183 protein-coding genes, 1 tRNA gene and 3 pseudogenes (2 of these 187 cut by a window edge) are annotated in these 230,686 nt (G+C 40.2%); 122 read left to right on the forward strand and 65 right to left on the reverse strand.

The annotated features are described in order from the left end of the window. A protein-coding gene (locus AC21OH_RS00455) for a mechanosensitive ion channel family protein (RefSeq protein ID WP_487369651.1) crosses the window boundary here: on the forward strand, nucleotides 1-849 show its 3' portion. The gene continues 93 nt to the left of window position 1, outside the view; the window shows 849 of its 942 coding nt (coding positions 94-942); the start codon falls outside the window, past its left edge; it ends in the stop codon at nucleotides 847-849. 189 nt (nucleotides 850-1,038) lie between these two features. On the opposite strand, the gene AC21OH_RS00460 is transcribed toward AC21OH_RS00455, so the two are convergent. The 3 genes from AC21OH_RS00460 to ribA form a co-directional block, all read right to left on the reverse strand. Continuing rightward, on the reverse strand, nucleotides 1,039-1,491 hold the full coding sequence (locus AC21OH_RS00460) for a c-type cytochrome (RefSeq protein ID WP_487369652.1): 453 nt from the start codon (nucleotides 1,489-1,491) through the stop codon (nucleotides 1,039-1,041). 169 nt (nucleotides 1,492-1,660) lie between these two features. Then, nucleotides 1,661-2,677, reverse strand: coding sequence for an oxygen-dependent coproporphyrinogen oxidase (gene hemF, locus AC21OH_RS00465; RefSeq protein WP_487369653.1), 1,017 nt, complete (start codon nucleotides 2,675-2,677; stop codon nucleotides 1,661-1,663). 84 nt (nucleotides 2,678-2,761) lie between these two features. Next, a complete protein-coding gene (gene ribA, locus AC21OH_RS00470) occupies nucleotides 2,762-3,475 on the reverse strand; it encodes a GTP cyclohydrolase II (RefSeq protein WP_487369654.1) in 714 nt (237 codons plus the stop codon). Nucleotides 3,476-4,056: 581 nt separating this feature from the next. Here ribA and dxs point away from each other — a divergent pair. The 3 genes from dxs to AC21OH_RS00485 all read left to right on the forward strand — a co-directional run bounded on the left by dxs (nucleotide 4,057) and on the right by AC21OH_RS00485 (nucleotide 8,580). Then, nucleotides 4,057-6,297, forward strand: a complete 2,241-nt coding sequence (gene dxs, locus AC21OH_RS00475; protein ID WP_487369655.1) for a 1-deoxy-D-xylulose-5-phosphate synthase — start codon at nucleotides 4,057-4,059, stop codon at nucleotides 6,295-6,297. A 275-nt stretch (nucleotides 6,298-6,572) separates the two neighbouring features. Continuing rightward, nucleotides 6,573-7,403, forward strand: a complete 831-nt coding sequence (locus tag AC21OH_RS00480) for an inositol monophosphatase family protein (RefSeq protein ID WP_486534716.1) — start codon at nucleotides 6,573-6,575, stop codon at nucleotides 7,401-7,403. Between the two features lie 463 nt (nucleotides 7,404-7,866). Beyond that, on the forward strand, nucleotides 7,867-8,580 hold the full coding sequence (locus tag AC21OH_RS00485; RefSeq protein ID WP_487369656.1) for a hypothetical protein: 714 nt from the start codon (nucleotides 7,867-7,869) through the stop codon (nucleotides 8,578-8,580). Nucleotides 8,581-8,587: 7 nt separating this feature from the next. Here AC21OH_RS00485 and AC21OH_RS00490 read toward each other — a convergent pair whose 3' ends face one another. The 7 genes from AC21OH_RS00490 to gatC all read right to left on the reverse strand — a co-directional run bounded on the left by AC21OH_RS00490 (nucleotide 8,588) and on the right by gatC (nucleotide 16,232). After that, the gene (locus AC21OH_RS00490; RefSeq protein ID WP_486534714.1) at nucleotides 8,588-9,919 is read right to left on the reverse strand and encodes an APC family permease; all 1,332 of its coding nucleotides are present in this window, start codon (nucleotides 9,917-9,919) and stop codon (nucleotides 8,588-8,590) included. Between the two features lie 196 nt (nucleotides 9,920-10,115). Beyond that, nucleotides 10,116-11,018: a formyltetrahydrofolate deformylase gene (gene purU, locus AC21OH_RS00495; protein ID WP_487369657.1), complete on the reverse strand. Its 903-nt coding sequence runs from the start codon at nucleotides 11,016-11,018 to the stop codon at nucleotides 10,116-10,118. A gap of 380 nt (nucleotides 11,019-11,398) precedes the next feature. Continuing rightward, nucleotides 11,399-12,037, reverse strand: coding sequence for a BLUF domain-containing protein (locus AC21OH_RS00500; protein ID WP_486534711.1), 639 nt, complete (start codon nucleotides 12,035-12,037; stop codon nucleotides 11,399-11,401). A gap of 297 nt (nucleotides 12,038-12,334) precedes the next feature. Further along, nucleotides 12,335-12,411 (reverse strand) — tRNA-Pro (locus tag AC21OH_RS00505). 142 nt (nucleotides 12,412-12,553) lie between these two features. Then, a complete protein-coding gene (gatB, locus tag AC21OH_RS00510; RefSeq protein WP_487369658.1) occupies nucleotides 12,554-14,074 on the reverse strand; it encodes an Asp-tRNA(Asn)/Glu-tRNA(Gln) amidotransferase subunit GatB in 1,521 nt (506 codons plus the stop codon). Next, nucleotides 14,074-15,573, reverse strand: a complete 1,500-nt coding sequence (gene gatA / locus AC21OH_RS00515) for an Asp-tRNA(Asn)/Glu-tRNA(Gln) amidotransferase subunit GatA (RefSeq protein ID WP_487369659.1) — start codon at nucleotides 15,571-15,573, stop codon at nucleotides 14,074-14,076. Before gatA ends, gatB begins: the two co-directional genes overlap by 1 nt. Nucleotides 15,574-15,890: 317 nt before the next feature. Further along, nucleotides 15,891-16,232: an Asp-tRNA(Asn)/Glu-tRNA(Gln) amidotransferase subunit GatC gene (gatC, locus tag AC21OH_RS00520; RefSeq protein ID WP_486534705.1), complete on the reverse strand. Its 342-nt coding sequence runs from the start codon at nucleotides 16,230-16,232 to the stop codon at nucleotides 15,891-15,893. A gap of 904 nt (nucleotides 16,233-17,136) precedes the next feature. Between gatC and AC21OH_RS00525 the strand changes: the two genes are divergently transcribed. The 33 genes from AC21OH_RS00525 to rplQ all read left to right on the forward strand — a co-directional run bounded on the left by AC21OH_RS00525 (nucleotide 17,137) and on the right by rplQ (nucleotide 37,304). Continuing rightward, a complete protein-coding gene (locus tag AC21OH_RS00525; RefSeq protein ID WP_486534703.1) occupies nucleotides 17,137-18,165 on the forward strand; it encodes a rod shape-determining protein in 1,029 nt (342 codons plus the stop codon). Nucleotides 18,166-18,185: 20 nt separating this feature from the next. Next, entirely contained in the window at nucleotides 18,186-19,133 is a 948-nt protein-coding gene (gene mreC / locus AC21OH_RS00530) for a rod shape-determining protein MreC (RefSeq protein ID WP_487369660.1), read from the forward strand. Nucleotides 19,134-19,319: 186 nt separating this feature from the next. Further along, the gene (gene mreD / locus AC21OH_RS00535; RefSeq protein WP_486534699.1) at nucleotides 19,320-19,799 is read left to right on the forward strand and encodes a rod shape-determining protein MreD; all 480 of its coding nucleotides are present in this window, start codon (nucleotides 19,320-19,322) and stop codon (nucleotides 19,797-19,799) included. A 99-nt stretch (nucleotides 19,800-19,898) separates the two neighbouring features. Beyond that, entirely contained in the window at nucleotides 19,899-20,522 is a 624-nt protein-coding gene (locus AC21OH_RS00540; protein ID WP_486534697.1) for a Maf family protein, read from the forward strand. A gap of 190 nt (nucleotides 20,523-20,712) precedes the next feature. Then, nucleotides 20,713-22,590 (forward strand): Rne/Rng family ribonuclease, encoded by a 1,878-nt coding sequence (locus tag AC21OH_RS00545; RefSeq protein WP_486534695.1) that lies wholly within the window; start codon nucleotides 20,713-20,715, stop codon nucleotides 22,588-22,590. A gap of 424 nt (nucleotides 22,591-23,014) precedes the next feature. Then, nucleotides 23,015-23,326, forward strand: a complete 312-nt coding sequence (rpsJ, locus tag AC21OH_RS00550; protein WP_007394248.1) for a 30S ribosomal protein S10 — start codon at nucleotides 23,015-23,017, stop codon at nucleotides 23,324-23,326. A 96-nt stretch (nucleotides 23,327-23,422) separates the two neighbouring features. Continuing rightward, entirely contained in the window at nucleotides 23,423-24,061 is a 639-nt protein-coding gene (gene rplC, locus AC21OH_RS00555; protein WP_487369662.1) for a 50S ribosomal protein L3, read from the forward strand. 14 nt (nucleotides 24,062-24,075) lie between these two features. Then, the gene (gene rplD / locus AC21OH_RS00560; RefSeq protein WP_486534691.1) at nucleotides 24,076-24,678 is read left to right on the forward strand and encodes a 50S ribosomal protein L4; all 603 of its coding nucleotides are present in this window, start codon (nucleotides 24,076-24,078) and stop codon (nucleotides 24,676-24,678) included. After that, nucleotides 24,675-25,040 carry a 50S ribosomal protein L23 gene (gene rplW / locus AC21OH_RS00565; RefSeq protein ID WP_486534689.1) on the forward strand — a complete coding sequence of 122 codons (366 nt, stop codon included), beginning with the start codon at nucleotides 24,675-24,677 and terminating at the stop codon, nucleotides 25,038-25,040. The genes rplD and rplW overlap by 4 nt, the downstream gene beginning before the upstream one ends. A gap of 11 nt (nucleotides 25,041-25,051) precedes the next feature. Further along, the gene (rplB, locus tag AC21OH_RS00570; RefSeq protein WP_486534687.1) at nucleotides 25,052-25,882 is read left to right on the forward strand and encodes a 50S ribosomal protein L2; all 831 of its coding nucleotides are present in this window, start codon (nucleotides 25,052-25,054) and stop codon (nucleotides 25,880-25,882) included. Nucleotides 25,883-25,893: 11 nt separating this feature from the next. Beyond that, nucleotides 25,894-26,169, forward strand: a complete 276-nt coding sequence (rpsS, locus tag AC21OH_RS00575) for a 30S ribosomal protein S19 (RefSeq protein ID WP_486534685.1) — start codon at nucleotides 25,894-25,896, stop codon at nucleotides 26,167-26,169. 10 nt (nucleotides 26,170-26,179) lie between these two features. Continuing rightward, entirely contained in the window at nucleotides 26,180-26,509 is a 330-nt protein-coding gene (gene rplV, locus AC21OH_RS00580; RefSeq protein WP_486534683.1) for a 50S ribosomal protein L22, read from the forward strand. Between the two features lie 3 nt (nucleotides 26,510-26,512). Beyond that, a complete protein-coding gene (gene rpsC / locus AC21OH_RS00585; RefSeq protein WP_486534681.1) occupies nucleotides 26,513-27,253 on the forward strand; it encodes a 30S ribosomal protein S3 in 741 nt (246 codons plus the stop codon). Nucleotides 27,254-27,256: 3 nt separating this feature from the next. Then, nucleotides 27,257-27,670, forward strand: a complete 414-nt coding sequence (gene rplP / locus AC21OH_RS00590; RefSeq protein ID WP_486534679.1) for a 50S ribosomal protein L16 — start codon at nucleotides 27,257-27,259, stop codon at nucleotides 27,668-27,670. Continuing rightward, a complete protein-coding gene (gene rpmC / locus AC21OH_RS00595; RefSeq protein WP_486534677.1) occupies nucleotides 27,670-27,864 on the forward strand; it encodes a 50S ribosomal protein L29 in 195 nt (64 codons plus the stop codon). The genes rplP and rpmC overlap by 1 nt, the downstream gene beginning before the upstream one ends. Then, nucleotides 27,864-28,151 carry a 30S ribosomal protein S17 gene (rpsQ, locus tag AC21OH_RS00600; RefSeq protein ID WP_486534675.1) on the forward strand — a complete coding sequence of 96 codons (288 nt, stop codon included), beginning with the start codon at nucleotides 27,864-27,866 and terminating at the stop codon, nucleotides 28,149-28,151. Before rpmC ends, rpsQ begins: the two co-directional genes overlap by 1 nt. A 144-nt stretch (nucleotides 28,152-28,295) precedes the next feature. Next, nucleotides 28,296-28,664 carry a 50S ribosomal protein L14 gene (gene rplN, locus AC21OH_RS00605; RefSeq protein ID WP_486534673.1) on the forward strand — a complete coding sequence of 123 codons (369 nt, stop codon included), beginning with the start codon at nucleotides 28,296-28,298 and terminating at the stop codon, nucleotides 28,662-28,664. Nucleotides 28,665-28,688: 24 nt separating this feature from the next. Next, nucleotides 28,689-29,006, forward strand: a complete 318-nt coding sequence (gene rplX, locus AC21OH_RS00610; RefSeq protein ID WP_486534671.1) for a 50S ribosomal protein L24 — start codon at nucleotides 28,689-28,691, stop codon at nucleotides 29,004-29,006. A gap of 21 nt (nucleotides 29,007-29,027) precedes the next feature. Then, on the forward strand, nucleotides 29,028-29,564 hold the full coding sequence (rplE, locus tag AC21OH_RS00615; protein WP_487369664.1) for a 50S ribosomal protein L5: 537 nt from the start codon (nucleotides 29,028-29,030) through the stop codon (nucleotides 29,562-29,564). A 26-nt stretch (nucleotides 29,565-29,590) separates the two neighbouring features. Further along, a complete protein-coding gene (gene rpsN / locus AC21OH_RS00620) occupies nucleotides 29,591-29,896 on the forward strand; it encodes a 30S ribosomal protein S14 (RefSeq protein WP_486534667.1) in 306 nt (101 codons plus the stop codon). A 12-nt stretch (nucleotides 29,897-29,908) separates the two neighbouring features. Then, nucleotides 29,909-30,307 (forward strand): 30S ribosomal protein S8, encoded by a 399-nt coding sequence (gene rpsH, locus AC21OH_RS00625; protein WP_486534665.1) that lies wholly within the window; start codon nucleotides 29,909-29,911, stop codon nucleotides 30,305-30,307. Between the two features lie 206 nt (nucleotides 30,308-30,513). After that, nucleotides 30,514-31,047, forward strand: a complete 534-nt coding sequence (rplF, locus tag AC21OH_RS00630) for a 50S ribosomal protein L6 (protein ID WP_487369665.1) — start codon at nucleotides 30,514-30,516, stop codon at nucleotides 31,045-31,047. Between the two features lie 11 nt (nucleotides 31,048-31,058). Continuing rightward, nucleotides 31,059-31,409 (forward strand): 50S ribosomal protein L18, encoded by a 351-nt coding sequence (gene rplR, locus AC21OH_RS00635; protein ID WP_486534661.1) that lies wholly within the window; start codon nucleotides 31,059-31,061, stop codon nucleotides 31,407-31,409. 2 nt (nucleotides 31,410-31,411) lie between these two features. Then, nucleotides 31,412-31,909 carry a 30S ribosomal protein S5 gene (gene rpsE / locus AC21OH_RS00640; protein ID WP_486534659.1) on the forward strand — a complete coding sequence of 166 codons (498 nt, stop codon included), beginning with the start codon at nucleotides 31,412-31,414 and terminating at the stop codon, nucleotides 31,907-31,909. Nucleotides 31,910-31,960: 51 nt separating this feature from the next. Then, nucleotides 31,961-32,140: a 50S ribosomal protein L30 gene (gene rpmD / locus AC21OH_RS00645; RefSeq protein WP_486534657.1), complete on the forward strand. Its 180-nt coding sequence runs from the start codon at nucleotides 31,961-31,963 to the stop codon at nucleotides 32,138-32,140. Further along, entirely contained in the window at nucleotides 32,140-32,589 is a 450-nt protein-coding gene (gene rplO / locus AC21OH_RS00650) for a 50S ribosomal protein L15 (RefSeq protein ID WP_487369666.1), read from the forward strand. Before rpmD ends, rplO begins: the two co-directional genes overlap by 1 nt. A 4-nt stretch (nucleotides 32,590-32,593) precedes the next feature. Further along, nucleotides 32,594-33,925, forward strand: a complete 1,332-nt coding sequence (gene secY, locus AC21OH_RS00655) for a preprotein translocase subunit SecY (RefSeq protein WP_486534653.1) — start codon at nucleotides 32,594-32,596, stop codon at nucleotides 33,923-33,925. A 39-nt stretch (nucleotides 33,926-33,964) separates the two neighbouring features. Continuing rightward, entirely contained in the window at nucleotides 33,965-34,081 is a 117-nt protein-coding gene (rpmJ, locus tag AC21OH_RS00660; protein ID WP_201497744.1) for a 50S ribosomal protein L36, read from the forward strand. Between the two features lie 271 nt (nucleotides 34,082-34,352). After that, complete coding sequence (gene rpsM / locus AC21OH_RS00665) at nucleotides 34,353-34,709, forward strand: 30S ribosomal protein S13 (protein WP_486534650.1); 357 nt, start codon at nucleotides 34,353-34,355, stop codon at nucleotides 34,707-34,709. 20 nt (nucleotides 34,710-34,729) lie between these two features. Beyond that, the gene (gene rpsK, locus AC21OH_RS00670; protein WP_486534648.1) at nucleotides 34,730-35,122 is read left to right on the forward strand and encodes a 30S ribosomal protein S11; all 393 of its coding nucleotides are present in this window, start codon (nucleotides 34,730-34,732) and stop codon (nucleotides 35,120-35,122) included. A 110-nt stretch (nucleotides 35,123-35,232) separates the two neighbouring features. Continuing rightward, nucleotides 35,233-35,874 (forward strand): 30S ribosomal protein S4, encoded by a 642-nt coding sequence (gene rpsD, locus AC21OH_RS00675; protein ID WP_486534646.1) that lies wholly within the window; start codon nucleotides 35,233-35,235, stop codon nucleotides 35,872-35,874. Between the two features lie 39 nt (nucleotides 35,875-35,913). Then, a complete protein-coding gene (locus tag AC21OH_RS00680) occupies nucleotides 35,914-36,921 on the forward strand; it encodes a DNA-directed RNA polymerase subunit alpha (protein WP_486534644.1) in 1,008 nt (335 codons plus the stop codon). A 23-nt stretch (nucleotides 36,922-36,944) separates the two neighbouring features. Continuing rightward, nucleotides 36,945-37,304, forward strand: a complete 360-nt coding sequence (gene rplQ, locus AC21OH_RS00685; protein ID WP_487369667.1) for a 50S ribosomal protein L17 — start codon at nucleotides 36,945-36,947, stop codon at nucleotides 37,302-37,304. Between the two features lie 144 nt (nucleotides 37,305-37,448). Here rplQ and AC21OH_RS00690 read toward each other — a convergent pair whose 3' ends face one another. Together AC21OH_RS00690 and AC21OH_RS00695 are read right to left on the reverse strand one after the other, a co-directional pair. Then, on the reverse strand, nucleotides 37,449-38,069 hold the full coding sequence (locus AC21OH_RS00690) for an L-threonylcarbamoyladenylate synthase (RefSeq protein WP_486534640.1): 621 nt from the start codon (nucleotides 38,067-38,069) through the stop codon (nucleotides 37,449-37,451). 175 nt (nucleotides 38,070-38,244) lie between these two features. Next, complete coding sequence (locus AC21OH_RS00695) at nucleotides 38,245-38,955, reverse strand: elongation factor P hydroxylase (protein ID WP_487369668.1); 711 nt, start codon at nucleotides 38,953-38,955, stop codon at nucleotides 38,245-38,247. A 302-nt stretch (nucleotides 38,956-39,257) separates the two neighbouring features. On the opposite strand from AC21OH_RS00695, the gene AC21OH_RS00700 reads away from it, so the two are divergent. The 6 genes from AC21OH_RS00700 (at nucleotide 39,258) to lysM (ending at nucleotide 43,668) form a co-directional block, all read left to right on the forward strand. Next, entirely contained in the window at nucleotides 39,258-39,863 is a 606-nt protein-coding gene (locus AC21OH_RS00700; protein ID WP_486534636.1) for a YceD family protein, read from the forward strand. A 218-nt stretch (nucleotides 39,864-40,081) separates the two neighbouring features. Then, the gene (gene rpmF / locus AC21OH_RS00705; RefSeq protein WP_486534634.1) at nucleotides 40,082-40,264 is read left to right on the forward strand and encodes a 50S ribosomal protein L32; all 183 of its coding nucleotides are present in this window, start codon (nucleotides 40,082-40,084) and stop codon (nucleotides 40,262-40,264) included. 173 nt (nucleotides 40,265-40,437) lie between these two features. After that, on the forward strand, nucleotides 40,438-41,436 hold the full coding sequence (gene fabD, locus AC21OH_RS00710) for an ACP S-malonyltransferase (protein ID WP_487369669.1): 999 nt from the start codon (nucleotides 40,438-40,440) through the stop codon (nucleotides 41,434-41,436). Continuing rightward, nucleotides 41,433-42,167, forward strand: a complete 735-nt coding sequence (fabG, locus tag AC21OH_RS00715; RefSeq protein ID WP_486534816.1) for a 3-oxoacyl-ACP reductase FabG — start codon at nucleotides 41,433-41,435, stop codon at nucleotides 42,165-42,167. Before fabD ends, fabG begins: the two co-directional genes overlap by 4 nt. A 179-nt stretch (nucleotides 42,168-42,346) precedes the next feature. Next, nucleotides 42,347-42,583 (forward strand): acyl carrier protein, encoded by a 237-nt coding sequence (gene acpP / locus AC21OH_RS00720; RefSeq protein WP_487369670.1) that lies wholly within the window; start codon nucleotides 42,347-42,349, stop codon nucleotides 42,581-42,583. A gap of 581 nt (nucleotides 42,584-43,164) precedes the next feature. Next, nucleotides 43,165-43,668, forward strand: a complete 504-nt coding sequence (gene lysM, locus AC21OH_RS00725) for a peptidoglycan-binding protein LysM (protein ID WP_486534628.1) — start codon at nucleotides 43,165-43,167, stop codon at nucleotides 43,666-43,668. A 276-nt stretch (nucleotides 43,669-43,944) separates the two neighbouring features. On the opposite strand, the gene queG is transcribed toward lysM, so the two are convergent. After that, the gene (queG, locus tag AC21OH_RS00730) at nucleotides 43,945-45,174 is read right to left on the reverse strand and encodes a tRNA epoxyqueuosine(34) reductase QueG (protein ID WP_487369671.1); all 1,230 of its coding nucleotides are present in this window, start codon (nucleotides 45,172-45,174) and stop codon (nucleotides 43,945-43,947) included. 132 nt (nucleotides 45,175-45,306) lie between these two features. Here queG and AC21OH_RS00735 point away from each other — a divergent pair, with 132 nt between their 5' ends. Continuing rightward, a complete protein-coding gene (locus AC21OH_RS00735; RefSeq protein WP_487369672.1) occupies nucleotides 45,307-47,091 on the forward strand; it encodes an NAD(P)H-hydrate dehydratase in 1,785 nt (594 codons plus the stop codon). Nucleotides 47,092-47,120: 29 nt separating this feature from the next. Here AC21OH_RS00735 and AC21OH_RS00740 read toward each other — a convergent pair whose 3' ends face one another. Both AC21OH_RS00740 and AC21OH_RS00745 read right to left on the reverse strand, forming a co-directional pair. Next, the gene (locus tag AC21OH_RS00740) at nucleotides 47,121-47,588 is read right to left on the reverse strand and encodes a DUF4124 domain-containing protein (protein WP_486534622.1); all 468 of its coding nucleotides are present in this window, start codon (nucleotides 47,586-47,588) and stop codon (nucleotides 47,121-47,123) included. A gap of 250 nt (nucleotides 47,589-47,838) precedes the next feature. Further along, nucleotides 47,839-48,402 (reverse strand): NUDIX hydrolase, encoded by a 564-nt coding sequence (locus tag AC21OH_RS00745; protein ID WP_487369673.1) that lies wholly within the window; start codon nucleotides 48,400-48,402, stop codon nucleotides 47,839-47,841. Nucleotides 48,403-48,613: 211 nt separating this feature from the next. On the opposite strand from AC21OH_RS00745, the gene AC21OH_RS00750 reads away from it, so the two are divergent. Then, complete coding sequence (locus AC21OH_RS00750; RefSeq protein ID WP_487369674.1) at nucleotides 48,614-49,621, forward strand: NUDIX hydrolase; 1,008 nt, start codon at nucleotides 48,614-48,616, stop codon at nucleotides 49,619-49,621. Between the two features lie 18 nt (nucleotides 49,622-49,639). Here AC21OH_RS00750 and AC21OH_RS00755 read toward each other — a convergent pair whose 3' ends face one another. Next, entirely contained in the window at nucleotides 49,640-50,707 is a 1,068-nt protein-coding gene (locus tag AC21OH_RS00755; RefSeq protein ID WP_487369676.1) for a biotin--[acetyl-CoA-carboxylase] ligase, read from the reverse strand. Nucleotides 50,708-51,134: 427 nt separating this feature from the next. Between AC21OH_RS00755 and AC21OH_RS00760 the strand changes: the two genes are divergently transcribed. Further along, nucleotides 51,135-51,947, forward strand: a complete 813-nt coding sequence (locus AC21OH_RS00760; RefSeq protein WP_487369678.1) for a sulfite exporter TauE/SafE family protein — start codon at nucleotides 51,135-51,137, stop codon at nucleotides 51,945-51,947. Between the two features lie 46 nt (nucleotides 51,948-51,993). Here AC21OH_RS00760 and AC21OH_RS00765 read toward each other — a convergent pair whose 3' ends face one another. Continuing rightward, nucleotides 51,994-52,320 (reverse strand): DUF4298 domain-containing protein, encoded by a 327-nt coding sequence (locus tag AC21OH_RS00765; protein WP_486534612.1) that lies wholly within the window; start codon nucleotides 52,318-52,320, stop codon nucleotides 51,994-51,996. A gap of 369 nt (nucleotides 52,321-52,689) precedes the next feature. On the opposite strand from AC21OH_RS00765, the gene AC21OH_RS00770 reads away from it, so the two are divergent. Continuing rightward, the gene (locus AC21OH_RS00770) at nucleotides 52,690-56,775 is read left to right on the forward strand and encodes an AAA family ATPase (RefSeq protein WP_487369680.1); all 4,086 of its coding nucleotides are present in this window, start codon (nucleotides 52,690-52,692) and stop codon (nucleotides 56,773-56,775) included. A gap of 277 nt (nucleotides 56,776-57,052) precedes the next feature. Next, nucleotides 57,053-58,219 carry a cell division protein ZipA C-terminal FtsZ-binding domain-containing protein gene (locus AC21OH_RS00775; protein ID WP_487369682.1) on the forward strand — a complete coding sequence of 389 codons (1,167 nt, stop codon included), beginning with the start codon at nucleotides 57,053-57,055 and terminating at the stop codon, nucleotides 58,217-58,219. 323 nt (nucleotides 58,220-58,542) lie between these two features. Here the strand turns inward: AC21OH_RS00775 and AC21OH_RS00780 are convergent, their stop codons facing one another. The 4 genes from AC21OH_RS00780 to AC21OH_RS00795 all read right to left on the reverse strand — a co-directional run bounded on the left by AC21OH_RS00780 (nucleotide 58,543) and on the right by AC21OH_RS00795 (nucleotide 63,192). After that, the gene (locus AC21OH_RS00780) at nucleotides 58,543-59,325 is read right to left on the reverse strand and encodes an SDR family oxidoreductase (protein ID WP_486534815.1); all 783 of its coding nucleotides are present in this window, start codon (nucleotides 59,323-59,325) and stop codon (nucleotides 58,543-58,545) included. 167 nt (nucleotides 59,326-59,492) lie between these two features. Beyond that, nucleotides 59,493-60,212 (reverse strand): histidine phosphatase family protein, encoded by a 720-nt coding sequence (locus AC21OH_RS00785; RefSeq protein ID WP_486534606.1) that lies wholly within the window; start codon nucleotides 60,210-60,212, stop codon nucleotides 59,493-59,495. Nucleotides 60,213-60,457: 245 nt separating this feature from the next. Continuing rightward, nucleotides 60,458-61,645, reverse strand: coding sequence for a phosphotransferase family protein (locus tag AC21OH_RS00790; RefSeq protein ID WP_487369685.1), 1,188 nt, complete (start codon nucleotides 61,643-61,645; stop codon nucleotides 60,458-60,460). 299 nt (nucleotides 61,646-61,944) lie between these two features. Next, complete coding sequence (locus AC21OH_RS00795) at nucleotides 61,945-63,192, reverse strand: acyl-CoA dehydrogenase family protein (protein ID WP_487369769.1); 1,248 nt, start codon at nucleotides 63,190-63,192, stop codon at nucleotides 61,945-61,947. Between the two features lie 754 nt (nucleotides 63,193-63,946). On the opposite strand from AC21OH_RS00795, the gene ligA reads away from it, so the two are divergent. The 3 genes from ligA (at nucleotide 63,947) to AC21OH_RS00810 (ending at nucleotide 68,357) form a co-directional block, all read left to right on the forward strand. Beyond that, the gene (ligA, locus tag AC21OH_RS00800; protein WP_491140387.1) at nucleotides 63,947-65,944 is read left to right on the forward strand and encodes an NAD-dependent DNA ligase LigA; all 1,998 of its coding nucleotides are present in this window, start codon (nucleotides 63,947-63,949) and stop codon (nucleotides 65,942-65,944) included. Nucleotides 65,945-66,408: 464 nt separating this feature from the next. Continuing rightward, on the forward strand, nucleotides 66,409-67,488 hold the full coding sequence (locus AC21OH_RS00805; protein ID WP_487369687.1) for a M23 family metallopeptidase: 1,080 nt from the start codon (nucleotides 66,409-66,411) through the stop codon (nucleotides 67,486-67,488). A 410-nt stretch (nucleotides 67,489-67,898) separates the two neighbouring features. Next, on the forward strand, nucleotides 67,899-68,357 hold the full coding sequence (locus AC21OH_RS00810; protein WP_487369689.1) for a bactofilin family protein: 459 nt from the start codon (nucleotides 67,899-67,901) through the stop codon (nucleotides 68,355-68,357). Here the strand turns inward: AC21OH_RS00810 and AC21OH_RS00815 are convergent. Then, the gene (locus tag AC21OH_RS00815; protein WP_487369691.1) at nucleotides 68,354-69,028 is read right to left on the reverse strand and encodes a hypothetical protein; all 675 of its coding nucleotides are present in this window, start codon (nucleotides 69,026-69,028) and stop codon (nucleotides 68,354-68,356) included. The genes AC21OH_RS00810 and AC21OH_RS00815 overlap by 4 nt on opposite strands. Before the next feature lie 236 nt (nucleotides 69,029-69,264). Then, nucleotides 69,265-70,995 (reverse strand): vWA domain-containing protein, encoded by a 1,731-nt coding sequence (locus tag AC21OH_RS00820; protein ID WP_487369693.1) that lies wholly within the window; start codon nucleotides 70,993-70,995, stop codon nucleotides 69,265-69,267. A gap of 521 nt (nucleotides 70,996-71,516) precedes the next feature. On the opposite strand from AC21OH_RS00820, the gene AC21OH_RS00825 reads away from it, so the two are divergent. Next, a complete protein-coding gene (locus tag AC21OH_RS00825; protein WP_487369695.1) occupies nucleotides 71,517-72,431 on the forward strand; it encodes a DUF808 domain-containing protein in 915 nt (304 codons plus the stop codon). Nucleotides 72,432-72,566: 135 nt separating this feature from the next. Here AC21OH_RS00825 and AC21OH_RS00830 read toward each other — a convergent pair whose 3' ends face one another. Beyond that, complete coding sequence (locus tag AC21OH_RS00830) at nucleotides 72,567-76,739, reverse strand: Rne/Rng family ribonuclease (protein WP_487369697.1); 4,173 nt, start codon at nucleotides 76,737-76,739, stop codon at nucleotides 72,567-72,569. A gap of 1,407 nt (nucleotides 76,740-78,146) precedes the next feature. On the opposite strand from AC21OH_RS00830, the gene AC21OH_RS00835 reads away from it, so the two are divergent. The 3 genes from AC21OH_RS00835 to AC21OH_RS00845 all read left to right on the forward strand — a co-directional run bounded on the left by AC21OH_RS00835 (nucleotide 78,147) and on the right by AC21OH_RS00845 (nucleotide 81,159). Further along, on the forward strand, nucleotides 78,147-79,277 hold the full coding sequence (locus AC21OH_RS00835) for an RluA family pseudouridine synthase (RefSeq protein WP_487369699.1): 1,131 nt from the start codon (nucleotides 78,147-78,149) through the stop codon (nucleotides 79,275-79,277). Nucleotides 79,278-79,429: 152 nt separating this feature from the next. After that, on the forward strand, nucleotides 79,430-80,389 hold the full coding sequence (ubiA, locus tag AC21OH_RS00840) for a 4-hydroxybenzoate octaprenyltransferase (RefSeq protein ID WP_487369702.1): 960 nt from the start codon (nucleotides 79,430-79,432) through the stop codon (nucleotides 80,387-80,389). A 143-nt stretch (nucleotides 80,390-80,532) separates the two neighbouring features. After that, the gene (locus tag AC21OH_RS00845) at nucleotides 80,533-81,159 is read left to right on the forward strand and encodes a DUF4112 domain-containing protein (RefSeq protein WP_487369704.1); all 627 of its coding nucleotides are present in this window, start codon (nucleotides 80,533-80,535) and stop codon (nucleotides 81,157-81,159) included. Between the two features lie 20 nt (nucleotides 81,160-81,179). On the opposite strand, the gene AC21OH_RS00850 is transcribed toward AC21OH_RS00845, so the two are convergent. From AC21OH_RS00850 to efp, 3 genes are all read right to left on the reverse strand, one after another. Beyond that, complete coding sequence (locus AC21OH_RS00850) at nucleotides 81,180-81,605, reverse strand: secondary thiamine-phosphate synthase enzyme YjbQ (protein WP_487369706.1); 426 nt, start codon at nucleotides 81,603-81,605, stop codon at nucleotides 81,180-81,182. 225 nt (nucleotides 81,606-81,830) lie between these two features. Continuing rightward, entirely contained in the window at nucleotides 81,831-83,138 is a 1,308-nt protein-coding gene (locus AC21OH_RS00855) for a hypothetical protein (RefSeq protein ID WP_487369708.1), read from the reverse strand. Between the two features lie 265 nt (nucleotides 83,139-83,403). Continuing rightward, nucleotides 83,404-83,976 carry an elongation factor P gene (gene efp / locus AC21OH_RS00860; RefSeq protein WP_486534580.1) on the reverse strand — a complete coding sequence of 191 codons (573 nt, stop codon included), beginning with the start codon at nucleotides 83,974-83,976 and terminating at the stop codon, nucleotides 83,404-83,406. Between the two features lie 57 nt (nucleotides 83,977-84,033). Between efp and epmB the strand changes: the two genes are divergently transcribed. Next, entirely contained in the window at nucleotides 84,034-85,236 is a 1,203-nt protein-coding gene (gene epmB / locus AC21OH_RS00865) for an EF-P beta-lysylation protein EpmB (protein ID WP_487369711.1), read from the forward strand. 256 nt (nucleotides 85,237-85,492) lie between these two features. Continuing rightward, nucleotides 85,493-86,086 carry a c-type cytochrome gene (locus AC21OH_RS00870; RefSeq protein WP_487369713.1) on the forward strand — a complete coding sequence of 198 codons (594 nt, stop codon included), beginning with the start codon at nucleotides 85,493-85,495 and terminating at the stop codon, nucleotides 86,084-86,086. Nucleotides 86,087-86,156: 70 nt separating this feature from the next. Here the strand turns inward: AC21OH_RS00870 and AC21OH_RS00875 are convergent, their stop codons facing one another. The 3 genes from AC21OH_RS00875 to radC all read right to left on the reverse strand — a co-directional run bounded on the left by AC21OH_RS00875 (nucleotide 86,157) and on the right by radC (nucleotide 91,326). Beyond that, nucleotides 86,157-86,780 (reverse strand): M23 family metallopeptidase, encoded by a 624-nt coding sequence (locus tag AC21OH_RS00875; protein WP_487369715.1) that lies wholly within the window; start codon nucleotides 86,778-86,780, stop codon nucleotides 86,157-86,159. 359 nt (nucleotides 86,781-87,139) lie between these two features. Beyond that, nucleotides 87,140-90,043 carry an acyl-CoA dehydrogenase gene (locus tag AC21OH_RS00880; RefSeq protein WP_487369717.1) on the reverse strand — a complete coding sequence of 968 codons (2,904 nt, stop codon included), beginning with the start codon at nucleotides 90,041-90,043 and terminating at the stop codon, nucleotides 87,140-87,142. A 602-nt stretch (nucleotides 90,044-90,645) separates the two neighbouring features. Next, nucleotides 90,646-91,326: a RadC family protein gene (gene radC / locus AC21OH_RS00885; protein ID WP_487369719.1), complete on the reverse strand. Its 681-nt coding sequence runs from the start codon at nucleotides 91,324-91,326 to the stop codon at nucleotides 90,646-90,648. 526 nt (nucleotides 91,327-91,852) lie between these two features. Here radC and coaBC point away from each other — a divergent pair. From coaBC to AC21OH_RS00910, 5 genes are all read left to right on the forward strand, one after another. Further along, nucleotides 91,853-93,100 (forward strand): bifunctional phosphopantothenoylcysteine decarboxylase/phosphopantothenate--cysteine ligase CoaBC, encoded by a 1,248-nt coding sequence (gene coaBC / locus AC21OH_RS00890; protein ID WP_487369721.1) that lies wholly within the window; start codon nucleotides 91,853-91,855, stop codon nucleotides 93,098-93,100. A 66-nt stretch (nucleotides 93,101-93,166) separates the two neighbouring features. Then, nucleotides 93,167-93,994: an oxygen-insensitive NADPH nitroreductase gene (nfsA, locus tag AC21OH_RS00895; RefSeq protein WP_487369723.1), complete on the forward strand. Its 828-nt coding sequence runs from the start codon at nucleotides 93,167-93,169 to the stop codon at nucleotides 93,992-93,994. 37 nt (nucleotides 93,995-94,031) lie between these two features. After that, nucleotides 94,032-94,223: a hypothetical protein gene (locus AC21OH_RS00900; RefSeq protein ID WP_487369725.1), complete on the forward strand. Its 192-nt coding sequence runs from the start codon at nucleotides 94,032-94,034 to the stop codon at nucleotides 94,221-94,223. A 1-nt stretch (nucleotide 94,224) separates the two neighbouring features. After that, nucleotides 94,225-94,986 carry a sulfite exporter TauE/SafE family protein gene (locus tag AC21OH_RS00905; protein WP_487369727.1) on the forward strand — a complete coding sequence of 254 codons (762 nt, stop codon included), beginning with the start codon at nucleotides 94,225-94,227 and terminating at the stop codon, nucleotides 94,984-94,986. A gap of 52 nt (nucleotides 94,987-95,038) precedes the next feature. Continuing rightward, the gene (locus AC21OH_RS00910) at nucleotides 95,039-95,725 is read left to right on the forward strand and encodes a DNA-3-methyladenine glycosylase family protein (protein ID WP_487369729.1); all 687 of its coding nucleotides are present in this window, start codon (nucleotides 95,039-95,041) and stop codon (nucleotides 95,723-95,725) included. Between the two features lie 153 nt (nucleotides 95,726-95,878). On the opposite strand, the gene rsmI is transcribed toward AC21OH_RS00910, so the two are convergent. Further along, nucleotides 95,879-96,766, reverse strand: a complete 888-nt coding sequence (gene rsmI, locus AC21OH_RS00915) for a 16S rRNA (cytidine(1402)-2'-O)-methyltransferase (protein ID WP_487369730.1) — start codon at nucleotides 96,764-96,766, stop codon at nucleotides 95,879-95,881. A 149-nt stretch (nucleotides 96,767-96,915) separates the two neighbouring features. Here rsmI and AC21OH_RS00920 point away from each other — a divergent pair, with 149 nt between their 5' ends. The 7 genes from AC21OH_RS00920 to hisC all read left to right on the forward strand — a co-directional run bounded on the left by AC21OH_RS00920 (nucleotide 96,916) and on the right by hisC (nucleotide 104,600). Beyond that, the gene (locus AC21OH_RS00920; protein ID WP_487369732.1) at nucleotides 96,916-97,404 is read left to right on the forward strand and encodes a YraN family protein; all 489 of its coding nucleotides are present in this window, start codon (nucleotides 96,916-96,918) and stop codon (nucleotides 97,402-97,404) included. 390 nt (nucleotides 97,405-97,794) lie between these two features. Further along, nucleotides 97,795-98,748: a BON domain-containing protein gene (locus AC21OH_RS00925; protein WP_491139891.1), complete on the forward strand. Its 954-nt coding sequence runs from the start codon at nucleotides 97,795-97,797 to the stop codon at nucleotides 98,746-98,748. Between the two features lie 200 nt (nucleotides 98,749-98,948). Next, nucleotides 98,949-99,203, forward strand: a complete 255-nt coding sequence (locus AC21OH_RS00930; RefSeq protein WP_486534564.1) for a BolA family protein — start codon at nucleotides 98,949-98,951, stop codon at nucleotides 99,201-99,203. A gap of 266 nt (nucleotides 99,204-99,469) precedes the next feature. Then, nucleotides 99,470-100,747 carry a UDP-N-acetylglucosamine 1-carboxyvinyltransferase gene (murA, locus tag AC21OH_RS00935; protein ID WP_487369737.1) on the forward strand — a complete coding sequence of 426 codons (1,278 nt, stop codon included), beginning with the start codon at nucleotides 99,470-99,472 and terminating at the stop codon, nucleotides 100,745-100,747. A 47-nt stretch (nucleotides 100,748-100,794) separates the two neighbouring features. Further along, nucleotides 100,795-101,466 (forward strand): ATP phosphoribosyltransferase, encoded by a 672-nt coding sequence (gene hisG, locus AC21OH_RS00940; RefSeq protein ID WP_487369739.1) that lies wholly within the window; start codon nucleotides 100,795-100,797, stop codon nucleotides 101,464-101,466. 421 nt (nucleotides 101,467-101,887) lie between these two features. Beyond that, entirely contained in the window at nucleotides 101,888-103,186 is a 1,299-nt protein-coding gene (gene hisD / locus AC21OH_RS00945; RefSeq protein WP_487369740.1) for a histidinol dehydrogenase, read from the forward strand. 313 nt (nucleotides 103,187-103,499) lie between these two features. Continuing rightward, a complete protein-coding gene (hisC, locus tag AC21OH_RS00950; protein WP_486534560.1) occupies nucleotides 103,500-104,600 on the forward strand; it encodes a histidinol-phosphate transaminase in 1,101 nt (366 codons plus the stop codon). Between the two features lie 192 nt (nucleotides 104,601-104,792). Here the strand turns inward: hisC and AC21OH_RS00955 are convergent. After that, a pseudogene (locus AC21OH_RS00955) lies at nucleotides 104,793-106,181 on the reverse strand (anthranilate synthase component I family protein); the annotation flags it as partial. A 904-nt stretch (nucleotides 106,182-107,085) separates the two neighbouring features. On the opposite strand from AC21OH_RS00955, the gene AC21OH_RS00960 reads away from it, so the two are divergent. After that, on the forward strand, nucleotides 107,086-108,240 hold the full coding sequence (locus tag AC21OH_RS00960; RefSeq protein ID WP_487369741.1) for an EcsC family protein: 1,155 nt from the start codon (nucleotides 107,086-107,088) through the stop codon (nucleotides 108,238-108,240). Nucleotides 108,241-108,483: 243 nt separating this feature from the next. Beyond that, nucleotides 108,484-108,762 (forward strand): type B 50S ribosomal protein L31, encoded by a 279-nt coding sequence (locus AC21OH_RS00965; RefSeq protein WP_077449633.1) that lies wholly within the window; start codon nucleotides 108,484-108,486, stop codon nucleotides 108,760-108,762. A 131-nt stretch (nucleotides 108,763-108,893) separates the two neighbouring features. On the opposite strand, the gene murJ is transcribed toward AC21OH_RS00965, so the two are convergent. Together murJ and ampD are read right to left on the reverse strand one after the other, a co-directional pair. Beyond that, the gene (gene murJ, locus AC21OH_RS00970; protein ID WP_487369742.1) at nucleotides 108,894-110,444 is read right to left on the reverse strand and encodes a murein biosynthesis integral membrane protein MurJ; all 1,551 of its coding nucleotides are present in this window, start codon (nucleotides 110,442-110,444) and stop codon (nucleotides 108,894-108,896) included. 255 nt (nucleotides 110,445-110,699) lie between these two features. Next, entirely contained in the window at nucleotides 110,700-111,329 is a 630-nt protein-coding gene (gene ampD, locus AC21OH_RS00975) for a 1,6-anhydro-N-acetylmuramyl-L-alanine amidase AmpD (protein WP_487369744.1), read from the reverse strand. A gap of 364 nt (nucleotides 111,330-111,693) precedes the next feature. On the opposite strand from ampD, the gene AC21OH_RS00980 reads away from it, so the two are divergent. The 14 genes from AC21OH_RS00980 (at nucleotide 111,694) to lpxC (ending at nucleotide 129,584) form a co-directional block, all read left to right on the forward strand. Further along, nucleotides 111,694-113,742, forward strand: a complete 2,049-nt coding sequence (locus AC21OH_RS00980; RefSeq protein WP_487369745.1) for an Lnb N-terminal periplasmic domain-containing protein — start codon at nucleotides 111,694-111,696, stop codon at nucleotides 113,740-113,742. A gap of 52 nt (nucleotides 113,743-113,794) precedes the next feature. Further along, nucleotides 113,795-115,186 (forward strand): PGAP1-like alpha/beta domain-containing protein, encoded by a 1,392-nt coding sequence (locus AC21OH_RS00985; protein WP_487369747.1) that lies wholly within the window; start codon nucleotides 113,795-113,797, stop codon nucleotides 115,184-115,186. Between the two features lie 188 nt (nucleotides 115,187-115,374). Beyond that, nucleotides 115,375-116,286 (forward strand): NAD-dependent epimerase/dehydratase family protein, encoded by a 912-nt coding sequence (locus tag AC21OH_RS00990; protein WP_487369748.1) that lies wholly within the window; start codon nucleotides 115,375-115,377, stop codon nucleotides 116,284-116,286. Nucleotides 116,287-116,426: 140 nt separating this feature from the next. Further along, complete coding sequence (locus AC21OH_RS00995; RefSeq protein WP_487369749.1) at nucleotides 116,427-117,617, forward strand: hypothetical protein; 1,191 nt, start codon at nucleotides 116,427-116,429, stop codon at nucleotides 117,615-117,617. 109 nt (nucleotides 117,618-117,726) lie between these two features. After that, nucleotides 117,727-118,398, forward strand: a complete 672-nt coding sequence (gene pyrE, locus AC21OH_RS01000) for an orotate phosphoribosyltransferase (RefSeq protein ID WP_487369751.1) — start codon at nucleotides 117,727-117,729, stop codon at nucleotides 118,396-118,398. Nucleotides 118,399-118,636: 238 nt separating this feature from the next. Continuing rightward, nucleotides 118,637-119,611, forward strand: a complete 975-nt coding sequence (gene gshB, locus AC21OH_RS01005; RefSeq protein WP_487369752.1) for a glutathione synthase — start codon at nucleotides 118,637-118,639, stop codon at nucleotides 119,609-119,611. Nucleotides 119,612-119,994: 383 nt separating this feature from the next. Next, the gene (locus AC21OH_RS01010) at nucleotides 119,995-120,435 is read left to right on the forward strand and encodes a DUF2147 domain-containing protein (RefSeq protein ID WP_486534550.1); all 441 of its coding nucleotides are present in this window, start codon (nucleotides 119,995-119,997) and stop codon (nucleotides 120,433-120,435) included. A 543-nt stretch (nucleotides 120,436-120,978) separates the two neighbouring features. Further along, nucleotides 120,979-122,055: an undecaprenyldiphospho-muramoylpentapeptide beta-N-acetylglucosaminyltransferase gene (gene murG, locus AC21OH_RS01015; RefSeq protein WP_487369771.1), complete on the forward strand. Its 1,077-nt coding sequence runs from the start codon at nucleotides 120,979-120,981 to the stop codon at nucleotides 122,053-122,055. 221 nt (nucleotides 122,056-122,276) lie between these two features. Continuing rightward, a complete protein-coding gene (gene murC, locus AC21OH_RS01020) occupies nucleotides 122,277-123,719 on the forward strand; it encodes a UDP-N-acetylmuramate--L-alanine ligase (protein ID WP_487369753.1) in 1,443 nt (480 codons plus the stop codon). Nucleotides 123,720-123,810: 91 nt separating this feature from the next. Further along, a complete protein-coding gene (locus tag AC21OH_RS01025; RefSeq protein WP_487369772.1) occupies nucleotides 123,811-124,725 on the forward strand; it encodes a D-alanine--D-alanine ligase in 915 nt (304 codons plus the stop codon). A 298-nt stretch (nucleotides 124,726-125,023) separates the two neighbouring features. Continuing rightward, nucleotides 125,024-125,764 carry a cell division protein FtsQ/DivIB gene (locus AC21OH_RS01030; protein ID WP_487369754.1) on the forward strand — a complete coding sequence of 247 codons (741 nt, stop codon included), beginning with the start codon at nucleotides 125,024-125,026 and terminating at the stop codon, nucleotides 125,762-125,764. Between the two features lie 113 nt (nucleotides 125,765-125,877). Beyond that, on the forward strand, nucleotides 125,878-127,161 hold the full coding sequence (gene ftsA, locus AC21OH_RS01035) for a cell division protein FtsA (RefSeq protein WP_487369755.1): 1,284 nt from the start codon (nucleotides 125,878-125,880) through the stop codon (nucleotides 127,159-127,161). Nucleotides 127,162-127,239: 78 nt separating this feature from the next. Continuing rightward, on the forward strand, nucleotides 127,240-128,424 hold the full coding sequence (gene ftsZ / locus AC21OH_RS01040; protein WP_486534546.1) for a cell division protein FtsZ: 1,185 nt from the start codon (nucleotides 127,240-127,242) through the stop codon (nucleotides 128,422-128,424). Between the two features lie 263 nt (nucleotides 128,425-128,687). Continuing rightward, nucleotides 128,688-129,584: a UDP-3-O-acyl-N-acetylglucosamine deacetylase gene (gene lpxC, locus AC21OH_RS01045; protein WP_486534545.1), complete on the forward strand. Its 897-nt coding sequence runs from the start codon at nucleotides 128,688-128,690 to the stop codon at nucleotides 129,582-129,584. A 287-nt stretch (nucleotides 129,585-129,871) separates the two neighbouring features. Here lpxC and AC21OH_RS01050 read toward each other — a convergent pair whose 3' ends face one another. Further along, entirely contained in the window at nucleotides 129,872-130,411 is a 540-nt protein-coding gene (locus AC21OH_RS01050; protein WP_486534544.1) for a hypothetical protein, read from the reverse strand. 304 nt (nucleotides 130,412-130,715) lie between these two features. Here AC21OH_RS01050 and AC21OH_RS01055 point away from each other — a divergent pair, with 304 nt between their 5' ends. Further along, nucleotides 130,716-131,474: a CHAP domain-containing protein gene (locus AC21OH_RS01055; protein ID WP_486534543.1), complete on the forward strand. Its 759-nt coding sequence runs from the start codon at nucleotides 130,716-130,718 to the stop codon at nucleotides 131,472-131,474. Nucleotides 131,475-131,789: 315 nt separating this feature from the next. Here the strand turns inward: AC21OH_RS01055 and AC21OH_RS01060 are convergent, their stop codons facing one another. Beyond that, nucleotides 131,790-132,125 (reverse strand): YhbY family RNA-binding protein, encoded by a 336-nt coding sequence (locus tag AC21OH_RS01060; protein WP_487369756.1) that lies wholly within the window; start codon nucleotides 132,123-132,125, stop codon nucleotides 131,790-131,792. Nucleotides 132,126-132,706: 581 nt separating this feature from the next. Between AC21OH_RS01060 and AC21OH_RS01065 the strand changes: the two genes are divergently transcribed. The 10 genes from AC21OH_RS01065 to pgsA all read left to right on the forward strand — a co-directional run bounded on the left by AC21OH_RS01065 (nucleotide 132,707) and on the right by pgsA (nucleotide 142,451). After that, nucleotides 132,707-133,339, forward strand: coding sequence for an RlmE family RNA methyltransferase (locus tag AC21OH_RS01065; RefSeq protein ID WP_487369757.1), 633 nt, complete (start codon nucleotides 132,707-132,709; stop codon nucleotides 133,337-133,339). A gap of 416 nt (nucleotides 133,340-133,755) precedes the next feature. Further along, nucleotides 133,756-135,642, forward strand: a complete 1,887-nt coding sequence (gene ftsH, locus AC21OH_RS01070; RefSeq protein ID WP_487369773.1) for an ATP-dependent zinc metalloprotease FtsH — start codon at nucleotides 133,756-133,758, stop codon at nucleotides 135,640-135,642. Nucleotides 135,643-135,917: 275 nt separating this feature from the next. Continuing rightward, a complete protein-coding gene (gene folP / locus AC21OH_RS01075; RefSeq protein WP_487369758.1) occupies nucleotides 135,918-136,814 on the forward strand; it encodes a dihydropteroate synthase in 897 nt (298 codons plus the stop codon). Nucleotides 136,815-136,918: 104 nt separating this feature from the next. Further along, on the forward strand, nucleotides 136,919-137,194 hold the full coding sequence (locus AC21OH_RS01080; protein WP_486534539.1) for an FAD assembly factor SdhE: 276 nt from the start codon (nucleotides 136,919-136,921) through the stop codon (nucleotides 137,192-137,194). A gap of 61 nt (nucleotides 137,195-137,255) precedes the next feature. Further along, nucleotides 137,256-137,678 carry a hypothetical protein gene (locus AC21OH_RS01085; protein WP_487369759.1) on the forward strand — a complete coding sequence of 141 codons (423 nt, stop codon included), beginning with the start codon at nucleotides 137,256-137,258 and terminating at the stop codon, nucleotides 137,676-137,678. A 389-nt stretch (nucleotides 137,679-138,067) separates the two neighbouring features. Continuing rightward, nucleotides 138,068-138,754, forward strand: coding sequence for a YidB family protein (locus AC21OH_RS01090; protein ID WP_486534537.1), 687 nt, complete (start codon nucleotides 138,068-138,070; stop codon nucleotides 138,752-138,754). 277 nt (nucleotides 138,755-139,031) lie between these two features. Continuing rightward, nucleotides 139,032-139,727 (forward strand): tRNA (adenosine(37)-N6)-threonylcarbamoyltransferase complex dimerization subunit type 1 TsaB, encoded by a 696-nt coding sequence (tsaB, locus tag AC21OH_RS01095; protein WP_487369760.1) that lies wholly within the window; start codon nucleotides 139,032-139,034, stop codon nucleotides 139,725-139,727. 58 nt (nucleotides 139,728-139,785) lie between these two features. Continuing rightward, nucleotides 139,786-140,637, forward strand: coding sequence for an undecaprenyl-diphosphate phosphatase (locus AC21OH_RS01100; RefSeq protein ID WP_487369761.1), 852 nt, complete (start codon nucleotides 139,786-139,788; stop codon nucleotides 140,635-140,637). Nucleotides 140,638-140,670: 33 nt separating this feature from the next. Beyond that, complete coding sequence (locus tag AC21OH_RS01105) at nucleotides 140,671-141,543, forward strand: class I SAM-dependent methyltransferase (protein ID WP_487369762.1); 873 nt, start codon at nucleotides 140,671-140,673, stop codon at nucleotides 141,541-141,543. A 245-nt stretch (nucleotides 141,544-141,788) separates the two neighbouring features. Beyond that, entirely contained in the window at nucleotides 141,789-142,451 is a 663-nt protein-coding gene (pgsA, locus tag AC21OH_RS01110; protein WP_487369764.1) for a CDP-diacylglycerol--glycerol-3-phosphate 3-phosphatidyltransferase, read from the forward strand. A gap of 471 nt (nucleotides 142,452-142,922) precedes the next feature. Here pgsA and AC21OH_RS01115 read toward each other — a convergent pair whose 3' ends face one another. Continuing rightward, nucleotides 142,923-143,420 (reverse strand): pyridoxamine 5'-phosphate oxidase family protein, encoded by a 498-nt coding sequence (locus AC21OH_RS01115; RefSeq protein WP_487369765.1) that lies wholly within the window; start codon nucleotides 143,418-143,420, stop codon nucleotides 142,923-142,925. Between the two features lie 339 nt (nucleotides 143,421-143,759). Between AC21OH_RS01115 and purL the strand changes: the two genes are divergently transcribed. Together purL and AC21OH_RS01125 are read left to right on the forward strand one after the other, a co-directional pair. Continuing rightward, complete coding sequence (purL, locus tag AC21OH_RS01120) at nucleotides 143,760-147,806, forward strand: phosphoribosylformylglycinamidine synthase (RefSeq protein ID WP_487369766.1); 4,047 nt, start codon at nucleotides 143,760-143,762, stop codon at nucleotides 147,804-147,806. 422 nt (nucleotides 147,807-148,228) lie between these two features. Continuing rightward, on the forward strand, nucleotides 148,229-149,023 hold the full coding sequence (locus AC21OH_RS01125; protein WP_487371129.1) for a M48 family metallopeptidase: 795 nt from the start codon (nucleotides 148,229-148,231) through the stop codon (nucleotides 149,021-149,023). A 117-nt stretch (nucleotides 149,024-149,140) separates the two neighbouring features. On the opposite strand, the gene AC21OH_RS01130 is transcribed toward AC21OH_RS01125, so the two are convergent. Continuing rightward, nucleotides 149,141-150,052, reverse strand: coding sequence for an N-acetylmuramoyl-L-alanine amidase (locus tag AC21OH_RS01130; RefSeq protein ID WP_487371130.1), 912 nt, complete (start codon nucleotides 150,050-150,052; stop codon nucleotides 149,141-149,143). A 626-nt stretch (nucleotides 150,053-150,678) separates the two neighbouring features. Here AC21OH_RS01130 and AC21OH_RS01135 point away from each other — a divergent pair. Then, complete coding sequence (locus AC21OH_RS01135) at nucleotides 150,679-151,128, forward strand: DUF2147 domain-containing protein (RefSeq protein ID WP_487371131.1); 450 nt, start codon at nucleotides 150,679-150,681, stop codon at nucleotides 151,126-151,128. Nucleotides 151,129-151,582: 454 nt separating this feature from the next. On the opposite strand, the gene AC21OH_RS01140 is transcribed toward AC21OH_RS01135, so the two are convergent. The 7 genes from AC21OH_RS01140 to map form a co-directional block, all read right to left on the reverse strand. Then, nucleotides 151,583-152,125, reverse strand: coding sequence for a DUF421 domain-containing protein (locus tag AC21OH_RS01140; RefSeq protein WP_486534527.1), 543 nt, complete (start codon nucleotides 152,123-152,125; stop codon nucleotides 151,583-151,585). Nucleotides 152,126-152,208: 83 nt separating this feature from the next. Continuing rightward, a complete protein-coding gene (locus AC21OH_RS01145) occupies nucleotides 152,209-154,284 on the reverse strand; it encodes a D-alanyl-D-alanine carboxypeptidase/D-alanyl-D-alanine-endopeptidase (protein ID WP_487371132.1) in 2,076 nt (691 codons plus the stop codon). Between the two features lie 383 nt (nucleotides 154,285-154,667). Beyond that, nucleotides 154,668-155,276, reverse strand: a complete 609-nt coding sequence (locus AC21OH_RS01150) for a 3'-5' exonuclease (protein WP_487371133.1) — start codon at nucleotides 155,274-155,276, stop codon at nucleotides 154,668-154,670. A gap of 1 nt (nucleotide 155,277) precedes the next feature. Continuing rightward, nucleotides 155,278-157,263, reverse strand: a complete 1,986-nt coding sequence (locus tag AC21OH_RS01155; protein WP_487371134.1) for a DUF294 nucleotidyltransferase-like domain-containing protein — start codon at nucleotides 157,261-157,263, stop codon at nucleotides 155,278-155,280. Nucleotides 157,264-157,527: 264 nt separating this feature from the next. Then, the gene (gene dapC, locus AC21OH_RS01160) at nucleotides 157,528-158,814 is read right to left on the reverse strand and encodes a succinyldiaminopimelate transaminase (RefSeq protein ID WP_487371135.1); all 1,287 of its coding nucleotides are present in this window, start codon (nucleotides 158,812-158,814) and stop codon (nucleotides 157,528-157,530) included. Between the two features lie 169 nt (nucleotides 158,815-158,983). Next, complete coding sequence (gene glnD, locus AC21OH_RS01165) at nucleotides 158,984-161,686, reverse strand: [protein-PII] uridylyltransferase (protein WP_487371136.1); 2,703 nt, start codon at nucleotides 161,684-161,686, stop codon at nucleotides 158,984-158,986. A gap of 339 nt (nucleotides 161,687-162,025) precedes the next feature. Beyond that, nucleotides 162,026-162,826 (reverse strand): type I methionyl aminopeptidase, encoded by an 801-nt coding sequence (gene map / locus AC21OH_RS01170; RefSeq protein ID WP_491139902.1) that lies wholly within the window; start codon nucleotides 162,824-162,826, stop codon nucleotides 162,026-162,028. Between the two features lie 837 nt (nucleotides 162,827-163,663). Here map and rpsB point away from each other — a divergent pair. Together rpsB and tsf are read left to right on the forward strand one after the other, a co-directional pair. Further along, nucleotides 163,664-164,473, forward strand: coding sequence for a 30S ribosomal protein S2 (gene rpsB, locus AC21OH_RS01175; RefSeq protein WP_487371137.1), 810 nt, complete (start codon nucleotides 163,664-163,666; stop codon nucleotides 164,471-164,473). A 207-nt stretch (nucleotides 164,474-164,680) separates the two neighbouring features. Then, nucleotides 164,681-165,559: a translation elongation factor Ts gene (gene tsf / locus AC21OH_RS01180; RefSeq protein ID WP_487371138.1), complete on the forward strand. Its 879-nt coding sequence runs from the start codon at nucleotides 164,681-164,683 to the stop codon at nucleotides 165,557-165,559. A 396-nt stretch (nucleotides 165,560-165,955) separates the two neighbouring features. Here tsf and AC21OH_RS01185 read toward each other — a convergent pair whose 3' ends face one another. After that, nucleotides 165,956-166,615 (reverse strand): GntR family transcriptional regulator, encoded by a 660-nt coding sequence (locus AC21OH_RS01185; protein ID WP_487371139.1) that lies wholly within the window; start codon nucleotides 166,613-166,615, stop codon nucleotides 165,956-165,958. Nucleotides 166,616-166,782: 167 nt separating this feature from the next. Between AC21OH_RS01185 and AC21OH_RS01190 the strand changes: the two genes are divergently transcribed. Both AC21OH_RS01190 and AC21OH_RS01195 read left to right on the forward strand, forming a co-directional pair. Beyond that, nucleotides 166,783-167,481, forward strand: coding sequence for an aspartate/glutamate racemase family protein (locus AC21OH_RS01190; RefSeq protein WP_487371140.1), 699 nt, complete (start codon nucleotides 166,783-166,785; stop codon nucleotides 167,479-167,481). Nucleotides 167,482-167,662: 181 nt separating this feature from the next. Then, on the forward strand, nucleotides 167,663-169,021 hold the full coding sequence (locus AC21OH_RS01195) for an NCS1 family transporter (RefSeq protein ID WP_487371141.1): 1,359 nt from the start codon (nucleotides 167,663-167,665) through the stop codon (nucleotides 169,019-169,021). Between the two features lie 274 nt (nucleotides 169,022-169,295). Here AC21OH_RS01195 and AC21OH_RS01200 read toward each other — a convergent pair whose 3' ends face one another. Next, on the reverse strand, nucleotides 169,296-170,708 hold the full coding sequence (locus AC21OH_RS01200) for a solute carrier family 23 protein (RefSeq protein ID WP_487371142.1): 1,413 nt from the start codon (nucleotides 170,706-170,708) through the stop codon (nucleotides 169,296-169,298). A 398-nt stretch (nucleotides 170,709-171,106) separates the two neighbouring features. Here AC21OH_RS01200 and AC21OH_RS01205 point away from each other — a divergent pair, with 398 nt between their 5' ends. Next, nucleotides 171,107-172,474, forward strand: a complete 1,368-nt coding sequence (locus AC21OH_RS01205) for an oxygenase MpaB family protein (protein ID WP_487371143.1) — start codon at nucleotides 171,107-171,109, stop codon at nucleotides 172,472-172,474. Between the two features lie 86 nt (nucleotides 172,475-172,560). Here the strand turns inward: AC21OH_RS01205 and AC21OH_RS01210 are convergent, their stop codons facing one another. The 3 genes from AC21OH_RS01210 to AC21OH_RS01220 all read right to left on the reverse strand — a co-directional run bounded on the left by AC21OH_RS01210 (nucleotide 172,561) and on the right by AC21OH_RS01220 (nucleotide 176,492). Next, complete coding sequence (locus tag AC21OH_RS01210; protein ID WP_486534514.1) at nucleotides 172,561-173,085, reverse strand: protein disulfide oxidoreductase; 525 nt, start codon at nucleotides 173,083-173,085, stop codon at nucleotides 172,561-172,563. Nucleotides 173,086-173,275: 190 nt separating this feature from the next. Continuing rightward, nucleotides 173,276-174,853, reverse strand: coding sequence for a carbon-nitrogen hydrolase family protein (locus AC21OH_RS01215; RefSeq protein ID WP_486534513.1), 1,578 nt, complete (start codon nucleotides 174,851-174,853; stop codon nucleotides 173,276-173,278). A gap of 274 nt (nucleotides 174,854-175,127) precedes the next feature. Next, complete coding sequence (locus tag AC21OH_RS01220; protein WP_487371146.1) at nucleotides 175,128-176,492, reverse strand: D-2-hydroxyglutarate dehydrogenase; 1,365 nt, start codon at nucleotides 176,490-176,492, stop codon at nucleotides 175,128-175,130. A 691-nt stretch (nucleotides 176,493-177,183) separates the two neighbouring features. Between AC21OH_RS01220 and serA the strand changes: the two genes are divergently transcribed. From serA to AC21OH_RS01245, 5 genes are all read left to right on the forward strand, one after another. After that, the gene (gene serA, locus AC21OH_RS01225; RefSeq protein ID WP_487371144.1) at nucleotides 177,184-178,410 is read left to right on the forward strand and encodes a phosphoglycerate dehydrogenase; all 1,227 of its coding nucleotides are present in this window, start codon (nucleotides 177,184-177,186) and stop codon (nucleotides 178,408-178,410) included. A gap of 426 nt (nucleotides 178,411-178,836) precedes the next feature. After that, complete coding sequence (locus AC21OH_RS01230; protein WP_487371609.1) at nucleotides 178,837-179,718, forward strand: MBL fold metallo-hydrolase; 882 nt, start codon at nucleotides 178,837-178,839, stop codon at nucleotides 179,716-179,718. 356 nt (nucleotides 179,719-180,074) lie between these two features. Then, nucleotides 180,075-181,013: an OmpA family protein gene (locus tag AC21OH_RS01235; protein WP_487371610.1), complete on the forward strand. Its 939-nt coding sequence runs from the start codon at nucleotides 180,075-180,077 to the stop codon at nucleotides 181,011-181,013. Between the two features lie 65 nt (nucleotides 181,014-181,078). Further along, nucleotides 181,079-195,730 (forward strand): Ig-like domain-containing protein, encoded by a 14,652-nt coding sequence (locus AC21OH_RS01240; protein ID WP_491139906.1) that lies wholly within the window; start codon nucleotides 181,079-181,081, stop codon nucleotides 195,728-195,730. Nucleotides 195,731-196,879: 1,149 nt separating this feature from the next. Beyond that, nucleotides 196,880-197,080 carry a hypothetical protein gene (locus AC21OH_RS01245; RefSeq protein ID WP_487370485.1) on the forward strand — a complete coding sequence of 67 codons (201 nt, stop codon included), beginning with the start codon at nucleotides 196,880-196,882 and terminating at the stop codon, nucleotides 197,078-197,080. 405 nt (nucleotides 197,081-197,485) lie between these two features. Here the strand turns inward: AC21OH_RS01245 and AC21OH_RS01250 are convergent, their stop codons facing one another. The 6 genes from AC21OH_RS01250 to gmk form a co-directional block, all read right to left on the reverse strand. Further along, complete coding sequence (locus AC21OH_RS01250; protein WP_487370484.1) at nucleotides 197,486-198,586, reverse strand: cation diffusion facilitator family transporter; 1,101 nt, start codon at nucleotides 198,584-198,586, stop codon at nucleotides 197,486-197,488. 224 nt (nucleotides 198,587-198,810) lie between these two features. Beyond that, nucleotides 198,811-201,243: a primosomal protein N' gene (locus tag AC21OH_RS01255; protein ID WP_487370483.1), complete on the reverse strand. Its 2,433-nt coding sequence runs from the start codon at nucleotides 201,241-201,243 to the stop codon at nucleotides 198,811-198,813. A 264-nt stretch (nucleotides 201,244-201,507) separates the two neighbouring features. Beyond that, nucleotides 201,508-201,903: a Rid family detoxifying hydrolase gene (locus AC21OH_RS01260; RefSeq protein ID WP_487370482.1), complete on the reverse strand. Its 396-nt coding sequence runs from the start codon at nucleotides 201,901-201,903 to the stop codon at nucleotides 201,508-201,510. Nucleotides 201,904-202,052: 149 nt separating this feature from the next. Beyond that, nucleotides 202,053-204,500, reverse strand: coding sequence for a RelA/SpoT family protein (locus tag AC21OH_RS01265; protein ID WP_487370481.1), 2,448 nt, complete (start codon nucleotides 204,498-204,500; stop codon nucleotides 202,053-202,055). 434 nt (nucleotides 204,501-204,934) lie between these two features. Then, the gene (gene rpoZ / locus AC21OH_RS01270; RefSeq protein ID WP_487370480.1) at nucleotides 204,935-205,195 is read right to left on the reverse strand and encodes a DNA-directed RNA polymerase subunit omega; all 261 of its coding nucleotides are present in this window, start codon (nucleotides 205,193-205,195) and stop codon (nucleotides 204,935-204,937) included. 318 nt (nucleotides 205,196-205,513) lie between these two features. Further along, complete coding sequence (gene gmk / locus AC21OH_RS01275; protein WP_486536589.1) at nucleotides 205,514-206,128, reverse strand: guanylate kinase; 615 nt, start codon at nucleotides 206,126-206,128, stop codon at nucleotides 205,514-205,516. Between the two features lie 479 nt (nucleotides 206,129-206,607). On the opposite strand from gmk, the gene ispH reads away from it, so the two are divergent. Both ispH and AC21OH_RS01285 read left to right on the forward strand, forming a co-directional pair. Beyond that, a complete protein-coding gene (ispH, locus tag AC21OH_RS01280; protein ID WP_487370479.1) occupies nucleotides 206,608-207,564 on the forward strand; it encodes a 4-hydroxy-3-methylbut-2-enyl diphosphate reductase in 957 nt (318 codons plus the stop codon). Between the two features lie 249 nt (nucleotides 207,565-207,813). Continuing rightward, nucleotides 207,814-208,625, forward strand: a pseudogene (locus tag AC21OH_RS01285) (thioesterase family protein). 120 nt (nucleotides 208,626-208,745) lie between these two features. On the opposite strand, the gene AC21OH_RS01290 reads toward AC21OH_RS01285, so the two are convergent. The 6 genes from AC21OH_RS01290 to AC21OH_RS01315 form a co-directional block, all read right to left on the reverse strand. After that, entirely contained in the window at nucleotides 208,746-210,143 is a 1,398-nt protein-coding gene (locus tag AC21OH_RS01290; RefSeq protein WP_487370478.1) for an NAD-dependent succinate-semialdehyde dehydrogenase, read from the reverse strand. Nucleotides 210,144-210,319: 176 nt separating this feature from the next. Further along, nucleotides 210,320-211,675, reverse strand: a complete 1,356-nt coding sequence (locus AC21OH_RS01295; RefSeq protein WP_487370487.1) for an agmatine deiminase family protein — start codon at nucleotides 211,673-211,675, stop codon at nucleotides 210,320-210,322. A gap of 72 nt (nucleotides 211,676-211,747) precedes the next feature. Further along, nucleotides 211,748-212,641, reverse strand: a complete 894-nt coding sequence (aguB, locus tag AC21OH_RS01300) for an N-carbamoylputrescine amidase (protein ID WP_487370477.1) — start codon at nucleotides 212,639-212,641, stop codon at nucleotides 211,748-211,750. A 167-nt stretch (nucleotides 212,642-212,808) separates the two neighbouring features. Continuing rightward, complete coding sequence (locus AC21OH_RS01305) at nucleotides 212,809-214,302, reverse strand: Na+/H+ antiporter NhaC family protein (protein WP_487370476.1); 1,494 nt, start codon at nucleotides 214,300-214,302, stop codon at nucleotides 212,809-212,811. A gap of 290 nt (nucleotides 214,303-214,592) precedes the next feature. After that, nucleotides 214,593-215,909 carry an NAD(P)/FAD-dependent oxidoreductase gene (locus AC21OH_RS01310; RefSeq protein WP_487370475.1) on the reverse strand — a complete coding sequence of 439 codons (1,317 nt, stop codon included), beginning with the start codon at nucleotides 215,907-215,909 and terminating at the stop codon, nucleotides 214,593-214,595. A 2-nt stretch (nucleotides 215,910-215,911) separates the two neighbouring features. After that, nucleotides 215,912-217,378, reverse strand: a complete 1,467-nt coding sequence (locus tag AC21OH_RS01315) for a glutamine synthetase family protein (protein ID WP_487370474.1) — start codon at nucleotides 217,376-217,378, stop codon at nucleotides 215,912-215,914. A 406-nt stretch (nucleotides 217,379-217,784) separates the two neighbouring features. Here AC21OH_RS01315 and AC21OH_RS01320 point away from each other — a divergent pair, with 406 nt between their 5' ends. The 8 genes and pseudogenes from AC21OH_RS01320 (at nucleotide 217,785) to AC21OH_RS01355 (ending at nucleotide 224,726) form a co-directional block, all read left to right on the forward strand. Then, nucleotides 217,785-218,528, forward strand: a complete 744-nt coding sequence (locus AC21OH_RS01320) for a gamma-glutamyl-gamma-aminobutyrate hydrolase family protein (protein ID WP_487370473.1) — start codon at nucleotides 217,785-217,787, stop codon at nucleotides 218,526-218,528. Beyond that, nucleotides 218,500-219,339 (forward strand): cupin domain-containing protein, encoded by an 840-nt coding sequence (locus tag AC21OH_RS01325; protein WP_487370472.1) that lies wholly within the window; start codon nucleotides 218,500-218,502, stop codon nucleotides 219,337-219,339. Before AC21OH_RS01320 ends, AC21OH_RS01325 begins: the two co-directional genes overlap by 29 nt. Nucleotides 219,340-219,342: 3 nt before the next feature. Then, a complete protein-coding gene (locus AC21OH_RS01330; protein WP_487370471.1) occupies nucleotides 219,343-219,519 on the forward strand; it encodes a hypothetical protein in 177 nt (58 codons plus the stop codon). A 44-nt stretch (nucleotides 219,520-219,563) separates the two neighbouring features. Continuing rightward, nucleotides 219,564-219,758 carry a hypothetical protein gene (locus tag AC21OH_RS01335; RefSeq protein WP_487370470.1) on the forward strand — a complete coding sequence of 65 codons (195 nt, stop codon included), beginning with the start codon at nucleotides 219,564-219,566 and terminating at the stop codon, nucleotides 219,756-219,758. Between the two features lie 114 nt (nucleotides 219,759-219,872). Beyond that, nucleotides 219,873-220,408, forward strand: a pseudogene (locus AC21OH_RS01340) (arginase family protein). 265 nt (nucleotides 220,409-220,673) lie between these two features. Beyond that, nucleotides 220,674-222,674, forward strand: coding sequence for a molecular chaperone HtpG (htpG, locus tag AC21OH_RS01345; RefSeq protein ID WP_487370469.1), 2,001 nt, complete (start codon nucleotides 220,674-220,676; stop codon nucleotides 222,672-222,674). A gap of 809 nt (nucleotides 222,675-223,483) precedes the next feature. Beyond that, nucleotides 223,484-223,798 carry a helix-turn-helix domain-containing protein gene (locus AC21OH_RS01350; RefSeq protein WP_487370468.1) on the forward strand — a complete coding sequence of 105 codons (315 nt, stop codon included), beginning with the start codon at nucleotides 223,484-223,486 and terminating at the stop codon, nucleotides 223,796-223,798. After that, complete coding sequence (locus AC21OH_RS01355; RefSeq protein WP_487370467.1) at nucleotides 223,767-224,726, forward strand: reverse transcriptase family protein; 960 nt, start codon at nucleotides 223,767-223,769, stop codon at nucleotides 224,724-224,726. Before AC21OH_RS01350 ends, AC21OH_RS01355 begins: the two co-directional genes overlap by 32 nt. A 44-nt stretch (nucleotides 224,727-224,770) precedes the next feature. On the opposite strand, the gene AC21OH_RS01360 is transcribed toward AC21OH_RS01355, so the two are convergent. Both AC21OH_RS01360 and AC21OH_RS01365 read right to left on the reverse strand, forming a co-directional pair. Beyond that, nucleotides 224,771-225,133 (reverse strand): hypothetical protein, encoded by a 363-nt coding sequence (locus AC21OH_RS01360; RefSeq protein ID WP_487370466.1) that lies wholly within the window; start codon nucleotides 225,131-225,133, stop codon nucleotides 224,771-224,773. A gap of 138 nt (nucleotides 225,134-225,271) precedes the next feature. Then, nucleotides 225,272-225,976, reverse strand: coding sequence for a DsbA family oxidoreductase (locus tag AC21OH_RS01365; RefSeq protein ID WP_487370465.1), 705 nt, complete (start codon nucleotides 225,974-225,976; stop codon nucleotides 225,272-225,274). Nucleotides 225,977-226,185: 209 nt separating this feature from the next. On the opposite strand from AC21OH_RS01365, the gene pncB reads away from it, so the two are divergent. After that, nucleotides 226,186-227,391, forward strand: coding sequence for a nicotinate phosphoribosyltransferase (gene pncB, locus AC21OH_RS01370; protein WP_487370464.1), 1,206 nt, complete (start codon nucleotides 226,186-226,188; stop codon nucleotides 227,389-227,391). Nucleotides 227,392-227,678: 287 nt separating this feature from the next. Beyond that, the gene (locus tag AC21OH_RS01375; RefSeq protein ID WP_487370462.1) at nucleotides 227,679-229,418 is read left to right on the forward strand and encodes an AMP-binding protein; all 1,740 of its coding nucleotides are present in this window, start codon (nucleotides 227,679-227,681) and stop codon (nucleotides 229,416-229,418) included. 141 nt (nucleotides 229,419-229,559) lie between these two features. On the opposite strand, the gene AC21OH_RS01380 is transcribed toward AC21OH_RS01375, so the two are convergent. Then, entirely contained in the window at nucleotides 229,560-230,117 is a 558-nt protein-coding gene (locus AC21OH_RS01380) for a DUF924 family protein (RefSeq protein ID WP_486536599.1), read from the reverse strand. Between the two features lie 454 nt (nucleotides 230,118-230,571). Here AC21OH_RS01380 and aqpZ point away from each other — a divergent pair, with 454 nt between their 5' ends. Continuing rightward, nucleotides 230,572-230,686, forward strand: the start of a protein-coding gene (aqpZ, locus tag AC21OH_RS01385) for an aquaporin Z (protein ID WP_486536600.1). Its footprint extends 623 nt past the window's final position; only the first 115 of its 738 coding nucleotides appear in the window; its start codon is at nucleotides 230,572-230,574; its stop codon lies off the right edge, out of view.

Genomic DNA, 230,686 nt, shown 5'->3' on the forward strand with positions numbered 1-230,686 from the left:
CTAGAACGCCTTCCTTATTTTATTGTTGCACTTGTTGTCGTGCTAATATTTTGGTTTCTCTCCAATATTTTTAAAACAATAGTCACTAAGCTATTGTCCAAGAGCCATACGCATCGTAATCTAGTTAAGGTATTTCAACGCGTAGGTGGCGCCTTAATTCTATTTATTGGTCTTATGATAGGTATGGTAATTGCTATACCAGGGTTCACGCCTGCAAAATTAGTAGGGGCGCTGGGTATTGGTTCGGTCGCCGTCGGTTTTGCTTTCAAAGATATTTTTCAAAACCTATTATCTGGTATCCTGCTATTGTTATCAGAGCCGTTTAAAATAGGGGATCAAATTATTTCGGGTGATTTTGAAGGTACGGTTGAAGATATTAAGGTACGCGCAACTACGATTAGAACGTATGATGGCAGGCAAGTTGTTATCCCCAACTCACAGCTATACACCAGTGCATTAACTGTTAATACAGCTTATAAGCGCCGCCGTTTAGAAGTGGAGGTGGGTATAGGGTATGATGATGATATTCGTACTGCTCAGCAAGCGATACTAGAATCTTTGGACAAGTCAGACACAGTCTCTAAGCTTGCTGAACCTTCCGTAATTGCAACTGCATTTGGAGGCTCTAGTATTGATTTAAAGGTGAGATGGTTTATTGATGATGGTACTCAGGCTAATAAAGTAGTGTCTATTGATGAGGTGATTGTAGGGATCAAGAAAGCCTTAGATGCGGCTGATATCAATATACCTTTCCCAATTCGGACCCTTGATTTTAGTGATGGTTCAGCAAGACAGCTCGCGGAACAAGTCATTGAAACTAAAGAGACACAATCAGGAAATAATCACTGACTTTAACTTATCTACTAAGGCCATATAAAGCAGATAAATGGTCTAGGTTCATTAAATTCGGAATAATTAAACGCAGGATAGTTAAACGCAAGATAGTTATACGCAGGATAGTTAAACGCAAGATAGTTGAACTGACCTAAAAAAGCCCTGATATCAGGGCTTTACTATAATCTTTGAATTATTTACGCTCTATTTATCATCAGGAACTTTAAAGTCTTCATGGCAAGATTTACAGCTATCACCCACAGGCTTTAAGGCAGGTAGAATCTCTTGTAAGCTAGTAGAGTTCTGGGCAACCGTATTAAGCTCAGCAGTCACTGTTTGGAACTTTTCAGCTTCAGCTTCAAAGTCAGCCGCGTTACTCCACACCGCTTCGGTAGCGCCGCCCATATCATTTGCATCGCCAAAGTGAGTCCATGGCGTTGCGGCACTATCAGGCAGATATTGAGCATTTTCTTGAAATACAGCAAGATCAAAGGTATCTGGATTTTCTGCCATACCTCCCATGACTTCCATAGCACCTTTCCAGTTCTTCATTGCGTCTTGACGAGCACCAACATCTTCACTAACACTAGTACCGCAGGCGGTAACGACTAGGCTAAGAGGAAGTAGAGTGGCTAGCAATATATTTTTTAATTGCATGGCTATATCCTTATAACTGTAGTTAAATTGAGGTAACGGTATTACAATATCTATACTATTCTAATCCGTATATTAATAGCAATAATGCCATAAGTGAACAATCTTTGAATAGGTCTAAATATTAGCATACCAATTAGCATAACATTGTTATCAAATTTTGTTTAAGTTATTAAGTTTTATTTAACGACAACCATTCTTGAGGTTTAAGATAAAATTCAGTTAGCTTATGCTCAGGGGTATTTGGCTCAGGCTCATAGCGATACTGCCATCCCGTTAACGGCGGCAAACTCACTAAAATAGACTCGATACGTCCATTGCTTTGCAGCCCAAATAAAGTTCCTCGGTCATAAACAAGATTGTATTCAACATAACGACCACGGCGGTACAATTGGAACTCGCGTTGTTGCTCAGTAACTTGCGTTTTTTTGCGTTTATTAAAGATAGGTATGATCCCATCAAGATATCCTTGACCTACCGCCTGCATAAAATCGAAACACGTTTTAAAATCCCATCCTCGACTTTCTGTATTGACATCATCATAAAATAACCCGCCCACGCCGCGCTGCTCATCACGATGACGTAGATAAAAATACTCATCACACCACTGCTTAAAATCAGCATAGATAGTGTCACCAAAGGGTTGACATAAATCATGACAAACCTGATGCCAGTGTACACAGTCTTCTAGAACGGGATAAAATGGTGTCAAGTCAAAGCCGCCACCAAACCACCAAATCGGATCTTCGCCTTCTTTTTCCGCCACAAACAATCGAACATTGGCATGACTCGTTGGTACGTGCGGATTGCGTGGGTGCACAACAAGCGAAACGCCCATTGCTTGTGCGGCACGTCCAGCAATATCAGGATGACGCGCAGTTGCAGAAGCAGGTAAATTACTGATATTGATATGACTAAACATAACGCCTGCTTTCTCTATAACCTCGCCATCTACCATGACGCAAGAGCGCCCACCACCGCCTTCAGGTCGTTGCCAGTCATCGGCAATAAAAGTAGCCTCGCCGCCGACATCGGCTTCTTGCTGTTCAAGCGCCGCACAGATCTTCGCTTGTAGATCCACTAAGAATTCACGCACCTTTAAAATTTCTTCATGGGTTGGTGAGCTGACTGCTGTGTCAGACGCGATAGGTGCACCGTTGGCATTAGGTGGTTCGGTTGGCAGTGACATGCAATACTCCATTTTGGACGTATAAAGTGTGTTGAACGTTAAACGTGTTAACTGTATTTGCTATGAATAAGCAAAGAATACACGTTAGTCATCAGATACTGGGTTAAATTGATGCGATGAGATGTCATCCGATAGATAATGTCCCATACGTTCACGTTTCGTTGCTAAATAATCTGCATTATAAGGATTTAAGCCAACAACCAGGGGTATGCGCTCTACCACCTCAAAACCCAAATCTTCTAAATAATTTAGCTTTTTTGGATTATTGGTCATCAAGCGTAGTTTTTTAACCCTTATATAATCTAGCATGGGTTTACACATCTCATAAGTACGCGCATCAGCTGGCAATCCCAATTCAAGGTTTGCATCTAGTGTATCATGGCCTTGATCTTGCAGCGCGTAGGCCCGTATTTTATTCGTTAAACCAATACCTCGTCCTTCTTGTCTAAGATACAATATTGCGCCGCACCCATACGCTTGTATGGCTTTCATGGTTGCATTAAGCTGCGGTCCGCAATCACAGCGTAGTGAAGAAAATGCATCCCCTGTTAAACATTCTGAATGAACTCTTACCAGAGGTATTTTTTCATCTTCGATAATCTCAGCGCTTTGAGAAGGCGCATTAACCAATGGTAGCCCGCACGTTAACATAACATGCTCTTGTTTTTGAGCATTTTCAAACACATATATATCGAACTCTCCATGAGCAGTAGGCAGTTTTGCTTTACTAACAAACTGATAAGGAGAGGCGGGTATGTTTTGAGATGTATTTGTATTTTTAGAATAGTGTTGAGACATTACAGGCCTAGAGAGCAATTTTAGTGAGTATGTAGGTTGAAGATTGTAGATATTAAAGTATGGATTGTTATGCACATATAAGGAAACCATCGCACATATAAGGAAACCATCATCCCATATTATAATTTTAAATTTAAACGGGTATAGATGGATATAACCTCAATGAGGGCATTAGTAACATAATTAAATCAAAATCATAGAAATTTCACATATGAAATATGATGTATAAAGCGCTTGATGAAAAAAAATGGTATTATGCCATACTCTTTATTTCTATACAGTGTTTGCTAGCGATTGACAGTGTCATAATAATAAGAAATTGATCGTATTGTTTTTCTAACGTTAACCTTATAGTTAAAACGTGATCCTAAATTTAAAAGCAGATCAACCAATAATAAATGCGCGTCATGCCCGTTATGCACTTTAATTTATAAACATTCATCCAAAATATTCATCCACAATGATGCTAGGCCAATAATGAAAACATGTATTTATAAGTGTTTGGCCATAATTGATATACTATTTAGATCAAATTTATTAGAAGCATCGCTATACTCAGATTTGTAGGTTTTGTAAGGTCTATGCAGCAATCATCTCATTCAAACTCTAACCAGACTGCGCCCTCGCAAACATCAAGCTCATTGCAAGACCGTGGTACTCAAGCCGACGCTGCTACATTAGGGCATCCGGGTATGCGCTTGTTTACTGATATTCCTGCTACCCGTCCTCTAACGCCTATTTTAGACAGTATCGAATCACCAGATGATATCAAGCCCTTGAGCCAAGAGCAGCTTATGCATTTGGCGGATGAGCTGCGTGAATACTTATTGTATTCAGCCGGTAAAAGCGGTGGGCACTTTGGGGCAAATTTGGGCGTTGTTGAACTGACCATAGCGCTTCATTATTTGTATGAGACGCCTAAAGATAAAATAGTTTGGGATGTCGGCCATCAAGCTTATGCGCATAAAGTATTAACCGGCCGCCGTGAGCTTTTGCCTACTATCCGTGCTAAAGATGGGCTGACTGCGTTTCCAGAACGTCAAGAATCAGAATATGATACATTTGGTGTTGGGCATTCTTCAACATCTATTTCAGCAGGTTTGGGCATGAGTCTAGCGCTGCGACACCTACAATCTGATGCCAAAGTTGCTTGTGTTATTGGTGATGGTGCCATGACAGGCGGAATGGCTTTTGAAGCAATGAATGACGCTGTTCAACAAAATGCAGATTTACTAGTCGTACTCAATGATAATGACATGTCAATTTCATGTTCGATAGGCGGCTTTTCTAGACATTTAGCGATGTTATGGGAGTCAGGCTATCAAGTAAACATTACGGAGTCTGGTAGACCAAAGCTTATTTATCGACCTGAAATTCCGCTTACCGAGCGTCGTGCTCGCCATAGTGAACAGCGTAATATTCCTAAAGTTGCAGACAATTTGTTCAAAGCCATTGGGTTTAGCTACTTTGGCCCATTTGATGGTCATGACCTGCCAGAGCTCTTGCGAGTTATTAACCTTGCCAAAAAAGTATCAGGTCCAGTACTGGTACATATCTATACCACCAAGGGTAAAGGCTTTGTGCCGGCAGAAGGTGATCCGGTCAAATACCATGCCATAGGTAAGCTGCCTGAACAGCTCGTTACCGTAGCTGACACCGACAAGGCATCAGAGACTCATAAAAAGAAATTTTCTCAAGTATTTGGTGAGTTTATCTGTGATAAAGCAAGTATTGATAATACGCTTATGGCCATTACGCCAGCTATGGAAGAAGGCTCTGGCATGACCGAGTTTGCTCAGAAGTTTCCTGAACAATTTTTTGATGTGGCTATTGCAGAGCAGCATGCTGTCACACTCGCCGCTGGTATGGCAACTATAGATGTGAAACCCATCGTTGCTATCTATTCCACCTTTTTACAGCGTGGCTATGACCAACTTATTCACGACGTTGCGCTGCAAAATCTAGATGTAATGTTTGCTATTGATCGGGCAGGCTTGGTCGGTGAAGATGGTGCCACCCATGCTGGTGTCTTTGATCTTGCTTATATGCGCTGTGTTCCAAACTTGATCCTCGCAACGCCTAAAGATGAAAATGAATGTTATCACCTATTGAACACATGTTATCAGCATAATGGTACCACAGCTGTTCGTTATCCTCGTGGCACTGGCACAGGTGCTGAAATTATAAAGCCTGCGCAAATCTATCCTTTCGGCAAAGCCGTCCTTGAGCAAACGTATCGATCTGATATGAGTATAGAGGAAGCAAGTATCATATCTGCAAGTACCATATCTGCAAGTACCATATCTAATAGCCAATTTGTTAATACTCAGTCAAAAACCTCACTATTAACAGATACGCTTTTAGAAGATAATACGGATAACCGTCATATTAAAGTTGCATTACTCGCATTTGGCCCCATTACTCATACTGCCGATATCGTTGCCCAAACACTTGTCAATAATAGTAAGTTGATTAAATCTTTAGCGAAAAATAGTGAGTCGACTCAATCTGTCGTGTTAGAAATAAGCGTCGTCAATATGCGCTGGGTTAAGCCGCTGGATACGCAAATGATTGATACCTTAATAGACCAAGGCTATAGTTATTTAGCTACCTTAGAAGAGCATGTCGTAATGGGCGGTGCTGGTAGTGCTGTCAACGAATACATTCTAAATAATTCAGCGTATAGCAAACAAGGGCTTAAGATAAAAAACATTGGTATTGAGGATGAATTTATCGCGCATGGTAGTCACGAACAGCAATTGGCTGAATGTGGCTTAGATGTTGATGGTATCATAGCGACGCTGACAGCAATGCTAGCTTGATGCTGAGAAGTGCCAAATAAATGCCGAATTAAAATAGACAGTTTCAAGTAAGTTAACCATAAAGGTTTTGCCACGCATGACGTTACGCCTATGAATTTGAGCATTTGAGTTTCAGACTAAGATTTTAAGCTTATAACCTTAAACTTAAGAAGCTAAGTTTAATGTAACACCAAAACTCAACTATTTAACCGAATTATTAACTCTTCTATAACTTATATAATAGCTCTCACACCTTATATATTACTGAAAAAACCAAAGTTGTTAATAGGAAAATTATGGAACCCATGGTCGTTATCGCAGCGCGTGCTGCTGAGAAAGTTGGCGCTGAGCTTTTAAAAGCCCATCATAACCGTCATAAAATTGAATTCGATACAGAATCAAAAGGCTTAGAAGGTTTAGTGACTAAAATAGATCGCTTTAGTGAAGAGCTGACGATTGAAACCTTAAAGTACAATTATCCTAACCATTCATTTCTAGGTGAAGAGTTTGGTATGCAAGAGGGGCAGGGTAGCGATTCTGAATGGTGCTGGGTAATTGACCCACTAGATGGCACTCATAATTTCGTTCACGGTGTGCCCCATTTTTGTATCTCTATCGCAGCTCAGCGCAATGGCGTTACCGAGCATGGTGTTATTTATGATCCTGTTCGTGATGAGATGTTTACTGCAAGCCGTGGCAAAGGTGCTCGATTGAACCAACGCCGATTGCAAGTAACCCAGCGCAAAACAATTGAAGGGGGATTGTTTACCACCGGACATCCGCTTGAGCGTCAAGAAGGCGATAAAGTGGTGTCTTATGCAAAAGAGCATTTTGCGACCCTACAAAAAATTGCCGAAGAAGGCGGGCAGGTGCGCCGTTTAGGTTCAGCTGCTTTAGATTTAGCCTATGTAGCTGCAGGACGCTTTGATGGTTACTTTGAAATGAAGTTAAAGCCGTGGGATATCGCAGCAGGTGAGCTTATTGTTAACGAGGCGCGTGGTGTGGTTGTTGATCACAATGGTGCTCAAAATGCGATGCAAACAGGGTCTATCTTCGCTTGTAATGTTAAGCTATTAAAACCACTCATGAAAATGGTCGTACCCACTTGGGGCAATGCAGTTCGCTAGTCTAAGCGTATTGGTAGCAGCTGTAATGCTTAGCAGATTTGCATTAATATGCTCTTATAGGTCAGGTTGCCTTAAAAATATAAGTCTTAAGACTACCTAAGCCCATATAAAACATAAGCCCATTAATCTTAATGATTTTTGGGCTTATTATTGCTTACATCAAGACTGGTTTTAAGGCTGTTCTATTAAGACGGTTTAGTGGTTAGATTAATGACATAATGGTAAGGCCCGTGAACAATTGAATCGCTGCACTCGCACCATAGTCAGCGACCTAATAAACGGTTACAGTGTTAACCTCGCTAAAGCTACAAGATAGTATTTGCACCTAGTTGACTTGAAACCCTTGTAGACTTCTTTGACGATATATTTTGTTTAAATCACTTTGTTTATATCGCTTTGATTGATAATCTTGCCTTATTATAAGTTAATAGAACGCTTATTTAATCATGCCATAGGATATCATATGAAACGCTGTATCAATGCCACGCTATCAACATCATTACTCGCCACTTTACTACTATTAACAGGATGCGATAAAGAAGCTACAGATGCTGAAGCAACTAAGTCCCAAAACATGGCGCATGACAATATGGCGCATGAGGGTAGCGCTCACACCGAAGATGTGGCGCCTGTAGGGCACACTCAAAGTCATGGAGAGTCGCAAAACACTACTGCGACCACTAGACCAAATTTTGGTATATTAGCCGCAGAATATGGTAAAGAAGTCAATGAGCTATTAGTAGACACAGAATTGGCGGATAAAACCTCTACAAATATAATAGAAGGCAACTCTGGAAATGGTTTTGTTATAGATTATCCGTATCAAATCAGCCTTAGTGGAGCTGTTAATGATTCAGGAAAATTAAGCTCATTAACCTATACCATGCCATTAAACGATGACATTGAGCAATCTAGACAAAAGTTGTCACAGCTTGTGACGGCATCAATGCAGGTTCTAAATCATGAGCAAACTAAAGCAGAATCAGAAGCCAAAGTCGCAAGCCTATTAGATCAAGCATATTCAAATTTTATTATGCAAGGTACTCAGCAACGCTCAATCGGTAAAGTAGATAATAATATTTATGTCTGCGATATATCAGACCGAGGAGTCCGTCTAATCATCGAGCCTGTTGAAGGCAGTCGTTACAACCAATTAAGTGACCGTAATAATAATTGAGTTTGTATCAAATGAGCTGTTTTCTATTTCTAATATAGAAAAACACCACAATGCCTAAAGCGATCCAAAATGCCAAACTAAAATAAGAAGGCAGAGAGATATTTGAATCAAAAAATGGTGTTAATAAAAACACTAAAAATGCAAAAGAGACGAACATACCCAGGCTACTTAGTACTTTATCTTTATTATTTTTAGCAATTTTATAAGCACATAAACAGGTCATAAAATACGCTACTGATGCACCAATAGAAGATAAATCAACAAACCACAATAGGGCAGTACGTCCAAAGAAAGGCACAATAATCGCACAAGCCCCAATAAAATAAATCACCCAACGTGGTATGGTGCCATTGCCTGTTTTTAAAGCGCCTTCACGTTTACCTACCTTATAATCATCACTCATGGTATCAACCAATCGACTTGAGCTGATGAAAAATCCATTTAATCCAGACACAACGGCACCAAACATGGCCACGGCCAAAAAGTAAAATATACCTTTGCCGACGAGGATTTTGACCGCTTCACCCGTTGCCCAAGCAGAATTAGTTAAAGAATCACTGGAGATGCCAAGCGCAGTGACTACATTTAACACATTATAGATAATAGCGCCTATCACAATGGCGAGCATGGTAATGTGGGACACTGATTTAGATGATAACTTATGGTCACCTGAGAGCTGAGCCACAGCATCGAATCCTATAAATGCCCAAGGAGCGAAGGCAATAATCCGCACGACTGAGGACATATTGAGCTCACCCCAATTAGAATTCAGGTTCTCAATTTGAGTGCTCTTTATATTAAGTATCGAGATTAGGACAATAAGTAATAATGATCCGACCAAAGCAAACACTAGTAAGTTTTGAGTTTTTAATGCACCCTTTATACCTTTAATATTGATGAAAGTGAACAACGCAATAATGCTAATAGAGACAATAATATCATTCAAATAAACAGGATAGCCTGAAACTGAATAAAGATATTGGCCTTGGGTATAAAATGGAAAAACGGCATCAAGTACCATAGGAACTGCGGTGGCATTTAACGGAATGATAGATAAATAAGCGAGTAGTAACCCCCACCCCGTAATAAAACCAGACTTTTTACCAAGTAGGGTTGTCGCAAAGCTGTATTCACCACCTGACTCTGGAACCTCAGTCATGACCTTTGAATAACTGTTTTCAATAAAAACGAGCATGATAATAGCGATACTAAAGCCAACTAATGTGTTTAATACCCCATAATTTGGTAAGAAGACATTACCTGGTAAGATAAAAGCGCCCCAACCAATTACTGACCCCAAAGCAATTGAGAAAATTTCCTTCTTACCTAAATAACTCATAACTGTCGTATACCTTTGTATGTTGTTGAGTAAGCCATCTAATCCTTAGATGTAGCCTTTGCTATTACTTATTATGTTATTAACTTTTATTATCTACTGTATTGCTTATTGAAAGGCGACTTTGAGTAAACCATCCTACCGAAAAGCGAATAAAAATTAGTTCTTATATTGAATTTGATTGTAGCAATAATTACCCTTAGTTAAATACCACCGTCTTGTTACCTGATACAATGACGCGGTTTTGCACGTGCCAATTGACCGCGCGCGCCAGCACATTGCGCTCGACATCACGCCCAATAGCGCGTAGCTCTGCCACACCCTGACGGTGAGTCACTCGATGTACATCTTGTTCTATTATTGGACCTTGATCCAAATCTGCGGTGACATAGTGTGCGGTTGCCCCAATAAGCTTCACACCTTTATTAAAGGCCTGACGATAGGGGTCCGCGCCGACAAAGGCTGGTAAAAAGGAGTGATGAATATTGATGATGCGCATCGGCCAGCGGTTGACAAAATTTTCGGACAAAATTTGCATATAACGTGCTAAGACTAATAAATCGTTGCCAGCCATAATGGTATGAATGTGTTCTTCAGCGTCCGCTTTATTTTCTTTAGTCACAGGCACATGATGGAAGGGTAATCCAAAGTTTTCGACGGCCTCTCTCAAATCCTCATGGTTACTAACCACACAACTAATCTCACAATCTAATAGCCCGCGTTGGTGACGCCATATTAAGTCGAGTAGGGCATGATCGAATTTTGAAACTAAAATACCTACTTTTGTTTTGATCGCATTGTTGTGTAGTTGCCATTTCATGTCGTAACGTTTGGCGACGGTATGCCCAAAGCTAGCTTGAAGGTTATCAATGATGTCATTTAGTCCAGTTAGTGCAAATTCTAAACGCATAAAATACTGACCACCTTCATGCGCAGTAGAATACTGATCTAAGGTGATGATGTTCGCCCCGTAGCGGTGGATGAATTCTGATACCGCTTGCACTATACCTGCTTGATCTAAGCATTTGATTAACAAAGTAGCGGTATCAAAAGCGGTTGTATCTGATGTCCTAATAAATTTTGATGGTTTAGCAGTTGTCATAAAAACTCATTCAATATATAAGATGGTGAGTTATTATAACGCTCTACTGCCATGCAAACATCAAAAATTAACGAATCACATAACATTAGATCAGAACTTTTAGATTAGAGCTTTTAGATTAGAACTTTTTTACTTAATAATCATATTATGCTGTTTGATAAACTAACAGTGGTACAATATAACCAATCAATAGTAATGGTCAGGCTATTATTATGCTAAAAGACTACTTATATTGTTCACAAAAAAAGGTAAATCGAGTATACGATTTACCTTTGCATAAACTATAAAATCAGCTATCTCTAAAACAATAAATAAAAACTAATAATGGAATCTAAAATATGAACAAACAGAATTAAAAGATTTAGGCTAACTACAATAGCTCAACTATAAAATACATCATATTTAAAAAGTAAGATGACAAATGAAGTGGATATCATAGAGGTAAGGAATAACCAGAAAAATAAGCTGTCAGAAGATAATTTTAGTTCTAATTCTTTAAATCCTATAGAATCAAACGTAATTAAATTAGACGTATAATCAACATTTTGACTATCAAAACGTTTCATGGCGCTGATAAAGGTTTCAACAAACCAAGGCTGCCAAGTATCAGGTTTAAAAGGTATGAATTCTGTCATAGCAGTAGGTTCAGTTTGACGTTTCCAACTACTATTGTTCAAATTAAGGCTATGCATGCGCCAATCAGAAAACGTATGGCCACTAACCGGTTTAGTTAAAATGACTCTAACTTTTCTATGGTTGGGATCTACAAATATTCTAGACATCAACTCTAATACAGCTTGTTTAGGACCCTCAAGGTATTGCAAAAACACTCTCGCATCATTACATAGAAACCCAGTAATATTAAATTTTTTGTTGAATGTAGTAGAGTGGTTTTGAATATGCTCGAATACTGATTTATCCGTCGTAAAAACATCACTTATGTATATTAATCTAATCGATTGATTAGGTTCTACCTCTACCAGATTCTCATAGACTTTCTCTATGCTTCTTAGTTTCATTATATACTAGCCCTGCCGTTTAAATGTATAGACAATAAATTAGCCAACAAATAATATGGCCAGTAATGAGGAATCTATTTCTACAGAATTGCTAACATCTGATATCACAAAGTGCATAGTTCAGTGAATACAAGGTGTCAAGATAAATATTAAGTCGCACATATTATTAAGGTATATAACATTGTCTAGATCATATTACAATATTATTAAACTTATAATAGGTTTTAATTTTGTTACTTAAGTATAACATAAAAAAACCTGCCGTATTGCTACGGCAGGTGATTTAATACTTATGTTTGGTCGGGACGGCAGGATTTGAACCTACGACCACTACACCCCCAGTGTAGTGCGCTACCAGACTGCGCTACGCCCCGATGGATTGACTATTTTACTCAATAATAGTTTTTTTGCAAGCCTCTATATAATTTATAACTGTAAATATAATCTAAATGATTTAAATGGGTGGTTTAGAGTAATACCACCCAATTTATATCAAACTTCATTCTATTATATAGCTCAACCTAACAGCTCTTTTAAAATTTGATTAACCTGCTGAGGGTTAGCCTTACCACGGCTTGCTTTCATCACTTGACCAACAAGACCATTAAAGGCTTTTTCTTTACCGCCTTTATACTCATCAACCATCTGTTGATTATTAGCGATCACTTCCTCAACCATGGCTTTAATAGCGCCCGTATCGGTCTCTTGCTTTAAGCCTTTAGCTTCTATTATCTTATCTGCTGCATCAGCGCCATCACCACCTTCACCATCATATAGGGCAGTGAAGACTTGTTTAGCAAGCTTTCCTGAGAGCGTGTTGTCATTTAAGCGTTTTAATAGGCCTGCCAGCTGCGCTGAACTAATTGGCGATTCACTTATTGTTTTGTCTTCTTTATTAAGAGCACCGAGTAAATTACTCATCATCCAGTTTGCGGTCAGTTTGGCATGTTCAGTACCCACTGATTCCAAAACAGACTCAAAGTAATCCGCGAGATCACGGCTATCGGTTAGCACACGGGCATCATACTCTGAAAGCCCAAGCTCCGTTTCGAACCGCTCGCGGCGCTGAACGGGAAGCTCTGGCATTGACTCACGGATGTTATCAACCTTCTCTTGTTCAAGGCGCACTGGTAATAAGTCAGGATCAGGGAAATAGCGATAATCATCGGCATCTTCCTTAGTGCGCATGATACGGGTCTCATCGGCATCAGCGTCATATTGCATCGTTGCTTGAATCACTGAACCGCCATCTTCTACAATATCAATCTGACGCTCAATTTCGCGTTTAATCGCATTTTCGATATTGCGAAAAGAGTTTAAGTTCTTAAGCTCTGTACGCGTACCGAACGCTTCTCCAGGCTGACGTACAGACACGTTACAATCACAACGGAACGACCCTTCAGCCATGACAGCATCAGAGATGTCAAGCCAAGTTACAAGCTGGTGTATGGCTTTAATATAAGCAACGGCTTCAGCGGCAGATCGCATGTCAGGCTCAGATACAATCTCAATAAGCGGCGTACCTGCACGGTTCAAATCAATACCTGTCATGCCAGAAACAGCATCATGCACAGATTTTCCCGCATCTTCTTCTAGATGACCACGAGTTATACCAATACGTTTGGCATACTCATTTTTTTCACCTTCATTTACAACCACATCAATATACCCTTTACCCACAATAGGATTTGCCATTTGGGTGATTTGATAGCCCTTAGGTAAGTCGGGGTAAAAATAGTTTTTGCGATCGAAGGTGTTTAGCATGCCAAGTTCCGCATTGACCCCAATGCCAAATTTCAACGCGCGCTCTATAAGACCTTCATTTAATACAGGTAAAACCCCAGGTAGACCTAAGTCAACAATATTAGCCTGAGTATTTGGCTCATTACCAAACTCGGTAGGCGACGCTGAGAAGATCTTACTGTCCGTATTGAGCTGACAATGAATCTCAATGCCGATAACAACTTCGTAGCCATCAATTAATAACTCTTTGCGAACTGGCTGATGTGTGGTGTTGTCTTCAGTGATAGCAGTCATTAGATGCTCTCCTGTGCAGTAGCTGATAACTTAGTGTGGTAATCCGTATGTTGCTGGAATAGATGTGCAGTAGACAACAGTTTGCTGTCATCCCAATGGTCTCCAATCAGCTGCAATCCAATTGGCAAGCCTAAATCAGTAAAGCCTGCTGGCATGCTAATCGCTGGAAGACCGGCTAGATTAACACCAATGGTATATACATCTCCTAAATACATGGCTAAAGGATCTAATGCCGTGTCAAGTTTGTAAGCTGCAGTAGGCGATGTTGGGCTGGCAATAACATCACACTTCTCAAAAGCTTTATTAAAATCTTCTAAGATAAGGCGGCGTACCTTCTGTGCTTTATTATAATAGGCGTCGCAATATCCAGCGGATAGGGCATATGTTCCCATTAAGATACGGCGCTGAACCTCAGGACCAAAACCCTCAGAGCGTGAGCGCGTATATAGATCTTCTAAATCCTTAGGGTCTTCACAGCGATAACCAAAACGCACACCATCAAAACGGGATAAATTTGAAGACGCTTCAGCAGGGGCTAGCATATAGTATGTAGCAAGTGTAATCTCAGGATCAGTGATATTAACCTCTACAATAGTTGCGCCTAGATCTTCATATTGTTTGAGGGCAGCGCGGACAGTCGCTTCAACCTCAGAATCTAAGCCTTTGTCGAAGTACTCTTTTGCAACGCCAATGCGTAAACCTTCAAAAGGTTTGTCCAAGCTCGCATTTTGAGCGGCATCATGCATGTCTGTCACATAGTTAGGAATGGGGTGTTTAATGCAGGTAGCATCGCGTGGATCGTGACCTACCATAGGCTGCAACAAATATGCACAGTCCTCAGCAGTGCGTCCAAACGTGCCAGCTTGATCCAAGCTTGAAGCATATGCAATCATACCAAAGCGAGAAACACGGCCATACGTAGGCTTAATACCGGTTAAACCACAAAATGAGGCAGGCTGTCTAATAGAGCCACCGGTATCACTACCTGTTGCAAACGGTACAAATGCAGCAGCCACTGCGGCAGCTGAGCCTCCAGAAGAGCCGCCCGGTACGCGATCCGTATCCCAAGGATTATGCACCGCGCCATAATATGAGCTTTCATTATCCGAGCCCATAGCGAATTCATCCATATTCAGCTTACCTAAGCACACGGCACCGGCATCCCGAATATTAGAAACCACAGTCGCATCATATGGCGATACGAAGTTATGAAGCATTTTTGAGCCAGAGGTTGTCAAAAGACCTTTGGTACAAAATAAGTCTTTATGGGCCATAGGTAAGCCAAGCAAGGATGCGTTATTACCTTTGCTACGTTTTTCATCAGCCGCTTTAGCAGCTTGTAGGGCGCCCTCTTCATCGACGGTGATAAAGCTATTGATTTTATTGTCTAAAGTATTAATACGCTTTAAAAAGTGTTCGGTTAGCGCCACACTGCTAAACTGCTGGCTGTCAAGGCCATCTATTAGCTGAGCTATGGATAAATGATGTAATTCAGACATAGTGGGTGTCCATTAATTAAGTGATAATTGTGTTATATACGGGTAATGCTGTTATTGTTTTAGATGACTAACTTAGAGGTTGTGAACTGTTAACTATAAATCAAAAACTATAAAATTTAAGAAATAGCGATTCCATAGGGTACTCATTGATATGTACAGAAGAGTATTTGATTTACGCTTTTTATTGTTATCTCTGGTTATTGCAATACCTTCAGTTTCTAAAAAAGGTTTTAACTAACAGCATTTTAATAAAAGGTATCTTATAACGGGTTTCTAATAACCTCATAATTCAATAGTTACTTCCTTATACTCAACAGTTACTCCATAACTTGGGGTACTAGATATAAGCCTTGCTCAACGGCAGGAGCAATTGACTGGTTCAGCTCTCGATCTATATGAGCGTTAGGAATATCAGCACGTAATTGCTGAGCGGCCTCATGAATATTGGACAGAGGCGTGAGATCATCAGTATCCACACTTGCAATTGTTTGCATCATGTCTAAAATTTTATCGATATCCTCAGCATAATCTTTGGCAGTTTGCTCATCGACAGCCAGTCTCGATAATTTTGCAACTTCTAAAATATCTTCAGTACTGATTTGATCGTCACGAATATCATTCAATGAATTACTAGACTCTGGTTTACAGTTATCGGTCATGGGTTTCATCCTGTTTTAAGTAAGCTTCTAATTTATTTATTAATTATAAGTATCTTTTATAAGTTTCAACTATAAGTGTCTGCTGATTTATCGCTTATAAGTGTCGTTTATAAGTGATATAGCGAGCGATGCAATTTTTGATATTATAAAGCAACTATAGGTTAATTTCAGTGTCAAACCATACATTGGATGTAGAATCTATACATAAGATGGCTTGGGCGCGTCTTCATTTGGAGATTTATAATTTATGGACTAATAATAGCTATATTTCAGCCAAACTGTGTCTAATTTCTAGCTAATATATCTATATAGACTTCTAAAACAATCTTGATTAACAAAATCTATCAAATTTTTAGCTGTATTATCTAATTGAAGACACGCCCTAGTCTGCACTAAGTTAAATGTAATTATTTGATTAATAAATCTAACAGCGAGGTTACAGAAATGAGATGTTTCAATTTTGCCACATATAACTTTGGTAAAATTAGGTGTTTTACATGATTTATGGCCTATTAAGCGCTATAATTTGCATCAAATTAAAAATTCACTGGTATTTTTTGAATTTCTCTTGTCGTTATACTTAACTTTAGTTAAAGTGTTGACTTATTTTTTTGACAACTTTTGAATAGTTTAGATTGGAACCTCTTTAGACTTATATTTTTACTAGTACATTTATTTATAAAAATAAGAGTCTACTGGACTGTGCCCTTTTCTTGTCAATGAATCCTATAAGCGCCTCACTTGAACCATCATTTTGTTTATAGATATTATGAGTCATACAGGCTTATAATAACGCTCTTTATTTATTGAAGTTTATAGATAGGTTTTAAATAAATGACTTTAGTCTAAACTTTAAGATAATGACCGCTTTTTCTTAACACGTAATACGCTGGAAACACGACACATGAACCCGTTTGGATTTTTATCTAACAATATCGCTATCGACCTTGGTACTGCCAATACTTTAATTTATACACCTGGTAAAGGTGTGGTTCTCGATGAGCCGACGGTGGTGGCACTGCGCAGTAATCGCACTCAAAACCCCACCGTAGCTGCAGTTGGTATCGACGCTAAGCAGATGCTGGGTCGTACCCCAGATAATATTACAGCCATCCGTCCTTTAAAAGACGGCGTTATTGCTGATTTTGAAGTCACTCAAAAGATGCTTAAGCACTTTATTCATAAAGTAAAAGCGAAGCGCTTACTGGCGCAGCCTAATGTTGTCGTATGTGTGCCTTGTAAGTCGACATTGGTAGAACGCCGTGCGATTCGTGAAGCGGTTACTTCTGCCGGTGCCAATAAAGTGTTCTTATTAGAGGAGCCAATGGCGGCAGCGATAGGCGCTGATCTACCTGTACATGAAGCTAGCGGCTCTATGGTCGTAGATATCGGTGGTGGCACAACAGAAATTGCGGTTATTTCTTTATCTGGGTGTGTCTATGCTGACTCTATTCGTATCGGTGGTGATATATTTGATGAAGCGATCATTACTCATGTACGCAGAAATCACGGTTGCGTCATTGGTGAGACCACCGCTGAACGTATCAAACAAACGGTAGGATCTGCCATAGATGAAGATGCAAAACTCGAAGTAGAAGTTCGAGGTCGTAGTATGGCTGAAGGCGTACCTAAGACCTTGACCGTAACCTCAGAAGAGGTACAAAAGGCGCTAGGTGACTCGTTAACAGGTATTATCAGTGCCGTTAAAACCGCCCTTGAGCAAACACCTCCTGAATTATCTTCAGATATCGCAGAGCGCGGTATAGTACTGACAGGTGGTGGAGCGTTATTACGCAATTTTGATAAATTATTGTCAAAAGAGACAGGTTTACCTGTAACCGTGGCTGAAGATCCATTGACCTGCGTCAGTCGTGGCGGCGGTGCAGCGTTGGACTTTATTAATAACAAAAGTCTAAACATGATTTTTGTTTAATTATAAGTTAGTAATAGCATATGCCATCTAGCCTTTTCGCTCAGTACAGTTTATCGTTACGCAAAACGGCGGCCGTATTGCTAGTGGCTATGACGCTGATGCTTTTAGATAGTAAAAATCCAGACTGGTTTACGCCAGTGCGTAACCTAGGTCATGCTGCCATGCAGCCCATTTATCAGGTTTCGGTTTTACCCAGCTTTGTGAGTCATTGGGCAGATGGTACGTTAAGAAGTAAAGAATCCCTCCGGCGAGAAAATATTCAGTTGCACGCTCAGCTGCTACACGCTCAAGCAAAGTTGCAGCAGCAAGACTACATTCTTGCCCAAAATGCCCGTCTTCAGGGCATATTATCAACGACCAAACCTGAACAATACGACCTAATCTTGGCGCAAGTCATTGGTACTGATACCAATCCTTTGAAGCAAATCGTCATGATTAATCAAGGCAGTAAAGATGGCGTTAAAGTTGGTCAAACTGCCATTGATGAAAATGGTGTGTTGGGCCAAGTGGTTAATGTCTATCCAAATACCAGTCGATTACTACTTATTATTGATGAACTGCAATCTGTCTCTGTGACGGTCAGACGTACAGGCCAGCGAGCGATTGTGTCTGGTACAGGCTCACCTAGTTTACTTAGTTTAGATTATATCTTTAAGACCTCGGACATACGCATTGGGGATGAGCTGGTATCATCAGGATTAGGAGGTCGTTTTCCTGCAGGGTATCGTATTGGGCGTATCGAATCTATTAATCCTAATCAAACTGACAACTTTTTAGATATTGGGGTAAGGCCTGCTGCAAACTTTGTTGATAGCTCATACGTCTTAATTATGCAAGACAGTATGAATACCCAAACGATTGCTAATTCATCAAACGGATCAAATAATATAGTGTCATTAGATAACGACGACGTCTTGCAGCTAACTGAAGCTGAACGATTAGCGCTAAATGAAAGCATAGAGCCTTGATTTAAATTTAGAGTTTAAAACAAATAGCTAAATAAACATATTGCGCTTTTGATTATCTAATTTTTAAATTCACTTTAGTGTCATGGCTTTATGCTTTAACTGGCCTTATTCTTTATAAACGTTATTAGCTATTTAACTTATAGAATTTGTTGAGGTATAAGCCATTATAAACGTGTGTTTGCTACTATGACTAAATCGCCACGTACTCCGATGCAAGCTTTGCTGATCGTTATCGCGAGCTTTATCGTTGCTTCCATTTTTAATACGTACCCGATGGATTTGACAACAGCCAAACTACGCCCCATGACGATGATGATGGTACTGGCTTATTGGGTCATGTTTAAACCACGGTATATTGGTGTAGTTACTGCGTTTGTTATCGGCATAAGTGCAGATTTATTTTTAGACACACGTTTAGGTCAACAAGCTTTCAGTGCGGTTATTATGGCCTTTTCAATTCGCTTTATTGGGAAGTATCTGAAAGAAATAAATCTAATAACCGCTTGGTTGGTTGCCGCAGCGGCGCTCACTATTTTCCAATTATGTTTGTGGTTATTACAATACATCACCCAAAATATGTTTTATTCAGAGGGCGTATACGGTCTTTTAATAAGTATTGCAACCTGGCCACTGGTTTACTTAGCCCTTGCTAGATTCTCTAAATAGTGTCTCCAAAGACCCGTGCGGATATACCTTACCTTGACCTATTCAAGCCAACTTTATAATTATTTTAACCAATGATTAAGTAAATAGTCTGAGCCTGCCATGCATATCCTATTAGCCTCCTCATCCCCCCGTAGACAACACCTATTAAGACAATCTAATATTGAATTCTCTACATTATCTGTTGATATTGATGAGTCCTTAATACCCAATGAACTACCTCAAGACTACATTGTGAGGATGGTATCAGACAAAGCGTCTACTGCACGCGAATGTCTCAATAAAGCTGACGCGGTAACACATAATCTAACCTTGATCATAACTGCAGATACCATAGGAGTATTAGCAGATGGTCGAAGTATTTTGGTTAAACCTGTTGATAAAGCAGACGCATTTATGATGTGGTCTAGGATGTCAGATACCACCCATCGTATTTGGACAGCCGTGCAACTTACCCTCATGGATGCCAACGGTAACGTTATAGAAACCAAAACAATTTTAGAAAAAACCGAGGTAACGTTTATACCGCTGACACCTCAAAAGATGGAAGCTTATTGGCAAACAGGAGAGCCGCAAGATAAAGCAGGAGCATACGCCATACAAGGACAGGGCGCCGCCTGGGTAGATCGAATAAATGGCAGCTATACCAATGTTGTGGGATTACCTCTTGCACAAACGCTACTTGCCATAGATAAGATGAATGCTAACTATCGAAAATTTTCCTAGCGTCAGAAATCTAACGATATACGACTAAAAGATAAAAAATTTACGACCAAAAGATAGCAAATGAAAACTACTAAGAGTCATCACAACTTTACAACGACAATGTTAAACTAGAAATTGTTAAACTATAAATACAAGTGAATAACTAAAACCTTATAACCTATAAACAAGCTAATCAATTAAAAGGACTGTTATGTCAGAAGAGCTACTCATCAATGTTAGTCCCATGGAATCGCGAGTTGCAGTTTTGAATAACGGTGTGGTCAGTGAAATATATATAGAAAGACATAATAAGCTGGGACTGGTAGGCAATATTTATATGGGTACGGTCGTGCGAGTTCTACCGGGTATGCAAGCAGCTTTTGTTGATATAGGTCAGTCACGCACTGCATTTTTACATGTGAATGATATGCGCCGTATACCGCGCGAATCAAATACAGATGAAAAACCTAAAACGGCTACTGCTGTCCGTGAATATCAAGAACCAACCATATTGACGACGATGTCTGTCGATAGAAACGATCATGTCGCCGAAACTCAAAGTACAATCCCAATTGCTGTTGATAATGCCGTCTCGGATGGGGGTGATGATACCTTCTCTAATCCACCTGATAATGAGCTATCCCAATACAATAAAAATGAGATTGGCTCTGGGATTAGTGAAGGATTGCGTGAAGGATCAAACGAAGGGCTACGTGAAGGATTACGTGAAAAGCAATCTGCTTTAGCAGATGAGTCAAACCATTCAGACAGTGATTTACCAGATACGGTAGGCAATGCCATAACGAAAGTGGATACCAAGCCGAAGGTTCATAATGATAGGCAAGTTATTGACCCACCTCGGCATGAGCTTATCCAGTACCGATTACAAGAAGGTCAAAAAGTATTGGTGCAGGTCACCAAAGATCAGCTAGGAACTAAAGGGGCCCGACTTACTACTAACATATCGTTACCGTCACGTTATTTGGTCTATTTACCGTCAAGCGAACACATCGGTATATCCCAGCGCATTGATAACGAAGAAGAACGTCACCGTTTAAAGACTGAGCTAGGTCTGTTAATGAAAACTGTTAACTTAACAGGTGGCTTAATTGCTCGTACGGCAGCGGAGCGTATACCGGTGCCAAAGCTTGAAGAAGACATCTACTATCTAGTGCAGCTGTGGCGTACCATTCAAGCTCGAAAAAACGAGTGTGCAATCAGTAGTACACCCGCAGTCTTAATATATCAAGAATTATCCTTACCGTTACGCTCTATCCGTGATTTGGTACACGCTGAAACTGATAAAGTAATTGTCGATCATGAAGCGGTATATCATGAAGCGCGTCAATTCGCCAAAGAATTTGTGCCCTTAATTTATCCTCGAGTATTACCTTATACAGGAGAGCAGCCTTTATTTGATGTCCACCGCGTTGAAGAAGACTTGAGAGATGCTCTAAAACGTCGAGTTGGATTAAAGTCAGGTGGCTATCTAATCATTGACCAAACAGAAGCCATGACAACGATTGATGTTAATACAGGATCGTTTGTGGGTGGACGCTCTCTTGAGGATACGGTTTATAAGACCAATCTTGAAGCAACACATGCCATTGCAAGGCAACTTAGACTGCGTAATCTCGGTGGTATCATCATTTTAGACTTTATTGATATGCTAGAACAAGAGCATAAAGATGATGTGCTAGAAAGCTTACAGCAGCAGCTTTCTCAAGATTATGCTAAAACCAAAATCACACAAGTTAGTGAGCTTGGTTTGGTGGAAATGACACGTAAGCGTACACGGGAATCATTGGAACAGCAGCTATGTGAACCTTGTAAAACTTGTGAGGGTAAAGGATTTATAAAGACAGCTGAAACGGTATGTTTTGAGATTTTTAGAGAAATTATGCGCTGTGCTCGTACTTATAATGCGCCTAAGAAGTTTACTGTTGTTGCTCACGCGTCAGTTATCGATTTATTATTAACATCTGAAGCGGATACCGTTGCAGATTTAGAATACTTAGTAGGCCGTGTTATCACGTTTGAAGTTGAAAATCTATATACTCAGGAACAATATGACATTGTATTAGATTAATATAATTATCCTAAAATGTTATTTAAATGTAAAAAAACGATATAAGATCTTTTATGTTGAATTTGGCAGGAAAAATTTCTTGCAATCGAACGTTTAATCTGTATAATACATCCTACTGAATTTATATGAGCGTATCAAGTCGGTGTGAGGCAAATGTGGCAACATATTTAGTAGTAAACACCATTTAAACTTGACGTTAATACAGCTGAAGCATCGTTTTCGGCACTAATTTCATACTTCTTTGCTACCTTCCTATATGGAAATGGTGGGCAAGGATTTAACTTATTTTATTTTTTGGTTTTATTTTATTTAATCGAAGAATAGATTTTTATATAACGGCTATTTATCCAACGTTACTTCTATTTAGAATATATCTTTATATGACGTAACAAAAGATGAAACCAATTATTAGGAGCTTGCTGGCATGGCTAACCAGAGAATCCGTATCCGACTAAAGTCATTTGATCACAGATTAATTGATCAGTCGGCACAAGAGATTGTCGATACCGCAAAGCGCACTGGTGCGCAAGTTTGTGGTCCTGTACCGTTGCCTACTCGCATAGAGCGTTTCAACGTCCTAACCTCGCCTCACGTCAATAAAGACGCGCGAGATCAGTACGAAATTCGTACTCACAAGCGTATGCTTGACATTGTGCAGCCAACTGATAAAACAGTTGACGCATTGATGAAATTGGACTTGGCTGCTGGTGTAGACGTTCAAATCGCATTGGGTTAATCATAACTGATGTTACTAATTAATGTGTATTAATTAAAATAGAGCGACTTATCATAATTACCCAAATTATTAATTGAAGATATAAAGAGGTTTAACATGGCGATCGGTTTAGTCGGTAAGAAATGCGGCATGACCCGTGTCTTCACTGAGACAGGCGCTTCAATCCCTGTAACAGTTGTTGAGGTCGATGCAAACCGCATTACTCAAGTAAAAACGAATGACACTGATGGCTATCAAGCCATTCAAATCACCACTGGTGAGCGTCGTGACAGCCGCGTAAAGGCAGCTCAAAAAGGTCACTTTGCTAAAGCTGGCGTAAAAGCTGGACGTGGTGCATGGGAATTTCGTGTTACAGATGAAGAGCTTGAAGGACGTGAAGCGGGTAGTGAAATTGCTGCTGATATATTCGAAGCAGGTCAAATAGTTGACGTAACTGGCACCAGTAAAGGTAAAGGTTTTCAAGGTGGCGTTAAGCGTCACAATTTCAGTATGCAAGATGCGACGCATGGTAACTCAGTATCGCATCGTGCACTGGGTTCTACAGGTCAAAACCAAAGTCCAGGTAAAGTTTTCAAAGGTAAGAAAATGCCAGGGCAAATGGGTAACAAACGCGTTACCGTTCAAGGACTTGAGATCGTATCAGTAGATGCTGAAAAAGGTCTTCTCGTCATTAAAGGCGCCGTACCTGGTGCCAATGGTGGCGATGTCATCGTACGTCCGTCAATCAAAGCCTAAGCAAGGGGATTAACGTGAATTTAAAAACTGTTACAGGCGCAGCGGTTGAGCTGTCTGACACGGCATTTGGTCGTGAATTCAACGAAGCCCTCGTTCACCAGGTCGTGACTGCATATTTAGCAGGCGCACGACAGGGTACACGCGCACAAAAAACTCGTGCTGAAGTTTCTGGCGGTGGTAAAAAACCATGGCGTCAAAAAGGCACAGGCCGCGCACGTGCAGGCTCAATTCGTAGCCCTATCTGGCGTAGTGGTGGTCGAGCATTTGCTGCAAAACCACAAGACTGGTCACAAAAAGTGAACCGTAAAATGTACCGTGGTGCTATGCAGTGTATTTTGGCTGAATTAGTTCGTCAAGATCGCTTGATTCTAGTTGATGATATTAATGTATCAGCTCCTAAGACAAAAGAGCTTATTAGCAAACTAGAAGAACTTAATGCACCAAGAGCATTAATCGTGACCAATGAAGTTTCTGAAAATCTATTTTTATCTGCCCGCAACATTCCGCATGTGAATGTTCTTGGTACAGATGAGGTGGATCCAGTTAGCTTGATTGCGTTTGATAAAGTCATCATGTCTGTTGACGCAGCGAAACAATTTGAGGAAGCACTAGCATGAATAACGCAAGACTTTATCAGGTCTTAAAAGGGCCTGTCTTCTCAGAAAAATCTCAGCTGCTAGGTGACTCGTTGGGTGTACAGGTTTTCAAAGTAGATGGAAACGCCACTAAGCGTGAAATCAAAAAAGCAGTCGAGTTAATGTTTGAAGGTGTCGAAGTAACTAAAGTTAACACCTTGAATGTTAAAGGTAAGACAAAGCGTTTTGGTAGAAGCATTGGCCGTCGTAATGACTATAAAAAAGCCTATGTGACTCTAAAAGCTGGTCAAGATGTAGCTACTCAACAAATAATTGGGGCTGATTCTAGTGAAGAAGTTGTAGATACTGCAACAACTACTAGCGAAACAGCGAACAACGAATAAGGATACAAATCATGCCTATCGTAAAAGCAAAGCCTACATCACCAGGTCGCCGTTTTGTTGAAAAAGTGGTGCATCCACACCTTTACAAAGGTCGTCCATATGCGCCACTTGTAGAGTCAAAAGGCAGATCAGGTGGTCGTAATAACAATGGACGTATAACTTCACGTCACATTGGTGGTGGACACAAACAGCATTATCGTGTAATCGATTTTAAACGTACTAAAGATAATATTCCATCGACTGTAGAGCGTATTGAATATGATCCTAACCGTACTGCGCATATTGCTTTACTAAAGTATGCAGATGGAGAGCGTCGTTACATCATTGCACCTAAGAAATTACAAGTTGGTGACTCAGTGATGTCAGGTGAATCAGCACCGATTCGTCCAGGTAACTGCTTACCACTTAAAAACATTCCAGTTGGTAGTACTATTAGTAATATCGAACTAAAAATTGGTAAAGGTGCTCAGATGGCTCGTTCAGCTGGTGCATCTGTTCAATTACTTGGTAAAGATGGTATCTATGCGATATTGCGTATGCGTTCAGGTGAAACTCGCCGTGTACATATCAATTGCCGTGCAGTTATTGGTGAAGTTTCAAACTCTGAAAACAACCTAAAATCACTTGGTAAAGCAGGTGCATCACGTTGGCGCGGTATTCGTCCAACGGTTCGTGGTACTGCGATGAACCCAGTCGATCACCCACATGGTGGTGGTGAAGGTCGTACAATGGGTAAACATCCTACTACGCCATGGGGTCAGAAGACTAAAGGTCTTAAAACGCGTCATAATAAGCGTACTGACAATATGATCATCCGTCGCCGTCGCGCCAAGAAGAAATAAGGAATAATTTCATGCCTCGTTCATTGAAAAAAGGTCCATTCATTGATGCGCATCTGTTTGCCAAAGTAGAAAAAGCTATCGAGTCTAACTCACGTAAGCCTATTAAAACTTGGTCACGCCGCTCAATGATCCTGCCACAAATGGTTGGTTTAACACTTTCTGTTCATAATGGTCGTACACACGTACCAGTTATCATAAGTGAGCAAATGGTTGGCCATAAATTAGGTGAATTTGCCCCGACCCGTACATATCGTGGTCATGGCTTTGACAAGAAAGCAAAAAAATAAGGTGCTCATTATGGAAGTAACTGCTAAATTACGCGGTGCCGCCATTTCGGCACAAAAAGTTCGACTTGTCGCAGACGAAGTTCGTGGTAAGTCTATTGAACGTGCTTTGGATATCCTTGCGTTCAGCAATAAAAAAGGCGCAGTTTTCGTCAAGAAATGTCTTGATTCTGCGATCGCTAACGCTGAACACAACCACGGTCTTGATATTGATACCCTTAAAGTATCAACTATCTACGTGGATGAAGGCATCACGCTAAAGCGTATCCTACCACGTGCAAAGGGTCGTGCTGATCGTATCAGTAAACGTACCTGTCACATCACTGTTAAGGTAGGAGAATAATTCATGGGACAAAAAGTACATCCAATTGGTATTCGTCTTGGCGTCGTTAAGAAGCATAACGCAAACTGGTATGCTGACCCAAAACAATATTCACAATATCTAATTAACGATATTCAAGTTCGTGACTACCTTCGTAAGAAGCTAGATAACGCGATGGTAAGTAGCATAATGATCGAGCGTCCTACTGGAGCTGCAAAGATCACTATTTCTACCGCGCGTCCTGGTATCGTTATCGGTAAGAAAGGTGAAGATATTGAGAAGTTACAAAAAGAGTTAACCAAAATGATGGGCGTACCTGCTCAGGTTAATATTCAAGAAATTACTTCTCCTGATCTTGATGCCCGTTTAGTTGCAGAAGGTATTGCCAGTCAACTAGAACGCCGTGTTATGTTCCGCCGTGCGATGAAGCGCGCCGTACAAAACAGTATGCGTTCAGGTGCTCAAGGTATTAAAGTCGAATTGTCTGGTCGTTTAGGCGGTGCAGAAATTGCACGTACTGAGTGGTATCGTGAAGGTCGTGTACCTTTACACACCCTCCGTGCTGATATTGATTATGCATCAATTCGTGCTGAGACTACTTACGGAACCATCGGTGTTAAAGTATGGATCTTCCGTGGTGAAATCTTAGACGGTATGGATAGTGTTTATAATCCGCCAAAAGAAGATAAGTCTCGTGCGCCAAAACGTCGCGGCCGTGGTAATCGCCGTAACAATTCAGACAGAGCAAACACAGATAGAGGTTAAGCTATGTTACAACCAAAACGTACCAAATTTCGTAAAATGCATAAAGGGCGTAACACGGGTTTAGCACATCGTGGTAGCACTGTTGCATTTGGTCAATTTGGCTTAAAATCAGTTGGTCGTGGTCGTATGACTGCACGCCAAATTGAAGCTGCACGTCGTACAATCACGCGTAAAGTTAAGCGTGGCGGTAAGATTTGGATTCGTGTATTCCCTGACAAACCTATTACTAATAAACCATTAGAAGTTCGTATGGGTAAAGGTAAAGGTCCTGTTGAATACTGGGTATGCGAAATTAAGCCAGGTAAGATGCTTTATGAGATCGAAGGGGTATCTGAAGAATTAGCACGCGAAGCCTTCAAGCTTGCAGCAGCTAAATTGCCCTTCAAAACTACCATTGTTAAGCGGACGATAATGTAATGAAGATCAGTGAATTACGAGAAAAATCAGTAGAAGAGCTGACTGGATTACTAGATGAGAAGCAACTTGATGCCTTTCGTCTTCGTATGGCGAAAGCCACCGGTCAACTAGGTAGCACACACGAAGTCAAAGCAAACCGCCGTGCGATTGCTACTATCAAGACTTTGATTAATGAAAAACTAAGAGGCGCCTAATGAGTGACGATATTCAACAAACCGAACAATCGGGCACAGGTGTAGGTATTGTTACTGGTAAGGTAGTCAGTAACAAGATGGATAAATCAATTACTGTATTGATCGAACGTAAAGTTCGTCATCCACTGTATGGCAAACAAATCCGTCGTTCTACTAAAATAAAAGCCCATGATGAAAATAACGTATGCAAAGAAGGTGATGTGGTTCGTATTACTGAAACACGCCCTATTTCTAAGACTAAATCTTGGAAGTTAGTAGACGTTATTGAAACAGCGGAAAAAATATAAGCAAATTGCAATTGGCAATAATAACTGGTAGAATACGCGCCCTTACGGTGACTTAGCAAATTTAATCACTTCATATTGCATCTGCTATATTAAGTGATTACATCAGTATAGTTATTGCCTTTTGAATATGATTGGAGTAACGCAATGATTCAGACTGAAACAATTCTGGAAGTTGCAGATAATAGTGGTGCACGCCGCGTACAGTGTATTAAGGTATTGGGCGGTTCACATCGTCGTTATGCCTCTGTTGGTGACATCATTAAAATATCTGTTAAAGAAGCAATTCCACGTGGTCGTGTTAAAAAAGGCGATGTTATGAATGCTGTGGTAGTACGTACCAAAAAAGGTGTACGTCGTCCAGATGGCTCAGTACTACGTTTTGATGACAATGCTGCTGTATTGCTTAATCAGAATAACGCACCGATTGCCACTCGTATATTTGGGCCGGTAACTCGTGAATTACGCGGTGATCAATTTATGAAGATTGTATCATTAGCGCCAGAAGTACTATAGATATTTAAAAGCGGGAGTTAACCTATGTCTAAATTACGTAAAGGTGACAGTGTTATCGTTATTGCCGGTAAAGATAAGGGCAAACAAGGCACTGTGCTAGCGGTTAAAAATGACCGAATTAAAGTGGAAGGCGTTAACATCGTGACCAAACATCAGAAGCCTAATCAAGCTACTGGTGCTGAAGGTGGCATCGTTAAGCAAGAAGCATTTTTACATATTTCAAACGTCGCAATTTATAATGCGCAAACCCAAAAAGCTGATCGTATTACTTACCAATTTGATGAAGATGGCAAAAAACAGCGCGTCTATCGTTCAAATGGTGAAGTAGTGGCGACTGCGTAAAACACTAAGGGTGTAATAGCAATGGCAAGATTAAAATCATTATACAATGACCAGTATAAGCAGCAAATCAAAGATGAGCTAGGCTTAGAAAATGTCATGCAAGTACCTAGAATTACCAAAATTACCTTAAATATGGGTGTTGGCGGTGCTTCGCAAGATAAAAAGCTTTTAGAAGGCGCTTTAGCGGATATGACTGCAATTGCAGGTCAAAAACCAGTAGTTACTAAAGCTCGTAAATCTGTCGCAGGATTTAAAATTCGTGAAGAATGGCCAATTGGTTGTAAGGTAACCTTACGTGGCGAGCAAATGTATGAGTTTTTAGATCGTCTCATTGCTATTGCTATCCCACGTATTCGTGACTTCCGTGGTTTTTCTCCAAAAGCATTTGATGGTCGTGGTAACTACTCTTTAGGTATTAAAGAGCAAATCGTATTCCCAGAAGTTGATTATGATAAAATTGATCGTCTTCGTGGGTTAGATATTACCATAACGACTACTGCTCAAGATGATGAGCAAGGTCGCGCACTGCTTAAAGCATTCGGCTTCCCGTTTAAATAGCATATAAGCAATAGGAATAAAGCATTATGGCAAAAAAGAGCATGATTAATCGCGAATTAAAACGCGAGAAAATGGTTGCTAAGTATGCTGAAAAGCGTGCTAACCTCAAAGCAATTATCAGTGACGTGAATGCCAGTGATGAACAAAGAATGGAGGCCATTCTTGAATTACAATCACTGCCACGTAATTCATCACCAGTTAGACTACGTAATCGTTGTGCCGTAACTGGCCGTCCGCATGGTTACTTCCGTAAGTTTGGATTATCACGTAATATTTTACGCGAGCGCGTAATGCAAGGTGATGTTCCAGGCGTTCGTAAAGCTAGTTGGTAAGGGAGTTATACTATGAGTATGCAAGATACAGTTGCTGATATGCTAACCCGTATTCGTAACGCACAAATGGCACGTAAAGTTAACGTTGCAATGCCTAGTTCTAAGTTACGTAAGTCAATAGCTGACTTATTAGTAGATGAAGGTTACATCGCTTCTGCTGAGGTAACTGATCATGAAAATGGTAAAGCAACTTTAGAAATCGAACTTAAATACTTCGAAGGCAAGCCTGTTATCGAAGAGATCAAACGTTATAGCCGCCCAGGTCTTCGTCAATATCGTGGAAAAGATAGCATTCCATCGGTTCAGCAAGGCTTAGGTGTGGCAATTGTCTCAACCAGTCAAGGTATCATGAGCGATCGTGCTGCTCGTTCGGCTGGTATTGGCGGTGAAATTATTGCGTTTGTCGCATAAATTAGAAATTATATTATTTGTCTTTTTAAATTTCTATTATTCAGGTATAATAAGCGCCTTTATTTAGGCCCTTAACAAAATGAATTTAGATATAAATTTATATTTAGGCCAAATAATATAGAGCTGATTATAATTATTAACAGGCCTAGTGCCTGTTAATTTTTTAATAATCAATCGTTATTTATCTGTTATTAAAGGATATTCCTATGTCTCGTGTGGCTAAAGCCCCAGTAGCACTGCCTAAGGGCGTAAGTGTTACTTTGAACGGTCGGCAGGTTGAAGTTAAAGGCAGTAAAGGTACTATGTCTTTACGCCTGCACGATTTGGTCGAGCTAAATCAAGAAGATGATCAAATTATCTTATCACCTGTATCTGAATCTAAAGAAGCGTGGATGCAAACTGGTACCATGCGTTCAATTTTGAACAATTATGCCATTGGTGTATCTGAAGGCTTTGAGAAGAAACTTCAGCTAATTGGTGTTGGTTATCGTGCACAAGTAGCTGGTAATAAAGTTACTCTTAATGTGGGTTATTCACACCCTGTAGAGTACACTTTGCCGGAAAGCGTAACTGCTGAAACGCCAACTCAAACTGAAATTATTCTAAAGTCAAACGATAAACAAGCTTTAGGTCAAGCTGCTGCGAAAATACGTGGTTATCGTCCTCCTGAGCCATATAAAGGTAAAGGTATACGTTATAGCGACGAGCATGTAGTTCGTAAAGAAGCTAAGAAAAAATAAGGTGAAATGATATGTTTGATAAAAAATCTGCTCGCTTACGTCGAGCTAAGAAAACGCGTGCACATATCCGTCATTTAGGTGTGCATCGGTTAGTTGTTAATCGTACTCCACGCCATATATATGCTCAAATCATTGCACCGACTGGTGGTGAAGTATTAGCTCAAGCTTCAACGCTTGATGAAACACTACGTTCTGGCGCTACTGGTAATGTTGAAGCAGCTACTGCTGTGGGTAAACTCATCGCTGAACGTGGAAAGTCTGCAGGTATCGCCAAAGTTGCTTTTGATCGTAGTGGTTTTAAATACCATGGTCGTGTTAAAGCATTGGCTGATGCCGCTCGTGAAAATGGATTGGAGTTTTAATCATGGCTAAAGTAGAACAAAATGACGGTTTAGTAGAGAAGTTAGTGTCTGTTGACCGTGTATCTAAAGTAGTTAAAGGTGGTCGTATATTCTCATTCACTGCTTTAACAGTAGTCGGTGATGGTAATGGTCGTGTAGGCTTTGGTCGTGGTAAAGCTCGTGAAGTTCCTGCCGCAATCCAAAAAGCACTTGAAGCTGCAAAACGTAATATGATTACTGTTGAACTTGACGGTGGTACCCTTCAGCATCCTATCGAAGCGCGTCATGGCGCAAGTAAAGTATACATGCAGCCTGCAAACGAAGGTACTGGTGTTATTGCCGGCGGTGCTGTACGTGCTGTATTAGAATCAGCGGGTGTAGAAGATGTATTAACAAAATGTTATGGTTCAACGAACCCTACTAATGTAGTACACGCAACATTCAAAGGTCTTCGCGATATGTCAACGCCAGCTAAAGCTGCTGCAAAACGTGGTAAAACTGTAGAAGAAATTTTGGGCTAACCATTTTTTATATATACTGTTTTAAAAAAATATAATAGTAGGTGAGTTACGATGAAAACAATGAAAGTTACTCAAATCAAATCTGGTGCCCATCGCCTTAAAAGCCATAAAGCCTGTCTAATTGGTCTTGGCTTACGTCGCATTGGACACACAGTTGAAGTTGAAGATACGCCTTCAACCCGTGGAATGGTGAATCGCATCAATTACATGGTTAAAGTGGAGGAAGCGTAATGGGACTTAAATTAAACGAATTATCACCAGGTGTTGGTGCTAAAAAGACTGCACAGCGTCGTGGACGTGGTATCGGTTCTGGCTTAGGTAAGACTGGTGGCCGTGGTGTTAAAGGTCAAAAATCTCGTTCAGGTTCAAGTGTTCCAGCTGGATTTGAAGGTGGTCAAATGCCACTATTCCGCCGTGTACCCAAGTTTGGCTTTACCAGTAAAATAGCAATGACTACTGCAGAAGTACGTCTATCTGAGTTAAACAAGATTGACGGTGATGTGGTTAGCATTGAAACGCTTAAAGCCGCAAACATCATACGTCATGATATGAAACGTGCACGTATTATCCTTTCTGGTGAAGTTAATAAAGCTTATACCTTTAAAGATGTAAAAGTGACTAAAGGTGCTAAAGCGGCGATTGAAGCTGCTGGTGGTACAATTGAGGAAACTCAGGAGTAAGTAAATGGCTAAGCAATCTTCGCCAACTGCAGCAATACCAATGAATCCACTTACTTTTATTCGTAAATACGATGAGTTGTGGAATCGTTTGTTATTTTTGATTGGAGCGTTGATTGTTTATCGTTTAGGCTCTCACATACCAGTACCTGGTATTAATCCGGTTAGCTTAGCTGATTTATTCTCTCGTAATGAGAACACCATCTTAAGCATGTTTAATATGTTTTCAGGTGGTGCTTTAGAGAGAATGTCTATAATGGCATTAGGTATTATGCCTTATATTTCAGCGTCTATTATTGTGCAAATGATGTCATCTGTGATGCCATCTTTAGAAGCTCTAAAAAAAGAAGGTGAGTCGGGACGCCGTAAGCTTAATAAATATACCCGACAGGGCACCTTATTTTTAGCGTCTTTACAAGCTATATTTATGTGTACTGGATTAATTAGTCAGAATCTTACGTTGTCATCAGGATTGACTTTTTACATACCTGCAGTAAGTTCGCTTGTTGCAGGTGCTATGTTCTTGATGTGGCTTGGTGAGCAAATTACTGAACGTGGCGTAGGAAACGGTATATCAATGCTTATTTTTGCAAGCATTGTTGCAAGTGTCCCTAGTATGCTAGGTCAATCTTTTGAAATGGTAAAGAGTGATCCACAAAGCTTGATCATGTTACTTATCTTTGCCGTACTAGGTATAGCAGTAACAGCTGGTATTGTATATATTGAACGTGCTCAACGTCGTATACCAGTGAATTACGCGCAAAAGCAGCAACAAGGCCGTAAAGTTTATGCTGACCAGCAATCTCATTTGCCCTTGAAGATTAATATGGCGGGCGTTATTCCTGCTATTTTTGCAAGTGCATTGTTAATGTTCCCTGCAAGTTTAGGTCAATGGGTAGGTAATTCAGCTGATCCAAGTATGTGGCAACAGTTTTTGCAAACGATGTCGTTAGTTTTGGCACCGGGTCAGCCATTATATTTAGTACTATTTGGTGCGATGATTATCTTCTTCTGTTATTTTTATACGGCATTAGTATTTAGCCCACGTGAAGTTGCAGAGAATTTAAAACGTAGCGGTGCATATATTCCAGGCATACGTCCTGGGTTACAAACTCAGCGTTACTTAGATCATGTTTTGAATAGATTAACCTTTATTGGTGCTATCTATATGACGGTAATTTGTTTAATGCCTATGCTATTACAATCGTCGTTCGGTATTCCGTTTCATCTTGGTGGTACATCACTTTTAATTATGGTGGTCGTGGTTATGGATTTCATATCCCAACTTCAGGCACACTTAATGACACATCAGTATCATGATCAAACGCTAATTAGATAATTTGCTTTTATCAGTGGTTTGCTCATTTAGGAGTTTAATATGAAAGTTCAAGCATCAGTTAAAAAGATTTGTGGTAGCTGCAAAGTTGTACGTCGCAAAGGTCGCGTTCATGTGATTTGCAAAGCAGAACCACGTCATAAGCAGCGTCAAGGTTAATTTTATTGAATTTAAATACGTTTATATTTATAACTTTTATAAACTTATATAATACAATAAAAACAACTTGAAATTTATTGGCGGATGAGTTATCATCCGCCACTTGCCGTCGTTTACTGTTTAAAATTCTATTAAGTTTTAGATGTATTTATAGTAAATGGCAAAATCTGAAACATAAGTCCTATTTAATACTATTACTTTAAGACTATTAGTCTTTTAGGGTGATAGTTATTGATTATTAGACTCATTTTTCATAATTGGAGAGAAATCAATGGCTCGTATTGCCGGCGTAAACATTCCGGATAACAAGCATGCAGTGATTTCATTGACTTATATATTTGGTATTGGTCGTACAACTGCTAAGAAAATTCTTGAAGCAGTAGGTATCGAACCTTCTACTAAAGTTAGTCAATTGGATGATACTCAGCTTGATGCTATCCGTGCTCAAGTTGGTAACTATATGACAGAAGGTGATCTTCGTCGTGAAGTTTCAATGAATATTAAGCGTTTGGTTGATTTAGGTAGTTACCGTGGCATCCGTCATCGTCGTAATTTACCTGTAAGAGGTCAAAACACAAAGAACAATGCTCGTACTCGTAAGGGTCCGATTCGTTCAATCAAAAGATAATTAACTTAGGAAGCTAAAAGATGGCTAAAGACACCCGTGGTCGCAAAAAAGCGGCACGTCGTTCGGTATCAGAGGGCGTAGCCCACATTCATGCGTCTTTTAATAACACCATTGTAACGATTACTGATCGTCAAGGTAATGCATTGGCTTGGGCCACCTCAGGTGGACAAGGCTTCCGTGGTTCACGTAAATCTACACCATTTGCAGCTCAGGTTGCAGCTGAGGTTGCTGGTAAAGCAGCTCAAGAAACCTATGGTGTAAAAAATGTCGATGTTCTGGTTAAAGGTCCAGGGCCGGGTCGTGAGTCTGCGGTAAGAGCTTTAGGTGCATTAGGTTTTAAAATAAATAGCATATCTGATGTAACCCCAATCCCACACAACGGTTGCCGTGCGCCTAAAAAGCGTCGCGTATAAACTATCGTTACCGTATTCTTAGCTTAATTATAAGAAAGAATACGGTGTGTGTAATAAGACAAAATACCGTTACTGGTTACTATTAAGACGTAACTCAAGGAGACACAAGCATGGCCCGTTATATTGGTCCAAAATTAAAGCTGTCGCGTCGTGAAGGTACTGATTTACAATTAAAATCAGGTGTTAAACCTTTTGACGTTAAGACTAAAAAAGCAGGTCGCGTACCTGGCCAACATGGCAACTCACGTAACAAAGCATCTGAATATTCGCTACAGTTACGTGAAAAGCAAAAAGTTAAGCGTATGTATGGTGTATTAGAACGCCAATTCGCCAACTACTATAAAGAATCTGCACGTGCACGTGGTGCAACTGGTGAACATTTATTACAGATGCTAGAACGCCGTTTGGATAACGTTGTTTATCGTATGGGTTTTGGTTCTACACGTGCTGAAGCACGCCAGTTAGTTAGCCATCGCGCTATTATGCTAAAAAAAGCAGGCCGTGATGAGTTTGTTCGTGTGAACATTCCTTCAATTCAGGTACAAGATGGCGATATTATTGCTGTGCATGAAAAAGCAAAAGAACAGTTACGTATTAAGAATGCAATTGAACTTGCTACTCAACGTGGTATTCCAGAGTGGATAGAAGTTGATCATAGCAAATTGCAAGGTACATTTAAGAAAGCACCAGATCGTATTGATTTGCCTGCAGAAATCACCGAAAGCTTAATCGTTGAGTTGTACTCTAAATAATCGCTAACAATAATTTGATTAACTAATCGAGGTGACAATATGATGCTAAATGCTACCGAGTTTCTGACCCCTAATGCCATTAATGTGGATGCGGTTGATGAAACCAATGCAAAAGTCACGCTCGAGCCGTTAGAACGCGGCTTTGGGCATACCTTAGGTAATGCTCTTCGTCGTATTCTTTTATCTTCGTTGCCTGGTGCAGCGGTAATTGAAGCAGAGATTGACGGTGTAGATCACGAGTATTCTACACTTGAAGGTTTGCAAGAAGATATTTTAGATTTATTATTAAATCTAAAGGGTCTGGCAATTACTATGCACGATCAAAATGAAGTGTTTCTAACGCTTGATAAGCAGGGCCCTGGCACTATCACTGCGGCAGATATAGATTTACCGCACAATGTTGAAATTGCTAATCCTGATTTGGTTCTAGGTACATTAGGCGAACGTGGCCACCTAAAAATGCGTTTACGTGTTGTTATGGGTCGCGGTTATGAGCCTGCTAATCTTCGTCGTGAAGATGGTGATACTAAAGCTATTGGACGTTTGAAGCTGGATGCAAGTTTTAGCCCAGTTTCACGTGTTGCTTATCAAGTAGAAAACGCTCGCGTTGAGCAACGTACGGATTTAGATCGTTTAATCATTGAACTTGAAACCAATGGTACGATTGATCCTGAAGAAGCAATTCGCAAAGCGGCTACCATCCTTCAGCAGCAAATCTCTATATTTGTCGATTTAGAAGCTGAAGAAGCCCCTGAGCCAGTTAAAGAGAAAGAAGAGGTCGACCCTGTACTATTACGTCCAGTGGATGATCTTGAACTAACGGTTCGCTCAGCAAACTGTCTTAAAGCTGAAAACATTTATTATATCGGCGATTTGGTACAGCGTTCAGAAACTGAGTTGCTTAAAACACCAAATTTAGGTAAAAAATCATTAACTGAAATCAAAGACGTTTTAGCGTCAAAAGGGTTGGAACTGGATATGCGCCTAGAGAATTGGCCACCTGCTGACCTTCGAGTTGATGATCGTTTTTCATACCGCAGCCGTTAACACTTAAGTAAGGATATTTGACCATGCGACATCGTAAGAGTGGAGTAAAGCTGGGTCGTACCGGCAGCCATCGTAAGGCAATGTTCCAGAACATGACAAACTCTTTGTTTGAACATGAACTGATAAAAACAACATTACCTAAAGCTAAAGAGCTACGCCGTGTGGCTGAGCCTTTAATAACTATGGCAAAAGAAGATTCAGTTGCTAATCGCCGTTTGGCATTCAGCCGTATGCGTAATAAAGATATGGTTGGTAAACTATTCGGTACATTAGGTCCTCGTTATCAAGATCGCCCAGGTGGATACATACGTATCATCAAATGTGGCAATCGTGATGGTGATAATGCACCTATGGCATACGTTGAACTAGTAGATCGTGACTAATATTTATTAGTCCTATTTGCTTGGATCAAGAAAACCTCAGTAGCTTTTTAAATTATGTATTTAGCATAATTTGATTGAGTTACTGAGGTTTTTCTTATTAGTGACGTCCCCTAATTTATAAAGTCCTATGATCTGTAAAAACAGTTACTCAATAAATTCAGAGACATCACTAGCACCTTGACGAATTAATTCTGGCGGCACTTGAGTTAAATCAACGACTGTAGTTAGCTTAGTGGTTAAAACGCCTGCATTTATTAATACATCAATATTGCTATCAAGCTTTTCTTCGATATCGAATGGTTCATCTAACGAGAGCTCCATATTAGGTAATAATAATGAGCTGGTAAGGATAGGTTCGCCCATTTCTTCTAATAAGGCTTGAGCAATTGGGTTTTTAGGTACTCTGATACCAATGGTTTTTTTCTTAGGATGCGACAGCTTTTTTGGAACATCTTTTGTGGCTTCAAGAATAAACGTGATTGGAGCAGGCGTATTGTTTTTAAGAAGCTTGAATTGTAGATTGTCTACTGTAGCATATGTGGAAATCTCACTTAGATCCCGGCACAGTAAAGTAAACTGATGTTTGTCATCAAGTTCACGAATAAAGCGTAATTTCTCAAGAGCGGCTTTAGAACCTATTTTGCAACCAAATGCATAACTAGTATCTGTTGGATAAACAATCAGCAAATCACGATTTAAAGCATCAACGACTTGCTTAATAAGACGAGGTTGAGGGTTTTCTGGATGAATATACAAAGTTAGCATAACCGACCTCACAATAGTTCTGGTTGTTAAAGTAACTGATAAATTTCAATTAAATAATTTGTTTTATTACCTATGGATATTGAGTTTGAATGATACTGTATTATAGATCAACGTATTACAGATCAACGTATTATAGTTCACTGTAATGTTAGTACTAGATCGATGAAAATAATGTTTAATCTTTATCATGACATAAATAACATAAAGTCGTCAGTAGTAATTTAGCGTCTTTTGGTATGATATCTGGATTCTTGATATAGGATAAAGCTTGACGATATACATCTTGTTTGAAGGTACTCTTAGAGGTATCAAATGTAGCATCGAGATTATCCAAAGACACCTCAAATGTTTTAGAGCACATCAGAGTGAATAGACATTCTAATGCCTGAGGTTTGATTTCAACTCGCTCAAAAGCCTCTTGTTGTACTTCTGTACGTCCATCTGGAGCATACCAATATCCAAAGTCATTAAGGGTGCGACGATGATGCCCTGCTATAGCCCAATGGCTTATTTCATGAAGTGCGCTTTGTAAATAGCCATGCGCAAACATAATACGAGCAGGATTATGTTCGTCGGCAGCAAAATACTCAGGTTCACCATCACTACGATCTAAAATAACGTTATGAGCGGCAAATGCTTTGTTAAAAACCGTAATGAGCCAGTCAGCTTCTTGTCTCTCAAAATCAATGTGAGTTGAGGGCGCGGCCTCTATAACATGATTACTGGATTGTATTTTTGACCACTCATGCTTTAACTCTATCCAAGATTTAAAGATGGCACCTTCAGTTACGTAATCTAAGCGCTTTATATGCTCATAGCATGTTGAGAATTGAAATTTTTTAATTAGCACTTGCAATGGTAGACTTGAAAAAAAAGTTTTACCCATAATTATTATATCTAACGACCGTATTCATTCACTATAAGATGACAACACTAGAATTTGATAGTTGGCTTCAGTGACAGTTTGTTCAAATGTATAGAAACCTAAATGAAATTATTATATATGAGGCTTATTTTAACATCTTAGGCACTACTTTGAGGTAGAATAAATTGATAAGCGCCACTTATTGAACGTTTAACAATCATCAGCTATGTACATTATTTAACAGCAATAAATACCATCTAATAGATGATCAATGAGAATTTTATAACTATAGTGCATACAAATATATTTATATTGAGAGAAATATGACTACTAATAAAACTATGGAAAAGCCAACTGTTTTGGTAAAGGATAATCCAACAAATACTAAAACAGACCAATTGCCAAATCATATCAACCTAGAGAAATGGGAAGAGGTCGGCTATGTGTGGTCTGGAGCTGTAACGCCGCGTGATTTCAAAAGACTAAATGATGTTGTCGTCGATACGTATAAAGATGAGCCTATCGAAATAAAGTGTGTGCTCAAAAGAGAAGGCCAACTGCTAACGCTCACTATGGAATTTGATGGCGCTATTTGGGTGAACTGCCAAAGATGTTTAAAACCTTTGCAACTTGATGTCTCCCATGATGCTACATTAGTACTATTGCAGAGTGAAGAGCATGAAAGCTTGGTAGAGGAATCTGATGACTATCTACTTTTAGAAGAGCTTCTCGCCGAACAAATAGAGAACAGTAAGGGTGACCGCTTACTACCGCTTAAAAAGCTTATTGAAGATGAGCTTTTGTTGGATGTGCCTTTATCTGCAAAACATGATGATTGTGAAATGGCAGTAGAACAAGTAGGGGAGATAATTGAAGAGGATAACGAGAATCCTTTTGCTGCTCTTGAAGCCCTAAAAGGTAAGCTTTAAGTTTAGATATTATAAAATGAATAAGCTCTTTATTTTATGGCGTAAAAAGAGTATAATCCCTCGTTTATTATTCCCAGATTTTCAACCTATTTGATTTTTAATAAGAAATGCTCTTATTGAGGTCAATAGCGAACTCATTTTGCTAAATCCACGGCTGTGATTATTCAAAATTAACAACGTGGATTTTTATAATCATTCTTAGAATAGGAGCAAGACCCATGGCTGTTCAAAAAAGTCGTAAAAGCCGCTCACGCCGTGATATGCGTCGTTCACACCACCATATGGAAGTTGCTGAATTAAGTATTGATTCAACAACTGGTGAAAAGCATCGTCGTCATCATATGACTAAAGATGGTTTTTACCGTGGTCGTCAGTTGTTCAAAGCGAGCCAAGAAGACTAAACGATAATCATAGTTAATGATTAAAGTTTACGATAAGAGCTAAGTGTTATTAATGGTATTTACCATTAGTTGCTTGGCTCTTTTTTATTTATCTTTTTTTACTTACCTATTTTTAATCTTATGTCTTTAGTTTCATAACCGTATAAAAAAGCTTAAAAATAAGAAGGCTGAAAATGTCATTAAAAACGTCTGGTTCTGCTAAGAAACAAGAACATCATCATACACCTCGTCGAATTGCTGTCGTGTTCCCAGGTCAAGGGTCACAAACAGTTGGCATGCTAAATGAACTAAGTGAGTCTTATCCCATTGTTAAACAAACCTTTGCAGAAGCCAGTGATGCATTAGGGTTTGATCTTTGGGAGATATGCCAAAATGACACAGAGCTTGCTAAGACAGAATATACTCAGCCTGCTTTATTAACTGCAAGCATGGCGATATGGCGATTGCTAAAAGCGCAAGATAATATAGATATTGAACCTATATATTTAGCAGGCCATTCGTTAGGCGAATATAGCGCACTATGTGCAGCCGGTACGTTAAGTCTCGCAGATGCCGTCAAGTTAGTTCATACCCGTGGACAATTGATGCAAGATGCGGTGCAAGGTTTAGATACCAAAATGGCTGCCGTGCTAGGCTTAGAAGACAGTCAAGTTATTAGCGCCTGTGAAAGTATTGAAAATGGCCATGAGGATGCAGTCGTTAGTGCTGCAAATTTTAACAGCCCAGGACAGATTGTGGTAGCAGGTAACGCTAATGGTATTGAAACTTTAGGAAAACACATTCAATGTATGGGTAAACGAATGCTACCACTAAAGGTTAGTGTTCCCTCACACTGTGAGCTTATGGAGCCTGCAACCCAAACGCTTGCAGATAAGCTATCTGAATGTGAGTTTAAGCTGCCTGAGATTCCTGTACTACAGAATAGACATGCTACTGATGAAAAAACGGTTGGCGCTATTAAAAAAGCATTAACTGAACAGCTTAATCAGCCAGTATTGTGGACACAGACGATGCAAAATTTTGCAAGCAAGCACATAAATTTGATAATTGAATGTGGTCCAGGAACAGTACTCTGTAACTTGGCAAAGCGCCAAGAGGTAGCAATACCTTGTTTTCCAACTGATAAGCCATCACGCTTAGATAAGCTATTTGATGAGTTAATTAAGGAATAATCATGAGTCGTACAATTACATTGGTAACTGGTGCCAGTCGCGGTATTGGTAAGGCGATAGCCAAACGGTTTGCGAAAGAAGGACATTTCGTTATTGGTACTGCCACCACTTCTGAAGGTGCCGATTCTGTAGACGAGTACTTGCATGATGCCGGTGGCATAGGCCGGGTATTAGACGTTAATGATCAAGAAAATATTGACAAACTATTTGAAGAAATAGAAAGCGTATACGGTAGTGTGCAAGTACTGGTTAATAACGCAGGTATGTCTCAAGACGGTTTGTTAATGCGTATGAAAGATGAGGATTGGGATAAGGTTATCGATACCAATTTGTCTTCTATCTATCGTATGAGCAGGCGAGCCATAAGAGGTATGATGAAAGCGCGAAAAGGTCGCATTATCAATATTACCTCTGTGGTTGCTCAAATGGGTAATGCCGGGCAAGCGAACTATGCAGCCGCCAAAGCAGGAGTTGAAGGTTTTAGTAAAACATTGGCTCGTGAGATTGGCTCAAGACAAGTCACTGTTAACTGTGTTGCACCAGGTTTGATTGAAACAGATATGACAGATGAGCTGGATGAGCGATTATTAAACTCTATGCTAGATGCTGTACCTGTTGGACGGCTGGGTCAGCCAGAGGATGTGGCCGCAGCGGTATCCTATCTTGCAAGCGATGAAGCCAGTTATGTTACTGGATCTGTTATTTCAGTAAATGGCGGTATGTATATGTAGAATAGGGTTCTTATATTATGAACCTATACATATAAGTTTGCATAGCAAGTAGATTGGTCTAATATAAATTATATACTTTAGGCTTTCATTACTGGATAAGTCAGTTAAAATAACGTTTAGGCTTTTATAAATATTATTTACAGCCTTTGCAACTTAAAATAATAAGGATGGAGTTTCCTATGAGTGAAGAGATTGAATTAAAAGTAAAATCGGCAGTTGCTGAACAGTTGGATGTAAATGTTGAAGATATTAATAATGATTCATCATTTATTAATGACTTAGGCGCCGATTCTTTGGACTTGGTTGAGCTAGTTATGACGTTTGAAAATGATTTTGATATCACTATTCCAGATGAAGATTCAAATGAATTAACGACGGTTCAAAAAGCGGTTGATTATATTAAAGCGAAGCTTTAATTTTTAAGCTCAATATGCCATAGTCTGTTAAACTTAAACTGCTATGTTTATATAAGAGGCATATTCGTATTACAGGTATCGATATACTAATTTAAGACCATTGCTAATGCAGTGGTCTTTTTTATGGTCTAATACATTAGTATATTAAGCGTCTAGCTGCTAATTGTTAGATGCTAATTGATAGTTGCTAATTTTAAGTTTTTAGTTATAAAACGAGAATACGCCATGTTTTAGATATTAAAGACTTAATATTTAAAAGCATTTGAAGTTTATAAATTTGAAGTTATAGGATATAAAACTTAACAATTATCTACACACACTGTGTTATAAATATTAATGTTAACCACTATACTAAATAAGATGTGTGAACAACACATTAATACTAGCGGCTATTGCTAAAATGTTTTTACTGATAGCTTAAGAATTAATAAGAATCAGGTCTTAAAACATTAGATCCAAACATTAAGTTCAATTATAATTAAGTTCAATTATAAAGGTTATTTCATTTGAATTTATTATGTCTAGCGAATTTAATAGTAGGTAGTAGTCCGTACACTAATAATAACTTAAAGGAGTAAACAATGGGAATTTTTAGTTTTGCAAAAGACATTGGTGATAAAATCTTTAATCGCGATGATGCTAACAAAGAAACTGAATCACATGCTGATGCTAATAAAGCACCAACTGCAAACGAACCTTCTGCTCAATCAGTTGCAAATCTTTTACTAAAGCGTATTCAACAGCAAAATCTTAATATCTCTAATTTGAAAGTTAAATATAACGGTACTACAGATACTGCTGAAATCAGTGGTGATGCAGCTACCCAAGCTGACCGTGAGAAGGCTATTATTGCTATTGGTAACGTACAAAACGTCGCCAAAGTAATTGATAATATAGATATTAAAGAAGATGCGCCTGAGTCAACTATGTATACCGTGAAATCAGGTGATTCATTATCTAAGATTTCTCAAGAAGTTTATGGTTCAGCAAATGAATACAACAAAATTTTTGAAGCCAATAAACCTATGTTGACTAGCCCTGATAAAATCTATCCTGGTCAAGTACTACGTATTCCTAAGCCATAACCTTGTTATATAAACACAGCTTTAATGAATATCTATTTGATTAATATTAGGTTGGTAACATAAGAATATCTAATTAGAATTCAATAGATAGTGAAGTAAAAAATAAAGCTAATAAAGTGTATTAACGATAATAAAAGAGACGCCTGACTTATTAGCAGGCGTCTCTTTTGTTATCGTCAATATTTCTACAACCAGTTAGAACATATTAAGCTTTACATTTTAGTCAGGTCTGTATTCGCTAAGGTCTGTATTCGATGAAGCCTAGTATTCATTGAGCTAGGAGGAAGGTTCACTATTTGATTTAACAATTTGTTGTTTTATAGCCCATGATATATGTTCATCCAATATATGTGTGTGCTGTCCCAATCGTTTTTTTAACTTTAGTATATTGTAGTTTGAATAAGGGGCATTACCAATACCAATGGCTATATTGCGTAAAAAATTGATATAACCTGTACGTCTAATAGGACTGCCTTGCGTCCGTTCTAAAAAATCAGCTTCACTCCATTCCCATAAGTCAGTTAATAAGCTGCTATCTAAGTCATGACGCGCATGGAAGTCATCAATAGTGGTAACTTTGGCATAGCGGTTCCATGGACATATGAGCTGACAGTCATCACACCCAAACACCCTATTTCCTATAGCTTTACGATATTTCTCATCAATAATACCGTCATGCTCTATCGTCAGATAAGAAATACACGCATCGGCTTTTAGTTGATAAGGAGCGGTAATCGCTTGCGTAGGACAGATGTCAATACATGCCGTACAGCTGCCGCAATGAGCAGTTATAGGTGCGTCTTCAGGTAATGATAGGCTTAGAAATAGCTCCCCTAGTACAAAAAAAGAACCTACAGTCTTATTCAGTAGCAACGTGTGTTTACCTGTCCAACCAAGTCCAGCAGCATCTGCAAGCGGGCGCTCAAAAATAGGTGCGGAGTCACTGAAAGGTCTAAATATGAAAGGCTGAGTGGCATTTATATCTAAATGCTGCCATTCATTAAGTTTAGATTCTATAAGCTGGGCAAGTTTTTTTAAGCGAGATCGCATGGTTTTATGATAGTCACGTCCGCGGGCATAGCGCGCAATTATAGCTGTGTTAGGGTAGTTGTTATCTTCAATGCGCCGCGGTTTTGGCGCTGCTTCTAGATAATTCATACGTACTGAAATAATAGTGCGTGAACCTTCTACCAACAGCGCAGGGTTAGCGCGCTTGTCATGATTTTTTTCCATAAAATGCAGCTGACCGTAGTGACCTCTATCTAGCCATTCGCGCAGTCCTTGCATTTGAGCCTCAAACACAGGATTATCAACATTAATGAATCCACATTCTGCAAACCCTAATATATAAGCTTGTGCTTGTATCCATGCTTTAACGTCGCTGGCATCATTGAATTCATTCACGGCAATGTCATTTGTATTCGCAGAATGCTGATTTGCCGTTAAATTAGCATAAGGGTTGGCATCAGAATCTTTATGAGGATTTGTATGCAATGGTGAGGACATAATAAAGCTGACTTAAAAGATAATATAATAGATATGATAAGCTATTAAATGACAAGATAAAACCTTATATAAAACCTACTATAAACTAGGCTATAACCCAGACCACTAACGAGTCTAAGATTGGGGATTAAAATGAAGCGTGCATCATGTTCAACAGAATCAGATTACTTAAATAGCTTAAATAGCTCACATAACTCATATAACTCATATAACTTATATAACTGGGATAATAAGCATTTATTAGCTATGTATCATCCGTCACAGAGGGTTGATGTTCCTTTATTTACACCTAAGCAAGTATATCGCATCGAGAAACAATGGTTTGACGATGGGAATGATAGTTATGGTCTTATGCAGCAGGCAGCTTGGCAAACAGCATACTGGCTTTACCAAAATATCTGTCAAGATGCCATCAGATCTGATGCTAGTGGCACATCTATGTATAACGTTGGAGTTTGGGTTGGTGGTGGTAATAACGGGGGAGATGGCTGGCTGGTTGCCAGATATCTAAAGCAGTTAAACAATGAAGTAGCTGGTATTGAAAGGACTGGTATTGAAGTAGCCATTATTGAAGTCGCTGAGGTAGATACAAAAGATGCTAAGTTAGCCAAACAATCAGCACTGGATATGGGTGTTAAGGTAATATCGAACATCGACCATATTCAGAATAATCATTATCAATTAAACGATGTGATTAATAAGTTAGATTTAGACTTATGTATCGATGCGCTATTTGGTATCGGCCTAGATCGTAAGCCTGAAGGGAGTTATGCAGCAGCTATCGGGTATATTAATAATTTAAAAAGCCGTTCAAAACGGACGCTTACAATTGCTAGCATTGATGTGCCCAGTGGACTTGTGGCAAGTACAGGTCAAGTTTTTGATAACTGTGCTATCCGCGCGGATATTACCTTATGCATGGTTGCTCGAAAAATAGGGTTACATATTAAAGACGCGGCGGATTATACGGGTCAAATTATCGATTTTTTTTTAATACCTAGTGTGCTTACGTTTACACCTTTGGCGTGGCTGAAACAAATGCCTTATCCTATCGAAAAACGTCAAAACAATGCTTATAAAGGCAGCTTTGGCCATGGTTTAATTATCGGTGGTAATTTAGTATCCGGCTCTCAAGGTATGGGAGGGGCGGCATTATTATCTGCCAGTGCCGCATTTGCAGTAGGGGTGGGCAAGCTTAGTGTGGCATGCCATGAGAACTTTCATGGCAGTCTTATATCAAGCTTACCTAACGCCATGTGTATGGACTTACACGATGTAGAAGGCGTAATCTCGCTCATGCAGGACTGCGACACGGTCGCTATCGGCATGGGATTAGGACGCGATGACAAAAGTCATGATTTGTTTGCAAGCTATTTAGAAGCTTTGATGAATACTATGGCAGATATTATTATTGATGCTGATGGGTTGTACCATTTGCATACCCTAGCTGACGAAAAACCAGAGGTTATAGAGGCATTAAAAAAGTATGCAAACCAGCACAGCGTTTGGTACACCCCGCACAGTGGGGAGGCAGCTAGGCTATTGGACGTTTCTGTAGATGAAATTGAAGCCGATAGGGTGCAAAGTATTACAAAATTGGCAAAGATCTTTGGCGGTGATTGGGTGTTAAAAGGGTCAGAGTCTCTGATTTACGAATCTGAAACGCTCTATGTCTGTGCAGCAGGTAATCCTGGAATGGCGAGTGCAGGTATGGGGGATGTGCTCTCTGGTGTGGCGGCAGGCATACTAGCACAACGCAGCTTACAACCCATTAATCGTAGACTTAGCGAAGCGGTATTGATACATGCCACTGCTGGCGATTTACTTGAAAAGGAAGTAGGGCAGTGGGCGCTTCAATCCAGTGGTATGCACACTACTATAGGACGTATTATGCATGCGCTTAGTGTATCGCAATAGGACTGCGGTCTGTATAAAGTCCTATACTGCTAACCACCGCAATACTGTACTAATATTCTTTGGATGTTTTCACGCTTTAATTCTATTTCACGATTGTCCAAATATTTGCGTCCACCCTGACCATCAGGCTCATAAATACGCCCACCAGCGTTTAAGTTAGCCAAATTATCACGTAAAGACTGACAACGTTTGGCATTTTCGATCTCTGTTAAATAGCGCTGGCGCTCCGTTTCGGTGGCAGGATTGGCAGATTGAGATTGCGTATTATTTGAAGTCTGGGCTGATTCTGCTAGCTGACCTGGGTCTAATTGACGACCGTCGTTACGCAGAGTGATGATTTCGACCTCTACGTCATCACTACTTGGAGGAAACTGTGAGTATTTTACTTCACCAAAGTCACCCACCGTTTTATATACCGTTGTGGCATGACTGGGTACTGCCAAAGTAAAGCAAGCAATAGCGAGCGACGCGGTCTTAAAAAGTAATCTAAAATTCATATTGTGCCTAAAATAAACAGAGTTATTATTAAGTCATTCTTATTTAAATATATGGTCATTAATATTATAGTCTTCGAATAATAAAATTGCTATGCTATTAATCTGTGCTATTTTTTTGCTATATCCAAAAGTTGAACGCTGTATGTTAGTTGAACGATTTTTGTCATTGATTGCTATTTTATAATTGGTTGCTGATCACTAATCGATAGTCATAATGTCAATAATCTTGTTTAATCCTTATATATTTACCCTAATATCTTTTTATACCCTTATCTTTGGGTATCTCTTCTTGATGTATTGGAAACTGATGGTGATCATCGATAGCTTGACGGTCATTAAAATAATGAGCTAAGGTACGCTTAACTGCTTCAAAGGCGATATCATCCCAAGGTATTTGAGCTTCTTCAAAAAGTGCACATTCCAAGCTTTCTGTACCGACGCCAAATTTTCCATCTTTTAAGTCAGTTAAATATAAAACGTAAATTTGACCAATAGACGGGATATCGTAAATACAGTAAAGATGAGGATTAATAGCGACTGCATCTGCCTCTTCTATCGTTTCACGAGCAGCGCCTTCTGCGATGGTCTCACCAATTTCCATAAAGCCTGCAGGTAGTGTCCAAAAGCCATATCTTGGTTCAATAGAACGGCGACACAAAAGTACCTTGCCCTCATGTATGACTAAAGCCCCACATATTACTTTAGGATTCACATAATGAATATAATCGCAATTTGGACAAACCAAACGGGTATTATTGTCGCCCTCAGGAATTTTGTATTCTGCTTTATGCCCGCATTGTAAACAGTATGCCATGGTATGGATCTTCCTTTTTATTCTAATCTTTAAACACTTTTAATGGAAAATAGGGTATCAGTATTCTACCGCTGAGTGTTCTATACCGATACAAATAGTACATCATAAATTCGTGTACCCAAATTAAACCAGTAGGTCATCAAGATAGCATACTTAGATAGAATACGTTAGGCTAAAGCTCTATCCGCTTACTTATCATGACTATTTATTTATGACACAACATCGCTCTACCTCTGCAAATCACGCAAATAAGCATACCTCTATATCTCCTCGTTTTGATGAGTTGGCTATTATATTGCCGCCATATCTTCAACAACCACTATTAAAACAATTGGTGATGAAAGTACAGTTTAATATGCGGCAAGAACTTAATAGAGCGGACACTAAAGCTAATGTTAAAGCCGATGCAACAGCATATAAAAAAGATAGTGATGTAACATCTTTAGAATATAAAAGCACTGAGCATGAAGACACTGAGCCTACAAACAAATTAAAGTCCGCTAATAACTTAGAAGACAAAAATAACTTAAAAGACAAGAATAGCTTAGAAGACAAAAATAATTTAGAAAACAAAAATAAGTTAGTAAGCGCTAATAGCTTAAATATAATAGCTAGAGACAATGATGAACATGGTGAGATTATAGAAGCACAAATTTTGTTAGATGCTTTATTAGACACTCCCAATGCAGACGCATCAGTATTGGTTTTAATCACGAACGAACCCAAACCCAAGCTATTGCTTACAAGGCGTGCAGCGCATTTAAGTAGCCATGCAGGTGAGGTGTCATTCGTTGGGGGTAAGCACGATGAAGAAGACGGTAACAACGTCGTTACAGCACTACGCGAAGCCAGTGAGGAGTGCGCCCTACCTTCTAGCAAAGCTAAAATTGTCGGACAGTTACCCGCGCAAATTTCAAAATCGGGCATGAGTGTGCGTCCTATTGTTGCCCTTGTCGACTCTGGAGTAACTTATGTGCCAGAACTGGGCGAGATAGAACGTATATTTTGGGCAGATTTAGAAACCTTAATACAGGAACCAACGACTGAATATATCTTATCCTACACAATGAATGACAATTTGATTAAAATCAGAACCCCCAGTTGGACAGTCGATAATGAGATCGTTTGGGGATTAACAGGTCGAATTATCGCAAGTTTGTTCGAGATATGTTTTGATCGTAAACTTGATTGGTATTATTTACCTCTAACTTCTGAGTAATAAGGTTTATTAAAGGGCTTAATGATTGTTTATTTGATTGACTTTGTTATCAGTTTTTAATCGAATAGAGCCTGTATATATTTTTTGAATCCGCTTATATGGCTTGGATGTACGCTCAATACTCTGAGTTTCTATTTTTAAACTGCCATCGGTATGTATACCGAGCACTTTACCGCTTAATAGGTGAGTATCAGTATTATTCAATTGAGACGAGCTAGGCGATTCAGACGCTACATGGTTATCATGAGGTCCAGATGTAGGGGCTAAAGGGGTTGATATTGAACGAGGTTGTATCTCAACTTGTTTACCCGTAAGAACACTGGCGCTATTATAATCCTCTGTAAAATTATCAAGGGCATATGATGACGCCGTAAGGCTATTATACCGCTCTACCGCTTTAAGTAGGGCTGAGCCAACCGACGCATATAAGTCATCTGCACATAGTGAGAGGGTATTATCAGGATGGGTTGAATTGGCATTATGCAACTGATTCAAGTTTACTGCTTTATAAGCCAAACGCTTCTCCAAAGAGGTATCTAATGAAGGTGAGGCATTGATATTCATGCCCACTCCTATGATAACGCCAACAATCTTATCAGAAATTGAAACAGGTTCAATTAAGATGCCTGCAAGCTTGTTAAACGTCAACTTGTTTAACGTCAATAGGTCAGGTTGTGTATGATGTAGGGTATCGGCAGCTTGGATGTTATCAAAGCTATAGAATCCTATGTCATTGGCCCACTTTAACCCAATGGTAGGCTTGTCCGCTTGTCTTAATATCTGGTTAATACGCTGTATAATAGGTAAGCACGTCAGCTGATAACCCACTACTAAAGATAATAGCCCCGATATGGAGCTCTTAAGCGGATGATATACAGATAAATAAAGATTTCCTTTTGGCGAATACCACGAACGATCGTATTGACCCCGACCAGAAGTCTGCATCGCTGCCGTCAACATAAAAGGTGTATCTAGATTGATACGCCCACTCTTAACCCACTGCATAAGCTCACTGTTGGTAGAAGAACAAGACCCAAGATGATGATGTGATAAAGTAGAGAAGGTAGGTGCTGCTGAAGCATTCATATATTGACCTATACAAGATATACTGTGGGACTGGATACTGGATACGTAGCCAAGCTTTTAATTATCGCATTTCATGCTTATAAATAACTACGATATTTAAAGATATTTAAATTTTTAAATCAAAATAAGATTAGGGTCTGTTGAACATTTAAATATGGAACTGGCGGCGGTTATTTTTAAGGCAATATGCAGGGAAATTTTAGACACTTAGTTATTCTAAGTTAGAAAATTTCTCAATATATTGACAAAAAATAGACCCGCCCCGTAGGGCTGATGCTAAAATTGCCCCAACCGTTGTTATAAACCTAGCTAAGGTCCAATACGCTTCGGGCATTATCGTCGGTTTATGCCTAGTTTGGAACAATTTTAGCTATCAGCAGTCCTAATATTTGAATGTTCAACAGACCCTATAAACGAGAGAATAAGCATGATGATAGTGTGGTTCTTTGTGGCAGGTGCTTTTGCGGGACTGTGTGCTGGACTATTTGGCGTTGGAGGAGGGATGATTATTGTGCCTGCCCTTGTTTGGATATTCACCGCTTATCATTTTTCTCCGGAAATTGTAGCGCATTTGGCAGTAGGTACTTCACTTGCCACCATTATCGTTACGTCTATAAGCTCCTTGACCGCACACCATAAACGAGGCGGCGTACGCTGGGAGATATGGAAATTTATGGCAATTGGCTTAGTAGTCGGTAGCTTAATCGGAGCGGCAGTTGCCGATCAAATAAATGGGCTCATGCTTCAAGCTTTGATTGGTGTAGCGGCGCTTTTAGTCGCAATTAAAATGTTATTTTTATCAAATAAAGAGCAATTGGGCAAACCTCTACCTTCGGCGCCAGTGCAAGTAGGGGCAGGTTCAGGAATAGGGATGGCTTCAGCCATATTTGGGATTGGGGGCGGCAGTTTAACAGTACCTTTTTTGACATGGGCAGGGTTACCTATGCGTCAAGCCGTAGGCACCTCGGCAGCGTGTGGGCTACCGATTGCATTAGCAGGCGCGGCAGGTTTTGCTTGGTTTGGACAAGATGTGACTAATCTACCAGAGGGCACATTTGGCTTTGTTCATGTGATTGGTTTTATGTGCATCTCTATAGCCAGTTTTATTACTGCCAAACTTGGCGCAAATCTTGCCCATCAGTTGCCAGCGTCAACGCTTAAAAAAGCATTTGGGGTGCTCTTAGTGTTTGCTGGCAGTCAATTATTATGGTCTGGATTATCAGGTATGGGTGTGGTTTAACAGGTTCAAATTATTTTTTAACTTTCTATTTCTGTTTTTCTTCCCTTTACTCCCTTTTTTCTATCGCATCTAAACCTAGCCTCATCCACTGCATTGCCAGCGTATTACGATCGCTTATCATATTCCAAAGCCCATCTTCACTTAAAATAGAGTGGGCAGTACCTGAGTATTCAAGCGCTTTATCCTCTTCTCGATCTGTCATCCACTGCGGGCTTTGGTAATACGCTACTAACTCAGCATATAAGGCTTCCGCTTCCTGCCAACGCAGCTGAGCGTCTAATTGGTCATTGTAAAGCTCTCGCCAACGTTCAAATTTTTGTTGTAGTTGCTGCGGGGGTTGATCCGCATTATGGTCTCTATGATGATTTGCCATATTACTTACTCTGCATAAGTGGATAGATGTAATACAATACAATAGCGTTTTTCAAACCACACTATCAAGCCTAAATATTAGAATAAAGTATCAACATATAAAGATTTCAACCATTAATTTTTGTATGCAAACCTATCGCCGTAGTATTGTCCAAACTTATTTTAGAGATATTATATTTACTAAGTGAATGTCTGAAATCCTATACGAATTAGGGTAAAATACGACGACTTATATACTCGGTTAAGTCTTACAACCAGTCTCATAACTTGGCTAAAAACCTTGATCTAAAACGGGTATATTGTTTTTATTATTATAATTAATTATGTTTGTTTACCCTATCTATCTATTATTAATTAACATGCGAGTTTCATGCGTCTAAAGTCTTTAAAACTATCAGGATTTAAGTCCTTTGCTAACCCCACAACGTTCACTTTTCAACAAGGTATTACCGCCATTGTTGGACCCAATGGGTGTGGTAAATCGAATGTCATAGATGCTATTCGCTGGGTGCTAGGTGAGTCTTCTGCCAAGCAGCTAAGAGGGGGCGCCATGAGTGATGTCATCTTTGCAGGCACTGACACAAAAGCGGCGAAAAGTTTGGCAAGTGTGGAACTTACCTTTAAGCATACTCAAGATGAGCAGACTGGTATCCGCCATGAGTTGAATATTTATCACGAGCTGTCCGTACGTCGTCAGATAAATGCAGAAGGTAAATCAGATTATTATATCAATGGTACACGGTGTCGCCGGCGAGACGTGGTTGATGTATTTTTAGGAACAGGACTGGGTCCACGCAGCTATTCTGTTATCCAGCAAGGTATGATTGGACGTATTGTAGATTCGAGTCCAATGCAGCTGCGCGAGTTTATTGAAGAAGCTGCTGGCGTGTCGCGTTATCAAGCCCGCCGTGAAGAGACGCAAAAAAAGCTGGCAAAAGCTCAAGAGAATCTAGAACGCTTAAAAGATATTGAGTCCGAATTAACTCGACAAAAAAATAAGCTAGCTAAGCAAGCCCATAGCGCGACTCAGTTCCAAAAAGTTAAAGAAGATTTAAATGCCGTTAAAGAGCAGTTAGTTATCTATCAATTGTATCAAGCGAAAGCAGGTCAGCTAGAACATAAGAATGAACAACTAAAACTTGAAAAATCTATTAAAGAGTTGCAGCACAAAGAAGATACGCTTAAGACAAAATTAGACCAAACAAGTGAGCGTCTACATGAAGAACAATGGTTAAAAGATCAAGCACGTGACACCTTGCATGAACAAGAGATGCAGCGCCAACAAGTTGAGCATAAATTAACCAGCTTACAAACCACAATTGATCAATTGGTACATCGGCTACACGTTAATGCTGATAAACAAAAGCAAATGGCTCAGGATCTTGAAGAGGCACAACACGAAGAATCAATCCAACTGGCAAATATTGAGCAATTAACGCCACAACTTGACACCCTAAAGCAGCAACGAAAAAAACGCTTGGCACAAAATGGTCCATTACAAGCTGCATGGGAAGCCAATCGAGATGAGGTAGCCAAGATAGAAGCTCAAAAGCAGGCTTTGAATCAAAAAGCTGCCCTCGATAACCAGTCGTATGATCGACTACAGGTTGATCTGCAAAAGTGGCATCGATTAGACACCCAATGGGAACAAGAGGCATCGAAATGGGATGTCTCTTGTTCACCTCAACAACCATCTAAGCAGATATCTCGTCAGACACGTGAGCATATAGCCAATACGGATATTGTCGACACGAGCACTATTCGTACTCAAATAAAAAAACTGGATACAGACTTAGGTCAACTTGCCAGACAACAAGAGTCTATCGAAGACAGTTTAGAGATAGAAAAGCCCGAGCTCAAAACCCGTCAGGCTGATTTATCTAATAAACAACAAGAACTTGTGAACCTCGAAAAAAAGCATGCCAGTCTGATAGCTGAATATGAAACACTACATGCTATCGTTTATCCGAAGCCTAAAAAGACACCCATTGAAGTCGGCGAGCAAGCCGATAAAACACAACAAGATAATCAAGCAAAACAAGATGGTCAAGCGCAAAAGCTAAGTTCATTCGATGAGTTGAATCCTCAATATAAAGACGATGCGAATGCACTATTAGACAACTCATTGGAACTAAACGCTCAACGTCCAGGTATTGATAAATTATTAAAAAATTTGACGCCTTTACACGAGCAGATTAAGCTCACAACAAAAGGTGAGTCTTACGCGGGCATTTTAGACAAATGGCTTGCCCTGTGGATGGACGCTCGCATAGTGGATAGTGAAAGTCTTGATGAAAATAGCAATGGCAATATTATTACGAATATTAATACCAATACCAACGTTAATGCTAATACTAACGTCAACGTCAACGCCAACGCCAACGCCAGTGCCAGTGCCAACGCCAATACCAATATAATTAACGCGTTGGTTGCTAGACTGCTAAGTAGTCGGAATCTTATAGAAGGTCAAATTAAGGAACAAAACATAGCAGCCAAACTGAGTGATGAGAGTGATCAGGCCAATAAACACACTGAAGATGAGATAAAAAGTGTGTTTTATTCTAAAGATCAGAGCATTATTAAATCTGAGAAGCGCACGCGTTTTGATCACTTTATACCCTTGTCTGAGCTAATTACAGCACCGAAACTAGCGGTGTGGGCGCGTATTTATCTATATGCCGTGCCCAATGCAAATCAGCAAAATCATGACCTATACGAAAATCAAGATATTAAGAATGCGCTGTCTGTCTTATCTGAACAGGCGATGGTCATTACGACATCAGGGTGGTTGATAACTGCTGTCGGCGCCATCCATTTAAACAAACTGACTTCTGACACTTCAAATCAGCAGTTCTTGAGTGTCAAAATTCAACAATCACAGCGTCTGGGTGAGCTGGAAGAGGACTTGAATGATATAGAGCACAAAATTGAAACGCTACAAAAAAAGATCAAACAAGACAGTACTTTGATTGAACAAGCTTCGGTAAGTGTCGAAGAGCTTACTGCTAAGCTTTCAGACTTAACCCAGCAGCGCCACAATAACCAACAACGCCGAGTTGAATTGATTGCAAAACAAGAGCGACATCTAAATGAGCAAAACCGCTTAGATATGCAGCGTAAAGAGCTTGATTCTGAACGTCAACAATTAGATAAACAGTTGGCTGATCTGACTCATCAAGCCGCTACTAACAAAGAAGCATTGGCTTCCATAGAACCGACGTTAACCGCTGCAAAAAATAAGCAATGGGCGCTTGAACAAGAAAAAGCTGAGAATGACATCAAAGAGCGGGATGAAAATGATACGCTACGCCAGCTACAGTTAGAGTTAAGTCAGGCACAGCTCGGGCATAAGCACAGTCAACAGCAAATTAAACACGTATCAAATGATATTGATCGATTAAAAAAAGCACGTGTTAATCTTGAAGACGATCACGAAAAGCAAACTGCTAAGTTACCAGCCCTTGACGCTCAGCTAAAGCGTATTAGTGCAGATCATCATGAAATCAAAATTGCTTTAGATGAGCGCTTAGCCATTATATCCACGTTGCAAACCACGACTAATGAGCTGCAAAACAAGCGTGATACCCTCACTAATGACCTCAAAGCGCTACAAGAGAAACTAGCACATAGTGTCACTCAGATTGCTATCTTTGATGAACGTATTAGCGATACTAGCGAGCGCTTAAAAGCCTTAAATACTGATGTTAATCCATCTGTTTTATTAACCGACTTTATCGCACACAATCGGCGCATTCCAGAGGATAAAATCGAAACGCTTCAACAAGAAGCTGCTAAATTATCAAAGCAGATTGAAAAAATGGGACCTGTTAATCTTGCCGCAGTTATTGAACTTGAGGCGGTTAATGAACGCCTCTCCCCGCTAGAGCAGCAGATAGCTGATATCACTGCAAGTATGGACACACTGACAAATGCCATAAACTCCATTGATTCTAAAACTAAAGTATTGTTTTTAGAGACGCTCTCTTGTGTTAACCACGCTTTAAATGGATTGTTTGCTAAAGTATTCGATGGCGGTCAAGCAAGTTTAAGTTTGATTAAAGATGATGGACTCACTAAAGCGGAGCAGTGGCGCGCTGGTTTGGAATTAATGGCTCAGCCAAAAGGCAAGCGTAACAGCAGGCTGGCGGTATTATCTGGCGGCGAAAAAACATTAACGGCATTGAGCTTAATATTTGCTATATTTAAGCAGCATCCTGCCCCATTTTGTGTACTTGATGAAGTAGATGCGCCTTTAGATGATGCGAACGTTGCTCGATTTACCAATTTGATTACTGAACTTGCAAGCGATGTGCAGTTTATCTTCATTAGCCATAACAAACTATCTATGCAAATAGCAGATGAGCTTAAAGGTATTACAATGCCGCAGGCGGGCATTTCAACTTTGGTGAGTGTTAGCCTTGAAGATGCAGAGCAATATATTGAACCTGCTGTGTAATCAATCTATGCGTTTAATATAAGTAATTATGTTAAAAAGTTTAATAGTTGAATAGTTAAATAAATGTTAAATAAATTATATAATTAACTTATATATAAAGATAAACTTGAAGGGGTTAGTTGCTCCTTGTGATTTGCTATTAATAAAGTCGCATTAATATAGCACTCAATAAAGCACTTAATAAACAATTGATGGCTTAACCGAATAATGACGAGCACGGCTAAGCATGCTAGACTAATAACGTTTTTATTAATTTAATTTTTGGGACACGTAAGCCATGACCACTGTGCAATATATTCTAATTATCATCGCTATTGTTATTATGGTGGTAGGCCTGTACATGATAGTTCGTGGAATAATGAATCGTAAAAATAATAAAGCCCCGCAAGCTGCCATCCATCATAAAGATGGCATTCCTATTATTCCTCGTCATGAACGCAGCTTCGTTGATGACTCAGAAGAAGAGGATGCTGAGGATATCGTAATCACACCAGATCGAGAGTATCTTCAGCCGCAGATTGATGACACGCCGTCTGCCTCAGATACTGCTAATCATGAATTAACTGCTGATGATCATATTCAAGGTTACGAAATTAAAGACTCGGATCCAAACGCAGTTAGACATAATGATGCCAGTTTTAGCGAAAATGACACTACTGATTATAACGCTAATAATGATGCTGAATCTTTGGATAGGGTTAATACAGGCTATAGTGATCCTACCGATAATATGAGCGGTACAGATACAAATAATGACAACGTACAACCTACAGATCAAACAGCGACACCGATAAGCCAAACTAAGTCAACGCCAGCTTCTTTATCAAGTATGAATCAAGAACCACATGATAATGAAGATGATCTATTTTCAAGCCTAGCGTCTGCCACGGAAAGCCTTATGCCCGTTATAGAGACAGCTCAAGAGCCTGATTTTGAAAATAATAGTCCGGTTCTAGATGGTCATTTGCTAGCAGAGGCTGACCATGATCAAAATAGTCCACTTAATTATGCGCAAGAAAATATTAACATCACATTAGTGCCAAAAAATCAGCATGAAATGATACAAGGTAAAACCGTTTTAAAGCTGGTGTCTCAGTATGCACTCAAATACGGCGCGATGAATATGTTCCATCGTTATGAGCATAAAGATGGAACCGGTATATTATGGTTTAGTATGATGGGCGTTTCTGAAACAGGTGAGATTACACCATTTGATCTAAATGTATTACCCAATACTCGCTTTAAAGGGCTTGTATTGTTCTTATCGTTACCTCATCCCAAAGCTATGCAAGGCTTTGATAGCATGATGAGTGTGGTAAACCTGATATCTAACGATTTAAATACGTTAGTGCTTGATGAAAGTAATGAGATTCTAACGCGTGAGCGCAGACAGCGATTACGTGCACAAGTTCAAGACTATCAGGCCGCTCACAACGATTATTAATTGTTGTTATACTGGGCATCTTAAATGCTCATAAGTCTGATATTTTATAAATCTTCCTTAAAAAAAGAGCAAACTCATTGAGTCTGCTCTTTTTTTATATCTATCATTAACCTATCTTTATTATTAACTTATTTATATTAATAATCTCATTTTCAACTGTTTGCGTAGGCTGTGGCTTTAGCCCAGCATATTTGGTTAAAATATACATTTTGATGGGCTAAAAGCACCAGCCTACATTTGATTGTAATAAGTTGAGAGTGGGGTATTAATAACATAGCAATAAGCTTATTTAAGCATTGTTAAGTTTCATGCACCCTAATCATTTAACTGAATTTGTTAACCAAGTTAAGCGGTAAGACTTTCATGGCTTTTCCAACGAACAACCAAGGCAGGGCAGGTACACAAGCTTCCTCTACACCTGACTCAATTGCAGCAACCAGTGCTTGACTGCCAGTTTTCTCATCAACCTCGAAAGGTAGCTTTGGCGCACCTTCATTGATTTCTGTACGGATATAACCTGGATATATGGTGGTGACGTTAATGGGTAGATTATCCATAAGCATCTCTGCACGAATACCTTCTGCCAAATGTGCGAGTGCTGCTTTACTGGCAGCATAAACCGTCAAATGCTTTGGCATTCCGCGCATGGCTGACATGCTAGATATGACCACAAGATGACCGTGATTTTGCTCACGAAAAATCTCCATGCCAGCTTCACATTGAGCCAAGGCAGATATAAAGTCTATTTCAGCGGTGCGCCGATTGATATGAAAGCGACCTGTACCGACACGACGTCCTTCTCCCACACCTGCATTGACGACCACCCGATCAATAGTGCTAAATTGAGATTGAAAGGCTTTAAATACGTCAAATACCGAATCGTAATCACAGACATCAAGTGATTTGACTTCAATATGTACCTCTGGGTTTTGTTCTAATATTTCGGATTTTAGCGCATCTAAACGCTCTAACCTGCGTGAACATAAGGCTAAGTTATATCCAAGTTTAGCAAAGCCTCTTGCCATACCTGCTCCAATACCTGAGCTTGCGCCGGTAATTAGAACGGTTTTACCTTTGCCTACTTTTTTATCAACTAAATCGCTCATTTTGTTATTCGATAACAACAACGACTTAGTTTCGTGGGCTTTGTTACCTATACTGCTTTTTAAGTGTTTTTGCAATGTGCTAATAATTGAGTTTTTCACAAATATCCTTATTGTATGAAAATTGAATGAAAGTTGCATTAAAATAGTTGAACGTAAATATCGGTTTATTAATGCCACGTGAGGTAGCGTTCGCCATCTTTAAATAAATGACTGTGTTCGTTTAGCGACAGCAGGCGCGGCTTATCCTCTTTAAGCACGATGGAGGTGACGCCCGTGTTGATTAGGGTTCGATTAATCTGATACGCCGTTTTACTACTTTGATGTAATAAACCTGAGGCTAAAGCAGCAATAACACCCCCTGAGGTAAATATTAAGACAGTTTCAACCTCTTTTGATTTGGTAAATTCGATGACTTCATTAAGTGCATTTTGTACCCGCTGATTAAACTGTGACCAACTTTCAATGTAATCGTCATCATACTCGCCTGAATGCCAACGTAACATCGCCTCATTAAATAATTCACCCAAACGCAGTTTAGGTGTAGGAGCATTGGCAATGGCTGTCATAATGCCCTTTTCGCTGGCAAAACTTGGATCATACTTAACAAAAACATCTTTATGATTAAACTCATTTAAATGTTCAATGGGCGTAGATTGGGTCAACGGATGCTCAAGGTTCAAGCCATTATTGTAAGCCTCTAAAAAATGAACAGCAGAGTCTCGTTGACGGGCTAGTGTGCCGCTCAGTACCGCATCTATTTTACGCGTAGATGCTGCGTAATGAGCGCCCAGTAGAGATGCCTGCTTTATACCTAGACTTGATAATTTATCGTAATTACTTTGTCCAAATGACGCTTGACCGTGTCTGGCAAACAAAAGAGTAGTCATAATATCCTATGATGTTTATTTATCTTACTATGTATTTATTTATCTTTATGCGACTCTCAACTCACTAAAGAAATTGGTAGGCTAGGCGTGAAGACTAGCAACTTTAATCATTCTGAAAGGATGCTGGACTAAAGCCTAAGTCTACGTCAAGAGTTGAGAGCGACGTTTTTATCTGTTATCTGACATCCATCCTACCTAGTCGAGAGTCTTAATTATTCACACAACTAGACATCTGTCGATAACTGCTATTTAAACCATTTAGATGATAATGCTTTTTCAGTGACAGTTGAAACTGATGAGGGAAGTCGATTGCTATTTACTAAACGCGTCGCTTCATGTTTGGTGATCAGCTTTAATGCCCGCATATTTAACGCATGCACAATAATCCAAAAATCTTTGAATATCTTATTATCTGTTTGTTTATGATAATAACGATAATAGATTTGCTGCGCGATACCTGCCAAACGGAACAGACCGAAGACCTCATAAAACGCCCAATTATCTGTAGTCAAACCCGTCTTGTCTAGATAGTACTCGACTACTTCTTCACGGGTCATCATGCCGTCTAGGTGTGTTGGCTGTCGACGCGATTGACGCATAATAAAGTTATCATCCTTTTGAACCCAGTAGGCGAGGGCGCTGCCCAAATCCATCAGCGGATCACCTAGTGTTGCCATTTCCCAATCAAGTACCCCAATCACTGAAGTCGGATTTTCAGGATCTAACACAACGTTATCAAAACGCCAGTCATTATGGATGACACAGGTGCGGCTGTCTTTGGGTAAGTTACGCTTTAGCCATTGGCGGACAATAAAGAAGCTAGGAACATTTGGTGTTTTGGCCTTGGTATAACGACGCTCCCAGCCTTTAACTTGACGCTCGCAGTAGCCATAACCTTTGCCAATAGCATTTAATTCTGGATTGTTATTATAATCGATCTCATGTAGCTCAATAAGCGCATCGATAACATTGGTACACAAGGTGTGAACTTCTGAGCTATCAAGCGAGAGCTCTTTGGGTAAGTTAGCGCGCGGGATAATGCCAACCAGACGTTCCATGACATAAAAGTCGCAACCAATAACAGATTCGTCAGTACAGAGCGCTATCATTTCAGGCACGTACGTGTAATCATTTTTTAAAGCATGCTGTATTTTATATTCACGCACCATGTCATGTGCAGATTTGGCCTTAGTGCCAGAAGGAGGGCGTCTTAAGATAAGATCTCTATTTTCGTAATGAAGACAGTAAGTCCAGTTGGACGCTCCGCCAGAGAACTGTGTAACATCGGGCATACCTTGAACGTCTACGCCTTCTTTTTGCAGCCAGTCAGTGACGGCTTTAGCATCTAATGCTTCAGTTTCTCTTACGCTCGTGGGCTTATCAATTATTGAACTTTTAGAATGAGAATGGTTGGAGGTAGATTTGATGCTCATAACGTCCCTTTTAAGTAGCAAATAAGTAGCAAAAATTTTAAGGTAACTGCGAGGTATCATAAGCCAGTCGAGCCATTGAGATACTTGAAGCATCTTTGTCGAACTTTTCTGACCTAGCGACCTTAATGATTTAAATACACAGTTAGATGATTGCTATTAACCACGACTAAAACGTTAGTGACAACAATCACAACTACAAGTAAGCGTTGTCATAAACGTAATGGTTAAAGCAATCGGATTATGTAATTATTGATTACTTTGAATTATGATTAATTATTGTGAGTTATCATCTAAAATTATTATTTATCATTAGATTTAGAGCGGCTAAAGCCATGACGCTTAAGCTCAAGCTTAGCAATCATGCCTTTATGGACTTCGTCCGGACCATCTGCCAATCGTAAACTACGCGCCTGAGCATAGAATGCAGGCAGCATAGTATCCTGACATACGCCCATACCACCATGAATTTGCATCGACATGTCCACAACTTCTTGTAGCACATTAGGTGCTACCACCTTAATTGCTGAAATCTCGGTCAAAGCTTCCATAACTCCATCAGTATCCATTTTATGGGCTGCATGTAGAGTGAGCAGACGCGCCTGATCAATTTTGATGCGTGCTTCAGCAATGCGTTCCATATTGCCACCAAGCATCAATAGTTTTTTACCAAAGGCTCGGCGTTCCATACCACGATGAACTGCAAGCTCTAAAGCTCTTTCAGCAGCGCCAATGCAGCGCATGCAGTGATGAATACGACCAGGCCCTAAACGCCCTTGAGCAATCATAAAGCCCATACCAGGTCCACCAATAAAGTTGCTTACCGGTACACGGACATCCTTAAATTCAACTTCACCATGACCATGCGGGGCATCATAATCACCAAATACTTGTAGCATACGTTTAATCTCAACGCCTTTAGTATCAATAGGTACTAATACCATAGAATGCTGTTGATGACGGCCAACGTTCTCATTGGGGGTATGAGCCATAAAGATAATAAAATCAACATCGGGATCGCCAAGACCTGATGACCACCATTTACGGCCATTAAGAATAATGTCATCGCCTTCAACAATGGCAGTAGCTTCCATATTAGTCGCATCACTTGATGCCACATTAGGTTCTGTCATACAGAATACTGATCGGGTTTTTCCATCTAACAGTGGCTGCAAATAACGCTCTTTTTGCTCCTTATTTCCAAAGCGCCACAATAGCTCCATATTGCCACTATCAGGTGCATTACAATTAAAGATATTAGGGGCGACCAGACTACGACCGGTTAACTCTGCAATGGGGGCGTAGTCGGTAACAGAAAGACCCGCACCAAGCTCATCATCAGGAAGAAATAAATTCCATAGGCCAGCGTCTTTTGCTTTTTTACGTAAGGTATAATACTCCTCAGGCCATTTCCAAGTAGTCCAATCGCTATGATTATTATCTTTATGGCTGGCTTTAATGAGGTCTGATTCGAGAGGGGTGATTTGAGTTTCGATAAAGTCTTTTACGCGATTATAGAAATCTTGTCCACGCGGGCTTAGATCGTACATCATAAATTCCTTTTTATGGATTGGGGTTTTTAATTAAGATCAATGATTATGGCTATTTGGTATCGATATAAATAATAATAATTATGAAAAAATACTTATAGCATAATTAGATTTAATAAATGTGTTTGGAGCTATATTTTGGCGCGATATATAATGACAATATAGTTATAGGTTAGGTCGATTGTATACTCACAACGTAATAAATAGATTATAAATTGCAAAACCTTGAGTTTAATCAACAGGATTAAACCTTTATTTAAGTCTATCACTAAATTAAATTATGTATATATACAACCATTGACCACTGAGTAATTCTGTTTATATTCATGTATTTAGAATAAGTCTCTTAAATAACTTATCTAAAATAACTTAGCGAAAATGAGTAAGTTCTGTAAAGGGTGATGTGGATTGCTCTATGTAAGACGATAATTAATAAAACGATAGGTTTAAATAAAATCTCAGTTAATTTATGAGTTTATACCATAACCTTTGTGACAGATAAATCCTCAATACTTGTGTATATATCAACAGACACTAGTATGATAGAGGCTATAAAATTTGTAACATTTGCTAAGACACAATAAGCTGACTTTAGATTAAAATGATGACAAAAGCTATGACTAAAATGAATACAAAAACTATGCCAAAAACTTCTAGTAAGAAGATCTCTAATAAAAAGCCAACTGAAAAAAAGTTATCCAATAAAGAAGCAAACTTACCAAAAGATAATGAGCTAGAATCTATCGTAGATGAAATGCGAACCCTTATCGCTCAAGTACGTTATCATAATAATGCCTACTATGTTATGGATGCACCAACCATAACGGATAATGAGTATGATCAACTGCGTCTGCGTCTCATCGAACTTGAAGAACGCTATCCTGAGCTCACTCAATCAGATAGTCCTACTGCAAACGTAGGTGATGATCCATTACAATCTTTTTCACAAGTTGAACATGACATTCCGATGTTGTCATTAGGGAATGTCTTTAGCTATGACGATTTGGCAGAATTCATGCGCCGTATTAATGATCGTCTGAGTGAGTCTGACAAAAACCCAACCTATGAGATGGAGCTAAAGCTTGATGGGCTTGCGGTATCACTTAAGTATCATCAGGGTGAATTTGTACGGGGTGTGACGCGTGGAGATGGGCAAACGGGTGAGGACATTACCCAAAATGTAAAAACCATTAGTAACATACCCATGCTATTAAAGGCGGCTAAAGACATTGACGTCCTTGAAGTACGCGGAGAGGTGTTGATGCCCAAAGCGGGATTTAAACGTTTAAATCGTCTTGCTGAAGAAGCGGGAAGCAAAACATTTGCTAATCCGCGCAATGCCGCAGCGGGCAGCTTAAGACAGCTTGATCCCAGTGTTGCGGCAAGTCGTCCATTAGCTTTTTATGCTTATTCAGTGAATCAAGGCCTGCCAGAGCATATTACTACGCAATCGCAAGCGCTGGCGTGGCTAAAACAGATTGGGTTTACGGTCAGTGCAGTTAAGGTGGTTAATAGTATAGACGAGGCGCAATCTTATTATGAATCAGTTATCGAAACTCGATCTGATCTGCCGTTTGAAATAGACGGCACAGTGATAAAGGTTGATGATTTGGCGCTACAAAGCCAGTTAGGCTACCTGTCACGAGAGCCGCGCTGGGCAACTGCGTACAAGTTTCCTGCCGAAACTGTGATGACGACACTTAATAATATTGAATGGCAAGTAGGGCGTACTGGTCAAATTACACCCGTGGGTAAGCTTGAGCCCGTTCAAGTAGGCGGGGTGACGGTAAGTAATGTGACGCTGCATAATTTTGGCGAAATTCAGCGGTTAGATGTACGAGCCGGAGACACTGTCAGTGTTCATCGGGCGGGCGATGTCATTCCTAAAGTTACTCGCGTGTGGCACGATCTTAGGCCTGATAATACTCAGCCTGTTACGCTTCCTAAGCATTGTCCAGTATGTGATTCACCCGTTGTATTGCCAGAGGGTGAGGCATTGGCACGGTGTTCTGGAGGACTGTTTTGTCCAGCTCAGCAGCAAGAAGCTTTAATTCATTTTGTCTCGCGTAAAGCCATGGATATTGATGGGTTAGGAGAGCGCTGGTTAATTAGCTTCTTTGAGCACGACATTGTAAAAACGGTAGCCGATATTTATCATTTGCATGAGCATCAAGACGAGCTAATTAACTTTGAAAAATTAGGTGAAAAATCTGTTAACAATCTGCTCAGTGCGATTGAAGACAGTAAAGAGACCACACTGCCTCGGTTTATTTATGCGCTAGGCATCCGCGGAGTGGGGGAGACAACGGCGCAAAACTTAGCACAATACTATGGTGATTTACCCGCGTTAATGGACGCCAGTATTGAAGCACTAGAAGCGGTGCCAGATGTGGGTCATATCACTGCAGAATTGATTCACGAATTTTTTCGTGCGCAGCATAATGTTGAGGTTATTAAAGCCCTACAAAAAGCTGGCGTTCACTGGAATCCTGTTGAGAAAGTGAATGCTGATAATTTACCCCTAGATGGTGAGACGTGGGTGATAACAGGCACGTTAGTAGCCAGCGGTATGTCTCGTGATGATGCTAAGGCTAAGCTACAAGCGATGGGTGCAAAAGTATCTGGCAGTGTGTCTTCCAAAACATCTGCATTACTGGCTGGCGAGAAAGCTGGATCTAAATTAACCAAAGCTGAGAAGCTTGGCGTTCGTGTGGTCGATGAGTCAGAGTTTTTAGCGATGATTGATGAATAATACCTTTATCTTAAAATAGCCTTTCATTGTCAAACTCGCTGAACTTATTACTTGTAGCGTTTGCACTCGCTTTTCTGAATATGTTTATTGTAAGATAGGGTATAAACAAACGAGTCGGACGTACTAATAGTGAGTAGCCAAGGTTAAAAGACAGCTAATGCTGTCTTTTTTTGGTTTATGGCGTGCTGTTATTTTCTAATCAGTCAATAGACAGCATTTCAACTAATAGTCAAAGGATCAGCTAATATTAAATATCTCAACTAATTATCAGTATAACTTAATAACGTATTAACTTAATTCTATTAAATCAATAGATTAATAATATACGAGGCAGTGAACTAAAAAATATTTCAAACATTTTGGTGTAATAATTTGTAAATGAATTTAAGCGATGCTAATATATGGCTACAAATTATTAAGATATTCCACCGTCTATCTGAGCGAGTCTATTAGGGTATATAGCTATGTCAAATCATAAGACAAATCATGACTCTAACGCTTTCTCAAAACTCAAAAAATTTACGTTCAAACGTAATGATGCTTCTAATAATTCCTCTTCTATCATGCCTGCGACTCATTCATCCGCTACTAATAGTAATACCACTCTTATCATCGTTGATGTGGATAAGACCGAATCTATTAGCGTCAATACCCGTTTGCTCAGATCGTTTAAGCCAATTGTCATTGCTTTATTTAGCACCCTGATAACCTTTTTGATTTTGATCGTTATACTCATTGTATTAAATATCAGTAAAAGCATTCAGGTCGAGCGCGCAAAGAAAGCCGAAGCCGAAGCGTATCAAGCTTCACTAGCGCTACGTAATGAGGTTGAGAAACTACAGACCCAATCATCTAAAGAAGTTCAAGAAAAACTTGGTACCTTAGAAGCAACAGGTAAGACCGTTGATAAATTACAAGACTATTTGGAAGAGCGCGGCGTAAAGTTACCTAATGAAGCTTTGGATAACTACCAAGAACAACCTGACCAAGATATTAAAGAACAAACCGCTAAGCGCGTAAATGAACAAACGACTGAAAATAGTGATCTTAGAAATCATCAAGGTGGTCCTGTTAATGATGATATCAGCCATATTGAAGGATATGGTCAAAGAATTGAAGTATTAAATGAAATAGCCCGCCAAGTACCTCTTGGATTGCCACATACGGGTGCTTTATCCTCAAGATTTGGCAAACGCTCAAACCCATTTACAGGACGATCTTCTGAATTTCATCATGGATTGGATTTCAAAGGTTCAACCGGACAGCCGATTAATACCACGGCCGACGGGGTTGTAATTACTGCAGGCAGGTTAGGCGGTTATGGTTTGGCTGTAAAGGTAAAACATGGTTACAACTATATTACGTTATATGGTCATCTATCTGAGGTGGATGTAAAAGTGGGTCAGAAAGTAAAAGCGGGCGACATCATTGGTAAGCTTGGCTCTACAGGACGCTCTACAGGGCCTCATTTACATTATGAAGTACGCAAGGGTAATGAATTTTTTGATCCAGAGGGATTTATCAGCCTTAATTCTGCGATATAGCTTATACCATATAAATCTGATCCCATAAAAAAAGCCATATACCATTCCTTTAAATTTAGTTCGTTCTACTAAACCTGTTAGAGTTAGTCGATTAAAGTTAGTCCGTTCAAACAAGTTAATAAATATATAGTCTACAACCAGTTACTTAATACGATTGATTAATGCAGTTTATTATTAGGGTTAAAAAATACGGTTAATAATTAAGAATAATTAATAAGATTGAAAAAAATATGCTTTTAAAAGCAGGTATGGATATGGACGAATAATGGTCAACGAATTTCTTTTATCTATGCTCAATACTATGCTTATGACTATGCTCATGACTATGCTCGCCGCCATGCTCTTGCCCAAGCTTTTGCTCATTAAATTTAACACCAATCCCATTTAAAACAACTCCTTAAGGAATATAAATGTTCGGTAACCGCAACGATAAAGAACAAAGTAAAGCCAATCCCATAAGTTTTGCCTCTACGACCAGCTCAAATAGTATTGATACGTTAATCAGTGATGCATGTGAAATTCAGGGCAATATAAATAGCGATAAGTCTATAAAAATTGATGGCAAGGTTATAGGAGATGTGACCGTTAAAGGAACTGTCGTCATATCTACTAGCGGCTGCGTGACAGGAGATATCAATGCAGACGCTTTGATTGTGTATGGTACGCTCGATGGTGATAGCACCACACAAGATATTCACTTACAAGAAAGCGGTCATGTTGAGGGCAATATAAAGACTCAAAACTTACAAGTAGAGCCGAACGCTACTTATAACGGTGTGGTAACAATGAGTGCGCAGTCTACTAATTCAAAGCCAGTGTTAAATTATGATCAGAAGAAAAATACGGCAACCGATGACGTGGCGTCCTAATCAGTGTTAATCTGCGTATTGGACGTCACTTCAATAGGCAGTATTAAACCCCGTGCATATTCATCTGAGATAACATAATTGAAGCGACTGGGTTCAACATGTGGCGCCGTATAGACCCTAAGTACACCGTCTTTTTCTGAAAAACTATGAGATTGATACCGATCACCGAGTTGATTCAATAATGCATCAACAGGCTCATTGCTTACCATACCTAGTGTTAAAATATGCTGAGCTTGCTGCGGGGTGATATTAGAAAAGGAAGCTTGCGCTTTGACAGGGGAGCTCTCTACTTCAAAAGGATAGTTGAAACTGCTAGGATCAACTGGTTCAATGCCTTTATCAACTTTAGACCAATCTATCTTAAGTACGCCATCAGGTGTTGAAGCTTTTTGAGGCATACCATCACTATTTATGTCTGAACCAGCATTCAAGTCAGCGTTTAAATCAGCATTAGAGTCAATGTTAACATCAATATCAACAGCAGCATCAGTTTCGTTTAATCCAGCATTTGAACTGGTGTTTGAATTGGTTAAAGTGCTATCAGAGGTGCTAGCTGGGTTTGAGGAGTCGTTACACGCAGTTAATCCCAATGCTGCAACGGTTGACATGAGCGCAATTGCAAACATTGATTTTTGACATGACTTTATAACCACAAATGATTGAGACAACATAATCAGAATTCCAAGATAGTATTATACCTTTTTTAAAAATAACCTACAGTCAAAGAAGTCTAAAATGGTTACAAGACAACCGAGTGCAAGTACTACTTCACTAGGATTAGCGAGGTTAACACCGTAACCGTTTAGTGGTTCGATGACTATATCTTTGTCAAACTCGCTGAACCTACCACTTGTAGCGTTTGCATTCGTTCTCTTCGATATATAAATTTTAAGAATTAGGTATTGGTTTAATCCAGCGCCGATGCTAACTCGACTAATTTGATAAATTCACGTCGACTTCCCGTACTGTCGTTGGGACTATCTATCCCTGATTTGGCCAAATTGGCAACGTCAGCATAGTTATAATCATTCACGTATTTACTTTGCGTTAGTAGTTGACCATATCCTGCGACTGCCATTGCAAAGTTTGTATCGGGTGATGCAACCGTGGTTCTGTTGGCTATTGGAAATGAAATAAGCTGTGAAGTATCACCATTTGGTGCTTTATAGCGAATCTTTAAAAAGCCCAACTCATTTTTGTTAGTCATATTACTCGTTGATGTGTCCAAATTTTGGTAACGACTAGGTTCTAACAACCCTTTTTCACCAACAGGTGTGACTTCGAATAAAGCAACGACAGACTTACCCGCGCCAAGCTCTCCTGCATCGACTTTGTCATTATTAAAATCTTCTTTTGCCAATACTCGGTTTTCGTAACCGATTAAGCGCCACTCCGATACAGTCGCTGGGTTGAATTCAACCTGAATTTTAACATCCTTAGCGACGGTATTAAAGGTTGCTGACATCTCATCAATGAGAACTTTTTTAGCCTCTGATAAGTTATCTATATAGCTATAGTTGCCGTTACCATTATTAGCAACTTGTTCCATCATATGATCGTTATAATTGCCTTGACCAAACCCAAGTGTCGATAGTGAAACACCATGATCGCGATTATCGCGTACGATGTCTAGCATTTCATCTACACTAGAGACACCCACATTAAAATCACCATCTGTCAGCATCAATATTCGATTGATACCTTGTGGTTTAAAGCTCTCATTAGCCTGTTGATAAGCCAGATTGATAGCCGCTTCACCGTTGGTAGAACCTTGAGCGTTTAAATTATCGATGGCATTAAGAATTTTCTGATACTGATTGCCGGGCGTCGGTGGTAATACCATCTCTGTATTACCTGCATAAGTAATCAAGGTTATCGTATCTTTAGCATCTAAATGTTTGGTTAACATCTTAAGGCTAGATTTGGCCAATTGAAGCTTATCAGCTGAGCCCATGGAGCCTGACACATCTACTAAAAACACTAAGTTTGCAGGCGGTTTGATTTGTGAACCAATGGTCTCATCTTCTGATTTTATACCTACTTTTATAATACGATTGGTTGGATGCCAAGGTGCTTTAACCACTTCGGTGCTTACTAAAAATGGCGCTGAGCCCTGATTTTGCGCGTTGCTAAAATCATAATTAAAATAATTAATGAGCTCTTCTACCCTGACGGCGTCCGTAGGCGGAAGGCTTCCATTGTTTAGAAAACGCCTAACATTGGCATAGCTTCCGGTATCTGTATCTATGCTCAATGTCGCATAAGCTTGTTCACTAGTGGCATTGACCGCATTGCGTTCAATATCGGCATAGTTTTCATTTTCATCCAAGTTTATGGGCCTAACTTCGCTTGATGGCTCGACAACGATTGCGGGTGCATACAATGCCATGCTATCTCTATTTTGCGCAGGTGGCATGCGTTTTGCTTTACTTGTCATGGAACGCTGCTGAGAAGGGGCAGCCTGTTCGTTACTGATCGTTGATGAGCTTTCGGCTGATTCGTATTGTTGATGTCCACAAGCAGTTAAAATCGCTAAACTAAGCACGCTCAAGCCACTTAATAAATAGTGACGCGGCTGTATACCACGAGTCTTAGTATCAGATTTATGAGCTTTTGCATGGTCTGGAGAATGAATCATTAAAATTTCCTTATTAAATGGCCTAGTATCGCATACAAAATTGTTATACCGTTTATATAGCTATGTGCAATGGCGTTACAATAAACGCTATTCACTAAACGCTATTCACCAAATAATATATGCGCTGTGACTCTATTCGCGTACTTATTTGGATACTAAAAAGACAGAAAAATACCGTTAAAAATAAATAAAAATTTGAGTAAATATCATTTATTTAGGCTCTATTCGATAACTAATTACAATCGCAGTATAGAAATAGTGCCCCGACACTATAAACTTTAACCTAATATTAAGAATTAATCATGGAAAATTTTGATTATTAGATGTAAATTTTGGCTCATAACGACACTGTAGGAAGAATAGCAATCTGATCATCATTATTTATAATAGCTATATTTATAATCTATAACACCTATAACTATCATCACTAGATCAAAAGTAGCTTTTTTTATAGTAGTTTTTATAGTAGTTACATTCATCATAGCGGTGCAGTATGAGTACTAAACGATTGAGGAGATTTTATGGCAGGCGGTAGTTTATTATTGTTGCTCGACGATATCAGCTTACTGATGGATGACGTATCAGTAATGACCAAAGTGGCGGCTAAAAAGACAGCCGGCGTACTTGGAGATGATTTGGCTCTTAATGCCGAGCAAGTAACTGGTGTTAAGCCAAGTCGAGAATTGCCCGTTGTCTGGGCGGTGGCGAAAGGCTCTTTTGTTAACAAGCTAATATTAGTGCCAGCGGCGTTACTAATCAGTTATTACATACCGTGGTTAATTACGCCACTACTCATGATTGGCGGATTATTCTTGTGTTTTGAAGGGGCAGAAAAGGTCATTCATAAATTTTGGCCAAAGTTATTGCCACATGATGAAGAGCATGAAGCGAGAATGGCGGCGAATGCGGATGGTAATGTGGATTTGGTAGAACTTGAAAAGAATAAAGTGAAAGGGGCCATACGAACTGATTTTATTCTATCTGCTGAAATTATCGTGATTGCCTTAGGAACGCTTACTGCGGCTAGCATGCTAAACAAAACACTTGTTCTATCCATTCTTGCTATTGGGGTAACAATTGGTATTTATGGGTTGGTTGCGGGTATTGTAAAAATTGATGACCTAGGCCTGCATTTGCTACAAAAGCCGGACTCAAGTGAAGGTATGAAAAAGGTAGGTGAATTTTTATTGGCGGCTGCACCAAAGCTTATGAAGTTTCTATCGGTAGTGGGTACTATCGCTATGTTCTTAGTCGGTGGGGGTATTATTGTACATGGGATTGGATATTTAGATCATGCTGTTGAGGATATTGCGCATTTAACCGGTATATTTGAAGGCCTTTCAACGACATTACTTAATGGAGTTATCGGGTTTGTCATAGGAGTAGTTGTATTGGCTATTGTGACAGGCATTCAAAAGGCCCGTGGTGCTCATTAACATTACCACATAATATAAAAGTTCTTCACACATAAAAATAGACCACTGTTTTCAGTGGTCTATTTTATTGCGCTAAACGTTTTAATAACATGAGTTATATCATTGGTAGCTCATATCTTTCATGAATAACATAGATTAGTCGTCATTATTATTGTTTGAATCTGCATCACGCTTATCGTCATCACTGGTTTTACGGCTTCGTGATTTAGGTGCTTTATGTGATGTCAAATTCAACAAACCAGTTTGAGGCAGCAATTGCTCAGAGATGTTCTCAATCATGCTTTTGTAGCTCTCGATACTGGTCTTATTCGAATTATCCTCTTCTGATGCTTCTTGCTCCTCAGCACGTTGACTGTGGGAGCTTTGATCAGTTTCAGCATGACTATCAGCGTCTAACTCGGCAGCGTCTAATATCTCTGCATTGTCACTAGTGACGTGCTCTACATTCGGCTCATTAGTAAGCGCATCTGCAGGTTGATCTACGCTTTGATCTACATCGCTTTGATTGTCAGAGCTTTGTTCAACATGTTCATCTTTTTGCGTTGATGGTTCGCTTGAGTCGTTAGATTGAACCGCAGCTAAGAACACATCCCAAGGCTGGCTTAACGCTTGTAAGAAGGCAGACTCCGTTTTACCCGACTCAATAAGCGTATTGCCCTCGGTACCAAGTACTCTACTGACAAAATTACCAACATTAAGCTTTAGTAGCTCAGACATAACATCAGCGGCTGAAAGCTCTTTTGATGCTTGATGATCATCTGATTGTTTGTTTTGATCCTCTGATACATCCTCAGCCACAGAGCTTGATGACTCAATCTCCATTTGCGTATGTTGTTTATCAGAACTGACATCTTGACCGTCGTCGTGGACATATTTTTGAGCATTGTCCTGACTTGCACTTGATTCATTCCCAACAGGCGTATAATCAGGATGCTGCCCGCGTGGGTCGTTAGTAGCACGTGGACCTACTGGCATACTCTCAGTTTCAGTTTTGCCTTGTTCGGTACTGTGCGTTGCCACGGCAGAAGTCATTTTTTCAAAGCGCTCTAAATAACTTGGAGACAAAGACTGATAGCCATAATTCACAAAACTAAAGGTCTGTGGTGCTTTAGCTTTAGGGCTCTTAGACCTATTAACAGTGGATTTTGACGCGCCTGAACCTGACGTTTCTTTATGCGCATTTAAGGCCGCTAAGAAGCAGGTAATAACACCATCTTTAGCCAAGCGCATACTCGGCTGCGCTAAGTGAGTATGTATAAACTGACCCACTGAGCCGCTAATCGTCGTAACTCGAGACGCTTGCTCTTCTGCTGCCGGCTTAGAAGCTTTATGGTACGCTGCTTTAATAATGCGTGGATCATTAGCAGCTTGGCCAAACTTCTGAGCAGTAACGTAGCGATCAGCGAATAATGACTCGACATCGAAGGTTAATGATGTGGTATCTTCACTGTCATCAACATTAGCGTCTTTGACCTCAGCATCTTTAACCTCACAAACGGCATCTTTAGTAGCACTAGAAGATGTGGCTGTTGACTGATCTTGCTGCGAGTCATCTTGATGAGGTTTTGACTTAGAATCTTGCGATTCAGATGACTTCTCAGACTGTACATCAGTCTTATCAGAGTCATCACTGTGCGAACCTTGATTATCAGTATCCACGGTTTGATGGGTACTTTGTTGCTCAGAATCTGCATTTTTAGAATCTGCAGCTTTAGAACCTGTTTCAGTAACGTCTTCACCATTACTACTACTGTGTTTTTCTTGATTGGCAGACTTGTCAGGTTTAGAGCCATCAAGTGATATGTGCACCACTTCCACTTCTTTAAGTGGGCTTTCAGCTTCTGTTACCCGTAAGTTTACTTCATTTGGATCTACCTGATTGTCAGTCTGTGCGCGCTCAGACTTATATTGGTTCGTTTTATCATTCTGCTGAGACTTATGTTCAGAACGAGGCTCAGAACCATTTTCAGAACGATGATCAGATTTGGAAACCTGTTTAGCGTCACCTCTTTGTATTGGACCTCTTGATTCACGCTTGCTATTCGGGTCGCGTTTTTGAAGTTCTGCTGAACCCAATTCACTTTGTACGTTTGATTTATTATTCGTACGATTATCAGAACGGTTGTCCGAGCGGGTGTCAGATTTTTGATGCCTATCGTTTGATTTTTTATCACTGTCTTTATCATGACGACGTCGATTATCTGATTTATGACGCTCATTACGTTTGTCATGTTTGTTACGATTACGTCCACGCGAGCGACGACGGTCTTTGTCATCATCTTTATCACTATCCGACTTAGCTTGGGTCGACGCGCTAGCAGAGCTAGACTGATCCTTGGTTTCGGTACTTGTTTCTGACCCTGTCAATGCAGCCGCGCTTACATTACCAAATGCGCCGCGACTTTCAGCGCCCGAATTTACGATTGCTTCAATGGCTTGTGCCGCATCCGTACTGCTAATAGTAGATGCCATTTGTGCTTGCGAAGTTGGCGCAAACAAGTTAGATAGCCAAGCAACGGCCGCAGGCTTTGCATTGTCAAGCTCAGCCTTGTTTTGATGCCTAGCCTGTGTTGATGAGGGCGGTAAAGTAGGGTTAGCTACAGCGCCCGTTTGTTTGTTATCAGCCGAGTTGCTATTAGCCAAATTTGAATTGTTAGAGGATGCATTGTTAGAGGATGCATTGTTTTGCGTTTTCTTACTTTGATCTTCCGCATCTTGTCTAGGTTGGCGCGTTGGCTGCTGCTCTGGACGTTCAGAATCAGCAGTTTGCCAATCAACATCATATCCAAGACCACTGGTTTCTTGCTGCTGAGTATCTGTAACCCGCTCATAACTTGCCGGCGCAAAGCCATGATGATTAAAATGGATATTAAAGTTAGGTGACTCTAGATGAGCATGCGGTAAAATTGTGATACGCGTGCCACTGTCCTGTTCTAAGTAGACTAAACTTTCACGTTTTTCATTCAATAAAAACGCTGCAATATCAGTAGGTACTTCGGCTTGTACTTCACCGTGACGCTCTTTTAGAGCCGTCTGTTCGATTTGACGCATGATAGAAAGCGACAACGAACGCAGGTCGCGAATCATGCCATTACCATGACAGCGAGGACATATGTAGCCTGTTGACTCTTCAAGTGAAGGACGCAGACGCTGGCGACTCATCTCCATCAAACCAAAGCGTGAGATATCTCCAAATTGAACACGGGCGCGATCGTACTTAGTGGCTTCAATTAAGCGCTTTTCAACTTCTTTTTGGTTTTTACTGTCATTCATATCGATAAAATCGATAACAATTAAACCACCCATATCACGTAGGCGTAATTGACGGGCAATCTCATCAGCGGCTTCTAAATTGGTATGAAAAGCAGTCTCGGCAACGTCGGCGCCTTTGGTGGATTTAGCAGAGTTAATGTCAATAGAAACCAAAGCTTCGGTTTGATCGATAACAATTGAGCCTCCAGACAATAGACGTACTTCACGCTGATAAGCCGTTTCTATTTGACGTTCAACATTAAAGCTTGTGAACATGGGCTCATAATCAGTGTACTTACGTAATTTATCAACCTGTTTTGGCATCACAGCTTTTACAAAGGTTTCAGCCTCAATAAACGCTTCTTCATTGTCTATCCAAATCTCAGAGATATCATCGCGCAAATAATCACGAACTGCACGTGTCACCACGCCAGCTTCTTGATGCACCAGACGTGGAGATGCATATTTTTTGTTTTGATCCTGAATGGCATTCCAGATATTGAGCAAATGATTTAAATCATGTTGCAAATCTTCTTGAGTTTTACCGATACCAGCGGTACGCACAATGACACTCATGCCCTTAGGTAGATCTAAATTGCCGAGCATTCGCTTCATGTCTTCACGTAATTTACCAGAAATCTGACGGGAAATGCCGCCACCTTTTGGGTTATTCGGCATAAGTACAAGATATCGGCCTGCTAATGAGACGTAGGTAGATAAAGCAGCGCCTTTGTTGCCGCGCTCTTCTTTTTCGACTTGAACAATGAGCTCATCGCCTTCTTTGATGAGCTTACGGATATTTTCTTCACGTGGATTACCAGATAGATACTCACTAGCAATTTCGCGAACGGGAAGAAAACCTTGACGTTTAGAACCGTATTCAACGAATACAGCTTCAAGTGAAGGCTCTACACGAGTGACGTGACCTTTATAAATATTGGCTTTCTTTTGTTCGCGGGTGCGATTTTCAAGATCAAAGTCGTATAAATGGTTGCCTTTACATAGTGCAACACGTACTTCTTCGTTATGGGTAGCATTAATTAGTATGCGCTTCATGGTGTGTCCTATTTGTCATGACACACAATGATTAAGGTTAGGATAGGAGCGTTTAACGTGATAAATGATTGAGAAATTTGATTTTCAAAATTTGATTCTCAATTGTATCGACGGCGTAGCCTTAGATAGCTTAAATAAAGCTAAAAAGACCGCGTTATTACTTACAAATTTTAAATATATTCCAAAGTCAAATGTAGATATTAATTAAGTTATGATCAGGTTATAAAATTAACTTTTTATAAGTAGTTATCTATTTATAAGTAAGCATCTATAAAGTATAAGTCTGCAAACCTTATATTTCAGTTGCGTTGTTATCAAAAGCCAAATAGGAGTGTAAATCACTTTAAAAAACTCCAATCAAATTTATCTTGGAATAGGCTTTGTATAACTATTAGGCAAAGCGTTCATGTCTATTAAAGTTATTAGCATATGCAGGTGTTGTAGGCACCGTATAATATAAGCATTTTAACGCTAGTATTTGCTAAGACTAATATTTTGAACGCTAATAATGATTGCAAGTTGATTCTGAATACAGTCAAGGGTAGGTTTTTTTGACAAGATAAGTTGTAAGGTTACCTTGAGTCTAATTTGGCCACTTTAACAATACTGTTTGAAAAAGACTGTTATGTAGCGCCTCAAACCTATTTAAGCGTTGTATTCAATATACTTAATAAATCCTAACTTAATGTTTTTATAACTTGTGTCATTATAACTGCAGCTTATTAGGCAATCATTTATTAAATTGATCTGCCGATAAAGCTACTTTATAACTTGTAATTAAAAACTTTTAATTATTAAAACTTGAAACTCTAAATTTGTAAATGTGCACAAAGTTAGACGGGGCGTACTTGGCAAATAATAGTTTTTAAAATAATAAACGCAGGATTATTTATGCGCTTAATTACAATTATTTGACCGTCACTTCGGTGCAATCTCGTCTTTTATTTATCATGTTTTACCAAAACCAATCGTCGTTGTTTACAGTATCAAGCACAAGTTGTAAATTTGCACTAATAGAGGAACAACATCGGTTGTTTGGTGTTAAATAGCGTGGTTAATTAGTCAATAACCAATAACCATGGCTAATATATCCCAAAAACATTAAAACATTGTGTTCATGTTAATTTTAAAAGGGTAGTGGTGCCAAATAAGTCGTATTGACAACGGCAGTTGTAAGCTGCTTGAGCCACTTTACCCGTACAGAGTTTATAAAAATAACGTTGTGGGCTGACTTTAATAATTTTTAATCAATATAAGACGCCTTAAAGTAGGTGTCTTATACGATGTACTTAAGAACCCAGTAAAGTAATAGCACACTCAAATCGAGCTTTTGCATATATCAATACACGGGATATAAAGTCAACGTGTTAGACTATACCAAATCTTTTGCAAAATACCTAACAAAATATGTCAAAAACTAATCGTAACCCTAATAAAAATACGTATCAAAACCCTACCAAAGACGCCACTTTAGAGCGAGATATGGAAGGCCTAATGTCCAGTGTGGGGGCTAGTGTTGGGGCAGTTGTAGAGACCAATGTAGACGCTGAACAAATGACGACGCGCCGTAACTCAACCCGTGCCCGTCCCCAAAGTGCTGATGAGGATATCGAAGACTTTGGCCAAGTCAATCATTTGGAAGTTACTCGTAATCAGCATGGACAACGCATCGATAATTTCTTATTGGCCCGTCTTAAAGGCATGCCGCGCGCTCATATCTATAAAATGATTCGTTCAGATGAAGTGCGGGTGAATAACAAACGCTGCAAACCCTATGACAATCTCGAACGTGGTGATGTGGTACGTATTGCGCCAGTCAAACTTGCTACGCGTGAAAAGCCTGTCATCAGTAAAGAATTTGCAAACAGTCTGCTTGATCGGGTGGTTTATGAAGATGCGGGGCTATTAGTACTTGATAAGCCGTCAGGTATGGCAGTACATGGGGGAAGTGGTGTGGATTTTGGCGTTATCGAAGCGCTGCGAGAGGTGACGGGTAAGAAATATCTTGAATTGATTCATCGTATTGATAAAGACACCTCCGGGCTTTTGATGATTTCAAAAAAACGCTCTACCTTAAAGCTTTTACAAAATCATTTGCGTGAAAAGACGATTCAAAAACATTATCTATGTATCGTAAAAGGTCAGCCTGCGCTTAATGACGTTAATATTGACGCCCCACTGCTTAGATATAAGTTACAAAGTGGAGAGCGCCGAGTTAAGGTGGATACTACAGATAAAGATGCAAAACCGAGCCAGACGATATGTCATGTCTTAGCTAGATTTGAAATTAACGGTCAACCAGTGAGTCTCATTGAAGCTAAGCCATTAACAGGTAGAACACACCAAATCAGGGTGCATTTGGCTTATATTGGTCATCCCATATTAGGTGATGATAAATATAATGAGCAAGACACGACAGGTGTGAGACGCTTATGTTTACATGCTTGGCAGCTTAATATACCTGAATATAGTGAGGCTATACGTGCACCGCTACCAAAGGATATGCAGTCTATCTTGCCATCAGATGTTAGGCTTTAAAAAAACCATTTAAATAGGTCTACTAGAACTCTATCAGCTATAAGCTGACTTTAGTTGGCTCGGTATAAACTTATCCGAGTATGACTCAAAAAGCCTTCCTAGTTATAAGCACTACTAATACAAGCACAACTAATATAAGCACTACTAATAATATGACTAAACCTCAATCTGCATTGAAACAAAAGTTGCAGGCTTATATTCAGCTGACGCGGTTCGACAAGCCTGTCGGTATCGAGTTATTGCTATGGCCAACGTTGTGGGCGGTTCTACTTGCAGCGTTAGGTGCTTCAGCGATAAATCATGATAGCGCTGCAATCGATTCGTCTATAACGGCACCTATAGATTGGTACACCCTAAAAGTCTTTTTTATATTCGCATTAGGGGCTATTCTTATGCGAGCAGCAGGCTGTGCTATTAACGACTTTGCCGATCGAAAAGTCGATGGTGCGGTTGAGAGAACAAAAGGACGCCCGTTAGCAGAAGGAAGGTTGTCTGGCACTGAAGCCATTGGGGCTTTTGTTATATTGACATTACTTAGTGCAAGTTTGTTATTTTGGTTGCCTATAGAGGTGTTTTATTGGTCTTTAGGCGCTGTAGTGTTAGCGTTTATTTACCCCTTTATGAAGCGCTTTACCCATTTGCCGCAAGTGTTTTTAGCGGCGGCATTTGGTTGGGCGATACCTATGGCGTATGTGGCCATTCAAGGAAAGCCAGACGGTTGGGCATGGATATTGTTTGTAGCTTATATGTGCTGGACTGTCGCTTATGATACGCAATATGCCATGGCAGATCGGAAGGACGATTTAAAAATTGGGGTTAAGTCCACCGCTATTCTATTTGGCAAATACGATGTGTTGATCATTTCGGTATTGCAAACCCTGTTTTTATTGCTCATGGGCGTGGTGCTGTATCACTACTTTGTAGATACTGTTCTTGGTCTTCTACCTATATTTGCATTAGGCGTGGTCGCAATCATGTTTGGTCAACAAAACAAAGCGTGTGCCACAAGAGAGCCAGCGGCTTGTTTTAGAGCGTTTTTGGCTAATATATGGGTGGGTAGATACTTATTTTTATTGATAGCGGTGAGCTATATTTGGGTAACTTGGTTTTGAATAAAGGTAGTTAATTTAGGGGTTCGGATTATACAGCAGTTAATACTTATAGCAGTTAGCGTTTAGAACAAACAAAGAATAAAGTGGCCAAGATTTGAGTGGTCAAGATTTGAGCGGCCAAAGAAAAAGCGGATGTCATATAAATGGTAAAACACACACGTCATACCCAGCTGGATAATAAAGACTTTGATGCCATATTAAAGAGTAAAGGTCTCACACGGGGGCAGATTATTGAGATGGAGCGTGGCCTAGCCAAGTTTGCCAATACTATGGACTCCGCAGTGCGCATCCCTTTTACTAAGCAAGGCGTCGGTGCAGATGCTGCCTTGTCGACTGTGCCAGTTGTAGGCGATGTGGCAGGATTGGTCTTGACAGGATATGCCTTTATCTTGGGGATTAAGATGGGAGTGCCAGTCAATAAGCTGACTCCGGCTGTTAGACTTGCATTGGTAGACTTAGTGGTGGGTATCGTGCCTGGCGTGGGCACACTCATGGATATATTTATCCGCCCAAGCCGCAGAACTCTTGAAATAGTTCGAGACCATATTCAGGATGAATACGGTATCAAAGAGACCTCGCACATCGACAGACCGTTTATGCACGAATCCCTGCAAGCCAAACAGCAACATTCTAAGTTTTGGCGAAATCCAGTTGTCGCATGGATATATTTACATATTCCAGATATTCTTGGCGTTATATTTTTAGTGTTTATTGGAGTGGTTATATGGACGATTGGTAGCTGGATTATTGATTTATTTAATAAATCATAGTACGGCACTGTATCAATAACTTATGCCTGTACGGTAATCACCAAACGTCTTCCATTGGCATGATTTCTATGCTCACACAAATACACCCCTTGCCACATTCCCAAGCCTAATTTACCGTTTATTAGCGGTATCGATAGGCTTACCCCTAACATCATACTCTTAAAGTGAGCCGGTAGGTCATCAGAGCCTTCAAGTGTATGGCGGTATTCGGGCTGATCACTAGGCGCTATTTTATTTAACCAGTCTTCTGTATCCATACGAACATCAGGATCCGCATTCTCATTTATAGATAGACTTGCAGAGGTATGCTGTAAGAATAAATGTACCATGCCAACCTCTGCTTCATTTGGTAGCAAATCACTTATAGTGCACTCAATGATATTGGTAATGATATGAATACCACGCGCCTTTGCTGGTAGAGTGATGATGGTTTGATAATGTGCCATGAGCTTACCTGTCTATAAAAGCTATTTATTTCTTATGAAAGCTATTAATAATATTGCTTACTATAGTCAAAGAAATCTAAAATGGTTATAGGCAACCGAGTGCAAGTACTACTATAGTAGGGCAAGCGTGGTTAACACCGCAACCGTTTAGTATTTAGCTGACTATACCTCAATGTTGTATTTAATCCACGTTAATAAATAAAAGCGACAGCCAGTAAAAAGCGTTCAAAGTTTAAAAAAGCCATTATCGAGTAAGTACTGAGCTTGTGAAACTTTGCTTTTTAAGGTGGTGTGTAGCGACTGTAGCGTATCGGATGGGATAGTCCCAGTTTCATATTGCTGTTTCGCAGTGCGTTTTAATCGGATTAAGCAGTCGTTAAGCAGTTGTTGAACACGTGATATTTTTTGCGTTAAGAGTTGTTGCTGGCTTTCTGATAACTCAATATGTGCTTGGGTTTCACCATCTTTAGCTGCTTTAGATGGTTGCAAAATCTGATCATTTAGACTGGCACGAAGCAGGTCAGGGAGGGCTCTGGTAAGAATGTCGTTAAATGAGCTTAATGGCAAAGGATCGCTTAAAAGCGCATCGCTATACGTCTTGGTTTGTTCAGCAGTTAGCGTTAGCGTACCAAGCTGCTTGATGATCGACTCTCCCAAAGCTGAGGTATATTGACTAAGGGCTAAATGGCTGTCCGCTTTCTGAGCGGTTTGAGCTATTCGATCGGTCTGAGCATTATCATTTGAATCGTCGCTAGAATCATTTGACAGAGAATGAGAGGTAGAATTGGACGTCAAGTTGGGTTGCATGCTTGAAAATTGATGTGCCGAAGGGGTCAAATTGACTGCATTATCGCAGTCTTTCAAATAATCTTTGCCGCGCTCAAGTAGAGATTGTTCAGTAGGTTGGTCTAATTCACTACTTTGTGAATGTTCTGGTGCTTTTATGGTTTGTTGACCAGGGCCTGCATCTTCGCCTTGATGGAATTCACCATATACGGTTTGTAGATAATTACGATTGGCTAAAATGTTGCTCGCAACTTGTGCTTGTCCATCGTTTTGAGAACGCACCATAAAATCTAGCATAGATGAGAGTTGACCATAGGTAACGTCTTTACTCGTAAGGTCATGTTCACTATCAATAATGGTGTTTTCAGCGTAATCGATCTCTAGTTTTAGATAGTCGTCTAATATTTCAGGAAGGCGGGTGCTGGCCAGTTTATCCACAGTGAAACGCTGGTCAGGTGCTAAATTTACACTATTTAAAGTTACATATTGTGCATGAATTTTACCCAGTAATTGTCTAAAACTGATGGGTAATGAAGGATGTCTACGATAACGATCAATAGTCTCTGCAATTTGTAGTTGCTGGGCAGTTGCTTTCGTAGGCTGTCCAGAGCTGCCTTTATATCCGATATGTTGTTGCCCCTTATTCTTATTCGCTAGCAAATTCTGTGACGACTTTTTTCTAACGACAAACGCCGTTGGCACGATAACCAACATACTGACAATAAGTAATAAAAGAGGATAGGACATAATTAATAATCTTCAATATAAAAGGGTGATAATTCAAGAATTTTAAGCGATTTAGAGAAGCTGTTAATCATAGTAGAAGAACTGATAATCAATGCAGTTTAAACATTAGAGATGGCTTGCGCATAAAAAAGTCAGATTCATATACTGTGATTTCGTGGTAGTAATATTGACTACCCTTAACCAGTACCAGTTTTAGAATCTGACCATCAATTACGGCTTTAAATTTTAAAACCTGACATCATTAACTTATCAATGAGTTTTAAGCCTACTGAACTCGAGTTTGGTAATCCCCTGTACGAGTATCTACGCGAACCACTTCGTTTTGCTGAACAAATAAAGGCACGCGAACGGTGGCGCCTGTTTCAAGCGTGGCAGGCTTGCCGCCCCCGCCAGATGTATCACCGCGCACACCTGGATCTGTCTCTACTATTTCAAGCTCAACAAAGTTTGGAGCAGTAACAGACAACGGCACACCATTGAACAAAGTGATGGTACATAAATCGTTACCGTTTTCTTTTAACCATTGCTTCGCATCTTCCATTGCAGTAGCATCTGCCTGAAGCTGCTCATAGGTTTCTGGGTGCATAAAATGCCAAAACTCACCATCATTATATAAATAGTTCATTTCGGTATCTACAACGTCTGCCGCTTCTAGACTTTCACCTGATTTGAAGGTTTGTTCCAAAACTTTACCGGTACGCAAGTTACGCAGTTTGACACGGTTGAATGCCTGACCTTTACCTGGTTTTACAAATTCATTTTCAATGATTGCACAAGGGTGGCCGTCATACATAACCTTTAGGCCAGCTTTAAATTCGTTGGTTGAAAAACTTGCCACAATATTGCTCCTGATACTAATTAAATTTAAAACTCATAATCATTTATAATACGCTCCATGATAAACCATTTGAACAAACAAACAAACCTGAAAATACCGATTTACACCGCAAACACTAGTGATATCAAGCATGCAATCAGTGTAAAACAATGGGGATCCGCCCCAAACGCAGAAAAAAGCACTTGGCAAGCTAAGTTAGCGGATGTAATTACTGACGTCGATACTCTATTGTCGCTGCTAAATTTGAGCGAATACAAAAATGAGCTTTATGCGCCGTATCGTTCTTTACTGTCGGATAGCTCTGAGATAACCAGTAACTCTGAAACGATGCAAAGCCCTGATATACCAAGTACCTGGGAATTACCCCATGCATTTAAACTAAGAGTACCAAGAGATTTTGTCAAAAAAATGCAGCTTGGCAATATAAACGATCCCTTATTACGTCAAGTTTTGCCAGATCCTCGCGAATTAACAAAGATAACTGGATTTGTGACAGATCCGCTTGCAGAAAATGAGATGAACCCTATTCAAGGTTTACTACATAAATACCAATCACGTATTTTAGTGACCGTTACGGGGGCCTGTGCGATACATTGTCGCTACTGCTTTAGACAGCATTTTGACTATCAAGCCAACATACCTAAAACCGAACAGTTAGCAGTTATAAAGCAATATATTCGTCAACATCCTGAGGTTAATGAGGTCATATTGAGTGGGGGTGACCCTCTAAGTGTGACCAATCGCCGATTGTTCTTATGGTTAGAAGCACTCGAAGATTTGCCGCAAATCACCACCATTCGCTTGCATACACGATTGCCCATCGTCATACCAGAGCGGTTAGATAATGAGTTGCTAAAACGATTGCAATCAAGCCGTTGCCGTATAGTTATGGTCGTACATACCAACCATGCCAACGAAATAGATAATCATACGGCACACTATTTGATGCAGGCTAAGGCCAGTGGTATTACGCTTTTGAATCAAGCGGTGCTACTTAATAATATTAATGATACCGTAGCGGATCAAGTCGCACTAAGCGAGCGTTTATTTGAAGTCGGCATATTGCCATATTATCTACATTTGCTTGATAAAGTAGAAGGCGCTGCCCACTTTGATATGCACCAACAAAAAGCCGTCGCTTTGTACTGGCAAATGTTGGCCAAGCTTCCAGGCTATCTGGTTCCTAAATTGGTGCAAGAGCGACCTAATAAGCCCTTCAAAACCCCTATAGATGTGTATCAATTTCAATCTAAGGATTAACCGCATATTGCTAGACTTTAAACTAGGGCGTGTCTTCATTTGGAACTTTAAGATTTATGGGCTAAAAGATGGCTATATTTTAGCCAAACTGTGTCTAATTTCTAGCTAATATATCTATATTATTTGCGAAATTATCCTTGTTTGACAAAAATCTATCTCACCTTTAGCCACATAATCCAATTGAAGACACGCCCTAATAATTATAGATAGCTTGTATCAAACCATCATGTCATAAATATTGAATAGTGAGTGTAAAATGTCTTTACGTTTTCATAGTTTAATTGCCAAAAAGTGTGTTTTGAAATTAAATGAACACTCTAAAAAATCCAATCAGCTACTTAATAATCCTTTTTGCTTTAAAAGCCTATGCTTTAGAAGGCTGAGCTTTAAAACCCCGCTTCCTACAAACCTTAGCAGGTTGTCTGTAGGTATAGCCATGCTGACAATGTTTGGCTGTACACCAACACCGCCAGATCACCGAGCGCAGGTGACAGCGCCTATTTATGAAGGAGGTGATGTAGATAGAGGTAAAGAGCTGTACGAAGAATACTGTGAACAATGTCACACACTGCGTCCAGGTAGCAACGAAAAAGGCCCGCAACTCGTTGGGGTTTATCATTCGCCCTCTGGTGTATTGGATGATTATAATTATAGTGATGTCATTGACAATGCAAATTGGGTCTGGGATTTTGAAACTTTAGACCCTTATATTGCTGACCCTGAAGCTGTGCTTCCTGATACGCGTATGCTTTCTGATCCAATTCCTAATGCGCAAATCCGAAAAGATATCATTGCCTACTTATCCACGTTAGGACGAGATGCGCCGCCCGTAGAGAATCAAGATCAGTAATTAAGGGCTTAATCCTAAGACGTACAGTGGTTGCGTCTTATATTTTGCCTACCGCTATTTGTGCTTACCGTTATTTCTGCAATAGAGGGTAAGGGTTTACAGCACCTGATGCAGTGTATACTCCATAATGAAGATGGGGCGGGGTGCCTTTGGCATTACCACTATCGCCAACATAACCTATGATATCTCCAGCCTCTACCCAGTCACCTACCTTAATGTCTCCATAATCCTCAAGGTGTGCGTAATAATGACCGACACCCCCGGGACCAGTAATAGAAACAATATTGCCGCCTAGGGTATTCGTTCCTACTTTAAGCACAATGCCCTGAGTGGTGCTCATAATGGGCGTATGCCGCTCCGCAAATATATCTATCCCTTGATGCGATCGCCCATTACTACGTGCAGCCCCCCATGTATCTGTCAAATGAGCGCCTGCTACAGGATTCGGTAAACTATTTACCGATGGCGGCTCTCGCCTTAGAAGTTTTGTATAATTGATAGAGTAATTGATTCGGCTTACAGTTGATTCAAGTTTGTTTGACACACTTTCGGGTAGTTTATCAGCTGCTTTGTCGATAAAATTATCTGACAAATAATCTAAAAATGGCTCAGGAATGTAAGCGGCATAATAATGACTAGGAATAACCACAACTAAAGCCCCTGCCAGCACCATTAAAGATACTAATTTAAACACCCATTTAATCATCCTAAAAATGGGATTAGCACGTGAAGACGATTTGGCAGGTGAGACTTTTTTCGAAGAAGGTTTTAGCATAGAAAAATGTGACGTGACTGATAAATAGTTAAGATCGAAGAATGAAGCATAAAGCCATAAAAGCTAATAAAATAGCTAATAATCGTCTAATAATCGTCTAATTATTATCTAATAAATAGTTAAAACCGTACCATCTAGGTACGGCTGGTTTAAATCTTAATGAGTTTTAGGGTTAACTAAACGCCTAACCTTAGATAGAGTGACCTTAATCTAAGACAAGCTATCTATCACAATATGGTCACAAAGTTACTAGTCATATGAACATCACTATGATGCAGTTAATCATCGTGTGGCTTGGATAAATTTGATTGGTTGTGAGCGTTTAAACGAGACTCAGCTTCCCGTTGATGATTTCGAGCCATACGCTGCTCAAGGGTCATCTCCGCATCACGAATTCTAGGATCTAAAGCTTCGGCATCTGGATGGGCGTCATTGAAATCTGTTTGATCAACGTTTTTTTGAATCGTATTATGTTCATCGACCATGGTAACATCGCCATCTTGCTCGTACCCATGAGCGCGATTCTCATCGCCCGTATGTTCCTCTATGTCTAAATTATTTCGTATACCCTCTTGTGCATCGTAATTATCAATGGCTTGAGCATCTTTATCAAGATCTTTAGCGATTGAATCAGAATTAGACGCACTCTGCGAGTTTGAAATGGCTTCGATGACATAAGGCGTTAGATTCTCAGCCGCACTTTCTAACGTGTGCGGATTTTCACGCGGCTGTGCATATGTTAAATGCTCATCAAAGGTATCTGTTAATAAAGCATCAAAACGAACGGCGTTATACTCAATCAGCTGTTCTGATTCTTCACTTGTGATATTACCATCCTTAAGCGCGGTTAATACGTGATCCTCAAAGGTTAACCCCATGAACTTACCTTTGTGTTCAGCTTTTTTGAAGTTTTGCCACAATGGTTCTACTTTAAGCAGCATTTGATACGCGTTTTCTAAACGGCCCGTGGTGTCTTCAGGATCGGTCGTATAATAAACAAACTTTTTAAGCTGATCACGAAATGGGTTGTCTGCGCCATCCTGCATTATCAGTTCACCCACGTGGCGTCTTAATTCATCACTAGGTTTATCAACAAACCTGCCACCAGGGAAGCAAACAAACTTAACTAATCCTGCCGCCATACGGTTTGGAAAGTTGGCATAAAACTCAAAAAAGGCATCTTGGATAGTGTTTAAAGAATTTTCAAGCGCCAATTGAGCATGCTTTTTTTCAGATTCAGACTGAGTGCCATGCGCGTAAAACTGCAAAATGGCCGTCATAATAAACAAATGGGCATGAATGTCAGCTAATCGACCAGAGAGCATCTCTTTACGTTTTATATCACCCGCCAAGATACCTAAGGCCATATCTGCCGTTAAGGCAAAGTTTGCACTCAAGCGGTTAATGGTCTTGTAGTAAGGGCGTGTAAAGCTGTCTGCAAAGTCAGGCGCTTTACTACTACCCCCAAAGTAACCGGCAATAAACGACTTAGAGCCGCGATTGAAGGTATATCCTAAGTGTTTAAAAAACATGTTGTCGAAATCTTTTAGCGCTTGCTGTTTATCATCGCTTTGAAGCATTTGTAGCTCATCAAACAGATAAGGATGGCAGCGCATAGCGCCTTGCCCAAATATCATGAGCGAACGGGTTAAAATATTCGCGCCTTCAACCGTGATAGAAACTGGAATAGCTTGATATGGCAAGGCTAAAAAGTTACGTGGCCCTAACTGAATGGCTCGTCCACCCACAATGTCCATACCATGATTAACCAAATCACGCATGGTTTCAGTCGCATAATACTTCGCCATTGCTGTCATAACTGAGGGCGTGCCGCCTTGGTTAAGACCACATGTTACCAAATGACGAAATGCTTCGAGCATATAGGTTTTGCTTGCGATGTCGCTACTGGCTTCTTGTACGCCTTCAAATTTGCCCACAGAAATTTTGAACTGCTCACGAATTTTAGAAAATGCACCGACATTTAAATAGCCCATTTCACCAGCTGCAGTAGATAAAGCAGGCAATGAGATACCGCGACCCACCCCTAAACACTCCATAAGCATACGCCAGCCGCGCCCTGCATTTTCAATACCACCAATAATAAAATCGAGGGGTATAAAAACATCTTTACCAACGACGGTACCATTCATAAAGGGTGAGCCAGGGTTATGACGTGGACCAACCTCTACCCCTTCATAATCTGCTGGAATAAGGGCGCACGTAATACCATAGTCCGTTTTGTTTTTATCCCCTAACAGCCCCTTTGGATCGTGAAGCTTAAAGGCCAGTCCGACCACTGTTGCTATGGGGGCAAGTGTAATCCAGCGCTTGGAGAAATTCATGTTTAAGCCAAGTACTTCTTCACCTTGATACTGTCCATAACAAATAACGCCAGTATCAGGTATAGCGCCTGCATCAGATCCTGCTTCAGGTCCCGTTAAGCCAAAACAGGGGATTTCAGTTCCATTGGCAAGCCCGGGTAACCAGCGCTGTTTTTGCTCCTCACTACCGTAATGCATGAGTAATTCACCCGGTCCAAGCGAGTTTGGAACCATACAGCTCACCGCTGCGGTCAAACTACGTGAGCCGATTTTGCTCATAACTCGGCTTTGTGCATAGGAGCTAAATTCACGACCTCCGTAACTTTCAGGAATAATTAATCCCAAAAATCCATTATCTTTAATAAATTGCCAAACGTGTGGCGGTAAGTCTTTTTCATGATGATGAATTTGCCACTCATCGAGCATTGAGCATAGCGTTTCGGTCTCATTATCCAAAAACGATTGTTCTTTATCAGATAGCGTGGGAAAAGGGTAGCTTGAGAAGGTTTCCCAATTTGGCGCCCCCATAAATAGCTCTTTTTCCCACCAACTCGTGCCCGCATCCAAGGCTTCGCGCTCGGTATCGCTCATGCTTGGCATGGCTTTGCCTAACGTATTATAGACAGGCTTACTTATTAAGGATTTTCTTAGGAACGGAATGAATAGAATTAAACAGATCAAAATTATTGGAATGCCCAGTACTAATGACCAAGGGTTTATAAATGCAGCAGCGATGGCAACTAAGATAAGAAGCGCGGCGCCAACTGTTCGACTAAGTCCCATTAAAAACACCAGCAATAGTGCAAGAAGCTGCATTAATATGGCAAGTATCAGTAAGCCAACAAAAGAGAATGCGATCATAGTCATAAAACCAAAATAAAGTGTTTAAATCAAAAGTATTTTAAATATGCCAAAGTAAGCACGTCACACAAATAAAGCAATAACGAGAGCTTAATTTAAGCTTATATACTATTTATAACAAATTTAGCGTAAAAATTTATTGTTTTATAGTACAAAGTATGAAGATTTAACGCTTTATCAACGAAATTATCAGTTTGATAGCTCTAGCTGATTCTAACTGGCCGTTATTTATATTAATTTTTATAAAATAAGTTTTTGATAAAATGAGTTTTTGATAAAATAGTTTTTGGGCAAGACAATGTAATCTAAGTGTGTTTTAAGTTGAATGAACAATTGGGCTGAAACGACAGCTTAGAAACCGTTCGTCTAGACAAGATTAAGTAGCAGAAAGTATAAAAATAGAAAGATTTAAATAACAAATTTAAAACGACTATGGACTTAAAATGATGATCGACCTTAAACGGCTAATAATTCAAAACGACGATTGGCTAAAACTTTAGTCTCAGCCAAAGCAAGCATTTTAGGGCATGTGCCTAATATAGCCCATTTAATATGATTTGATTAATATGATCTTATTAATAGGGTGGTTTGATATGATCTGTCTAATAAGGATAAGTGCCTTGTTCGGCAAAAGACAAGGTTTGATTGCGCCCAACGATGATGTGATCCGCTAAGTTTAAATCAACAAGATCACAGGCCTGTTTTAACTTTTCAGTCAAATGAATGTCTGCTTGCGATGGCGTCGCGTCTTGATTGGGATGATTGTGAGCGACAATAAGCTGACTGGCGCCATGTTCGATCGCATGACGTAGTACTTGTTTGATACAGACTGAACAAGATGAAATGCCGCCCACAAATAGCACTTTATAATCCAGTAATGACAAGCCATTATCTAAGCACAATACTGCAAATACTTCTTGGTTCTCGCGGCGTAGCTGCGTAGTCACATAATCCTTGACGACCTGAGAGCGGTTCAAACGATTGCCCGTTTTAAGCTCACTATTTAAATAGCGTTTGCCCATCTCCAAACTGGCGAGCAATTGGGCATATTTTGCACTACCAATACCATGACAGGACAGCACCGTCTGCTTTGGCGCAGCCAGTAATTCTGCGATACCTCCAAACTCATGAATAAGGCTACGTGCCAGATCAAGTGCAGAGTGCTGTTTGGTGCCTGTACGTAAAAATATGGCCAGTATCTCTGCATCAGTCAAACTTTCTGCACCATGATTTAGTAGCTTTTCGCGCGGTTGGTCGTCCTGATGCCAGTCTTTTATTGCCATATATAAGTAACTTGAGTAAAGAGGTTTAAAGAAATGTATAACAGACCCTAATTTATAGTCATAATATACAATTTAAGGCCGTAGTTTATCAAAACTCAACAGTATATGGGCTTAAATTGCGTTTAAATAATTGTGTTTTAAAAAAATAGTTTCAATATATAAGTTTTCAGAAATTAAGCTTTTAAATTAATTAGCTTCAAAAATTAATTGGAACATTTGCAAAAAAGTTTCAATATAGTCAAGTAAATCTAAAATGGTTACAAGGTAATCGAGTGCAAGTACTAGTATATTAGGGCGAGCGAAGTTAACACCGTAACCGTTTAGTATTTAGCAGACTATAATAGGTTAGAGCAGTAACTTATTAAGGTCTCTGGCCAAAAAGTTGTCCAATATGCGTCTAAACTTGTTACCATATGCGTTTATGTTTTAGCTCACTAAATTACTCGAAAAATCTTAGCTCAGCTGCTATTAATAACTATAATCAACAATAGCTATCACCAACTGCAACAAAAGGTATCCTTACCCTATGAGCCAGATATTCACTCCGGTCACTACGCAAACCAACAGTATAAAAAATATCATTGTTGCTATTACTGGGGGTATTGCGGCGTATAAAGCGGCCATACTGGCCCGTTTGCTAATAAAAGCAGACTTTGAGGTACGCGTAATAATGACTCAGGGAGCAAAAGAATTTATAACACCGCTAACCTTTCAAGCTTTGACAGGTAATGAGGTTCATACAGAGTTGTTAGATACCACCGCTGAAGCTGGCATGGGACACATAGAATTGGCCAAGTGGGCAGATTTGATGATTATTGCTCCTGCTTCAGCCAATACCCTAGCGAGATTAGCAATGGGTATGGCGGATGATTTGCTAACTACGGTAAGTTTGGCCACGGCAGCACCGGTGGTAATTGCACCGGCAATGAATCAACAAATGTGGGCGCATCCAGCAGTTAGACTCAATATAGATACCTTGGCTGATTTAGGTTATGACGTCATTGAACCTGATAGCGGCATTCAAGCCTGTGGCGATACAGGATCAGGCAGACTTCCAGAGCCTGAGGTTTTGCTACAGCATATCTTATACCGCCAAGCCAAACGTTTGGTACCACAAACATTACAAGGTAAACGAGTCACCATAACGGCAGGGCCCACCGTTGAAGCGATTGACCCTGTAAGATTCTTGTCGAATCATTCATCAGGAAAAATGGGCTTTGCGTTAGCACGCGCGTGTCAGAATGCTGGTGCTGAGGTGACCTTGATTGCAGGCGGTAAGGTAAGCTTAGATACCCCGCTGAATGTCAATCGTATCGATGTTCTCTCAGCCAACGATATGTTACAAGCAGCGACCCAATCAGCAGAGTTAGGGTGTGATATATTTATTGCTACTGCTGCTGTTGCAGACTACCGCACTCGAGATGCGGCGCCGCAAAAAATCAAAAAAACACAAGAGACGATGACATTAGAGCTGGTTAAGAACCCTGATATCTTAGCGACTATTTCGCACGCTCATCCAGATATGTTTGTCGTTGGGTTTGCCGCAGAAACTCAAGATGTTGAAAAGTACGCTCGTGGCAAATTGGCATCAAAAAACCTAGATATGATTGCTTGTAATGATGTCTCTCGTTCAGATATAGGGTTTGCTAGTGATGAAAACGCCATAACGGTATATTTTGCAGATAAGTACCAGCAGCCACCTTCAGCCTTAGATAAAGCCAGTAAGTATAATATTGCAAAACAGCTGGTACAGCTAATTGGTGAAACTCTTTAAACGCAAACGTTTAAAAAAGCGTTATATGTCACACTCACGACTATAAGTAAATTGTTAAGGGCAGCAATGATGCAACATAATACGATGAACCAAAATGCCGTCGACCAAGCCGACGTTATGAACTCAACCATTAAAACATTATTAGAGCACCGCTCAGTGCGTCAGTTTACCGACGAGCCTATCAAACCTGAGGTGCTAACGACTTTACTTGAAGCCGGGCGTGCGGTCTCTACATCAAACTTCTCCCAAGCCGTTAGTGTGGTGCGTATTACCGAGCCGAGCCTACGTGAGCAATTCTTTCAAATCTCAAATAATATAGATGAAGACGCTTATCAAAAGGCCTTAGGGTCTGGTAAAAAATTTGGACATACTTACGTCAAGTCAGCGCCAGAGTTTTTGGTATTTTGTATGGATACACACCGTCACAACCAAGTAGTTCCAGAAGCTCAGTCTGATTGGATGGAGGTCACTTTGATAGCTGCGGTAGATGTTGCTTTGTTTGCTCAAAATGTATTAACTGCTGCTGAGTCATTAGGCCTTGGCGGGGTTTATATCGGTAGTATGCGAAATGATATTACCCGTGCTAGTAAACTTATCAAAGCGCCAAAGCATGTGGCTCCACTATTTGGTATGTGTTTGGGTCATCCAACTCTAGAGGCAAAACAGGTGGGGTTAAAACCGCGCTTGCCTTTGTCTGTGCTATTATCTGAAAACCAATACTGCCCAGCCAGTGATGAGGCCTTGCAAGAATATAACGACATAGTGCGCGCCTACTATGAGCAGCGAGGGGATAAAGTCTCAGACTGGACACAGCATATGGTCAAAACCTATGGCGAGCCATTACGCCCTGATGTCATGGATTACCTCAATCAGCAAGGGTATGCTAAACGCTAAATACTTTACTTATCTAAACGTTATAGGGAATGTAACCATGTTAAATATGACTATGCCTGACAATGGTTTGAAAACTCTAGATTCAATCAAACCCGATAATGTAGTTAGACCGCAGCGAGTAAACCAGCATGCATCAAATTTGCAATTCGCTAATCAGCGACTTATAGGACGGAGTCTAAAAGAGCTGCATCTTAATAATCGACATATTCACATGCAGTTGCTGTTTTAATATGTCAGCTGAAACGCTTTTAAATACATTTATCTTTACCATAGCATCGTTACTACATGGCATTAGCGGATTAGGGGTAACGCTAGTTACTACTACCGCTTTGGCAAGTATGTACCCGCTGCAATATGCCATCATTCTTATTATATTCCCCTCACTTGCGCTCAACCTAATGACATGGATCATCGGAGGCGGGCGCAGTGTCTGGGGTAATATTACCTATTACCTCAAGCACTATTGGCTACTGGCACTTATGAGCTTACTTGGTAGTCTGCTGGGTGTTAAGCTGCTGATGTGGGTGGATAGCAGCTATATTTTATTATTATTGGCAGCAGTTATCGCCTTTTATGTTATCAGCAATGCGCTGGGTAAAAAAATCATATTGCCAGCCACCACTCCAGTTTTGATTGGCACGGGGATATTAGCAGGTATTATTGGTGGCTCAACCAACGCCATGTCGACCATTTTGCTTATGTATCTGCTCTCCATTACCGATGATAAAAACACCATCGCGAAGGTGGGTAATATGTGTTATCTGTTAGGTAAAGTGGCTCAAATTATTGTATTACGCGAGCCCATTATGGCGTTATCGAGTAGTGAGTGGTCACTCATTGCGCTATTAACTGTTATCTCTATTGCCAGTTTGCTTGTCGGTATCCGCTTGCGTCAGTATTTATCGCAGCAGCGCTTTCGTCAGTTGGTATTAGTTATCCTTACCGTATTAGGTATAAGAGTCGGCTGGCAGGGAATTATGGCACTGATATAAGTGATGCTGATAAGCGATAAAGATATCTTACCGATTTATGGAGTAGCCATTTATGCAACCAACCTCTAACAATCAATCTTCATCTAATTCTACCACCCCTTTATCAGACGATATCATGACCATTGACGACCTCAATGAGTTAGAACAACACATTCGAGCCCTAATCAAGATTGAATCACGCTTTGCACCTGTATTTGCGCAAGTGGGCGTGCCTAGTTTGCGCCGTAACGCGGGCGGATTTACCGAGTTAATGCGGGCAATGGTGGGTCAGCAGCTCTCGGTTGCAGCGGCGCAAAGTATATGGAATAAATTGGACAATGCAGGATTAACCATACCATCCGCTATAGACAATGCGGATGATGATACGTTGCGAGCCAACGGGCTATCTCGTCAAAAAATACGCTATATTCGCTCATTGGTGGCGCATGATATCGATTATGAGGCGCTAACAACTTTAGCGGATGATGAGATAATTAATACCCTAACCGCTGTGACAGGCATTGGTAGATGGACAGCAGAGATGTATTTACTGTTTAGTCTTGGCAGGGCAGACGTGCTGGCAGTGGATGATTTAGCGATTAAGGTGGGCGCTCAAGCCCTATTAGAGCTAAAGTCAAGACCTACGCCCAAACAGCTTAAAGCATTATCGCAGCCGTGGTCGCCGCATCGCAGTGCTGCCAGTTTGTTGTTGTGGGCGTATTATGGTTGGATTAAAGATAGGAATGCGATGCCGATTTAGCCCAGACAGTAGCGGTATACTGCCAGCTTAGGCGTGTAGCGGGGGCTAGGTTTTGAGAGCGTGTCGAGGTAACAGCAATCTCTCAAACCGTGCCCCCGCCACGCCTAGGCTGGGAGATATAGCGGATGGCTGGAGTGGCTACAAAAATAATTCTTATTTATCTTCTTGCAACTCAAGCAACCGCTTATACAACGCATTTTTCTTAACCCCAGTGATATCTGACGCCAACGCCGCGGCTTTTTTGACAGATAAATCCTCCAGCAGGCGTAGCAGTAAAGTGTCATGAATATTGTCATCGGCTGAGTCGCCGCCTACCTCACCGCCAACGACGACGACAATTTCACCTTTTTGTTGATTGTTGTCTGCGGCTACAAAATCAGCCAATTGTGCTAGCGTGGATTTTTTGACTGTTTCAAAGGTTTTGGTCAATTCTCGGCATAGAGTCGCAGGACGGTCAGCGCCAAATACACTTGCCATGTCATTAAGGCTTGCGACGATACGATGCGGCGCTTCATAGAAAATTAGGGTTTCCGTACGGTTGGCGTTGTGCTCTAGTTGTTTGACACGTCCGTGCGTTTTGGCGGGCAAAAAGCCGACAAAGCTAAATTTATCCGAGGGCAGCCCCGCCACGCTTAAGGCCCCAATTGCTGCGCAAGCGCCAACAATAGGCACCACATTGATATTGGCTTGATGCGCGGCTTGCACCATTTGATATCCAGGGTCGCTGATCAGTGGTGTGCCTGCGTCGCTTATGAGCGCTACAGGGTGACCGCTTTGCAACATTTCGATGATTTTTGGGGTTTGCACCTCGCTATTGTGCTCATGATATGCCCAAGTTTGGGTGTCTATACCGAAGTTTGATAACAGTTTACCTGACGTTCGGGTGTCTTCGCAGGCGATAATATCCACTTTTTTTAGCGTCTCAATAGCGCGTAGCGTCATGTCGTTCATGTTGCCGATGGGCGTGGCGACGATATATAAATTAGCTGAGGCTGATGCTATCGAACTTAGGGACTTTTGAGTGTCGTCGTGCGCTACCATATAAAACCTTAATACATCTAGACTGTGTGAAAAGTGTTAAATATGACACAAACTGCGTAATCTAGTTAGATTTGCAGACTGGGTCGATACTATCAGTTTATCATGTTGTGGTAATATTAAATCATATTACATGCTATTAAGTGAGTATCATGCCTGCAAACCCATCCTTATTAAAATCTCCCACGCAGCGAAATGGGGGGCGGTATGAGCACCTGGCTTCTGAATTTTTGCAGCATCATGGTCTTACCGTGCTTGAGAGAAACTGGCAGCAACCTAAGGTGGGTGAAATTGATTTGATATTGATAGAGCCTGGGCGCACGTGGGATATTTTAGTCTTTGCTGAGGTGCGTAAACGTAAATTATCAGTTTATGGCACAGCAGCGATGAGTGTGACGCGCGCTAAACAAAGAAAGCTGATTAAGGTGGCACATTATTTTTTGAAACAGCATCCGCAATATGCAAATCTTGAATGCCGGTTTGATGTGGTTGCCTATGATGAGTCTATAACCTATTCTAAAGCGCATTCTAATCAAAATGCGTTGTCTCAACAGGGGCTATCAAATGATAGGATAGTAGCGGCGCACGTTACAAACTCGCCTGAGTGGATACAAGGTGCATTTATGGCATCGGCTTGGTGAGTGCTTGATTTACAATGCGTTTTCTTGGCGAATGCTTTTAAGTGGCTGTTTACAAGTAACTGTTTGAGGGTAACTGTTTAAGGGTTACTGTTTAAATAGTTACGAAATGTGTCTTATAATATTATTGTTTATAGTTAAACTAAAGCTACAATAATTGAGTGCTATAAAATAGGGCATGTAACACATGTTATCAAAAACAGGATATTTAAGTAGCGTTCAATTATACTTTTCATAAATAGCCTTTAATGAATAGCGTTTAATGAGCAAATAAATTAAAGACGTATGAGCAAACATAAGGACATATTAATCATGGTGAAATCTGGTTGGCGTAGTAAGGCTACAACTAATAAAAGCGCGGGTATTAATATAAGTAAGGCTACTTTTTGCTTTATGTTAAGTGCTACATTCTTGTCGGGTTGTAGTACGTTGCAGCCCAACCAACCACCAGGGACGTATGGGGTTCCCGTTACAGATCGCACGATTGCACAGCGCATTTTGGATAAAAGTATTGAGAATACGGCCAAAGCCAACATTCATGCCTTAGACGATACTTTATCTCAGCGCAGCCGTCTTAGTGTAGACAGCTTTTATAGTAATGTATTACTGACAGGTGAAGTTCCTGATAATGAAACCAAACAAAAGATTAAGCAAATTGTGTCATCAATGCCAGATGTAAAGCAGACCTACGATTATTTGAATGTTGGACCGCAAAAAGGAGCCAGTTATACGGTTCATGACGGTTATATAACTTCAAAAATATCAGCGAAGGTATTAAATAGTAATGTCCTTAGTATTTCACAGATTGATGTTATCACCGATGACGGTGTTGTTTATGTCATGGGTAAGCTTACCCCAACCCAACGTGGCCATTTAATCAATATTGTAGAGCGTACTGTGGGAATAAAAGAGCTCGTATTATTAACAGACATGATAGACAATAATGGCGCCATAATTGATGAGAATAACATCAGTCAAGAAGAAGGGCTTGAACCGCCATTTGAGCGCTATATAATTACGGACTCTGTAGCAACGCCTGCCCCTGCCGCACAACCAAACAGTTATGGTCAGCCTAATCCCAATATCCAGCCGTATAATCCATCCAACGCTGGATATAATCAGCCTAGTCCATCATCATACCCAGCTAATCCAACTTACAACCCAGCAAATCCAGGTCCCAATACACCTAATACACCTATTCAGAATGGGACAATACCCAGCGCGCCTGCCCAAAGCGCGCCAGCGCAAGGCAATACAAGCCAGCAAGGATCAAATGGGGCTTCTACTAATGGTGCGTCAAGTAGTCCATATATAGAGATGTATAAGGATGAGGTACCTGGTTGGTAAAGAGTGTATGAGTTAATAGGGTCTATAGGTTAATAACACTTATTGTTTATTTATGAGGTATGTCGAACTATGCTTAATGAGCTGCGAGTTTAAATGTTTTAGGCAAATTTTGTTAAGCCTTGTTATAATCCCCTATTAACAGACCCTAACCATAATATGCATTATAATATCATCCCAAAATTTAATAATAGGTAGATTCAATGAGTATGAACGCTGACGATTTAATCGCTTTTCTACAGCCCCATTTCCCAGATGCATTTATTCAAGCAGCCAATCAAGGCAACAAATTTGATGTGCGTGTTGTCGATTCAAGCTTTGAGGGCAAACGTTTGGTGCAGCGCCAACAAGCGGTTTATGCTTTAGTCAATGATATTATTTCACGCGGTGACATTCATGCGCTCAACATTCAAGCATTGACACCCGCCGAATGGGAAGCGAAACAAGCGGGACAATAAATTCATTGATTTAAGGTATATGTTGACTGTTAAATGTAATGTCATAATATACACTTTAGCCATCTCTTAGCCTTGTTTTTAATAACGTTTTTAGAGTTAATTCGATTTAATTTTGTATTTTATATCCACCGCATTTATAATTTTAGTTAGTCTAAGTTTATGCTCATTATAAGATAAGATATTGCATTATAGATAATTTGTAATGCCTTAAACATAACTGATTACAGATGTTTATCTTATCGTTATCCCAGTTAGGACCACACTCAATGGATCAGTTTTTAATTAAAGGCCGCAGCCGTATCGCCGGTGAAGTCACTATTTCAGGCGCTAAAAATGCCGCTTTACCCTTATTGGCAGCCATGATTTTGGCAGAAACCCCAACCATCTTGAATAATGTCCCTTCATTACAAGATGTGCGCACTTTAATCAAATTGATAAGTGGCATGGGCGTTACGATCAATAAAGAGGGGAATACAGTTACCTGTGATACCAGCACTATTGAGAACTATTTTGCGCCTTATGAACTGGTTAAAACTATGCGAGCTTCTATCCTAGTGCTAGGGCCTTTGTTAGCCAGATTCGGTGAAGCTGAAGTGTCTTTACCAGGGGGATGTGCGATAGGCTCGCGTCCTGTGGACCAACACCTAAAAGCGTTTGAAGCAATGGGTGCGATAATTGATGTCGAAAATGGCTATGTGAAAGCCAAAGCGCCTGAAGGTGGACGTCTGATTGGTTGTGAGTTTAGCTTTGATATGGTGACCGTTGGTGGTACTGAAAACGTCATCATCGCGGCAACTTTGGCACGTGGCACTACGGTATTGGAGAACTGCGCGCGTGAGCCCGAAGTAGTAGATCTTGCAAATATGCTGGTAGCCATGGGGGCTAAAATAGAGGGTATTGGTAGCTCAACGATGACGATAGAAGGCGTTGAAAGCCTTAAAGGTTGTGACTATTCGGTATTGCCGGATCGCATCGAAACAGGCTCATATTTAGCAGGCGCTTTAATGACACAAGGAGATGTAACGACATTAAATACAGACCCTAGCTTATTACAGCCCGTGCTACATAAGTTTGAAGAGATGGGTGCTACAATTACCACAGGGGACGATTGGATCCGTGCGCAAATGACGGAACGTCCAAAACCTGTAGATATTAGAACGCAGCCACATCCAGGCTTCCCAACCGACATGCAAGCACAGCTTATGGCGGTATGCTGCTTGGCTGAGGGGACGAGTACCATAAGCGAAAATATTTTTGAAAATCGCTATATGCATGTGCCTGAATTAAGTCGTCTTGGTGCTAATATTACTATCGATGGGCATACTGCCATTGTCCGTGGCGTTGAAGCATTTAACGCGGCTCCTGTTATGGCAACCGATTTGCGTGCTTCGATGTCTCTTGTAATGGCCGCCGCCGCCGCTGAGGGCGAGAGTGTCATCGATCGTATATATCATATTGATCGGGGTTATGAAAATGTGGAAGAAAAGCTGCGTGGCCTCGGGGTAAATATTCAGCGAATCAACCCTAACAAAGACAATTCATAATCACCGGTTATCCTAAGATTTCAAAATTTTATAAGACGCAGCCATCTATGACTGAACACAACGAACTACTTAATCAAGCGGACAGCGACTATGCAGGTTTAACGCTGGCACTCTCTAAAGGTAGAATATTAAAAGAAACGTTGCCTTTATTAAAAGCTGCGGGTATTGAGTTACTCGAAGACCCTGAGAAATCTCGTAAACTTATTTTTCCAACCTCGCATGATATGGTGCGAGTCCTTATTCTCCGTGCTAGTGACGTGCCGACATATGTCGAGCATGGTGCAGCAGATTTCGGGGTTGCGGGTAAAGACGTGCTACTTGAGTATGGCGCTAAGCATGTGTATGAACTGCTTGATTTAAAGATTGCACAATGCAAGCTGATGACCGCAGGTATTAAAGGGGCTCAGTTGCCCAATCGTCGTCTACGTATAGCCACTAAATATGTGAATGTGGCACGTGCGTACTTCGCAAGCCAAGGTCAACAAGTTGATTTGATCAAACTTTACGGCTCTATGGAACTGGCGCCATTAGTTGGCTTGGGTGATATGATTGTTGATGTGGTTGATACCGGAAACACGTTACGCGCTAATGGTTTAGAACCAGTGGATCATATCTGTGAAGTATCTTCTCGCTTAATTGTGAATCAAGTGAGCTACAAACGTAAATTTGATCTTTTAGAACCCATTCTTGAAAGTTTTAAGAAAAGTATTGCCGATTAGAAACATGACGTCATTTAATTACTAGTTAACTATTAAAGCTCTATGATATAAAGCTATAATTATGGACAGTAAGATGTTAAAAAGTTAGTTGTTCTGAGTTAATTGTATGGTGAATGAGATACAATTACACTTATTGATGCAAAGCATCACTATCGTTAGTGATGCTTTTTTATGCACAAAACCTTAGTACACTATATGAGCGACTATAATCAGCGAAATACTAAACAGTTACAGTATTAACCTCGTTAAGCCTACGTGAGTAGCATTTGTACTCGGTTGCCTTAAAACCATTGTAGACTTCTTTGACTGTATTTTAAATTGAAATCATAGCATTTGAGCCCCATATTAGAGTCATAATACCTACTATATTTATTTCTATCCCCTATCTTTAAAGTTTATTGAATTTAACAAAGGACTTCGTATGCGTATCTTAACCAGTTCCGATGCCAACTTCGATCAACAACTGGCTGATCTGCTCGCTTTTGAAACTGTTAATGATACTGATCTGCTCAAAACGGTTGATGACATTATTCATCAAGTTAGGCAAACAGGGGATGACGCGGTATTGGCGCTCACCCAAAAGTTTGATTCACACCCAGCAAGCTCAATGCAAGATTTAATTCTCACACAAGATGAGTTAAAAGCTGCCTATGATGAACTGGACGAGACGATAAAAGCTGCGCTAGATACTGCAGCACAGCGTATTAAAAGCTTCCATCAGCGCCAAGTACAGCAAACTTGGGAATATACCGATGAGTTAGGTAACCGTTTAGGTCAAAAAGTCACCCCACTAGATAGAGTGGGTATTTATGTCCCGGGTGGTTTGGCATCTTATCCTTCATCTGTATTGATGAATGCGATACCTGCTAAAGTGGCTGGCGTTAGCGACGTTATAATGGTGGTGCCTGCCCCAAAAGGGGAGCTAAATAAATTGGTTTTAGGGGCGGCATATTTATCTAATGTGGATAAAGTATTTACGATTGGCGGTGCTCAAGCCGTTGCTGCTTTAGCCTATGGCACACAAACTATTCCTAAAGTCGACAAAGTTACTGGACCTGGCAATAAGTATGTGGCTGCCGCTAAGAGAGCGGTATTTGGTCAAGTTGGTATTGATATGATTGCTGGACCTTCTGAGGTATTGGTATATGCAGAGGGTGAGGCTGACGATAATGCACAGTGGTTGGCCATGGATTTATTGTCGCAAGCAGAGCATGATACTGTGGCTCAGTCCATATTTGTCACGACCAGCCGCGAACAGCTGGATGCGGTTGCACGAGCAATTGATGACGCACTTGAACAGTTGCCTAAAGCAGAAATTGCAAGAGAAGCTTTAGAAAATCGAGGCGCTCTGGTATTGGTAAAAGATCGTAGCGAAGGGCTTGACGTTATCAATAAAGTTGCTCCTGAGCATCTTGAGTTATCCTTAGATGATCCAGATGCAGTTATTGATGATATTCGCCATGCAGGTGCTATCTTTATGGGTCGACATACTCCCGAAGCTATTGGTGATTATTGTGCTGGTCCCAACCATGTACTACCAACCTCGGGTACGGCACGTTTTTCATCACCACTAGGTGTTTACGATTTTCAAAAGAAAACATCGCTTATTTATTGTTCTACTGAAGGGTCTAAGTCTTTGGCACAAGTCGCTGATATTCTAGCGATGGAGGAAAATCTTGAGGCCCATGCACGGTCAGCCCGATATCGCAACCAGGAGTAATAAGTAAAACGACAACAACTGTCGCATTATTTTTCTCTAATGCATTTATAAGGTAAATTTAGTATATACCAGAGTAAATGTCATGATAATATAGCTAACGATATTAATTAGTTATGGTGACATCGACTTACCTTGATAGGTATATCGCATTTTATACCAACTTATAAAGTCACATTTCTTTAATAGTCATTAGGCAAGATTAGATTGTAAAATAGGTCTGATAGTAGACTAAATAGACAGCGACTAACGTATTATTTCAAACGTTTTCTAATTATATAAGCCCTCTATTTAAAATAATAATGATGATGAAACTATGGAACAAAAAGTAGAGACTCGATTGTGGTCAATGAGAGCACGTAACCTGACACCCTATGTACCAGGTGAACAGCCAACACATGACGACTTATGCAAATTAAACACAAATGAGAATCCGTTTCCACCTTCTCCAAAAGTGGCTGATGCCATTGCCCAAGTTTTGCATAACCAAGCTGACGAATTAAGATTATATCCTGCGCCTGAGTCTACTGATTTGCGTGAGGCGTTGGCTTCTGCTTATGAGTTAGAACCAGATCAAGTGTTTGTGGGTAATGGCTCAGATGAAGTTTTAGCATTTGTATTTGCTTGTTTCTTCCTAAAGGAGCGTCCATTACTATCACCCGACATAAGCTATAGCTTCTATCCGGTATACGCAGAGACTTTTGATATTGAACTGGTAAAAATTCCATTACGCGAAGATTTTAGTATTCGTACCGATGATTATCGTCAACCTTGTTCGGGTATAATCGTGGCTAATCCCAATGCGCCAACTGGGCTGCTTTTACCTTTAGAGTCTATCGATAAACTTGCGTCAGAGCATCCAAACGCTGTGGTAGTCATTGATGAAGCGTATATCGATTTTGCGGTTTCAGAAGCGGATGAAGGCGTATCTGCGGTCAGTTTAATTAATAAACATGACAACTTATTAGTGACCCAGACGTTCTCAAAGTCACGTTCCTTAGCAGGTCTACGCGTAGGTATGGCGTTTGGTAATGCTTCATTGATTGAAGCATTGACTCGAATGAAAAATAGTTTCAACAGCTACCCATTAGATCGTTTGGCGCAAGCTGGCGCGCAGGCGAGCGTACTTGATACCGCGTATTTTGAAGAAACGTGTCAACAGGTCATTAAGCTGCGTCAGTCTTTAATCAAAGACTTAGAGGCCTTAGGTTTTGATGTCCTACCTTCTCAAGCAAACTTCGTGTTAGCCCGCCCTCAAGGGCTTGACGCTAAACAAGTGGCTCAGAATCTACGCGATCAAGGCATTATCGTACGCTATTTTGATCAGCCTAGATTAGACGAACATTTGCGCATTACAGTGGGTACAGAGTCTCAAAACAAACGTTTGCTTGACGCCCTAAAGCAGATGCAGGACTAACCAAACAAATTACTGAGTTTAAAAATTGCTAAATAAATTAATTAGTAAACTGACGAATAAACTAACAAATTAAAAGGACTGGCAGTAGCACAGCCCTTTTTTTATTGAATAAGTCAGTTGATGGCTCTTTAAACTCTATTTATGTCAGTTATGTCTGTAATAACATTGACAGAGTTTATTCTACAGAGCTGATTATTTTTTAAGTAAGTCGATTAAGTTTCCAACCTTATCAATACACTCTTGATATTCTAGCTGGCTTTCAGATCCCACAGTAATTCCTCCGCCTGCCCATAACGCGACAGTACCCTGATTATCAGCTTGCAATGAACGAATCAGAACGTTCCAGTTGCCTGTGCCATCAAAATTCATAAACCCCATCGTGCCACAATATGCGCCTCGAGCGCCAACTTCTAATTCAGCTATTATTTCTACCGCGCGTTTCTTCGGTGTACCCGTTATTGAACCGGCGGGTAAACTGTCAAATAATAGCGTTAATGGATGAACATCTTGCTTTAACGTCGCTGTAACCGAGCTTACCATGTGATGGACATTGCTAAAGCTTTCAATAGCAAAGAGTTTTGGTACTTTAACACTGCCAGTTTTGGCATATCGGCCAAAATCATTTCTTAACAGATCCACAATCATCACATTTTCTGCACGGTCTTTGTCGCTATTAGCCAATTGGACTTTGAGCCGAGCATCCTCCTCTAAAGACTGACCACGCGGTAGAGTCCCCTTAATAGGCTTGGTCAAAATCTGATGATCACCTTCATCGTTCTTATTAAAAACAATAAATAATTCAGGGGAGCAGCTCAATAATTCAAAGCTCATTTTAGAATGGATTGAATTTTCAGATGCTAAATAACTATTGAGTCCCAAATAGCCTGCATAGGGCGCTTTGGTATTGTTATAAAGTTTAGGCAAGTAGTTGACTAAAGGTGCTACATCTATATTAGCATCATTTATACTTACGGTATTTTGATCAGCGCTAAGGCTAGTGGAACGTTGGGCTGACCATTTTTGCGTTAAGTTTATCTGATAGCTATCGCCGTCATACAAATATTGCTGTGTTTTAGCGAATACGTTGGCATATTCTTGATAGGACCAATGTCTTTTTATATGTATAGGAGGGGCGTGCAAAGCCAGTTTGTCAGCTTCTAATTCATGAGATAAAAAGACTTCGACTTGCTGTAATAGTTGAATAGCAGCATTGATGGCAGTAGGATCACAATCTAACGTCCCACACAATTGCCAACTGTTATCATTGGCAGGTTTTAAATATATATCATAATGTCCCATAAAGGCAGCAGGTTGATTGCATAGCGCTATTGATTCATATCTCGGACTTAAAGATTTAGCAGCAATGTCATAACCGATAAAGCCCATTAATCCCTCGCTATAGCTAACTTGAAAATAGCTACCCTGAATATAGCTATCATCTAACAAGTCATCTTCATCTTGATCAGCGCTAAACTTATCAAGACCCTTACAATTATTATCTGATGTCAAAGTTGAAGCAGAATCATGCCGTTCAGAATACTCAATAAGCTCATTGATCCAGTTTGCGTATGACGTTTCATAAGTGTGATGAGTATAGTCAGTTAGTGTATTCGTACTGTCTACGATTTCATGAATGCCAACCTCATCCTTAGTTGCTGTTATAGCCTCACTTTGACTCTCATTATTTTGACTACTTTCATGTGTATTCTTAAGACATCGGGTGGGCGTCTGACGCATTCCTTTTATTATTTCAACTTTTATTAAGCTAGTCTCTGTTTTCAAAGTCCCTTTTGAAGCGTTATTACTAGGTATGTCATCAGCATGAGAGTTTTTATCATGATCTTTTTTAGCATGAGAATATTTAGAACAAATGTTAAGAAAGTCAGACGTTGAAATCTCAGCATCTATTTGATTACGCTGTATATTTTGTTCGATATTATGTGCAGATGGAATTGGATTAACTTGCCAATAGACCTTAGGTAACAATCCAATAATAGGATCATGGTCGTTATTTAACCAGCATACTTGCCACGGCAATGACTGGTTTTGAAGCCAACGAGTATCGCTATTATTCGACTCTATATTATTTGAAGTCTGAATATTTGAAGCGGTATCGTTTGACTGTGCTGCTAATAGGACATGTGTGATATAGGGTAGTAGCTCATGGGCAGGCAAGTGATTGAACGTAAAATGATGATAAATCATACAGGTTAAATATTTCCTAAGAAAATTACTGATTTAAGGTTTGTTGAGGTTGATTAAGTGTTAATAAATGGGTTTAAGATAAATATCAATACAACCCTTTTTACATTGCACCAAACCCTGATAACACTGTTTAAACTGATATTAAGAGAGTTAAATCCTATAATAAAATCATTATTTACATAATTGAATGGATAATTAATTAAGATTATCCTATTTTTATGGCAAATGTTTATTTTGTAATTTACTCATAATTCATAATATTAAATATGGGATAACAAATATGAAAGACAATTCTAAAGGTTCTAAAGCACGTAAATTAGTGTTAGGCGGTATTGATACAGCGGGTCATATTGCACGAGATAATCTAGAGCGGTTTGGATCTTTATTAGATTCGCTTAATGCTAAGTCTGGTAAAGCCAGTAATTATAGGGCAGTTGATTTATCTAGCTATAATTCCAAATCTGTGGACAATCTTTTTAGTCAACAAGCTGTCAAGTCCTCACAACAGCTGATCGGTAAGCGTTTTGCAACTTATGGTAAGTATGCCAAAAAAGTCGTTCCGAATAGTATTTTTGACAAAGCAACTGACAGTGCATTCACGCAAATAGCGAAACTTGCCGCCTCATGGAGCAAAGTTGATCTTCCCGAGGATCATCGTTTTGAAAATCTAGAAGATTTGGATGACCAGCAAAGAAATGCCTTAGCGCAAGATATTGCCAACCAGAATCGCGCTTTAGCAACGCTTGGCGGTGTGACTGGTCTTGCAGGTTTACCAGGCATACTTGCGGACACAATGTGGTTGTTATTAGTCTCTCTACGCACGGTGTATCAGATATCAACCGTATATAACAAGCCGTTAGTGGGTAAAGAGGGCGTGAAAATGGCTTATACCATCTTGTCTAATGCTGATCTTAGCAAAATGCAAGAGAAGCAAGCGCTATTAGCAGGCCTTGGTATGTCAAAAGGGTTGTTGAGCAATGCTCAATCTTCAGGGTTACGCAATGAGCTTAATAACATAGGTTTGCAGAGCTCTAACGTCAAATACTATGCAGAACAGGTTGATAATTTAGCCGATCAATTCAATATTGATATCGATAGTATGAATTTGAATTGGATGTTAAAGTTATTACCCATCTCTTCGGTAATGATTGCGAGTTATTATAACAGTCATTTGATTGAACAGGTTATTGGTGTGGCTAAGGCGACATTCGGTCCTGAGCCAGTGGAAGCTAAAGAAGCCTTAACTGATCAACGCGCGTCTTCTTCTGAGGATAAGGCGTCTGATGATGCTAATACCTCTCATGACAACGTATCTGACGACTATTCGTCTGACGACAACTCATCTGACAAAAAAGATACTGATAATAAGACATCTGATGAAGAAAACACCTCTGATAAGAGCGCTGATTCAGCTGAGTCGTCAACTAAAGATTAAATAAATTTAGTATATCGTAAGATATCCATATGTCGTGAACAGCTTAGCGGTGATTTAAACTTGCAACTGTGCTAAATAATCGGTAAAATCACCGCCTTAACTTCCCACTGAGGAAGGCTAGAGAAGCAAATGATTGGTGTTTTGTGCTGGAATAAGCCAGTGACAAGGTGGCTAATTATTAAATGCGCTAGTGCCTCAGTTACATACAGCTAAGCTGTATATCGGACACAGAGAGAAATTATTATGCGTAAAGATATCCACCCAGAGTACCAAGAAGTATTATTCCACGACACAAATGCTGACGTGTACTTCTTAACTCGTTCAACTGCTAAAACTAAAGCCACACGTGAGTATGAAGGTAAAGAATATCCTTACTATCCACTTGATATCTCAAGTGCCTCGCATCCTTTCTACACAGGCGAGCAGCGTAAAACGTCTAACGAAGGTCGTGTTGCTAGCTTTAACAAGCGTTTTGGTGCATTTGGCGGACGTAGTAAAGCTAAAAAAACTGACGCTGAGTAATACTCACTTATCTAAACTTAGTAAGTTAGTTAGTAAATTACAGCTTTTGAATAAATTTTATTTATTAAAATGCCACCGTTTATTGCGGTGGCTTTTTTATTGTATAAATTAGATCTTAGGGCTGCATAAAGTTAACCATGCTTAAGCTGATGCGGTCTAAAACCTGATGCTAATAACACAACGCCATACACAACTGCGCCGAGCGCACAAATAAGAAGCAATGCTATGACACGGTATAACTGTGACGAATGGGTAGGGAAATAGGGCAGTACATAATAAAGTGCGCCCGTCATCACTACACTTGCAGAAGCAAACTGTAAAATAAGCTTCCTCCAATGTGGACCAAAGCGGAACAAGTTGCGTTTGTGCAGTAGATAATACAAAAGCCCAGCATTAACTAAAGAGGCACCAGTGGTGGCAAGGGCTAGACCACCATGTAAAGGCAGTTTAAAATAATAAAAAATACCCACAAATATTAAGCTAAAAATCATATTTGCTATGACGGTCACAATCCCAATCTTAACAGGGGTCTTGGTATCTTGACGGGCAAAGAAGGCAGGGGCAAAAATTTTAATGAGCATAAACCCTAATATCCCTCCTGCCATACTACGTAATGCAAACCCGCTCATATTAGCGTCCTCTAACATGAACTCACCGCGCATAAAGAGTGTTTGCATGAGCACATCGGACAATACAAATAGGGCACACGCCGCTGGCATGCCGACGACAATAATTAGACGCGCCGCCCAGTCGAGTGTCTTACGAAACGTGACATCATCTTTTTTAGCTTCACTGGTCGATAGGCTGGGTAGAATAACGGTTCCAATCGCCACACCAATCAGTCCCAATGGCAGCTCTGTTAACCGCTCGGCTGCGTACAACCAGGAGACCGATCCTGTTATCATCAACGAAGCTAGTATGGTGTTTAATAACAAATTTATCTGAGTGACAGATACCCCAAATATGGCAGGCAACATTAAATTTAAAATTCGGCGTACCCCTTCATGCTGAAAATCAACTTTAGGTTTGACCAATAGCTTTTGCATATAGAGCTGAGGCAGCTGAATAAAAAATTGCAATAGACCTGCAATGGCGACAGCGTAGCCAAGAGCCATGATAGGTTTATCGAACATCGGTGAAAATATAAGCGCACCCGATATCATACAAAGATTAAGTAGCACTGGCGCAATGGCTGGCGCGGCGAAGCGTCCATAGCTTTGTAAAATACTGCCCGCAAATGCAGTCATTGAGATAAATAATAAATAAGGGAAGGTCAAACGCAGCAAGTCACTAGCCATATTAAACTTTTGGGGATCGTCAGCAAAGCCCGGTGCAAATAATGTAATTACCCAAGGTGAGGCGAGCATCACAACGATGGTAAGCATAGATAATATTAGTAATAATGCGCCTGAGGTGCGGCTAACTAATATTTGAACTTTTTGGAGGGTAAAGCGTTCTTTATATTCAGATAAAACGGGGACAAATGCTTGACTAAAGGCACCCTCAGCAAACAGCCGCCGCAAAAAGTTAGGGATTTTAAAGGCTACCAAGAAGGCATCCATCAACCCGCCAGCCCCAAAAACACCCATAAGAACCATGTCACGTACTAGACCTAGTATGCGTGAAAGCATGGTCATTGAGCTTACAACCATTGTAGAGCGAAATAATTTACTTTTTGCCATGTAATCTAAGCGCCTTTGTTACAAAGTATTGTCTAAAATTGCCAAAAATTGCATAAAAAAAATTCGCAAAATTTCAATTTATTATAAAATTTTGCGAATTATATCATTAACTGTCATTCCTAATGATATTTTAAAGATAAGATGTCAAATGAAAGATACGCTTAAATTAAAGGACTGCGGCGCTAAATACAGTCACTAATAATAAAAACCACTACTATTTATAAAAACCCCTATTATTTATAAATTCACTACCATTTATAAAAAATCACTATCCATTTCTATAAGCTGACTTAGCTTTTGGCGCAATTTAAGCCAATCAAAATGTTTGCCTGGGTCTGTTTTGCGCCCTGGTGCAATATCGCTATGGCCTGTGATATGGCGGCGGGTTTGAGGGTAAGCTTTATGAATAGCCGCAATAGCTGACGTCAAAGCGTCGTATTGTAAATCACTAAAGTCACGAAAATCGGTGCCTTCAAGCTCAATACCTATAGTGTAATCATTACATTCAGGCGTACCCAAGTAGCTTGAACGTCCGGCGTGCCACGCGCGATCTTCAAAGTTAACAAACTGAGTGATTGCACCATTACGTTCTATAAATAAATGAGCAGAAACCTTCATACCTTCTATAGTTTTAAAATAGGGATGAGCATCCCAATCTAACGTGTTGGTAAAAAGTGACTTAACATAATGCTGTCCCTTACTGTCTGTCTGTTCAAACTCAAAGGGTGGTAAGCTAATATTATGGATGACGATGGCACTAATGACAGTATCTTTAGGACGATCGTTAAAGTTAGGGGACGACAGCCATTGCGCTTCAAGCAATCTTCCAGAATCGATGCTTAGAGACACAGATGGGGTATCGTAAGTGGAGAATAGTTTATACATGGTCTCTACCAATGAAGGTCTCTATTAGGGTGTTTCTTCAATTCGTATCATGACAAAACAATGGGCTAAAAATACCTAAATCTTGACATACATCGTCAAATAACGGATTAATATAATGATATTATCTGCGTTAATTTCCTTGTATGACTGCGATTTATCTTATATTTATTACCACTTTCAAACTGAAGGCACGCACTAGTTAAGGTGACTGTTTATTTAATGTACAACAATATAAAAATCAAACGAGATTATTGATGGTATAAAATGTTTCGCATGCTATTATTTAATCATTGTATTCCTAAAAGATTTTGATGCAGACAAGTGGTGTGCATATCTTGCAACATGATAATTAATAAGGTTTGTTATGTCATATTCAAATTTAACGTCATTTGTTTGTTTCAACTATTTAAAAAAGGCGGTTAATCATAGTAAAAACAATTATTTAGACTTTATAATATTACCTTATCAATTTACTACTAAATTTGCCATACCTTTTGCATATTTAATATGTACTATGAGTTTAGGGTTGTCTCAAAATGTTCAAGCTAGCGAAATCGCTTCAAATTATAACTTTAATAATAACTTTAATAATAACTACCAAAAAACATCCAAACAAGAAACATCCAAAAATACTGATCATCAATATCTTATTAACCAGTTAATTAAAAAAGCCGATGAGCAAAACCTTGCGACGCATCCTACGTGGCTACGTCTTCATTATTACAAAGGGGGCGAACAGAATTACGAGAGTCAAATCGATTTGCCTCATTTTTTTATTAGCCAAAACGGTAAAGTAGATCCAAAAGCTGAATTAATTGCATTTATTGAAGCAACCATTACTCAAGGGATTGATGGAAACGATAGTGTGGCATGTCGGTTTCCTGCAAGAATGCATTGGTTAAAAAATGAACTGGGTTTAACACACATAACTCCTAACTGCCCTGATTTCGACAATTGGTTCAAAGCACTTGACCCTAAACGGTTGTCCGTCGTATTTGCAGAAGAGTACCCTGATCGACCTGTGTCGGCATTTGGTCATACTCTGATGTTAATAGATTCAGCTAAAAGTCTGGCAGATCCTAAAGCGATTGATGAAGCGCATGCCCTAAATGATACTGTAGCGGGAGATCCTGAGGATTCATTTATCATGTACGGACTAAATGCAGCATTTGGCGGCTATCCCAACGAAATTACTATAGAGCCCTATCCCATAAAACTGGCTGATTATTTGCAAAATGATAATCGGGATGTCTGGACCTATGCGTTAGATTTGTCGCTAGACGAGGTTCAACAGATTTTGCGTCATGTGTATGAATCTAAAGACTTAGAACTGCCTTATTATTTTACAAAAGATAACTGCGCTTCGGAAATATTACGCTACATTGATATCATTCGTCCCCAAGATAATTTATTAGATGAATTCACCTTAGCAGTGGTACCTTCTGATGTGGTTCGGTTGTTAAAACGAGAAGGATTAATTAAAGATTATGAGTATTTTCCAGCAGACCTTACCCTAAAGCAAGCGAAGATTAACAACTCTCAGTTAAAAGATATGCCACGTAGTAGTATTGACGATGATAATAAGCTGCAACCGACTAATTTAGTTCCTGTCGATAACAATCCTTTAAATGCACATGAATTGCAGCGAACGATGATTGGGGTAGGAACACATGATAATACTGGCTATATCAGCTTGGCGTATCGTGGCGGATTTAATGATCTATTAGATCGACCCAGTGGCTATCCGCAAAATTTCCATCTTGAAGCAGGTAATCTTGAATTAAGAGTATATAAAGATGACGCTAAGTCTAAAGGCAGCCATGACCATGTAGAGTTACAAGAATTAGCTATATTACGTGGCAGGTCTCTTAATCCATTGAATACCGCTCGTAACGGTGAGTCTTGGTTATCTAGTTGGGGCGTAAATATTCAGGCCACTCAAGTAAAAGATGGTTCTAATATGAACCGCGATAATGCAGATAATGATCCACATACTAGCCACCTTGTAGGTAGCGTCGCCTTTGAGAAAGGGGGATCAGTCGCTTTTGGCAACCCTACGGTTGGTTCGGGTGAATTACCACCACAGCTATGTTACGCACTCGGTACGAGTGTGGCACAGGTGGGTAAAGGATTAAATAAAGGATATAGAGTGGGCGCAGGCGTTAATTTGGGATGCCGTTATCACCTTAATAGCCGTGCCAGACTGGTAGGAGAGGTCAAAGTGCCATACTGGTACCACGGCGACTCTAAAAATGATCGTATCAAAGACAGTTATTGGCAGCCTATTGTTAGTTTAGGGGCTCAATATGATCTGGGTAAAAATCATGCCATTAGATTGCAAGGTAATTATGAGTTGCAAGACGATATTGAAGGGCAGGACGACATTCGATTATCTTATGTAAACTATTTTTAAAGCCTTTTAATTATGATTGTTCGATGGCTTTTACTGTTTAGGAGATGACGTTATGCTAGATTCTTACGACCCTATTAAATCGGCCTTACTAAAAGCTGGAACTTATAAGGCTGACCCTCTTACAACCGAAAGCTGTGAACCTGAAATTTATAAAGCGACACCAATATCAATTCCCGATTTTCTAGCAGGCATGTCTCAATTAGGGGTTATAGGTGTTATTGAAACCACAGGAATAGTAGAAGCTATTCATCGTGAAATCGTATTACGTCCCATTGGCTTATTGAATCATAAGTATGGCAATATTTGGAATAAGGGGATTAGTAGCCGCATTTATGGCTATATCAAAGGTATAACTTCAGTAGTAGGTTATAGCATTGCTTTTGGTTTTCGTCAATATAATAAAACTTTGGAACATAAATATTCTTATCCTTTACCTGATAAGTTTCATGAATTGGTTAATGTCATTAATGGGGTAATGGGTGATCATTTAGTGACTAATAAAAATCCTTTAGCACTATCTATGCAGTTATACGACAGCCGCGGCGAGCTAATACCTATTGCATATTATCCTCCAAACTTTAAAAGTTCAGCATACTCATCAGAGCCCTTAAACACACAAGCCATCTCATCAAGTTTACCTAAGTCGTCTACTTTGGCTTCCAACGTTGTTATTGTCTTACACGGACTATGCATGGGTTATCAAAACTGGCATCCAAATGAGGCGGATGCTTTAGGCCTATCGATTTTGAAAAAGATACCAAATACTACCGTGCTTTATTTAAACTACAATAGTGGTCAACGTATATCTGTTAATGGTCGCGAGCTCTCTAATCTAATGCAAACCTTAGTACAAAATTATCCTAACATTGAAACCATTAATTTGATTGGGCATAGTATGGGCGGTTTGGTATCGCGTAGCGCTTTATTCTATGGTAGATCATTCCCTAATAATTGGGTAGATAAGGTTATTAAACTTATTACACTTGGTACCCCTCACCACGGCGCTGTTTTAGAAAGAATTGGAGATAGCGTACAGCAAACGATCAACAGGTTACCCTTTGCAGGATCTCTAAGTAGACTTGGAGATATACGTAGTGCCGGTATTATTGATTTACGACATGGTAGTATTCGAGATGAGGACTGGCATACTCTAACTACCCGTAGCGTACTTCCTAATCATGAGCGTCTGGTTACACCATTACCTAAACATATGACCACCTATTTGTTAGCAAGTACGTTGAGCGAAGAAAAAGACACGTCTAAAGTTAGCCAAGTGCTTGGTGATGGTTTGGTCGATATTAATTCAGCGCTTGGTGAGCAGGACGAATATCATAATTTGAATGTACCAAAAAGCCAAAAAGCTGTTTTGTACGGTGTCAGTCATATAGCATTGTTGTCAGATCCGCAAGTTGTTAAGCAAGCCATCACATGGTTATTAGAATAAAATTAGTTTAGTTGAACTAGTTAATTTTTAGTTAAAAAAGCTTAAGATTAAATAGGTAGCTTAAACGACCAAATAGGTAAATGCTTTAATAATTTTTAATATTAATAAGTGTGTTTATCCTATACATACATCTTGCTTAACTGACTTAATTTATATTTAAAATAATAAAATAAGCTAAGGTGAGTTAAATGTCTCAAACCGATTCAATACAACCAACAACCGAACAGAATTTTTTAATAATAGGTCAGGGTGACATTGGATTGCCAGTGACCAATCAATTGGCTAATAATGGATTTGTGGTAACAGGTTTGGCTCGGGGCAGTCGCCAAGATTATGAGCTTAGTAACCACGCTTACTATATTCAAGCAGATGCACTTGAGATTACGGCAGATCAGTTAAGTCCCTTTACTCATATTTTGATAGTGGTAACGCCTGATAATTATGATGCTAAAGACTACCAACATACTTATTATGGTATAGCTGAGCATATTGCCAAGCTTGAGCCTCAGCTGCCAAAGCTTGAACGGGTAGTGTTTGTATCCTCAACAGGTGTATATGGTCAAGATAGGGGCGAGTGGATAGATGAGACAGTAGAGCCGTTGACGCCAAAGCGAGAAGCGTCAACATATATATTGAAAGCCGAAGAGGTCCTACGCCATGCATATGGACAGCGGTCAGTGATTGTAAGACCGAGTGGTATTTATGGAAAAGAGCGTTTAATGCGTGTTCGCAAAGCGAAAGAAGATCCGAAGCCTGCAATGCCCCCTTTTGCGTGGACCAACCGTATCATGGACACCGATTTAATAAACATTATAGTTCAAATAATGTGCTTATCAGCAGAAGATGGGCTCAAGCCTATATATATTGCAACCGATTATGACCCCGTAACTTCTTATACGCTCATGAGCTGGCTTGCGAAGCGTGTGGATAGCACACCGCCGGATTTGGCATCTGATGAGGAAATAGAGCCGTCATCTCAGACAAGTTTGGATACAAATATTAAGATGAGTGGTAAACGTTTACACAGCAATATACCGCGTCATTGGTTACAATATCCAGATTGGCGAAGTGGCTATATGCATATATTGCAACACCTTTAACGATAGATTGTGGATGTAATATGGCTATACGATACAAAATGCGTTAATACCCTTTGTTAAGCAAATAATAGATAGCTAAGTCACTGATATTCAACCAATTAGGTAATCACCCAAAACATACGATATAAAAAGTTAGTATTATGAATACAGATATCTACAATTTAGACGCTCCTTATCCAATAGGTGCGCCTTTTGAAAGAAATAATGAGGATCTGATGGCCAAGTCGCTATTGCAAAAACAGATTGAACAAGCGGGCATACAACATCCGAATTATGATGCGTCTACGACTGCATTAAATCCAGATCGTCCTTTGACAGACATACCTGTGCCTGCCCCGCGTTATAAACAATCGCTTGATCAGTTGTTGTCTAAGCAAGATCCAATGGCAACAAACTTGCCAATTCAAGAGGATGATAACTCAAGGTGGAGCTTGATCGCCTCTCCTGAACTCGCTTCACACTTTGAGCTATTGCAATTGGGGGGATTGATTAATCTGCCTTCAGGGTTTTTTGAACCCAAAGCGAACAGCAGCGCCCCTTTATTAACACCCTTGACTCAAATGACCTTGTTAGATATGTCAGACATATATAAGGCATTTAACCAGTATCCTAATTTGACCCGTTATGGATTTAATGACGACACTAATCACCCTAAAAAATCTAAAAAACCTAACAACTATGTCGCTGATGAAATTCAAGCTGATCAAACAAACTTTGCTAAAACAAACTTTGCTAAAATAAGCGCTGATAAAACAGACAAAGCGAGTACTGCACAATCAATAAAGAAAACATCGATCCATCAATTATCTGACCATCAATCAACGCTTGATAATGTTTCTGCTATTGAAGTATTTAATGAGGTACCAGAGATGATCAATGATATATTTGCGCCCAATTGGGAGACCATTTTATATCCTGAACGCTTTGATAATGGCGTCGATAGTATAGCGACAGATATATTGGCCTGTAGCACTGCGGTGCATATATTAAAGCAGTGCCAAACCCGTAAAACAGTCAATAGACGTCTCACCGTGGCGCAAATATGCCAACATATGCGCAGTTATGTACTTAGTCAGTGTAATATTCATCCGCAATTTGAAAACCAATACCGACAGATCAGACTGTTTGAAGGTCATGTTATTATGGCAGCAAGCTATTTGGGTATGGATGTTGTACATGCTAAACAGCACTCAACAGCAACCTCAAAGAATGCACAGGGTATGACGAGCGATAATGTAGGGCAAGCTGTTTATACCAATATATCCTCTCAATCTTCACTACTAACTCGGTATCCCAATATTAGTGACTATTATATTAATGGATGGTCATGAGCTAGGGCTTTGCTGTTTCTCACCTAAATTAGCGCTATAATACGCGAATTATTAAGGTTGAAAATTTTAAGGTTTTTCTTTTTATATTTTGTTCTTTATAGGGTTTTACATGGCAGCTTCTTCACACAACACGTTTAGTAGTAGTAAACTTATTCAATTAGCATTGTCCAATGATGTTTTGAAATTTGGCGAATATGTGCTTAAGTCAGGCCGTATTAGTCCTTATTTTTTTAACGCAGGCTTGTTAGCAACTGGAGAGACACTCTCGTTGCTGGCAAATGGATATGCGCAAGCTTTAGCAGATCAAGTCAAAGATGCAGACAGTGAGGAGCTCGTTATATTTGGCGCAGCGTATAAAGGTATTCCTTTTGTTGCTGCAACTGCGCAAGCGCTTTGGAATAACCATGGTATAAATGCACGATGGGGCTATAATCGTAAAGAAGCGAAAGATCATGGAGAGGGCGGTAGCTTGGTGGGCACTGATGTTAAAGGTAAAGCGGTATGGGTGCTCGATGATGTTATTACAGCGGGCACTGCCATGCGTGAAGTGGTTGATATTTTAGATGCCGCCGGCGCTACGGTTTCAGGTATTATTGTGGCTTTAGATCGTAAAGAGCGCGGTCAAGATGCGCAATCTGCCATTCAAGAGCTGTCTCAACGCTTGAATGTACCTGTCAAAGCATTGGTAGATATTGATGATATTATTGAGTACGTGGCAGTAAATGGGGAAGATACTCAGCTTGCAAAAATGCGTCATTACCGTGAACAATATGGGGTATAAGCGCTAAGATTATTGCCTTTAGACTATTACTTAATACTATTGATTTAGAACTACTGATTTAAAACTATTGATTTAAAACTACTGATTTAAAACTACTGATTTAAAACTACTGATTTAGAACTAGTCAAGCCAAATAAGTTTAATTATAAGTAAGCCGTATTTAATATAATCTAACCACTCAGATAAATCATTAATAAAAATTTATGCCTAATAAGGCGTATAAATGGAGTAAGTTACCATGAGTCAAACGTCAACGAGTCACTCACTGAATATCTTGGTGGTAATGGATCCGATATCTACGGTAAATTATAAAAAAGATTCGACATTGGCGATGATGTGGGCAGCCAGCGATCGCGGTCATAGTTTGGGTTACTGCCAAATACATGATTTATGGTTAGATCAAGGTACGCTGAAAGTCGATGCACAAAAAGTAACTGTACGCCGTGATCCTGAAAATTTTTATACGCTTGATTCAAAAACGACCCAGCTCATCACCGATTATAATGTGATTTTAATGCGTAAAGACCCGCCATTTAACATGCGTTTTTTATACAGTACCTATATGCTCGATCATGCTAAAGATGCTGGTGTGCTTGTTGTCAATGACCCTCAAGCAATAAGAGATTGTAATGAAAAGCTATTTGCGACATGGTTTAGTGATCTTATGAGCCCCACAATCGTGACCAGTAAACAGTCTCATATTCGTAAATTTATCAGCGAACAAGAGGATGTCATTGTCAAACCATTAGATGGAATGGGCGGTACGGGCATATTTAGATTGACTGCAGATAGCCCAAATATAGGTGCGACGCTAGAGATATTAACAGAACTTGAAACACTTCCGATAATGGCCCAACGTTTTTTACCCGAGATCAAAGAGGGCGATAAGCGTATATTAATTATCGATGGAGAGATTGTGCCTTATAGCGTGGCCCGCATTCCAACTAAGGGTGAAACGCGCGGCAACCTAGCGGCTGGTGGTCAAGGCGTCGCTATGCCAGTCACCGATGAGGAGATGGCTGTGGCAAAGCAAGTTGCACCTATTGTTAAACAAAAAGGGCTTATGTTTGTTGGGCTAGATGTTATCGGTGGCAAAATTACTGAAATTAATGTGACCAGCCCAACTTGTGTACGTGAAATCAATACACAATGCGGAACCGATATTGCTACCGATTTAATGATTGCTATCGAACGTAAGAGACTGTCAGTATAGCGAATCTTATAACAATTGATGTGGCTTTAGCATGTCCTATACGTTTGAGGTCCTATACGCGTACAGTCCTATATGCTTAACGAGGAACTTATGATACATAATGCATTCATCCGATTCTGTTAGTCATATAGTGATACATAGTTAATATGAATATAAGTTTGGTTTATTTGTTATGTCATAAATAATTGTTTTTAATAGTGTATTTATACTAATAGTTTAGTATTATAAAAATTGATGCATGATGTACATGGAGTACCTTAGTGCATCACTATAATTTATATAATGATTACATTATTTATAGTTAACATTTAAAAAGTGAAGACTAACTATTTAAAATAAGCTTTATATCTAAAAGCGCTTTAATTAATCAACAAGGATGTCATATGAACGCATTAGTAAAATCAATAGTACTTGTTACTGGTCTAGGTATTGGCTTGATGGCAAACGCAGCGGATCAGCTGAATAATACACAATGGACTACCTTTAATGATGGTAAGCCTGATGCCGTGCTAGAGTTTAAAGAAAGTCAAGGCAAACTGTCTGCTAAGATCGTTAAGGTGCTTGATCCGCGTGCAGCAGGTAAGAGTGTTTGCGATACGTGCGAGGGCAAGTTTAAAAACAAACCGCTAAGGGGTGCAACTGTGCTTTGGGGCCTAAAAGCAGATCCTAATAATCCCAATAAGTATGTCGGCGGTTCTGGTATTGAACCTGAAACGGGTATGACCTTCTCAGGTAAAGCTGAGTTAAATGGAGATACGCTAAAACTACGGGGTTATAAAGGTATTTCATTATTGGGCAAAACACGTATTTTGAAACGTCGATAGATTTAGGCGTACCCTGTACCCGTTTATACACATTTTATACTTAGTTTTTATTATTAATATTACTTACATATATCAGTACGTTAATGAGCCAAGTAGCACCTACTAAAAGCTACTTGGCTTTTTTATTATTTAAACTAAACTGCTTGGCTAATAGCAATTTTTCAAATAATAACTATTTTCAAATTGATAGAACTAAATATTAGATTTTATGTATGACGTCAATATTTTGGATTCAAACGGCTAAGTTAACTACCTTTAAGATAGTGATTTATAATAGAATTATTTGAAGTCTTAACTGAAATTGAGTTTTTTTGGTTAATTGTTATCCGTCATAATGTTTGAATGTTCAACAGCCCCTAGTTTGTGGTATGATTTTTTAATTTAATTTTAAACCTTTTATATTTTGTGGTTAATCTACGATTAACTTAAGGTTTTAATGATAATTTTTCGAACAATTGGTTAGGAGCGTATCTTGTGTCTGTATCTTCTGCAGTTAGCAGCCGTCAATTAAGTTCAGCAGCGAGCGTTGCACCCCAAGTATTGATGATGGCAGCAGGTACAGGTGGACATGTATTCCCAGCGTTGGCCGTATCTGAAGAATTGAGCAAACGTGGGGCAGATATTCATTGGTTAGGCACGCCCAGTGGTATGGAAAATGATTTGGTCAAACCAGTCGGGTATACGTTCCATGCCATTGAGATGCAAGGACTACGTGGTAAAGGGGTTGGACGACTCTTAAAATTGCCATTCACATTATCAAAAGCCATCTTAGCCAGTATTCAAATTATTAAAGCAAATCAAATTGATGTGGTGGTGGGTTTCGGTGGCTATGTAACGGCGCCTGGGGGTCTTGCAGCCAAAGCCACGAATGTACCGCTTATTATCCATGAACAAAATGCAATCGCTGGTATGAGCAATCGTTATCTCTCCAAAATATCTGCAAAAGTATTACAGGCTTTTCCGGATACCTTTGGTGACAGCGACAGTCCAAAAAATCCAAAGCTTGAAACCGTTGGTAATCCTGTACGTGACGCCATATTTAATATTAAACCGCCACAAAAGCGTTATGACCTAAATGATGAAAGCCCTTTACGACTATTGGTAGTTGGCGGCTCATTAGGTGCTCAAATATTAAATGAAACTGTGCCCGCGGCTTTGGCAAAACTTAACATACCAATTGAAGTCCATCATCAGTGTGGACGCAAACATGTCGAAATCACCCAAGCTAACTATACGTCTGTAGATAAGTCACTACATAACGTTGAAGTCATGCCGTTTATCGTCGACATGGCAAAAGCTTATGCGTGGGCGGATGTGATTGTATGCCGAGCGGGTGCACTGACTGTGACTGAAATTCAAAACGTTGGTTTAGCGGCTATATTTGTCCCTCTACCTCATGCGGTCGATGATCATCAAACAGCAAACGCACGTTCATTAGCCGTTGAAGATGCAGCCTATTTGATCCCTCAAAGTAAATTCTCTGCCGAGTATCTGGCTGAAATATTAGATGAATTAGATCGAGAAAAATGTCAATCAATGGCGATAAAGGGTAGAGAACTTGCAAACCCAGGATCTACGATGATAACTGCAGATTTTATCTGGTCATATATTGTACGCTAGTCAGTAAGCACATAATATTAACGTTTAAAGCAATAAATTTTTTAATAATAAAGTTTAAGATGCGACAGTAACGTCATATAAAATTTATCGACCCTCTAAATTTTATTGACTTTATTAATCCTATAAAGATGTACCGATGCGACTTTAGATTGCTAAATGTTTGAAATAGCAATGTGTTTAAAATAGCAAAGTATTCAACAATCAGACTTTAAGAGAGACGTATGTCAAACAACACCCAGCCATTACGATTAATCGAAATACCTGAAATGCGCCGTATTAAATGCATTCATTTTATTGGAATTGGCGGTGCTGGGATGTGTGGTATTGCCGAAGTACTTAAAAACCAAGGCTATGATGTGAGTGGCTCAGACATTAAAGAGAGCCCCGTGACCAAACGATTAGAGTCACTGGGTATTAACGTTTTTATAGGGCATGACTCAACAAATATAAGACGTGCGGATGTGCTCGTTGTCTCTTCTGCGATAGATCGTAATAACCCTGAAATTCGAGCCGCGTTGAAAGCACGTCTACCTGTGGTACGCCGTGCAGATATGTTAGGGGAGTTGATGCGATATCGGCACGGCATTGCTGTGGCGGGCGCGCATGGCAAAACGACCACGACAAGCTTACTTACCATGATGATGACGGAAGGGGGGTATGACCCAACGTACGTGATTGGAGGTAAGCTTAATGCGTCAGGTAAGAACGCTGCATTAGGCGCAAGTCGTTATCTTATCGCTGAGGCAGATGAGTCGGATGCTTCTTTCTTGACCTTACATCCTATGGCCGCTATTGTTACCAATATAGATCAGGACCATATGGAGACGTATGAGAATAGTTTTGATAAATTGAAAGCGGCCTATATTCAATTTCTCCAAAATATGCCCTTTTACGGATTGGCCGTTGTATGTGGCGACGACAAAGAGTTGTCTGCTATGATAGATGATATTGGACGCCCTGTTCAGACGTTCGGTTTTGAGCAGCATAATAGTGTCCAAGCCACTAATGTAAGCATTGAAGGCACTAAAACTCATTTCACCGTACTACGTAAAGACCGTGAACCTCTAGATTTAACCCTAAATATCCCTGGCGAACACAATGTGCTAAATGCATTGGCGGCGGTGACGATGGCAACGGATGAAGGGGTAGATGACGATGCCATTAAGCGTGCTTTGGCGAAATTTGCAGGTGTTGGGCGACGCTTTGAGCAGCTCGCTTGTGTCGAAAAAGACGATGGTGATGTCCTATTGATTGATGATTATGGTCATCATCCAGTCGAGGTGGCGGCAACAATCAAAGCGGCACGTGAAAGCTATCCCGAGCGCCGCTTGGTCATGCTATTTCAGCCACATCGCTATAGCCGTACCCGTGACTGTTATGATGATTTTGTCGAAGTATTATCTCAAGTTGATGAGCTGTTACTACTAGATGTATATAGCGCAGGCGAAGCACCGATATTAGGTGCTGACACCAGATCATTAGCTCGCAGTATTCGATTGCGTGGCGAAGTAGAACCTGAATTAGTAGATATCAATAACTTAGAACCTGTCATGCAGCGCATATTAAGAGCCAATGATATGATTATTGCCCAAGGCGCTGGCAATGTCGGTCAGATCAGTCAAGAGCTTGCAGCCAATAATTTATATATTCTAGAAAGCCCCTAGTTTAATTCGATTAATTATCAAACCCGTGTCTAAGAAGTCAATAACTATGAACCAATCTTCTTCTAATTTACAAACCCACGATTCAATGCCGATACAAGATGCGAGTATTTTTGGAAAAGTCGCCGTTGTCTATGGCGGTAATAGTAATGAGCGCGATGTATCACTTGATAGCGGTAGTGCGGTATTAAAAGCATTACAATCTAAAGGCGTTGACGCTAAACATTTTGACCCTAAAGATCATGATATTACTGAGCTTAGAAATTATGATCGAGTATTTAATGTATTGCATGGCCGCGGCGGTGAAGATGGTCAGCTTCAAGGACTTTTAGACTGGTTTGGCATTCCTCAGACAGGATCAGGCGTACTGGCTTCTGCTATTGGCATGGATAAGGTACGGACCAAACAGTTATGGCAAGGGTGCGGCTTATCTACCGCACCTTTTTCGCTGTTAACCTCCGGTACTGACTGGCAACAAATTGTGAATACCTTAGGCCTGCCTCTAATGGTCAAGCCTGTTCACGAAGGTTCAAGCATTGGGATGAGTAAAGTTAATACTTTAGATGAGCTGCCCAAAGCTTATGAGCTTGCTTCTGGTTGTGGTGATGTGGTTATGGCAGAAAAGTGGATAACGGGCCGCGAATTCACGATAGTTATCATAGATGACGAAGCCTATCCTGTTATCCGATTAGAACCCGCAGACATTTCAAACTTTTATGATTATGAAGCTAAGTATAGTCGTAATGATACTGCCTATCACATTCCATGTGGGTTATCAGATGAAGAGGAAGCATATTTACAGGCACTAAGCGTAGCCGCATTTAAAGCGGTTAATGCCTCAGGGTGGGGCCGAGTTGATGCGATGCAAGATGAAGAGGGAAACTTTTGGTTGTTGGAGATAAATACAGTCCCCGGTATGACAAGTCATAGTTTAGTACCCATGGCTGCAAAAGCAAGGGGTCTTGATTTTGAAGCGCTATGTATGCATATTTTATCGCAAACGCTTTAACATGCCATAGCTGATTTACAGTTGTAACTTTAAAAAATTATAAAAGGCGACTATCTTAGTTTAGCTGATGTTAAAATATAAGTTTTTATATTATTTTTAAAATTATTAGCATTGGTGCACATGCTATTTATAAACACAATATAAATATGTTGATATCAATAAGTTAGCGCCTAGCGTGATATAAACGTAAGGTTTAGTCATAAAACGATACATGGCAAAGAGTCTTAGCGCTATCGCTTAAATACTAAATACGTTACAATTATATGTTGTATATTAAATAAATATAATGGTAGCTTCTGTGAATAAGTTCTCTGTGAATTTAAAAGACTCGGTATCTCCAAAAGTTTGGATAGCCCTAGGCATATTGATTTTTATTATTATCTTTTACTTAGTTTCTGTTCAAATATATAAGAGTCAGCCAGCGAGCATTGTGATCAACCCTGAAAGTTTAACTACATCAGAGCTTGAAGCGTTAAATAATGTTCTTGCAGACCAAGAAGTGGGTAGTTTCTTTACAGCAGTCTTACCAGATATTGAAAGTCTAGTGATGACTGAAGACTGGATTGGCCAAGTTAATATTAAGCGTCAGTGGGGAGAGGGTATTGTCGTTACCGCATTACCTCGTACACCAGTTGCTAAGTTTGGTAGCGAACATTTTATTGACAGTACTGCCAACGTATTCCAGCCTGTTAATTTAGCTCAATTAGATCGAAATGATCTCATCATGCTTCAAGGCGAGAACGAGCAGGCATCTCTGATTATGCAGCAAATGCAACAAGTTAATCAATGGTTTAGTAAGCTTGATATGCAGGTTGAAGATATTATCTTGACACCGCGTATGACCTGGGTTATTCGATTTGATAATGGGCTGCGCGTTATTGTTGATAATGAACGAACTTCTCAGAAACTGATGAATTTGAGCGATCTAATGCAGAACCAATTGGCCAATCGTCACGCTGATATTGCTTCGGTAGATTTGCGATATAAAAATGGATTTGTGATAGATTGGAGAGATCAAGCTGTTGCTCAGTATAGTTAATTTATTAATAGTTAACCTATTTTCACACTTTTACACGTTGTTTTGATGCTATCTGAATTTAGATTGTTTGAAACGTTTTAATTATTATTGTACACATATATGTTCTTAACTTTATGAGTAAATCTGAAAATCTTTTAGCAGTCATTCATTTAAGCGCCACTGCAGTCTATGTAGTTATTGGCGATATTGTTGCTGCTAATGATATTAGGATTAAAGGTGTTGGAGAAGCAAAGACTGAGGCTTTTCAGCAAGGTCAAATCAAAAACTTTAACCAATTAAAACATAGTATCAAACGTGCCATTGTAGAAGCAGAAGAGATGGCCAATTGCCGAATTCATAGCGTTTGGCTAACCCACGCTACTCCTGAGCTTCAAAGTGCTAATTCATTGGGGCTAGTAAATATAGATAGCGGCTCAGTCGAAACGCAGCATATTGTGAATGCGCTTAGTAATGCTAAAAGTAGTGCGCTGGCCAATACCCATTATTTGATGCATCACTGTCAGCAAGGCATCTTTGTTGATAATCAAGATGAAATGGTTGATGACGCTATTGGCCTGCATGCCAATCAATTGAATGTTGCTTACCATCTTATGATGATGCCTGCGGCAAGCAGAAATAATATTCAAAAGCTGATTCAGGCATGTGATGTTACGATAGATCATATGCTATTTGATGCGGTCTCTACCGCAGAATATAGTTTGATGCTTGATGAGCGTCAGCAAGGTGTCTGCTTAATAGATATTGGCGCTAGCACGACCAGTATTTGCGTCTACAAAGAAAACAAGCTTATTTTTACGCACTGTATCGCAGAAGGTGGTACAAAAGTAACTATGGATATATCTGCCGAGCTTGAGCTGACGATGGCGGAAGCTGAAAAACTTAAATTACAGCGTGGGACTGTGGATTTATTAACCATTGACCCAAGCCGATTTGAGGTCATACCAGTGCCAGGTACGGATGATGAGAAAACCGTTAATCATTTAGAGTTGGCACAAATCATAGAAGCACGTTATATTGAGATATATAGACAGCTGTTTCAGATTCTAACCGACGAAGGTTTAATTGATTATCTGGAGCGGGGAATTGTATTGGCAGGTGGCGGTAGTCAAATTGATGGTATGGTTTTATTTTCAAAACGCTTACTGAATTTGAAAGTTAATATGACTAATTCGCACAGCGCTATATCCGCTGATGATAGCTCTAATGATGATGAAAAGATTAAAGAGCTGAATAAAAGAGTTAATCAGCGAGTTTTGCAAACTGCTTTTGGTGCATTATTATATAGCCAAAGTGAACAATTCAGAAATAGCGAAAAAAGCTCTACAGAAGCTTTAAAAGTAAGCAAGCTTGTACAGATTAAAAATAGTCTAAATCGTTTTTTTAAAAATATAATTTAATTTTCAATATTTCACTGTCACCACCATTTTATTATTGGTTTTATAATAAGATAAGTGAAGTGACCACAAGGAGTGATAATGTCTAAGTATACAATGGCTGATAATAGCCAAGATTTGAATAATGGTCAGGCGCGTTTCACCGTATTTGGTGTTGGCGGTGGTGGTGGTAATGCTGTAGAACACATGGTACAACAAGGTGTTAAAGGCGTCACGTTTGTGTGTGCAAACACAGATCGCCAAGCTTTAGATAGATTGACAGCAGAACATAAGCTGCAGCTTGGCGCCAATACCAACAGAGGGTTAGGTGCTGGCGCAAATCCTGAAGTAGGCCGTGAAGCCGCTGAGCAAGAAGAAGACGCTATTCGTAAGCTTCTTGAGAACTCAGACATGGTATTTATTACCGCAGGTATGGGCGGTGGTACGGGTACCGGCGCTGCACCAGTTGTTGCTCGTATTGCAAAAGAGATGCAAATTCTGACAGTAGGTGTGGTGACGACTCCTTTCAAATTCGAGGGTGGTAAACGTGTTAAAGCTGCCAAAGATGGTATCGACCAATTATCAAATTTTGTAGATTCAATTATCACTATCCCTAATGATAAGCTGCTTAAAGTTTATGGTAATATCTCTATGCAAGATGCCTTTAAGAAAGCAGACGATGTTCTCATGCACGCTGTTCAAGGGATTGCGCAAACCATATCTAGTGAAGGTGTTATTAATATCGACTTTAATGATATACGTACTGCCATGACTGCCAAAGGTCATGCGATGATGGGTATCGGTCGCTCAAGTGGTGATGATCGCGCGCGTCAAGCTACCGAGAAAGCAATTCGTTCACCATTATTAGACAATTTGCTATTAGAAAATGCTAAAGGTCTTATCGTTAATGTGGTGTCGTCAGAATCAGTAACATTAGATGAATTAAACGAAATTACTGAAGTGGTTAATGACATTACGGATATTGAAGAAGCAAATATCTTTATCGGTACCGTAATTGATGAGAAGCTTGGTGAAGATTTGCATGTGACTGTTATTGCAACTGGTTTAACACTTGATGAGTCTAAGAACCAACCCAATCAAAATATCCCAAGTCCATCGAGTGCAGAAAAGGTGAACCCTAAAGAGCATGCATCCGCTTATAAGATTCATCAAAGTAATCAACCTGATACGCATCAGCAAGCGGCGACAAATAGTCCAGCAGCTAGTAAAGTTGAAACCAAAACAAACAGTATTCAGGATTATTTAAAGCGTCAACAAAATCGCTAAATTCAGTGTTGACTTAACTAGGTAGAATAATAGGAGTGGGTAGCGACTATATTTGGCTACAGTAGTTAGAATAGTACAATTTAGAATAGTACAATTTTGAATAGTATAAGTTAGATAATACGCTCCTTTATTCTCGTTAAAAGCCAAGCAAACACTTGGCTTTTTTTGTGCAAGTAATAGTACAAATAATAGTATTAATTTTAATATAGTGGCCGTAAACTCATAAATATAACAAAACAGCACCGTTCAATTAGGATTTATCCATGATGAAACAACGTACCATTGCAAACACCATTTCAGTCGTCGGTATTGGTCTACACAGTGGACAAGAAGTAACTTTAACGCTCAAGCCTAGTGATGAGAATACAGGCATACGATTTGTTCGCACAGATATAGATAATGCGCCATTTATCAATGCTGACGCATTTTTAGTAAAAGACACGATGATGTCCTCAAACCTAATCGTTGATGGCGTCAAAATAGGTACCGTAGAGCATTTACTTAGTGCGATAGCAGGATTAGGTATTGATAACCTCTTAGTAGAAGTCTCTGACGCAGAAATACCTATTATGGATGGAAGTGCTTCTCAATATATAGAGCTACTGCTAAAAGCAGGCATCAAAACGCAAACTCCCCCCAAACAATTTATGAAGATATTGAAGCCAGTTCGTGTTACAGAAGGTGACAAATGGGCAGAATTGATGCCTGATGATAAATTTAGTATGGATTTTAAAATCTCTTTTAATCATCCAGGTATTCCCAAAGATACACAGCATTATACATTCGATTTCTCTACCCAAAATTATATACAAAACGTCGCTAAAGCGCGTACATTTGGTTTTATGAAAGACATAGAATATATGCAAAGCAACAACCTTGCACTAGGCGGAAGTCTTGATAATGCTATTGTTCTAGATGATGACGGTATTATGAATAAAAATGGGCTGCGCTATAAAGATGAGTTTGTGCGGCATAAAATATTAGATGCTATTGGGGATTTATATTTAGCAAAATACAGCCTAATTGGAATGTTTAAAGCTTATAAGTCAGGGCATGGTTTGAACAATAAATTAGTTAAAGAAGTCTATTCGAACCCAAATAATTTTGAAATTGTAACAATTTATGACAACACTGAAATGGCGAATAGCTATAAATTATAAAATTCAAGTGTTTTTAATATCTTTTTAATACTGTGTAATACCATTTAAAGAAACATTTTGGAAATATCTATAGAGGTGTAAACTTCTACTGTAAACCTATTTTTGGAAATTTGATGAATTAATTCATAATCCCCTAATTTCAATGACTTGGAAAGTCTCATATCAAAATAACCCTTAATAATCAGCCCTTTGAATTAATTAAATTTAGCTAAATATATTCCTAAATCCCAACAAAACCCCTTAAGAAAGCCACACTCTATTACAAAAAATAACTTTACAGATAGGTTCTAGTAGTGTTTTAAAAGCCTTTCAAGACTCCTTTTTAACCGTTTATCTTTAATGACATGCTTTAATGCGTGTGTTATAGTTCTTCTCGTTGTTTCGGTTAAGCCCTGATTAATATGGGTTTCACCTTTACAAGCAGTCTTAGTCGATTGCAAGGAATGTAGATTAGTATGTTTTTGATTCCCATCACTATGATGAATTGAAGCAGAATAAGTTACGATTACTTCTATATCTTTTAGTTGGCTGAATGTTAATGATTGTTCTTTTAGTATATTGATTAGGTTTTGAGACTGATAGTTAAGATGATTAGCAGCAGTTTGAGACTGGATTGAAATTACCAAACACTCATTTTCGTATTTAACTACTGTTAACGAATTTAAAATCTCTTCTGGTAATCCAAATTTGAATAAGGTTTTAATTTCAGCAGTTAGTTTTTTTAGCCTCAAGTATTGATCACCTAATGTCTTCGGTAAAGAAGATGCTGAAGATTTTTGATGATCAATACGCTTTGCTAAATGATTAGGTTTTACTTTATTGTTCATCTTGATTCTCAAATAGAATTAATAAGTTATCGCCTAGTATTATCATAAACAAATTATGATTTAGTTTTGGCTTAAGTTTTTGAGTATAGATATAGAATAATCGATTGTTCATTATATGTCACTTAAGTGGATTTACGAGGTTAGTTAGCCACTTTTAAGTACACTCGATATAGTGAATAAAGATGTATTTATATTTCGTAATATTATTTTGACTTTAATGATTTAATTGAGTCATAAATGAAATCAAATAGCTGTTAGACAGGTAAGTTAAGCAGCTCATTAAAAGTTTAATTTTAGGAGCGTTATGAAAAAGTCACTTATTATTTTGTCGTTAATGGGTCTTAGTGCCACTCAAGTAAATGCATCTGTTCAACATACATACCAACCAAGCACCCCATTAGCATCAGTTAGTAATACTTCTATTACGCCCCTGTTGAATTCAGCAGAAATTACTAGGGTTAATCAAATCTCAACCTTAGCGCCGACTAACAGTCATATTCAACGGGTACAAAATCTTGAGCTATTAAGTGCTCAAGCTCAGCAAAAAGAAGATAAATTATCTGCTTTGGCCGAAAAATTAAATGAAAAGTATGCGACGACATCTTTTGCGACTACCGCAAATAACCCGTCTCGTTACTCAAATCAGCTTGATAGCTCAGCACCACCAGCGATTGCTGCTGCACGTGCTGCAAGAGCAGCTCATTCTAGAACGATTGGCTTATGTGCACGTTATGTACGTAAAGCATTACAAGCTGCTGGATATAGCTTTACACCAAACCCATCGGCTTATCAGTACGCAACTCGCGGAACTTTAGCGCAAGCTGGATTTGTTAAAATTAGCAATAACTCTGCACCTCAAGTAGGGGATGTAGTAGTCTATAACCGTTCTGCAAAACATCCACACGGTCATATTCAAATTTTTGATGGTAATAATTGGGTTTCTGATTTCCGTCAAGCTAAGAAGAGTCCTTACAGCGCAAATTATTCTTATACAACATGGCGTGATGCCCGTTATATGGATAATGCTTCAAACAGCGGTATTTATCTGGCTATGGACGAATAATAGTTATTTTTAACAATAGCTATTTAAATTAATTGTTATCTAGAAAAATGATTATTTAAAGGTTTAAACAGCTATCGTTGATTTAAATATCTTTAATTAAAGCAATCTAAAGACAGTCCATCAAAAATTAAGCTCAGCATTTGCTGAGCTTTTTTTATATGTAGTCCTTAACTTTTTAATAAAGGCTAACCCTAAACTAATCTGCACTAAATTCAAGTTTTAAGCTTTAGTCTTAAGCATAAGTAAAGCCCAAAAAAAAGACTGCTAATTTATTGCAGTCTTTTAAGTCGTTTTTTATACGATACTAAGAATGATTTATTCACTGTAACGAATAAGGTTTGAAAGCTTAGGATTTGCATTCGGATTGCGTCTAAGAAGTAGTGCCATACGACCGATGCTATGAATAAGCTGTGCATCTGTCTTTGCTGCCAGTTCATCACCAAACGCTTCTCTTTCTTCTTTACTGCCTGGAGGAGTTTTAATTTTGATTAGCTCATGATCGTTAAGAGCCCGATCAAGCTCTTCAACTACGGACTCACTCAAGCCATTACCGCCGATGGTTACAACGGGCTTTAAGTGATGGCCAATGCCTTTTAATCGGCGCAGCTCAGTGGTGTCTAGTTTAGGGGTTGCTTTGTTTGAATTACTCATATTATCTCAGTATTGGTTATTAGGCCTAACTTGATCAGCCATTAGATTAGATGATTTAAATATTTTATTAACGTAGCTATATGATCGTAGCTATATGTTCTCTATAAACGATATGCAATTAAACTCACATAATTACGATCTTGCCTCAATTAAAGTCACAATGTAAATAACTCTAATCAAAGCTCGCCTATTATAATGAAAATTGTATAAAATTGCATATAAGGTTTGTTGAATAATTATTAGCTCAGTCAATAAATAACAATAAAAACAAGCGACTGCTTAAGATCTAATATTATTTAATGAATATACGCATTGAATCTTGTATAGTCTGCGAAATACTAAACGGATAAGGTATTAGCTTTTTTTAAGCCTACTATAGTAGTACTTTCACTCGGATGCCTTGTAACCATTTGAGATTTTTTTGACTTTAGTTAATACCTCAGTAAATATTATATGAAAGCTCAATATCCCATGCAATTAACCTTACGTCATTTAAGCGATTGATGTAAAATTAATATTTAATTCTTAGCATACGTCATGTTTTGATAAAGTATCACATCCATTGAAACTGAGAGAGAGTTGTGGCTACTCGTATTACAAATAAAGGCTTATCCAAAAGTAGTAAAGCTTGGATGAAAGAGCATCTTGAAGATCATTACGTTAATCTTGCGCAAAAAGAGGGTTATCGTGCGCGTGCTGCTTATAAATTATTAGAGATAAATGAGAAAACCAATCTCATTAAAAAAGGCATGACCGTTGTCGATCTTGGCAGTGCGCCTGGCAGTTGGTCTCAAGTCGCTGGAAGATTGGTAGGAGATAAAGGCATACTTATTGCATCAGATATATTAGAGATGGATGCTTTAGAAAATGTCACATTTATTCAAGGTGATTTTAGAGAAGAAGAAGTCTTCGATAAGTTAATGGCAGAAGTCGGCGATAGAGAAGTGGATGTGGTGTTATCAGATATGGCCCCTAATACCAGTGGTCACAAAGCTGTGGATCAACCGCGAATGATTTACTTGTGTGAACTCGCGGTAGATTTTGCCCTAAAAGTATTGCCTAAAGGGGGCTCGCTCATCATGAAGGTGTTTCAGGGTGAAGGCACTCAAGCACTTCGTAACGATATGCAATCGCAGTTTTCAAAAGTTCGCAGTATCAAACCTGCCGCTTCTCGAGCACGTTCAAAAGAGATGTTTTGGGTGGCAACCAAATAAACGAAGCTATCTAATCATTACACCCACCATGTAAGACCCAAAAAAATAAGTCCATTTAAGTGTTGAAGAGGATAAAAGTGCATTATGTTCTTGATTATTTATCATAGTGACCTAATAAAGTAAGTATTAGATAAAATAAATATAAGATACATTTTGCTAGATAAAAGCTTTCTTAAATTTTTTTTCTAGTAAATTATCCTAAATTTTTTCCAATAATTTTACATATATCGTTTAAATCAATTCGCTAAACGTAGCTTTATAGATATTGATTTTTATATATAAACAACAGAAACATATTCAAGATGTATAAAGCAGGTGACGATACATCATTGTAAGTGTGCACCGTGATATAATGGTAAATTAGACATAATTTTGAATACATCAAAAAGTAAGGGATGGTATAGCTTGTGAGCGACATGGTAAAAAATACCTTATTGTGGCTGGTTGTTATCGGCGTTTTAGTGCTGGTATTTAGCAACTTTGATAGCGGTAATGAGCCAGATGCGCTCAATTACTCTGAGTTTGTAACTCAAGTCACTGAAGATCAGGTAAAAAGCGTAAAAATAGACGGTGAGCAAATCACTGGTGAAAAAGTGAATGGCTCAGAGTTTGAGACAATTCTTCCGCCTGTAGCAGATGATCAGTTAATGCCTACCTTACGTGAGCATAATGTTGAAATTCAGGGTGCGGCACCAGAGCGTCAAAGCGTGATGATGCAATTATTAATCGCAAGCTTCCCTGTTTTGCTTATTATAGGTATCTTCTTATTCTTCATGCGTAACATGCAAGGCGGTGCTGGCGGTAAAGCGGGTGGCCCAATGAGCTTTGGTAAATCTAAAGCTAAAATGCTTGGCGAAGATCAAATCAAGGTTAATTTTGATGATGTCGCTGGCGCTGAAGAAGCAAAAGAAGAAGTTGTGGAAGTTGTCGACTTCTTAAAAGATCCGGACAAATTTACTAAGCTTGGTGCGACCATTCCTCGAGGTATTCTAATGGTAGGCCCACCAGGTACGGGTAAGACGCTTCTGGCTAAAGCCATTGCGGGTGAGGCAAAAGTGCCTTTTTTCTCAATCTCAGGTTCTGATTTTGTTGAGATGTTTGTTGGTGTAGGCGCATCACGTGTGCGTGATATGTTCGAACAAGCCAAAAAGAATGCGCCTTGTATCATCTTTATTGACGAAATTGATGCTGTTGGCCGTAGCCGTGGTACAGGCATGGGCGGTGGTAACGATGAGCGTGAGCAAACACTGAACCAGCTTCTGGTTGAAATGGACGGATTTGAAGGTAATGATGGTATTATTGTCATTGCAGCAACCAACCGTGCAGATGTTCTAGATAAAGCATTATTACGTCCAGGTCGTTTCGATCGTCAAGTGCATGTCGGATTGCCTGATATTAAAGGCCGTGAAGAGATTCTAAAAGTTCATTTGCGCAAACTACCCAATACCGTTGGGGTGAATGTAAATGCTTTAGCACGTGGTACGCCAGGGTTCAGTGGTGCTCAGCTTGCCAATCTTATTAATGAAGCTGCGTTGTTCGCTGCACGCCGTAATAAGTCTAGTGTTGATATGAATGACTTTGAGGATGCTAAAGATAAGTTATACATGGGTCCTGAACGTAAGTCTATGGTATTGCGGGAAGAAGAACGCCGTTCTACTGCTTATCATGAAGCAGGTCACGCACTAGTCGCTGAGATGCTTCCTGGAACAGATCCTGTGCATAAAGTTACGATCATGCCACGTGGTTGGGCATTGGGGGTAACTTGGCAGCTACCTGAATTTGATCAAACTAGTATGGATAAGTCTAAAATGCTAAACGATATCGCCATATTATTTGGTGGTCGTATTGCTGAAGAAGTATTTGTGAATCAAAAAACCACTGGGGCTTCTAATGACTTTGAGCGGGCTACTAAGATGGCACGTGCGATGGTTACCAAATATGGTATGTCTGATGCACTAGGCATTATGGTCTATGAAGAAGAGGATAGCTCTCAAGGTTATTTTGGTGGTATGACACGTACTATTTCTGAAGCCACTCAGCAGAAAGTGGATGACGAGATACGCCGTATATTAGAAGAGCAATATGATATCGCTCGTGAAATCATAGAAGCTAATAAAGATAAAATGCATGCTATGGTTGATGCACTTATGAAGTGGGAAACCATCGATAGAGATCAATTGCAAGATATATTGGCAGGTCGAGAGCCACGTGAACCAAGAGATTATCAAGTGGTTGACGTTACTCCAAAAAAGGATGAGGCGACAACTAGCAGTCCAACCCCGCCACCGCTTCCAGCGATGTAACTTAACTGTCGAATATTTTCAAACTTTATGTCAAAGCCTTCTCAACTGAGAAGGCTTTTTTATTTTTTACGCTTGTCTATTCTTTTATTAATATCTAACTGTAATATCTTTAACTATGACACAAACGCTATGTGATCGTTTTTAAGCGGTAGGAGTATTAGGATAGAATTAAATATCTGTTAGAATAGCTAACTATTGAACATAGGTGCTTATATACTTAAAATTATTCGCCATCTATATACTAGCTGATCTTATGACTAAAAGATAATCTTGTTATGCAATTACATCACCTACCAGATACCGTCCTATCGGTTACTACAAATAGCGGCTCGCATAAGACATTGGATTTATCCAAGCCTCATGTCATGGGCATACTAAATGTTACCCCTGATTCATTTTCTGATGGTGGACAATTCAACAATATAGACAACGCACTACAGCATTGTAACCGAATGCTGGATGAAGGGGCATCCATTATTGATATCGGTGGTGAATCTACACGACCTAATGCAGACGTGGTTGCTGAAAAGGAAGAATGTGAACGGGTAGTACCCGTAGTCGAAGCCATACGTAAGCGCTTTGGTGAATCGATATGGCTGTCTATTGATACCAGCTCTCCTGTCGTTATTGAAAAAGCGGTACAGTCCGGTGCCGATATATGGAATGATGTACGTGCACTCAAAAAAGATGGCGCTATGCAAATGGCAGCCAAGCTTCAAATTCCTGTTATTTTGATGCATATGCGTGGTGAACCTACTACGATGAATGCTAAAGCCCATTATGAAAATGTGGTAGATGAAGTGATTAAAGAGCTTGATGAGCGCATTCAGCTAGCTTTAGAGACAGGAATAAAACCGCACAATATAATTATTGATCCAGGGTTTGGTTTTGCAAAAAATCATACGCATCATAAGAGGTTACTTAATCAAATTAGTACGCTGCATGATTTAAAGTTCCCTATTTTATTTGGTATTTCACGCAAGCGATTTTTAGGAGAAGTATTGAATCGCTCTGGAGCTCCTGCATTTGATAATCATCACGCCATTGATCGAGACGGTGTGGGGATGGCCGCAGCGCTAGTGGCAGTTCAGCAAGGAGTAAGTATTGTTCGTACTCATAACGTGGGACTAACCAAGCAGGGCTTAGCATTATGGCAACAACTAAATAATTAATGGGTAGATATTCTTAATACGTTATAATTAAGGTCTGTTAAACGACTAATTAAATCAGTCATATAATAGAGCATGAATTTAAGACTCATTTAAGGAGTATTATTTTGTCCAGTAAACCAGAACCGACTAATGAACAGCGCCGTATTATTTATCAAGCACGTCGCGGCTTAAAAGAGCTCGATTTTTATATTGATCCCTACGTTAAGGATCATTATTTGACATCCGATAGCGACGAGCAAGCGGCATTTGCTCAGTTATTGACCTATGAAGACCCTGATTTGCTGAACTTTTTTATGAATCAAGACACCCCCAATGAGCCAGAAGTCGCTGATTTGGTATTAAAACTAAAAAACATTCAACATGGGGATAAACTCTCTTAGGCCTGAGCGTTTATACATATTAAACGTTTATTCATATTTAAAAAGTTTATGTTTGTTGCCAATGAATACTATAGATGCCAAAGTATATCCTCAGAGCCGAATGGTTAAATATTATAGTATTGGCTATTTATTTATAGTCAATGTTATGGGTATGGTCATAACTGGCACATGGTGGGTAGGAGCAATACTGCTTATATTTAGTGTTATCACTTATATGATGATTAAAAAACCTGCGATGCCGATTTTGCACATTACTAGTCCTAATGTGGATAACTTTGAAAGCAAATGGCAAATACTGTTCAGCGGCCGTAATAAAAAAGAATTGTGGGAGATGGAGCTTACTGATATTAAAGGCTTCGGCAATTTTATTCAGTTAAAGTTCAACGTTGTCCATCCGATGCCGTCAAAAAAGACGATAGTTCTGTGGCGAGATCAAGTCAATAATGAGTCGTGGCGCAGACTACAGGTGTTAAGCCGTTGGTAAGCTAGCTTTATTAAAGTGCATTAGTTATAAGTTGAGTTCTAACTATGCAAAGTTATTAAGTTGTTAAATTCAACAAGCTTTATGAATATTGGTTTAATCTAAAGGATATGTTTGTATTAAGTAGATAATTAGCACTTATTAATGAGTTTTACTTGTGGTTTTGATATAGTTTGTTTTTGAAGTGATTTATAAATAGATATTTTTTTAAATCGATAGCTCTATAAATCGATAACTCTATAAATAAATAACTGTATAAATAGATAACAAGTAAAGCAAACTAAAAGAAGATATCTGCCTCACTAATTAGATGCGCAAATTGATTAGATGTTTACAGCAGATATGATCATATCGTTTGTTAGACCTATTTAAAATAAAACCAAGGAGAAATCATGAGCCTATTAGGAAACTTAATTACCCAGGTTGCACGTCAAGCAATGGATCCAGAAGACGCCAGACGCAATCCTATTAATCAGCGTACTACTGGTAGTCAATCAGGCGGGCTGGGCAGTATATTAGGAAGTGTGCTTGGCGGCGGCGCTCAAACCAATACACGTGGCGCAAGTAATGGCTTTGGCATGGACGATGTGCTTGGAGGTATGATGAATAGCCAAATGGGTGGCAATAGTGCGGGTGGACTTGGGTCTATCCTAGGTAGTGTGCTCGGTGGTTCAGGCGGTATGAGCCGTTCGGGTATGGGCGGCGGCAAAGGTATGCTGGTTGCCGCACTGATGCCCATGGTATTAAGCTGGATACAGCGCAACGGCGGATTATCAGGTGCATTATCAAAGATTCAAGGTATGGGTCATAGCAATCAAGTACAATCTTGGATGAGTACCAATCAGCAAAATGAAAATTTAGATCCAAACGAAGTTAATCGCTTATTTGATAGTCACGAAATTCAGCAAGTTGCTCAGCAAACTGGCGCGGATGAAGCAGAAGTTCGTCAAGGCATCTCAGAATTATTACCAGAAGTATTCAATCAATTAACGCCAACAGGTGGTTTGGATAAAGAACAAGAAGCTAATTCTGAAATTAATGAAATTTTAAGCCAAATTTCAGCAAACTTACCCAGATAGTTTTATTGATTGGTTATTTATAACTGTATGAATACCAATAAATTTAAGTAGCTCTTAGTTTTACACGTTGTTTATTCTATATATTCTTTGATTGAACAGCGTCATACCAGATAACTTACATTAAGTTATCTGGTATTTTTCAATTAAATGGTTATATTATCCAGAGACAAACCCTTATTGCGAAATAATACACGCGATAAGAAATACTTAAAATGAAACACTTAAAACAGATACTAAAAACTGATACTAAAAAAGAGATACTTAAAAAGAGACGCTTATGTTTTTGGCCGTAGATACCGTTTTTGATCAATGCTCTGTAGCGGCAGTTTCAAAAGAGCTGACTGTTTTAAGCTGTCATACTAAAGTAGGTAAACGTGAGCAAACGAAGCAAATTTTGCCAATGATTGACATAGTAATGCAGCAAGCGGATATAAAGCTTAATGACTTAACAGCGCTTATTTTTAATCGCGGGCCAGGACCGTTTAGTGGTATTCGTATAAATACCGCTGTTATTCAAGCCCTTTCTGTTGCTCATGATTTGCCCTGTGTCGGTGTGTCTAGTCTTGCGGCAATTGCACAGGCAGCACATAGCAAATATGATTTTACCCATGTTTATACTGCGTTAGATGCTCGTATGAAGCAGGTCTACTTTGGTCAATATGAGTTTACTGAGTATAATGCGAATGGTGTCGATATGGGAGTGATGACGCTTGTAGAGGGTACAGAGGAGTCACTCTTAGATTATGATAGTAAAACCAAAAGCTCGATACCCATCCTTGGTAATGGGGCAGAACTGTTAGTAGCTCAAGAGAGTCAAAAAGTTGCATCTGATATCACACCCACTGCCGTCGATATTGCAAGACTAGGAATTAGACAATTCTTTGATATTGGCGGCGTGCCAGCAGCAGAAGCCCTCCCTGTTTATTTACGTAATAATGCATGGAAGACGTTAAAGGAACAAGGTAAGGCTTAGATCAATCCAAAAGCGTTAATCTATCGATAAATTGACCTAATATAAGTGAGTAAGAATTTTGGATTTATTACTAATATTGCAAGCAATCATCATGGGTATTGTTGAAGGTATTACCGAATTTCTACCCATATCTAGTACCGGATATTTGATATTATCTGCGGACTTAATGAACTTTTGGACCAAAGAAAAGGCCGATCTTTTTATTGTTGTGATTCAGCTAGGGGCTATTTTAGCGGTAATCTATGAGTACTGGGGGCGTCTATGGCATGCTCTAATGGGTTTGTTAACTGGTAAATCTGAAGGGCCAAACGCCCTTAAAAATCCACGTCAACTAGGTCTAAGTCTCATAGTAGCTACTATTCCAGTAATGATTGTTGGCTTTACCATGGCCGATCAGATCAAACAATATTTATTTAACCCTTATACTGTAGCCATAATGCTTATATTGGGAGGATTGCTAATCTTCTATGTTGAGCGTAAACCTATTCCTGTAGTAGCAGAAGAGGCTGAAGAGGTGGGTTTAAAAACGGCGTTAATGGTTGGGTTATTTCAATGTTTGGCGCTAATTCCTGGAACATCGCGGTCGGGTTCAACTATCATTGGGGCATTGTGGTTAGGGGTTTCTCGCAAAGCTGCCGCAGAGTTTTCTTTCTTCTTAGGGATTCCCGTTATTATCGGTGCAGGCTTATTGGACTTTATAAAGCATAAAGAAGCTTTAACTACGTCTGAAGACTGGATAGTACTAGGTGTCGGCATTCTAGTTTCTTTTGTAGTTGCTTTAGTCTGTATTCGTTGGTTAGTAGACTGGGTGAGTCGTAGGGACTTTACGATTTTTGCTTGGTTACGGATTATTACTGGAGTAATTGTACTATTTGTAGCTTGGTTATTTGGATATACCATTCAAGGTTAATAATGTAAAACTAGAAGAGGTTAAAAGGTAGCGATGATCGATATAGGTTATGACAATAAGATCACTCTTATTTATCCAGCCGCTATCTGCGATCATGCAGACTTAAGTATCGAATTATTACGGCATTTTTGTGAAAACTTAAAACTGCCATTGATTATTCAAGATAAAGTCATAGAGCAAAAACTAACTCAAAAAGTTCGTAAACAAATTAGTGAAACCCATGACGAGCCTGTGTTTATTATAGATGAAAAGTTACAGTTGTCTTTATTGACCGAGCAAATCAGCGTATCGCCAGAATGGAAAAGTTTACAGCGACGAGTAGTTAATGCCGGACGAAAATCTGAGATGCTATTGCAAGCCTGTAAATTAACTGCTGAAAGTCTTGTATTAGATGCTACTGCAGGGTTTGGTCATGATAGTTTGATATTAGCGAGTACAGGCGCTAAAGTCACCATGTTAGAACGCGATCCTAGGATGGTTTTACTGTTAAATTATGAGCAACACGTTATGTCGGAGCAAAAAAACTGGACAAAACTTATGTCTAGACTGCACATTATCTATAGTGATGCAGTGCAATATATGACTGCTGATAAGTCTAGTTTAGTACAATCGCTTGTGAATTTTGATGTGGTTTATTTAGACCCGATGTTTCCACAAGATAGTTATGAAAATACTACCACTGGTAAAGGTGCCAAGGTAGGTAAACACATGCAAGCATTGCATAATATTGCAGTTACTCCTACTAAAGACGAAGAAGATAAGTTATTAAAACACTCATTAAATAGTGTGGTCAAAGGAGGACGAGTAGTGGTTAAGCGTCCTATAAATGCTTCTTTATTTGCCGGCAGTCAACCCAGTGAAACTTGGAGTAATAATGTGCTCCGCTTCGATGCTTATTTTAAATAAGTAACTTGTTTAAATAAGTGACTAGTTTAAATAAGTGACTAGTTAAAATAAGTTACTAAAATGGCTAGTCAAAGATTAAATTTATGACTCAAATCTTTAAATTTTGATAGTAAAGTGCTGTTTTCCATAAACAGTATTAGGGCTTACTTAAATTTTATATAAATGCTAAGCTAACTGAAATTATTGTCCTAAATACACACCGTTTTATATGCGTTCTTTCAACAATAAGCAACTCTAACTCAATCATGACTCAATCTACCTTAAAGTCCAATAAAGATAATAGCATCTTTAATTTACCGAACAATCTAACCATTGCTCGAATTTTGATGATTCCGTTGTTTGTTGCCATTGCCTACTGGCCTCCCGCACTAGGTATAGGCGTTCCCATGATTTCAGATAACGCCATTGCAAATATAGGCATGAACATGGATGCGTTTAGCGATAGTATGATACGTCATCTTATTTTGACCTTGTTGTTTGTTTTGGCTGCAATTACAGATTGGTTAGATGGCTATTTGGCACGTAAAATGAATATTGTGTCTGCATTTGGACGCTTTTTAGACCCCGTCGCTGATAAGCTGATGGTCGCTGCTGCGTTAATTATATTAGTACAATGGCATCCAAACATCATTATGGCGATAGCAGCTATAGTTATTATTTCTCGTGAAATTGCAGTATCAGCGCTGCGGGAATGGATGGCAGAGCTTGGCGCACGTACCAGTGTGGCTGTATCATTCGTAGGAAAGCTCAAGACTACTTTTCAAATGGTGGCGATTACTGTATTACTTTTAAATGTTGAGTCCCTAGAGATCTTAGGCTACATACTTATGATTGCTGCAGTGATACTAACCCTATGGTCGATGATGATTTATCTAAAAGCAGCTTGGCCACATTTAAAGGAAAATTAGTATAAAGTTTATATTTAATTTCTACGAGTTTTTGATAAGTGCATCTATTATTTTCGATTTATTAATTAGGGTCTGTTGAACATTCAAATATTAGGACTGCTTATAGCTAAAATTGTTCCAAACTAGGCATAAACCGACGATAATGTCTAGACCTTAGCTAGGTTTATAACAACGTTTGGGGCAATTTTAGCATCAGCCCTACGGGGCGGGTCTATTTTTTGTCAATATATTGTGAAATTTTCTAACTTAGAATAACTAAGTGTCTAAAATTCCCCTGCATATTGCCTAAAAAATAACCGCCGCCAGTTCCATATTTGAATGTTCAACAGACCCTATTACTTTTATAACAAATTTGGTTATTCTTTAACTAAAAAAAGCGCTCAAATCTTTAATAGATTAGAGCGCTTAAAGTAGGTTATTTAGAGATAGATTATTTAGATATAGATTATTTTAAATATTTACTACATCCGATTAGTCAAAGTCTACCGTACCATTATTGCCGATATCTTCAGCGGTTTTACCGTCTTGGACCATAGCGCTTACCATCTTAAAGGCATTAATCACTGAGCTACCGCTAGTCCAGAATTCAGCACCGCGTGGTATAACTTTAATTAACTGTACATCTTCATCTTCTTTTCCCTGCTCAAAGAATGAGTTGTAGATAGGTGACCATAGCTCCTCTAGCTTTTGTTTATCTTCAACTAACTCTACATCACCAGTTATAGATACAAAGTTCTTTTCGTCAGGCGTAGCATAGGACAATCCAACATTTTTGTTGGTTTTTATATCGCCGACGATATCAGACGACTTATCACCGATGAACCAAATAACTTGGTTTTCCAAATCTGCTTTAGTAGTAGTCATAGGCCAAGCGTGAACATCACCTTTAGCATTCACAGTACTAAACATAGCGTACTTAACGTTGTCGATAATTTTTTTAATAGTATCAATATTATCTTGCTTACTCATATATAAATCCTTTACTTAATGGTTTTGAGTTGATGATAAGCCAAAAGTTATTCGATTTATTTAAATAAATTTATTGGCTAGATTGTATGCCGATTTAAGTGTAGATAAATACTATGACATTTCGTAGTTAAAGCACGTAATACGATGTTAGGCTTTGTAAAATAATATTGCTTTGAGTAATTCTAAATCCTTAAATGAATTAGAAATTGTTATCGGTTCTTTAGCCGTTGTCGGTCACTTCTTGTTATAATAAGCTTTTAATAATAGTGACTTAAATAGACAGTAACTTAAATAGACAGTGACTTTACAAATTGTGCTTATAATTACGGAAATTGCCTTATGATGATCCTCGCCGGACACCGTTTTTTAACCGACTTTCAAACCAAACAACTGATTGATCAGTTAAATAACCAAACGTCATTGAGAATATCAAGTATAGATACCCAGCAAATTTATGTCTTATCGCGTGAATTAAACGAAACCGAGCATAAAAAAGCCTTAGATTTATTAAATCATGGTACTGAAGTGAAACGAATGGAGGCAGCTGCTGGACAAAGCCAAGTTATTGTTAGCCCTAGATTTGGTACAATTTCACCTTGGTCTAGTAAAGCAACAGATATCTTTAATAATTGTGAGCTTAAGGTTGAACGGGTCGAGCGAGTCATTGTCTTTACCTTATCTGGCGACAATTTACCTAACGTTGCATCAGACAAACTTCCAAAACAAGCCGAACAAATATTGCATGACCGCATGACTCAAAGTTTAGTTTACGACTTTGCAAAACTTGAGCAGTTATTTGATGATCATAGTCCAGTTCGATTAAACCAAATTGATGTTATCGGTAAAGGCCGTAGTGCGCTAGAAGCAGCTAACCAAGAGTTTGGTTTTGCTTTATCAAGTCAAGATATTGACTACTTAATGGATGCGTATACCAATCCTGAAGGTGAATTAAATCGCAATCCAACCGATGTTGAATTAATGATGTTTGCTCAAGCAAATTCTGAGCATTGTCGCCATAAAATCTTTAATTCAGAATGGACCATTGACGGTGAAGTGCAACCGAAATCATTGTTCAAAATGATTCGTAACACGCATGAGAAAAATCCTCAAGGAATCCTGTCGGCTTATAAAGACAACGCAGCGGTTATGCAAGGCTTTAAAGCCCAGCGTTTTTATCCGTTACCTACCGTACAAATGGGCAGGTCGTTAGGTGAAGATGCTTTATCTACCGAGATGCATCAGTACAACTTTCATAACGAAAACATCGATATATTAATGAAAGTGGAAACTCATAATCATCCGACGGCCATTGCACCATACGCAGGTGCTTCAACCGGTGCAGGTGGTGAGATACGAGATGAAGGCGCTACTGGTCGCGGAGGCAAACCTAAAGCAGGTTTAACTGGTTTTAACGTCTCCCATCTACACCTACCTGATCTACCAGAGAAGTGGGAGCAGTCCGGTAAGGTAAATAGTAAAGACTATGGTAAGCCCGATCGTATGGCTTCAAGCTTAGAGATAATGACCGAAGCCCCTTTAGGTTCGGCCAATTTCTCAAACGAATTTGGGCGTCCTAACATTTGTGGTTACTTCCGTTCTTTCCAATTAGATACCAGTAAAGATCAAGATGGCAGCCAGATGCGAGGCTACCATAAGCCAATGATGATTGCAGGCGGTTACGGTAATATTAAACGCAACTTAGTAGAAAAAAACAGTATCCAAGAAGGTGACTTGTTAATCGTACTGGGTGGTCCTGCGATGCAAATTGGTCTGGGCGGCGGCGCAGCATCTTCTGTTGATAGTGGTGAGCTGGATGAAGGTTTAGACTTTGCTTCGGTTCAGCGAGACAATGCTGAGATGGAACGTCGCTGTCAGGAAGTTATTGACCACTGTTGGTCTCTGGCTGGTGATGATATAGGAGCCAGTAATTCAGGTAAGGATGGCAATCCAATTGTTTCTATTCATGATGTGGGTGCAGGCGGCTTGTCTAATGCCATGCCAGAGCTTGTCGATGATCATGATATGGGCGCGCATTTAAATCTACGCCGCATACCTTCTCTCGAAGCGGGCATGTCGCCTATGGCCATTTGGTCTAATGAAGCACAAGAACGCTATGTATTGGCGATTCACCCTGATAGCGAAGCAATGTTTGATCATATTTGCAAACGTGAACGCTGCCCATACGCCATTTTAGGCACAGCCACTACCGTTCGTCATCTACAGGTAGACGATGACTTACTAGAAGATCAGCCAGTAGATATGCCTATGCAAGTTTTGCTTGGAGGTACTCCGCAAATGAAGCGTTCGTTTGAACGTGAAACTGTCGAATTACCACCGTTAGATCTAGCAGGTTTGGGTGAAAGCTTTAATTTAAAACAAGCGGTGCATGATGTTCTGCGCCATCCAACAGTAGCTAGTAAGTCATTCTTAATTAGTATTGGTGACCGTTCTATCACCGGTATGGTTACTCAAGATCAGTATGTAGGTCGTTATCAAGTACCTGTCGCAGACTGTGCTGTGACCAGTTCAGGTCTGTTGGCAGATACCGGTGAAGCCATGAGCATGGGGGAGCGTCCTCCCGTAGCGTTAATAAACCCTGCTGCTTCAGCACGTTTAGCAGTCGCTGAAGCCATTACCAATATTGCGGGTGCTCGTATTGATAAGATTTCAGACATCACCTTGTCCGCAAACTGGATGGCCGCTTGCGGTGAAGACAAAGAAGATGCCGCTTTATTTGATGCAGTATATGCTATCGGTGAAGAGCTGTGCCCAGCCTTAGGTATCGCTATCCCAGTTGGCAAAGATTCGTTATCTATGCGAGCTGGCTGGACCGATGAGGGAGAAGAAAAATCTGTCGTGAGCCCAATGAGTCTGGTGATTACTGCTTTTGCCCCAGTCACTGATGTCAACAAGACGTTGACGCCAGAGCTAAAAAATACCGATTCTGCCTTATACCGATTAGATTTATCAAACGGTCAGTTCCGATTGGGCGGTTCAATACTAGCGCAAACCCAAAGTCAGCTTGGCAACGAATGCCCAGACTTGGCCAGTCCTCAAGACTTAATTAACTTCTTTAATTTTGTCCAAGCAGGTAACGAACAAGGTGTTATCAGTGCTTATCATGATATTGGTGATGGTGGGTTATTAGCGACGGTTGCTGAAATGCAGTTTACCAATCGTATGGCGATAAATCTAAACTTAACTGATGAAAACCTTTTAGGCCAGCTATTTGCCGAAGAGCTTGGCGCTGTGATTCAGGTATTGCCAGAAAATGTTGAAGCGATCATGGCACTTTCAGAAGAGCATAACGTTGCTGATATGCTAAGCCTAGTGGGTCAAACTATTGAGACACCAGTAGGGGGCGCAAACCAAGACAAATTAACCCTAATTACTCCATTGCATCAAGCTGACAACGCATTTGTATTTAACCGCAGCGACTTACAGCAAACATGGACTCAAGTTAGCTATCAAATTGCCAAACGTCGAGATAATCCAGAATGTGTACAGCAAGAGTTTGACTTAATCGCGGATCCAAACCATCACGGTTTAATCGCTCAAGCCCACTTTGACTTAAATCAAAAAGTAGAAGAGCCGTATTTAGCAAGCCGTCCTACGAAGCCAAAAGTAGCTATCTTGCGTGAACAAGGGGTAAATGGTCAGTTAGAGATGGCAGCAGGTTTTGAGCGTGCGGGGTTTGATGCGGTAGACGTACATATGAGCGATTTGCTTGAAGGTCGTATAGATCTACGTGATTTCAGTGGCTTAGTCGCTTGTGGAGGTTTTAGTTATGGGGATGTCTTAGGCGCAGGTTCTGGTTGGGCCAACTCTATTTTATATCATGATGATGTACGTATGCAGTTTGTACGTTTCTTCACCCGTCCCGATACCTTTAGCTTAGGCGTGTGTAATGGGTGTCAGATGATGGCGCAATTAAAAGACTTAATACCAGGGGCGGAGAACTTCCCACGCTTTGTCTCCAATAAGTCAGCTCGCTTTGAAGCGCGTAGTGTGAATGTCAAGATTGAGCGTACCAAATCTATCTTATTAAAAGGGATGCAAGACAGTATTTTACCAATTGCGGTAGCGCATGGCGAGGGTCTAGCAACTTTAAATGAGACAGATATCGAAGGCATGTTTAATCATGGTCAAGTAGCGATGCGTTATGTAGACAGTCGGGGCAAACCTACCGAGACTTATCCATTGAATCCAAACGGATCAGTAGATGGGATAACAGGTATCTGTAGTACAGACGGTCGTGTCACACTTATGATGCCACACCCTGAACGTAACTTACGGGCCATTAATCACAGTTGGAAGCCTGAAGAATGGGATGAGGACGGTGCGTGGATGCGGATGTTCCGCAATGCTAGAGCGTTTGTTCGTTAAGCAGTTGTCTACCTTCAACGCCATTACATTGTCAATTTCACTCGATGTACAATATGTACAATGTATACATCGTCACTCGATTTCCTAGTACTGGCGTCAAATTGAACCAACTGTAGGTTGATATTAAAAGGTGAGTCACTTAGTGGCTCACTTTTTTTTAAAAGTCATGTTGTAAACTTAATTTTTATAAGTAAACTTACATTTTTAAGATTATAACTACAACTTAATTTATTGATTATTAAAATGATCTTAGTAGACTGTTAACTAATATTATGATAATTTAAAATTGGTGATAATCAATATAAAAAGTCACTTTTTTTACAAACATTATTTGGTTTTAAATTTTTTGATTACTGAAATTCGTCGTTTAAAATCAAAATCTTTCTAGTATTTAAAATAACATATACATTTAAGGACGCCTTTTGAAATTTATTAATAAAGTAAAAACGACTTCAATTATTACTACTATTATCGCCCTAGCTGGCTGTACCACAGTAGCTGATATGGCAGGATATAATACTGCTGCTTTAAATAATGATGCTGCTAGAAACTATAGTCAGGTTGTAGCGAATGCGAGTAGTCAGGGAGCTGTAGATAGAACGTCGAACACGGCTATTAGAGTTCAAAAAGTATTTGACCGTCTTAAGCCCTATGCTGAAAACGCTAACCAAACTGGCGTTCCCTTTACTTGGGAGTTGACAGTAATACGTTCTCCAGAGTTAAACGCATGGGCTATGCCTGGCGGTAAAATGGCCGTATACACAGGTATAGTGGAAAAATTGAATCTGACAGATGCTGAAATCGCTGCCATTATTGGGCATGAAATGACGCATGCTTTAGAGGAACATAGTAAAAAAGATGCAGGTCAAAACATTCTAACTGGATTGGCGATACAACTAGGTGGCGCTGCTATTCAGTCTAAGACTGGCTTGAGCTCAGAATCTATAGGTATGATTAGCAATCTTGGTATCGATAAGCCTTTCTCACGCGGTCAAGAATCAGAAGCCGATGCGGGTGGTTTACGTTTGATGGCCCAAGCTGGCTATAACCCTGCCGCTGCAGTTACGGTTTGGGAAAAAATGGAAGCAGTAAATGGGCGTACCAATGCTGTGGTTACTTTGATGTCGACGCATCCTAACTCTCAGCAACGTATCTCAAAAATTAAGGCTTTACTTCCTGAAGTAACTCCAATTTATCAAGCTGCTAATGCTAATTAGTGATTTACTTATAGGTTTATGACTTATAGGTTTATGGCTTGTAGGTTGCTTATACGCTATATGCACTATTAACGTTAAGAATTAAGTTAAATAGGGTCTGTCGCTAAGTCGCAGATCCTATTTATTTTGTATATATTTCTTATTCAACGCCTTCAAAATAGCATAAGTCTCTAAATCCATTTCTCCATCGACCTTTTGAGGTCTAAAGTGCAGTTGGAACGCATATATCACATCACGGCTAGGCTTGTCCCACGCCTCGCTATCATTAATTGCATATCCATAATCAGAGAATAGCTGCTTTATCTCGGTGACGGTCACGGATTCAAAATCTGAGCATTGCATAAAGTAACTTTTATCAATTTCATCGTACCACGCGCCAATGCCGTAATCTTTATACAACCGCTCCCAAGGAAATTTAGCCCCGGGATCAATCTTACGAGATGGCGCCATGTCTGAATGACCAATGATATGAGTAGGGTCAATCTCATATTTGGACGTTAACTGCTCAATAAGCTGAGCCAGCTTTTGAACTTGAGTATCAGTAAACTCGACAAAATGCGCTGAGGGGTGATAGCCATCATTGTCCGTATTAGTAGCATTGCGATATTGTTGTTTAATGCCCTCATTAACGATTTCTATGCCAATTGAGGTGTCGTTTAAAATACGCCTACCTGCAAACTCGCCAACACCAGCATGCCATGCCCGCTTATGGTCTGGGACTAATTGATAGATTTTATCGTCATTATTGATAGGAATAAGGTAGTGTGCGCTGACGTTTGCAGTGGTGAGTATGTGAAGGGAGTCTGCTTCATTTTCGGCGGTGTAGTGCAGGATGATGGATTTGATACGTTCGCTCTGACCTCGTGCGTGATAGCTGGTATTGTCTATAGCATAGGGTAGGGCAGTGTCTGACGCGCAGCTACTTAATAAGGACAACGTTAATAGGGGTAATGTTAATAGCGGCAATACAACGTTTACTCTTGTTACTGAAGTGGGGTATAAAGGTTTGTTCATATATTTTAAGAGCATAGGTTTCACTTTTACTGTGTAGGTTATTTTAGAGGCAGTTGTCTTCAATACATTCAAGTTTTGATTAGTGCTTTTTAATCTTAACCAAGTATTATGAAATACTAATCCATAAGGATGGTATTGTAGGAGATAGGCCTAATTGTTGCTGATAAAAATTTGAAGCTTAAACATATTTTTATCGCAGCACGTAAATATGATTTAAATAGGTGAGTTATAAATAATATTGAGTATGTATTTGATATAACTCAATTAAATCGCTCTTTTAAAAGGCTGAAATACCGAGTTGTAGGGCGTTGATTGCTTATATTAGCACTTAGATGATGGGTACTAAGTGAATTTTTAATCCCTTTTCAGCAACATTTATACCATATTGTTTCTTGAATAGAGGGGTTTAGATAATTTAATTATAAATGAACAATTTTTCGGTTTTTTTGTTCGACAAATGAAATTTTACATTGTATTATGAGTTTAATTTCATAAATAGACCTCATATAGATAGGTTATCTTATTAATTTTATTAGAATTCTACCTTAATCGATAAGCTCTTTACTATTTGTGTTAGTTATTTTTTTATAGTTCTTAATTTCATCCCTTAAATGGATTTTTTATTTTCGATAGGAGTCGATATGAAACGCTTAACTACTTTACTTGCTGCAACTGCTTTAACTGGTCTTTTATCTACTACTGCGATGGCGGCCTCACTTAACGGCACTCAGTGGCAAAGTGTTGATGATAAAACTAAAGAAAAGAAAGCTGTTATTAAAATGACGGAATCAAACGGCGTGGTAACAGGCAAAATCATTAAGGTTAATGATGCTTCTAAAGCGAATGAAGTTTGTACATTGTGTAAAGGGTCGTTAAAGAACAAGCCTATTGTTGGTTTACCAATTTTGACTAAACTTAAGTCTCAAGGTAACAATACTTGGTCTGGTGGTGATTTGGTCGATCCAGAAAGTGGTAAAGTGTACGGCGGTACGGTTAAGCTCGCTAGTAATGGTCAAACCTTGAAGCTAACTGGTAATATCAAAGGTATGCCTTTCTTGAAGCGTAGTCAAACATGGACACGCATTAACTAATTTATCGCATTAATTAATTTATCGTGTTAACTAATTTATCGCATTAATTTATAGTTTTGGTATTAGATAATAGCTATACAAGTACAGATATATATTTATTAGACAGATTAATAGCTATTAAATAAATTAAGTATTTTTTAGTGCTAAAAAAGGATAAAGACTGAGTCTTTATCCTTTATTTGTGTGTTATGTTTATATAAGGTTCTATAGTCAAATAAATCCAAAAATGGTTACAAGGCAACCGAGTATGAGTACTATTCAAGTAGGCTGTTCAAGGTTAATACCGTAACCACTTAGTAGTTCGCTTACGATATAGAGTGTGGTTTTAGCGTATGCTTTTATATGCTACGGTTTGGCAAGCTATGATTTGAAGGTTATGGTTTTAAAGGCTATGGTTTCGTTCACTATAGTTGTTTGGGCTACAAGTGACTTAGCATTTGGCATCATCAGTGTATTAGGTCAAACAATCTAACGTATCTGAGGGCTTTAAATTTCCATCCTTATCAAACCGATTGTTCAAGTCCCTCTTTGGAATCACCGTCAGCGTGGCATCACTTTCAAAAACGACTGCGGCAACATCATCATGATCGTGAATCCCCTGACCCCGTAATGCCCCTTCTATCTCTTGCTTGGTGAGCCGCTCCTGACGCATTGCTTCTGGTAAAAACTCTCCTTGATAAAAGACAACTCTAGGCTCCGATAAGATAATGGAAGCAAATTCGGTCGAGATGGAGGCATATTTTGTCACCATATATTGAAGTAGCAGCAATGTCACAATAGACGCCATACCTTCTATAACAGGCACACTTTTACCAACAATGGTGCTGCCACCGATTGCACCAATCATGACAGTAACGACCCAATCAAAATTATTGAGCTGAGAGGTCGATCGCTTCCCCGAGAGCTTGTGCAATACGACGATACACACATAGACAAACACAGACGCAATCACAATTCTAACCAGCGTCTCCCAACTGTCAAAATAAATCCTCTCCATGATCTGCTCCAAGTCGGTTCGATATAAAGCTATGTCTTCACTTTGTACAATACTATTAATATAGGCTAAGAATAACTAAAAAATTAGTGCTGCGCCGTCCAATCTAACATAGTATCTAATACATACCTAGCGTTGTAGGTATTGATCTTGTCTGAGCTGTTGATGATGCCGACTACCACATAAGTCTGACCTGACTTACCATAGACATAGCCTGCCATAGAGGTGACATTATTCAATGTACCCGTTTTTATCCAAGCCCGTCCTATCGCATTTGAATTAGGTTTTCTTTTTGCATGCTCTTTGATGGTGCCGCTCACCCCTGCGATGCCTAACGAATTAACATAGGTATAAAAATCTGGATGTGTATAAGCCGTACTTAATAGCTCAGCCAAATTATCAGCTGTAACGCTACAGTTTCGGCATAATCCTGAACCGTTGGTCATGATAGGCGGCGGCGTTTCTAGGTTATTTTGCCACCACTGATCAATAGTGCTCAAAGCATTGACATAGTTTGCAGAATTATAATTGTGAGAACTATAGTGGTTAGAGCCATACGCTGTTGGAGGTTTTTGACTGTGTTGTAGATCATCGGTTGCCTCAGCGTCTGATCTGGTCTGTGCTATTTTATTTGCATAAACAGGTAAGGATAAAGTGAGCTGCTCAGTCATGACATTATTTGAGTAATGATTGATGTCATGTATTTGTTTCGATAAAGGCAAAGAGGGGTAGCTGACAAAGGGTATCGGGAATGACGTTAATACTAAATCGTTTGTTTTAAGAGTGCCATTGTCCGTATTATCCGTTGTTTTGTCCATGTCTTTATAGGTTCCATAACGGGTTTTGAGTGGATGCTCGGTATTGATGATATCGCCTGCAACAGTGTTACTTAACCCCAAAAACTTAATGCTACCAGTCAAGGTATTGCCTAAGCTTACCCACTTTTGTTTGACAACTCGCTTGGCAAATTCTTTGGCATCTGGATAGGCAATATAAAAGGTATGCGCGCCGCAAGACTCTGGCAATGCGTTATTAAAGTGTAAGCTATCCTGACCCCATTTAGGCGATAAGGCCTGTTTGATGGTGGTACATCGGCCTGATTGACGCACATTAATAGTCTTGGGCAGGGTGTAACCCGCTAATTTGGGTTTATAAAGTAGGCGAGCTATATGTTGCTGGCTTTGGTTCGCCTCTTTATTTGGATTATCTTCATCCTCTTTATGCGGTATTGTGGTGACTTCGATACTACTAAAATTAATTAATAAACCATCTGGACTTGCGTTGTAAGGACGCAGTGGATCATTATCAAATGCCGCAGGGTCTTTGCTGATACCTTGGAATATAGAACTATCAAGGATGATATCGCCGTTAATATGCTGAATACCTGCCCGCCGAACTTGCTCTAGCATCATGCTTAAGCGCTGGTGGGTAAGCTTTGGGTCGCCACTGCCTTGAATGATTAAATCGCCATATAGCGTGTTGTTATGAATATGGCCGGTGTAAAATACGTTGGTAAACCATACAAAGTCCGGCCCTAACATATCAAGCGCTACAAAGGTCGGTATAAGCTTCATAGTGCTGGCTGGCGTGCGAGGCACATCTACTAGGTGTCTAATTGGATACGTCAATGGATCAGTATCAAATGTATGGTTTACAGGTGCGGATTCTACGTAGGTATCGAGCGGCGCTAGGATAGTGTCGTTAGTCAAATTGTCATCTGATTCTACATCGTTGGTATTATCACTTTTTATACGGCTATTTGAGTCACTATCTACAGATTGATTTGGAGCTAAGTTGTTTGAAGCTGAGCTGCTAGAATTAGAGCTACTTGAATTAAAGCTACTTGAATCCGAGTCGTTTGAATATGAAGCATCATACGGTAGTCTGGTCTTTGCTATGGCTTTTTTTGCATGGGCTGTGTTTATAGAGACTTTTGAATCAGCAGATGCCGTATTAACATCCGCCATCGCGTCTTTATTTTCTACTGCGATAATTATCAAACTAAGATCATCTTCGCTAATATTAGCATTGTTTATAGCAGAAGCTATGGCCTCTGGAAGCTTAGCGTGAAGTGTGGAACAGGCAAGAGTAAATGGCACAAAAAAAGCCACAGTGCGAATGGCATGACATAGCGACACTGATGTTGTGGAAGGTAAGATCATAAAATTAACAGTGAATAAAAATGATGAGTAAATTAAGCAATATCTATTAATTAGATACAAGTATATAAGTCAATAGCAGCAACACTTTGCTTGTTGCTAGGACTTCGCCCTAATATTCAGTAATTTAGGTACGCCAAACCCTGCCTATTATAACGACAAACAGCCTGAATACATACTATATCAAAAAAGTATCTAAAGAATTATGTTTATACCTTTTCTGAAAAACAACCTATCTTTGTCAAACTAGCGGAACCTACTACTTGTAGCGTCTGCACTCGCTTTCCTCAATATGTTAATTTTCAGATTTGGAATTAATAGAGAATCGAGTGTTCATTTACGCCATGCGAATAGAGGAGAAGCTCAGCTCGCTGTCACAAGATGCGCTATTGTTTGAGATGTAAAAAAGCCATTGCCGTCATGACCGCATCATTATAAGCGTCATGAGCCTCTAAGTCAGGAAGCTTTAATTGCTGACAAATGGCGGTTAAATGCTGCGATTGGTGTGCCACACCTTGTGTGCGATAGCCACTATAGCGGTTGTAAAGTGTACGTATATCAAGAATGGTATTAGGTAGTGCCGTGCCCATATAGGCTTTAATGAGTGGGTTTAGAAAGCCAATATCAAGCTCTGTACAAAATCCAACGATGGGACGGTTGCCAATAAAAGGCAATAATTGATCAAGCATTTGCTCATAGCTTAAGCCATTTTCTACATCGATCGGTCTTAATCCATGAATAATTATGGTGTCTTTTTTTGGCATAACAGGCGGTCGACATATGAGATGAATACCTTGACCTGTATCAATACGTGACCCGTTAATATGTATCGCAGCTATAGACAACAGGTGATCTTTTTTAGGGTTTAGTCCGGTCATCTCACAGTCTATAGCAACCCATTCATTAGGACGAGGCGGGTCAAATATCGGCATCAACTCTGGGCGAGTCAGCCGTTTTTGATACCAGTTTGACTTTAAGCGATTAAAAAAGCGCATACTAGCCAACCTCTAAATGATAGCGCTGACTGAGCTCATTTTTAAAGCTTTTGACCACATTTAAGCATTCTTTTAGCAGATCGCGTTCTAGGGCGGATAACGTGCTCGGGTCAACTTGACGCGCAAGCTTGTCCTCAGTCGTTAGCGCAATATCTAGACGTCTAGCCATAAAGAACTCTAACGCTTCGTTTAAGGTTTCAGACCGGTTTTTGTTGATGACCCCTGCTCTTACTAATTCTTGCAAACGGCCTTTGGTGCTGGTGACCTCAAAGATGTCATTTTCAAGCGCCATCGTACGGATACCATGCACCAATGGGAAAATTCCTGCTTTTTTAAGATCAATATCTTGCGGTGCAGGCTTGCCAATTAGGGGCATAAATTTTTGCCACCACTGGTTCACATCGCCAAACTGTAACGCCGCTTTAGCAAAGTTACGAATTAACATAGGGTCTGAGTTGTGAAAAGCCAGCTGGATATGGTCTCGTAAACTGTTTAATAAACTTTCATCCCCGCATACATAAGCGGCATCGAGAATAGATGAGATCCAAATGGCGTGTTCGGGCTCGCTTTGATTAAACCAAGTCGTAATTTGGGTTTTGAATCGATTGATTGGCAAGCGCCATATCGGGTTGGTTATCATGATGTTGCCATCACAAAGCGGATAACCCATATCCGCTAAGGTATGGTTAAAAGTATGCGCGTACTCTGCCATATTAGGGTCGTTAAAACCATTGCGGATGATCAAAGCATTGTCTTGATCGGTACGCATGATCTGCTCGCCGCGCCCCTCTGAGCCCATAACGATGATACAGGAGTTCTCATATACCATATCTGGAACAATAAGACGCCATAGCTTAGCAAATACCTGAGCATTTAGGGCTTGTACAATACGGCTAATTACACTAATTTTGATACCATTTTTGTGCTGCGCGCGAATGTATTGTCCAATTAAATCTACCGGCTGCTTTAACATCTCAATGGTGCTAGCTTGTTCAATCTGAATGGTAATAAGCTGTGAATGATGACTTAAAAATGCTAGTAAATCTGTTTGACCCAGTACCCCAATGATGTCTTTATTATCATCAATGACAGGCAGCCGATGTACTCGATAACGTATCATTGCTAATAAAGCTTCGCTAATGTCTTGATCGTGTGAGATGGTATATAGATTGAATTTAGCATACTTACTACAAAGCACATCGCTCATGTCTTCGCGCGCACTAACCGCTCGGCAAATATCAGCATCGGTTAATATACCTAAATTGCCTTGCTTTGAACGGGTAGGGTGGTAATCGACAGTAGGCTCGCGTTTTACTAAGACGTGTTTTAATCCCGCTTGGGTCATGGTGCTTGCCGCTTCATATAAGCTTGCTGCGTCAGATATGATATGCACATCGAGCATGTTTATGGCGGTAACGGGCTGCAGCATAAGCTGCTGCGATTCGGCTTGAGCCGAGCTCAAACTCTTATCAGAATGTGCTGAACCTGACTGTGTAGATGCACTTTGAGCGCCTACGCCGCGCTGCTTGTAGGCTTGCATTCTATCGGTAAGGTCATCACTGAGCAGGTTTCTAATATGACGATTTTGGGAGGAGAGTCTATCTATGGCTACTGGATTGACTTGTAATAATAAGCTGTCTTCAAGTGCCAGATAGTGATAAGTGTTATTAGAAGTGCCATCAGTTAAAAAAGAGCTTTCGGCCAGACCGTTATGTTCGTTATAAGTTTGAGTAGCGGGCTTGGCAGGAGATTTGCGAGCATCAAACCAATCGTTGCTATATGCAGTCGCAGCATAGTCGCTAAGCTCAACTTCATTGAGGCTTTTTTGAATACGGCCTTTTAAAACCACGTAGAAATACTGACACTCATCCAAGCTCAACGGATCATCTTTGGCGACATATAGTATTTGAGTTTGATTTTTTAAGCTTTCACGTTCAGCGGGTGTTAATACATCAAACGGTGGCTGCTTAAAGTCTAACCTATTCATAAACCACTCCTTGGTTCATTGGTCCCACACACAATATAGCGATTATAGTGTTATTTCACATTGTTTCTAGCTTATCACTTTATCATTGAGGATTTCACAATACTCTTCTATATGAATATATAGTATGCAAGCTTGATTGGGTCATCGATGAATACATTATCACTTAGCAGTTAGAGATTATAGAAATTAAAGCTTAGCATTTTATTTATATAAGTTATTCTTGATTATGTGCCCTTAACCGCGCCTATCGGCGTCAAATAGTATTTATAGCTGCAACAATTTTTTTATACGTTTTATGGCTTCTCGGCTTTCATCTACACTCGCAACTAATGCCAAACGTACAAATCCTTTACCCGGGTTAAAGCCATCGACTTCACGTGATAAATAGCGTCCTGCCAGTGCATTTATATTCAGCTCTTCATATAGAGCTTTGACGAAGGCTTCATCGTCAGGTTCGCCTTGGCTGTCTGTAAACATACTAGGCGCTTGAACCCATAAATAAAAGCCTGCATCAGGTTTGGTTAAGTTTAAGGCATCCCCAAGCTCGTTCATCCACAAATCAAATTTTTGTGCATATAGCTCACGGTTATGCGCAACATGTTCTTCATCTTCCCACGCAGAAATTGACGCGAGCTGATGATGAATGGACATGGCGCAGCCTTGATACGTGCGATATTGTAAATAGGGCTTTAATAGACTGGCGTCACCGGCAATAAACCCTGAGCGTAACCCTGGTAAATTCGAGCGTTTTGATAACGAGTGAAACACCACGCAGTTTTTATAATCATGTCGACCCATATTAGCGCACGCTTCAAGTAAACCAACAGGCGGCTGTTCAAAATACAATTCGCTATAGCACTCATCACTTGCGATAATAAAATCATGCTGATCAGATAAAGCTATCAAAGATTGCCAATCTGATTCAGTCATTACTGCACCCGTTGGATTGTTAGGGCTACAGACAAAAACCACTTGGGTACGATCCAAAATATCACCAGGTATAGAAAGATAGTCGCCTTTGAAACTGTTTTGTTTGGTACAAGGAATAAAGTAAGGTTGAGCCCCTGCCAGTAAGCATGCTCCTTCATATATTTGATAAAAAGGATTGGGCATGACAACTACTGGTTCAGATTCTATGGATTTAGATTTTGTAGACTGTAAAACGTTATCTACTTCTGAGTCTGTATTTTCATGACTTAAATCGAAAGAACTTGTATCAATAGCTGATTGAACAAAACTAAAAATGGCTTCACGCGTTCCCATCACTGGGATAATCTGGCTGTCTGGATTGATAGTATTTAGATGAAAACGACGGGTTAACCACGCAGCTATTGATTGACGCAGCTCAGGTAAACCATTGGTCGTGGGATAATTCTGCACTTTTAGCAAATTATCAGCAAGTGTTTCTATTACGAAACTTGGCGGCGCGTGTTTTGGCTCACCTATACCCAGTTTTATGACCTCATACACTTTAGTAGGCGTTGAGTCGGCTAATAATTTGCTCATTTTGGCAAAGGGGTAGGGGTGTAATAAGTCTAACTTTGAGTTCATGCTAAGCCTACTTTATTCGTTTGGGGTAATTCTAGACCGCCCCTAATTGTATTGAACTAAATGTCTAATACTATCTATTTAATTATGAATAAATAGTACTAAACAGCTTTAAATAAATAGATGATAGTAATTATGATAATAACTTATTTATCACTAATCTTGTGCTCGATCAGTCTTGTACTTGATTTGAGTCTAGCGCATCAATTAATGCAGATTTTAATCGTTCAAGCTTATCATCGTTTAAGGCTTTATCATCTATATCGCTGATATAAAACAAATCATCAGCCCGCTCGCCAAGCGTTGTGATACGCGCGGCATGCACTTCAATATCTTCATTCAAAAATATTTGACCAATACGAGCCAACAATCCTGGTTGATCAAGCGTGGTCAAACTCATGACATGTTGATGACTTGCTGCATTATAAGTAAAATTAATTGTGGTAGGAACTTGGAAGTTCTTGAGACGTCTTGGCAACCGCTTTTTGACAAGCTTAGGTGTTTCTGGGTTTTTGAAGGCATCAATAAGACGGTGCGTCAGCTCTGCTCTTGATTCGGGGTCGGTCAATAATGTACCTTGACGATCGAGTAGGACATACGAATCCAAAGCAAAGTCGCGAGTCGCCGTAATAATACGCGCATCTAGAACATCAAAGTTCATTTGATCAAATACAGCCATCGTAACTGCAAATAGATTGGACTGATCTTGAGTGTAGATAAAAATCTGCACTGCATCAAGGGCTAGTTCACGGTGTTCACGCAGGGCTATTAAAGGTTCGCTATTGGCATCAGAGGCTCGGCCAATTGGCGGATGATTTAGGATAGCTTCTGTATGCCACATGATGGCTTCAGGTATTTCACGTAAAAAGTACTCATCCCCAAGTTCATCCCATAGCGCCAATACCTCATCACGTTTCATGTGCTGATTGTCCACCTTATCCAACATCGCTAACGCCTGTTTGCGCGTAGTTTCAATCATTTCTTGACGATTAGTGGGGGCATCTAAGTCTGCGCGTAAGATGCGCCGTGTTTGCGTATATAGCTGTCTCAATAAACTGGCACGCCAGCTATTCCATAGCTGTGGATTCGTGGCGTTCATATCGGCCACCGTTAAGACATATAAATGGTTAAGATGAGTGACATTACCAACGATATCTGCAAATTTTGCGACCACCTCAGGGTCAGAGATGTCTTGTTTTTGTGCGGTCATCGACATCAATAGATGATAGCGGGTCAGCCATCCTATAAGTCTGGCGTCCGCCTCGCTCATACCATGTGCTAAGCAAAACTCAATCGCATCGGCTTCACCCAGCTCACTGTGGTCGCCCCCACGTCCCTTAGCAATATCATGAAAAATCGCCGCTAATACGAGAATCTCTTTGCGCTCGATACGTTGATATATAGAACTAACTAGGGCAAACTCGTCTTGATATTTTGGGTCGGTGAAACGGTGCAGCATACGTATCAGCAGTAAGATATGCGCATCTACCGTGTAACGATGAAACAAATCATATTGCATCAGTCCAATCAAGTCTTTGAACTGGGGCATATAGTTGGCGAGCACCCCATAACGTTTCATAATACGTAAACGTTGGAACAGATAGTTTTGCTCTTTTAAATTATCTATAAACAGTTGTTTGTGAACTGGGTTTTCCCGATAAGCGTGATCGATACCTCGAGCTGCGATTTTTAAAGCGCGCAGAGTACGGGTACGAATATATTTAATGCCATACTGACCCATTAATAAAAACATCTCTAAAATGGCTTCAGGATGCTGTGCAAAAACATGATGATGTGCGATGGCAATAGCGTTGTTGCCAATCTTATTAAAACGGGCGTTTAATACTATCTTTTTGGGACGTTCCGCTTCAGGCAGACGCGCTTCGATCAACGTCTCATAATAATGTGACGTTAGCATTTCTGACAACGAAGATATCTGCATAGCGCAGCGGTAGTAATCGCGCATAAAGCGTTCAACAGCGGCATTTGGCTCATCATCTGGCATTTGGATATAGCCCATACGCTCACCAATATCACGCTGATAATCAAACAGTAATTTATTTTCGTTACGTCCAGTCAAATGATGTAGATGATGACGTATCAACCATAAAAAGCCTTCGGCAAACATCAGCTCATCAAACTCTTTTTCCGTCATAAATTCTTGCGGTACAAGATCATATAATTTACTGATTCTAAAATAACGTTTTGTAATCCAGCCTATGGTATGAATGTCACGCAGACCACCTGGCGACTTCTTAATATCTGGCTCTAAATTATATTCCGTCGCGTTATGACGTAAATAACGCCGACGTGCTTCCTCCATTTTTGCGTTAAAAAAATCCTTTTGCGACCATACTTTTTTTACGATCTCGTTTGGTACTGTGCTCAAAGTGTCGTTGCCAATTAGTAAACGTGTTTCTAACATATTGGTAGCAACCGTGAGATCTTCAGCCATATTTAGACAGTCATCCACACTGCGTACCGCCAAACCAGGCTCTATGCCTACATCCCAAAGGCTTGCAACAAACGCATCAACTTTTTTGCCATCCTCAGCATCGACGATTTCTGGTGCGAGGAGTAGAATATCAACGTCCGAATAGGGCGACAGTTCACCCCGCCCATACCCACCAACGGCAAATAGCGCTAGGCTTGTTTGTGTCAGGCCATGATGTTCAAAAAGTGCCTTAAGTAGAGTATCTATGGCATGAGCACGCGCTTCAACAAGTTGCCGAATATTTACCCCTTTTACTAAAGCCGCTGATATATCGGCTTCGACAGTTTTAAGCCACTGCGGTATACCTAAGTTTCTTGAGTCACTATCAGACAGATTAGGTAATGGTGTAATAAGGGGATCAGTTTGTTCGTCAATAAACATAGTAATTACGGGTTCCAAGGGCTAGTGTTCTATACTTATCTAAAAAGCTATAAGTCTAAAAGGCTATAAGTGTTATTAAAGAATACGCTACGATTAAAGTTAGGTTGTGTGGCAATTGAGCAATCAATCGAATGTCCTCATACGCATATATATCTTACATACATCTCATTCTATTAATATATAATGAATTCAATAACATTTCACTTAATAACGTTCTATTTTTTAAAAAGATAATTGAAAAAAGGTCATTTTTAAAAAATAAACGATACCAAATAAACGATTAAAGATTATCGATAATAATGCCAAAAAAAAGACTGCCTAGGCAGTCTTTTACGTGTACTAAGTAGTTATAAAACTTAAATCTTCTTCTGGACGTGTGGTAAATACCTCACAGCCATTCTCAGTGACCATTAGGGTGTGTTCCCACTGTGCCGACAACTTACGGTCTTTGGTGATGGCAGTCCACTGATCAGGGAGTATTTTAGTTTTCCACGTGCCTTGATTAATCATGGGCTCAATGGTAAATGTCATACCAGATTTGAGCTGCATACCCGTGCCTTTACGTCCATAGTGCATAACCTGTGGTTCATGATGGAATTGGTTGCTAATCCCATGACCACAGAACTCTCTGACAATACTAAAGCGTTCAGGCTCGACTACTTGCTGAATCGCTGCACCAATATCACCAAGATGCGCACCATCTTTTACAGCGGTCATACCCGCGTACAAGGCTTTTTGTGCCACATCACAGATACGCTGTGCCATGATTGACCCCTCACCGATGATCCACATCTTAGAGGTATCTCCATAGTACCCATCTTTGATTACGGTAACATCAATATTGATGATATCACCCTCTTTTAATACTTTATTTTCCGTTGGAATACCGTGGCAAACAACGTGGTTAACCGAGGTGCAAATTGACTTAGGAAAAGGGGGTTGTCCGTAGTTTAATGGAGCTGGTATACCGCCTTGAACATCAACAATATAATCGTGCGCTAAAGTGTTCAATGCTTCGGTAGTGACACCTGCTTTTACGTGCTCATCAAGCATAACCAGTACATCGCTGGCAAGCTTGCCGGCCACTCTCATTTTCTCAATAGCATCAGGGGATAGAATTAAATCTTTTGAATCGTTCATAATATAATTATTTTTCGTAGATGGATTTAGTAGTATGTGTACTTAGAAGTTGTTTATTCAAGGATTTGTATGTTTATTTGATTAACTATTTGCTTGATCTATAGACATGAGAACTATTGATACCTTAATAATTAAGCAAATAATAGATGTTAGTTCGAAATGGCATGTGCAATTAAGCCAGTCGTTTAATGACTTAAGCAAGTCGTTAAAAAGTTTTTATTATTAAGTAAAAAACATTTAGGGTGCTATATAGGCTTATGTCATACAGCCCTATATCGTATAGATTATTAAGGTGAGTATTATAGCACACACCTTATAGCACGCACCCATAAACTTTGTTTAGGTGATTTTTTGTTTGGGTAATTTTTGTTTAAATGATTATGAAACTAAACCTCATAAATTTAGATAAAGAGTATATATAATAAGCCACATTAATATTAATCAGCATTACTTCTACTTGACAACTATTTATGTTAAAATATGCGCCTTGTTTTATTTCTAAAAATTGTTTGCTGAATTCGATTAGAAAATGGTAGTACGTTTGATGGTTAATGCTTTTATCGTTGAACGGCTTTATTACTCTTGATCGATAAATTCAAAGAACAGTGAATTGAATTAAAACGAGTATTTTAAATTTACATATAACCAATGACACACACATTGCGTTTAAGAGTTGCTGGGTGTTTGTCGACTTGATTAATTTGTTGTTTGTTAGTCTTATAGATAGTCTTCTTTTAGAGTTAGAGTATTCCTTGGACTAAATTATAAACAAATGCGTGTCGATAAATCGGTAATTTTTGCAGTGTGGAGGCATAACCCATATCTTAAGGAATTCACATGTCAAATAGTCCAACTAAAATGCCAATGCGCGACCTACTACAGGCTGGTGCACACTTTGGTCACCAAACTCGTTTTTGGAACCCAAAAATGAACCAGTACATCTTTGGTGCACGCAACAAAATTCATATCATTAATCTTGAGCATACGGTTAAAGCTTTTAATGAAGCATTAACGTTTGTAAACAACTTAGCTGCTAAAAACAACAAAGTATTATTTGTTGGTACTAAACGTGCTGCAAGCGAAATCATTCGCGAACAAGCTCAGCGTGCTGGTCAACCATATGTTGATCATCGCTGGTTAGGTGGTATGTTGACTAACTGGAAAACTTTACGCCAGTCTATCAACCGTCTTAAAGAATTAGAAAAACAAGCTGAAGATGGTACATTTGCTAAGCTTACTAAGCGTGAAGCTTTAGAACGTACCCGTGCTATGGAAAAACTAGAGCGCTCTTTAGGTGGTATTAAGAACATGGGCGGCCTACCTGATGCTATCTTTGTTGTCGATGTGGATCACGAAGCAATCGCTATTAAAGAAGCTAAGAACTTAGGTATCCCAGTTATTGGTATCGTTGATACAAACTCTAATCCTGATAACGTTGATTACGTTATTCCTGCAAACGACGATGCTATTCGTGCGGTAAGTCTATATGTGACACGTATGGCTGATGCTATCATTGCTGGTAAAGAATATGCTAAGACTCAAGCTGGCGGCACTCCTGAAGCACCAGTTGCTGAAGATGCGCCTACACAAGAAGCGCCTAAAGAAGAAGTGACTGCGACTGAAGCACAAACTGATTCAGCTGAGTAATTGATAAGTTAAGTAGCGACAATTATTTACAGAATAATTATTATTCACTTTATATTATTGTCTTTTACTTAAAGATATAGATATCAAATGACTTAGAGTGGCATGATGTGGTAAACCTCGTCATGCCCTTGTCATTTTCTGAACTTACACTCAGCTTTCATGATTTTTTAATTTATAATCATAATGACTCACTATAGAGGGAAAAATATGTCAAAGATTTCTGCTAAATTAGTAAAAGAGCTTCGTGACCGTACTGGCCTTGGTATGATGGAATGTAAAAAGGCACTAGAAGAAACAGGTGGTGACGTTGAAACTGCAATCGATAACCTACGTAAATCAGGTCAAGCTAAAGCGGCTAAAAAAGCGGGTAATATTGCTGCTGATGGCGCCATCATTATCAAACATGAAGGCAATAAAGCCATCTTATTAGAAGTAAACTGTCAGACTGACTTTGTTGCTAAAGATGACAACTTCACAGCCTTCGCTGAGAAAGTAGCTGAATTAGCACTTGCAAATGATTCGACAGATCCAGAAGCTATTGCTAACTTACAGTATAGCGATGATCAAACCGTTGAAGAAGCGCGTGTATCTTTGGTTCAAAAAATCGGTGAAAACATTCAAGTACGTCGTGCCAAGATTGTTGAAGGTGAAAACTTAGCTTCTTATCGTCATGGTCTACGTATTGGTGTAGTAGTATCAACTGAAGGCGGTAACGAAGAAAGCGGTAAAAGCTTAGCAATGCACATTGCAGCATTTAACCCAGTTGCTGTTAATGATACCGACGTACCTGCGGATGTATTGGCGCGTGAAAAAGATATCGCTGAAGCCAAAGCACGTGAATCAGGCAAGCCTGATAACATCATTGAAAAAATGATAGAAGGTGGTCTGCGTAAATATCTTGATGAAGTGGTATTGGTTCGTCAAGCATACGTTATGGACAATGACAAAAAGGTTGGCGATGTCCTAAAAACTGATGGCGTTACGATCAAAGATTTCGTACGTTTTGAAGTGGGTGAAGGTATCGAGAAGAAAGAAGAAGACTTCGCTGCTGAAGTTGCTGCTACTCAAGCAGCCGCTGCTAAATAAGTTCAATGATGAGATCCCATCTCGTTATTTGCTATTAGTCAGTTAGCCAAACCGTTGACACAGTTACAATATATTGAAACCCATCGCTAAAGTTAGCGGTGGGTTTTTTTATGCAAGTATGGTTTTATTTACGTTGGGATTTATTTTTTTTTAAAGAGTAATTTAGCAGGTAGCTTATAAACAGTTTACATCTATAGTCAAAGAACTACTAAACGGTTACTGCGTTAACCTCGCTAAGTCTACATGAGTAATACTTATATTTTTAACCATGTTTGCTATCTTTTTTGGCTCATTAAAGCAGAAAGCTGCACTACATAATTAAAGTTTAAGTCGTTTCTCATTATTGGAATTAATTAGCATCATATAACTTATTATACTCATCAATATATAAGCAAACTATCCTAGCTGATTTAAAACACTAAAAGGTTTTGAGGTTTTATCAAAATCCAAATTAGACTCAAGATGATTGAGATGTTGTCTGATAAGCTCAACTAACCGTTTCTCATCCCTTTTTTCAATAGCAGATACGATTTGCGAATGTTCCTCTTTTGGACATATATTGTTCTTAGACTGGGCATATAAACCAATAATCAATGTCGTTCGTAACGTCAATTCATACAAGATGCGTTCTAAAACCTGATTGTCAGCAATCTGCGCCAAGCGTATATGAAATTTACGCGATAAACGCAAAGCTAAAGGGTTATTTCCCTTAAAGGTCGCCTTATGTTCTTCATTTATAAAAGCATGCAGGTCCTCAATATCTTTTACCGTAGCATGTTCAATAATCCCTTCACCAAGACTACATTCAATAACACGCCGAGCTTCAAAAACGTGACGCGCCTCTTTAGGTGATGGTATTGAAACAAACGCCCCACGGTTGGGTTTTAATTGCACAATATTCATTGTCGCAAGTGTAGATAATGCACGCCTGACGTTCGCACGATTACATTTAAATAGGTCGCTTAACATCTGCTCCCCAAGTTTGGTACCTGCGGGTAAACGTTGTTCTGCAATCGCATTAACGATGGCGCTGATTATATCCTGCTCTGGAAACATAACTCTCTTTATGTTGTTTAATAATACTTACGAATAATTATGACATTATAAGAAGAGCTAGGTAATGAAACAACAAAAATTAAAAATATTGATTGAATTGTTAACAACTATAGTTAACAATAAAAAAACATTAGCAAACATTTTCTAACAAATTGTAGAGAGCCTGCATGAAAATTTTAGTGATTAACCCAAATTCTACCCAGTCTATGACGGATAAGATTGTAGAAAGTGCGCGCCAACGTGCAAGTTCTGGAACGGTTATTATCGGTGCTTCTGGAGCAGATGCGCCTGCGAGTATTCAAGGTCACCACGATGAAGCCTTATCAGTACCAGGGCTGATTAAACGATTGAAACAAGCTGAAGAAGAGGGAATCGATGGGGTGGTGGTCGCTTGTTTTGACGATCCAGGTATCGGCGCTTGTCGAGAAGTTTTCTCCGGTCCTGTTCTAGGTATCTGTGAGGCATCTGTAAAAGCCGCCAGTATGATCTCTACGTCATTTAGTGTGGTGACTACGTTGCCACGTTCGGTACCCGTTATTGAAGACTTGATCCATGGATACGGGTTATCGCATCGCTGTAGACGGGTGCGTTCGGCATCAATACCAGTGTTGGCACTTGAAGAGCCGGGGTCTGATGCTAAAGAAAAGGTACGTGATGAAATACTAAAGGCGGTACGTGAAGACAATTGTGAAGCTGTAGTTTTAGGATGCGCTGGAATGGCAGACCTAACAGAATGGTTAACTCAAGAGACAGGTGTGCCTGTAATAGATGGCGTGGTTGTTGCAACGCGCATGGTTGAAGCGCTCGTTGGTTGCGAACTTAAAACCAGCAAAATAGGGGCATATGCTGAACCTATCCAAAGCTAAGTGCAGCTTAGGACAAAGGTTTTGCATATATAGGATGTCAATGTAGGTCATTTTAAGGGTTAAAGCTAGCAGTTCACTATTAAATAGAGCTATTAAATCAAGCTAATTTTTGAAGAGCTAGCTGTTATCGAACTACGTTGCGCCTTTACATTCATGGAAAGGTAATTTTAGGAAAAATAATATGGGTCAAACAAACATATCTACTGCTCACGTTGGCGTGGATGTCATTGCAAATAAAGCAGTGGGTGAAGAGAGTCTTGCACCTCAAGCAACAAGAATTATGGGTCCTTGGTCGTATTTATTTGCGTGGCTAGGTGGTTGTGTATCTATCGGAACGTTTACAGTAGGTTCAGGGCTAGTGGGAACTCTGAACTTAGTACAGGTTGTGGTTGCCATCGCAATCGGTTGTACCGTCATTGGTGCCGCTTTAATGATCAACGGGCAGGCGGGTCATAAATACGGTATCCCTTTTATGGTGCAAGCGCGCTCAGCATTTGGCTTTGGGGGTACTCGTATACCTGCATTGGTGAGATCGGTGCCAGCGATTGTATGGTTTGGGTTTCAAAGCTGGATTGGGGCGGGTGCTTTAAATCTAGTATCGGCAACCTTATTTGGTTATGACAACCTTATTGTGTTTTTTATTGGATTCCAAGCGTTACAAATAGCGCTCTCTGTACTGGGATTTCATGGTATTAAGTGGCTTGAGAACATCGGTTCAGTGTTTATCATTGGCTCTTTGATTTATATGTTCTTTAGCGTTATGAACAAATATGGTGATGCCATTTCGACCAATTTAATTTCAATTGAAGGGACATGGGGTGCGCCATTTTGGGGAGCGACCATGCTGTTTTTGGGCGTATATAGCACCATGATATTAAATGTCTCTGATTATTCAAGAGAGCTACGTGAAGATGTGGGTATATTTCGCCAAGTGGTAATTTATGCCAACTCTATTTTACCAGCCACCCTTTTTATGGGTTTGATTGGGGTCATGGTTTCAGGGGCAACGGGAGAAGTTGATCCTATCAAAGTATTCTCAAGCGCGGTAGATAATAAGCTTTTATTGGTTGTGACATTATTATTTATTGCATTTGCACAGGTGACAACTAACATTTTAAACAATGTGATACCTGCAGCTTATGCGCTAATGGATGTCTTTAATCTAAAATATAAAACTGCGGCAGTCATCGTTGGATTATTAGCGTTTTGTACTTTCCCATGGGAGCTTGTTAAAGATGAATCGGCAGCGGGTCTAAACCTATTTATACAAACCTATTCAGCCTTTTTAGGACCTATTTTTGCTATATTGGTAGTGGACTACTACATCATACGTAAGCGGACACTTGATGTGTCTAAACTTTATGATAAAAATGGTCCATATCGAGGCGTTAATATGGCGGCGGTTATCGCAATGGTAATCGGCATCATCGTTGCGTTGACATTTAATAATATATCTTGGTACGCAAGTTTGATTCCAGCAGGTGCCGTTTATTGGATTTTGATGCAAAAGTTGCCTTCTTCTAAGCGCTTTTTATCATAATGCTATATTAATAGTAAAAGATATTACTTGAAGATATCATTAGAAGTAAAATTAGCAGATATAAACCTCAAAATTATAAAACCCATCATTGATTATTATTCAATGATGGGTTTTTAATTAAGCGTCGTTTAATGAGCTTTTATAGTCAAAGAACTTTAAAGTAGTCACAAGGCAACCGAGTGCAAGTACTACTAGGGTAGGCTTAACGAGGTTAACACCGTGACTCTTTATAAGTTCGCTGACTATAGTTAAAGCTATTTGGGTTCTTATAAATTTATAAACTACGTTTTACATTATTTATTTCACGGTTAAATAGTGCATTTAGTACAATGGCTGCTAAAGTCGCTGTACCGATTCCGCCCAAATCAAATTCACCTATATGCAGACTGAAATTACCTGTGCCCATGATAATGGTGACTGCGGCAATAATAAGATTACTGTTCTTATTAAAGTCGATATTATTGTCAATCCAAATTTTAATGCCTGCAACGGTAATTAAACCAAAGACCACAATTGAGGCGCCGCCCAATAGTGCCGCTGGAATACTTTGGATCAGCGCGCCAAATTTTGGTGACAGTCCTAAGAAAATAGCAACCAGTCCCGCCAGTACAAATATCGTTGTACTATATACCTTGGTGACTGCCATCACTCCGATATTCTCGGCATACGTGGTCAACCCAGTACCACCAAACCCAGCTGAGAAGGTAGTGGCCAGTCCATCCGCTAAGAATGAGCGTCCTATATAAGGAGTGACATGCGACTTAGTCATACCTTCCACTGCCTTAAAATGTCCAAGATTTTCAGCAATTAGAATAAAGGCGACTGGTGCTATTAGTACGATGGCGTTTTTATCAAACTGAGGGGTATGCAGGCTAGGCAGTCCAGACCAAGCTGCTTGATGTACGCTACTAAAGTCAATCGGGGTGCCATATCCCATCATATTGGTTACGACATAATAAATAATGTAAGAGAGTATTAAGCCAATTAATAGCAACAAGCGTCTTAACATGCCACGAGTAAAAATAGCCACACAACTGATGAGTATTACTGTTAGGGTAGCCACCCATGCATCAAACTGATTAGCAGATACACCCTGTATAGTGACTGGTGCAAGGTTTAAACCAATAATCATAACGATAGCACCGGTTACGATAGGGGGCATGAGTTTTTCGATCCATGCCGTCCCTATTTTCATCACGAGCAGACCAATAAGAGCATAAATAGCACCGCAGACCATAATCGCGCCTAGCGCAATATTAAGGTTTGGATTGGCGCCACTACCTGCATAAGCCGTAGCAGCAATAACTGGACCGATAAAAGCAAAGCTAGATCCCAAATAGCTTGGCATGCGCCCGCCAGTGATTAAAAAGAACAATATGGTACAAATACCTGACATTAATATAGCTAGGTTGGCATCAAAGCCCATGAGTAGTGGGGCTAAAACCGTAGCACCAAACATAGCAAATGTATGTTGTACTCCAAGCACAAAGCTTTTACCCGGGGGCAAATATTCATTGATAGCCACGGCATGCTGATCTAAATCACCTTGGAAAGGCTTCCATTTTGGAAACCATTTACCATTGTTAAAATCTGGATCATTTTTAAATGGTGTCGATTTGGCTGTTTGATTAGACAAAGGTTGATTAGACGAAGGTTGGTTATGCGAGGCGCTGGGTTTAGGTTCCATAAGAGGTCCTTTGGGTCTATAGCGGGCAATAGAAAGTACATTAAAAATTTTCTTGATTATATTATAGACGACTCACCCTATGGTAGTGACCACAATAGCGGACGTATATAAAAACGAATAGTCATTATTGCGCCATCAAACTTGCTGAACCTATAATTTGTAGCGTTTGCACCCGTTTTACATGGTATGATTTTTTTTAAAATTTAAGTATGACATCTAAATTCTATAGTTTTAGTGATAATAAAAATATCAAATCTAAAAAACAAGTTAGACAGGTTTGATAGAGATAGAAATAATTCTTTGAGATAGTTGACCATAAATAAGCCTACACTTCATATTCTATTTATTGTATTTTAAATCTACTCAAACCTGAATAATTTAAAGCGAACATTAGTTATATGATGATATCAAAAGACAGTAAAAGTTTTAAACAACAGCATGGTAGAACCACAGCGATAGATCATCATGATGATTTACAGGTTTTACGACGTATCCGAAAATATTTGCTGCCGAAAGACTTTAGAGTGTCACAAACGCTACTCGATGAGATGACCCAAGGCTATGATATTGGAGATCCTGTTGTCGATAGGCTTCTTAAGACTAATAAAAAGTTTGCTAAACCTTTACAAGCCTATGTACTTAATAGCTTACCAGATGCTAAAGCCTCTAGTACGACAACCTTAAAGTCTTCTTCAAAATCATTTTCTTCAGCATCATCTTCAACAACATCAAATAGTGAATCTTTAAAACATACTGAAAAACCTAGCGCTGAAAATACAACGAGAGAGCATAATATAGACTCAAGCTTAGTCTATGAAACTGATTTTCAGCTTCTGGCGGCGCAATTTTCTGCCCATCCTAAATGGTTTGATTCGGACTTAGCAGAAGTCGGCGCAAGGGCATATAGACGTTATCCCTTGATGCTTATTTGGTTATTAAGAAATGTTGCTTTGATGGCAGGCTATAGCATTCCAGCATTGTCGGTACCTTTGATTAAAACAGGGGCGCTGGTCCATGATGCACTACCGAGGTTGATGCGTACATATTCCTATATATTAGCCGTATCTGAGCATCCAGAGCTGAACAATGCTGATAGTGTTTTGGCTATTGGTAGTGAAGGGTGGCGGCAAAGTATACAGGTTCGCCAAATCCACGCCATCGTCCGTCATAAACTAATTAAAGAGGGATGGGATACTCAATATTGGGGAATCCCTATTAATCAAACCGATATGGTGGCAACTCATCTGCAATTCTCTTTATTGATTATGCGAGGATTGAGAGTACTTGGCGCCAGAATTAGCAAAGAAGAAGCTAAAGGCATTCTACATCTATGGCATCTGGCCAGCTGGTGGATGGGTATTGATTTAAAACGACTACCGAATAATGAAGCTGAATGCTGGACATGGCTGTATACATACCTTGCAACTCAGCGTTTGGAGTTTAAGGTTGGCAAGCCATTGGCAGATGCTTTACATCGCTTGCCTTCACAAATTATGGGCGAAGATAATAGGAAAGGTAGATTTGTTGAGCTTGTGAACGCCAGTGTGACCCGCACCCTCGTTGGAGATGATATCGGTGATGGTCTAGGTTTACCAAAGTCGCGCCTGCGCTATGGCGTTCTAGCAAGCGTGCCCATTTTATTTGGACTAGATACCCTTAGGCTGCATAACACCAAAGCTGCCCATAAACTTGAAGACTTTCGTGCCACACGTCAAAATAATATGAACTGGTGGCTAAGACAAAACGACAGTTATTACAAACAGTAAGTCTTTGACTTAATTAAGAGCTTTTACTAAGTTTACGGCTTAGCGTTAATAAAGAAATTTTAAGGGCTTTAGCTGATTTGTGATTTTTAGAATATTGAAGACAACCACAGTCTAAGCCTTAGTGACCATTTGGGTTGAATTCCCGTCAAGCCCTGAGTCATTTCACCTTCTTTTAATATCACATATGACGGTGTCACTTGCCCTTGCCAATCGCTGAATATCTTACCTGTCTCATCGTTTATCGTAGTGAAAGAATACTCATTGTTTTGCAGATACGTTTGTAACGCTTTATTATTACCGGATTGCGTGGCAATTGTCACGATGGGATACTGCCCAGTCTGTGCTAGTGAATTAATGGTGGGAGAGGTTACTTTACAAACCCCGCACCATGTACCCCAAAAATAGACCAATACTGGTGACTCGTGGCTCATTTTTTCAATGTCCACCATCTGACCATGAGTATCCCTCAATTGCAACTCTGGATGGACTGGCATGACAGGTTGCCGCCACCAGTTGATAACGGTATAAATAACTAAAAACACCGCCGCATATTTAAGCGTCGTGCCAACCCACGATATCCATTTTGGTCGGGTGTCTGGTTTGTTATTCATATTGAGCCTGCAAAATTTCATAGCAATTGGTTTAACGTTTGTTATAAGTCTTATCATTTTTTTAAGTATTTAAAAGTTGGACAAATTTAACAAGCATTAAATCCGCATAATTAAACACTTAAAAGTTGACACTTGATTTTATAAAACTTTTTCTAATTTTATAAAACTTGGTCTAATTATCGAACATACTCTAATCTAGGTTTGACGATACAGCTTGCTTGGCTAGAGATTGTCTTGCTTTTTTCTTCCATTTCAAGGTAAAGATATCTTCACGGCGGTCTTTAAGGTTATTGACCGACCCTTCATTTCGCACATGAATAAGCTTGTCTAGATTTAGATCAGAAAAGAATACCATTTCGGTATTGGCTTCGGTTTCTGCCATTATGGCATCATGAGGAAACGCAAAATCTGAAGGCGAAAAGACACTGGACTGCGCATATTGAATGTCCAAGCTCTCCACTTGCGGTAAGTTACCTACCGAACCACAGATCATTACATAGCATTCATTCTCAATCGCACGCGCCTGAGCGCAGTGACGCACACGCAGATAGCCGTTTTTGGTATCTGTCCAAAAAGGTACAAATAAAATGTCCATATCCTCGAGTGCTAATAGACGGGCAAGCTCTGGAAATTCAACATCGTAGCAGATTAAGATGCCAATACGGCCAGCGTCAGTATCAAACACCTGAACCTTATTGCCGCCCTCAATAACCCATGCACTTCTTTCATGCGGTGTAATGTGAATTTTGCGCTGTTCTTCAACAGTACCATCACGGCGGCATAGATAACTGACGTTGTATAAAATTTCATCATTCTCATCAAATAACGGCATGGAGCCAGTGATAACGTTCACGTTATAGCCCACTGCGAGATTAGATATTTCATATTTAAACCACTCGGTATAGTCTGCTAAAAATCGAATGGCAACATTTTGATCGGTTGATTCACACAGTCCCATTAACGGTGCATTAAAAAATTCGGGCAGGCAAGCAAAGTCCGCATTATAATCCGCCATAATGTCTACAAAGAACTCTACTTGCTGCAAAAGCTCTTCAGGCGATTCGACTTCACGCATCTGCCACTGGATGCCTCCAATACGTACTTCAGTTTTTCGAGTGTCAGGTCTATATACTTGAGGTTCATAATAAATATTTGCCCATTCCAGTAAGGTGGCAAAGCCTTTGGAGTGTTTATCATCTGGTAAATAACCGGACAAAATGCGCTTTACAATAAATCCATTTGAAAGCTGAAAAGATAGGGTGGGATCATAGATTTCACGTGCTTCAACGGCATCAATATATTCTCCAGGAGTGAGATGCTGATGATTGATGTATTGGGGGATGCGCCCGCCGGCCAATATCGCTCTAAAATTCATCTGGCGACACAGCTCTTTACGCGCATCGTACAAGCGTCGACCCAAACGATATCCCCGGTAGTCGGGGTCAATAAGCGCGTCTACGCCATATAATGCATCCCCTTCTGGGTTATCTTTAATAATCTCTCGTTGACCGAGTAAATCATCGTAAGTATGTGGGTTCGAAAAACGTTGATAATCGACACGCATGGTTAATACCATTCCGATGAGCTTATCATGATCGAACAAGGCTATTTGACCTTCTGGGAATGAATCGATTAACGCTGTGATAGTGTTTTTGGACCAAGCGCCGCCGAGTGTTGTATACACACGATCCATTAGACTTTTTAATTGTGGATAGTCTTTTTTTCTAATCTCAGCTATTTTTAGATGAAAATCTTCGTTCTTTGACATAGTTGGCTCTAATGAATTGTTTTAATAATCAAATGTTAGCTCTAATGGTAAGTTAGTGCTAATTGTTAGTACAAAGCTTAAAATAAGGTTGAATGATAGATGTTAATTTTGTAGTGGCAATATACCTAATGGCTATATATTGATAGTTTAATTTTATTATAATCATTCAAGGGCTATTAACCATACTCGTTATAATTGCTTTAATGCTTATTTATAAACTATATGCTTCAAGCTAGACAGCCCTTAATACCAATAACGACTAACGTCAAAACGACTAAACGTCAAATAATTTACCTCGATTCATAATATTGTTTGGATCGAATACTTTTTTGATTTGTTTTAAGTACTCTATCTCAGTGTCACTACGGCTATAGTGAAGATATGGTTTTTTGGTCATGCCAACCCCATGTTCAGCCGATACGGAACCCCCATATTTTTGCACCGTTTTAAATACCAAATCGTTTACACTTTTACATTTTTCAAAGAACTCATCTTTGGTTAAGTTAGCAGGCTTTAGAATGTTTAAATGTAAGTTACCATCGCCAATATGTCCAAACCAGCAAATTTCAAAATCAGGATAATTGGTATTTACTACCGCTTCAATATCATGGATAAATTGAGGTACGTAGCTGATTAATACGGACACATCGTTTTTGTAAGGTGTAAATACAGAAATGGTTTCAGAGATATACTCACGCAGTTTCCAAAGCTCGGCAGCTTGACTCAAGCTTTGACTCATCACCCCATCTACGATCCAGCCTTCTTCCATACACTGCTCAAACATCGCCATCGCCTTGTCCATAATAGGCTCATAGGGCGCTTCAAATTCTAAAAGTGCATAGTATTTTGTACGGGCTTCAAAAGGTTGTTGGACATGACCGGTTGCCATTAGCTTGTCTATTGCTACCTCATCAAAGAATTCAAATGCGGTTAGATCAATCTTCGATTGAAAAGCGCTCAAGGTATTCATAACATGATCAAACTCATCCATCCCAAAGACCATAACTGTTAAATCTTGCGGGACACGTTCAAGTTTGATTTGAGCTTTGGTGACAATTCCTAAGGTTCCTTCTGCCCCAATAAATAGATGACGTAAATCATATCCTGTGGCATTTTTTATCATGCCTTTATTAAGCTCTAATATGTCTCCATTACCAGTTACGACAGTCAAACCTAAAATCCAGTTGCGGGTCATGCCATAACGTATCACTTTAATGCCGCCAGCGTTCGTGCCAATATTCCCACCAATCTGACTTGATCCAGCAGAGGCAAAATCTACAGGATAATATAGTCCTTTGTCTTCGGCGAACTGCTGTAGTTGTTCGGTAATAACGCCGGCTTCGATTTCTACCATTCTATCCGCTGGATAAAACTCACCTATTTTGTTCATTTTGTCCATACTAAGCACAATTTCACCATTACTGGCTACTGCACCAGCAGATAAACCGGTACGCCCCCCACTTGGTGTAATAACGACATTGTATTGATTGGCAAGCTTAATAATAGACTGTACCTGTTCCGTCGAATTTGGAAAAACAATGGCTGAAGGTGCTGGCGCGAAATGTTTGGTCCAGTCTTTTCCCCAGTGCGCTAAGCTTTCAGAATCTGTTTTGATTTGATTGTCAGTAAAGCTATGCATATTGATTAACTGGTCGATAAGCTTTTCAATAACAGGTGACGCCACTTGTGAAGAGGTGTTTAAATCTGGGTCATTAATATGAGACTGATTCGCACTGTGTGCTTGTTCGTGCGCAGGTGTGGTGGCTTCATTGCTGATGTTTGAGGCTTCACCAATGTTTGAGTTTGAAGTAGCTGTCATAATTAATCTCTATAAAGGACTTAGGTACCATAAATTATAAATAGAATACGATGCGGGATCATAAATCCATAAAAAATTTAAATATAAGCAAAAGTTATTGAATATATTCATAATTGGCAAGGGTTTACTCGAAATAGGGACTGCCAAATATAGTCAAAGAAATCTAAAATGGTTACAAGGCAACCGAGTGCAACTACTACTATGGTAGGGCGAGCGAGGTTAACACCGTAACCGTTTAGTATTTCGCTGACTATACATATAATATGTTATAAAATTCCTGTATTATGACATACTGATATTAAACTATCTAAATTGCATGAATATAAATATACAGCCTATTCATTTAAAGTTATTTAATTTTAAGAATAGGATGTCGTAAGTTTTCACTAGTCGTGAGTTTTTACTAAATAAATTACGTTCTATTATATTGATTTTACATTTAATGTGTAAAAATATTAGGGTATGATTTTACACCTGAATTTATCAAACTATTTAGAATAAGGGCTAAAATATGGCATTATCGCTTGATAAAGACAAAATACGTTTTTTGCTATTAGAGGGTGTGCATGAAAATGCACTAAAAGTGCTAGATAAAGCAGGATATACAAATATCGAATATCTATCGCATGCACTTGATCCAGAAGAGCTTGCAGAAAAAATTAAAGACGCTCATTTTGTAGGCATTCGTTCGCGGACTCAATTAACCCGTGATATTTTGGAACAAGCCAACAAACTGATTGCTGTTGGTTGTTTCTGTATTGGAACGAACCAAGTGGATTTAGAAGCGGCTCGCGAATTTGGTATTCCAGTATTTAACGCGCCATATTCAAATACGCGTTCGGTAGCCGAATTGGTATTGGCAGAAGCGATTATGTTATACCGCGGCATACCTGAGAAAAACGCAGTTGTGCATCGTGGCGGATGGGGCAAGTCTGCTAAGAACTCGCATGAAGTGCGCGGCAAAGTGATGGGCATTGTAGGCTATGGTTCAATTGGCTCGCAATTGTCTGTTCTTGCTGAAAGTCTAGGGATGAAAGTTATCTACCACGATGTGGTGACTAAATTACCTATGGGTAATGCAGAACAGGTAGGCAGCTTAAATGAGCTATTGAATAAAGCGGATATTGTCACGCTACATGTGCCGGATGTGCCTAGTACACGTTATATGATAAAAAAAGAGCAATTCGATCAAATGAAAGAAGGTAGCTATTTCATTAATGCAGCACGCGGCACTTGTGTAGAAATTGATGATCTGGCAGATGCGCTTGACTCAGGTAAAGTGCTCGGCGCTGCGATAGACGTATTCCCTAAAGAGCCTAAATCTGCTGATCAAGAATTCGAATCACCATTACGTAAGTTTGATAATGTGATTTTAACCCCGCATATTGGCGGTTCTACTCAAGAAGCCCAAGCCAATATAGGACTTGAAGTAGCTGAGAAATTTGTTAAATACTCAGATGCAGGTGATACGACAACGTCTGTTAACTTCCCTGAGGTTAGTATACCAGTCAAAGAAGGCTCGCACCGTCTACTTCATATTCACCAAAACGTGCCCGGCGTTTTGTCGCAAATTAACAACTCATTTGCAGATGCAGGAATTAATATCTTAGCTCAGAGCTTAATGACTGAAGGCGATGTGGGTTATATGGTTATGGATGTGGATGACAGCAATTCAGAGGAAGCACTTGTTAAATTGCGTGATATTGAAGAAACGATCCGCGTTAGAGTGTTGTTTTAATTTAAAAGGGTTTTAATTAAAAACGGCTGTATATTTTAATTAAGCATTATGAGTTTAAAGAAGCTGGCATCTGCCAGCTTTTTTATTAATTTCAATTTTGTCATTAATAATCTTTATTGAAGCCATATCTGGATTAACTTGAATTTTTTGAATAAACACAAACACAAACTATGTGTCTTGAGATAAATCAATATACTATATTTTCGGTTTAAATATGTGAGTTTCTAGAATTAGAAATAGAGAGTAGTAAAGAAGTATAGGTATTTACTATTTATTTAACAGTTATTTAAATTTACACGCCGATAAATGTTTATATTATATATTTATGTATAATATTTTATAGTCATAATTGCTTACTAATTCTCACTTACTAACTCTCATTAATTGCAAATTCTCATTAATTGCAAACTCTGAAGGTGACTCAAAATGTATGTTGAATCCTTTTTACATGACGATACTGAAACCTATACGCACGTTTTAATCGATACCAATAAGATGGTATGTGCAGTCATCGACCCAGTACTCGATTATGATTTTAAATCGGGTCATACCAGTACCGAATTTGCTGATCTAGTTATTAATTATATTAAGTATAAAGACTTAGAGGTTAAGTATATTATTGAGACGCATGTCCATGCCGATCATCTAAGCTCAGCGCAGCATATTAAACATCACTTAGGAGGTGAGTTGGTAATTGGGAAACATATCACTGAAGTTCAACGCATATTTAAAGACATTTTTAACTTTGATTACAGTTTTAAAACTGATGCCAGCCAGTTTGATAAGTTAACTGAGGAGGGCAGTGAGTTTATGCTTGGAGATATTAAACTTAGTGTCTTGCACGTTCCAGGTCATACTCCTGCAGATATGGCTTATATAGCTGAAGACACTACCAATAGTAACGAAGCGCTGGCTGTATTCGTAGGCGATACTATTTTTGCGCCAGATGTTGGCACTGCTCGGGTAGACTTTCCGGGCGGGGATGTTGATGAGTTATATGCTTCAATTCAAAAGCTACTATCTTTACCAGAAGATACCAAAATATATTTGTGTCATGATTATCCTCCTGAGCACCGCTCGCATTCACCCATCACCACTGTGGCAGACCAAAAAGCGCATAACAAACATATAAAAGACAGTATAAGTAAAGAAGAGTTTGTCAGGTTGCGTACCGAGCGTGATGCCAAACTTGAGATGCCACGTCTTATTATTCCTTCCGTTCAAGTTAATATACATGCTGGTAAAATGCCAGAACCTGAAGATAACGGAGTACGTTATTTGAAAGTGCCGATCAATACGCTTAGTTAATTAACTTCTTTTAAAGCCAAACCGTAATAATTCTATTATATAATATTAATCGATAAGTGCATTTTATGCAGTATTGTTAATTTTTTTGAGCCAGAAATTTTAATTTTATTTAAGCTAATATTAATAAACTACTGAGTTTACTGTTTTGATTTTCCAATAACTTATGACATGCGTATAATATAATAGTTTAATTCTTTTTTAGAAGTCATTAGCTTATACAGTACAAGTTGTAATATTACTTCACAGCACAAACTTTTTAAATAATCTTCATTTCATATCACTTTTAAATTTTATACCGCCATTTAACCACACTATTCATCTATTAACCGAATGCAAGCTTAAGGGGTACAAATTGTATGAAAAACACAAAATATAAACTACTAATCAGCGCAGTCCTATTGTCCATACTAACCACTCAACCAGCAACAGCAGAACCAACAGAAGCGTCAGTAGTCTATAACCCGAATAGCATGCAGCACGTACAATGGTATAAATCAGGTAACACCGCCTATCAAGAAGAGGTCGCGCTTAACCTGCCCAATAACGAAACCAACCTCATATTCGTCAGACCCCTAGACGCTGATGGCATAGACACCAGTGCCAACATCGCCATCGATGACAGATTCCAAGTCAGCCTACAACCAGGACACTACTCGCAAATCAGATATTGTAGTGGCGTGCACAAAATAGACATCGCCACCACCGAAACCAACCTCAACAACTTTGAATTAGCCACAAGCTACCAAGTAGACTTTCCCGCCCAGCAAAACAACTACATCTATGTCGACGTAGATGACAGCACAAAGCAGCCACAGCTAAGCAAGCTCACACCAGAGTATGCCAAAGAGCTTATCAGCAGCTATCCAGAACAAACCCATCAAATCAGCCGCGTACAGCGAAACTGTCCAGAAGTAGTCGTACCTGAGCCTGTCATCAAAGTAGAAATAGACAAACCAATCAACCTAGAAGTCCTATTTGAATTTGACAAAGCCATCGTACAACCCGTATTCAACCAGCGCATCGAAGCGGTTGCCAACTTCATGAAGAAATATCCAAATACAACCACACTCATAGAAGGCCATACAGACAGCATCGGTAACGACAGCTACAACATGGACCTATCACAGCGCCGAGCAGAAGCCGTCAAACAAGAACTTGTCAACAAATACGGCATAGACGCCACAAGACTAAACACGCAAGGCTTTGGAGAAACCAGACCTGTAGCAACAAACGCTACAAAACAAGGGCGATATAAAAACAGACGCGTCGTTGCCACCGTAAGCGCAACCGAATAAGCAAACTAATATAAGCAAACTAAAGAACAAACAAAATTAAAAAAATCAGAAAATAGGAACACCCCATGAGCACAGTAATCGTAAAAGTAAACAACGCCGTACAAACCATAGCAGAACATCAAGTTGTCACCAAAGACGGACAACCAACAGTCATAAAAGCGACTGAAAAAGCAAACTATGAGCTTGTCAATCCGCAAACAGGCGTAGCGCCTGATCACATAGTGACCAAACGAGTCGGTAAAGATCTACACGTCTCAATGGAAGATGGTGGTCAAGAAAGCGATCTAATCATAGAAGGATATTATGATCAGCCAGATGGCGCATTGATTGGCCAAGCAGAAGATGGCAGCTACTATTACTATGTACCAGATACAGGTGAGGTGGCCGATTATGTGACTGAACTTGAACCTGGTGCAACAGAGGGTCAAGCGTTAGGGGGTAATGCACAGCCTACCCCTTATTGGGTCGGTGCGACTGAAGATGGCGGATTTGCATGGTTGCCATGGCTTGCAGGTCTAGCGGGCATTGGCTTGATAGCTGCGGCGCTTGATGATGACGACGATGATACACCTACGCCTGCACCGGCGCCTGATACCACCGTACCAGATGCCCCTTCAGTAGACAGCGTAACCAATACTGACACAGATGGAGATGGCGTAGAAGACACCACTACGTTAACGGGTAATACAGAACCAGGTGCAACGGTTACAGTAACTGACGAAGATGGTAATGTCATCGGCACCACAACTGCGGATGAAAATGGCGATTACACAGTAGACGTACCTGTAATTGATGAAAACGAAACTGTAGACGTAACAGCAACAGATGATGCGGGTAATGAATCCAATCCAACAGAAGTACAAGGTACTGATGACTCTACAGCCCCAGATGCCCCTTCAGTAGACAGCGTAACCAATACTGACACAGATGGAGATGGCGTAGAAGACACCACTACGTTAACGGGTAATACAGAACCAGGTGCAACGGTTACAGTAACTGACGAAGATGGTAATGTCATCGGCACCACAACTGCGGATGAAAATGGCGATTACACAGTAGACGTACCTGTAATTGATGAAAACGAAACTGTAGACGTAACAGCAACAGATGATGCGGGTAATGAATCCAATCCAACAGAAGTACAAGGTACTGATGACTCTACAGCCCCAGATGCCCCTTCAGTAGACAGCGTAACCAATACTGACACAGATGGAGATGGCGTAGAAGACACCACTACGTTAACGGGTAATACAGAACCAGGTGCAACGGTTACAGTAACTGACGAAGATGGTAATGTCATCGGCACCACAACTGCGGATGAAAATGGCGATTACACAGTAGACGTACCTGTAATTGATGAAAACGAAACCGTAGACGTAACAGCAACAGATGATGCGGGTAATGAATCCAATCCAACAGAAGTACAAGGTACTGATGACTCTACAGCCCCAGATGCCCCTTCAGTAGACAGCGTAACCAATATTGACACAGATGGAGATGGCATAGAAGACACCACTACGTTAACGGGTAATACAGAACCAGGTGCAACGGTTACAGTAACTGACGAAGATGGTAATGTCATCGGCACCACAACTGCGGATGAAAATGGCGATTACACAGTAGACGTACCTGTAATTGATGAAAACGAAACCGTAGACGTAACAGCAACAGATGATGCGGGTAATGAATCCAATCCAACAGAAGTACAAGGTACTGATGACTCTACAGCCCCAGATGCCCCTTCAGTAGACAGCGTAACCAATATTGACACAGATGGAGATGGCATAGAAGACACCACTACGTTAACGGGTAATACAGAACCAGGTGCAACGGTTACAGTAACTGACGAAGATGGTAATGTCATCGGCACCACAACTGCGGATGAAAATGGCGATTACACAGTAGACGTACCTGTAATTGATGAAAACGAAACTGTAGACGTAACAGCAACAGATGATGCGGGTAATGAATCCAATCCAACAGAAGTACAAGGTACTGATGACTCTACAGCCCCAGATGCCCCTTCAGTAGACAGCGTAACCAATACTGACACAGATGGAGATGGCGTAGAAGACACCACTACGTTAACGGGTAATACAGAACCAGGTGCAACGGTTACAGTAACTGACGAAGATGGTAATGTCATCGGCACCACAACTGCGGATGAAAATGGCGATTACACAGTAGACGTACCTGTAATTGATGAAAACGAAACTGTAGACGTAACAGCAACAGATGATGCGGGTAATGAATCCAATCCAACAGAAGTACAAGGTACTGATGACTCTACAGCCCCAGATGCCCCTTCAGTAGACAGCGTAACCAATACTGACACAGATGGAGATGGCGTAGAAGACACCACTACGTTAACGGGTAATACAGAACCAGGTGCAACGGTTACAGTAACTGACGAAGATGGTAATGTCATCGGCACCACAACTGCGGATGAAAATGGCGATTACACAGTAGACGTACCTGTAATTGATGAAAACGAAACCGTAGACGTAACAGCAACAGATGATGCGGGTAATGAATCCAATCCAACAGAAGTACAAGGTACTGATGACTCTACAGCCCCAGATGCCCCTTCAGTAGTTCTTGGTAACGGTGATGACTTCATCACTAGCGACGAAATCGATGATAACGGTAACGTACCGGTCACAGTCACCCTACCAGAAGGCGTAGAAGTTGGTGACACCCTAAGTGTCAATGGTGAAGACAAAGTCCTTACCCAAACAGACGTAGACACCGGTGAGGTTGTGGTTGACGTACCAGCACCATCAGAAGGCGAAACCTTAGAGGTCAATGCCACCATTACTGATCAAGCGGGTAACGAAAGTGATCCGGCAACAACCAGCGCCACCGTAGACACCCAAGCACCAACCGCACCGACAGTTGCTATTGGTAACGGCGATGACTTCATCACTAGCGACGAGATTGATGCAGAGGGTAACGTACCGGTCACCGTCACGCTACCAGTAGATGCCGAAGCGGGCGACACAGTCACCGTAAACGGTGAAGACACCGTATTAACAGAAGACGACATCACCGCAGGTGAAGTGGTCGTAGACGTCCCAGCACCAGCCGAAGGTGAAACGCTAGAGGTTGAAACCACCATCACCGATACTGCCGGTAACGAGAGCGCGCCTGTTAATGACAGTGCGACGGTAGATACCAGTGCCACCAATGCCCCAGTACTACAGATTGGTAACGGTGATGACTTCATCACTAGCGACGAAATCGATGATAACGGTAACGTACCGGTCACAGTTACCCTACCAGAGGGTGTAGAAGTTGGTGACACCCTAAGTGTCAATGGTGAAGACAAAGTCCTTACCCAAACAGACGTAGACACCGGTGAGGTTGTGGTTGACGTACCAGCACCATCAGAAGGCGAAACCTTAGAGGTCAATGCCACCATTACTGATCAAGCGGGTAACGAAAGTGATCCGGCAACAACCAGCGCCACCGTAGACACCCAAGCACCAACCGCACCGACAGTTGCTATTGGTAACGGCGATGACTTCATCACCAGCGACGAGATTGATGCAGAGGGTAACGTACCGGTTACGGTCACGCTACCAGTAGATGCCGAAGCGGGCGACACAGTCACCGTAAACGGTGAAGACACCGTATTAACAGAAGACGACATCACCGCAGGTGAAGTGGTCGTAGACGTCCCAGCACCAGCCGAAGGTGAAACGCTAGAGGTTGAAACCACCATCACCGATACTGCCGGTAACGAGAGCGCGCCTGTTAATGACAGTGCGACGGTAGATACCACTGTACCAGGCGATAGCAATGGCGATGGCACATCAGATACCGCACCAGTAGTCACTATCACCGAAGATACAGATGGCGATGGCTACATCAATGCCGATGAGCTAGAAGGTCCGGTTGACGTCACTATTGAAACGCCTGTCAACACCCAAATCGGTGACACCATCACGGTAACCAACCCTGATGGCAGCACAGAAGACTATGTGGTTACCCAAGACATACTTAACACCGGTCTACAAATCAGCTACCCACAAAGCGACTTCCCAGAAGGTGAAGAAGTAACGGTTACGGCGGTAGTTAAAGATGACGCTGGTAACACCACACCAGAAGGTAGTGGTAGCGCCACCGTAGACACCCAAGCACCAACCGCACCGACAGTTGCTATTGGTAACGGCGATGACTTCATCACTAGCGACGAGATTGATGCAGAGGGTAACGTACCGGTCACCGTCACGCTACCAGTAGATGCCGAAGCGGGCGACACAGTCACCGTAAACGGTGAAGACACCGTATTAACAGAAGACGACATCACCGCAGGTGAAGTGGTCGTAGACGTCCCAGCACCAGCCGAAGGTGAAACGCTAGAGGTTGAAACCACCATCACCGATACTGCCGGTAACGAGAGCGCGCCTGTTAATGACAGTGCGACGGTAGATACCACTGTACCAGGCGATAGCAATGGCGATGGCACATCAGATACCGCACCAGTCGTCACTATCACCGAAGATACAGATGGCGATGGCTACATCAATGCCGATGAGCTAGAAGGTCCGGTTGACGTCACTATTGAAACGCCTGTCAACACCCAAATCGGTGACACCATCACGGTAACCAATCCTGATGGCAGCACAGACGACTATATTGTCACCCAAGACATACTCAACACCGGTCTACAAATCAGCTACCCACAAAGCGACTTCCCAGAAGGTGAAGAAGTAACGGTTACGGCGGTAGTTAAAGATGACGCTGGTAACACCACACCAGAAGGTAGTGGTAGCGCCACCGTAGACACCCAAGCACCAACCGCACCGACAGTTGCTATTGGTAACGGCGATGACTTCATCACTAGCGACGAGATTGATGCAGAGGGTAACGTACCGGTCACAGTTACGCTACCAGTAGATGCCGAAGCGGGCGACACAGTCACCGTAAACGGTGAAGACACCGTATTAACAGAAGACGACATCACCGCAGGTGAAGTGGTCGTAGACGTCCCAGCACCAGCCGAAGGTGAAACGCTAGAGGTTGAAACCACCATCACGGATACTGCCGGTAACGAGAGCGCGCCTGTTAATGACAGTGCGACGGTAGATACCACTGTACCAGGCGATAGCAATGGCGATGGCACATCAGATACCGCACCAGTAGTCACTATCACCGAAGATACAGATGGTGATGGCTACATCAATGCCGATGAGCTAGAAGGTCCGGTTGACGTCACTATTGAAACGCCTGTCAACACCCAAATCGGTGACACCATCACGGTAACCAACCCTGATGGCAGCACAGAAGACTATGTGGTTACCCAAGACATACTTAACACCGGTCTACAAATCAGCTACCCACAAAGCGACTTCCCAGAAGGTGAAGAAGTAACGGTTACGGCGGTAGTTAAAGATGACGCTGGTAACACCACACCAGAAGGTAGTGGTAGCGCCACCGTAGACACCCAAGCACCAACCGCACCGACAGTTGCTATTGGTAACGGCGATGACTTCATCACTAGCGACGAGATTGATGCAGAGGGTAACGTACCGGTCACCGTCACGCTACCAGTAGATGCCGAAGCGGGCGACACAGTCACCGTAAACGGTGAAGACACCGTATTAACAGAAGACGACATCACCGCAGGTGAAGTGGTCGTAGACGTCCCAGCACCAGCCGAAGGTGAAACGCTAGAGGTTGAAACCACCATCACCGATACTGCCGGTAACGAGAGCGCGCCTGTTAATGACAGTGCGACGGTAGATACCAGTGCCACCAATGCCCCAGTACTACAGATTGGTAACGGTGATGACTTCATCACTAGCGACGAAATCGATGATAACGGTAACGTACCGGTCACAGTTACCCTACCAGAGGGTGTAGAAGTTGGTGACACCCTAAGTGTCAATGGTGAAGACAAAGTCCTTACCCAAACAGACGTAGACACCGGTGAGGTTGTGGTTGACGTACCAGCACCATCAGAAGGCGAAACCTTAGAGGTCAATGCCACCATTACTGATCAAGCGGGTAACGAAAGTGATCCGGCAACAACCAGCGCCACCGTAGACACCCAAGCACCAACCGCACCGACAGTTGCTATTGGTAACGGCGATGACTTCATCACCAGCGATGAGATTGATGCAGAGGGTAACGTACCGGTTACGGTCACGCTACCAGTAGATGCCGAAGCGGGCGACACAGTCACCGTAAACGGTGAAGACACCGTATTAACAGAGGACGACATCACAAACGGTGAAATCGTGGTTGACGTTCCAGCACCAGCCGAAGGTGAAACGCTAGAGGTTGAAACCACCATCACCGATACTGCCGGTAACGAAAGCGCGCCTGTTAATAACAGTGCGACGGTAGATACCATCGTACCAGGCGATAGCAATGGCGATGGCACATCAGATACCGCACCAGTAGTCACTATCACCGAAGATACAGATGGCGACGGCTACATCAATGCCGATGAACTAGAAGGTCCGGTTGACGTCACTATTGAAACGCCTGTCAACACCCAAATCGGTGACACCATCACAGTAACCAACCCTGATGGCAGCACAGAAGACTATGTGGTTACTCAAGATGTATTAAACACCGGTCTACAAATCAGCTACCCACAAAGCGACTTCCCAGAAGGTGAAGAAGTAACGGTTTCAGCGGTAGTTAAAGATGACGCTGGTAACACCACACCAGAAGGTAGTGGTAGCGCCACCGTAGACACTCAAGCACCAAGCGCACCGACAGTCGCGATAGGTAACGGCGATGACTTCATCACCAGCGATGAGATTGATGCAGACGGTAACGTACCGGTCACCGTCACGCTACCAGGTGATGCCGAAGCTGGCGACACAGTTACCGTAAACGGTGAAGAGACCGTATTGACAGAAGACGACATCACAAACGGTGAAATCGTGGTAGACGTTCCAGCACCAGCCGAAGGTGAAACGCTAGAGGTTGAAACCACCATCACCGATACTGCCGGTAACGAAAGCGCGCCTGTTAATAACAGTGCGACGGTAGATACCATCGTACCAGGCGATAGCAATGGCGATGGCACATCAGATACCGCACCAGTAGTCACTATCACCGAAGATACAGATGGCGACGGCTACATCAATGCCGATGAACTAGAAGGTCCGGTTGACGTCACTATTAAAACGCCTGTCAACACCCAAATCGGTGACACCATCACAGTAACCAACCCTGATGGCAGCACAGAAGACTATGTGGTTACTCAAGATGTATTAAACACCGGTCTACAAATCAGCTACCCACAAAGCGACTTCCCAGAAGGTGAAGAAGTAACGGTTTCAGCGGTAGTTAAAGATGACGCTGGTAACACCACACCAGAAGGTAGTGGCAGCGCCACCGTAGACACTCAAGCACCAAGCGCACCGACAGTCGCGATAGGTAACGGCGATGACTTCATCACCAGCGATGAGATTGATGCAGACGGTAACGTACCGGTCACCGTCACGCTACCAGGTGATGCCGAAGCTGGCGACACAGTCACCGTAAACGGTGAAGACACCGTATTGACAGAGGACGACATCACAAACGGTGAAATCGTGGTTGACGTTCCAGCACCAGCCGAAGGTGAAACGCTAGAGGTTGAAACCACCATCACCGATACTGCCGGTAACGAAAGCGCGCCTGTTAATAACAGTGCGACGGTAGATACCATCGTACCAGGCGATAGCAATGGCGATGGCACATCAGATACCGCACCAGTAGTCACTATCACCGAAGATACAGATGGCGACGGCTACATCAATGCCGATGAACTAGAAGGTCCGGTTGACGTCACTATTGAAACGCCTGTCAACACCCAAATCGGTGACACCATCACGGTAACCAATCCTGATGGCAGCACAGACGACTATATTGTCACCCAAGACATACTCAACACGGGTCTACAAATCAGCTACCCACAAAGTGCCTTCCCAGAAGGTCAAGAAACGACGGTTACGGCGGTAGTTAAAGATGACGCTGGTAACACCACACCAGAAGGTAGTGGTAGCGCCACCGTAGACACTCAAGCACCAACCGCACCGACAGTTGCTATTGGTAACGGCGATGACTTCATCACTAGCGACGAGATTGATGCAGAGGGTAACGTACCGGTCACCGTCACGCTACCAGGTGATGCCGAAGCTGGCGACACAGTCACCGTTAACGGTGAAGACACCGTATTAACAGAAGACGACATCACCGCAGGTGAAGTGGTCGTAGACGTCCCAGCACCAGCCGAAGGTGAAACGCTAGAGGTTGAAACCACCATCACGGATACTGCCGGTAACGAGAGCGCGCCTGTTAATGACAGTGCGACGGTAGATACCAGTGCCACCAATGCCCCAGTACTACAGATTGGTAACGGTGATGACTTCATCACTAGCGACGAAATCGATGATAACGGTAACGTACCGGTCACAGTCACCCTACCAGAAGGCGTAGAAGTTGGTGACACCCTAAGTGTCAATGGTGAAGACAAAGTCCTTACCCAAACAGACGTAGACACCGGTGAGGTTGTGGTTGACGTACCCGCACCATCAGAAGGCGAAACCTTAGAGGTCAATGCCACCATTACTGATCAAGCGGGTAACGAAAGTGATCCGGCAACAACCAGCGCCACCGTAGACACCCAAGCACCAACCGCACCAGAAGTAGCGATAGGTAATGGCGATGACTTCATCACTAGCGACGAGATTGATGCAGAGGGTAACGTACCGGTCACCGTCACGCTACCAGTAGATGCCGAAGCGGGCGACACAGTCACCGTAAACGGTGAAGACACCGTATTAACAGAAGACGACATCACCGCAGGTGAAGTGGTCGTAGACGTCCCAGCACCAGCCGAAGGTGAAACGCTAGAGGTTGAAACCACCATCACGGATACTGCCGGTAACGAGAGCGCGCCTGTTAATGACAGTGCGACGGTAGATACCACTGTACCAGGCGATAGCAATGGCGATGGCACATCAGATACCGCACCAGTCGTCACTATCACCGAAGATACAGATGGCGATGGCTACATCAATGCCGATGAGCTAGAAGGTCCGGTTGACGTCACTATTGAAACGCCTGTCAACACCCAAATCGGTGACACCATCACGGTAACCAATCCTGATGGCAGCACAGACGACTATATTGTCACCCAAGACATACTCAACACGGGTCTACAAATCAGCTACCCACAAAGTGCCTTCCCAGAAGGTCAAGAAACGACGGTTACGGCGGTAGTTAAAGATGACGCTGGTAACACCACACCAGAAGGTAGTGGTAGCGCCACCGTAGACACTCAAGCACCAACCGCACCAGAAGTAGCGATAGGTAATGGCGATGACTTCATCACTAGCGACGAGATTGATGCAGAGGGTAACGTACCGGTCACCGTCACGCTACCAGTAGATGCCGAAGCGGGCGACACAGTCACCGTAAACGGTGAAGACACCGTATTAACAGAAGACGACATCACCGCAGGTGAAGTGGTCGTAGACGTCCCAGCACCAGCCGAAGGTGAAACGCTAGAGGTTGAAACCACCATCACGGATACTGCCGGTAACGAGAGCGCGCCTGTTAATGACAGTGCGACGGTAGATACCACTGTACCAGGCGATAGCAATGGCGATGGCACATCAGATACCGCACCAGTCGTCACTATCACCGAAGATACAGATGGCGATGGCTACATCAATGCCGATGAGCTAGAAGGTCCGGTTGACGTCACTATTGAAACGCCTGTCAACACCCAAATCGGTGACACCATCACGGTAACCAATCCTGATGGCAGCACAGACGACTATATTGTCACCCAAGACATACTTAACACCGGTCTACAAATCAGCTACCCACAAAGCGACTTCCCAGAAGGTGAAGAAGTAACGGTTACGGCGGTAGTTAAAGATGACGCTGGTAACACCACACCAGAAGGTAGTGGTAGCGCCACCGTAGACACCCAAGCACCAACCGCACCGACAGTTGCTATTGGTAACGGCGATGACTTCATCACTGCTGACGAAATCGTAAACGGTGAAGTGACAGTAACTGTCGGCTTACCAATAGACGCTCAAGTAGGTGATGTGGTCACGGTGAATGGCGAAGCACAAGCGCCATTGACTCAAGCACAGCTTGATGCAGGTGTAATTACCACCACGGTAATAGCGCCAGCTGAAGGAGAGATCTTGGACGTTGACGCTACCATCACTGATGCTGCGGGTAATGAGAGTGAGCCAGCTACTGATACCGCAACTGTAGACACCTTAGTTCCAGGTGACTCAACGGGTGATGGTAAACAAGATACAGGTCCAGTGGTTACTATCACAGAAGATACAGACAATGATGGTTTCATCAATGCAGAAGAACTTGATGGTGCAGTTGATGTAGTAATTGATATGCCAGTTAATACTCAGGTAGGTGACACAATAACAGTCACTAACCCTGATGGCAGCACCAAAGACTATACCGTTACTCAAGACATTCTAAATAGTGGTCTTAGCATAAGCTACCCAGCAGATCAGTTTGCAGACGGAGTAGAAAGTACCGTTACTGCTACTGTTACTGATGGTCGTATCCCTGAAGCTGACCTAGTCGAAGGTAGTGATAGTGCAACTAAAGACACTGCAGCACCAGCTGCGCCAACAGTTGCTATTGGTAACGGCGATGACTTCATCACCGCTGACGAGATTGATGCAGAGGGTAACGTACCGGTCACCGTCACGCTACCAGATGATGCCGAAGTAGGTGATGTGGTCACGGTGAATGGCGAAGCACAAGCGCCATTGACTCAAGCACAGCTTGATGCAGGTGTAATTACCACCATGGTAATAGCGCCAGCTGAAGGAGAGATCTTGGACGTTGACGCTACCATCACTGATGTTGTCGGTAATGAAAGCGCGCCAGGTACAGACAGTGCAGCGGTAGACGCTGTTATTCCAACTGCTGCACCAGTTGTTACCATCAACGATGTAGATAGCGATGGAAATATTGATAGTGAAGATTTAAATGCTGAGGGCACTGTAACGACGACTATCACCTTCCCAGCAGATTCAGGCTTTAGTGAGGGCGATACTGTAACTATTACTAAGCCAGATGGTACTACAGAGCAAGTTGTTTTAACTGACGATGACCTGACCAATGGTATTGAAACCACGTTTATACCATTAGATGAGAACAACACCAACGTTATTAGTGCTGTAGTAACTGATCCTCAAGGTAATATATCTCCTGAAGGTTCTGATCAAGCCATTACTGACTTGGTGTTCCCTGAAGCTGCACCGATTATTAGAATTATTGAAGATTCGAATGACGACGGTAGTATTAATTCTAGTGAACTACAAGATACAATTGATGTCAGAGTGATATTACCCGCTGGTACAGTAGAAGGTGATACGCTTAGTGTTACAGGCCCTAATGGTACTGTAGACTACACAGTGACCCAACTAATGATTAATAATGGTTTGATACTAAACTATGATCAGTCACTAGTGGCTGAAGGCGACACAGTAAACGTTTCAGCTGTCATCAGAGATAGCGCAGGCAACCAAAGCACTGAAAGCACTGATAGTGCAGTTCTTGATACTTTGGTAAATGCTCCGACTGTAACGCCAAGTACTGATGACGGTAGTGTTACGATTGATCCTCCTGCGGATACTGATGTTGCTTCTATGACCATCAATTATCAAGACGAGTCAGGTGTATTAGTTGAGTTAATTGCGGTAAAAGACAACTCTGGTAATTGGACGTTACCATCAACTGCCCCGACAGGCGTTACTATTGATAACGGCACAGGCGTAGTGACCATTGCTGAGAATTCAGTTTTAGATGGATCTACTGTCACTGCTACTGCAACAGATGCAGTAAATAATGTTAGTGATCCTGCTACCGGTATTGCAGGCAATGACACGCTTATACCTGGTGATAGTGATGGTGATGGTATACCAGATGCGGCAGGTGCGCCAGTGGTCGTGATTGAAGATGGCGGCGATGACTTTGTTAACGCTAGTGAATTAGATAGTAATGACGAAGTGGGCGTCACTGTGACTTTACCAGCAGATAGTGGTTATGAGGCTGGAGACGTTATGACCATAACTAAGCCAGATGGCACAACTGAACAAATCACGTTAACTGATGATCTAATTGCTAATGGTGTTATGACTACATTTACACCTATTGATGGTCAACTAAATACGATAACTGCGGTAGTAGCCGATGCTGAAGATCCAACTATTACTTCTACTCAAGGTGAAGACACTACACAAGTTGACATAACGGCACCTGATGCACCTACTGTAACTTATGTTGAAGATAGCTCACCAGACGACGGACAATTAACGCTTCAAGAATACTTAGCAGGCAATGTCGATGGTCATGATGTAATCTCTGTTCAGATTGATATACCAGCTGGTGTTGCGGTAGGCGATACGTTGACGGTAACTAACCCTGATGGTACTCCGCAAGAATACTCAATCACTCAAGATATGATTGATAATGGGTTACAGATTGATTATCCAGTCTCGCAGTTTCCCTACGGTATAAGTAAAGCAGTAACGGCGAAAATTACCGATGCAGCTGGCAATACATCGCCCTTAGCATCTGATTCGCTAACCAATGCCATTGAAGCGCCGACGATCACTGTTGACCTACAGGACTATATTGATGCTACAGACCCTGCAACTGGTTCTATTAGTGGTAACGACGTTACGGGTACAGGTATACCAAACAGTACTGTCACAGTGCAAGATCAGAGTGGTCAGGTTGAAACCGCAACTGTGGATGCAGATGGTAACTTTATTGTCACTTTTGCTAATGCTCCTACAGGTAGTGTTGAAATCAGTACAGTCGATTTATCTGTATTAGCTACCGTGACGGGTACGGTAACTGACGTGGCTGAGGGTGAGGAGGTGACACTAACCATCCAAGAGTATGATGAAAATAGACTACCGATTGGCGATGCCATCGTAACCACGGCCATAGTCGATGCCGATGGTAATTACTCTACAGAGGTTGATGTATCTGGTTTGAATAATACAGACCAAACTGGCGATGCTGCTCAAGACGAGCACACCCTGGGTGTAGTAGCGCAAGCTACTAACGTGGGTGGTACCAGTTCAGCCACTGACTTACTTTCAGAAAAAGCGGCAGATACTGGATTTGTTATCGATAATCCAGCTATACAATCTGCATTTGATGGAACAGGATTAAACAATGATATGTCATTGGTTTATGGACCATCGGAAACGCAAATTTTACGTGATCAATTCCCAAATTATCTTACGGGCTATACCATTTCTGAAGAAACCAGCTTTACTGACCCGCTATTGTTTACTAATTATAATGACACTTTGATAGTTGATAATTCATTAAACATCTTGGGTAACGATGCTGATGCTCCTAATGATGGCGGAGATCCGAATAACTATGGATCTACAGATGCGGATAGAAATCTAATATCTGTTGATACAGGTGATGGGGATGATACCCTAGGCTTTACCAGCATCGATACTGGCGTAGATGCTCGAATTTATATGGGTGAAGGTAATGATGAATTAATTATCTCTGAGGATGATATCCCTACTGTTGCACGTGTATTTACAGAATCAGGTGATGATATTGTCAGAGTTGCTGACAATGTAAGTGGCGAAATTTATACTGGTAGTGGTAGCGACGAAGTATACATTGATGGAAACTTATTTTCTGACGGTGTGGCAGTTACTGGTTTGGTTGATTTAGGTAGTGGAAGGCCGATGCCGAGCTCCTATCTCACAGAATATCAAGATGGGTCAGGGTTAAGTCTAGGTAATGATGATAATACTGATAGTGCATCGGATACTAATTATTTAAGAGTAGGTGGCACAATTACTGGTGAAGTATTTGGTGGGCTGGGTCAAGATACTATTGAGGTCACAGGTAATATCGGTGCTGGTAATATTGCCTACGATAATACTGCAAGTATTGATACTGGTGGTGGTGATGATAGCGTAACAGCTGAAAACTTGGTTAACGGTCAAGTAAGTACTGGAGACGGTAATGACGTAGTCAATGTAGGCGATGTCAGAAATCAATCCTTTGTTAATAGTGGGGCAGGTAATGATGAAATCAATTTGACTGGTAACCTTGCTACCACATCATATATCTGGTCTGGTACCGGTAATGATACTATTAATATTGATGGCTTCATCAGTGCGGCTTCGGAGGTATTATCTGGCGCTGGTGATGACAACTTAAAGGTTGGTGGTGATATTGACGGCGATGTGAATATGGGAACAGGTAATGATTCTATAACTGCTTCACGTTTCACTGGTGACAGTGCTACTGGAGCTAAAGTAGAGATGGGTGATGGGATTGACTCTATAACCTTGACCGATGTCGTGACAGGCGCTGGTGATAATGCTAGATTAGATAACATTACCAATGTAGAGTTAATAGATTTAAGCTCCGCCGGTCAACAGGTTTTAGATTTTGTAAATGCAGAAGCGGTTCGTCAGAATGGTTCCGGCAACGATGATAATACCTTATACATTAACGGTACCAGCGAAGATGAAGTCAATATCGGTAGACAAAGCCAAACTGGTAACAGTTATAATGACGTAGCGTCGGATTCAGGTCAATGGCAATTTGACACTGCTAACGACAAGGTTGTAGATAGTGTTAATTATAATCTATGGACTTACGATGGTGATAATGGTCAAGCCCAGGTCTATATTGCTGATACAATTAATGTTATTTAATCTACAATAAAACTTTAATGTTAAAAATGGTTAAAAAAACGCCTTTTTACGATTAATGCCAGTCAGTTAAGTCTAAATCCGAAGAAAAGTAATAAAATAGCTCATCTATAACTAGATGGGCTATTTTACTATGAGACTACAAAAAGCTATTATTTAGACGCATAAAAGGATCCCAGACACCTTAGAACAATTCAAAGTATTAATAGACCCTAACTGGATACAGCAGGCCTAAGAATATACATGCAGAGCTAGCATTAGAAGGCGGAAGCTACCTGCCTAACACGTTGTTTGGCTGGACATCGGCTCCGCCTTATATTGAAACCTTTCCATATGGTATATCACAGAGCAAATGCGGCTTAATCTAGACTCACAAGCTTGAGTACCCAGTGCTGTTGTACAAGCAAGACAACGCCTCGGGCATGAATCTCTATAGCAGCTATTTAATCAATTAAGTGCGCACTACCAAACGGAATTATAAGACCAGCAACAAGACTTTATGGGACTTTGCGTCCAAGCCGTAGTTCGAGTCGTATACTCATTGCATACACCAATGGGAACCTTCAGCACTTTAGCTCACAAAGGTAGAACCCAACAGGCGACTTATCCATAAATGCGTTCGGTATGCCTTATCAATACTGAAACTCATGAGATCATTGGCACAGCTCTTAGAGATATGGGTCAAGGAGAGATCACTTTAGCTCGTCAACTAAACGTTCAAGTTTATAACATTACGCCCTTCAATAAAGCCTATTTCTCAGCAGACCTACTGATTAGTTAGAAACAAACTTATCCAAACAGACACTGGATCATGCGTGCTAAAGATAATTTGCGTTACAGTGTGATTAAAACCTTCAGCGAAGGGGACTACTTGATACAAATGCCAGTTTCTCCTTAGGCTCAAAATAAAATCCCAAACCTACCCGATACGTTGCAAGCTCGATTAATTGAGTGTAGTTATGAGGGTAAGACATGACGATATATTACCTCTTTAATAGATGATAAACGCTTTATCAAGAATAAAGTGGTACAGCTGTAATTGCAGCGCTGTGAGATCGAGATGATGTATCGAGAAATTAAGTCAGATTTACATAAGGGGCTATAATTAAGAAGTAAGCTGCCACAGCTTGTGTTACGAGAGTTATGGGGCTTATGATTGCTTATATTCTAATAAGACGTTTGATGCGCTATATGGTTGTTATAGCTAAGGTTTGCCCTCTACGAATTAAATTTCATATGGCGTCTATTAAGATTGTTGATTTGTTACGGTTTGCGCCTTTACAGGCTTCAGGTGTCTTACCAAAGCTGTTAGATGCACTTTTAGAGTTGGAGAAATTGTTTGTCATTCCTTAGCGTATAAAGCGATCTTGCCGGAGGGTAGGTAAGGGTAAACCACTAAAATATCCTAAAAAAACCAGGCAGCGTAAATTGAATGGCATTACTCGCAATGAGGGCGTTTTTTTATGCCAGTTCATAATGGAATAAGTTTAGATGCAGATCTATCCAATAATAGAACTATAAGAATGAAACAATTAATGCGCAGTACGATAGGATTTAAATCAATGAAAATTTTGATTGAAATCATTGATAACTAACACTCTTTATATAACTGTCAATGGTTTGAACCAATTCAATATAACTTAACTTTTCAAGTGACTTGTACTTATTCGATAAGAATTAATAAATTCTATATAGTCTAAGCGGCTATTAATTATCAAGGACAGTCCTTAAATTTCTATAAATAATAACTTGAATCGGTTAATGATGATGTCTGTGATGGTGCCCAGTATGACTGGCTGCAAGTGTATTCTCTGGATCGTCTAACGAACACACAATGGCATCAAGCCGATTATGCGGATGCTCAATCGACTCAACCTGAATCGTTGTATGGCTAATACCCAGTTTTTCTAAACTATGCTCTAAATCATGAATGAGTTCACTGGCTTTTAAAATACGCAGGTTACCATCGACAACTACATGACATGATAGAGAATGAATGCCACTTGTTATGGTCCAAACATGTAAGTCGTGAACAGTAATAACGTGGTGATGCGACTCTATGGTTTGTTTGACTTCCTCTAATGAAATCTCTTTAGGGGTTCCTTCCATTAGAATGTGGGTTGACGCTTTTACTACTCTAAAGCCGCTTATTAATATAAGAATAGCAACGATAACAGACGCGACAGGATCCGCCCATACCCATCCTAACCACATCATCAAGAGTGCCGCTATAATAGCTGCCAATGAACCCAATAAGTCGCCAATAACGTGCAAATAAGCACTGTGCATATTTAAATTTTTCTCACCAGGGTTAGATGAGTCATGCTGATGGTCATCATTATGAGAATGGTGATGTCCATGTGCTGACCCATCACGATGTAATAGCCAAGCTACCAATAAGTTAACGCAAAATCCGATGCCTGCGATGATCAACATACCCATTGATGCCACTTCTGGCGGTGAGGTAAATCTGTCGATGGCTTCCCACATAATCATAATAGCGATAATGATCAACGTGGCGCCATTTGCTCCAGCAACTAATATCTCAAATCGTTTATAACCAAAAGTCTTTTGTTCATTGGCGGATTTTTCACCAATATTAAAAGCGAGTAACGTCGCACCCAAAGCTGCAGCATCAGATAGCATGTGTCCTGCATCAGATAAAAGCGCCAAACTGTTGGTTAAGACACCACCAATAGCTTCAATGAGCATAAAAAATGTGATGATTAGAAAACTAAACAACAATGTGCGGCGCTGTTTACTCATATCTCTTGCAGTGGGTTCATTATGAAAATGCGGGGGATGATGCGCAGCAGTAGGTTCTGAATTATCGTTCAAATTTGGCTTTTGCGAGGTCATAGCGTAACACCTTATTAAACAAACACAATTCAACACTCTATAGGCATAATAAAGTCTAGAGGCTAAGCATTCTATTAATCAGACCAGTAGCATGTTATAGTCGGTCAATTACTAAACGGTTACGGCGTTAACCTCGCTAAGCCTCCATGAGTAGTACTTGCACTCGGTTGCCTTGTGACTACTTTAAAGTTCTGTGACTATATATAATAAGCCATACTCCCATATTACCACCCTATAGGATCTATATCTAACGTAAGCTTTAAGTACTTAGCGGACGGTAGCTGTATGACTTGTGGCCACCATACGTTTAATATCTGGTGTAGGTCAGAGCGCTGTTTGGCAAGTAACAAAAGCTGACTATGATAGCGACTGTTCTTCTTTTTCATAGGCGCATCAATCGGGCCCAAAATAGCCAAATTGTGGGGCGGCAATATACCGACCGCATCTTTAAGCGCTTGCGTTGTTCGCGCTAAAGTTTTACCTTCGCAGCGTATTAAAGCTGCGAAAGTGTAAGGAGGAAGACCAAGGAGCTTGCGCTCATTGAGTAACTCTAATGCAAAGGCGTGGTATCCTTCATGCACCAATTTTTGTAATAACGGATTATTAGGCCTCACTGTTTGAATCAGCACTTTACCAGGCTTACTACCGCGTCCTGAACGTCCAGCAACTTGTATCATAAGCTGAGCGGTATGTTCAGGTGATCTAAAGTCGGGAGACAAAAACCCCCTGTCTGCATTGGGTAAGCAAACCAAGGTAACGTTTGGGAAGTGATGGCCTTTTGCGATCATTTGTGTTCCTACCAATATAGCAGGATCGCCTGTGTTTATACGGCGATATAATTCATCCCAACTGTCTTTACGGCGCATGGTATCGCGATCAATTTGTATAATAGGGTATGTACGGACAGACTTTTGAGGATTGGAGAATAACGCATGCAAGCTTTCAGTCAGTCTCGTTGTTCCAATCCCCACCGCACTCAAATTAGTACTTGAACACTCAGGGCAGGCCAAAGGAATAGAGGCTTGCCAATCACAGTGATGACATTTCAAATAGCTGGGCTGATTTTGATTAAGCTGACTATGGTGCAGGGTCATATGCGCTTCACATCGCCTACAGTCTGCTTGCCACCCACAAGCGCTACATAATAATATGGGAGAATATCCACGCCTATTTAAAAAGACGAGCACTTGTTCGCCAGATTCAAGCGTATGACGAATGGCATCTATGGTTTCGTTTGTCAGACCTGTATCTTGGTTCTCTTGAAGGTTTGGCAGTAGGTTATTTTGTTTATCATCTGTATGTGTAGGCAGGTCGCTATACTGCGTCGGCTTATCACGCGCATCGACTAAATACAGAGTTGGTGCAAGTGCGTTTCCTGCCCGTTTGGTTAATATGAGCTCGGTAAGCTTACCCTCTTGAACCAATTTTAAATGATCTAGTGAGGGGGTGGCAGTCCCTAAAATAACTGGTATATTTGCTTTGAAACCTCGATACAATGCTACATCGGCAGCATGATAACGCAAGGTGTCTTGCTGCTTAAAAGACATGTCGTGAGATTCATCTATAATGATAAGTCCAAGCTTATCAAATGGATACAGTACTGATGAGCGGGTACCAATTACAATTTGAGCTCGGCCTTGGCGGCAGTCTTCCCAGCCTTGCATACGCTGTGTATTATTTAGATTTGAATGCAGCAATAAAATATTGGCAGAAAACCGTTCGGCAAACCGTGCTCTGGTTTGCGGGGTCAGTCCTATTTCTGGAACTAAGACTAAAACTTGTTTACCCGCTTCAAGTACATGCTGCATTGATTGCAAATAAACTTCCGTTTTACCACTACCTGTCACCCCATTTAATAAGAACCCTTCATAGATTTTATTATTAAAACAAGTAACGATAGCATCGACCGCAAGTTGCTGCTCTTTGTTCAAATCAAGCGGCATTTTAGCTAGCGTTACCGGCTTGGGTTTAGGTTTTGGAGACATAAAGTGTTCAATAATCCCCAATGTCTCTAACCGTTTCAAAAAGGGGCGCTCCATACCTTCCAACAATAACGTATCTTCGCTAGCGCCTGTTTCGCCATGTAATTTGAGCATCATAAACTGTTGTTTTTGCTTGTGCGCATTCGCTGCAAAATACTCATCTGTGATATGAGGCAAAACCCGCCAATGAGTTTCTAATAAATCAAGCGGTTTACCGTCTCTAATGAGTTTAGGTAACATGACAGATAGTACATCGCCAAGAGGGTAGTGATAGTAGCTTGCGAGCCATGTTGCAAAATCCAGCATATGCTTATCAAAGATCGGAATCTCATCTAAGCTTTCTATGATGGTTTTTAGTTTATTCTCAGGAACATCGCTTTGAGTTAGCGGTACGTGAGCCACAACTATGCCAATGAGCTTTTGGCGTCCGAAGGAGACCTTAACACGGCCGCCAATTGGGGGAAGAAAATCAAAAAGATCTGGGGTACTGTCTTTATTTGATGAATTCTCGATGGTTTGGTTGTCTTTATTCTGATTTTCGTTATTGTGATTGTCGTTATTCTGATTGTCGTTATTAGGGTTATCGTTATTTTGTACATCAATTGATTGATTGGCAGGGGGCAGGTAATCAAATTCTCTATAAAGAGGTACTGGCAGCGCCACACGGATTAACATTAAGGTGACCTCCTCATTAGAACCCAAACCTATTTAATTAAAAAGTGACGTATGTCATTATCATACATCACTCGTTTTTAGTCTTATACACTTTCCCTAGGCATTTAAATGTATGAAACACTTAAATAAACTTATGTAGCGTATAGATCGTTAAGCACATGGCATAAGGCACAAAAGCATAAAATACTGAATAGGCGGATGTGTTAGGGCGTGTTGGAGTATTCGCAAATTAGCATTGATGATAGCAAAATCGTTCCACACGCCCTAATCTTCTATAAATAATATAGATTCAATTTCTACCACAGCACCTTTTGGTAAATCGGCGACTTGTACCGCAGCACGAGCGGGAAACGGCTCAATCAAACGGTTCTTGAAGACAGTATTTAGTGTATCAAAGTCGCTTAAGTCTGTTAAAGAGACGTTAAATTTAACCACATCTTTAAGTGTACCCCCAGCTGCGTGACAAATTGCTTCGATATTATCCATTACCTGTAATGCTTGCGCCTCAAAGCCTTCTGATAATTGCATGCTATTGGGATCGAGTCCTATTTGACCTGAAATATATACAGTACTACCATTTGGGCCAGATATTTTAACAGCTTGAGAATAAGTGCCGACTGCTGAAGGCGCTTTATCAGTATGAATGGTCTCACGAGGCATAATGGGTCCTTATTATTAGATAAATATTATAATTAAATTTTTATTATTTTAGCCAGCTTCTCTTGAGTATTTATTGTCTATTGGTTCGACGCTTTAACTTAACATTTTAGATGAGTTGTTTATAACCGTTATTACGATGTTATAGACGGCTACAAACGATATAACCGTCTAATATTACCAAATCCAACATGGGGGCGTAGTGCTTCAATACTTTCATGTAAGTGGTTACGACTGCGCACAATGATATGAATTATTGTAGATTTTGCTCGAACATCAACTTTTTCAACACCGATGTTAAGTTGACGTAAGGTATAAACCACATCGGATACTTGTTCATCATTTAATGCTAAGTTAATTTTTAAGTACGCCGTAAAATGAGGGCGATCGCTTGGATGTTCTATACTACGCTCTATCTGCTCTTCACTATACCAGTTTAGCTGAACAAGCTCATAAGGCTTGTCTTTGAATTTATTGACAATTGAATAACAGCGATGACGATGCACCACCAATCCATGTGTGGTTAGATGTCCGATTATAGGATCACCAAAGATTGGGCGACAACACCCCGCAAAATGAACTTCGACACCATTAGCATTTGACAATAACTGATTGGGTCTATCAAATCCCTTCTGATTGGCTTGTTCATGAATTTTGGTCACATCATCGCTAAATAGCCGTGATACAACGAGCTGGGGTAATAAAGTACCGGCACTCATACTTTCAAATAGCTCGCCTTTATTCTTGGCATTTTGCCACTGCAATAAATCATCCCAATCAGAGTCTGTCACATCATCGATTGATTTATCATAGGTTTGTAAGGCACGATCTAGCGCTTGTCTGCCATGTAATTGTTGCTCCTCTACGGGTAAGCTGCTAAACCAGCGTCGAAGGGTGCGATGAGCTTTGCTAGTTACCACAATGCCTAGCCATTCAGCTTTGGGTTTTGCGCTGTGATCGATTTCAATTTCGACAGTCTGTCCAGTTTTGAGGGTTGAACCAAGTTTGGCTTCTTCACCATCGATGATAGCACCGACTGCAATATTACCGACCTTAGGGCCTACAGCGTAAGCAAAATCCAGCGCAATCGCACCGCGTGGTAGCTCATACGCGCGGCCTTCAGGGCTATAACAAATTATTTTACGAATATTTAAATAACTGATAAGGTCATCAAGCGTATCAAGCAAGCCTTCATAATCTTGCGCTTCTGAAATCTCGGCATCGCTATCAGAAATAAGCTCTTTCATATTGCGTAAAGAGGCTTCAATCACTGAGCGGCTAATCTCAGAAGCTTGCTCCGCTCCAATAACCCCAAGTCTTGCCGCATCTTGCATCTTTTGAGTTAATAAGGTGACCTTGATGGTGTCGTTATCACGCACATAAGTTAAGGTTAATGATTGGTTGCCGCCGGGTAGGGGATGGCGTATGTTATCGGCAATAAACTCCCTTGGTATGTCGTATCTTTTGATAAGGTAGTTAGCAAGCAAATCACAATCTTCGATACTGTGCGTGACAATCTCAAATGCGTAATGTCTGAGTAGATCATCAATCTCACCGCGATTTCTAAAAAACTGACGGTACATAACCACTTGATTTTCAAGTACCCGCACATGGCCGGACACATGATGTCGATCTAGGACGCGGTTTAGATATTGATGAATGGCTTCTTTTTGGTATTTTCTACCCAGTCCGTGTTGAAGCAATTTGTCCGACATCTTGGTATACATAACAGGATCAAGATTTCGATAACACAGTATCTCCATATAATCGGCAATATCATTGAGTCCCATCAAACGTGCAAAGGGGATATAGAATTCTAAGGTCTCTGCAGCTGTCGAGCGTTGTTTTTCAGGTCGAACCGCATCCAAAGTTGACATATTGTGCAAACGATCAGCAAGTTTGATAATTAATACACGAGGATCATCAAGCGTTGCTGTCATGATTTTATGAAAGGTAGCGGCTTTGTTTTGCTCTTTATTGCGTTTTGAGGATTTAAGTTTGGTGACGCCATCTACTAACCGAGCCACTGTGGCACCATATCGAGTTGCTATTTGATCTGAGGTAACCTCAGTATCTTCAACCGTATCATGTAATATAGCAGCGATTATACAGTCGTGGTCTAAGCGAAAACCTGCGAGAATTTCTGCCACCGAAATTGGATGCGTAATATAAGGCTCGCCAGACTTACGTTTGTCTTTTATATGAGCCTCATCCCCAAACGCACAAGCATCTAATACATCCTGCTTTTCTTCATCATTAAGGTAGTATATGGCACGATATAAATTGCGCTGTGCATCATCTACTAAGTGATGACTAAGCTTAGGTAAGCCTAAAGAGTGTCCCGTAATATTTGCTATATCTTCATCATTAGAATTAGGTAAGCTTATATCACCTGTATCAATAGGGTCAATAACGTTGTCTGAGTGGGAAATGTTGTTAATTTTTTTGCCATTCATATTAGTATTAAAGTCGTCAATAATTAGGTCAGTATCAGAGGATGTTGTCGTATCAGGATGAGTGGTAGTAGTAATGGAAGTAGTTGTACTATTACAATTACTAGAATCAAGAAGCGTATTTGACTGAGAATCTGAATTGAACATAAGCATCTTGACCTTAATTGATTATGAATTGATTGACAGTTTATTAACAGTTGATTAGCAATGTCACGAATGTACGGTCTAAGAGTAGAGCACTATGTTAATCAACATACCAATAACCAAAGCATAACCCAGTTTGATTTATATTATATAGCCTAAGCAGCTAAACGTATCAAACACTATCTTTTATTTACTCAATATTTTGTATTTAATAAAGCAATACCCATAATTAATCTTAATTAAGGAGGATTGTCAACCGCTCGACCGATAAAACTACAAATTAACGCTCGTTTGGGGAAAAATATAAAGAATATCAATGTGATAAACCTATTAAAGTTTATATGTGAATATCCAACATCTTATATAAAATTTTAAAGCTAAAAAAGCCACGAATTGTGTATTAACAAATCGTGGCTCAAAAAAGCGTTAACTTAAGTTTAGAAACTCTGACCACCGCTAAGTGCTAAATCTAGCGAATTGGTCGCAAAATGATGATCAGGCTGATTAAGAATATCTTTTGTGACTAAACCTGATGCAATTTCACGTAATGCCAATACGGTTGGTTTGTCATTATCTACTTCTACTAAAGGCTCAGAGATACCTTTTGCAAGTTGATGTGCGCGTTTGCTGGCAACCAAGACTAGCTCAAAACGGTTATCTACTGCATGTAAGCAATCTTCAACAGTTACACGTGCCATAAAATCCTCTTTTAATCACATTGTGATTGATATTAAATATTGATAGTCAATCAATTAGTATACCAAATATTGCGGCTAATAACTATATTATCAAATTGCTTTATTGATAAATGACTATATTAACAAGTGAATATATTAATAGTGTCTATTTAAAAAGCGACTATATTAAAAGCGACTATACCAACAAGTAACTATACCAACCATTAAATATATTAACTAATAGCTATGACAACTAAAAATACTGTCCAAATTAAACCTATCTATATTAAATAGTCATGGTATCAACACTCATTTGCTATGCTAAAAATAAATCAGCTGCTAGTCTTTAATAAGATCATTGATGGTTTCTCGATATCGAGACTGCTGGCGAGCAAGCGTTTGACGCTTAGCAACAATAATAGACTTAAGATCTGATAAAGCAGCTTCAAAATTATCATTGATTACCACATAGTCGAAGTGCTCATACTGCTTCATCTCAGTAACAGCACCCGCTAAGCGTTTTTCAATAACTTCCTGCGAGTCTTGACCACGTGAAGACAAACGCTGGCGTAAGGTGGCGCGGCTAGGGGGGAGTATAAAAATCATCGTCACGTCATCAAAAAGCTCTTTTATTTGTAGAGCACCCTGCCAATCAATCTCTAATATCACATCGATTCCGGCATTTAATTGCTGATCCACACTTTGGCGTGACGTGCCATAGTAGTTATCAAATACTTTGGCATGCTCTAAAAAGTCACCCGCTTGTATGCCGCTGACAAATGCGGCTGTGTCCGTAAAATGATAATGTTGACCTTCTATTTCACCTGGACGCGGACTACGTGTTGTATGGGAGACACTAACTGCTAGGTCATTGGTGGTCGCAATAAGCTGCTTTACCAGCGACGTCTTACCTGTACCTGATGCTGCCGTTATTATAAATAGTGAGCCTTTCATAAGTTAATTCTCGTTTAATTATAAGGTGTTGTATATTGAGCGTTTTACTTTGAACGTCTTATTTGTCATATAGGGTTTCTATCAAGTGTCGAGTAAATAGCGACGCAATAGCGTATTAATGCAAGGAGGATAATCTACCCATATCGCTTTAAAAAGTGCTATCCAATTGGATAAATGTAAATTACTACTCTTAGGGTGTGCCGCCGATTTAAAAGATATGCTAAAGTAGTCAGAATTTAAACTGTTTATTCGCCCCTAATTGAAAACATTTTTTGAAGACACATATAGCACATTATAATAGTAGCAATCTTTCAAGTCCTAGTTTCTATTGTGCCAATGATTATAGTTCTAAATTTAAAGTTCATTTTTAGTTTAAAGTTCATTTTTAGTTTAAAGTTCATTTTTAGTTTAAAGTTCATTTTTTAATTCTAATTGGTGTTACCAAATTTTTATCTGATTATCTATTGCAAAGGTTGTTTATGCAAATTTATCTTGCTAATCCTCGTGGTTTTTGTGCCGGTGTTGACCGTGCCATTGCCATCGTTAATGAAGCCTTAGTACGCTTTGAGCCTCCCATTTATGTGCGCCATGAAGTGGTGCATAATAAGTTTGTTGTTTCGGACTTAGCACGTCGAGGCGCTGTATTTGTCGAAGAATTACACGAAGTGCCAGATGGTTCGATAGTGATATTTTCAGCACACGGCGTGTCCAAAGCTGTAGAAGACGAGGCACAGCGCCGAGATTTAACGGTGTTTGATGCCACATGTCCGCTTGTGACCAAAGTTCATATTGAGGTTTCAAAATTTGCCCGTGATCAAATGGATACCATTTTGATTGGTCATCATGGACATCCTGAGGTTGAGGGTACAATGGGGCGGTTTAGCACCAAATATGGTGGTCAGATCTATTTGGTTGAAAATGAAGACGATGTTAAGAATCTTGAAGTTGGCAATCCTGATAACTTAGCATTTGTCACCCAGACTACGCTATCTATGGATGATACTGCTGTTGTCATCGATGCGCTACGTGAAAAATTTCCTCAAATTCAAGGCCCGCGCAAAGATGATATTTGCTATGCAACACAAAATCGTCAAGATGCTGTGAAAGATTTGGCAAAGCGCTGCGAGGTGGTACTTGTGGTCGGGTCACCAAATTCATCAAACTCAAATCGTTTACGCGAGCTTGCAGAGCGTATGAGCTGTAAAGCTTATCTGATAGATAACGCAGGCGAGATTAGACAAGAATGGTTTGAAGGGGTTAAAGCGGTCGGGGTGACAGCTGGCGCGTCGGCGCCTGAGGTATTAATTCAGGAAGTATTGGACCAGCTGCAAACGTGGGGCGGAGATATGCCCGATGAGTTAAAAGGTATAGAAGAAAACATTACCTTTAGCTTGCCCAAAGAATTACGTATTCCTATTAAAGAAGTACGTTCATAGCGCGCTAATATGGCGTGGCTAGTACAATAGAGCGTAGGTTCGTAGAATACAGGGCGTATGCTCATACCAAAAAGACAGTTAGCTTTAAAATGGCGATTTAACTATTTATTTTAATTGATACGTTATTTCAAGCGATACGTTATTTCAAGCGATACGTTATTTCAAGCGATACGTTTTAAGCTATATTTTTAAAGCTATTTATATAAAAATAATTATTTACAGCATTTAATCAACCTTATAGGAAACTTAATGACGGCATACTATCAGTGCATCGATCGCATTTATCAGGACGATAAAACTTGTGTGGCGCATTATAAACCCACACACCATGCTCAAGGGGCTTGGAATAGCCACGAGCAGCACATGGCGCCAGCAACTGGTATCTTAACGCATGAGCTTGTTCAATATTCCCCCCAAGCTAACTTACGTATTGCCAGAATAAGCCTTGATATTCTAGGTTTGATACCCTTGAGGAATTTACCATTACCACGCGTTGTATTCGTCCTGGTAAGACGATTGAGCTGGTAGAATCAGTCATGAGTGCTAATGGGCGTGACTGTATCATCGCTAGAGCGTGGCGGTTATTGACTCAAGATACCAGCGAGATAGCAGGATTGGAAGATCCAGTACTCTCATCGCGCCCTGATGAGCTACCTTCGTGGGAAGAAATGAAGGGCTGGCCTGGTGGATTTATAGAAAGCATTGAGCTTGCTGCAGACCCTAACCGTCGTCCGGGTAAAGGACTCGTATGGCTGACTACTGAGCTTGATATGGTAGAAAACCAAGACACCAAAGATTTCATTCGTTTAATGGGGCTGGTAGATACGGCCAATGGTGTCGTTCCAAGAAAGGGTTTAAAACTGTCCGAGATGACGTGGGCTTTTCCGAATACGGATTTACAAATTCATATGCACCGATTACCCCAAGGCAAATGGTTGGGGATAGAAGCGGTACAGCAATATGGTGATGACGGTATTGGTCTGACCAGTGCTATCTTACATGATGAAAAAGGCCCATTCGGGCGTAGTGAACAGATTTTAACCATACGTCCCATCCCTTAAATTTAAGATAAACGGGCTTCTAATTTTTTTATTAAAAAGACCACCTGTTATGCGCAGGTGGCCTTTATTTTGTAGGGTTTATTTGAAAGCAAACTTTTCATACTAAAGCAGACAAGCCACTTACCTTTCAGGACGTAAGGATTTGTCTCTCACTAATTTGTAATTTAAGAATTCTGTAATTCCTAACTTACCCAGTTCACGACCAAAGCCCGAGCGTTTAACGCCGCCAAACGGTGTGTTGGCTTCACTACCTGAGGGAGCGTTAATCGTGACCATACCCACTTCAAGTGCATCAGTTAACTTATCTGCCATCTCTTCACTCGTCGTATGTATGGATGCGCCCAAACCAAACGGGACGTCATTCGCAAGTTTTATGGCTTCATCAACATCGGCGACTTTATATAAAACCGCAACGGGTCCGAACAGCTCCTCCTTATATACGGCCATATCGCTTGTCACGCCAGTTAATACCGTAGGTTCAAACCATGCGCCTGGTTTGTTGGCCTGATATCCACCGTCAACCAATACATTAGCACCTGCATGAATCGCACTATCTAATTGTTTTTGAAGGTTTTCAGCGGCTGCAATCGAGGATAGAGGTCCCATTTTTGTTGTTTCTTGCATGGGGTCATTCGGAGACATTCCCCTAACAGTGGCGTTGAATTTTTCAACAAACTTGTCATATATAGATTCGACGACTATCAGACGTTTTGCGGCATTGCAAGCTTGCCCTGCATTATCAAAGCGACCATTGATCGCATATTTTACTGCTTTATCCATATTAGCGTCTTCTAAGACGATAAATGGATCGGAACCGCCAAGCTCAAGAACCACCTTTTTAAGGGCGCTACTGGCGACTTGAGCCACCGCTTGACCAGCTTTTTCAGAGCCAGTTAATGACACGCCTTGGACGCGAGCGTCTTTGATAATATCTGCTGCTTGATCGTTAGTTGCATATATATTGTTGTAGACGCCTTGAGGCAAACCCGCTTCTTCAAACAAAGCTTCAATAGCTTCCGCCGTTTCAGGGCACTGAGGAGCGTGCTTTAATATAACTGTATTACCTGCCATAAAGTTTGGAGCGACAAAGCGAGCGACTTGGTAATGAGGGTAGTTCCAAGGCATTATTCCAAATAAGACCCCAATAGGATGCTTCTCAACACGAGCATTGCCTCTATCTACCTCAATGGTATCTGGTTTTAATAACTCTGGCGCATTGTCAGCATAGTATCTAAATATTTCAGCGACAAAGGCCAGCTCACCTTTAGCTTGGGTGATAGGTTTGCCCATCTCACGCGTTATAATCGCTGCAAGCGCATCGATTTTATCCATATATGTATCTGCAATAGTGTGTAACAGCTTGCTACGTGATTCAATAGAGGTAACTTTCCATGAATTATATGCACTTTGTGCCTGCTGTAATACGTTTTCTACCTCATCTTGAGTAGCGGTAGGATACGTCTTTTCAATCTCGCCAGTGGCAGGATTAGTAACTTTATATAGGGTATCGGTACTCATATAGTTCTCCTTTTTTAAGGTTTAATAGTTCTTTTACCGCTTATTATTTAACGTTAATCCTGTTCTCACTTTACTCTTCGTTCTAGAAACAAAATATTAATTAGACAACATGTTAGATAGACAACATGTTAGTTAGACAAAGTGTTAGTTAAACGACGTGATATTAGACGCTCTAGTCAACGTATTGCAGGCTGGTGTTGAGTGATACAGTGAATATTACCACCGCCATATACAATCTCACGTGTTGGAACGCCTACAACGTTGTGATTTGGAAAAATATCACGCAATTGTTGTAATGCCAATGCGTCATTGTCATCTTCATATTGAGGTACAATAATGCCCTCATTACAGATGAGAAAATTGACATAGGATGCGATGCATAATTCGCCTCTATGCCGAGCTTTGGCCTGTGTGACATTGCTGCCCATCAATGCATCAGTGCTGTCTATTTCAATGTTGCCTAATACAGCGCTGTCAATTCCAGTGTTGTCTAATACAGTAATATCCTGAGGTAGGGTCACCGCATTCAATGTGCAACAAAGTTTGTGCACAACCAGTTTGCGGCCCCGAGCATCAGTCATGTTGGACAATTGTTTGTAACATTTTTGAGCGACCGCATAAAAAGGATGGTTTGGGTCATCTGTATAAATACAAACCACCTCACCAGGTCGCACAAAGCAAGCAACGTCATCGACATGACCTGTGGTTTCATCAGGATCAATGCCTTCATCAAGCCATAATACTTTTTCTACATTTAAATACTGTTTCAGCTTGTATTCAACTTTTTGCTCAGATAAGTTCGGATTACGCCCTTTACTCAATAAGCACATTCTGGTGGTTAACACCGTACCTTCACCATCCACGTGAAATGCGCCACCTTCTAATACAAAATCAGAGGTACGATACCGCTTAATTCCTAACTGCTCACAAATGAGGGAGGCAAGCCTATCATCATTATCCCATGGCGAATACAAGCCGTCATAGTGACCGCCCCACGCGTTAAACGTCCAGTCGCATGCTCTAAGCTCTATGGGATAATCTAATTTATTTGAGTTATCAGAATTTGCAAACTTATTGACAAGAAAGCTGGGCCCTGTGTCGCGCGCCCATGCATCATCATTTGGTAAAGATATAACATAAATATCAAAAGTTTTAGTATGGGCAAGTTCACTTATTGATGTTATGTCATCATCTTGAATGCTCGCATGGTGGTGGTCTTCTGATTCAACTTCTAAAGCTGTTTTATTGAGCCTATTATTAACGCCATTATTCATGCAGTCTGTTATTTGGACGCTATCGACCGTATTAATTTGATTAACGCCTACAGATTGAGACAGACGGTCACTGACTTGCTGTCTGCATGACTCGGCGTGCTTAGGATCTGCGATGATAGTCACGTCACAAAACTCACTGATCGCCATAGCCACATCAAGATATGCCTTTTGTGCAGGAATCGCATGATCGCGCCAGTTATCTAAGCGATAAGGCCAAACCATCCAAACTCGAGAGATAGGGGCGTACTCAGCTGGCATATAGAACCCATCTTGAGCGGGCGTGCTATTCAATACGGTTGAGGTCATGATGACTACCTAAAAGTGTTGAGGTTATTGACCATGTGTTGTCAAAATGCCATATGTTTCGGGTCTTCTGTCTCTAAAGACGCCCCAATGGATACGATCTTTTGCAAGCTCATCAAGATCAAAGGTTGCTGTAATGACTTCTTCTGCATCGCGTGAAGCCTCTGCCACGATTTCACCTTTGCCATCGGTTATAAATGAGCTACCATAAAAGGTAAGGCTGTCAGTTGACGCTTTATCTAGTTTTTCAGTTCCGATACGATTGGATGCCACAACCGGCATTAGATTGACTGCTGAGTGCCCTTGCATGCAGCGTTGCCAATGCGCTTTACTATCAATATTTAGTAGAGGTTCTGAGCCTATGGCTGTCGGATAAAGCAGTATTTCAGCACCCATCAATGCCATACTTCGAGCACATTCTGGAAACCACTGATCCCAGCATATCCCTATACCAAGTTTTGCAAATTTAGTATCCCAGACTTCAAATCCTGTATCACCTGGGGTAAAGTAAAATTTTTCAGCATAAGGAACACCATCTGGAATATGAGTTTTGCGGTAAGTTCCTAGAATCTCTCCATCAGCATCAATGACAGCGACACTATTAAAAAAATTATTGCCAGCGCGTTCAAAAAAGCTAACAGGTATAACGACATTCAAAGACTTTGCTAGCGTTTGGAAATGTTGTATTGCTGCATTGTCATCAATTGTGGTCGCCAATTCAAAATAATCAAAGTGATGCGATTGACAAAAATAAGGGGTTTCAAACAGCTCTTGTAATAAAATAATATTGGCGCCTTTATCAGCAGCGTCGCGAACCAATCTTGTGGCAGTGTCTATATTTTTTTGGATATCCCAGTGACATGACATTTGGGTTGTTGCGATAGTTATGTTGCGGTTGATGTTATAGGTTACTTTGCGCATATAAATGTTTCCTTTAAATATATTAAGGGGTTATTGGTAACAAACTTGATTTAAAAGTATGTTGTCCAATAACCCCTTAATATGACTGGATGCTGAATGTATAAATGGATATTTAAATGGATATATAACTGGATATACAGATATATATCCTCAAACCATCAGTTGTATTAAGCCATCATAATACCTAGCCCGATAAAGCTTGCGATGGCTAAGACGGCACCTAATAAAGCATAAGGGAACTGAGTGAAGGCATGCTGCATTGGAGTACACCCTGCGCCTTGTGCGGCCAGTAGTGATGAGTCACTAAAGAAACAAGCATGACTACCAAATGACGAGGCAGATAATAAAGCGCCAATCACAAGCGGCGTACTCACCCCTAAAGCACCAGCGACAGGGAATACTATCGGCATAGCTAGTACATATAGACCCCAACTTGACGAGGTGGCGAACGTTAAGAATGCCATAACCACAAATATAACCGCAGGGAATGTCGTGAGTGTCATGTAAGGCGTAATGGCTTCAATCACATAGGGCGTCATACCCAATTCATCATTAATTGCTTTTAAGAAAAAGCCGCCAATGACCGTCGATAATGGATATAGCATGACTTTAAAGCCATTAAATAGAGACTCAATTTGAGTCTCAAAGCTTAATATACCTTGTACCCAATAAAGAATAACGGTCACAAAACAAGTCAGTAATGCCCCTTTTAATAAATCTACTTCAAAATAAACGGTAGAACCGATAAGTAGAATCATAGGGATAGCAAAGTTTAGTATGTTTGCTTTGAATGAAAGTTTGCGTTTGGCTTTGACGTTAGATACCAAATCATTATCAACAAAGTCTGGCGGAATAGGTTGACCCGCTTGAGCTCTTTCTTCTGCTTTTTTCATTGGCCCCCAGTTGCCAATAATTCCGAATGCAACTAAGAACACAATTATTAAAGCCAGCCAAGCATAGGCCATAAAAGGTATGGCGGTAATGTATAAGCTCATGCCGCCGCCTTCGCCGGCAACACCATTTTCTTCAAGCAGGCCTGCAAAGTACACCGCCCATGTAGATATTGGCACGATGACACACATAGGTGCAGCAGTCGAGTCAACGATATAAGCAAGTTTTTCGCGAGAGACTTTATAATGATCGGTTAGTTTTTTAACAGACGTAGATACTGCTAAACAGTTTAAATAGTCATCAATAAATACAATCACACCCAATAGGGCAGTGGCTACCAAAGATTGACGACGAGATTTGATGATGTCTTTTAACCAACCGCTAAATCCATTAAGGGATCCACTTGTTTCTAAGAGCTGAATAAGACCACCCATCAGACCACAGACCAAAACGATCCATACAATAGTTTCATTACCAAGCACGGCTGAGATATTGTTGGCAAACGGATCAATCAAATCAAAAGGGTTTAGCATAACCAACCCAGCCACACATCCTGCAATCATTGATTCGAACGGACGACGAGAGATAATAGCAGTCACTAATACCAATAAGGTCGGGAGTAGTGAGTATAACCCCCAAGAGTCACTGTCTTGATGAAAATATGATAGGGAAGCAAAGGCTAAATATATTGCAATACCTACGAGTAGCGTCAAAAATAGACGCTTGTTATCATAATGCCCACTAACGGCATCGTTTAGCTTCATGTTCATTATTACATTCCTTATATAATGTTAAAATTAACCACTTGATGACAACGTTGAATTGTGAATGTTGAAGATCATGGTAAATCTAGTGAAGCTTTTGAAGTCATCCCTTGACTTCAAAGACAAACTGGACTGAATTTAAACACTTTAAGATCTACTCAGCCCAAATTTTAATGACGAACTCCGTTCGCAGCTCCTATTTATATCTACACTTACATCTAGATTTGTACCTATACTTATTTTGTACCTATACATATACTGACAACGACACATATATTGACAACTACACTAAAAACTTATAAACCTGTTTTATCTTTTAAGGCATACCACCATGAGCCCATGACTGAGTACGGCACACGTAATGCACGTCCGCCAGGAAAAGGTATCCATGGCACATTGGCAAAGACATCAAACTCTTTAGTATCCCCATTAATGGCATTGGCTAGGATTTGACCGAATAGGTGTGACCCTGTTACGCCGTGTCCGCTATAGCCATGCGCAAATAACACTCTGTCGTGTAGCTTACCGAGCTGCGGTACACGAGAAAAAGATAGAGCAAAATTTCCGCTCCATGCATAATCAATTTTTGCATCGCGTAATTGTGGGAATATTTTGTACATATTAGGGCGTATTTTGGATTCGATATCCGCCGGATCTTGCCCGCCGTACACACTACCACCGCCAAAAAGTATGCGCTTGTCAGCAGATAGACGATAATAATCTAAGATATAACGCACATCTTCCACACAAACATCGCTTGGAATAAGCTCATCAGCCAAGTCGCCTAGAGGTTCGGTGGCAATAATTTGAGTAGAGACAGGCATAATACGGTCAGTAAGCTTTGGTATGACCTTGTTTAAGTATGCATTACCGCATAATACGATTTTTTGACAGGTAACACTGCCAAATTCAGTAATGACTTTAGCGCCTGCGTCATCGTATTCAATATCTACTACCAGTGTATTTTCATAGATAGTACCGCCATTTTTTTCAATCGCGGCCGCTTCACCCAATGCCAAATTTAGAGGATGTAAGTGTCCCCCAGAATGGTCGATCATACCGCCGATGTAAGCATCTGTATTGACGTATTCTTGAATGCCCGCTTTATCTAAGATTTCGCGCTCATGCATGCCATGGCTTTCCCACAGTTCATGCGTTTCGACCAGATCTTTCATTTGACTGGCATTAAACGCTGCAAAGATGTTTTTTTCTTTAAGATCGCAATCAATGTCGTAATCGTCTATAAATCGACGAATGACTTTATTGCCTCGTGTTACCAGTTGACCAACGAAGTCTGCGGTTTGATCGCCGTAAGACTTCTTAATCTTTTGCAGGCTAGCATTTAGTCCGTTGACGATTTGACCGCCGTTACGTCCTGACGCGCCCCAGCCAATTTGTGCACCTTCAAGAAGTACCACATCATGTTGAGTCTCGGTTAGGTGCAGTCCAGTAGACAGTCCGCTATAACCACCGCCTACAATACAAACTTCACAAGTGATGTCTTGTTTTAGCGTAGGGCGTTCTGGTTTGTCATTACGACTTGCCGCATAGTAGCTATCGGGATATTGTCCTTGGTCTGAATAATGCGGAATATTACGAGGGTTATTTGACATGATTAGACATCCTGTAAATAGGTAAGATATTCAAGATTGGTAACCTGTAGCGCAAAGCGTTTTGCTTCTTGCTTTTTAAGGTCTATCAACAGCTCGATCATTTGCTTAGGGAACAACGACTCTATCGTATCGCTATTTTCGAACTCGCGAATAGCTGAAAACCAATCCATGGGTAAGGTGTCCAGGCTTTCTTCATCGTAAGTAATATTATTAACGGGTTCAGGGGCTTCAAGCTTGTTTTGAATACCATGTAGCATGCCGGCAAGCACAGCGCTACAGACTAGGTATGGGTTTGCATCGGCACCTGAAACGCGATGCTCAATACGGCGGGCTTTAAAGTCGCCACCAGGGATGCGAACTGCCGCGGTTCGGTTTTCATAGCCCCAAGATATGTTGTTGGGAGCTAGAGTACCTGGCGAGAAACGGCGATAAGAGTTAACATGCGGAGCAAACAGTAAGGTACAGTCGGACATGGTAGACAATAGTCCAGCGACTGCGTGTCTAAGCATGTCAGAACCCTCTTCGGTGCCATTGTCGAAAACATTATTGCCATCTTTATCGAGTAGGCTGCAATGCACATGAAAGCCATTGCCTGATTGGGTGCCATATGGCTTGGCCATAAAGGTTGCGGTCAGCCCGCGACTGGCGGCCACTGACTTGACCAATTGTTTAAATAATACCGCGTCGTCGGCCGCCTTTAGTGGGTCGTTGACATGGAGTAAGTTGATTTCAAACTGGCCACATCCGTTTTCAGCCAGTGCGGCATCCACAGGAATATTTAGTTTACGGCACTCGTCATACACCTCGTCTAAAAACTCATCAAACTGCAATAAGTCATTAATACTTAAAATGGAGGTCTTATTAAGTCTTAGTCCATTTTTGGGACGAATAGGTGGCTGTGGCGGTTTGCCTTCAGTGTAATCAACCAAATAAAACTCAAGCTCAGTGGCCATGACAGGGGTCAAACCAAGCTCTTTAAACTTTTGACTAATATGCGCTAAAACGTGGCGGGGATCACCGTAATAAGGCTGATTGTTTTCTTCATATAACCAAACTGGTAATAAAGCTGAAGGCTTACTGGTATTAATTAGCGTAAATGGCTCACGTCCAGTAGGTTCGGCAATTGCATCGATGTCGCCATTGGTTTGCGAAGATTCTATAACGTCTGCACCCCATATATCGACGCCTAGGATTGAGAGAGGCAATCTAACGCTGCCGTCCAATGCTTTAGATAACTGAGAGTAGGGAATACGTTTGCCACGCATGATGCCATTCATATCGCAAGCTGCGACATAAATATATTCGATATTATTTTCTATATCATTATTTGTGTCTTGATCTAGATTATTGAAATTTTCAGTATCAGAATCATGGTTTTTGATTGAACCATGATTATTGATGATAGAAGAATCAGTTGAGGAATCTGATGAATTTGACTGAGAGTTTGAACTTTTATTAAAGGTTTTCATTGTCTTACATCCTTGATACTTCTTTCAGGTTTGGATTTCCAATTGCAAATAAAGAAAAATAGTGTGCTGCTCTCTAAATGATCCTGAATTAAATATATGTGTGAAATATATAGTTGTCAATAAATATTAATTATGAAGGCAAAATGAGTTATATATTATTCAATATGCTAAAACCATGCCAATTTGAAATATATAATTTACATATTTAAATTTGAGTGCTATTTTTGATTTGTGATATAAGTTTTTAGAAACGTCTACAATAAATTGCTTCAATACTATTAATATTTTCAGTATCAAGTTTTTAATCTTTTTTAAGCAGCTTTCTCTTTTCTCTAAAGTTTTTGCATTACTATTTATATTTTCTCGTTTTCAAATAAAGCTATTTTAATGTAATAAGGATGTTCGTATGAGTACTTCAAGACCCGTTATTGGCATCGTTTGCTGTCATAAAATGGTAGACAACAAACCTTCACAAAATGTGTATGATAAATATATCAAAGCCATTAAGTATCATGGCGGTGCGCCCGTTTTATTACCCCATGCTATGGCAGAAGAATCTAGTTTTAACGCTGTTATAGGTTTGCTTGATGGTATCTTATTAACAGGGAGTTATAGTAACGTTGCGCCCGCACGCTATGGGGCTGAGCATGACGAACCCAAACAAGACCTTGCAAGGGATGAGCTAACCTTTAAGCTACTTGATTACGCAAGACACAATAAGCTACCGTTACTGGCGGTATGCCGTGGACACCAAGAGATGAACGTATATTTTGGCGGGTCGCTGCATCCTGATTGGCGCGAGGTGGAGGGATTTTATGAGCCGCATTTAGAAGACAGCAGTCAACCCATTGAAATACAATATCAGCCAGTACATGATGTTATTATTAGCCCAGGCGGGCATTTAGCCGTGTTCGATGAACGCTGGCGGGTCAACTCTTTACATAAACAATGTATCAATAAGGTCGCGCCTGATTTGTTCGTAGAGGCCATTGCACCAGATGGTTTGGTCGAAGGTATAAGTTTGCCTAATCATCCTTACTTATTAGGGGTTCAGTGGCATCCAGAAGCACATTATGATAGTGATGATATGTCCAAGTTTTTATTTTCAGGATTAATAAAGCATGCAAAAAAAGTCAGAGAAGAAGCCTAAAAAAGTCCCTAAAAAAGCGTCTCATAAAACGACAAACGATGCCGCAAAGAGCGCATCAAACGTCAGCGTGGATAAAACACAGAACCGAACAGAAAAACAAACCGCAAATAAAGAAGTTCAGACGGTTGATGAGACTGTTACCGAGATTAAAAGCAACATCGAAAGCAACATTAAAAGCGACGCTGTGCCTGTATCTACTGATGCGCTTCAAAAATCTTCTAATTTACATTCTGAAGCTGATACGATGAGTGCGCATGTTGATGAAACCATTGGTGATAAAATCAATCAGCTGCGGTTGTCCAAAGGGTTTTCACAGCGTAAGTTAGCGCGGTTAGCAGGCTTAACAAACACTGCCATAAGTTCAATAGAGCGTAACAAAGTCAGCCCAGCCGTCAATACGTTATCAGCGATATTAGAGGTGTTAGATTCTAATCTTCAAACTTTCTTTAGTGATGACTGGGGGCGGATGCAACCTAAAGTCGTGATAACGCCTGAGGACTTAGTTGAATTAAACGATCTTGAGAGCGGTGTATCGCTTAAGCAAGTGTATGCCTTTGCACCCACACGGAACCTAGGTTTTTTAATAGAAACCTATCAACCAAATAGCTCAACCGAAGAGAAGATCACCCATGAAGGTGAAGAGATAGGCACAGTGATTGAAGGGAAAATATTGATTCAAATTAATAACCTGTCTTACATGCTCAACGAAGGAGACAGCTATGCTATTGATACAACCCAGCCGCACACCTTTATCAATCCTACCTCGAAGGTGACACGTATTATAAGCGCTCATACTCCTGCAACGTATTAATTAATGAACCCTACAAAAACAAAGACGGTTTTTATTAAAATCTACAGTCATCAGCACAATAATACGCATCAACCTCTGGCTTATTTCTCTGATGGTCAAATGCGTGATCCCCTTGAAATACCAAAGCGACTCGATGTGCTCTTTAAAGCACCCAAAGCATTAGGCATAGAAGTGACGTAAGCCAAAGATATGGAGATAACCTAGCAGTACATGATTTTGGGTGTGTGGATTTTTTTAAGAATTGCTACGCGCAGTGGAAAGCTGTCGTTGAGGATTTGGGAGATCAAGTCCAAACGGGTATATTTATGCCAAACAATAATCCAGGTATAGGGATTATGGCAAAGGCTGTCAAATATCAAGCTGATAACAGTGTACCCTTAGGTAAAGGGTCATGGAATGACATCTATTGGTCAGCTTAAATGGCGTCAACTGCTGCAGATGCACTACTTAAAAGTGAATCATAAGAAAATGAATCAAAAGATAACGTCATTCAAGTTTGTCTATCATGGCCACCGGGTCATCATGCGGGTAAAATTAGTGCAGGCGGATTTTGTTACTTAAATAATGGCGCCATAATTGCGCAATATTTGCGCCAAAAGTATGCAAATATCGCCATCGTTGATATGGACATGAATTATGGTCAGGGCGTACAAAAGATATTTTAGACCGTCAGGATGTGCTATATACCTCAGTACACGTATCAACAATTAATTTTTATCCAGCGGTGACTGGCCATGGGCATAAAAAGGGTGAGGGTGAAGGCTATGGGTTTAACCTAAACTTTCCAATGCCGTATGATGCAAGTTAAGCGGACTTACTTAGTTATGTAAATCAATCGCTAGAGGCAGTCGCTTTATATAACCCTGATGTGGTTATTCATATATTAGGATTTGATGTGTATGAAGAAGATCCAGTAGCTCGATGTGCAGTGAGTACAAAAGGCTTTGAAATATTAGCTCAAAAGATAAAAGCGCTAAACAAACCTTTGATTGTATTGGTAGAAGGTGGTTATACGGTGGATAAATTAAATATTAATCTACAATCATTCTTAAAAGAGCTGATGACCTAATTTGCTTATCTAATTTTGCTCATTATTCTATATTGCATTCACTATATATAAAAGATAAACCAGTCAAAATTTGAATGGTTCTTTCATTTCAATATAAATAAAATTTATCGCTAAAATTTAGCAGCTGGTTAGTTGAAAAATTTAGAGTTCGCCCCTATTAGTTAATAAAGCAACTTAAATAGATAGAAAGCTAATAATACAGCTAATGCGAAAACTATCCATCCAAAAATTATCAATAACTAAACCAACAATCAAAGAGGATACTATGAGCGAAAATAACAATTCCAACCAGGCCACCCAGCACATTTTTGAAGCTGAAGTTGCTCAGCTACTGCACTTAGTGACTCACTCCCTGTATTCAAACTCTGATATCTTTGTGCGTGAGCTGGTCTCCAATGCCTCAGACGCTTGTGATAAATTGCGTTTTGAAGCCACCTCTGATGACAGCCTATATGAAGACGATGGTGAGCTAAAAGTACGCATTGATATTGATGAAGATGCCAAAACCATTACCTTTATCGATAACGGTATTGGTATGAATGAATCAGATGCGACTGAAAACTTAGGTACGATTGCCAAATCGGGTACCAAAGCATTTTTAGAGCAATTAAGCGAGTCGCAAAAGCAAGATGGTCAGCTTATTGGTCAGTTCGGCGTCGGCTTCTACTCAGGCTTTATTGTCGCTGACAAAATCACGGTCGAATCTCGCAAAGCGGGCGAGCCTTCAGATCAAGGCGTACGCTGGATATCTGATGGTACAGGCAAATTTACCACCGAAACCATCACTAAAGACAGCCGTGGTACGTCTATCACCCTTCATCTTAAAGAAGAGTTTAGCGAAGGTGAAGACAACTACCTAGACCGTAATAAGCTTAAGCGTCTGGTAAATAAGTATTCAGACCACATAAGCTTACCGATTCAGATGCGTAAAGAAGTCTGGCAAGAAGAGGTTGAACCAGATAGTGTCGAAGGTGAAGTAGATGAGAATGGTGCGCCAGTTAGTCCGCAATCTGAAGGTAGCAAAGGTGAAATGGTACTGACCGATGAGTGGGAAACCATTAACAAAGCCAGCGCCCTGTGGACACGCTCAAGCTCTGAGATTGAAGACGAAGAATATAAAGAGTTTTACAAAAACGTCAGCTATGACTTTGAAGATCCATTAGCGTGGACGCATAACCGTGTTGAAGGTCGTGTGCAATATACTCAGCTGTTGTATATTCCCAAAAAAGCCCCATTTGATTTATACGCCCGTGAGCAGCAACACGGCTTAAAGCTATACGTTAAACGTGTGTTTATCATGGATGACGCTGAGCAACTATTACCAATGTACTTACGCTTTGTGAAAGGTGTGATTGACTCAGCCGACTTACCGCTTAACGTGAGCCGTGAGCTATTGCAAGAATCACGCGATGTGAAGTCTATTCGTGATGGTAACGCGCGCCGTGTATTAACACTGCTTGCCAGCTTAGCCAATAGTGAAGACAGTGAAAAACAAGATAAATTTAAGCAGTTTTACGCTGAGTTTGGTGATGTCATCAAAGAAGGCCTTGGCGAAGATATGGGTAACCAAGAGCGTATTGCCAAACTCCTTCGCTACGCGACCAGCAACAACGATGCGCTAGAAACCAGCTTTGCTGACTACAAAGAGCGTATGAAAGACGGTCAAAAAGCCATCTACTATCTAACCGCTGAAAACCTAGCCGCTGCCAAAAATAGCCCACAGCTTGAGCTATTCAAGAAAAAAGGCATCGAAGTTATCTTGATGACCAGCCGTGTTGACGAGTGGGCGATGAACTTCTTAACCCAGTTTGACGGGACGCCACTCCAAAACATCGCTAAAGGCGCAGTTGATTTAGGCGACCTACAAGATGAAGCTGAAAAAGAAGAAGCTAAAAAAGCAGAAGAGAACTTAAAGCCTGTGGTGGATAAGCTCAAAACCGCTTTAGGCGAGCGTGCAAAAGACGTACAAGTGTCAACTCGTTTGGTAGATAGCCCAGCGTGCATCGTGGTTGGTGATGGTGAATTAACGCCACAAATGGTACAAATGCTGCAACAGATGGGTCAAGAAGTCCCAGACATCAAGCCAACGCTTGAGGTGAATCCTAACCATCCATTGATTCAAAAGCTTGAAGGTAGCGAGCAGTTTGACGGCGATTTTGACAAGCTGGCCCAAGTCATCTTTGACCAAGCGCTACTTGCTGATGGTGGTCAGTTAGAAGATCCAGCGGGTTATTTGAAGCGTGTGAATGAGTTGCTGTTGAAGTAAGCTATGATCAATTAACTCGTCGTTAGAACAAAAAAAGGACTCATATTTGAGTCCTTTTTTTAATTTTAGTGTTTGATTATTTGTAGCTATCCCCGCTTTTCGTTACTATCTTGCTTGCCCACGGTGGCGGTGACTACAGGCTAGAGCCGTTCCAACATTCGAGCGACCGCCTCTAGCCAAGTCACCGCGACACCGTAGCCAAACAAGTATATCCACTACAATCGGGGCTAAACCGCTCCTCTTATAAATAAATATCTTAACTTCAGTAAGCATATGGATATAATATATATTTTCGCTATTAGCTAATTTTAATTTGCTAATAGCGAATATTTATCATTGACATAATTTTTATTGTATCTATAATAGCTAGTGTTAGTTGATATACGGACGAAAACTCGTCATATGTATTAGGTAAGATTTTTTACCTGCGGAGAATTTATTTTCTCTACCTTTTGCTGGGCTCATGCGTCATCGATTCGACGTATACTAATAGTTCAGTAGCGTGCATGCTTGCGACGAAGCAAGCATGCACCTGTAAGGATTGACCGCTGATTTAGTCTATTTTTCCAATGACGACGAGAGTATTAGTAATCCTACTAATACTGAATTGGAGAAAAATTTATGAAAAAATCAACTAATAATCAGCACCCGCTTAAGGGTAGTAAAAAATGGTTAAAAAGGTTCACCTTTTTGCTATTGAAAGTATTTAAAGTCATTTACGTCTTGCTTAAGATGTTTGATACTATTAAGCACTACTTTAGTGACAGCCCTTAAGCGTTGTCCTTGACAGCTTTGTTACGGAGTCCAACATGCTTAGTGATGCGTTGAAAAAAATACGTTTGTTTCATAGTTTGAAGCAAAATGAGCTTTCACAACAATTGAATATTTCTAATTCTTATCTATCTGAAATTGAGAATGGGAAAAAAACCCCAAGCCTTGAGCTTTTACAAGGTTATTCAGAAGTTTTTGATATACCTATTTCATCACTTTTATATTTCTCAGAACAACTTGAAAAGGAAGGCGAAATATCTAAAAGCTTTAGGATAAAATCAGCAAGCTTTATTCTCAAGATATTAGAATGGAGTAACAAAAGTGAACAGAAAGAAATTAAAAGTAAAGTCTAAGAAAGTGTATCCTTTAAATCAGTGTAGGTTATATAGGGTTACTAGTCGAAAAAAACTCTGTGATATTCTCGGAATCTCAAAAGAAGAACTAAAATTATTAAGTGATATTTCTAAAAATCAGAATTATTATAATTGTTATACAAGTCCTAAAGGACGTTTAATCCAAGAGCCTTTAAGTCTGATGTATCGTGTTCATAACCGTATAGCTAATTTGTTATCACGAATTGAAACACCTGAATATATTCATTATTCAAAGAAGGGACGTTCTCACTTGACTAATGCGAAGGTTCATTTAGGTTGTAAACAACTAATGACTTTTGACATCAAATCTTATTATCCAAGTATAAGTAGTGAAGCGATACGAGTTTTTTTTAGAGATAAATTAAAATGTGAGCTAGATATTGCTTATATATTATCAAAATTGTGTAGTATCGAGGGCTCTCTCCCAACTGGTAGTCAAATCAGTGTTTATCTTTGTAATTTAGTCAACCTTGATATGTTTAACGAAATGAACTCATTGTGTCAAAGGTTTGAACAAGATTTCACCGTCTATGCTGATGATATTACTATCTCGGGACACTCTGTAAATGATAGTCATCTTAACTTGTTTAGGAAAATCCTAGAACGGTATGGTTATGTGGTTAAAGAAAGTAAAACAAAAAGATATACTTCAAATCAAACACCGATAGTCACTGGCGTAGCGTTAAATAACGACTTAGATATAAAAAATAGCTATTTTAAAGATTTGAGAGAATTCTGCGAAGGCATTAACTATAATATACACTTAGAACCTTATGCGAAATTAAGAGACGAGTATTTATCTTTAAATGGTAAAGTCCAATATTTGAAACAATTAAACAGAAATATACCTAGTTTTGTTATTCAAACTCAAGCAAAGTTAAAAAAGAAGCTTGGTGACCCTCTCTAGATTATTTATATTAAATTCTTTGGAATAAAATATATTTACTACAATCAAAACCTACCAATATTCACCCTCAACCTCTCAAAAAACAGTTGAGGGTCACAATCGCAAGCTTGTAACTCAGCATCGCTCATTACGATATCAATTGAATCTCCATTCAAATAAATCACGCAAGGCACTTTGTCTTGGACAACATGCATAATGTCATCGCTTACCTCGTCTAAATGCAAAGTTTCTATAGGAATAGGGAAGCGCTTAACCTGCTCTTGCCAAACAGGCTTAGCTTTAAAAGACAATCCATGTGTGATATCACATAGCGCGCAGTGTTTGCTCAAAAATACCTTTTCAAAAGCATACTTTAATTCGCCTAATATCGAACCATTTGCATTATATATACCGATGATTTTCTGCATTTTATTCCCTTTTATTCAATGTATAGCAGACTCAAGTCATCTTAGGATAGGCTCACGCTAGTTGGGTTCAGTTGAGTTGAGTTAAACGCTAGTTAGTATTTTTAAGGACTAAACTAGATTTAAATAAGATATAAATTCTTAGGCATCATCTGTCTGTAACTGGTTTATAATCGCTACAAAATTATCCACGCCTTGAGCCCCGGTCACTAAATGACGATCGTTAAAGATAATGGCTGGCACGCCCGTGATTCCTTGCTGAGTAAAGTAGGCTTCTTGCTTACGCACCTCATTGGCATAGCGCTGATCTTCTAATACTTTTAAGGCGTCATCTCTATTTAGTCCAACAGATTCAGCAATAGCTACCAATACATTGCTATCTGAAAGATTGCTATTATCAGTGAAATGGGCTTTAAATAAAGCCATTTTTAGCGCATGTTGCTTGATACCTAGCTTATCGTTACCTAGCTTATCGTTACCTAGCTTATCACAGTCAAGTTCGGCTCCTGCCCAATGTAATAACTGGTGCGCATTAAACGTGTTATGCATCCGCATCTCATCATTAAAATTCATATAAAAGCCTAAGTCTTTAGCACTTTGAGTAATTTTTTCACGATTTTGCTCAGACTGCTCAGGAGTGATGCCGTATTTTTCCATGAGATGCTCACGCACATTCTGCCCCTCATTTGCCATGTCAGGATTAAGCTCAAACGGCTGCCAATGGATATCATAATCAGTGTTAGTCTGCTCAAGTGCTTTTTTTAATTGTAGATAACCGATAAGGCACCACGGGCACATGACATCTGAAGCAATGTCGATTCGAAGTTTTTGATTTGAAGATGTCATATTAGTTCTCCTAAAAGCATGTTAATTTTTTTATTTGCTTCAACTTTTTATATTACTAAAAATAGACAGGGTGGCTAGTTGCTAATTGTAAGGGTTGCTAAATGTAATAGTTGCTCTCAATACTAGTTTAAAATAGCTTTAATATACTGAAACCGTCATAATATTAGAGTAGATAATAATTAATCGCCTACTAATGATTGAGCAATAATATGACCCAACCCATCATTACCTCATTACTTGACAATGACTTATATAAGTTCACTATGCTGCAAGCCATGTTGCATCAGTTTCCTCAAACGCATGGTGTGTATCGCTTTCGTTGTCGTAATTATAAAGATACGGCTTACCCTCTGCCAGATATCAAAGACGCCTTAGAAGAGCAGATTGATTATCTATGTGATCTAAGCTTTACTCACGATGAGTTAGATTATTTAAGTAGTCTACGGTTTATACGCTCTGACTTTGTTGATTACATGGAGCTTTTTAAATTAAAACGTCGTCATATTACTGTCAGTGTCGATCAAAAAAACCGTTTAAGTATTGATATTGAAGGTCCAATGATTCAAGCGATGTTTTTTGAAGTGTTTGTCTTAGCTATCGTTAATGAGTTGTACTATCAGCAATTGACTACTGCCGAAGTTTTGGAAGAAGGTGAGCGCCGATTACAGCAAAAAGTAGATTTACTGCAAGACTTGTCACTAAAACAAGAGCGTGGTGCACCCCCTTTTATTATTGCTGACTTTGGGACACGGCGCCGATTTAGTAAAGCGTGGCATGGTTATGTATTAGAAACCCTACGTAAAGCTGCGCCAAGCATTGTGCGAGGCACTTCAAATGTGTATTTGGCGAAAAAGTACAAGATGACCCCAATTGGTACGATGGCGCATGAGTTTTTACAGGCGTTTCAAGCTTTGGATGTTCGTTTGCGTGATTCTCAAAAAGCAGCCTTAGAAGCTTGGGTACATGAGTATCGCGGTGATTTAGGAATTGCTCTTACCGATGTGGTCGGAATGGATGCTTTTTTACGTGATTTTGATTTGTATTTTGCTAAGCTATTTGATGGGCTGCGTCATGACAGTGGCGACCCTTATAGTTGGGGTGATAAAGCCATCGAACATTATAAAAAGCTCAAAATTGATCCTAAGACCAAGGCGTTAACGTTTAGTGATGGTTTGGATATAGAAAAGGCGTGGGAGCTGCATAGCTATTTTAAAGACCGTATTCAGACCAGCTTTGGTATTGGTACTAATTTAACCAATGATATGGGCTTAACTCAGTTAAATATAGTGTTAAAGCTGGTTGAGTGCAATGGTCAACCTGTCGCTAAGTTGTCAGATAGTCCGGGTAAAACGATGATTCATAATGATACCTATTTGGCATATTTAAGACAGGTTTTTGATATTGAAAAATATTGATGAATAGTTATTTCAGGTCTTGATAACTAACCCAATAAGAAACCATATCGCTATAGTTATAATGATAACTATAGTTTCATTTTAAATCATTCTATGCTTATATAGTATGACGAGTTACGACGAACGAGAGCCGTATTCATAAAACTATATGAACGCTAAGTTATATCTATCAGCACTGGTTATAGAATAATAATTTAGCTCACAAGTCGTCATTTTAAAGTTTGAACAAGCACACAACTATAACATGGAGTTTTAGCTCGGTTTATATATTGACAAGGAGAGTTTATATGTTCAGAGACCTTTTACATCAGCGATACCCGAATGCCGCTTCCAAAAATGCCCCACTAATTATCAGCCATGATAGTGGCCCGACTGATACGCCTTTAATTGAAGATACTATTGGTGACTATTTTGACAAAGTTGTGACACAGTATCCCGATAAAGAAGCGATAGTATCTCGCCATCAAGACATCCGATTAACTTATCAACAATTGCAGCAGCAGTCCAATCAGCTTGCCAGTAGTATGATCAAAATGGGCTTAGAAGTTGGTGATCGAATTGGCATTTGGTCGCATAATAATATTGAATGGTTGTTGATGCAGCTTGCCACCGCCAAGGCAGGTCTTATTTTGGTCAATATCAATCCAGCCTACCGCATATCTGAGCTTCAATACGCTTTAAATAAAGTAGATTGTAAGGTTTTGGTGTTTATGCGACATTTTAAAACCAGTGATTATGTACAAATGGTTCAAGAAATGGCACCTGAGATTTATCATCAGCAATTTGAAAACTTAGCGCTTGATTCATTACCTAATCTAAAGCGTCTCATATGGATTGATCCACCGGATACTCAAGAATCGTTTAACTTCATGCAGAAGTTTACAGATTGGATGGCAGAAGGAGACAGCAATGATCCTGAGTTAGCAAAGCGGCAGAGCAAGCTTGATGCTAATGATGCCATTAATATTCAATTTACCAGTGGGACAACAGGCACGCCAAAAGGTGCGACGCTAACGCATAGGAATCTATTAAACAATGCCTATCATCTCGGTGAAGCATTATGTTTATCATCTGATGATAAGTTATGCTTACCACTACCGTTATATCACTGCTTTGCAATGGTATTGGGTAATCTAACCATGTTGTCGCACGGCGGTTCACTCGTGTATCCAAGTGCCAGCTTTGACCCATTACAGGTATTAAAAGCGGTGAGCGAAGAGCGCTGTACTCTATTACATAGTGTGCCTAGTATGTTTTTAGCGGTGCTCAACCATCCTGAGTTTTCAAAATATGATTTGACCAGTCTGCGTAGCGGTGTCACCGGTGGCGCAAGTTGCCCGCATGAACTCATGCAGAGAATTATCGACGACATGCACATGAGTGAGCTCACTATCGCTTATGGTATGACCGAAACCAGTCCGAAGTCGACGCAAACCTTGCCGACCACAGAATTTGAAAAGCGTATTACCACCGTAGGCGTGGTACAACCTCATCTAGAGGTAAAAATCGTTGATCCCGAAACTGGCGAAACCTTGCCCATCGATGAAGTAGGCGAGGTGATGACGAAAGGGTACGCGGTGATGAAAGGCTACTGGAATGATACTGTAAAAACCAATGAAGCTATCGTAAATGGGTGGATGCATACCGGTGATTTGGGCAGTATGGATGAACAAGGTTACATCTCTATTGTTGGACGCAGTAAAGATATGATTATTAGAGGTGGAGAAAATATTTATCCGATCGAAGTAGAAAACTATTTATATCGTCATCCAAAAATATCAGACGTACAAATTGTAGGCGTGCCTGATGAGCGTTACGGGGAGGTGCTCGCAGCGTGGATTATTCCAAAAGCGGATCAGAGCATAACAGAGCAAGAAATACGCGACTTTTGCTATAACCAAATAGCGCATTTTAAGATACCAACGTACATACGTTTTGTTGATGCGTATCCGATGACGGTCACAGGTAAAATCCAAAAATTCAAAATTGTAGAAATGATGAAAGAAGAGTTGGAAGTGACAGTTTAGTTTAACTTATTCAAAAAGCTATGCTTAGAGTATGCCTATAGAATAAACTGCCATGTGATGACAGTTGATAAATTAATAAACCCAACTTTTATATCAAGTTGGGTTTTTATGTTTTAATTCAAATTTTTGCATTATTAGATTTTAGAACGATGAATTAGGCTGCTTTAAAAATTCTATCTCTTCATCTGTAGAATCTCTATCTAGCACATCATTGCGATGCGGATAACGCCCAAATCGATCAATGATTTCTTTGTGTCTAATCTCATATTTTAAGGTATAGTCATCGTCTAAAGCCTTAAATAGCGGCAAACCTTGCTCATGAATTTTGGCAGATTCAGAATGCATAAAGGGCATAATTGCAAACTTCCTACGCTGTAAAGGGATGTCAGTATAGTCATCACGTTTTACTAATTCCTGTGCTAATACCAACGCCATATCATCCTGAGCAAAGGCATCAGGGGAGTCTCTAAATAGATTGCGAGAGAATTGGTCAAGTACAATTATTTCAGCTAATGCGCCTTGAGACGTATCACGCCAATGAGCACACTCTCCAAGCCTTGCCGATAGTAGGGTATCTAAAAACTTTTCCCTAATTTTATGATCAAAGTTATCATTTTTTTCGAACCAATAAGGCTGGTTGTCTGGATCAAACCAGAAGTCCAAGACTTCTTTTGCTTCAGGTGCTATTTGAGTAGTCATGTTTTTATTGTCTCCTAAAGTGATTGATAAGCAACAAGTCTATAACCGTTAGACTATATAGTTATTTTTCTACTATAATTTTTATGGCTTTTAATCAGGCATCGAATAGTTTAAATAGAAGATAATACAGTTTTTTAGCTTACAAAGTTAAATATAGGTACAATATAAGTTAAATATAGGTACAATATCATCAGTTAAAGCTATCTATCAGGTTATAGAACTGCTGAGAATACTATCTAAAGATAGCATCCATTACTAGTTTGACAAGCTATTCGAGTGACGTTAATATCGTATTGTATGTTTATTTGAGTGCATTGGTTACTCTTTAAAACTTATAATGAATGGACTTAAATAACTGCTATAGAGATTGGCTAAATATTCAACTTACTGAATATTTAGAATAAAAATAACTAATAAAAAAGACGATTATCGTCTTATTTCAAGGAACGAAGATATGACTAATACAAGGAAACTGGCAGCAGAATTCTTAGGGACGATGTGGCTAGTATTAGGGGGCTGTGGTAGTGCGGTATTTGCTGCTAACTTTGGGGGAGACGGTAACCCATTAG

It is taken from the genome of Psychrobacter sp. CX10 (genome assembly GCF_057621575.2).

Coding starts and splice junctions, on each gene's coding strand:
- AC21OH_RS01260 (WP_487370482.1), bottom strand. CDS start 201,903: ATGCCTCGTGAGACCATTCATACTGATAAAGCGCCTTCAGCAGTCGGC.
- gatA (WP_487369659.1), bottom strand. CDS start 15,573: ATGTCTGAATTACATCATTTATCCATAGCTCAGCTAATAGATGGCCTT.
- AC21OH_RS01145 (WP_487371132.1), bottom strand. CDS start 154,284: ATGATCTTACCTTCCACAACATCAGTGTCGCTATGTCATGCCATTCGC.
- AC21OH_RS01295 (WP_487370487.1), bottom strand. CDS start 211,675: ATGCCAGCTGAGTACGCCCCTATCTCTCGAGTTTGGATGGTTTGGCCT.
- dxs (WP_487369655.1), top strand. CDS start 4,057: ATGCAGCAATCATCTCATTCAAACTCTAACCAGACTGCGCCCTCGCAA.
- AC21OH_RS01245 (WP_487370485.1), top strand. CDS start 196,880: ATGATTGCTTATATTCTAATAAGACGTTTGATGCGCTATATGGTTGTT.
- AC21OH_RS01210 (WP_486534514.1), bottom strand. CDS start 173,085: ATGAATAACAAACCAGACACCCGACCAAAATGGATATCGTGGGTTGGC.
- AC21OH_RS00790 (WP_487369685.1), bottom strand. CDS start 61,645: ATGAGCATCAAATCTACCTCCAACCATTCTCATTCTAAAAGTTCAATA.
- fabD (WP_487369669.1), top strand. CDS start 40,438: ATGTCATTAAAAACGTCTGGTTCTGCTAAGAAACAAGAACATCATCAT.
- AC21OH_RS01010 (WP_486534550.1), top strand. CDS start 119,995: ATGAACGCATTAGTAAAATCAATAGTACTTGTTACTGGTCTAGGTATT.
- AC21OH_RS00855 (WP_487369708.1), bottom strand. CDS start 83,138: ATGTCCTATCCTCTTTTATTACTTATTGTCAGTATGTTGGTTATCGTG.
- rpsN (WP_486534667.1), top strand. CDS start 29,591: ATGGCAAAAAAGAGCATGATTAATCGCGAATTAAAACGCGAGAAAATG.
- AC21OH_RS00965 (WP_077449633.1), top strand. CDS start 108,484: ATGCGTAAAGATATCCACCCAGAGTACCAAGAAGTATTATTCCACGAC.
- mreC (WP_487369660.1), top strand. CDS start 18,186: ATGCCATCTAGCCTTTTCGCTCAGTACAGTTTATCGTTACGCAAAACG.
- hisG (WP_487369739.1), top strand. CDS start 100,795: ATGACTGAACACAACGAACTACTTAATCAAGCGGACAGCGACTATGCA.
- epmB (WP_487369711.1), top strand. CDS start 84,034: ATGATAAACCATTTGAACAAACAAACAAACCTGAAAATACCGATTTAC.
- AC21OH_RS01320 (WP_487370473.1), top strand. CDS start 217,785: ATGAGTACTTCAAGACCCGTTATTGGCATCGTTTGCTGTCATAAAATG.
- AC21OH_RS01315 (WP_487370474.1), bottom strand. CDS start 217,378: ATGAAAACCTTTAATAAAAGTTCAAACTCTCAGTCAAATTCATCAGAT.
- AC21OH_RS00740 (WP_486534622.1), bottom strand. CDS start 47,588: ATGAATTTTAGATTACTTTTTAAGACCGCGTCGCTCGCTATTGCTTGC.
- AC21OH_RS01185 (WP_487371139.1), bottom strand. CDS start 166,615: ATGTTTCCAGAGCAGGATATAATCAGCGCCATCGTTAATGCGATTGCA.
- AC21OH_RS01250 (WP_487370484.1), bottom strand. CDS start 198,586: ATGACCTCGCAAAAGCCAAATTTGAACGATAATTCAGAACCTACTGCT.
- rplX (WP_486534671.1), top strand. CDS start 28,689: ATGTCTAAATTACGTAAAGGTGACAGTGTTATCGTTATTGCCGGTAAA.
- AC21OH_RS00900 (WP_487369725.1), top strand. CDS start 94,032: ATGTTAAATATGACTATGCCTGACAATGGTTTGAAAACTCTAGATTCA.
- ispH (WP_487370479.1), top strand. CDS start 206,608: ATGCAAATTTATCTTGCTAATCCTCGTGGTTTTTGTGCCGGTGTTGAC.
- rpmD (WP_486534657.1), top strand. CDS start 31,961: ATGAAAACAATGAAAGTTACTCAAATCAAATCTGGTGCCCATCGCCTT.
- rpsH (WP_486534665.1), top strand. CDS start 29,909: ATGAGTATGCAAGATACAGTTGCTGATATGCTAACCCGTATTCGTAAC.
- AC21OH_RS01055 (WP_486534543.1), top strand. CDS start 130,716: ATGAAAAAGTCACTTATTATTTTGTCGTTAATGGGTCTTAGTGCCACT.
- purU (WP_487369657.1), bottom strand. CDS start 11,018: ATGACAACTGCTAAACCATCAAAATTTATTAGGACATCAGATACAACC.
- murG (WP_487369771.1), top strand. CDS start 120,979: ATGATGGCAGCAGGTACAGGTGGACATGTATTCCCAGCGTTGGCCGTA.
- coaBC (WP_487369721.1), top strand. CDS start 91,853: ATGAGCCAGATATTCACTCCGGTCACTACGCAAACCAACAGTATAAAA.
- AC21OH_RS01215 (WP_486534513.1), bottom strand. CDS start 174,853: ATGTCAAAGAACGAAGATTTTCATCTAAAAATAGCTGAGATTAGAAAA.
- rplF (WP_487369665.1), top strand. CDS start 30,514: ATGTCTCGTGTGGCTAAAGCCCCAGTAGCACTGCCTAAGGGCGTAAGT.
- murC (WP_487369753.1), top strand. CDS start 122,277: ATGTCAAACAACACCCAGCCATTACGATTAATCGAAATACCTGAAATG.
- AC21OH_RS01195 (WP_487371141.1), top strand. CDS start 167,663: ATGGGTCAAACAAACATATCTACTGCTCACGTTGGCGTGGATGTCATT.
- AC21OH_RS00870 (WP_487369713.1), top strand. CDS start 85,493: ATGTCTTTACGTTTTCATAGTTTAATTGCCAAAAAGTGTGTTTTGAAA.
- hisC (WP_486534560.1), top strand. CDS start 103,500: ATGGAACAAAAAGTAGAGACTCGATTGTGGTCAATGAGAGCACGTAAC.
- AC21OH_RS01050 (WP_486534544.1), bottom strand. CDS start 130,411: ATGAACAATAAAGTAAAACCTAATCATTTAGCAAAGCGTATTGATCAT.
- AC21OH_RS01240 (WP_491139906.1), top strand. CDS start 181,079: ATGAGCACAGTAATCGTAAAAGTAAACAACGCCGTACAAACCATAGCA.
- AC21OH_RS01085 (WP_487369759.1), top strand. CDS start 137,256: ATGAATACTATAGATGCCAAAGTATATCCTCAGAGCCGAATGGTTAAA.
- rplW (WP_486534689.1), top strand. CDS start 24,675: ATGAATAACGCAAGACTTTATCAGGTCTTAAAAGGGCCTGTCTTCTCA.
- rpsK (WP_486534648.1), top strand. CDS start 34,730: ATGGCTAAAGACACCCGTGGTCGCAAAAAAGCGGCACGTCGTTCGGTA.
- AC21OH_RS00500 (WP_486534711.1), bottom strand. CDS start 12,037: ATGAAACTAAGAAGCATAGAGAAAGTCTATGAGAATCTGGTAGAGGTA.
- AC21OH_RS01115 (WP_487369765.1), bottom strand. CDS start 143,420: ATGAGTAAGCAAGATAATATTGATACTATTAAAAAAATTATCGACAAC.
- AC21OH_RS01375 (WP_487370462.1), top strand. CDS start 227,679: ATGTTCAGAGACCTTTTACATCAGCGATACCCGAATGCCGCTTCCAAA.
- AC21OH_RS01380 (WP_486536599.1), bottom strand. CDS start 230,117: ATGACTACTCAAATAGCACCTGAAGCAAAAGAAGTCTTGGACTTCTGG.
- rpsB (WP_487371137.1), top strand. CDS start 163,664: ATGTCAAATAGTCCAACTAAAATGCCAATGCGCGACCTACTACAGGCT.
- folP (WP_487369758.1), top strand. CDS start 135,918: ATGCAATTACATCACCTACCAGATACCGTCCTATCGGTTACTACAAAT.
- rpmC (WP_486534677.1), top strand. CDS start 27,670: ATGAAGATCAGTGAATTACGAGAAAAATCAGTAGAAGAGCTGACTGGA.
- AC21OH_RS01130 (WP_487371130.1), bottom strand. CDS start 150,052: ATGCTCTTAAAATATATGAACAAACCTTTATACCCCACTTCAGTAACA.
- rplQ (WP_487369667.1), top strand. CDS start 36,945: ATGCGACATCGTAAGAGTGGAGTAAAGCTGGGTCGTACCGGCAGCCAT.
- tsaB (WP_487369760.1), top strand. CDS start 139,032: ATGTTTTTGGCCGTAGATACCGTTTTTGATCAATGCTCTGTAGCGGCA.
- rsmI (WP_487369730.1), bottom strand. CDS start 96,766: ATGGTAGCGCACGACGACACTCAAAAGTCCCTAAGTTCGATAGCATCA.
- AC21OH_RS01230 (WP_487371609.1), top strand. CDS start 178,837: ATGTATGTTGAATCCTTTTTACATGACGATACTGAAACCTATACGCAC.
- secY (WP_486534653.1), top strand. CDS start 32,594: ATGGCTAAGCAATCTTCGCCAACTGCAGCAATACCAATGAATCCACTT.
- pyrE (WP_487369751.1), top strand. CDS start 117,727: ATGGCAGCTTCTTCACACAACACGTTTAGTAGTAGTAAACTTATTCAA.
- AC21OH_RS00930 (WP_486534564.1), top strand. CDS start 98,949: ATGAGTATGAACGCTGACGATTTAATCGCTTTTCTACAGCCCCATTTC.
- serA (WP_487371144.1), top strand. CDS start 177,184: ATGGCATTATCGCTTGATAAAGACAAAATACGTTTTTTGCTATTAGAG.
- ampD (WP_487369744.1), bottom strand. CDS start 111,329: ATGTATAAACTATTCTCCACTTACGATACCCCATCTGTGTCTCTAAGC.
- AC21OH_RS00775 (WP_487369682.1), top strand. CDS start 57,053: ATGACCACTGTGCAATATATTCTAATTATCATCGCTATTGTTATTATG.
- rpmF (WP_486534634.1), top strand. CDS start 40,082: ATGGCTGTTCAAAAAAGTCGTAAAAGCCGCTCACGCCGTGATATGCGT.
- ubiA (WP_487369702.1), top strand. CDS start 79,430: ATGACTAAACCTCAATCTGCATTGAAACAAAAGTTGCAGGCTTATATT.
- rpsE (WP_486534659.1), top strand. CDS start 31,412: ATGGCTAAAGTAGAACAAAATGACGGTTTAGTAGAGAAGTTAGTGTCT.
- AC21OH_RS01350 (WP_487370468.1), top strand. CDS start 223,484: ATGCTTAGTGATGCGTTGAAAAAAATACGTTTGTTTCATAGTTTGAAG.
- AC21OH_RS01330 (WP_487370471.1), top strand. CDS start 219,343: ATGAACCCTACAAAAACAAAGACGGTTTTTATTAAAATCTACAGTCAT.
- ftsH (WP_487369773.1), top strand. CDS start 133,756: ATGGTAAAAAATACCTTATTGTGGCTGGTTGTTATCGGCGTTTTAGTG.
- AC21OH_RS01155 (WP_487371134.1), bottom strand. CDS start 157,263: ATGAATAGGTTAGACTTTAAGCAGCCACCGTTTGATGTATTAACACCC.
- map (WP_491139902.1), bottom strand. CDS start 162,826: ATGAACGATTCAAAAGATTTAATTCTATCCCCTGATGCTATTGAGAAA.
- AC21OH_RS00905 (WP_487369727.1), top strand. CDS start 94,225: ATGTCAGCTGAAACGCTTTTAAATACATTTATCTTTACCATAGCATCG.
- AC21OH_RS01290 (WP_487370478.1), bottom strand. CDS start 210,143: ATGAGTACCGATACCCTATATAAAGTTACTAATCCTGCCACTGGCGAG.
- AC21OH_RS01310 (WP_487370475.1), bottom strand. CDS start 215,909: ATGTCAAATAACCCTCGTAATATTCCGCATTATTCAGACCAAGGACAA.
- AC21OH_RS00825 (WP_487369695.1), top strand. CDS start 71,517: ATGGCAGGCGGTAGTTTATTATTGTTGCTCGACGATATCAGCTTACTG.
- dapC (WP_487371135.1), bottom strand. CDS start 158,814: ATGAACTCAAAGTTAGACTTATTACACCCCTACCCCTTTGCCAAAATG.
- queG (WP_487369671.1), bottom strand. CDS start 45,174: ATGTCCTCACCATTGCATACAAATCCTCATAAAGATTCTGATGCCAAC.
- rpsJ (WP_007394248.1), top strand. CDS start 23,015: ATGGCTAACCAGAGAATCCGTATCCGACTAAAGTCATTTGATCACAGA.
- AC21OH_RS00760 (WP_487369678.1), top strand. CDS start 51,135: ATGATGATAGTGTGGTTCTTTGTGGCAGGTGCTTTTGCGGGACTGTGT.
- AC21OH_RS00845 (WP_487369704.1), top strand. CDS start 80,533: ATGGTAAAACACACACGTCATACCCAGCTGGATAATAAAGACTTTGAT.
- AC21OH_RS00925 (WP_491139891.1), top strand. CDS start 97,795: ATGTTAAGTGCTACATTCTTGTCGGGTTGTAGTACGTTGCAGCCCAAC.
- lysM (WP_486534628.1), top strand. CDS start 43,165: ATGGGAATTTTTAGTTTTGCAAAAGACATTGGTGATAAAATCTTTAAT.
- aguB (WP_487370477.1), bottom strand. CDS start 212,641: ATGCGCAAAGTAACCTATAACATCAACCGCAACATAACTATCGCAACA.
- acpP (WP_487369670.1), top strand. CDS start 42,347: ATGAGTGAAGAGATTGAATTAAAAGTAAAATCGGCAGTTGCTGAACAG.
- AC21OH_RS00990 (WP_487369748.1), top strand. CDS start 115,375: ATGTCTCAAACCGATTCAATACAACCAACAACCGAACAGAATTTTTTA.
- lpxC (WP_486534545.1), top strand. CDS start 128,688: ATGATGAAACAACGTACCATTGCAAACACCATTTCAGTCGTCGGTATT.
- rpsC (WP_486534681.1), top strand. CDS start 26,513: ATGGGACAAAAAGTACATCCAATTGGTATTCGTCTTGGCGTCGTTAAG.
- rplN (WP_486534673.1), top strand. CDS start 28,296: ATGATTCAGACTGAAACAATTCTGGAAGTTGCAGATAATAGTGGTGCA.
- AC21OH_RS00480 (WP_486534716.1), top strand. CDS start 6,573: ATGGAACCCATGGTCGTTATCGCAGCGCGTGCTGCTGAGAAAGTTGGC.
- AC21OH_RS00785 (WP_486534606.1), bottom strand. CDS start 60,212: ATGACTACTCTTTTGTTTGCCAGACACGGTCAAGCGTCATTTGGACAA.
- AC21OH_RS00745 (WP_487369673.1), bottom strand. CDS start 48,402: ATGGCATACTGTTTACAATGCGGGCATAAAGCAGAATACAAAATTCCT.
- AC21OH_RS00690 (WP_486534640.1), bottom strand. CDS start 38,069: ATGCTAACTTTGTATATTCATCCAGAAAACCCTCAACCTCGTCTTATT.
- AC21OH_RS01220 (WP_487371146.1), bottom strand. CDS start 176,492: ATGCATAGCTTTACTGACAATCAAATCAAAACAGATTCTGAAAGCTTA.
- gatB (WP_487369658.1), bottom strand. CDS start 14,074: ATGACTGCTATCACTGAAGACAACACCACACATCAGCCAGTTCGCAAA.
- pgsA (WP_487369764.1), top strand. CDS start 141,789: ATGACTCAATCTACCTTAAAGTCCAATAAAGATAATAGCATCTTTAAT.
- gmk (WP_486536589.1), bottom strand. CDS start 206,128: ATGAAAGGCTCACTATTTATAATAACGGCAGCATCAGGTACAGGTAAG.
- AC21OH_RS00765 (WP_486534612.1), bottom strand. CDS start 52,320: ATGGCAAATCATCATAGAGACCATAATGCGGATCAACCCCCGCAGCAA.
- AC21OH_RS01200 (WP_487371142.1), bottom strand. CDS start 170,708: ATGGAACCTAAACCCAGCGCCTCGCATAACCAACCTTCGTCTAATCAA.
- AC21OH_RS00835 (WP_487369699.1), top strand. CDS start 78,147: ATGTCAAAAACTAATCGTAACCCTAATAAAAATACGTATCAAAACCCT.
- AC21OH_RS00750 (WP_487369674.1), top strand. CDS start 48,614: ATGACACAACATCGCTCTACCTCTGCAAATCACGCAAATAAGCATACC.
- AC21OH_RS01365 (WP_487370465.1), bottom strand. CDS start 225,976: ATGACATCTTCAAATCAAAAACTTCGAATCGACATTGCTTCAGATGTC.
- AC21OH_RS00540 (WP_486534697.1), top strand. CDS start 19,899: ATGCATATCCTATTAGCCTCCTCATCCCCCCGTAGACAACACCTATTA.
- AC21OH_RS00460 (WP_487369652.1), bottom strand. CDS start 1,491: ATGCAATTAAAAAATATATTGCTAGCCACTCTACTTCCTCTTAGCCTA.
- AC21OH_RS00485 (WP_487369656.1), top strand. CDS start 7,867: ATGAAACGCTGTATCAATGCCACGCTATCAACATCATTACTCGCCACT.
- glnD (WP_487371136.1), bottom strand. CDS start 161,686: ATGTTTATTGACGAACAAACTGATCCCCTTATTACACCATTACCTAAT.
- AC21OH_RS01325 (WP_487370472.1), top strand. CDS start 218,500: ATGCAAAAAAAGTCAGAGAAGAAGCCTAAAAAAGTCCCTAAAAAAGCG.
- murJ (WP_487369742.1), bottom strand. CDS start 110,444: ATGGCAAAAAGTAAATTATTTCGCTCTACAATGGTTGTAAGCTCAATG.
- AC21OH_RS01090 (WP_486534537.1), top strand. CDS start 138,068: ATGAGCCTATTAGGAAACTTAATTACCCAGGTTGCACGTCAAGCAATG.
- AC21OH_RS00850 (WP_487369706.1), bottom strand. CDS start 81,605: ATGGCACATTATCAAACCATCATCACTCTACCAGCAAAGGCGCGTGGT.
- AC21OH_RS01150 (WP_487371133.1), bottom strand. CDS start 155,276: ATGCGCTTTTTTAATCGCTTAAAGTCAAACTGGTATCAAAAACGGCTG.
- AC21OH_RS01140 (WP_486534527.1), bottom strand. CDS start 152,125: ATGGAGAGGATTTATTTTGACAGTTGGGAGACGCTGGTTAGAATTGTG.
- rplE (WP_487369664.1), top strand. CDS start 29,028: ATGGCAAGATTAAAATCATTATACAATGACCAGTATAAGCAGCAAATC.
- ftsA (WP_487369755.1), top strand. CDS start 125,878: ATGAGTAAATCTGAAAATCTTTTAGCAGTCATTCATTTAAGCGCCACT.
- AC21OH_RS00810 (WP_487369689.1), top strand. CDS start 67,899: ATGTTCGGTAACCGCAACGATAAAGAACAAAGTAAAGCCAATCCCATA.
- tsf (WP_487371138.1), top strand. CDS start 164,681: ATGTCAAAGATTTCTGCTAAATTAGTAAAAGAGCTTCGTGACCGTACT.
- AC21OH_RS00805 (WP_487369687.1), top strand. CDS start 66,409: ATGTCAAATCATAAGACAAATCATGACTCTAACGCTTTCTCAAAACTC.
- gatC (WP_486534705.1), bottom strand. CDS start 16,232: ATGACCGATAACTGTAAACCAGAGTCTAGTAATTCATTGAATGATATT.
- AC21OH_RS00755 (WP_487369676.1), bottom strand. CDS start 50,707: ATGAATGCTTCAGCAGCACCTACCTTCTCTACTTTATCACATCATCAT.
- AC21OH_RS00995 (WP_487369749.1), top strand. CDS start 116,427: ATGAATACAGATATCTACAATTTAGACGCTCCTTATCCAATAGGTGCG.
- rplB (WP_486534687.1), top strand. CDS start 25,052: ATGCCTATCGTAAAAGCAAAGCCTACATCACCAGGTCGCCGTTTTGTT.
- gshB (WP_487369752.1), top strand. CDS start 118,637: ATGAGTCAAACGTCAACGAGTCACTCACTGAATATCTTGGTGGTAATG.
- pncB (WP_487370464.1), top strand. CDS start 226,186: ATGACCCAACCCATCATTACCTCATTACTTGACAATGACTTATATAAG.
- rpmJ (WP_201497744.1), top strand. CDS start 33,965: ATGAAAGTTCAAGCATCAGTTAAAAAGATTTGTGGTAGCTGCAAAGTT.
- rpoZ (WP_487370480.1), bottom strand. CDS start 205,195: ATGGCACGTGTAACTGTTGAAGATTGCTTACATGCAGTAGATAACCGT.
- AC21OH_RS00525 (WP_486534703.1), top strand. CDS start 17,137: ATGAACCCGTTTGGATTTTTATCTAACAATATCGCTATCGACCTTGGT.
- rplR (WP_486534661.1), top strand. CDS start 31,059: ATGTTTGATAAAAAATCTGCTCGCTTACGTCGAGCTAAGAAAACGCGT.
- htpG (WP_487370469.1), top strand. CDS start 220,674: ATGAGCGAAAATAACAATTCCAACCAGGCCACCCAGCACATTTTTGAA.
- AC21OH_RS01105 (WP_487369762.1), top strand. CDS start 140,671: ATGATCGATATAGGTTATGACAATAAGATCACTCTTATTTATCCAGCC.
- AC21OH_RS00770 (WP_487369680.1), top strand. CDS start 52,690: ATGCGTCTAAAGTCTTTAAAACTATCAGGATTTAAGTCCTTTGCTAAC.
- AC21OH_RS01205 (WP_487371143.1), top strand. CDS start 171,107: ATGATGATATCAAAAGACAGTAAAAGTTTTAAACAACAGCATGGTAGA.
- AC21OH_RS00780 (WP_486534815.1), bottom strand. CDS start 59,325: ATGAGCGATTTAGTTGATAAAAAAGTAGGCAAAGGTAAAACCGTTCTA.
- rpsD (WP_486534646.1), top strand. CDS start 35,233: ATGGCCCGTTATATTGGTCCAAAATTAAAGCTGTCGCGTCGTGAAGGT.
- AC21OH_RS00700 (WP_486534636.1), top strand. CDS start 39,258: ATGACTACTAATAAAACTATGGAAAAGCCAACTGTTTTGGTAAAGGAT.
- murA (WP_487369737.1), top strand. CDS start 99,470: ATGGATCAGTTTTTAATTAAAGGCCGCAGCCGTATCGCCGGTGAAGTC.
- rplV (WP_486534683.1), top strand. CDS start 26,180: ATGGAAGTAACTGCTAAATTACGCGGTGCCGCCATTTCGGCACAAAAA.
- mreD (WP_486534699.1), top strand. CDS start 19,320: ATGACTAAATCGCCACGTACTCCGATGCAAGCTTTGCTGATCGTTATC.
- AC21OH_RS00960 (WP_487369741.1), top strand. CDS start 107,086: ATGAAAGACAATTCTAAAGGTTCTAAAGCACGTAAATTAGTGTTAGGC.
- AC21OH_RS00985 (WP_487369747.1), top strand. CDS start 113,795: ATGCTAGATTCTTACGACCCTATTAAATCGGCCTTACTAAAAGCTGGA.
- AC21OH_RS00830 (WP_487369697.1), bottom strand. CDS start 76,739: ATGAAGCGCATACTAATTAATGCTACCCATAACGAAGAAGTACGTGTT.
- radC (WP_487369719.1), bottom strand. CDS start 91,326: ATGGCAATAAAAGACTGGCATCAGGACGACCAACCGCGCGAAAAGCTA.
- AC21OH_RS01060 (WP_487369756.1), bottom strand. CDS start 132,125: ATGAGTAATTCAAACAAAGCAACCCCTAAACTAGACACCACTGAGCTG.
- AC21OH_RS00880 (WP_487369717.1), bottom strand. CDS start 90,043: ATGATCGCATTCTCTTTTGTTGGCTTACTGATACTTGCCATATTAATG.
- AC21OH_RS01265 (WP_487370481.1), bottom strand. CDS start 204,500: ATGTTCAATTCAGATTCTCAGTCAAATACGCTTCTTGATTCTAGTAAT.
- hisD (WP_487369740.1), top strand. CDS start 101,888: ATGCGTATCTTAACCAGTTCCGATGCCAACTTCGATCAACAACTGGCT.
- AC21OH_RS01305 (WP_487370476.1), bottom strand. CDS start 214,302: ATGAACATGAAGCTAAACGATGCCGTTAGTGGGCATTATGATAACAAG.
- ftsZ (WP_486534546.1), top strand. CDS start 127,240: ATGTCTAAGTATACAATGGCTGATAATAGCCAAGATTTGAATAATGGT.
- AC21OH_RS00795 (WP_487369769.1), bottom strand. CDS start 63,192: ATGTACGATCTAAGCCCGCGTGGACAAGATTTCTATAATCGCGTAAAA.
- AC21OH_RS00695 (WP_487369668.1), bottom strand. CDS start 38,955: ATGGGTAAAACTTTTTTTTCAAGTCTACCATTGCAAGTGCTAATTAAA.
- rpsQ (WP_486534675.1), top strand. CDS start 27,864: ATGAGTGACGATATTCAACAAACCGAACAATCGGGCACAGGTGTAGGT.
- AC21OH_RS00980 (WP_487369745.1), top strand. CDS start 111,694: ATGTCATATTCAAATTTAACGTCATTTGTTTGTTTCAACTATTTAAAA.
- rplC (WP_487369662.1), top strand. CDS start 23,423: ATGGCGATCGGTTTAGTCGGTAAGAAATGCGGCATGACCCGTGTCTTC.
- rplP (WP_486534679.1), top strand. CDS start 27,257: ATGTTACAACCAAAACGTACCAAATTTCGTAAAATGCATAAAGGGCGT.
- rpsS (WP_486534685.1), top strand. CDS start 25,894: ATGCCTCGTTCATTGAAAAAAGGTCCATTCATTGATGCGCATCTGTTT.
- AC21OH_RS01360 (WP_487370466.1), bottom strand. CDS start 225,133: ATGCAGAAAATCATCGGTATATATAATGCAAATGGTTCGATATTAGGC.
- rplO (WP_487369666.1), top strand. CDS start 32,140: ATGGGACTTAAATTAAACGAATTATCACCAGGTGTTGGTGCTAAAAAG.
- AC21OH_RS01235 (WP_487371610.1), top strand. CDS start 180,075: ATGAAAAACACAAAATATAAACTACTAATCAGCGCAGTCCTATTGTCC.
- hemF (WP_487369653.1), bottom strand. CDS start 2,677: ATGTCACTGCCAACCGAACCACCTAATGCCAACGGTGCACCTATCGCG.
- purL (WP_487369766.1), top strand. CDS start 143,760: ATGATGATCCTCGCCGGACACCGTTTTTTAACCGACTTTCAAACCAAA.
- AC21OH_RS01255 (WP_487370483.1), bottom strand. CDS start 201,243: ATGTTAATCCGTGTGGCGCTGCCAGTACCTCTTTATAGAGAATTTGAT.
- AC21OH_RS00910 (WP_487369729.1), top strand. CDS start 95,039: ATGCAACCAACCTCTAACAATCAATCTTCATCTAATTCTACCACCCCT.
- AC21OH_RS00920 (WP_487369732.1), top strand. CDS start 96,916: ATGCCTGCAAACCCATCCTTATTAAAATCTCCCACGCAGCGAAATGGG.
- AC21OH_RS00735 (WP_487369672.1), top strand. CDS start 45,307: ATGAAGCGTGCATCATGTTCAACAGAATCAGATTACTTAAATAGCTTA.
- AC21OH_RS00815 (WP_487369691.1), bottom strand. CDS start 69,028: ATGTTGTCTCAATCATTTGTGGTTATAAAGTCATGTCAAAAATCAATG.
- nfsA (WP_487369723.1), top strand. CDS start 93,167: ATGATGCAACATAATACGATGAACCAAAATGCCGTCGACCAAGCCGAC.
- AC21OH_RS00820 (WP_487369693.1), bottom strand. CDS start 70,995: ATGATTCATTCTCCAGACCATGCAAAAGCTCATAAATCTGATACTAAG.
- AC21OH_RS01135 (WP_487371131.1), top strand. CDS start 150,679: ATGAAACGCTTAACTACTTTACTTGCTGCAACTGCTTTAACTGGTCTT.
- rpsM (WP_486534650.1), top strand. CDS start 34,353: ATGGCTCGTATTGCCGGCGTAAACATTCCGGATAACAAGCATGCAGTG.
- AC21OH_RS00545 (WP_486534695.1), top strand. CDS start 20,713: ATGTCAGAAGAGCTACTCATCAATGTTAGTCCCATGGAATCGCGAGTT.
- AC21OH_RS00680 (WP_486534644.1), top strand. CDS start 35,914: ATGATGCTAAATGCTACCGAGTTTCTGACCCCTAATGCCATTAATGTG.
- AC21OH_RS01190 (WP_487371140.1), top strand. CDS start 166,783: ATGAAAATTTTAGTGATTAACCCAAATTCTACCCAGTCTATGACGGAT.
- ribA (WP_487369654.1), bottom strand. CDS start 3,475: ATGTCTCAACACTATTCTAAAAATACAAATACATCTCAAAACATACCC.
- AC21OH_RS00490 (WP_486534714.1), bottom strand. CDS start 9,919: ATGAGTTATTTAGGTAAGAAGGAAATTTTCTCAATTGCTTTGGGGTCA.
- ligA (WP_491140387.1), top strand. CDS start 63,947: ATGCGAACCCTTATCGCTCAAGTACGTTATCATAATAATGCCTACTAT.